General features: G+C 72.0%; 203 protein-coding genes and 1 riboswitch (1 of these 204 only partly in view). Of the genes, 119 read left to right on the top strand and 84 right to left on the bottom strand.

The genetic code is table 11. From position 1 onward, the window contains the following. Together glpK and AC1DIW_RS08475 are read left to right on the top strand one after the other, a co-directional pair. A protein-coding gene (gene glpK, locus AC1DIW_RS08480) for a glycerol kinase GlpK (protein ID WP_478107381.1) crosses the window boundary here: on the top strand, positions 1-1175 show its 3' portion. The gene continues 352 nt to the left of window position 1, outside the view; the window shows 1175 of its 1527 coding nt (coding positions 353-1527); its start codon lies off the left edge, out of view; the stop codon is at positions 1173-1175. 214 nt (positions 1176-1389) lie between these two features. Continuing rightward, positions 1390-3069: a DUF7402 domain-containing protein gene (locus tag AC1DIW_RS08475; RefSeq protein ID WP_478107750.1), complete on the top strand. Its 1680-nt coding sequence runs from the start codon at positions 1390-1392 to the stop codon at positions 3067-3069. Positions 3070-3085: 16 nt separating this feature from the next. On the opposite strand, the gene AC1DIW_RS08470 is transcribed toward AC1DIW_RS08475, so the two are convergent. After that, positions 3086-3592: a MarR family winged helix-turn-helix transcriptional regulator gene (locus tag AC1DIW_RS08470; protein WP_478107379.1), complete on the bottom strand. Its 507-nt coding sequence runs from the start codon at positions 3590-3592 to the stop codon at positions 3086-3088. 60 nt (positions 3593-3652) lie between these two features. On the opposite strand from AC1DIW_RS08470, the gene AC1DIW_RS08465 reads away from it, so the two are divergent. Next, a complete protein-coding gene (locus AC1DIW_RS08465; RefSeq protein ID WP_478107748.1) occupies positions 3653-4750 on the top strand; it encodes an MFS transporter in 1098 nt (365 codons plus the stop codon). Here the strand turns inward: AC1DIW_RS08465 and tpx are convergent. Further along, positions 4720-5214 (bottom strand): thiol peroxidase, encoded by a 495-nt coding sequence (gene tpx / locus AC1DIW_RS08460; RefSeq protein WP_478107377.1) that lies wholly within the window; start codon positions 5212-5214, stop codon positions 4720-4722. The genes AC1DIW_RS08465 and tpx overlap by 31 nt on opposite strands. Before the next feature lie 117 nt (positions 5215-5331). Between tpx and AC1DIW_RS08455 the strand changes: the two genes are divergently transcribed. The 3 genes from AC1DIW_RS08455 to AC1DIW_RS08445 all read left to right on the top strand — a co-directional run bounded on the left by AC1DIW_RS08455 (position 5332) and on the right by AC1DIW_RS08445 (position 9402). Then, positions 5332-5589, top strand: a complete 258-nt coding sequence (locus AC1DIW_RS08455; protein ID WP_478107376.1) for a hypothetical protein — start codon at positions 5332-5334, stop codon at positions 5587-5589. 64 nt (positions 5590-5653) lie between these two features. Then, positions 5654-8494, top strand: coding sequence for an alpha/beta fold hydrolase (locus AC1DIW_RS08450; RefSeq protein WP_478107374.1), 2841 nt, complete (start codon positions 5654-5656; stop codon positions 8492-8494). Beyond that, positions 8491-9402, top strand: a complete 912-nt coding sequence (locus AC1DIW_RS08445; RefSeq protein ID WP_478107372.1) for an ABC transporter permease subunit — start codon at positions 8491-8493, stop codon at positions 9400-9402. Before AC1DIW_RS08450 ends, AC1DIW_RS08445 begins: the two co-directional genes overlap by 4 nt. A gap of 109 nt (positions 9403-9511) precedes the next feature. On the opposite strand, the gene AC1DIW_RS08440 is transcribed toward AC1DIW_RS08445, so the two are convergent. From AC1DIW_RS08440 to AC1DIW_RS08430, 3 genes are all read right to left on the bottom strand, one after another. Continuing rightward, positions 9512-10384 (bottom strand): LLM class F420-dependent oxidoreductase, encoded by an 873-nt coding sequence (locus AC1DIW_RS08440; protein ID WP_478107370.1) that lies wholly within the window; start codon positions 10382-10384, stop codon positions 9512-9514. A 29-nt stretch (positions 10385-10413) separates the two neighbouring features. Beyond that, complete coding sequence (locus tag AC1DIW_RS08435; protein WP_478107368.1) at positions 10414-11481, bottom strand: alpha/beta fold hydrolase; 1068 nt, start codon at positions 11479-11481, stop codon at positions 10414-10416. Positions 11482-11568: 87 nt separating this feature from the next. Continuing rightward, a complete protein-coding gene (locus AC1DIW_RS08430) occupies positions 11569-12102 on the bottom strand; it encodes a phosphoribosyltransferase (protein ID WP_478107366.1) in 534 nt (177 codons plus the stop codon). Between the two features lie 144 nt (positions 12103-12246). Here AC1DIW_RS08430 and AC1DIW_RS08425 point away from each other — a divergent pair, with 144 nt between their 5' ends. Then, positions 12247-13392, top strand: a complete 1146-nt coding sequence (locus AC1DIW_RS08425; RefSeq protein ID WP_478107747.1) for a pyridoxal phosphate-dependent aminotransferase — start codon at positions 12247-12249, stop codon at positions 13390-13392. 81 nt (positions 13393-13473) lie between these two features. Here the strand turns inward: AC1DIW_RS08425 and AC1DIW_RS08420 are convergent, their stop codons facing one another. Further along, positions 13474-13770, bottom strand: a complete 297-nt coding sequence (locus AC1DIW_RS08420; protein WP_478107364.1) for a hypothetical protein — start codon at positions 13768-13770, stop codon at positions 13474-13476. A 174-nt stretch (positions 13771-13944) separates the two neighbouring features. Further along, positions 13945-15234 carry an MFS transporter gene (locus tag AC1DIW_RS08415; RefSeq protein ID WP_478107363.1) on the bottom strand — a complete coding sequence of 430 codons (1290 nt, stop codon included), beginning with the start codon at positions 15232-15234 and terminating at the stop codon, positions 13945-13947. 133 nt (positions 15235-15367) lie between these two features. On the opposite strand from AC1DIW_RS08415, the gene AC1DIW_RS08410 reads away from it, so the two are divergent. The 5 genes from AC1DIW_RS08410 to AC1DIW_RS08390 all read left to right on the top strand — a co-directional run bounded on the left by AC1DIW_RS08410 (position 15368) and on the right by AC1DIW_RS08390 (position 20784). Next, complete coding sequence (locus AC1DIW_RS08410; RefSeq protein ID WP_478107362.1) at positions 15368-15904, top strand: MarR family winged helix-turn-helix transcriptional regulator; 537 nt, start codon at positions 15368-15370, stop codon at positions 15902-15904. A 219-nt stretch (positions 15905-16123) separates the two neighbouring features. After that, on the top strand, positions 16124-16978 hold the full coding sequence (locus tag AC1DIW_RS08405) for an SDR family oxidoreductase (RefSeq protein WP_478107361.1): 855 nt from the start codon (positions 16124-16126) through the stop codon (positions 16976-16978). A 10-nt stretch (positions 16979-16988) separates the two neighbouring features. Next, positions 16989-18659 carry a 5,6-dimethylbenzimidazole synthase gene (gene bluB / locus AC1DIW_RS08400; protein ID WP_478107359.1) on the top strand — a complete coding sequence of 557 codons (1671 nt, stop codon included), beginning with the start codon at positions 16989-16991 and terminating at the stop codon, positions 18657-18659. Between the two features lie 78 nt (positions 18660-18737). Continuing rightward, positions 18738-20267, top strand: coding sequence for a peptide MFS transporter (locus AC1DIW_RS08395; RefSeq protein WP_478107357.1), 1530 nt, complete (start codon positions 18738-18740; stop codon positions 20265-20267). A gap of 1 nt (position 20268) precedes the next feature. Continuing rightward, a complete protein-coding gene (locus tag AC1DIW_RS08390; protein WP_478107355.1) occupies positions 20269-20784 on the top strand; it encodes a gamma carbonic anhydrase family protein in 516 nt (171 codons plus the stop codon). A 70-nt stretch (positions 20785-20854) separates the two neighbouring features. On the opposite strand, the gene AC1DIW_RS08385 is transcribed toward AC1DIW_RS08390, so the two are convergent. Next, a complete protein-coding gene (locus tag AC1DIW_RS08385; RefSeq protein ID WP_478107353.1) occupies positions 20855-21553 on the bottom strand; it encodes a FadR/GntR family transcriptional regulator in 699 nt (232 codons plus the stop codon). Positions 21554-21641: 88 nt separating this feature from the next. Here AC1DIW_RS08385 and AC1DIW_RS08380 point away from each other — a divergent pair, with 88 nt between their 5' ends. Both AC1DIW_RS08380 and AC1DIW_RS08375 read left to right on the top strand, forming a co-directional pair. Next, positions 21642-22829, top strand: a complete 1188-nt coding sequence (locus AC1DIW_RS08380) for a CaiB/BaiF CoA transferase family protein (RefSeq protein ID WP_478107351.1) — start codon at positions 21642-21644, stop codon at positions 22827-22829. Further along, positions 22829-24280 carry a carboxyl transferase domain-containing protein gene (locus AC1DIW_RS08375; RefSeq protein WP_478107349.1) on the top strand — a complete coding sequence of 484 codons (1452 nt, stop codon included), beginning with the start codon at positions 22829-22831 and terminating at the stop codon, positions 24278-24280. The genes AC1DIW_RS08380 and AC1DIW_RS08375 overlap by 1 nt, the downstream gene beginning before the upstream one ends. Before the next feature lie 18 nt (positions 24281-24298). On the opposite strand, the gene AC1DIW_RS08370 is transcribed toward AC1DIW_RS08375, so the two are convergent. Then, a complete protein-coding gene (locus AC1DIW_RS08370) occupies positions 24299-25141 on the bottom strand; it encodes a helix-turn-helix domain-containing protein (protein ID WP_478107347.1) in 843 nt (280 codons plus the stop codon). A 51-nt stretch (positions 25142-25192) separates the two neighbouring features. On the opposite strand from AC1DIW_RS08370, the gene AC1DIW_RS08365 reads away from it, so the two are divergent. Continuing rightward, positions 25193-25777, top strand: a complete 585-nt coding sequence (locus AC1DIW_RS08365) for a TIGR03086 family metal-binding protein (RefSeq protein WP_478107345.1) — start codon at positions 25193-25195, stop codon at positions 25775-25777. 4 nt (positions 25778-25781) lie between these two features. On the opposite strand, the gene AC1DIW_RS08360 is transcribed toward AC1DIW_RS08365, so the two are convergent. Both AC1DIW_RS08360 and AC1DIW_RS08355 read right to left on the bottom strand, forming a co-directional pair. Continuing rightward, complete coding sequence (locus AC1DIW_RS08360) at positions 25782-26480, bottom strand: response regulator (protein ID WP_442277463.1); 699 nt, start codon at positions 26478-26480, stop codon at positions 25782-25784. Continuing rightward, positions 26473-28113: a sensor histidine kinase gene (locus AC1DIW_RS08355; RefSeq protein WP_478107343.1), complete on the bottom strand. Its 1641-nt coding sequence runs from the start codon at positions 28111-28113 to the stop codon at positions 26473-26475. Before AC1DIW_RS08355 ends, AC1DIW_RS08360 begins: the two co-directional genes overlap by 8 nt. Positions 28114-28235: 122 nt before the next feature. Here AC1DIW_RS08355 and AC1DIW_RS08350 point away from each other — a divergent pair, with 122 nt between their 5' ends. Beyond that, the gene (locus tag AC1DIW_RS08350) at positions 28236-29657 is read left to right on the top strand and encodes a cation:dicarboxylate symporter family transporter (RefSeq protein WP_478107341.1); all 1422 of its coding nucleotides are present in this window, start codon (positions 28236-28238) and stop codon (positions 29655-29657) included. A gap of 267 nt (positions 29658-29924) precedes the next feature. Further along, positions 29925-31733 carry a BCCT family transporter gene (locus AC1DIW_RS08345; RefSeq protein ID WP_478107339.1) on the top strand — a complete coding sequence of 603 codons (1809 nt, stop codon included), beginning with the start codon at positions 29925-29927 and terminating at the stop codon, positions 31731-31733. Positions 31734-31881: 148 nt separating this feature from the next. Here AC1DIW_RS08345 and AC1DIW_RS08340 read toward each other — a convergent pair whose 3' ends face one another. Together AC1DIW_RS08340 and AC1DIW_RS08335 are read right to left on the bottom strand one after the other, a co-directional pair. Then, entirely contained in the window at positions 31882-33372 is a 1491-nt protein-coding gene (locus AC1DIW_RS08340; protein WP_478107337.1) for a PH domain-containing protein, read from the bottom strand. Beyond that, positions 33369-33887 (bottom strand): PH domain-containing protein, encoded by a 519-nt coding sequence (locus AC1DIW_RS08335; protein WP_478107335.1) that lies wholly within the window; start codon positions 33885-33887, stop codon positions 33369-33371. The genes AC1DIW_RS08340 and AC1DIW_RS08335 overlap by 4 nt, the downstream gene beginning before the upstream one ends. Positions 33888-33942: 55 nt before the next feature. Here AC1DIW_RS08335 and AC1DIW_RS08330 point away from each other — a divergent pair, with 55 nt between their 5' ends. From AC1DIW_RS08330 to AC1DIW_RS08315, 4 genes are read left to right on the top strand one after another with little or no spacing between them, the layout of a single operon-like run. After that, positions 33943-34845, top strand: a complete 903-nt coding sequence (locus AC1DIW_RS08330; protein ID WP_478107333.1) for a P-loop NTPase family protein — start codon at positions 33943-33945, stop codon at positions 34843-34845. A gap of 2 nt (positions 34846-34847) precedes the next feature. After that, positions 34848-35390, top strand: a complete 543-nt coding sequence (locus AC1DIW_RS08325; RefSeq protein ID WP_442277456.1) for a 2'-5' RNA ligase family protein — start codon at positions 34848-34850, stop codon at positions 35388-35390. Next, the gene (locus AC1DIW_RS08320) at positions 35387-36421 is read left to right on the top strand and encodes an LLM class flavin-dependent oxidoreductase (RefSeq protein ID WP_478107332.1); all 1035 of its coding nucleotides are present in this window, start codon (positions 35387-35389) and stop codon (positions 36419-36421) included. The genes AC1DIW_RS08325 and AC1DIW_RS08320 overlap by 4 nt, the downstream gene beginning before the upstream one ends. 1 nt (position 36422) lies before the next feature. After that, positions 36423-37712: a glycosyltransferase gene (locus AC1DIW_RS08315; protein ID WP_478107330.1), complete on the top strand. Its 1290-nt coding sequence runs from the start codon at positions 36423-36425 to the stop codon at positions 37710-37712. Here the strand turns inward: AC1DIW_RS08315 and AC1DIW_RS08310 are convergent. Continuing rightward, on the bottom strand, positions 37709-39730 hold the full coding sequence (locus AC1DIW_RS08310; protein WP_478107328.1) for an oxidoreductase: 2022 nt from the start codon (positions 39728-39730) through the stop codon (positions 37709-37711). The two genes, AC1DIW_RS08315 and AC1DIW_RS08310, sit on opposite strands and share 4 nt — an antisense overlap. A gap of 87 nt (positions 39731-39817) precedes the next feature. Between AC1DIW_RS08310 and AC1DIW_RS08305 the strand changes: the two genes are divergently transcribed. The 3 genes from AC1DIW_RS08305 (at position 39818) to AC1DIW_RS08295 (ending at position 43139) form a co-directional block, all read left to right on the top strand. After that, positions 39818-41263 carry a flavin-containing monooxygenase gene (locus tag AC1DIW_RS08305; protein WP_478107326.1) on the top strand — a complete coding sequence of 482 codons (1446 nt, stop codon included), beginning with the start codon at positions 39818-39820 and terminating at the stop codon, positions 41261-41263. Between the two features lie 124 nt (positions 41264-41387). Next, positions 41388-42707, top strand: a complete 1320-nt coding sequence (locus tag AC1DIW_RS08300) for an HNH endonuclease signature motif containing protein (RefSeq protein ID WP_478107324.1) — start codon at positions 41388-41390, stop codon at positions 42705-42707. Between the two features lie 96 nt (positions 42708-42803). Beyond that, complete coding sequence (locus AC1DIW_RS08295) at positions 42804-43139, top strand: DUF3072 domain-containing protein (RefSeq protein ID WP_478107322.1); 336 nt, start codon at positions 42804-42806, stop codon at positions 43137-43139. Positions 43140-43165: 26 nt separating this feature from the next. Here AC1DIW_RS08295 and AC1DIW_RS08290 read toward each other — a convergent pair whose 3' ends face one another. Beyond that, positions 43166-44431, bottom strand: coding sequence for a DUF4921 family protein (locus AC1DIW_RS08290; protein WP_478107320.1), 1266 nt, complete (start codon positions 44429-44431; stop codon positions 43166-43168). A 65-nt stretch (positions 44432-44496) separates the two neighbouring features. Between AC1DIW_RS08290 and AC1DIW_RS08285 the strand changes: the two genes are divergently transcribed. From AC1DIW_RS08285 to AC1DIW_RS08275, 3 genes are read left to right on the top strand one after another with little or no spacing between them, the layout of a single operon-like run. Then, positions 44497-46794 (top strand): exo-beta-d-1,3/1,6-glucosidase, encoded by a 2298-nt coding sequence (locus AC1DIW_RS08285; protein ID WP_478107318.1) that lies wholly within the window; start codon positions 44497-44499, stop codon positions 46792-46794. A 13-nt stretch (positions 46795-46807) separates the two neighbouring features. Further along, on the top strand, positions 46808-47779 hold the full coding sequence (locus AC1DIW_RS08280) for an NADPH:quinone oxidoreductase family protein (protein ID WP_478107316.1): 972 nt from the start codon (positions 46808-46810) through the stop codon (positions 47777-47779). Positions 47780-47789: 10 nt separating this feature from the next. Then, on the top strand, positions 47790-48626 hold the full coding sequence (locus tag AC1DIW_RS08275) for an SDR family NAD(P)-dependent oxidoreductase (protein ID WP_478107314.1): 837 nt from the start codon (positions 47790-47792) through the stop codon (positions 48624-48626). Here AC1DIW_RS08275 and AC1DIW_RS08270 read toward each other — a convergent pair. Next, positions 48623-49156: a GNAT family N-acetyltransferase gene (locus AC1DIW_RS08270; protein WP_478107312.1), complete on the bottom strand. Its 534-nt coding sequence runs from the start codon at positions 49154-49156 to the stop codon at positions 48623-48625. The two genes, AC1DIW_RS08275 and AC1DIW_RS08270, sit on opposite strands and share 4 nt — an antisense overlap. Before the next feature lie 174 nt (positions 49157-49330). Between AC1DIW_RS08270 and AC1DIW_RS08265 the strand changes: the two genes are divergently transcribed. Further along, complete coding sequence (locus AC1DIW_RS08265) at positions 49331-52786, top strand: ATP-binding cassette domain-containing protein (RefSeq protein WP_478107310.1); 3456 nt, start codon at positions 49331-49333, stop codon at positions 52784-52786. An 89-nt stretch (positions 52787-52875) separates the two neighbouring features. Further along, on the top strand, positions 52876-53934 hold the full coding sequence (locus AC1DIW_RS08260) for an ANTAR domain-containing protein (protein ID WP_478107308.1): 1059 nt from the start codon (positions 52876-52878) through the stop codon (positions 53932-53934). A gap of 2 nt (positions 53935-53936) precedes the next feature. Here the strand turns inward: AC1DIW_RS08260 and AC1DIW_RS08255 are convergent, their stop codons facing one another. Together AC1DIW_RS08255 and AC1DIW_RS08250 are read right to left on the bottom strand one after the other, a co-directional pair. Then, entirely contained in the window at positions 53937-54407 is a 471-nt protein-coding gene (locus AC1DIW_RS08255; RefSeq protein ID WP_478107306.1) for a TY-Chap domain-containing protein, read from the bottom strand. After that, positions 54404-54886 (bottom strand): acyl-CoA thioesterase, encoded by a 483-nt coding sequence (locus tag AC1DIW_RS08250; protein ID WP_478107304.1) that lies wholly within the window; start codon positions 54884-54886, stop codon positions 54404-54406. The genes AC1DIW_RS08255 and AC1DIW_RS08250 overlap by 4 nt, the downstream gene beginning before the upstream one ends. A gap of 89 nt (positions 54887-54975) precedes the next feature. Between AC1DIW_RS08250 and AC1DIW_RS08245 the strand changes: the two genes are divergently transcribed. The 3 genes from AC1DIW_RS08245 to AC1DIW_RS08235 all read left to right on the top strand — a co-directional run bounded on the left by AC1DIW_RS08245 (position 54976) and on the right by AC1DIW_RS08235 (position 59694). Next, complete coding sequence (locus AC1DIW_RS08245) at positions 54976-58383, top strand: DEAD/DEAH box helicase (RefSeq protein ID WP_478107302.1); 3408 nt, start codon at positions 54976-54978, stop codon at positions 58381-58383. Between the two features lie 60 nt (positions 58384-58443). Next, positions 58444-58920 (top strand): heme-degrading domain-containing protein, encoded by a 477-nt coding sequence (locus AC1DIW_RS08240; RefSeq protein WP_478107300.1) that lies wholly within the window; start codon positions 58444-58446, stop codon positions 58918-58920. 153 nt (positions 58921-59073) lie between these two features. Further along, positions 59074-59694 (top strand): superoxide dismutase, encoded by a 621-nt coding sequence (locus AC1DIW_RS08235; RefSeq protein ID WP_344941307.1) that lies wholly within the window; start codon positions 59074-59076, stop codon positions 59692-59694. On the opposite strand, the gene AC1DIW_RS08230 is transcribed toward AC1DIW_RS08235, so the two are convergent. The 7 genes from AC1DIW_RS08230 to AC1DIW_RS08200 all read right to left on the bottom strand — a co-directional run bounded on the left by AC1DIW_RS08230 (position 59678) and on the right by AC1DIW_RS08200 (position 68368). Further along, positions 59678-60232 carry a hypothetical protein gene (locus AC1DIW_RS08230; protein ID WP_478107298.1) on the bottom strand — a complete coding sequence of 185 codons (555 nt, stop codon included), beginning with the start codon at positions 60230-60232 and terminating at the stop codon, positions 59678-59680. The genes AC1DIW_RS08235 and AC1DIW_RS08230 overlap by 17 nt on opposite strands. A gap of 123 nt (positions 60233-60355) precedes the next feature. Further along, positions 60356-61789, bottom strand: a complete 1434-nt coding sequence (locus AC1DIW_RS08225) for a pyridoxal phosphate-dependent decarboxylase family protein (protein ID WP_478107296.1) — start codon at positions 61787-61789, stop codon at positions 60356-60358. After that, positions 61786-63183: an MFS transporter gene (locus AC1DIW_RS08220; protein ID WP_478107294.1), complete on the bottom strand. Its 1398-nt coding sequence runs from the start codon at positions 63181-63183 to the stop codon at positions 61786-61788. Before AC1DIW_RS08220 ends, AC1DIW_RS08225 begins: the two co-directional genes overlap by 4 nt. Positions 63184-63283: 100 nt before the next feature. Continuing rightward, on the bottom strand, positions 63284-64468 hold the full coding sequence (gene galK, locus AC1DIW_RS08215) for a galactokinase (RefSeq protein WP_478107292.1): 1185 nt from the start codon (positions 64466-64468) through the stop codon (positions 63284-63286). After that, entirely contained in the window at positions 64465-65592 is a 1128-nt protein-coding gene (galT, locus tag AC1DIW_RS08210) for a galactose-1-phosphate uridylyltransferase (RefSeq protein ID WP_478107745.1), read from the bottom strand. The genes galK and galT overlap by 4 nt, the downstream gene beginning before the upstream one ends. Next, complete coding sequence (locus AC1DIW_RS08205; RefSeq protein ID WP_442277434.1) at positions 65592-66368, bottom strand: DeoR/GlpR family DNA-binding transcription regulator; 777 nt, start codon at positions 66366-66368, stop codon at positions 65592-65594. Before AC1DIW_RS08205 ends, galT begins: the two co-directional genes overlap by 1 nt. Positions 66369-66370: 2 nt before the next feature. Next, entirely contained in the window at positions 66371-68368 is a 1998-nt protein-coding gene (locus tag AC1DIW_RS08200; protein ID WP_478107289.1) for a beta-galactosidase, read from the bottom strand. 383 nt (positions 68369-68751) lie between these two features. Here AC1DIW_RS08200 and AC1DIW_RS08195 point away from each other — a divergent pair, with 383 nt between their 5' ends. Genes AC1DIW_RS08195 through AC1DIW_RS08180 form a run of 4 tightly spaced genes read left to right on the top strand, consistent with a single transcriptional unit; the run spans position 68752 to position 74127 of the window. Further along, complete coding sequence (locus AC1DIW_RS08195) at positions 68752-70101, top strand: ABC transporter substrate-binding protein (protein WP_478107287.1); 1350 nt, start codon at positions 68752-68754, stop codon at positions 70099-70101. Positions 70102-70116: 15 nt separating this feature from the next. Continuing rightward, on the top strand, positions 70117-71010 hold the full coding sequence (locus AC1DIW_RS08190; RefSeq protein WP_478107285.1) for a carbohydrate ABC transporter permease: 894 nt from the start codon (positions 70117-70119) through the stop codon (positions 71008-71010). Positions 71011-71012: 2 nt separating this feature from the next. After that, entirely contained in the window at positions 71013-71930 is a 918-nt protein-coding gene (locus AC1DIW_RS08185) for a carbohydrate ABC transporter permease (RefSeq protein ID WP_442277430.1), read from the top strand. A gap of 1 nt (position 71931) precedes the next feature. Beyond that, positions 71932-74127, top strand: a complete 2196-nt coding sequence (locus AC1DIW_RS08180; RefSeq protein ID WP_478107283.1) for an alpha-galactosidase — start codon at positions 71932-71934, stop codon at positions 74125-74127. A gap of 140 nt (positions 74128-74267) precedes the next feature. On the opposite strand, the gene AC1DIW_RS08175 is transcribed toward AC1DIW_RS08180, so the two are convergent. Further along, positions 74268-74738, bottom strand: coding sequence for a Fur family transcriptional regulator (locus AC1DIW_RS08175; RefSeq protein WP_478107281.1), 471 nt, complete (start codon positions 74736-74738; stop codon positions 74268-74270). A gap of 32 nt (positions 74739-74770) precedes the next feature. Here AC1DIW_RS08175 and tdh point away from each other — a divergent pair, with 32 nt between their 5' ends. The 5 genes from tdh (at position 74771) to AC1DIW_RS08150 (ending at position 78836) form a co-directional block, all read left to right on the top strand. Further along, entirely contained in the window at positions 74771-75808 is a 1038-nt protein-coding gene (tdh, locus tag AC1DIW_RS08170; RefSeq protein WP_442277427.1) for an L-threonine 3-dehydrogenase, read from the top strand. Between the two features lie 11 nt (positions 75809-75819). Next, a complete protein-coding gene (locus tag AC1DIW_RS08165; RefSeq protein WP_478107279.1) occupies positions 75820-76491 on the top strand; it encodes an alpha/beta fold hydrolase in 672 nt (223 codons plus the stop codon). Then, positions 76488-76868, top strand: coding sequence for a YrdB family protein (locus AC1DIW_RS08160; RefSeq protein ID WP_478107277.1), 381 nt, complete (start codon positions 76488-76490; stop codon positions 76866-76868). The genes AC1DIW_RS08165 and AC1DIW_RS08160 overlap by 4 nt, the downstream gene beginning before the upstream one ends. A 55-nt stretch (positions 76869-76923) precedes the next feature. Continuing rightward, the gene (locus AC1DIW_RS08155; RefSeq protein WP_442277424.1) at positions 76924-78489 is read left to right on the top strand and encodes a Na+/H+ antiporter; all 1566 of its coding nucleotides are present in this window, start codon (positions 76924-76926) and stop codon (positions 78487-78489) included. Positions 78490-78710: 221 nt separating this feature from the next. Then, on the top strand, positions 78711-78836 hold the full coding sequence (locus AC1DIW_RS08150) for a hypothetical protein (RefSeq protein ID WP_478107275.1): 126 nt from the start codon (positions 78711-78713) through the stop codon (positions 78834-78836). On the opposite strand, the gene AC1DIW_RS08145 is transcribed toward AC1DIW_RS08150, so the two are convergent. Together AC1DIW_RS08145 and AC1DIW_RS08140 are read right to left on the bottom strand one after the other, a co-directional pair. Then, positions 78826-82008, bottom strand: a complete 3183-nt coding sequence (locus tag AC1DIW_RS08145; RefSeq protein WP_478107273.1) for a CHAT domain-containing protein — start codon at positions 82006-82008, stop codon at positions 78826-78828. The two genes, AC1DIW_RS08150 and AC1DIW_RS08145, sit on opposite strands and share 11 nt — an antisense overlap. 3 nt (positions 82009-82011) lie before the next feature. Further along, positions 82012-82839 carry a caspase family protein gene (locus tag AC1DIW_RS08140; protein ID WP_478107271.1) on the bottom strand — a complete coding sequence of 276 codons (828 nt, stop codon included), beginning with the start codon at positions 82837-82839 and terminating at the stop codon, positions 82012-82014. Positions 82840-82940: 101 nt separating this feature from the next. Between AC1DIW_RS08140 and AC1DIW_RS08135 the strand changes: the two genes are divergently transcribed. Beyond that, complete coding sequence (locus tag AC1DIW_RS08135; RefSeq protein WP_478107269.1) at positions 82941-83849, top strand: alpha/beta fold hydrolase; 909 nt, start codon at positions 82941-82943, stop codon at positions 83847-83849. 28 nt (positions 83850-83877) lie between these two features. Here AC1DIW_RS08135 and AC1DIW_RS08130 read toward each other — a convergent pair whose 3' ends face one another. Further along, a complete protein-coding gene (locus tag AC1DIW_RS08130) occupies positions 83878-84369 on the bottom strand; it encodes a pyridoxamine 5'-phosphate oxidase family protein (RefSeq protein WP_478107267.1) in 492 nt (163 codons plus the stop codon). Positions 84370-84547: 178 nt separating this feature from the next. Here AC1DIW_RS08130 and AC1DIW_RS08125 point away from each other — a divergent pair, with 178 nt between their 5' ends. Then, positions 84548-85741: a glycine C-acetyltransferase gene (locus AC1DIW_RS08125; RefSeq protein ID WP_442277419.1), complete on the top strand. Its 1194-nt coding sequence runs from the start codon at positions 84548-84550 to the stop codon at positions 85739-85741. Positions 85742-85942: 201 nt separating this feature from the next. Here AC1DIW_RS08125 and AC1DIW_RS08120 read toward each other — a convergent pair whose 3' ends face one another. Beyond that, positions 85943-86371 (bottom strand): pyridoxamine 5'-phosphate oxidase family protein, encoded by a 429-nt coding sequence (locus AC1DIW_RS08120; protein WP_442277418.1) that lies wholly within the window; start codon positions 86369-86371, stop codon positions 85943-85945. Positions 86372-86497: 126 nt separating this feature from the next. Here AC1DIW_RS08120 and AC1DIW_RS08115 point away from each other — a divergent pair, with 126 nt between their 5' ends. After that, entirely contained in the window at positions 86498-88540 is a 2043-nt protein-coding gene (locus AC1DIW_RS08115) for an NAD(+) synthase (protein WP_478107264.1), read from the top strand. Between the two features lie 10 nt (positions 88541-88550). Beyond that, positions 88551-89051, top strand: coding sequence for an N-acetyltransferase family protein (locus AC1DIW_RS08110; RefSeq protein ID WP_478107262.1), 501 nt, complete (start codon positions 88551-88553; stop codon positions 89049-89051). A 58-nt stretch (positions 89052-89109) separates the two neighbouring features. Here the strand turns inward: AC1DIW_RS08110 and AC1DIW_RS08105 are convergent, their stop codons facing one another. Further along, on the bottom strand, positions 89110-90150 hold the full coding sequence (locus tag AC1DIW_RS08105; RefSeq protein WP_478107743.1) for a zinc-dependent alcohol dehydrogenase family protein: 1041 nt from the start codon (positions 90148-90150) through the stop codon (positions 89110-89112). A 139-nt stretch (positions 90151-90289) separates the two neighbouring features. Continuing rightward, positions 90290-92467 carry a DEAD/DEAH box helicase gene (locus AC1DIW_RS08100; RefSeq protein WP_478107260.1) on the bottom strand — a complete coding sequence of 726 codons (2178 nt, stop codon included), beginning with the start codon at positions 92465-92467 and terminating at the stop codon, positions 90290-90292. A gap of 336 nt (positions 92468-92803) precedes the next feature. On the opposite strand from AC1DIW_RS08100, the gene AC1DIW_RS08095 reads away from it, so the two are divergent. Further along, complete coding sequence (locus AC1DIW_RS08095; protein ID WP_478107258.1) at positions 92804-94465, top strand: APC family permease; 1662 nt, start codon at positions 92804-92806, stop codon at positions 94463-94465. A gap of 96 nt (positions 94466-94561) precedes the next feature. Here the strand turns inward: AC1DIW_RS08095 and AC1DIW_RS08090 are convergent, their stop codons facing one another. Both AC1DIW_RS08090 and AC1DIW_RS08085 read right to left on the bottom strand, forming a co-directional pair. Further along, on the bottom strand, positions 94562-94954 hold the full coding sequence (locus tag AC1DIW_RS08090; RefSeq protein ID WP_442277413.1) for a YciI family protein: 393 nt from the start codon (positions 94952-94954) through the stop codon (positions 94562-94564). A 163-nt stretch (positions 94955-95117) separates the two neighbouring features. Next, positions 95118-95867 (bottom strand): VIT1/CCC1 transporter family protein, encoded by a 750-nt coding sequence (locus tag AC1DIW_RS08085; RefSeq protein WP_478107256.1) that lies wholly within the window; start codon positions 95865-95867, stop codon positions 95118-95120. A gap of 178 nt (positions 95868-96045) precedes the next feature. Between AC1DIW_RS08085 and AC1DIW_RS08080 the strand changes: the two genes are divergently transcribed. Then, on the top strand, positions 96046-99270 hold the full coding sequence (locus AC1DIW_RS08080; protein ID WP_478107254.1) for a response regulator: 3225 nt from the start codon (positions 96046-96048) through the stop codon (positions 99268-99270). Positions 99271-99282: 12 nt separating this feature from the next. Here the strand turns inward: AC1DIW_RS08080 and AC1DIW_RS08075 are convergent, their stop codons facing one another. Continuing rightward, positions 99283-100041: a hypothetical protein gene (locus tag AC1DIW_RS08075; RefSeq protein ID WP_478107252.1), complete on the bottom strand. Its 759-nt coding sequence runs from the start codon at positions 100039-100041 to the stop codon at positions 99283-99285. Between the two features lie 148 nt (positions 100042-100189). On the opposite strand from AC1DIW_RS08075, the gene AC1DIW_RS08070 reads away from it, so the two are divergent. The 4 genes from AC1DIW_RS08070 to AC1DIW_RS08055 all read left to right on the top strand — a co-directional run bounded on the left by AC1DIW_RS08070 (position 100190) and on the right by AC1DIW_RS08055 (position 105718). Beyond that, the gene (locus tag AC1DIW_RS08070) at positions 100190-100927 is read left to right on the top strand and encodes a response regulator transcription factor (protein WP_442277409.1); all 738 of its coding nucleotides are present in this window, start codon (positions 100190-100192) and stop codon (positions 100925-100927) included. Further along, positions 100905-102698: a sensor histidine kinase gene (locus AC1DIW_RS08065; protein ID WP_478107250.1), complete on the top strand. Its 1794-nt coding sequence runs from the start codon at positions 100905-100907 to the stop codon at positions 102696-102698. Before AC1DIW_RS08070 ends, AC1DIW_RS08065 begins: the two co-directional genes overlap by 23 nt. A gap of 435 nt (positions 102699-103133) precedes the next feature. Beyond that, positions 103134-105194 (top strand): glycosyltransferase family 39 protein, encoded by a 2061-nt coding sequence (locus AC1DIW_RS08060; RefSeq protein ID WP_478107248.1) that lies wholly within the window; start codon positions 103134-103136, stop codon positions 105192-105194. 5 nt (positions 105195-105199) lie between these two features. Next, a complete protein-coding gene (locus AC1DIW_RS08055) occupies positions 105200-105718 on the top strand; it encodes a GtrA family protein (protein WP_478107246.1) in 519 nt (172 codons plus the stop codon). Between the two features lie 39 nt (positions 105719-105757). Here the strand turns inward: AC1DIW_RS08055 and AC1DIW_RS08050 are convergent, their stop codons facing one another. Together AC1DIW_RS08050 and AC1DIW_RS08045 are read right to left on the bottom strand one after the other, a co-directional pair. Then, positions 105758-106855, bottom strand: coding sequence for an MBL fold metallo-hydrolase (locus AC1DIW_RS08050; RefSeq protein WP_478107244.1), 1098 nt, complete (start codon positions 106853-106855; stop codon positions 105758-105760). A 140-nt stretch (positions 106856-106995) separates the two neighbouring features. Then, on the bottom strand, positions 106996-108312 hold the full coding sequence (locus AC1DIW_RS08045) for an MBL fold metallo-hydrolase (RefSeq protein WP_478107243.1): 1317 nt from the start codon (positions 108310-108312) through the stop codon (positions 106996-106998). 94 nt (positions 108313-108406) lie between these two features. Here AC1DIW_RS08045 and AC1DIW_RS08040 point away from each other — a divergent pair, with 94 nt between their 5' ends. From AC1DIW_RS08040 to AC1DIW_RS08020, 5 genes are all read left to right on the top strand, one after another. After that, a complete protein-coding gene (locus AC1DIW_RS08040) occupies positions 108407-108979 on the top strand; it encodes a toxin-antitoxin system HicB family antitoxin (RefSeq protein WP_442277403.1) in 573 nt (190 codons plus the stop codon). A 47-nt stretch (positions 108980-109026) separates the two neighbouring features. Then, the gene (locus AC1DIW_RS08035; protein ID WP_478107241.1) at positions 109027-109896 is read left to right on the top strand and encodes a DUF4097 family beta strand repeat-containing protein; all 870 of its coding nucleotides are present in this window, start codon (positions 109027-109029) and stop codon (positions 109894-109896) included. Further along, positions 109893-110180, top strand: a complete 288-nt coding sequence (locus AC1DIW_RS08030; protein WP_478107239.1) for a hypothetical protein — start codon at positions 109893-109895, stop codon at positions 110178-110180. The genes AC1DIW_RS08035 and AC1DIW_RS08030 overlap by 4 nt, the downstream gene beginning before the upstream one ends. A 206-nt stretch (positions 110181-110386) precedes the next feature. Further along, on the top strand, positions 110387-111010 hold the full coding sequence (locus tag AC1DIW_RS08025; RefSeq protein WP_478107237.1) for an FMN-binding negative transcriptional regulator: 624 nt from the start codon (positions 110387-110389) through the stop codon (positions 111008-111010). Positions 111011-111098: 88 nt separating this feature from the next. Further along, positions 111099-111392 carry a hypothetical protein gene (locus tag AC1DIW_RS08020; RefSeq protein WP_478107235.1) on the top strand — a complete coding sequence of 98 codons (294 nt, stop codon included), beginning with the start codon at positions 111099-111101 and terminating at the stop codon, positions 111390-111392. A gap of 176 nt (positions 111393-111568) precedes the next feature. On the opposite strand, the gene AC1DIW_RS08015 is transcribed toward AC1DIW_RS08020, so the two are convergent. The 4 genes from AC1DIW_RS08015 to AC1DIW_RS08000 form a co-directional block, all read right to left on the bottom strand. Then, the gene (locus AC1DIW_RS08015) at positions 111569-113251 is read right to left on the bottom strand and encodes an NAD(P)/FAD-dependent oxidoreductase (RefSeq protein WP_478107233.1); all 1683 of its coding nucleotides are present in this window, start codon (positions 113249-113251) and stop codon (positions 111569-111571) included. A 10-nt stretch (positions 113252-113261) separates the two neighbouring features. After that, positions 113262-114128: a phosphatase PAP2 family protein gene (locus AC1DIW_RS08010; RefSeq protein ID WP_478107231.1), complete on the bottom strand. Its 867-nt coding sequence runs from the start codon at positions 114126-114128 to the stop codon at positions 113262-113264. 61 nt (positions 114129-114189) lie between these two features. After that, the gene (locus AC1DIW_RS08005) at positions 114190-115353 is read right to left on the bottom strand and encodes a fatty acid desaturase family protein (RefSeq protein WP_442277397.1); all 1164 of its coding nucleotides are present in this window, start codon (positions 115351-115353) and stop codon (positions 114190-114192) included. Positions 115354-115402: 49 nt separating this feature from the next. Next, entirely contained in the window at positions 115403-116551 is a 1149-nt protein-coding gene (locus AC1DIW_RS08000) for a ferredoxin reductase (RefSeq protein WP_442277396.1), read from the bottom strand. Between the two features lie 86 nt (positions 116552-116637). On the opposite strand from AC1DIW_RS08000, the gene AC1DIW_RS07995 reads away from it, so the two are divergent. Together AC1DIW_RS07995 and AC1DIW_RS07990 are read left to right on the top strand one after the other, a co-directional pair. Further along, positions 116638-117870: a PucR family transcriptional regulator gene (locus AC1DIW_RS07995; protein WP_478107229.1), complete on the top strand. Its 1233-nt coding sequence runs from the start codon at positions 116638-116640 to the stop codon at positions 117868-117870. A 136-nt stretch (positions 117871-118006) separates the two neighbouring features. Next, positions 118007-118594 carry a DNA-3-methyladenine glycosylase I gene (locus AC1DIW_RS07990; protein ID WP_478107227.1) on the top strand — a complete coding sequence of 196 codons (588 nt, stop codon included), beginning with the start codon at positions 118007-118009 and terminating at the stop codon, positions 118592-118594. Positions 118595-118596: 2 nt separating this feature from the next. Here AC1DIW_RS07990 and AC1DIW_RS07985 read toward each other — a convergent pair whose 3' ends face one another. Together AC1DIW_RS07985 and AC1DIW_RS07980 are read right to left on the bottom strand one after the other, a co-directional pair. Then, entirely contained in the window at positions 118597-120153 is a 1557-nt protein-coding gene (locus AC1DIW_RS07985) for a phytoene desaturase family protein (RefSeq protein ID WP_478107225.1), read from the bottom strand. Between the two features lie 64 nt (positions 120154-120217). Further along, positions 120218-121291, bottom strand: coding sequence for an SGNH/GDSL hydrolase family protein (locus AC1DIW_RS07980; RefSeq protein ID WP_478107223.1), 1074 nt, complete (start codon positions 121289-121291; stop codon positions 120218-120220). Between the two features lie 288 nt (positions 121292-121579). Between AC1DIW_RS07980 and AC1DIW_RS07975 the strand changes: the two genes are divergently transcribed. The 4 genes from AC1DIW_RS07975 to AC1DIW_RS07960 all read left to right on the top strand — a co-directional run bounded on the left by AC1DIW_RS07975 (position 121580) and on the right by AC1DIW_RS07960 (position 124982). Beyond that, positions 121580-122029 (top strand): DUF6325 family protein, encoded by a 450-nt coding sequence (locus AC1DIW_RS07975; protein ID WP_478107221.1) that lies wholly within the window; start codon positions 121580-121582, stop codon positions 122027-122029. A 32-nt stretch (positions 122030-122061) separates the two neighbouring features. Further along, positions 122062-122355 carry an SHOCT domain-containing protein gene (locus tag AC1DIW_RS07970; RefSeq protein ID WP_478107219.1) on the top strand — a complete coding sequence of 98 codons (294 nt, stop codon included), beginning with the start codon at positions 122062-122064 and terminating at the stop codon, positions 122353-122355. 112 nt (positions 122356-122467) lie between these two features. Beyond that, on the top strand, positions 122468-123169 hold the full coding sequence (locus AC1DIW_RS07965; protein WP_478107217.1) for a PH domain-containing protein: 702 nt from the start codon (positions 122468-122470) through the stop codon (positions 123167-123169). 49 nt (positions 123170-123218) lie between these two features. Continuing rightward, positions 123219-124982: an AMP-binding protein gene (locus tag AC1DIW_RS07960; protein WP_478107215.1), complete on the top strand. Its 1764-nt coding sequence runs from the start codon at positions 123219-123221 to the stop codon at positions 124980-124982. Here AC1DIW_RS07960 and AC1DIW_RS07955 read toward each other — a convergent pair. Further along, positions 124972-126630: a metallophosphoesterase family protein gene (locus AC1DIW_RS07955; RefSeq protein WP_478107213.1), complete on the bottom strand. Its 1659-nt coding sequence runs from the start codon at positions 126628-126630 to the stop codon at positions 124972-124974. The two genes, AC1DIW_RS07960 and AC1DIW_RS07955, sit on opposite strands and share 11 nt — an antisense overlap. A 103-nt stretch (positions 126631-126733) precedes the next feature. On the opposite strand from AC1DIW_RS07955, the gene AC1DIW_RS07950 reads away from it, so the two are divergent. Both AC1DIW_RS07950 and AC1DIW_RS07945 read left to right on the top strand, forming a co-directional pair. Beyond that, a complete protein-coding gene (locus AC1DIW_RS07950) occupies positions 126734-126952 on the top strand; it encodes a hypothetical protein (RefSeq protein ID WP_442277386.1) in 219 nt (72 codons plus the stop codon). A gap of 9 nt (positions 126953-126961) precedes the next feature. Continuing rightward, positions 126962-127645: a histidine phosphatase family protein gene (locus tag AC1DIW_RS07945; protein WP_478107211.1), complete on the top strand. Its 684-nt coding sequence runs from the start codon at positions 126962-126964 to the stop codon at positions 127643-127645. A gap of 37 nt (positions 127646-127682) precedes the next feature. Here the strand turns inward: AC1DIW_RS07945 and AC1DIW_RS07940 are convergent, their stop codons facing one another. The 5 genes from AC1DIW_RS07940 to AC1DIW_RS07920 all read right to left on the bottom strand — a co-directional run bounded on the left by AC1DIW_RS07940 (position 127683) and on the right by AC1DIW_RS07920 (position 131769). After that, positions 127683-128321 carry a proteasome activator gene (locus tag AC1DIW_RS07940; protein ID WP_478107209.1) on the bottom strand — a complete coding sequence of 213 codons (639 nt, stop codon included), beginning with the start codon at positions 128319-128321 and terminating at the stop codon, positions 127683-127685. Positions 128322-128403: 82 nt separating this feature from the next. Further along, positions 128404-129015: a hypothetical protein gene (locus AC1DIW_RS07935; protein WP_478107207.1), complete on the bottom strand. Its 612-nt coding sequence runs from the start codon at positions 129013-129015 to the stop codon at positions 128404-128406. Between the two features lie 197 nt (positions 129016-129212). After that, positions 129213-130190: an NAD(P)H-quinone oxidoreductase gene (locus AC1DIW_RS07930; protein WP_478107205.1), complete on the bottom strand. Its 978-nt coding sequence runs from the start codon at positions 130188-130190 to the stop codon at positions 129213-129215. Between the two features lie 10 nt (positions 130191-130200). Beyond that, positions 130201-130917, bottom strand: a complete 717-nt coding sequence (locus AC1DIW_RS07925) for a Type 1 glutamine amidotransferase-like domain-containing protein (protein WP_478107203.1) — start codon at positions 130915-130917, stop codon at positions 130201-130203. A 9-nt stretch (positions 130918-130926) separates the two neighbouring features. Next, complete coding sequence (locus tag AC1DIW_RS07920; RefSeq protein ID WP_442277380.1) at positions 130927-131769, bottom strand: IclR family transcriptional regulator; 843 nt, start codon at positions 131767-131769, stop codon at positions 130927-130929. Between the two features lie 61 nt (positions 131770-131830). Between AC1DIW_RS07920 and hutH the strand changes: the two genes are divergently transcribed. Together hutH and hutU are read left to right on the top strand one after the other, a co-directional pair. Next, positions 131831-133420: a histidine ammonia-lyase gene (hutH, locus tag AC1DIW_RS07915; RefSeq protein WP_478107201.1), complete on the top strand. Its 1590-nt coding sequence runs from the start codon at positions 131831-131833 to the stop codon at positions 133418-133420. 186 nt (positions 133421-133606) lie between these two features. Then, the gene (gene hutU, locus AC1DIW_RS07910) at positions 133607-135262 is read left to right on the top strand and encodes a urocanate hydratase (RefSeq protein WP_478107199.1); all 1656 of its coding nucleotides are present in this window, start codon (positions 133607-133609) and stop codon (positions 135260-135262) included. Between the two features lie 104 nt (positions 135263-135366). On the opposite strand, the gene AC1DIW_RS07905 is transcribed toward hutU, so the two are convergent. Both AC1DIW_RS07905 and AC1DIW_RS07900 read right to left on the bottom strand, forming a co-directional pair. Then, positions 135367-135744 (bottom strand): DUF3253 domain-containing protein, encoded by a 378-nt coding sequence (locus tag AC1DIW_RS07905; protein ID WP_478107198.1) that lies wholly within the window; start codon positions 135742-135744, stop codon positions 135367-135369. 139 nt (positions 135745-135883) lie between these two features. Then, positions 135884-136405 (bottom strand): aminoacyl-tRNA deacylase, encoded by a 522-nt coding sequence (locus tag AC1DIW_RS07900; protein ID WP_478107196.1) that lies wholly within the window; start codon positions 136403-136405, stop codon positions 135884-135886. A 53-nt stretch (positions 136406-136458) separates the two neighbouring features. Between AC1DIW_RS07900 and AC1DIW_RS07895 the strand changes: the two genes are divergently transcribed. Genes AC1DIW_RS07895 through hutI form a run of 3 tightly spaced genes read left to right on the top strand, consistent with a single transcriptional unit; the run spans position 136459 to position 140245 of the window. Next, on the top strand, positions 136459-137721 hold the full coding sequence (locus AC1DIW_RS07895; RefSeq protein ID WP_478107194.1) for an allantoate amidohydrolase: 1263 nt from the start codon (positions 136459-136461) through the stop codon (positions 137719-137721). Next, positions 137718-139052, top strand: coding sequence for a formimidoylglutamate deiminase (locus AC1DIW_RS07890; RefSeq protein ID WP_478107192.1), 1335 nt, complete (start codon positions 137718-137720; stop codon positions 139050-139052). The genes AC1DIW_RS07895 and AC1DIW_RS07890 overlap by 4 nt, the downstream gene beginning before the upstream one ends. Then, on the top strand, positions 139049-140245 hold the full coding sequence (hutI, locus tag AC1DIW_RS07885) for an imidazolonepropionase (RefSeq protein WP_478107190.1): 1197 nt from the start codon (positions 139049-139051) through the stop codon (positions 140243-140245). Before AC1DIW_RS07890 ends, hutI begins: the two co-directional genes overlap by 4 nt. Here the strand turns inward: hutI and AC1DIW_RS07880 are convergent. Both AC1DIW_RS07880 and AC1DIW_RS07875 read right to left on the bottom strand, forming a co-directional pair. Further along, positions 140242-140451 (bottom strand): DUF1918 domain-containing protein, encoded by a 210-nt coding sequence (locus AC1DIW_RS07880; protein WP_478107188.1) that lies wholly within the window; start codon positions 140449-140451, stop codon positions 140242-140244. The genes hutI and AC1DIW_RS07880 overlap by 4 nt on opposite strands. A gap of 336 nt (positions 140452-140787) precedes the next feature. After that, entirely contained in the window at positions 140788-141312 is a 525-nt protein-coding gene (locus AC1DIW_RS07875; RefSeq protein ID WP_442277371.1) for a DUF1918 domain-containing protein, read from the bottom strand. Positions 141313-141503: 191 nt separating this feature from the next. Between AC1DIW_RS07875 and AC1DIW_RS07870 the strand changes: the two genes are divergently transcribed. Continuing rightward, positions 141504-142523 (top strand): zinc-dependent alcohol dehydrogenase family protein, encoded by a 1020-nt coding sequence (locus AC1DIW_RS07870; RefSeq protein ID WP_478107186.1) that lies wholly within the window; start codon positions 141504-141506, stop codon positions 142521-142523. A 108-nt stretch (positions 142524-142631) separates the two neighbouring features. On the opposite strand, the gene ppdK is transcribed toward AC1DIW_RS07870, so the two are convergent. Continuing rightward, complete coding sequence (gene ppdK / locus AC1DIW_RS07865; RefSeq protein ID WP_478107184.1) at positions 142632-145349, bottom strand: pyruvate, phosphate dikinase; 2718 nt, start codon at positions 145347-145349, stop codon at positions 142632-142634. A 135-nt stretch (positions 145350-145484) separates the two neighbouring features. Continuing rightward, entirely contained in the window at positions 145485-145949 is a 465-nt protein-coding gene (locus tag AC1DIW_RS07860) for a DUF4235 domain-containing protein (protein WP_478107183.1), read from the bottom strand. A 72-nt stretch (positions 145950-146021) separates the two neighbouring features. Beyond that, positions 146022-146137: riboswitch (TPP riboswitch) on the top strand. A gap of 88 nt (positions 146138-146225) precedes the next feature. Between AC1DIW_RS07860 and AC1DIW_RS07855 the strand changes: the two genes are divergently transcribed. From AC1DIW_RS07855 to AC1DIW_RS07825, 7 genes are all read left to right on the top strand, one after another. Then, on the top strand, positions 146226-146852 hold the full coding sequence (locus AC1DIW_RS07855; RefSeq protein WP_442277367.1) for an ECF transporter S component: 627 nt from the start codon (positions 146226-146228) through the stop codon (positions 146850-146852). 22 nt (positions 146853-146874) lie between these two features. Beyond that, positions 146875-149205 (top strand): ATP-binding cassette domain-containing protein, encoded by a 2331-nt coding sequence (locus AC1DIW_RS07850; RefSeq protein ID WP_478107181.1) that lies wholly within the window; start codon positions 146875-146877, stop codon positions 149203-149205. A gap of 55 nt (positions 149206-149260) precedes the next feature. Beyond that, entirely contained in the window at positions 149261-149794 is a 534-nt protein-coding gene (locus AC1DIW_RS07845; protein ID WP_478107179.1) for a hypothetical protein, read from the top strand. Position 149795: 1 nt separating this feature from the next. Next, on the top strand, positions 149796-150392 hold the full coding sequence (locus AC1DIW_RS07840; RefSeq protein WP_442277364.1) for a histidine phosphatase family protein: 597 nt from the start codon (positions 149796-149798) through the stop codon (positions 150390-150392). Continuing rightward, complete coding sequence (gene mptB, locus AC1DIW_RS07835) at positions 150385-151953, top strand: polyprenol phosphomannose-dependent alpha 1,6 mannosyltransferase MptB (RefSeq protein ID WP_478107177.1); 1569 nt, start codon at positions 150385-150387, stop codon at positions 151951-151953. Before AC1DIW_RS07840 ends, mptB begins: the two co-directional genes overlap by 8 nt. Before the next feature lie 71 nt (positions 151954-152024). Then, positions 152025-152621 carry a hypothetical protein gene (locus AC1DIW_RS07830; RefSeq protein ID WP_478107175.1) on the top strand — a complete coding sequence of 199 codons (597 nt, stop codon included), beginning with the start codon at positions 152025-152027 and terminating at the stop codon, positions 152619-152621. A 134-nt stretch (positions 152622-152755) separates the two neighbouring features. Further along, a complete protein-coding gene (locus AC1DIW_RS07825) occupies positions 152756-153970 on the top strand; it encodes a pyridoxal phosphate-dependent aminotransferase (protein WP_478107741.1) in 1215 nt (404 codons plus the stop codon). A gap of 21 nt (positions 153971-153991) precedes the next feature. Here AC1DIW_RS07825 and AC1DIW_RS07820 read toward each other — a convergent pair whose 3' ends face one another. Next, on the bottom strand, positions 153992-154273 hold the full coding sequence (locus AC1DIW_RS07820) for a hypothetical protein (protein WP_478107173.1): 282 nt from the start codon (positions 154271-154273) through the stop codon (positions 153992-153994). A gap of 15 nt (positions 154274-154288) precedes the next feature. Between AC1DIW_RS07820 and AC1DIW_RS07815 the strand changes: the two genes are divergently transcribed. From AC1DIW_RS07815 to AC1DIW_RS07805, 3 genes are all read left to right on the top strand, one after another. Next, positions 154289-154717, top strand: coding sequence for a hypothetical protein (locus AC1DIW_RS07815; protein ID WP_478107171.1), 429 nt, complete (start codon positions 154289-154291; stop codon positions 154715-154717). A 175-nt stretch (positions 154718-154892) separates the two neighbouring features. Further along, complete coding sequence (locus AC1DIW_RS07810; RefSeq protein WP_478107739.1) at positions 154893-155882, top strand: LLM class flavin-dependent oxidoreductase; 990 nt, start codon at positions 154893-154895, stop codon at positions 155880-155882. Positions 155883-155931: 49 nt separating this feature from the next. Next, positions 155932-156360, top strand: a complete 429-nt coding sequence (locus AC1DIW_RS07805) for an OsmC family protein (protein WP_442277358.1) — start codon at positions 155932-155934, stop codon at positions 156358-156360. 170 nt (positions 156361-156530) lie between these two features. Here AC1DIW_RS07805 and AC1DIW_RS07800 read toward each other — a convergent pair whose 3' ends face one another. The 3 genes from AC1DIW_RS07800 to AC1DIW_RS07790 all read right to left on the bottom strand — a co-directional run bounded on the left by AC1DIW_RS07800 (position 156531) and on the right by AC1DIW_RS07790 (position 159226). Next, positions 156531-157355 (bottom strand): thioesterase family protein, encoded by an 825-nt coding sequence (locus AC1DIW_RS07800; RefSeq protein ID WP_442277357.1) that lies wholly within the window; start codon positions 157353-157355, stop codon positions 156531-156533. Between the two features lie 9 nt (positions 157356-157364). Continuing rightward, a complete protein-coding gene (locus AC1DIW_RS07795; protein WP_478107169.1) occupies positions 157365-158177 on the bottom strand; it encodes a TetR/AcrR family transcriptional regulator in 813 nt (270 codons plus the stop codon). Between the two features lie 68 nt (positions 158178-158245). Beyond that, positions 158246-159226 carry an L-lactate dehydrogenase gene (locus AC1DIW_RS07790; protein WP_478107167.1) on the bottom strand — a complete coding sequence of 327 codons (981 nt, stop codon included), beginning with the start codon at positions 159224-159226 and terminating at the stop codon, positions 158246-158248. A gap of 96 nt (positions 159227-159322) precedes the next feature. On the opposite strand from AC1DIW_RS07790, the gene AC1DIW_RS07785 reads away from it, so the two are divergent. Beyond that, positions 159323-160081, top strand: coding sequence for a YqjF family protein (locus tag AC1DIW_RS07785; protein ID WP_478107165.1), 759 nt, complete (start codon positions 159323-159325; stop codon positions 160079-160081). Positions 160082-160096: 15 nt separating this feature from the next. Here the strand turns inward: AC1DIW_RS07785 and AC1DIW_RS07780 are convergent, their stop codons facing one another. Next, on the bottom strand, positions 160097-161452 hold the full coding sequence (locus AC1DIW_RS07780) for an aspartate aminotransferase family protein (RefSeq protein WP_478107163.1): 1356 nt from the start codon (positions 161450-161452) through the stop codon (positions 160097-160099). Between the two features lie 152 nt (positions 161453-161604). Here AC1DIW_RS07780 and AC1DIW_RS07775 point away from each other — a divergent pair, with 152 nt between their 5' ends. Both AC1DIW_RS07775 and AC1DIW_RS07770 read left to right on the top strand, forming a co-directional pair. Next, positions 161605-162987 (top strand): NAD(P)/FAD-dependent oxidoreductase, encoded by a 1383-nt coding sequence (locus AC1DIW_RS07775; protein WP_478107161.1) that lies wholly within the window; start codon positions 161605-161607, stop codon positions 162985-162987. 231 nt (positions 162988-163218) lie between these two features. Beyond that, positions 163219-163914 carry a Type 1 glutamine amidotransferase-like domain-containing protein gene (locus AC1DIW_RS07770; protein WP_478107159.1) on the top strand — a complete coding sequence of 232 codons (696 nt, stop codon included), beginning with the start codon at positions 163219-163221 and terminating at the stop codon, positions 163912-163914. 48 nt (positions 163915-163962) lie between these two features. On the opposite strand, the gene AC1DIW_RS07765 is transcribed toward AC1DIW_RS07770, so the two are convergent. The 5 genes from AC1DIW_RS07765 to AC1DIW_RS07745 all read right to left on the bottom strand — a co-directional run bounded on the left by AC1DIW_RS07765 (position 163963) and on the right by AC1DIW_RS07745 (position 167176). Beyond that, positions 163963-164778, bottom strand: coding sequence for a 2-phosphosulfolactate phosphatase (locus AC1DIW_RS07765; RefSeq protein ID WP_478107157.1), 816 nt, complete (start codon positions 164776-164778; stop codon positions 163963-163965). A gap of 10 nt (positions 164779-164788) precedes the next feature. After that, entirely contained in the window at positions 164789-165031 is a 243-nt protein-coding gene (locus AC1DIW_RS07760) for a hypothetical protein (protein ID WP_478107155.1), read from the bottom strand. Positions 165032-165107: 76 nt separating this feature from the next. After that, positions 165108-165515: an MmcQ/YjbR family DNA-binding protein gene (locus AC1DIW_RS07755; RefSeq protein ID WP_478107153.1), complete on the bottom strand. Its 408-nt coding sequence runs from the start codon at positions 165513-165515 to the stop codon at positions 165108-165110. 20 nt (positions 165516-165535) lie between these two features. Continuing rightward, a complete protein-coding gene (locus AC1DIW_RS07750) occupies positions 165536-166252 on the bottom strand; it encodes a DsbA family oxidoreductase (protein ID WP_478107151.1) in 717 nt (238 codons plus the stop codon). 84 nt (positions 166253-166336) lie between these two features. Next, positions 166337-167176, bottom strand: a complete 840-nt coding sequence (locus AC1DIW_RS07745; protein WP_478107149.1) for an alpha/beta fold hydrolase — start codon at positions 167174-167176, stop codon at positions 166337-166339. 103 nt (positions 167177-167279) lie between these two features. Here AC1DIW_RS07745 and AC1DIW_RS07740 point away from each other — a divergent pair, with 103 nt between their 5' ends. Beyond that, positions 167280-168980: an alpha/beta hydrolase gene (locus AC1DIW_RS07740; protein WP_442277346.1), complete on the top strand. Its 1701-nt coding sequence runs from the start codon at positions 167280-167282 to the stop codon at positions 168978-168980. A 30-nt stretch (positions 168981-169010) separates the two neighbouring features. Next, the gene (locus tag AC1DIW_RS07735; protein WP_478107147.1) at positions 169011-169706 is read left to right on the top strand and encodes a hypothetical protein; all 696 of its coding nucleotides are present in this window, start codon (positions 169011-169013) and stop codon (positions 169704-169706) included. Here AC1DIW_RS07735 and AC1DIW_RS07730 read toward each other — a convergent pair. Next, positions 169626-170477 (bottom strand): DUF3626 domain-containing protein, encoded by an 852-nt coding sequence (locus AC1DIW_RS07730; RefSeq protein WP_478107145.1) that lies wholly within the window; start codon positions 170475-170477, stop codon positions 169626-169628. The two genes, AC1DIW_RS07735 and AC1DIW_RS07730, sit on opposite strands and share 81 nt — an antisense overlap. Positions 170478-170546: 69 nt before the next feature. Between AC1DIW_RS07730 and AC1DIW_RS07725 the strand changes: the two genes are divergently transcribed. Continuing rightward, entirely contained in the window at positions 170547-171287 is a 741-nt protein-coding gene (locus tag AC1DIW_RS07725) for a dienelactone hydrolase family protein (protein ID WP_442277343.1), read from the top strand. A gap of 11 nt (positions 171288-171298) precedes the next feature. Beyond that, positions 171299-173062: an alkaline phosphatase D family protein gene (locus tag AC1DIW_RS07720; protein ID WP_478107143.1), complete on the top strand. Its 1764-nt coding sequence runs from the start codon at positions 171299-171301 to the stop codon at positions 173060-173062. Here AC1DIW_RS07720 and AC1DIW_RS07715 read toward each other — a convergent pair. Further along, positions 173055-174338 carry a PQQ-dependent sugar dehydrogenase gene (locus AC1DIW_RS07715; protein ID WP_478107141.1) on the bottom strand — a complete coding sequence of 428 codons (1284 nt, stop codon included), beginning with the start codon at positions 174336-174338 and terminating at the stop codon, positions 173055-173057. The two genes, AC1DIW_RS07720 and AC1DIW_RS07715, sit on opposite strands and share 8 nt — an antisense overlap. A gap of 973 nt (positions 174339-175311) precedes the next feature. On the opposite strand from AC1DIW_RS07715, the gene AC1DIW_RS07710 reads away from it, so the two are divergent. The 7 genes from AC1DIW_RS07710 (at position 175312) to AC1DIW_RS07680 (ending at position 184725) form a co-directional block, all read left to right on the top strand. Beyond that, a complete protein-coding gene (locus AC1DIW_RS07710; RefSeq protein WP_478107139.1) occupies positions 175312-176352 on the top strand; it encodes a hypothetical protein in 1041 nt (346 codons plus the stop codon). A 69-nt stretch (positions 176353-176421) separates the two neighbouring features. Further along, positions 176422-178329, top strand: a complete 1908-nt coding sequence (dnaK, locus tag AC1DIW_RS07705; protein WP_478107137.1) for a molecular chaperone DnaK — start codon at positions 176422-176424, stop codon at positions 178327-178329. Continuing rightward, the gene (locus AC1DIW_RS07700) at positions 178326-179039 is read left to right on the top strand and encodes a nucleotide exchange factor GrpE (RefSeq protein ID WP_478107135.1); all 714 of its coding nucleotides are present in this window, start codon (positions 178326-178328) and stop codon (positions 179037-179039) included. The genes dnaK and AC1DIW_RS07700 overlap by 4 nt, the downstream gene beginning before the upstream one ends. Before the next feature lie 89 nt (positions 179040-179128). Continuing rightward, on the top strand, positions 179129-180145 hold the full coding sequence (locus AC1DIW_RS07695; RefSeq protein ID WP_478107133.1) for a DnaJ C-terminal domain-containing protein: 1017 nt from the start codon (positions 179129-179131) through the stop codon (positions 180143-180145). Positions 180146-180187: 42 nt separating this feature from the next. Then, positions 180188-180640, top strand: coding sequence for a heat shock protein transcriptional repressor HspR (locus tag AC1DIW_RS07690; RefSeq protein WP_478107131.1), 453 nt, complete (start codon positions 180188-180190; stop codon positions 180638-180640). A gap of 111 nt (positions 180641-180751) precedes the next feature. Further along, positions 180752-183931, top strand: a complete 3180-nt coding sequence (locus AC1DIW_RS07685; RefSeq protein ID WP_478107129.1) for an ATP-binding protein — start codon at positions 180752-180754, stop codon at positions 183929-183931. A 146-nt stretch (positions 183932-184077) separates the two neighbouring features. Then, positions 184078-184725, top strand: a complete 648-nt coding sequence (locus AC1DIW_RS07680) for an ANTAR domain-containing protein (protein WP_478107738.1) — start codon at positions 184078-184080, stop codon at positions 184723-184725. Between the two features lie 36 nt (positions 184726-184761). Here the strand turns inward: AC1DIW_RS07680 and AC1DIW_RS07675 are convergent, their stop codons facing one another. Further along, complete coding sequence (locus tag AC1DIW_RS07675; RefSeq protein ID WP_478107128.1) at positions 184762-185124, bottom strand: DivIVA domain-containing protein; 363 nt, start codon at positions 185122-185124, stop codon at positions 184762-184764. 151 nt (positions 185125-185275) lie between these two features. Between AC1DIW_RS07675 and clpB the strand changes: the two genes are divergently transcribed. Next, complete coding sequence (clpB, locus tag AC1DIW_RS07670; RefSeq protein WP_478107126.1) at positions 185276-187837, top strand: ATP-dependent chaperone ClpB; 2562 nt, start codon at positions 185276-185278, stop codon at positions 187835-187837. On the opposite strand, the gene AC1DIW_RS07665 is transcribed toward clpB, so the two are convergent. Both AC1DIW_RS07665 and AC1DIW_RS07660 read right to left on the bottom strand, forming a co-directional pair. Further along, positions 187824-188423, bottom strand: coding sequence for an HAD family hydrolase (locus AC1DIW_RS07665; protein ID WP_478107124.1), 600 nt, complete (start codon positions 188421-188423; stop codon positions 187824-187826). The two genes, clpB and AC1DIW_RS07665, sit on opposite strands and share 14 nt — an antisense overlap. Next, complete coding sequence (locus AC1DIW_RS07660; protein ID WP_478107122.1) at positions 188420-189022, bottom strand: hypothetical protein; 603 nt, start codon at positions 189020-189022, stop codon at positions 188420-188422. Before AC1DIW_RS07660 ends, AC1DIW_RS07665 begins: the two co-directional genes overlap by 4 nt. Positions 189023-189140: 118 nt before the next feature. Between AC1DIW_RS07660 and AC1DIW_RS07655 the strand changes: the two genes are divergently transcribed. The 3 genes from AC1DIW_RS07655 (at position 189141) to AC1DIW_RS07645 (ending at position 192271) form a co-directional block, all read left to right on the top strand. Further along, entirely contained in the window at positions 189141-189851 is a 711-nt protein-coding gene (locus AC1DIW_RS07655) for an LppX_LprAFG lipoprotein (protein ID WP_478107120.1), read from the top strand. 31 nt (positions 189852-189882) lie between these two features. Then, positions 189883-191619, top strand: a complete 1737-nt coding sequence (locus tag AC1DIW_RS07650) for an MFS transporter (protein WP_478107118.1) — start codon at positions 189883-189885, stop codon at positions 191617-191619. 172 nt (positions 191620-191791) lie between these two features. Then, positions 191792-192271, top strand: coding sequence for a hypothetical protein (locus AC1DIW_RS07645; RefSeq protein WP_442277320.1), 480 nt, complete (start codon positions 191792-191794; stop codon positions 192269-192271). A 10-nt stretch (positions 192272-192281) separates the two neighbouring features. Here the strand turns inward: AC1DIW_RS07645 and AC1DIW_RS07640 are convergent, their stop codons facing one another. Then, positions 192282-193073: an exodeoxyribonuclease III gene (locus AC1DIW_RS07640; protein ID WP_478107117.1), complete on the bottom strand. Its 792-nt coding sequence runs from the start codon at positions 193071-193073 to the stop codon at positions 192282-192284. 52 nt (positions 193074-193125) lie between these two features. Here AC1DIW_RS07640 and AC1DIW_RS07635 point away from each other — a divergent pair, with 52 nt between their 5' ends. The 16 genes from AC1DIW_RS07635 to AC1DIW_RS07560 all read left to right on the top strand — a co-directional run bounded on the left by AC1DIW_RS07635 (position 193126) and on the right by AC1DIW_RS07560 (position 210149). Beyond that, the gene (locus AC1DIW_RS07635) at positions 193126-193902 is read left to right on the top strand and encodes an SDR family NAD(P)-dependent oxidoreductase (RefSeq protein WP_478107116.1); all 777 of its coding nucleotides are present in this window, start codon (positions 193126-193128) and stop codon (positions 193900-193902) included. A gap of 483 nt (positions 193903-194385) precedes the next feature. Continuing rightward, the gene (locus AC1DIW_RS07630) at positions 194386-195060 is read left to right on the top strand and encodes a sensor histidine kinase (RefSeq protein WP_442277317.1); all 675 of its coding nucleotides are present in this window, start codon (positions 194386-194388) and stop codon (positions 195058-195060) included. Then, positions 195057-195707: a response regulator gene (locus tag AC1DIW_RS07625; protein ID WP_442277316.1), complete on the top strand. Its 651-nt coding sequence runs from the start codon at positions 195057-195059 to the stop codon at positions 195705-195707. Before AC1DIW_RS07630 ends, AC1DIW_RS07625 begins: the two co-directional genes overlap by 4 nt. A 126-nt stretch (positions 195708-195833) precedes the next feature. After that, complete coding sequence (locus AC1DIW_RS07620; protein ID WP_478107113.1) at positions 195834-196541, top strand: helix-turn-helix transcriptional regulator; 708 nt, start codon at positions 195834-195836, stop codon at positions 196539-196541. A gap of 91 nt (positions 196542-196632) precedes the next feature. Then, positions 196633-197820, top strand: coding sequence for a DegT/DnrJ/EryC1/StrS family aminotransferase (locus AC1DIW_RS07615; RefSeq protein ID WP_478107111.1), 1188 nt, complete (start codon positions 196633-196635; stop codon positions 197818-197820). Next, complete coding sequence (locus tag AC1DIW_RS07610) at positions 197817-199310, top strand: polysaccharide biosynthesis protein (protein WP_442277313.1); 1494 nt, start codon at positions 197817-197819, stop codon at positions 199308-199310. The genes AC1DIW_RS07615 and AC1DIW_RS07610 overlap by 4 nt, the downstream gene beginning before the upstream one ends. A 37-nt stretch (positions 199311-199347) precedes the next feature. Next, complete coding sequence (locus AC1DIW_RS07605; RefSeq protein WP_478107109.1) at positions 199348-200811, top strand: RtcB family protein; 1464 nt, start codon at positions 199348-199350, stop codon at positions 200809-200811. Between the two features lie 23 nt (positions 200812-200834). After that, on the top strand, positions 200835-202175 hold the full coding sequence (locus tag AC1DIW_RS07600) for a hypothetical protein (RefSeq protein ID WP_478107107.1): 1341 nt from the start codon (positions 200835-200837) through the stop codon (positions 202173-202175). Further along, positions 202172-203299, top strand: a complete 1128-nt coding sequence (locus tag AC1DIW_RS07595) for a hypothetical protein (RefSeq protein WP_478107105.1) — start codon at positions 202172-202174, stop codon at positions 203297-203299. Before AC1DIW_RS07600 ends, AC1DIW_RS07595 begins: the two co-directional genes overlap by 4 nt. Beyond that, a complete protein-coding gene (locus AC1DIW_RS07590) occupies positions 203296-204474 on the top strand; it encodes a glycosyltransferase (protein ID WP_478107103.1) in 1179 nt (392 codons plus the stop codon). Before AC1DIW_RS07595 ends, AC1DIW_RS07590 begins: the two co-directional genes overlap by 4 nt. Then, a complete protein-coding gene (locus tag AC1DIW_RS07585) occupies positions 204471-204893 on the top strand; it encodes a hypothetical protein (RefSeq protein ID WP_478107101.1) in 423 nt (140 codons plus the stop codon). The genes AC1DIW_RS07590 and AC1DIW_RS07585 overlap by 4 nt, the downstream gene beginning before the upstream one ends. After that, complete coding sequence (locus AC1DIW_RS07580; protein WP_478107099.1) at positions 204890-205891, top strand: phosphotransferase; 1002 nt, start codon at positions 204890-204892, stop codon at positions 205889-205891. Before AC1DIW_RS07585 ends, AC1DIW_RS07580 begins: the two co-directional genes overlap by 4 nt. Positions 205892-205962: 71 nt before the next feature. Beyond that, positions 205963-207213, top strand: a complete 1251-nt coding sequence (locus AC1DIW_RS07575) for an O-antigen ligase family protein (protein WP_478107097.1) — start codon at positions 205963-205965, stop codon at positions 207211-207213. Position 207214: 1 nt separating this feature from the next. Then, positions 207215-208498, top strand: coding sequence for a lipopolysaccharide biosynthesis protein (locus tag AC1DIW_RS07570; RefSeq protein ID WP_478107095.1), 1284 nt, complete (start codon positions 207215-207217; stop codon positions 208496-208498). Beyond that, positions 208495-209508, top strand: a complete 1014-nt coding sequence (locus AC1DIW_RS07565; protein WP_478107094.1) for a hypothetical protein — start codon at positions 208495-208497, stop codon at positions 209506-209508. The genes AC1DIW_RS07570 and AC1DIW_RS07565 overlap by 4 nt, the downstream gene beginning before the upstream one ends. Further along, on the top strand, positions 209505-210149 hold the full coding sequence (locus tag AC1DIW_RS07560; protein WP_478107093.1) for a sugar transferase: 645 nt from the start codon (positions 209505-209507) through the stop codon (positions 210147-210149). The genes AC1DIW_RS07565 and AC1DIW_RS07560 overlap by 4 nt, the downstream gene beginning before the upstream one ends. Positions 210150-210213: 64 nt before the next feature. On the opposite strand, the gene AC1DIW_RS07555 is transcribed toward AC1DIW_RS07560, so the two are convergent. The 5 genes from AC1DIW_RS07555 to AC1DIW_RS07535 all read right to left on the bottom strand — a co-directional run bounded on the left by AC1DIW_RS07555 (position 210214) and on the right by AC1DIW_RS07535 (position 215758). Next, positions 210214-211797, bottom strand: coding sequence for a Rieske 2Fe-2S domain-containing protein (locus AC1DIW_RS07555; RefSeq protein ID WP_478107092.1), 1584 nt, complete (start codon positions 211795-211797; stop codon positions 210214-210216). 77 nt (positions 211798-211874) lie between these two features. After that, positions 211875-212315 (bottom strand): hypothetical protein, encoded by a 441-nt coding sequence (locus tag AC1DIW_RS07550; protein ID WP_478107091.1) that lies wholly within the window; start codon positions 212313-212315, stop codon positions 211875-211877. A gap of 15 nt (positions 212316-212330) precedes the next feature. After that, positions 212331-213770 carry a right-handed parallel beta-helix repeat-containing protein gene (locus AC1DIW_RS07545; protein ID WP_478107090.1) on the bottom strand — a complete coding sequence of 480 codons (1440 nt, stop codon included), beginning with the start codon at positions 213768-213770 and terminating at the stop codon, positions 212331-212333. Between the two features lie 90 nt (positions 213771-213860). After that, positions 213861-214304 carry a hypothetical protein gene (locus AC1DIW_RS07540; RefSeq protein WP_478107089.1) on the bottom strand — a complete coding sequence of 148 codons (444 nt, stop codon included), beginning with the start codon at positions 214302-214304 and terminating at the stop codon, positions 213861-213863. A 14-nt stretch (positions 214305-214318) separates the two neighbouring features. Then, positions 214319-215758: a right-handed parallel beta-helix repeat-containing protein gene (locus tag AC1DIW_RS07535; protein ID WP_478107088.1), complete on the bottom strand. Its 1440-nt coding sequence runs from the start codon at positions 215756-215758 to the stop codon at positions 214319-214321. 132 nt (positions 215759-215890) lie between these two features. On the opposite strand from AC1DIW_RS07535, the gene pyrE reads away from it, so the two are divergent. Continuing rightward, positions 215891-216448 (top strand): orotate phosphoribosyltransferase, encoded by a 558-nt coding sequence (pyrE, locus tag AC1DIW_RS07530; protein WP_478107736.1) that lies wholly within the window; start codon positions 215891-215893, stop codon positions 216446-216448. On the opposite strand, the gene AC1DIW_RS07525 is transcribed toward pyrE, so the two are convergent. Further along, a complete protein-coding gene (locus AC1DIW_RS07525; RefSeq protein WP_478107087.1) occupies positions 216412-217092 on the bottom strand; it encodes a hypothetical protein in 681 nt (226 codons plus the stop codon). The genes pyrE and AC1DIW_RS07525 overlap by 37 nt on opposite strands. Before the next feature lie 194 nt (positions 217093-217286). On the opposite strand from AC1DIW_RS07525, the gene AC1DIW_RS07520 reads away from it, so the two are divergent. Further along, positions 217287-218039 (top strand): LemA family protein, encoded by a 753-nt coding sequence (locus AC1DIW_RS07520; protein WP_478107086.1) that lies wholly within the window; start codon positions 217287-217289, stop codon positions 218037-218039. A gap of 80 nt (positions 218040-218119) precedes the next feature. Here AC1DIW_RS07520 and AC1DIW_RS07515 read toward each other — a convergent pair whose 3' ends face one another. Both AC1DIW_RS07515 and AC1DIW_RS07510 read right to left on the bottom strand, forming a co-directional pair. Then, complete coding sequence (locus AC1DIW_RS07515; protein WP_478107085.1) at positions 218120-219070, bottom strand: TIGR03086 family metal-binding protein; 951 nt, start codon at positions 219068-219070, stop codon at positions 218120-218122. Between the two features lie 73 nt (positions 219071-219143). Beyond that, positions 219144-219896 carry a DedA family protein gene (locus AC1DIW_RS07510; RefSeq protein WP_478107084.1) on the bottom strand — a complete coding sequence of 251 codons (753 nt, stop codon included), beginning with the start codon at positions 219894-219896 and terminating at the stop codon, positions 219144-219146. Positions 219897-220038: 142 nt separating this feature from the next. Here AC1DIW_RS07510 and AC1DIW_RS07505 point away from each other — a divergent pair, with 142 nt between their 5' ends. Continuing rightward, positions 220039-220653: a TrmH family RNA methyltransferase gene (locus tag AC1DIW_RS07505; RefSeq protein ID WP_478107083.1), complete on the top strand. Its 615-nt coding sequence runs from the start codon at positions 220039-220041 to the stop codon at positions 220651-220653. 1 nt (position 220654) lies between these two features. Here AC1DIW_RS07505 and AC1DIW_RS07500 read toward each other — a convergent pair whose 3' ends face one another. Next, positions 220655-221836 carry a citrate/2-methylcitrate synthase gene (locus AC1DIW_RS07500; protein WP_442277292.1) on the bottom strand — a complete coding sequence of 394 codons (1182 nt, stop codon included), beginning with the start codon at positions 221834-221836 and terminating at the stop codon, positions 220655-220657. A gap of 100 nt (positions 221837-221936) precedes the next feature. Between AC1DIW_RS07500 and AC1DIW_RS07495 the strand changes: the two genes are divergently transcribed. Beyond that, a complete protein-coding gene (locus AC1DIW_RS07495; RefSeq protein ID WP_478107082.1) occupies positions 221937-223109 on the top strand; it encodes a citrate/2-methylcitrate synthase in 1173 nt (390 codons plus the stop codon). 237 nt (positions 223110-223346) lie between these two features. Next, a complete protein-coding gene (locus AC1DIW_RS07490; RefSeq protein ID WP_478107081.1) occupies positions 223347-224615 on the top strand; it encodes an MFS transporter in 1269 nt (422 codons plus the stop codon). Here the strand turns inward: AC1DIW_RS07490 and AC1DIW_RS07485 are convergent. The 4 genes from AC1DIW_RS07485 to AC1DIW_RS07470 are packed head-to-tail and all read right to left on the bottom strand — an operon-like array spanning position 224599 to position 228855. After that, the gene (locus AC1DIW_RS07485) at positions 224599-225831 is read right to left on the bottom strand and encodes an ABC transporter permease (RefSeq protein ID WP_478107080.1); all 1233 of its coding nucleotides are present in this window, start codon (positions 225829-225831) and stop codon (positions 224599-224601) included. The genes AC1DIW_RS07490 and AC1DIW_RS07485 overlap by 17 nt on opposite strands. Then, the gene (locus AC1DIW_RS07480) at positions 225828-226754 is read right to left on the bottom strand and encodes an ABC transporter ATP-binding protein (protein WP_442277288.1); all 927 of its coding nucleotides are present in this window, start codon (positions 226752-226754) and stop codon (positions 225828-225830) included. The genes AC1DIW_RS07485 and AC1DIW_RS07480 overlap by 4 nt, the downstream gene beginning before the upstream one ends. A gap of 35 nt (positions 226755-226789) precedes the next feature. Further along, positions 226790-227494, bottom strand: coding sequence for a response regulator (locus tag AC1DIW_RS07475; RefSeq protein WP_478107079.1), 705 nt, complete (start codon positions 227492-227494; stop codon positions 226790-226792). Next, the gene (locus AC1DIW_RS07470) at positions 227491-228855 is read right to left on the bottom strand and encodes a sensor histidine kinase (RefSeq protein ID WP_478107078.1); all 1365 of its coding nucleotides are present in this window, start codon (positions 228853-228855) and stop codon (positions 227491-227493) included. Before AC1DIW_RS07470 ends, AC1DIW_RS07475 begins: the two co-directional genes overlap by 4 nt. Between the last annotated feature and the right edge of the window lie 384 nt (positions 228856-229239).

Here is a 229239-nt window from a genome sequence, read left to right as displayed (position 1 = left end):
TCGCTCGCGACGGCGGTGTCGAACGCTTCAAGGACGTGACCGGGCTGCCGCTCGCGACATACTTCGCCGGACCCAAGGCGCGCTGGATCCTCGACCACGTCGAGGGCGCCCGCGAGCGCGCCGAGGCCGGAGAGCTGCTCTTCGGCACCATCGACTCGTGGCTGCTGTGGAACCTCACCGGAGGCGCGGGCGACGGCGGCATCCACGTCACCGACGTCACGAACGCCTCGCGCACGCTGCTGATGGACCTGCGCACCCTCGACTGGGACGCCGCGGCCGCAGAGGCGATCGGTGTCCCGCTCGCGATGCTGCCCGAGATCCGCTCGTCGTCCGAGGTCTACGGCACGTGCAAGCCCGGCATCCTCATCGACGTCCCGGTGGCCGGCATCCTCGGCGACCAGCAGGCGGCGACCTTCGGGCAGGCGTGCCTCGATGTCGGCACGGCCAAGAACACCTACGGCACGGGCAACTTCATGCTGCTCAACACCGGCGAGGAGATCGTCGCCTCGACGCACGGTCTGCTCACGACGGTCTGCTACCAGCTCGGGGATGCACGACCCGTGTATGCGCTCGAGGGTTCGATTGCCGTCACCGGCTCGCTCGTGCAGTGGCTGCGCGACAACCTCGGGCTCATCAAGGACGCGAAGGAGGTGGAGACGCTGGCGGCCTCGGTCGAGGACAACGGCGGCGCCTACTTCGTGCCGGCCTTCTCCGGGCTCTTCGCGCCGCACTGGCGCCCCGACGCGCGTGGGGCGCTCGTCGGTCTCACGCGCTACGTCAACAAGGGGCACATCGCGCGAGCAGCCTTGGAGGCCACGGCTTTCCAGACCCGTGAGGTGCTCGAGGCGATGAACGCCGACTCGGGTGTACCGCTCACCGAGCTGAGGGTCGATGGTGGCATGGTCGTCAACGAGACCCTCATGCAGTTCCAGGCCGACCTGCTCGGGGTCGACGTCGTGCGTCCGGTCGTGGCCGAGACCACCGCGCTCGGCGCCGCATATGCCGCCGGGCTGGCTGTCGGCTACTGGGAGAGCACCGACGAGATCCGGGCGAACTGGGGCGAGGCCCGTCGCTGGTCGCCGCAGCTCGACGTCCACGAGCGCGAGCGACTCTTCCGCTCGTGGAAGAAGGCGGTGCAGCGCACCTTGGACTGGGTCGACGACGACACTCTCTGACTGACGCCCGATCCCCGCCGTCCCCCGCGCCGCGCGGGGCGACCCCCTGACGCCTGCGCCGATTTGCGCATTCTGGTCCACCCCTTCTTTACCAATGCTTTACTCAATTTGGGGAAAGCATTTATGGGTCTAAGGGGGGCTCTTGACCATTTTATGGGGGCATGTCGGGCGTCGGAGGCAGATGCGGTGGGCCTGGGGGCGGGTCTCGGTCGTGATGACGGGAATGCTCATCGGCGCGTCGATCTACCAGGCGCCGGTCGCCCGGGCAGATGTGACGTGCGGCAACAACGTCGTCATGAACGTTGCGGCTCACGAGGACGACGACCAGCTGTTCCTGGGTCCCGACGTCCAGAACGACGTCGCGGCCGGGCGCTGCACCGTCACGGTGTTCGTCACGGCAGGGGACGACGGGCTGGGCGCCGCGTACTGGCAGGGGCGTGAGGAGGGGGCGCGCGCGGCCGTGGCCCACATGGCCGACGCTGCCGACGCCTGGACCCCCGAGAGCATCCAGGTCAACGGCCAGGCGGTGGTCCAGGACACCCTGGCGGGCCGACCGTCGGTCGCACTGGTGTTCCTCCGCCTCCCGGACGGAGATGATGGCTCTGGCTTCGCGGTGAACCAGGGGCAGAGCCTCCAGCGGCTCTGGCAGTCCTCGATCCCCACCATCACTGCGTTGGACGGGAGTGCCACCTACTCGCGTGATGGACTGGTCTCCAGCCTTCTGACGCTCATGAAGATGTTCCGGCCGGTCCTGATCCGCACCCACGACTACGTGGGCCAGTACGGCGACGGCGACCACAGCGACCACCACTCCACGGCCTACTTCGTGCGCGCGGCGCAGTACCAGTACGGCTACCGGCACCAGCTGACGGGCTATCGGGGCTACGGCGTCAGCAGCCTGCCGGCCAACCTGACGCAGGCGCAGGCCGATGAGAAGCTCGCGACCTTCCTCGCCTACGCACCGCACGACGAGAACGTCTGCCAGACGGCATCGGACTGTCTGGCAAGTGGCAGCGCGCCGTGGTTCAGCCGGCAGTATGCCGTCGGTAGCGAGTTCGGCGGCGTGCAGAACGCGGCTCGGGTCGGCTCGATCACGGCGTCGTCGCAGAATGCGGCCACGGGCCAGACCGCGGCCAAGGCGGTGGACGGCGTCGTCGCCGGCTACCCCGTCGCGCACCCCAACGAGTGGGCGACCGTGGGTGGCCGCGCCGGCAGCTGGCTGCAGGTCACCTGGCCCGGCCCCCACACTCTGGAAAAGGTCGTGCTCTACGACAGGCCCAACCTGAGCGACCGGGTGACAGCGGGGACGTTGTTGTTCAGCGACGGCAGCAGCGTCCCTGTGGGCGCGCTGCCCGACGACGGCAGTGCGTTCGTCGTCAGCTTCACGCCGCGCCGGGTGACGAGCCTGCGCTTCCGCGTCGACTCCGTGAGTCCGACCACGTCGAACGTGGGACTCGCCGAGCTCCAGGCCTTCACCACCAACGTCGCGCCGCTCGCAAGCGTGACGGCCTCCTCCCAGAACACCCCCACGGGCCAGGCGGCCCAGAACGTCGTCGACGGTTATGCACTCGGCTATCCCACTGCCAGCAGCCGGGAATGGGCCACGCTCGGGGGTCGGAGCGGCAGCTGGGTGAACCTCGAGTGGGCCGTGCCGGTGACCGTGAGCCAGGTCGTGCTCTATGACCGCCCGAACGCCGACGACCAGGTCACGTCAGGGGTCCTGCGGTTCAGCGACGGCAGCAGCGTCACCGTCGGTGCGCTTCCGAACAACGGGGCGCAGTGGATCGTGAGCTTCCCGGCGCGGACGGTGACGAGCGTCCGGTTCGACATCACCGGGGTCAGTCCCACGACCCACAACGTCGGGCTGACCGAGGTTCAGGTGCAGACCGGCTGAAGCCCGAGCCGGGCGATCACGCCTCGCCCTCGAGGTGCAGCACGATCTTGCGCAGCAGGGCGTTGAGCGCAACCAGCTCCTTGGCCGTCAGGCCGGCGAAGGCAGCCTTCTCGCGGGCCATGCCGGCCTCGATTCCCTTCTCCCACAGGCTTCGTCCGGACGGCGTCGGGCGAACGAGGATGCGGCGTCGGTCGATCGGGTCGACCTCGCGAGTCGCGTGTCCGCGCTGGACGAGTCGGTCGAGGCGGGAGGTCATCGCGGCTCGCGTGACGCCGCACGAGTCGGCGAGCTGTGCCGGGGTCGCCTCCTCGGGGAACGGCTGGCTCATCAGTGCGTGGAGGGTGTGATAGTCCTCGATGGTGTCGTCGGTGTCCGCATAGCTGGCGTGGTCGTCGGCCCGCAGCCGCTTGGTGATCGCCTGCATGCGCGTGACCGCGCCCTCGACCTCGGCGTCCATGTTCTCGAGGAGACCGCTCCAACGCGCCACGTGCCGGTCGACCGAGTCCTGCCGTGCTCTCGCCATGGCGCCAGTGTCGCAGAGGGTCGCGGCCAATGGTGCAGCGCTTTGACTATTCGTTGACAGATAGTCAGATGTCTAACTAGTGTCGGCGGTGTCTGGGCCGACCGTGTTACGCCGCACCGCATCATGGTCATCGCAGACCTCACGAGGGCGGCCTCCGTCGGCGGCCTGGCGGTCGCCTTCGCCGCGTTCGGCAGCCCGCCCGTCGCGCTCCTCGCCGCGCTCGCCGCCGTGATGTCGGGGGCGGGCGCGTTCTTCTACCCGGCGTTCGTCTCCCTTCGGCCGCTCATCGTTCCGGTCGAGGGGCTGCAGACCGCCAACGGTGCGATCAGCTTCCTCCAGTCGAGCGCCCAGGTCGCCGGACCCGTCATCGCCGGTCTCGTCGTCGCCCAGCTCGGGCCCGTTCCGGGGTTCGCCGTGAACGCGCTGACCTTCGCGTGGTCGGCAGTCTGCGTCGCCGGGCTCCGGGCCCGCGCCGAGCGCCTCGCCCCACGAGCCGGGATGCTCACGGAGGTCCGCGAGGGCTTGGCCGAGATCCGGGCCCGCGACTGGCTGTGGACCAGTCTCGTGTCTGCGGCGATGTTCCACGTCGCCACCGGCATCTTCATCGTCCTCGTCGAGGTGACTGCAGTCCGCGACCTCGGCGGCGCGCACGCCCTCGGTCTCATCACAGCGGCCCTCGGCGTCGGCGGCCTCCTGGGAGGGGTCGTCGCCCTACGGCTGCAACCGCGCCGCATGCTGCTCTGGGCGTTCGCGGCCCTGGGCCTGTTCGCCCTCTACCCGCTCGCGTTCGCGTGGCCCGGTGGCCTCGTGGCTGTCATGGGCTCGGCCGTGGTCGCCCAGGCCGGACTGCTCTATTTCGACGTCGGCTGGCAGACGGCCATCCAGCAGGGCGTGCCGCACGACCGGCTCGCGCGCGTCGTGTCGTGGGACGTGCTCATCTCGTTCGTCGCGCTGCCGGTCGGCAACGTCCTGTCGGGCCCGTTGAGTGCGCGCTTCGCGACGACCGATCTCATGACCGGCATCGCCGCGTGGATGCTGCTGGCCGGATGCTGGCCGCTCCTCGTCCGGGGTGTCCGCGGCTTCACCCGTGGCGGCGGCGCTCCCGCCACCACGGGTGGGGATGGCGGTCAGCCCAGCGCGGCGATCGCGGCGTCGTAGTCGGGCTCCTGGCCGATGGCCGGGACGAGCTCGGTGTGCACCACGGTGCCGTCGGCGTCGATGACGACGACGGCGCGGGCGAGCAGCCCGGCGAAGCCGCCGTTCTCCATCCGCACCCCGTAGTCGACACCGAAGCCCGACCGGAACGATGACGCGGCGACGACGTTGTCGATGCCCTCTGCCCCGCAGAACCGGTTCAGGGCGAAGGGCAGGTCGGCCGAGACGCAGACGACCGCGGCGTTCTCGAGGCCGGCGGCGATCTCGTTGAAGCGGCGGACGCTCGCAGCGCAGACGCCGGTGTCGACGCTCGGGAATATGTTGAGGACCACGCGCTTGCCCTGCGGCGGTGTGACGTCGTCTCGCAGGTTCGTGCCGGTCAGCGTGTACGTCGGGGCGGGGGAGCCCACGGCCGGCAGCTCGCCGATGGTGTGGACGGGGGTGTCTCCGAGAGAAGTGGTGGCCATGGTCGTATCTAACACGGGTCTGGCGGAGCTCCCGTCGTCCGACCCGTAGGTTGGGGGCCTGAGCGAGACGGCCCCGCCGACCGGTCAGCAGCACCTCATCGACGGACAGGAGTGACCGTGTCGCAGCCCCAGCAGCCGGACGACACCGGAGTCCGCACGCGCTTCGTCATCAACGTCGTCGGCGGCATCGGCCTCCTCTTCGGTGTGCTGCCGATCGTGCGCTACCTGCTCGACCTCTCGCTCTTCGAGTTCACCGTCGCACCGTACGAGTGGCTCAAGCTCGAGGGGGCCGCCCGATTCCTCCCTCCGGGCATCGTCCTCGTGGTCTGCATCGTCGTGGCATACGTCCTCGAGCAGAGGCTCTCGCGCGACTGAGCCGCGGTGCCAACGTTGGACGCTCGATGACCGTTCAACGAGTGGCGCGTGATGTGATGTGCCCATGTCGGTCCGGGCCTCCCTCGTCGCCGCGCTCGCCATCGGGGCGGGTCTGGCCATCGCGCCCAGTCCGGCAGCGATCGCGGCTCCGGCACCACTTCCGGCCTCGGCGCCGGCTGCCGACCCTGTGTCGCCGGAGGTCACGACCGTCCCGGTGCGCGCCGAGCCCGACGGCACGCCGGTGCGGCTCGACGTGTCGGTGTGGCCCCAGTCGAGCGGCCGGCACCCGGTCGTCCTGCTCGCGCACGGCTTCGGCGGCACCAAGGACTCCGTGACGAGCGAGGCCGACGACCTACGCGCCCGTGGCTACGTCGTCATCACGTGGAGCGCGCGCGGCCACGGCCAGTCCGGTGGCCGCATCCACCTCAACGACCCGGCCTACGAGATCGCTGACGCGAGAACGCTGCTCGACCTGGCGGCCAAGCGTTCCGACGTCGAGCTCGACGCCCCGGGAGACCCCCGCGCCGGTGTCATGGGCGCGTCGTACGGCGGGGCGCTCGGGCTCATGCTGGCGGGCGCGGACCGCCGCGTCGACGGGGTCGTCTCGGCCATCACGTGGAACGACCTCGCTGACTCCTTCTTCCCCCAGGCCGCCGTCACGACCCCCGCCACCACGGCGGCCGGTCGTGCCCCGGTCGACGTCGCAGGACCGTTCAAGCAGGTCTGGGCGACGAACTTCTTCCTCTCGGCTCTCCGTGGCAGCAGCGGCCAGAGCGCCGTCGCCGGCGCCCGTTGCGGCCGCTTCGACCCGACCATCTGTCGCCTCTTCGTCCAGGCCTCCGAGACGGGCGCCGCCTCGACGCAGCTGACGGCCCTGCTGCGGGCGCACAGCCCGAAGCCGACGATGAACGCCGTCACCGCACCCACGTTCCTGGTCCAGGGCGTCGGAGACTCGCTCTTCGGTCTCGACCAGGCCGACGCCACCGCTTCGGCCCTCGCTGCCGCCGGCACGCCGTATGCCGTGCGCTGGAGCGACGGGGGGCACGACGCCGCCAGCACGCACGAGAGCGAGGAGCTCGAGGCGTCATACACCTGGCTCGACCACTACGTCCGCGACAAGGCGTCTGCCAGCCGGAGCGAATCCGCCCTTCCCACAGCGGCCTTCACCTACGGCATCCCGGCCAGTCGCGCCGGTCAGCCGACGACGCTCCACACCCTCACGGCATACCCCGGCCTGTCAGGCGCGCCGCTCCGGACCCGCGAGCTGCCGCTCGCGACGGCGTCCGGCTCGCTGCTGCACCCGCCCGGCGGACAGCCGGCCTCGCTCATCGCCGTGCCCGGTCTCGCGGCGCTCGGGGTGAGCCTCTCGACCTACCAGATCGCGGCGCTGCCGGGTCAGTCGACGGCTCTCGACACCGAGCCGATCGCCGAGGCCACCACGGTCGTCGGGTCGCCCACGATGCGTCTCACCGTCACCTCGGACGCGCCCGACGTCACACTCTTCGCCTCGGTGTGGCGCGTCACCGGAGGCTCGGTGACGCTGACGAACCCCCTCGTGGCCCCGGTGCGGCTCGCCGTCACGCCGGGCCGCCCGACGCCCGTGACGATCTCGCTCCCGGGGGCGACCTACGACCTGCCTGCCGGCACCCGCTGGCGCGTGCTGCTGACCAGCACCGAGTCGACCTACTCCAACTCGCGCACCCCGAGCTCCATCCGGATCTCCGGCGCCTCGGCGCTGACGCTTCCCGTCGCAGCCGGTGCCGCGGTCGGCGGGGGCGTTGCCGGCGGCGTCGACACCGAGACGCTCCTCGCGCTGTCAGCGCTCGTCCTGCTGCTCCTCGCCGCGGTCCTCGGGTGGTTCGTCCGCCGTCGTCGCCGCCTGCACCTGCCGGCTCGCCCCGACCTCGCCGACATCCCGCTCGTCGTCGAGGGGCTGGTCAAGACGTATGCCGACGGGCACCGCGCCGTCGACGACGTGACGTGGCGCGCGGAGAAGGGGCAGGTCGTCGGGCTCCTCGGGCCCAACGGCGCCGGCAAGACGACGACGATGCGGATGGTCATGGGCCTCATCTCCGCCGACGCCGGGAGCGTCCACGTGCTCGGCGAGCCGGTCTCGGCCGGTTCGCGCGTGCTGGGCCGGGTCGGTGCCCTCATCGAAGGTCCCGGCTTCCTGCCGCACCTCACGGGGCGCCAGAACCTCGAGGCCTACTGGTCCGCCACGGGGCGGGCGCCCGAGGACGCCCACTTCGACGAGGCCCTCGACGTCGCAGCCCTCGGCGGGGCCGTCGACCGACCGGTAAAGTCCTACAGCCAGGGCATGCGGCAGCGCCTCGGGATCGCGCAGGCCATGCTGGGGCTGCCCGAGCTGCTCATCCTCGACGAGCCGACCAACGGCCTCGACCCGCCACAGATCGCCGCCATGCGCCCGATCCTGCGCCGCTACGCCGAGACCGGGCGCACCGTCGTCGTGTCGAGCCACCTGCTCGCGGAGGTCGAGATGACCTGCACCCACGTCGTCGTCATGCACGCCGGCCGGGTCGTCACGCAGGGCCCGGTCGCCGAGCTCGTCGACAGCGAGGACACCACCATCGTCGACCTGCCCGAGCACGTCGACCACGACGTCATCAGGGCCGGAGTGCACGCCCTGGAGGCCACCGACGGCATCACCGAGGTGCGCGTCGACACCCCGACGCGGGTCGTCGTCGTGGCCGACCGGGGCCGGGCCGAGGTCGTCGCGGCGGCGGTCACGGCGGGGCTGCCCGTGGTCGGCGTCAGCAGCCGCCGTCACCTCGAGGAGGTCTTCCTCGGGGTCATCTCCTCGGCCTCCGCCCCCGGCGCGCCGGCCGAGCCCGGAGACGAGGGCTCGTCCCTCGTCGAGCGACTGAGACAGGTGAGGGCGCGATGAGCGACACCCGTGACGCCCCCGGTGAGGCGCTGCTCGAGGTCATCGAGCCGACGTCTGCCGACGCGAGCAGCGAGATCCGCCAGGTGCGTGACCCCCTCTCGTGGCGGGCCGAGCTGGGCCGGCAGTGGGGGAGGCGACGCACGCTCTGGGCCTTCGGGCTGCTCCTCGCCCTGCCCCTCGTCCTCGTCGGGTCGTTCGCCTTCGGGCAGCGCTCGAGCAACAGCCGCGGCGGCTCGTCGACCCGGATCTTCGACCTCGCGCAGAGCGGGGCGGCGAACTTCAGTCTCGTGCTCGTCTTCCTCGCCTCCGAGCTGCTCCTCGTGCTCCTTGCCGCGCTCTTCTGCGGCGACGCGGTGCCGTCCGAGGCGTCGTGGTCATCGCTGCGCTACCTCCTCGTCGCGCCCGTCCAGCGGGCCCGGCTGCTCACGAGCAAGCTCGCCATCGGCATCGCCTCGACCCTGCTGGCGACGGTCCTCCTGCCCGCCTGGGGCCTGCTCGTCGGCGGCATCGCCTACGGCTGGGACCCGCTGACCAACCCGCTCGGGGAGAACCTCTCGTGGGGCCAGTTCCTGCCGCGCCTCGCCCTCGCGATGGGCTACATCTTCGTGACGCTGCTGCCCATCGCGGCCATCGCCTTCTGGATCGGGACGCGTTCGGACGCCCCCCTCGCGGCGGTCGGGGGCGCCGTGCTCGTCAGCATCCTGTTCAACATCCTCGACCAGCTCGACGCGCTCGACCCCTACCGCAACGCCTTCCCGGGGCACTACTCCCGGGCCTGGCAGGACGCCCTCGCCGTCTCGCCGGACTGGACCGACATGGTGCACGGCGCGCTGTGGTCGCTCGTCTGGGCGGTCGCCTTCACGATGCTCGCCTACCGCCGCTTCCGCCGGAGCGACATCCTCAGCTGAGGCTCCCCGCCGACGGACGACCATTGGTCGCGCTCGACGGACGACACGCGGGGCGACACGCCGGGTGTGCAGACCGTCGTCGACCAATGGTCGTCGGGCGGTGGCTCGCTCAGAGCTTGGCGGCCTCGGGGATGATCCGCTCACCGATGAGCTCGAGCACGTCGGTCCTCGAGCCGTCACCCACGCCCATCTGCAGGTGCGTCACGCCGAGCGCGGCGAGATCCCGCAGGTGCTCGAGGGTGGCGTCGACGTTCTCGCCGTTCGGACCGGGGTCGATGGGACCCATGACGGTCTTCTCGATGTCGTCGTAGTCGCGGCCGAGGGTCTCGCAGTGGCCACGCAGCACCTCGAGCTTGTGCGCGAGGTCGGGGCTGTCGAAGAGGTTGCAGGCCTGGGCGTACTGCGCCACGAGGCGCAGCGTCTTCTTCTCGCCACCGCCGCCGATGAGGATCGGCGGGTGCGGTCGTTGGACCGACTGCGGCGAGTTGAGGGTGCGGGCGAGCCGGTAGTGCTTGCCGGCATACGGCCCGTCGTCGTCGCTCCACATCTGGAGGCAGATCTGCAGGGTCTCCTCGAGACGCTCGAAGCGCTCCGCCGTGCCCGGGAACGGCAGACCGAGCCCGACGGACTCCTCCTCGTTCCAGGCGGCGCCGATGCCGAGCATCGCCCGGCCCCTCGAGAGCACGTCGAGGGTGGTGACCTCCTTGGCGAGCAGCCCCGGCTCGCGGTAGACGGCGGCCGTGACCCAGGCGAGCAGCTGGACGCGCTCGGTCACAGCGGCGAGGTAGCCGAGCGCGGTGTAGGCCTCGAGCATCTCGTGCTCGGGCGGGCCGATCATCCCGATCTGCCACACGTGGTCCATGACCGAGATCTTGGTGAAGCCGACGTCCTCAGCGGTCTTCGCGCTGCGCCGGAGGTCGTCGACGAAGGTGGCGGAGCCGCCGCTCCACGTGAAGTTGGCGATGTGCAGTCCGAGGTCCATGCCCCGCACCCTACGACCGTCCGCTGGGATCAGTCGGTGATCAGCGACTCGATCTCGCGGGCGAGCACGGCCGGCACCTCCAGGGGTATGCCGTGTCCGATCCCCTCCAGGGCCACCTCCCGGGTGGCGCCGCCGGCCGCGGCGTAGCGCTTGAGGACGGCCCGCATCTGGGCCACCATCGGCTGGGACGGGAGCACGTCCATCCCGGGCCAGCCCGGGACCGCGCCCAGGGCGCCGAGGGTCGCGAGGTCGAAGAGCGAGGTGTCGCTGACGACCTGGTCGGCGGAGCCGTGGACCCAGGTGACCGGCGGCTTGCGCTCCAGGTCCACGATCGCCGTGGCGTCGAAGTGGGTGGGCGTCATCGTGTTGAGCACGCCCCGTGTGCCGGGGGCGAGGCCGGGCCAGTTCTCCGAAGGCGTCGAATCCCCGGGGTAGAAGTCGGCGCCGGTCCGGGTCAGGAGCAGCTCGTCGACGAGGAAGTCCTCGTCCACGTTCTCGGCGTTGGCGCCCGGACCGTAGTAGGTGCGCATGACGACGCGGGGGCTGCTCTGCGGGTCCTGCTCGCCGGCGTCCTTCTCGGCGAGGCGCCGCACGAAGTCCGCGTTCGCGGCGCCACCACCGGTGCTCGCGCCGTCGTCGAACGCGGGCGTGCCTGCGGCGTCGACGGTTCCGCCGAAACCGTGTGGCGACAAGGGCGCCACGAGGACGACGCCCGCGAGGTCGTCGGGGTGCTCGACCATGAGCTGCTCGAGGACTCCCGCCCCCATCGACCAGCCGGCGGCGATGACGCGGCACTCGTCGGCGAGTCCCAGTGTCTCCAGGAGGGCGTGCACGTCCTCGACCATGTCGCCCAGTCCCCGGGTCGCGTCGATGGGGAGCGCCTCGGTGCGGCCGAAGCCGCGCAGGTCGGGGGCGATGACCCGGACGTCGTCGGCCAGCTCACCGAGGGCGTCCGCGACGTAGCGCCAGTAGCCGCCGGTCGAGAGGTTGCCGTGCACGAGCAGGATCGGCACGCCGTCGTCCGGGCCGCTCGACCACACGTTGGTGGTGAGGCGGGAGGTCTCGATGAGGCTGCAGGTGAACGACGACGCTGTCATGGCTGGCCCTTTCGCAGTGATGGACCACTGTCTAGCACCGCCGCCCGCACCGGTCAGTGTGGTCGGGCCACTCTTTCGTCGGGCGTCTCAGTCGGCGCGGGGGGCCGCGGTGACCTGCGAACCCGAGACGGGCGGCTCGGCCGACCACGGGAAGACGATCCACCGGTCGGTCTGGCGCCAGACGTAGTCGGGAGTCACGATCGAGCGCGGCTTGCCGTAGAGCACCGCACTGCGGGCCTCGGCGCCGTGCTCCTGGATCAGGTCGAGCACGAGGGCGAGCGTCCGGCCCGAGTCGGCGACGTCGTCGACGACGAGGACCTGGCGGCCCTTGAGGCTCTCGGTGTCCAGATGTGGCGCGAGCAGGACGGGGTCGGGCAGCGTCTCCTCGACGTCGGTGTAGAACTCGACGTTGATCGCGTCGGTCAGCTTGATGCCGAGCGCGTACGAGAGGCCGCCACCGGGGATCAGGCCGCCACGCGCCACCGCGACGAGGACGTCCGGGCGGAAGCTCGAGTCGGCCACGAGCGTCGCGAGCTCACGGATCGCGACGCCGAAGCCCTCCCACGTCAGCACCTCCTTGTCGGTGAGTGTCGAGGCGTCGGCGTGGTGGGCGATCGTCATGCGCACGAGGCTATCGACGGGGGGTGAACGGCGCGTTTCCGGTGTCGAGGGTTCGGGCAGACTGAAGGGGTGACCCCTGAGACCGTCCGTCCGGCCCGACCGCTCCATCCCTCGCGGCGCTCGCAGGTGGCGCCATTCCAGGTCATGGACGTGCTCGACCGGGTGGCCGTGCTGCGCTCCGAGGGTCGCGACGTCGTGTCGCTCTGCGCCGGTGAGCCGTCGGGCGGGGCGCCCCGTCTCGTCTCGGAGGCCGCGGCGCGGATCCACGCGTCCGGCCGGGCCCTGACCTACACGTCGGCGCTCGGCATCCGTGAGCTGCGGGCGGAGATCGCCGCCCACTACACCCGCTGGTACGGCCTCGACGTCGACCCTTCTCGCGTCGCCGTCACGACGGGCTCCTCGGGTGGATTCGTCCTCGCCTTCCTCGCAGCCTTCGAGGCCGGCGACCGCGTGGCCCTCGCCCGGCCGGGCTACCCCGCCTACCGCAACATCCTCACCTCGCTCGGCTGTGAGGTCGTCGAGATCGACTGCGGTCCCGAGACCCGCTACCAGCCGACGCCCGCCCTGCTCGACGCCGCTCAGGCCGGTGGGCCGCTCGCCGGGCTCATCGTCGCCTCGCCGGCGAACCCGACAGGCACGATGGTCGACCGCGCCGAGCTCGCCGCGATCACCGGCTGGTGCGCGGCCAACGGGGTGCGCCTCGTCAGCGACGAGATCTACCACGGCGTCACCTATCCCGACCCCGGCGCAGCGGACCCGCGGGGCGTCTGCGCGTCGGAGAGCGACGAGTCCTCGCTCGTCATCTCCTCGTTCAGCAAGTACTGGGGCATGACGGGGTGGCGCCTCGGCTGGATGCTGCTGCCCGAGGACCTCGTGCGGCCCGTCGACGCGCTCGCGGGCAACGTCTCGCTGTGCCCGCCCGCGCCGGCGCAGTATGCCGCCGTGTCGGCCTTCGCCGAGGAGTCCTACCGTGAGTGTGACCAAGCCGTTGCCGAGTTCGCGCGGACGCGGAGACTGCTGCTCGACAACGCAGCCCGGCTCGGGTGGGGTGAGTCGGCGCCCCCGGACGGCGCGTTCTACTACTGGGCCGACCTCGGTCCCCAGCTCGCCCGCTGGGGCGGCTCGGCGGCATACGCGAAGGCGCTGCTCGAGGACGTCGGCGTCGCCATCACGCCGGGTGGCGACTTCGACGACCGCGCGGGGGCCCGCTCGGTGCGGCTGAGCTTCGCGGCCGGCACCACGGCAGTGGCCGAGGCGATCGAGCGGATCGAGACGTTCAACGCGCGGTGACCGGGGCGGCCACGACCCCGGACGGCATCGAAGCCCCCGGCTGACGGGGGCTTCGATCCGGCATCACCTCTTCTCAGGTGCTCAGATGACGAGCACTACTGCTGCGGCGACCGCTCCGGCCAGGCTCAGCAGCCCGAGCACGAAGCTCACCACTGCGTCCGCGGTCCAGCGACCAGACCGGTCGCGGATGCTGGCGCCGAGCATGCCGAAGCCTGCGGTGAGCAGAACGCCGCCTGCGATCCAGCTGCCGAGGTACCAGGCCTCGCTCAGGTCCGCCAGGATCCAGCTGGCCGGCACCAGGTAGGTGTACGCGCCGAAGGCTGCGACCACGGCACCGAGGACCAGGAGCGTGTAGTCGACCGTGCGGTTGCGGAACAACCTCGGAAGGTGCTCAGTCCCGACACGTTCTCTCTCAAGGAGCTGTGACATCGTCCTCACCTCCTTTCCTCTTCTACCTTCACCGTGCCTCGCCACCAGAGCGGGCGCCAGAGGCTTTGGTCCTGACTTCCCCGGCTATCTGGTGGATCGAGGGGTTTCAGGCGTTCTGAGGACTCAGGCGACGAGGACCGGGTCGCCGTGGTCCGCTGGGGCAGCCGCGACGGGGACGTCGACGGCGGCCCGGCGGTGCTCCTCGGCGCGGCGGTCCCGCAGCGCGGCCCGGAGGCGCCACGCGCCGTAGACGGCGGCGAGGCTGATCACCAGGTGCAGGGCGAGGAAGCCGTTCGCGAGGCCCATGCCGAGAAGGGCGCCGGCCACGAGCGGCCCGAGGGCCGAGAAGGTCGTCTGGATCGCGGTGAAGGTGCCGAGCGTCGTGCCGACGAGACCCTGGGGGGCGAGGCTCGCGGTGAGCGGGTTGAGGACCGGGGCATACATCGTCTCTCCGACGGCGAAGATGCCGAACGTCGTGACGAAGAGCGCCGAGGCGATCTCGGGCGCCAGCTGGGCTGCCGACAGCACGACCCACGAGAGGGTCCAGACGGCGCCCACGACCATGAGCAGGCTGGCGGCGTTGCGACGCGCCGTGACGCGGACGACGACGACCTGGAGCGCCACGATGACGAGGCAGTTCACGGCGGCGGCGAGGCCGATCGCCGACGCGTGGACGTCGAGGACGGTCAGGGCGTAGGCCGGCAGACCCGACTCGAACTGGGCGTAGAAGCCGAGCGCGAGGGCCACCGTGACGAGGGCCGTCCAGCGCAGCGCGCGCACGGCGAAGATGCGGCGCAGGGCCTCCATCGTGCCGATCCGGGCCTCGGCCTCATCGGCAGCCAGGTCGGGAGCGACCTCGCTCGGTGCACCGATGCCGGCGACGTGGATGAGCACGGCCGAGATCGCGAACCCCACGCCGGCGGCGACGAAGGCGAAGGTCATCCCGTCGACGCGCGAGAGGTCGACGATCTGGCCCGCGACGAACGCGCCGACCGCCATGCCGATGGCCTCGGCCGTGAACTTGTAGGCGAAGACCTTGCGGCGGTCGTCGCTCCCGGCCCAGCGCAGCACGAGAACCGACGCGGCAGGGCCGGCGGCGGTCAGGCCGAAGCCGAAGACGAACATGCCGACGAGGAAGGCCGGGGCCGACTGCGCCCAGACCAGGCCGCCGACGCCGACGGCCGCGAGCAGCTTGGCCACGACGGCGACGGTGACCGGGTTGAAGCGGTCGCTGAGCCGACCCGCGAAGGGTGCCGCGACGAGCGCGCCGACGGAGAAGAGCGTGCTGGCCAGAGCGGCCGTGAGAGCGCCCCAGCCGCGGGTGTTGGCCGCATACGCGTACTGGTACGGCAGCACGGTGCCCCAACCGAGCATGCCGATGGACGACGCGAGGATGAGCAGCTTGGTGCGCATGGGTTTCACACCCTTTCGGGGACGGGGGAGGCGGACCAGGTGGTCAACGCAGCTTCGGCATCGAATATTTCGTCATCGAAGTTCGAGATCGAAAGAGTAGCACCAGCCACGGTCAATGCGACAATGCGGTCCTATGGCAGCGAAGCGACGACCCACCGCCCAGCAGGAGCATGCCGCCGACGTCGCGACCTACGTCGCCGCCGGTGGTGAGGAGTCGGTGCAGCGCGTCATCACCGCCGTGTATGCCGTGACGAAGAAGCTCGACCAGTGGTACGTCCGGCAGTTCGCCGACCTCGACCTGACCCAGGGGGAGTGGGCCGTGCTCGCAGCCCTCGCGCGGGCCGGCGAGACGTGTCTGACCCCCAGCCAGCTCGCCGACCTCTCGAACGTCGCACCGTCGTCGATGACGCACCGGCTCGACAAGATGGCCGGACGGGGGCTGCTCCAGCGCCGGCCCGACGAGTCCAACCGCACCCGGACGCTCGTCTCGCTGACCAAGGACGGGTGGTCGCTCTTCAGCGCCGCCGTCCGGGAGTCCAACGTCGTCGAGGGCGACACGCTTCGTGGCCTGTCCGACAGGGAGCGGCACGAGCTGGCCCGGCTCCTCGAGATCGTCATCGCCGGCCTCGACGACATCGACGCCGAACCAGCCCCGCAGCCCTCGGCCTAGGGTTTGTGGGGGCCGTCCCGGCCGGCAGGCCGATCAGGTTCGCGGTCGCCAGACGTGAGGGACCTCGGGCGGTTCCTTCTCCGGGGCCCCCGCCCACTGCTCGTCGTCACCGATTCGGCACGTCCAGGGATGGATCAGGGACCGGAGGCTATCGAGTCCGGCCTCGACGACCCTCGACGACATCGACGGCCCGAACCGTCCGGGCGTAGCCTCACCGACATGAACGCCAACGGTCAGCCGGTCGCCCTCGTCACCGGAACCTCCTCGGGCATGGGCCTGCACACCGCGGTCGAGCTCGCGCGTCGCGGGCTCACCGTCGTCGCGACGATGCGCGACACGACGCGCGCCACCGCCCTGACCGAGGCGGCGGCACAGGCCGGCGTCGAGGTCGACGTCCGCGCACTCGACGTCACCGACCACGATGCCGCGCGCGCCTGTGTCGACGGCGTGCTCGCCGACCACGGCCGCATCGACGTCCTCGTCAACAACGCCGGCAGGGGCGCCGTCGCGACGGCGGAGCAGCTGAGCCTCGACGAGGTCCGGGACCAGCTGGAGGTGAACTACCTCGGCCCCGTCGCCCTGACCAAGCTCGTCCTGCCCCACATGCGCGAGGCGGGCTCGGGCACGGTGCTCACCGTCACCAGCGTCGGCGGCGCCGTCGGGCAGCCCTTCGCGGACGCCTACTGCGGCGCGAAGTTCGCCGTCGAGGGCTTCATGCAGTCGCTCGCCGTCGTCATGCTCGCCCACGGGGTGCACGTCTCCGTCATCGAGCCCGCCGCCGTCGCCAGCGACTTCGTGGGCAACGTCGCGCGACCCGACGACGCCCGGGCCTCGGACCCGTATGCCGCCCAGCTCGAGGCCTACCTCGCCCGGTCTGCGGGGGCCTTCGCCAACGCCCAGTCGTCGCAGGACGCCGCCGCAGCCATCGCCGAGGCGGCGACCTCCACCGACTACCGCTTCCGCTGGCAGACGTCCGAGGGCGCCACCGCCTTCGTCGGGATGTCCCTCGCGGACACCGACGGCAGCCGCGTGCTGGGCGCGACCCGTGGGTGGATCGAGACGGCCCCGAACTAGGGTCGGGCGTGTGACCTACCGCAGGCCTGTACCCACGATCGGCGATCCGTCGTCGGCTGCCGAGCGGGCCGAGGCGCCCGACGCGTGGGCCCTGCGCGACGACCTCGCCTCGCTCGAGCGGGTCGTCGGCGCGCGCCGCGACATCCGTCGGTTCCGACCTGACCCCGTGCCGTCGGACGTGCTCACCGCGGTGCTCACGGCCGGCCACCGCGGGCCGTCGGTCGGGCACAGCCAGCCGTGGCGCTTCCTCGTCGTCACCGAGGCAGCCACCCGGGACGCCGCGGCGCTGATGGCCGACCGCTGCCGACTGCGCCAGGCCGCCGGGATGGCCGAGGAGTCCGCGCGCGGCCTGCTCGACCTGCGCCTCGAGGGCATCCGCGAGGCGCCCGTCGGCATCGTCGTCGCGTGCGACCGCCGCACCCCGGCGGCCGGCGTGCTCGGACGCGCGACCTTCCCGGACGCCGATCTCTGGTCGTGCGCCGCCGCCATCGAGAACATCTGGCTGACGGCCCGGGCCCACGGTCTCGGACTCGGCTGGGTCACCCTCTTCGAGCCGGCCGAGCTCGCCGACCTGCTCGGCCTGCCCGACGGCGTCGAGACGCTGGGCTGGCTCTGCCTCGGCTGGCCCGACGAGCGCCCACCCGAGCCCGGCCTCGAACGCGCCGGCTGGTCGAAGCGGCTGCCGCTCGACCAGGTCGTCATGCACGAGCGCTGGACCGAGCGCGACGCCCCGCCCTCCCACCTCCGCGCTCCGGAGCCCGCCGACGTCGTCGCCGCCCGCGACCGCTCCGACGACCTGCTCACCGTGCCCGGCTCGCTCGGCGTCCTCGACGCCGTCCTCGACCGCATCACTGCGCTGACTGCGGTGGACGGACGGGGCACCCTCGTCGTGGCGGCCGCGGACCACGCCGTGACGGCATACGACATCACGGCGTTCGACCCGTCGGTCACGGCGGACGTGGCACGCGCCACCCGCGAGGGCACGTCGATGGGTGCGGTCGCAGCGCACGCCGCCGGCCTCGACGTCGAGCTCATCGACGCCGGGATTCACTGCAGCAGAGGCGATCTCGTGACCACCGACGCTCTCGACGAGATTGCGTATGCCGGCCTGCTGGCTCTCGGGCGCACGCGTGGCGTCGCTCTGGCGGGCGCCGGCCCGGTGGCCCTCGGCGAGGTCGGCGTCGGCAACACGACCGTGGCGGCGGCCGTCGCGGCCGCCCTGCTCGGGGTGCCGGCCGACGACGTCGTCGGTCGAGGCTCCTCCGCCGACGCCGCGATGCTCGACCGCAAGCGCGACGTCGTGACGCGGGCCCTGGCCCGGGTCGGGCGGGTCGGGCCCGCCGAGACCGTGCGGCGACTCGGCGGGGGAGAGCTCGCCGTCCTCACCGGCATCGTCCTCGGAGTGGCCGAGTCGGGCGGCGTGGTGGTGCTCGACGGACTCGCCACGTCCGTGTGTGCACTCGCCGCGGTGGGCCTCGAGCCGGCCGTCGCGGCGCACCTCGTCGCGGGCCAGCGCTCACGTGAGAAAGCCCATGCGCTGGTGCTCCGCGAGCTCGGCCTCGAGCCCCTTCTCGACCTGCGTATCCGTGCGGGTGAAGGCGTCGGTGCGGCGCTCGCCACGGGCGTTCTGAAGGACGCCCTTGCGCTGCGCAGGGGGGTTGCGCGCACCTCGCGAGTTTGAGTCCGACCGTGCAACCCCCTTAGTTTGGGGAGGTTGTCCCACTGTCGAGACTGCCCTCACGAGGGCTGGGAGAAACGCATGTCAACACAGACCCAGAGCCGACCGCCCACACCGCCGGTCGGCTCGAGCGCGGACGACCGCGCCTTCCTCGGACACCCGAAGGGGCTGTCGACGCTCTTCTTCGTCGAGCTCTGGGAGCGCTTCTCCTACTACGGGATGCGCGCCATCCTGCTGTACTTCCTCGTCGACACCGCGGCCAACGGCGGCCTCGGCATCGACAAGACGACCGGCACGGCCGTCGTCGCGATCTACGGCGCGTCCGTCTACCTGCTCTCGATCATCGGCGGCTTCACCGCGGACCGGCTCTTCGGTGCCCGGCGCTCGACGCTCTACGGCGCCGTCGTCATCATGGCCGGCCACGTCTGCCTCGCGGTCCCGGCGCAGGCCACCGCATGGCTCGGCATCGCGCTCGTCGCGCTCGGCACGGGCCTGCTCAAGCCCAACGTGTCCTCCATGGTCGGCACGCTCTACAAGCCCGAGGACGCCCGTCGTGACGGCGGCTTCTCGATCTTCTACATGTCGATCAACATCGGCTCGTTCTTCTCGCCGCTCGTCGTGGGCTGGTTGCGCGAGCACTACGGCTACCACGCGGGGTTCTCCGCCGCGGCGGTCGGGATGGCCATCGCCATCACGTGGTTCGTCGTGGGCCGCAAGGCTCTTGGCCCCGCCGTCGACGACGTCCCCAACCCGCTCTCGCCCGAGGAGCGCGGCCGGGTCACCACCCTCGCCCTGGGCGCCGTCGTCGCCTTCGCGCTGGTCGTCGTGCTCGCCGGCCTGTGGCGCGACACGGTGCTCGACCAGGTCATCGACGCGATCTCGATCGTCGCCGTGCTGACGCCGATCGCCTACTTCACGATGATGTTCCGCAGCCCCAAGGTCGAGCGCGAGGAGAAGTCGCACCTCGCGGCCTACCTGCCGCTGTGGATCGGCGCGATGCTCTTCTGGATGATCTTCGAGCAGGCCGCCGGCAAGATGGCGCTCTTCGCTTCCGACAACACTGTCAAGCAGACGGCCGGCGTCACGATCAACCCCGAGTGGTTCCAGTCGATCAACCCGCTCGCCATCGTGCTGCTCGCCCCGATCTTCGGCTGGATCTGGACCAAGCGCGCCGGCCGTTTCCCCTCCACGCCGATGAAGTTCGTCCTCGGTGTCGCCATCATCGGCCTGTCCGCGCTCGCCATGTCGTGGGCCTTCGCCACCTTCCAGGGCAACACGGCGCCGGTCTACATCCTCGGTGGGGTCTTCGTCATGCAGACGGTCGCCGAGCTGTGCCTCTCACCGGTCGGCCTCTCCGCCACGACGCGCCTCGCGCCCCGTGCCTTCGCGAGCCAGGCGATGGCGCTGTGGTTCCTCGGCAGCGCCGCCGGCCAGGCCATCGCCGCACAGCTCATCCAGGCCATGGGCGGCCTCAGCGATGCGGCGTACTACCTCGTCAACGGCGTCATCACCCTCGTCGTGGCCGGCGTGCTCCTCGCGCTCGTGCCGTGGATCCGTCGCAAGATGTCCACCGCCGAGGTGCACACGCGCGACGCGGTCCTGGTGAGCTGACGTGATCGTCACCCTCGCCGGTGTCACCCCGGTGGTCCACGAGACCGCCTGGGTGGCGCCGAGCGCCGACCTCGTCGGAGCCGTCGACCTCCGGGCGACCTCGAGCGTCTGGTACACCGCGGTGCTCCGCGCCGACTTCGACCCCATCGTCCTCGGTGAGCGGAGCAACCTGCAGGACGGTGTCGTCGTGCACACCGACGCCGGTCACCCGACGACGATCGGGTCCGGCGTCTCGGTCGGACACCGCGCCGTGCTCCACGGCTGCACCATCGAGGACGACTGCCTCATCGGGATGGGCTCTGTCGTGCTCAACGGCGCCCACATCGGCGCCGGCAGCCTCATCGCCGCCGGAGCCGTCGTGCCCGAGGGCGCGGTCATCCCGCCCCGGTCGCTCGTCGCCGGCGTGCCCGGAACGGTCCGGCGCGAGATCGACGACCCGGGTCTGGCCCGCATCCGCGCCAATGCCGAGGTCTACCTCGAGCTCGCCCGCCGCCACCGCGAGGCCACCAGCGCCTGAGGGCACCAGCGCCTGAGGGTGCCAGCGCCTGAGGGCCGGCCACACGGCATACGTCCTCAGGTGGGCGAGGTCACGACCCGTCTCGCAGCACCGCCACGTCGCTGACCATGACGACGTGGGCGTGCATGGCTGCGGCGGCTGCGTCGGGGTCGCCGGAGCGAATGGCGTCAGCGATGGCCCGGTGACCGCTGAGCGAGTCGGCGGGGCGACCTGGCTGGGAGAGCGACTCGATGCGCGTCTCCCGGATCAGGTCACGGATCTCGTCCATGAGCCGGGCGAGCAGGAGCGAGTGGGCGGCTGCCGTCACGGCGCCGTGGAAGCGCTCGTCGCCCTCGACGCCGCGGCCACCGGCCTCGACGTCCCGGGCCATCTCGGCGATGGCCTCGTCGATGCGGGCGAGGTCGTCGGCGGTCCGACGCGTGGCGGCGAGGGCCGCGATCTTCGTCTCGAGGGCGTCGCGCGTCTCGATGATCTCGGGCAGCCGATGGGCGTGGGCGCGGATCGCCTCGACGATGCGCCTCGGTCCCGGGGCCTCGGCCAGGATGGTGCCGTCGCCGTGCCGGACCTGGACCACGCCGATGACCTCCAGCGCGACGAGGGCCTGGCTCAGGGTCGCGCGGCTGACGCCGAGACGCTGCGCGAGCTCGCGTTCGGGGGGCAGCCGGTCGCCCGGCGCGAGGCCGTTGGACTGGATCCACGCGCTGATCTGCTCGGCGACCTGCTCGTAGAGCCGGGTTCTCGTGAGGCGGGGCAGCCCCGATGCTGACATGGGAACATACTATTGACAGTCGGACCATTGACCTATTGGCTAGGCCACTGAGCCAGCCGTGGCCCACCCCTCCCTGGATGGTGACCGAATGACCTCAGCCCCCCAGTCCGCCGGACCCCTGTCGGACGTCCTCGTCGTCGACCTCTCCCGCGCCCTCGCGGGGCCGCACGCGACGATGATGCTCGCCGACCTGGGCGCCCGCGTCATCAAGGTCGAAGCGCCGGGACGCGGGGACGACACCCGCGGCTGGGGACCACCCTTCGTCGGCGAGGAGGGACGGCGGGAGTCGACCTACTTCCTGTCGGCCAACCGGAACAAGGAGTCGATCACCCTCGACCTCAAGGACGCGGCCGACAAGGACGTGCTGCTCGCGCTCGTCGACCGGGCCGACGTCCTCGTGGAGAACTTCCGCACCGGCGTGCTCGAGCGTCTCGGTCTCGGCATCGAGTCGCTCATGGAGCGCAACCCGCGCCTCGTCGTGCTGTCGATCACCGGGTTCGGCCACGACGGTCCCGAGGGCGGGCGTGCCGGCTACGACCAGATCGCCCAGGGCGAGGCCGGGCTCATGTCGCTGACCGGCTCCGGCCCGGACGACCCCCAGCGGGTCGGTGTCCCGATCGCCGACCTGCTCTCGGGGATGTACGGCGCGTACGGCGTGCTCGCGGCCCTCAACGAACGCCACGGCACCGGCCGGGGCACGGTCGTGCGCACGTCGCTGTTGGCAGCCGTCGTCGGCGTGCACGCCTTCCAGGGCACGCGCTGGACCGTCGCGGGCGAGGTCGGCCGGTCGGCCGGCAACCACCATCCGTCGATCAGCCCCTACGGCCTCTTCCACTGCCGCGACGGGTCGGTGCAGATCGCCGTCGGCAGCGAGGGGCTGTGGCAGCGGCTGTGCGTGGCCTTCGGGCTCGACCCCGCCGCAGAGGGTCTCGCGACCAACGCCGAGCGCGTCGCCGCCCGTGACCGGGTCATCAAGGTCGTCGAGTCGGCCTTCGCCGACTGGGACGCCGAGCCGCTGCTCGCCCGTCTCGCCGAGGTCGGTGTGCCCGCCGGCAAGGTGCGCACGCTCGACGAGGTGTATGCGTGGGACCAGACCGCGAGCCAGGGGCTCATCGTCGAGGTCGAGCACCCCACGCTCGGCCCGCTCACGCTGCCCGGCCCGCCGCTGCGCTTCTTCGACGGCGCCGGCGCCGAGGTGACGCGTCGCGACCACGATGCGCCCCCCACCCTCGACGAGGACGGCCCGGCCATCCGCGCCTGGCTGAAGGGCGAGTGATGGCGCGTCGACCGTGGACCGCCCACGAGCTGCTCGACCTCGTGCTCGACGCCGCCTCCTTCGAGTCGTGGGACGAGCCCATCGACATCAGCGGGCAGCCGGAGGACTATCGCCTCCAGCTCGAGGCCGCTGCAGCGAGGGCCGGCACCGACGAGTCGGTGCTCACCGGGCGCGGGCGTGTGCGCGGCCGTCCGGTCGCCGTCGTCGTCAACGAGTTCCGCTTCCTCGCCGGGTCGATCGGCCGGGCCGCGGCGGAGCGCATCACGGCCGCCGTCCGCCGCGCCACCGCGGAAGGCCTGCCCGTCCTCGCCTCGACGGCGTCGGGTGGCACCCGCATGCAGGAGGGGACACCGGCGTTCGTCCACATGGTCGAGATCTCGCGGGCACTCATGGCGCACCGGACCGCGCGGCTGCCCTACCTCGTGCACCTGCGCCACCCGACCACCGGCGGGGTGTATGCGTCGTGGGGATCGCTCGGGCACGTGACGGTGGCCGAGCCGGGCGCGCTCGTCGGCTTCCTCGGCCCCAAGGTCTACGAGGCGCTCAACGGCGAGCCGTTCCCGGCGGGCGTGCAGACGGCCGAGAACCTCGCTGCCAAGGGGGTGCTCGACGCCGTGGTCGCAGCCGAGGACCTGCCGATGCTCGTCGACCGGGCGCTCGGCGTCCTCGTCGACCCCCCGACCGTGCCTCGCCTGGATCGGCGCGAGGGTGAGCCGAGCCGGCACCTGTCCGCCTGGGAGTCGATCGAGGTCACCCGCCGACCCGACCGGGCGGGGGTGCGCGAGCTGCTGCGCCACGGGGCCACCGGCACGCTGCGGCTCAACGGCACCGACGAGGGCGAGCGCGACTCGACCATGCTCGTGGCCCTGACCCGGCTCGACGGGCAGCCGTGCGTCCTCGTCGGGCAGGACCGTGCGCGACAGTCACCGACATCCCCGATGGGGCCGGGCGCGCTCCGCGAGGCCCGTCGCGCGATGCGCCTCGCCGAGGAGCTGGGTATGCCGCTCGTCACCGTCATCGACACCCCCGGCGCCGAGCTGTCGGCGCACGCCGAGGAGCGTGCGATCGCCGGTGAGATCGCGCGGTGCATCGCGACGCTGACCACGATGACGGTGCCGACGGTGTCCGTCGTGCTCGGGCAGGGTTGTGGCGGTGGGGCGCTCGCGCTCCTGCCGGCACGTGAGGTCATCGCGGCGGAGCACGCCTGGCTGTCGCCGCTGCCGCCCGAGGGTGCGAGCGCGATCGTCCACGGGGACGTGTCGCACGCCGCCGAGATGGCCCAGCTCCAGCAGGTCGGGGTGCTCGACCTCGCGGCGCAGGGCATCGTGAGCCGCATCGTGCCCGAGCCCGCCGACGACACCGCGGCGGCGCTCGCGGTCGCCGTCGTCGCCGAGTGCGCTGCGGCGCTCCGCCGTCAGACCCATGGCGAGGCCCACGTCCTCGCGAGCTAGTTCCGGACCGGCGGCCGGTCAGCGGAAGCGGGCGGCGAACTCGCCCGGAGTCAGTCCCGTCGCCTTGCGGAAGTCGCGCGTGAAGTGGGCCTGGTCGGCATAGCCGAGGTCGACGGCGATGCCGGCCAGCTCGGCGTCGGAGTCCCGCAGCCGGTCGGCGGCCTCCTGGAGGCGGCGCCGCCGGATGAGCCACTTCGGTCCCAGCCCGATCCGCTTGTGCAGCAGGCGTTGCAGAGTGCGCTCGCCGATGTCGAAGCGCGCGCAGAGCTCGTCGACGCGGAGCAGCTCAGGTGAGGTCTCGACGTCCTCGACGATCGCGTTGACGAGCAGCCCCTCGTCGTCGACGGGTAGCAGTGCTCGCAGCGCGTCCTCGAGGACCCCGCGGGCCTGTGCCTGTGCATCGGGGGAGGTGGGCTCGAGGTTCATGAGTGACCGGACCTCCCGGGTCAGTGCGGCACCGTTCATCGTGGGGATCGTCGTGAGGTCCACGAACCGGTCGGTCATCCGGCGCACCGGCGCGCGCGTCAACAGGTGGCCGGCAGCGGGCTGCAGCATGAGGCCCACCGCCCAGCCGCGACCCGTCAGCATCGTGCGCGACAGGCCGGAGACGACGCCGTAGAAGCGCGCGTAGCTGTCCGAGAGCACGACCAGGCAGACGGGGTACTGCAGCACCCGCTGCACCGAGTCGCGTCCCTCGGGCACGTCCCAGACGGGAATCCAGAAGCGTCGGGCGAGGTCGCCGAGGTCCGGCGAGACCGAGGCCCGGGCGATCGACCACGTGTGGTCGGCGGGGTCGACCAGGTGGGCCCGCTCGATGTCGTCGCGGGCCGCCGTCCGTCCCGACCCGGCTGACGTCGTCACGTGTCGGAAAGTATCAAGACCCACCGACGAGCGGGCCCCTACGGTGACGGCATGACCTCTTCGACCGCCGACATTCTCGGCTCCTACCTCCGTCTCGCCGAACCCTTCGGCGCCGTCGTCGACCGCGTCCCTGCCACCGACTGGGACGCCCCGAGCCCGTGCGAGGGCTGGAGTGCCCGGGACGTGCTGGCCCACGTCATCCACAGCCAGCGCACGTTCCTCGCCGAGCGCGGGGTCGACGCCGCAACGTCAGTCGACCTCGACTCAGACCCCTCGATCGATCCCGGCGATGCCTGGCGCGTCCACCTGGAGCGGATGCGCGAGCTGCTCACCGACCCGGCCGTCGCCGGGATGGAGTACGACGGCGTCTTCGGCCGCACCACGGTGGGGAAGTCCATCGTCGCCTTCCACGGCTTCGACCTCGTCGTCCACCGCTGGGACATCGCCGCCGCTGCGGGTCTCGACGAGCGCCTCACGGACTCCGAGCTCGACATGCTCGAACGCTCGGCTGACGGCTTCGGCGAGCACCTCTACGACGACGGCGTCTGCAAGCCAGCCCTGCCCGTTCCCGACGACGCCGACCGTCAGGAGCGCGTGCTCGCGCGCCTCGGCCGCCGGACGCCGGCGACGGTCTGAGCGGTCAGCGACCCCAGAGGTACTCGACCTCCGGACGGCCCGCCCCGGCATACCTCGACCGGCGCACGGCGACCCGGGTCTCGCAGAGATACTCGGCGTAGCGGCGGGCCGTGACGCGGCTGACGCCGAGCGCCTCGCCGAGCTCGCTCGCCGAGCGTCCGGTCTCTGACTCGCGCAGCAGCCGGGTGACCTTGGCGAGCAGCTCCTCGCCCATCCCCTTGGGCAGCCGGACCTCGCCCGCCACGCGCGCGCCGGCGAAGACCTCGTCGACCTCGGCCTGCGTGCCGATCTCCGCGCCGCTCGTCACCTGGTCGCGGTAGGCCCGGTAGGCGAGGAGCCGCTCCCGCAGAGTCGCGAAGACGAAGGGCTTGAGCAGGTACTGCACCACCCCGAGCGACACGGCCGCGCGCACGACCTCGAGGTCACGCGCCGACGTCACGGCGATGACGTCGGCCCGGTGTCCGGCCGCGCGCATGGCTCGGACGACGTCGAGCCCGTGTCGGTCCGGCAGGTTCATGTCGAGCAGGACGACGTCGATCTCCTTGTCCTGCAACGTCTTCAGCGCCGCCTGCGAGGTTCCCACGGTCGCGACCACCTCGAAGCCGTCGACACGGCCGACGTATGCCGTGTGGGCCTCCGCCGCGATCGGCTCGTCCTCGACGACGAGGACGCGCAGCGCACGGGGCCCGGACGCCTCAGTCATCGCCACCCCTCACCGGCAGCCGGACGGTGAACGTCGCTCCCGGCGGTCCGGACACCTCGAGCGTCCCGCCGAGCCGCTCGACGGTCTGGGCGACAAGGGCGAGACCGATGCCGCGCCGGCCCGCGCTGCCCTGCTCCTTCGTCGACCAGCCGCGCCGGAAGGCGTTCTCGACCGCCCCGGGAGGCAGACCCGGCCCGTCGTCGGAGACCTGGAGGACGGCATACGCCCCCTCGACCCTGGCGTCGAAGCGGACGTGCCGCTCGGGCCGGGACGCACCGGTGCGCCCGGGCTCGCCGGTCACGGCGTCGAGGGCGTTGTCGATGAGGTTGCCGACGATCGTCACGACGTCGCGCGTGGGTGCGACCCCTTGCGGCCAGCGCGACCCCGGCTCGATCTCGAAGGCGATGCCGCGCTCGTGGGCCTCGGCCGCCTTGCCGAGGAGGACCGCGGTGAGGGCCGGCTCGTCGACCGAGCCGACGACGCGGTCGGTGAGCACCTGGGAGACCTGGAGCTCGTCGGTCGCGAAGTCGAGGGCCCGGTCGGTGTGCCCGAGCTCGATGAGGCTGACGATCGTGTGGAGCCGGTTCGCCGACTCGTGCGCCTGCGAGCGCAGCGCCTCGGTGAGTCCCCGGGCCGAGTCGAGCTCACCGGTCAGCGCCTCGAGGTCGGTGCGGTCGCGCAGCGTCGCGACGTGGCCGAGCAGCCGGCCCTGCCAGCGGGCCGGACCGCGGTTGAGCACGAGCACGCGGGCGGACGTCACGTGCAGCTCGTCCTCGTGGGACGCGTCGTCGGTGAGGGCGGCCGTCAGCGCCGGACCCAGGCCGAGGTCGGCGACGGGCCGGCCGACGGCGTCGGCGGGCAGCGCCAGCAGGCGCGTCGCCTCGTCGTTGGCGAGCCGGAGCCGCCCGTCGAGGTCGGTGATGACCAGTCCCTCGGTGACGGCATGCAGCACGGCGTCGTAGTACTCGTACATCTCGCGCAGCTGCTGCTCGCCGAGGCCGTGCGTCTGCCGGCGGATGCGTCGCGACACGAGGGCCGTCCCGAGTCCCGACAGGAGGGCGGCCACGAGACCGGCGAGGAGCAGCACGGGCAGCTGGGCGCGCACCCGCTCGCCGACGGCCGACTTGCGGATGCCGACGGAGACGAGCGCGACGACCTTGCCCCGGTCGCTGACGGGCACGACGACGCGCGAGGACGGGCCGAGCGTGCCGGTGTAGTCCTCCTCGACGACGCCGCCGGCGAGCGCGTCCTCGGTGTGCCCGATGAACTTCTTGCCGATCTGGCTCGGGTCCGGGTGCGTGTAGCGGATGGCGTCGCGGCTCATGACGACCACGAAGTCCGTACCGGACTCCACGCGCACGCGCTCGGCGTACGGCTGGAGCGCCGCCGAGGGGTTCGGGCCCTGGACGGCAGCGATGACACTCGGCGTCGCCGCCATCGTCTCCGCGACCGCCAGGGCGCGGGCCATCGCCTGCTGGTCACCGGCGCGCTGCGCCTGGCCGTACGCGCCGACGAGCCCCGCCCCGACGACGAGCACGGCGATGAGGACCTGCAGCGCGAACGTCTGCGCCGCGACGCTCCAGCGACCCGGCGCGCCGAGCACGCGGGTCACGGAGGCCGGGACCGAGCTCAACGGCATACGTCCGGCCGCGAGAACTCAATGAACACAAAGGTGACCCTAGTCACTGCGGGCGGCAGCCTCGTCACATCACCGGTCCCGTGCCCAGCGCGTGGACCCAGCCAACGGAGGTCACCGTGAGTTCCACCGCCGACAGCGCCGTCGACGCCCGCCCGGGCTCGGCTCCCAAGCGCGACCGCACCCATTTCCTCTACATCGCCGTCATCGTGGCGATGGTCGCCGGCATCCTCGTCGGCTGGGCCTTCCCCGAGGTCGGCAAGAGCCTCAAGCCCCTCGGGACCGGCTTCGTCAACCTCATCAAGATGATGATCACGCCGATCATCTTCTGCACCATCGTCCTCGGCATCGGCTCGGTGCGACGCGCCGCGCAGGTCGGCAAGGTCGGCGGTCTCGCCCTCGCCTACTTCATCACCATGTCGACCGTCGCCCTGGGGATCGGGCTCGTCGTCGGCAACATCGTCAAGCCCGGTGCGGGCCTCGACCTCACGGCCGCCGTCGCCAAGTCGGGCCAGGCGCAGATCGCGGCGAAGTCCGAGGGAGCCGTCGACTTCGTCCTCGGCCTCATCCCCGACACGCTCGTCTCCGCGCTGACGTCGGGCTCGGTGCTCCAGGCACTGCTCATCGCGCTGCTCGTCGGCTTCGCGCTGCAGAGCATGGGCCGCGCCGGTGAGCCGATCCTCCTCGGGATCAAGCACCTCGAGCGCCTCGTCTTCCGGCTCATGGCGATGGTGATGTGGGTCGCCCCGATCGGCGCCTTCGGTGCCATGGCCGCCCTCGTCGGCGCGACCGGCATCGGCTCGCTCAAGAGCCTGGGCCTGCTCATGGTCGCCTTCTACGCGACGTGCGCGATCTTCGTCTTCCTCTTCCTCGGCACCATCCTCAAGGTCGTCACCGGTTTCGGGGTCTGGTCGTTGCTCAAGTACCTCGGCCGCGAGTTCCTCCTCATCCTGTCGACGTCGTCGTCGGAGTCGGCCCTGCCCCGCCTCATCGCCAAGATGGAGCACCTCGGCGTCTCCCGCCCGGTCGTCGGCATCACCGTGCCGACCGGCTACTCCTTCAACCTCGACGGCACCGCGATCTACCTGACGATGGCGAGCCTCTTCATCGCCGAGGCGATGGACAAGCCGTTCAGCATCGGCCAGCAGATCGGCCTGCTCGTCTTCATGATCATCGCGAGCAAGGGCGCTGCGGGCGTCAGCGGCGCCGGCCTCGCCACCCTCGCCGGTGGCCTGCAGTCCCACCGCCCCGACCTCGTGCCGGGCGTCGGCTTCATCGTCGGCATCGACCGCCTCATGAGCGAGGCGCGCGCCCTGACGAACTTCGCCGGCAACGCGATCGCGACCGTCCTCATCGGCACCTGGGTCGGCGAGATCGACAAGGAGAAGGCAGCTCGCGTCCTGGCCGGACAGGACCGCTTCGACGAGTCGAGCATGCTCGACCACGACGACGACATCGTCTCCGACGGCCGCGCCCCGGGCGTGGCAGGTGCCCCGGGCGCCCCTGGTCACGAGCCCGAGCTGGTCGGCTCCGCCCGCTGACCGCGCCGTCGAAAGGCCGCGAACCGAACCGGTTCGTGGCCTTTCGGCATTTGTCGTGGGCCATCTCACTCAACCGTGTAAGCGGCTCGGAAGCCACTGGCATACAACGAGATCCACGGGGGCGTATGCCGTGGGCACCGACGCGACGCACCGCTCGTTTTGCGCAGGTCCACCCACCTTCGACACAGTGGACGTTTCCCCGAGACATCTGTGACACGTAACTGTGAGGAGACAGACGGCGCCTTCGTCGGGTGCCGTCCATGACGTATGAGTGAACTGACCAAGAGTCCCGACGACGTGCTGCACCCGGCGCTCGAGCCACCACCCGTGAACCACGAGGATGCCCCGCGTTCCCGAGTCGACAAGGTCGTCTTCGGTGTTGCTGCCGTGGTGGCCATCGCCTTCGTCCTCTGGGGCGCCCTCAGCACCGAGAGCCTGAGCACGAGCGCCTCTGCGGGCCTCGAGTTCGTCGTCCACAACACCGGCTGGCTCTTCTCGCTCGTCGCGTCCGGCTTCGTCGTCTTCGTCATCTGGCTGGCGGCGAGCAAGTACGGCAACATCCCGCTCGGCGGTGACGGCGAGGCTCCCGAGTTCCGCACGTCGTCGTGGGTGGCGATGATGTTCTCCGCCGGCATGGGCATCGGCCTGATGTTCTACGGCGTCACCGAGCCGCTCACGCACTTCGTGAAGCCGCCGCCCGGGACCGGCGCGGCGGGCAACCCCGCCGCCGTCCAGACCGCCATGGCGACGACGATGTTCCACTGGTCGCTGCACCCGTGGGCGATCTACGCCGTCGTCGGCCTCGCCATCGCCTACGGCGTCTTCCGCAAGGGCCGCTCGCTGCTCATCAGCTCGGCCTTCGCGCCGCTCTTCGGTGAGAAGCGCGCCAACGGCCCGGCCGGCAAGGTCATCGACATCTTCGCGATCTTCGCGACGCTCTTCGGCTCCGCCACCTCGCTCGGCCTCGGTGCCCTGCAGATCGGCTCCGGCCTGCAGATCGTCGCCGGCATCGGCAAGGTCGGCAACGCGGTGCTCATCGCCATCATCGTCGTGCTCACCGTCTGCTTCATCCTCTCGGCCGTGTCCGGCATCGAGAAGGGCATCCAGTGGCTGTCCAACATCAACATGGTGCTCGCGCTCGCGCTGGCCCTGTTCGTCTTCGTCGTCGGCCCGACGGTCTTCATCCTCAACCTCGTCCCGACCACGATCGGCTCCTACTTCAAGGACCTCGCGATGATGTCGGCGCGCACCGACGCCGCGGGCGGCAACGGCATGAAGCAGTGGCTGGCCGGCTGGACGATCTTCTACTGGGCGTGGTGGGTCAGCTGGACGCCCTTCGTCGGCATGTTCATCGCCCGGATCTCACGCGGCCGCACGATCCGCCAGTTCGTCTCGGGCGTGCTGCTCGTGCCGTCGGTCGTCTCGCTCATCTGGTTCGCCATCTTCGGTGGCGCCGGCATCGCGCAGCAGCAGGGTGGCAAGGACATCGCCGCCCAGTCCTCGCCGGAGGGCTCGCTCTTCGCGATGCTCGGCAACCTGCCCTGGCCGACGGTGACGGCCATCGTGGTCATGCTCCTCGTTGCGATCTTCTTCGTGTCGGGTGCCGACGCAGCGTCGATCGTCATGGGCACGCTCTCGGAGAAGGGCACGCTCGAGCCGTCGAAGAAGACCGTGATCTTCTGGGGCGGTGCCACCGGTGCCGTCGCTGCGGTCATGCTGCTCATCGGCGGTGAGGACGCCCTGTCCGGCCTGCAGAACGTCACGATCGTCGCGGCGCTGCCCTTCCTCGTCATCATGGTCGGGCTGGCCGTCGCCCTCGTGAGGGACCTCAGGCGTGACCCGCAGGTCGTTCGGCGGCAGTATGCCGTCGCGGCCGTCGAGCACGCCGTCGTCGCGGGCGTCAGTGAGCACGGCGACGACTTCTCGCTCACGGTCCAGGAGACCGCGCCGGGCGAGGGAGTCGGCGAGATGGTCCAGACCGAACCGGTCGCGGCGAGCGACGTCGCGGCCGAGGACGGCCTCGGCGGTGCGGTCGACGAGCAGACCCAGAAGGTCGGCGCGTCCATGCGCCTCTGACGGTTGGTTCGTATGCCGTCTGCCTGACCTGACGGACCGCCACGAGACCCGACGCGGCTGGGTGCTGAGCACGACGACAGCGCAGCCGGACGGCTCGTGGCGGTCCGTCGGCGCACCGGGCCACTCGACCGCGGTGGAGGCCGGCGGCTCAGGCGAAGTCGGCGAGCAGGTCCGGACTGACGTGCGCCAGGACGGCATACGCCTGCTCGAGCGGCACGTCGACGACGTCGTAGTGCTGTGCGCCCGCCGCCGTGGTGGCGACGAGCGTCGCGACGCCGACGCGCCGCTGGAAGAACGACTGCTCGACCTTCCAGCCGATGATGCCGTCGCGGTCGAGCACGATGCGCTGCCGGTCGAGCGAGCCGTGGCGCGACACGAGGTGGCCCGGAGTCACGGTGTGCCCCAGGGCGCGGTAGCGGTCCTGACCCAGGGCGACCGCGCCGACGAGGAGCAGCGGCACGAGGACGAGCAGCGAGCCGTGCCAGTCCCAGAGGAGTCGGGCGGCGACGAGGGCCACGGCGACGAGTGTGGCGGGCGCGACCGCGCGGGTCAGACGGCGTCGCCGGGCGGCTGGGCCGTGCGGCGTCAGCGGCCCCGACACGGCGGCCTCGTCGGGTCGGATGCGCAGGGCGAGTGGCGTGACGACGTCGGCGGGCGCGGGCGGGCACAGCCAGTCGGAGCCGCCCTGCTCGCGCAGCAGCCCTGAGGTGACGACCTTGAGCCGGCGGGCTCCGGCGAGGCGCAGGCCGAGCGGCTCGTCGAGCCGGATGCCGCGCACGCGGGCGGCGTCGATGCTCGTCTCGCGGCTGGTCAGCAGGCCGCGGCGCGTGTGCAGGGTGCCCAGCCGGTTGCGGGTCAGGCGGAAGCCCCAGAAGGTCAGGACGTACGCACCGACCGCCAGCAGCGACACGATGCCGAGCAGGAGCAGCACGTCGGCCCACCACGACAACCGCGACACGAGCGAGGCGCCGTCGCGGAAGACCGACCGCTCCTGCGAGAAGCGCGAGAAGCCCTGCGTGGCGAAGCCGACGATCGCGGCGGCGCTCGCGAGTCCGGTGACCGTGAGCGGGGCGTAGCGGATCCACATGGGGTCGAGGCGCAGGAGCAGCTCGTCGTCGACGGGAGGCGGTGCCTCGCGTGGCACGTCGTCGACCGCCATGGGTGCGCCGGTCGGCGCGGGGAGTCCGGTCACGGCGGGGTCGAGGCGGTGCAGCAGCTCGGCCCGGAGCCGGCGCCCGGCGTCGACGCCCAGCGCGTCGAGGACGAGCCGGTCGTGGTGGCCGCCGGCCGTCGAGACCTCGACCTTGGCCAGTCCGAGCAGCCGGTGGTAGACCCGGGCCGTGAGGTCGATGGTGCGCACCTTGTCGAGCCGCGCGGTCGTGGTCTGCTTCGTGAACAGGCCCCGCCGGAGTTCGATCTGGCCGTCGGCGATGCGGTAGCGGGTGGTCAGCCAGCGCAGGACGCCGAAGGCGACGATGAGCGGGATGGCATACAGCTCCCAGCGGTCGTTGGTGTCGGAGCCGGACCGGAAGATCACGACCGCCAGCAGAGCGGGGAGGAAGCGGATCAGCGTCTCGAGCGGGTGGACGAGCAGCATCCGCGCGTCGAGCCGGCGCCACCCGTCGGTGTCGTCGTTCACGTCGCATCGCCGGTCTCGGCCACGGCTGCCGCCGTGAGGGCGTCGACGAGCTCGTGGGCGACGGGCAGGTCCAGCCCGTGGATGGTGACGGGGCCGGCGGCCGAGGCGGTCGTGATGGTCACCGACGCCAGACCGAGCAGCTGGGCGACGGGGCCGCGCTCGAGGTCGACCGTCTGCACCCGGCTCAGCGGGGCGATGCGGCGTTCCTGCCGGAGCCAGCCGCTCTGGGTGTAGATCGCTCGCGACGTCGCCTCCCAACGGTGCACGCGGTAGCGCCACTGGGGCATCGCGACGGCATACGCCGCCCCGGCCACGAGCCAGACCGCACCCACGATCCAGTGCAGCGATCGTGAGGGGTTGTCGTCGACGAGCCACCACACGACCTGTCCGGCGAGCAGCACGGCGAGCACTGCGAGGGCCTGGATCGTCCACATGAGGACGGCACGGCGCGAGACCCGGTGGGCCGGCTCGCGGAGCACAGGCCCCCGGTCAACGGGCACGTCGGCTGGTTCCACGGCCCCACGGTGTCACACGATCCCGACGGACGCACCGAGGCATACGGTGGGTGCCGTGAGCGCGCTCGTCATGGTCGAAGGACTCCCCGGATCGGGCAAGAGCACCACCTCCCACGCCATCGCGGCGTGGCTCGCCGACCAGCAGGTCGCGGCGGAGCACTGGGCCGAGGGTCGGACCGACCATCCCGTCGACTTCGAGCAGGTGGCCGTCCTCAGCCGTGGCGACCTGCTCGCGATCGCGGCCGAGTCGCCCCAGGCTTCGCAGGCGCTCCTCCGGGCGGCTGAGCCGCTCGGTGACGCGTGGGTGGTGCGCGAGCAGCAGCACGAGGGTCTCCCGCCCGAGCTGGTCGAGCGACTCCGTCTGCACGACGCCTACGACGGGGACGTCTCCGCCGAGCTCCACTCGCAGGTGCTCACCGAGAGCTGGCGTCGGTTCGGCGCCACGACTCTCGATGTCGTCCACGTCTGGGAGTGCGTCCTGCTCCAGAACCCGGTCTGCGCCCTCGTCGCCCGCGCCGACCAGCCGGTCGACGTGCTGACGCGCCACGTCGCCGGGCTCGTCGATGCCGTCCGGTCGCACGCTCCCGCCCTCGTCTACCTCGACGCCGGCGACCCGCTGCCCGCCCTCGAGCGCGCGGCGTCGGAACGCCCCGCCGAGTGGCTCGACTTCGTCGTGACCTACCACACGCGCCAAGGGCTCGGACTCCGTTGCGGACTCAGCGGATTCGAGGGCTACGTCGAGTTCATGCGACGACGCCGGGAGATGGAGCTGGAGGTCCTCGACACCCTCGACCTGCCGATGGTCGTCGTGCCGGTGGGAGACGGGCGGTGGCACGAGCACGAGGCCGTCATCCGCGCGTTCGTCGCCGAGCACCTCGGCCTCGGCCTCAACGTCGACCGAGGAGCGCGGCGAGCGGCCCAGCGACCGGCGGCGCCCGAAGCGCAGCCGGTCGCCTGAGCATGCCGCTCCACTCGGTCGAGGGGGTGCTCGACGCCGACACGGACACGCAGGTGCGTCGTGAGTGGACGGCGCTCGCCGACGCGGGTCTGCCCAGCCAGGCCCGGCACCAGGGGACGACGAACGCCCCGCACCTGACGCTGTCGGCCGCCGGCAGCGTCCCCGAGGCCGTCGAGGCGCGGATCGTCCACGCGTTGGCGGGGATGCGACCCGTGCCGGTGCGGCTCGGTCCGCTCCTCGTCATGGGTTCGCGGCGCTTCGTGCTCGCGCGGCTGGTCGTGCCCACGGCCCAGCTGCTGGCGCTCCACCGGGCGGTCGCCGGCGCGATGGAGGCGGCGCCCGACATCCCGGAGCGGGTGCGCGTGGACTGCTGGACGCCGCACGTGACCATCGCGCGGGGACTGGCCGTGGAGCAGGTCGGCGCGGCCCTCGCCGTCCTCGGCACGGTGCCGCCGCTCGACGGAACCATCGAGTCGGTGCGGCGCTGGGACCCGGACGCCGGGCGCACGTGGGTGGTCGGCGGCATACCTACGATGGGCCCATGAGCCTCGAACTCGGCCTCGACACCTTCGGAGACATCGCCAACGGTCCGGACGGCACGCCGCTGCACCCGGCCACGGTGATCCGGGAGGTGCTGGCAGAGGGCGAGCTCGCCGACCGCCTCGGCCTCGACTTCTTCGGCATCGGCGAGCACCACCGCGACGACTACGCCGTCAGCGCGCCGGACGTGCTGCTCGCCGGCCTCGCAGGTCGCACCGAGCGGATCCGGCTCGGCACGTCGGTCACGGTGCTCTCGAGCGACGACCCGATCCGCGTCTTCCAGCGCTTCTCGACCGTCGACGCGATCAGCGGCGGACGCGCCGAGATCACGGTCGGGCGTGGGTCGTTCATCGAGTCGTTCCCGCTCTTCGGCCTCGACCTCGGGGACTACGAGACGCTCTTCGAGGAGAAGCTCGACCTGCTCGCGGCCGTCGTCGCCGAGCAGCCGGTCCGCTGGGAAGGCTCGATCCGGCCGCCGGTGCGGGTCGAGAAGGTCATGCCCGCAACGGAGTCCGGCCATCTGCCCGTCTGGGTGGGCGTTGGCGGCACGCCACAGTCCGTGGTCCGTGCCGCGCACTACGGTTTTCCGGTCGTCATCGCGATCATCGGTGGGTCGGCCCGCCAGTTCGCCCCACTCGCCGACCTCTACCGACGTGCCCTGTCCGAGATGGGCAAGCCCGAGCTGCCGATCGGTGTGCACTCGCCCGGTTACGTCGCAGCGACCGACGAGCAGGCGAGCGAGGAGTTCATGCCGCACTTCCTGCCCTACATGAACAAGCTCGGCCGCGAACGTCGCTGGGCGCCCATGGGCAGGGAGCAGGCGCTGCAGCAGCTCGGCCCGGACGGGGCGGTCTACTGCGGGTCGCCCGAGACGGTCGCGGCCAAGATCGTCGACACCGTGCAGGTGCTGGGACTCTCACGCTTCCAGCTGAAGTACTCCTTCGGCACCCTCCCGCACGACCAGCGGATGGAGTGCATCCGGCTCTACGCCGAGGAGGTCGTGCCGCGCGTCCGCGCGCAGCTCGGCGAGGGCTGACGTGCGGATCCTGCTGCTGGGCATGGGGTCCCGCGGTGACGTGCAACCGCTCGTCGCGCTCGGCCAGCGCCTGCGACGGATGGGGTATGCCGTGTCGCTCGCCGCGCCCGCCGACCTCGGTCATGTCGCGGCCGGCAGCGGCGTCGACTTCGAGCCCCTGTCGTTCGACCTCGAGGCGCCGCTGCGGGAGGGGCTCGGGCGGGACTCGCTCCGAGGGTCCGCCCGCACCCAGGTGCGGGAGGCCCGGCTCATGCGGCAGGTCATGGCGGCGACTGCCGGCGCCCTCGCGAGCGACGTCTCCTGCCTCGTTGAGGAGGCGGACGCTGTCGTGTCCGGCGCCCTGACCTTCGACCTCGTCGACGCGCTGCTGACGCCCGGCGGCCGACGGGGGCCCGTCAAGCCGCACCTCTACGCCGTGTTCGCCCCCGTCTGGCCGAGCGCGCACGGCGCCTCGGTCGCGCTGGCGCTCCGACCGCGCGCCTCGTCCCCGATGAACCTCGCGTGGAGCAGCCTCGCCGGGCGCGTGGCCTTCGACCTCTTCCGTCCCTCGGGCGACGTCGTGCGGGCGCGAAGAGGACTGCCACGACAGCACTTCCGGGCGTACGCCGCTGCGGCCGAGACGACCCCGACGCTGCTGGCGGCGAGCCCGTGCGTCGTCCCGCCCGCAGCCGACTGGCCGCCGGCGCTGCGTCAGACCGGCTACTGGGTGCGTGACGACACCTCCGACGAGCCGCTGCACCCGGACCTCGAGGCGTTCCTCGCCGGGGGCGCCCCGCCCGTCTACGTCGGCTTCGGGTCGATGCCGACGCCGGACCCCGGCGCCGTGGTGCGCGACGTCGCGGCCGTGCTCGGTCGACTGGGAGTGCGCGGCGTCGTCAGCGAGGGTCTTGCCGGGCTGTCGGTGCGCGTGGGGGCCCCTGCTGCGGCGGCCGACATCCTGGGGATCCGCCACGCACGGCACGACGTGCTCTTCCCGAGGTGCTCCGTCGTCGTCCACCACGGCGGGTCCGGGACCACGGCTGCGGCCGTGCGTGCGGGCGTGCCGCAGGTCGTGGTCGCGCATGCTGCCGACCAGCCCTACTGGGGCAGGAGGATGGCCGACCTCGGCGTCGCCGCCGCGCCCATCGCCCGCAAGGACCTGACGGCCGCCCGGCTGCGGCAGGCGCTCGAGGTCGCGCTGTCGCCGGGGGTGCGCGCAGCGGCATACGCCCTCGGTGAGCGGGTCCGTGCCGAGGACGGTGCCGGCGACGCGGCCCGCCTCGTCGACGCCTACCTCGGGGGAGTCGTCTAGAGCGTCGCGGCGAGCTCGGTGCCCTGTCGGATCGCGCGCTTGGCGTCGAGCTCCGCCGCGACGTCGGCGCCGCCGATGACGTGCACCGTGACTCCCGCGGCCGCGAGCTCCGGGCCGAGCGTGTTGACCGGCTCCTGGCCGGTGCACACGACGATGGTGTCGACGTCGAGCACCTGCGGGTCCGTGCGGTCCTCGCCGTGGGTGATGTGCAGGCCCGCGTCGTCGATGCGCTCGTAGTTGACGCCGACGTGGTGGTGGACTCCCTTGGCCTTCAACGCTGCCCGGTGCACCCAGCCGGTGGTCCTGCCCAGACCCTTGCCGATCGGCGTGGTCTTGCGCTGGAGCAGGTGCACCTCGCGCGGTGACGGAGACGGGTGCGGCTCGACGAGCCCGCCGCGAGACGCGTCCGGCTCCCCGACCCCCCACTCGGCCATCCATTGATCGACGCTCATCGGGGACTCGACGTGCGTGAGCAGCTCGCTGACGTCGACGCCGATTCCGCCGGCGCCCATGACGGCCACGCGCTCACCCAGCGGCGCCTCGCCGCGGATGGCGGCGGCATACGTCACGACCTTCGGGTGGTCGATGCCGGGCACGTCGGGCAGGCGCGGCTCGACACCGGTGGCGACGACGACCTCGTCGAACTCGGTGAGGTCGTCGACCTCTGCACGGCGGCCGAGATGGACCTTGACGCCGCCGAGCTCGAGCCGCCTGCGGTAGTAGCGGATCGTCTCGGCGAACTCCTCCTTGCCGGGGATCCGCAGGGCGAGGGCGAACTGTCCGCCGAGGTCATCGGCGGCCTCGAAGAGCTCGACGCGGTGGCCACGCTCGTCAAGGGCGACCGCGGTGGCGAGGCCAGCGGGCCCGGCGCCGACGACGGCCACGTGCTTGGAGCGGCGGGTCGGAGCGAGCACGAGCGTCGTCTCGCGGACGGCGCGCGGGTTCACGAGGCACGTCGCCGTCTGCTTGGCGAAGGTGTGGTCGAGGCAGGCCTGGTTGCAGGCGATGCACGTGTTGATCTCGTCGGCGCGGTCGGTCGCGGTCTTGGCGACCCAGCCGGGGTCGGCGAGGAAGGGGCGCGCCATCGAGACGAGGTCGGCGCTGCCGTCGGCGATGACCTGCTCGGCGAGGTCGGGCATCGAGATGCGGTTGCTCGTGACGACCGGGATGCCCACCTCGGGGCGCAGCTTCGCGGTGACGCGCGTGAACGCGCCGCGCGGCACCGAGGTGACGATCGTCGGGACGCGGGCCTCGTGCCAGCCGATTCCGGTGTTGATGATCGTCGCGCCCGCTGCCTCGACCTCGTGGGCCAGGGCGACGACCTCCTCCCAGGACTGTCCGTCGGGCACGAGGTCGAGCATCGACAGGCGGTAGACGACGACGAAATCGGGACCCGCGGCAGCGCGCACGGCGCGGACGACCTCGACGGCCAGACGGCGACGGTTCTCGGGCGAGCCGCCCCACTCGTCGGTGCGCTGGTTGGTGCGCGGCGCGAGGAACTGGTTGATGAGGTAGCCCTCGGAGCCCATGATCTCGACGCCGTCGTAGCCGGCCTCGCGCGCCAGGCGCGCACAGCGGGCGTATGCCGTGACCGTGCTCCGGACGCCGCGCGCGCTGAGTGCCCGCGGGGTGAAGCGCGAGATCGGGGACTTCACGGCCGACGCCGAGACGGCGAGCGGGTGGTAGGCGTAGCGGCCCGCGTGCAGGATCTGGAGGGCGATCTTGCCGCCCTCGCGGTGCACGGCGTTCGTGATGACCCGGTGGCGGCGCGTCTGGCGCTCGGACACGAGGACCGAGCCGCCGGGGTAGAGGGCGCCGGCCAGGTTGGGGGCGAAGCCGCCCGTGACGATGAGCCCGACGCCGCCCCTCGCGCGCTCGGCGTAGTAGGCCGCGAGCCGGTCGAAGTCCTTCGCGCGGTCCTCGAGGCCCGTGTGCATCGAGCCCATGACGACGCGGTTGCGCAGCGTCGTGAAGCCGAGGTCGAGCGGTTCGAGCAGGTGGGGGTATGCCGTCGTCACCCGCCCGAGGGTAGCCGCTGGTTACCGTCCGGTAGCCGGTCAGGCGGCCAGCGTCACAGTCCGGGACGCGTGGGTGAGAATGGCGAGGTGAGCGATCTCGAGCACCTGGACGTCCTCGTCGTCGGAGCCGGCCTCTCCGGCATCGGCGCGGGCTACCGTCTGTCGACCATGAGCCCCTCGCGCACCTGGGCGATCCTCGAGGCGCGGGACTCCCTGGGCGGCACCTGGGACCTCTTCCGCTACCCCGGCGTCCGATCCGACTCCGACATGATGACGCTCGGCTTCCCGTTCGAGCCGTGGACCGACCCCGACGCGATCGCCGACGGGCCGAAGATCCTCGACTACCTGCGCCGGACCGCGGAGAAGCACGGCATCGCCGATCGGATCCGTCTGGGCCACCAGGTCGTCGCAGCGTCCTGGTCGAGCGAGGAGGCGCGCTGGACGGTCACGGTCGAGCGCGACGGCGCGCGTCAGCAGCTGACGTGCGGGTTCCTCTACCTCTGCAGCGGCTACTACGACTACGAGCGGCCGCACGACCCGCAGCTGCCCGGCCTCGAGTCCTTCCAGGGACAGGTCGTGCACCCGCAGTTCTGGCCCGACGACCTCGACGTCACGGGTCGCAAGGTCGTCGTCATCGGATCGGGAGCCACGGCCGTGACCCTCGTGCCCTCGCTCGCCGAGGCCGGTGCCGACGTGACGATGCTCCAGCGCACGCCGACGTGGATCGCGTCGCTGCCGCGCCAGGACCGGGTCCGCGACGTCATGCAGAAGGTCCTGCCCGCGCGAGCTGCCGGCACCGCGGCGCGCTACAAGAACGTCCTCGGCACGATGGGCGTCTACGAGCTGAGCCGCCGTCGCCCCGCGGTCATGAAGTCCTTGCTGTCCAAGGGTGCCGCGAAGTCGCTGGGCTCGACGGACCTCGTCGCCGACCACTTCACCCCCACCTACGACCCCTGGGACCAGCGCCTCTGCGTCGTCCCCGACGGTGACCTCTTCGAGGCCGTGCGCAGTGGACGGGCCCACGTCGTCACCGGCACGATCGAGACGTTCGAGCCATACGGCATACGCCTCCACTCGGGGCGCGAGCTCGATGCCGACATCGTCGTGACGGCAACCGGGCTCCGGATCAGGCTCGCCGGCGGCATCGCCATCACGGTCGACGGGCAGGCCCGGGCGACCGGTGACCTCACGGTGTATCGCGGGCTCATGTTCGCCGGAGTGCCGAACCTCGCGGTGTGCGTCGGCTACGTCAACGCCTCGTGGACGCTGCGCGCCGACCTCGCGAGCCGCTACGTGTGCCGGCTGCTGGGCCACATGGAGCAGAACGCGTGGCGGGTGGCCACGCCGCACGCTCCGGAGGGAATGGCGGGCCAGCCACTGCTGCCGCTCGCGTCGGGCTATGTCCGGCGCGCCGAGGACGATCTGCCCCAGCAGGGGGACGCCGCACCCTGGCTGATGCGCCAGAACTACTTGCTCGACCGGCGCGACATGCTCCGCAGCGACGTCACGGAGTCCATGGCCTTCGCGCGCTGAGGCGCCTTGTCCCGCAAGCGAACCCGGCTGTCCATAGACGTGGATGAGCCCTATCCTTCCACTCGTTCATATGTTCTAATTGAAGGACTGGGGTGGTGTTCGTCCGAGGGGTGAGGGGGCCGGTGTGACGCCGTTTGTCAGCTCACCGCGCGTCGCGGCCCCACCGCTGGACGACGGCTACACCAAGGCCCATCTCCAGATTGACCTCACGATCGAGGGCGACCACCTCCTGCGTGAGATCGAGGCGCTCGAGGTCGAGAAGGCGAAGGTCGAGGCGGACCTCATCGACGCGTACGCCGCCCTCCACTCCGTCGAGACCCAACAGGTCGCGGCCGCGTCGGTCCACGTCTCGACCGACCGCATCGTGGCGGACGAGATCGCCCTTGCGACCGGGGTCGGCGCTGGCGAGGTGGCAAGGCGTCTCGACCTCGCCACGGCGCCGCGCCGGCATCGAGTCATCCGTCAGGCGATGCGTGACGGAGAGCTGTCGTTGCATCGCGCCCTCCAGGTGGTCTCGGAGACGGCGCAGCTTCCCGACGCCGATGTCGCGACGGTCGAGGCCGCGGTCCTGGCACCCAGCCGTGACGGTCAGCCGGTGCCCCAACGCACGTTCGTCACGCGCCTGCGCCGGGCGATCGCGTCCGTCGACCAGCGGGGCTCGGATGAGCGGCGTGACCATGCGCGGAGCCGACGCGGGGTCTTCGGACGCCAGACCGGGGACGGGATGGGTTCGTTGACCCTGGTGGGTTCCGGTGATGTCATCGCGGCCGTCCTCGACCGTCTTGACGCCGCGGCTCGTGAGCGGCGCAGCGCCGGTGACCCCCGCTCCCTGGACCAGCTCCGATCCGACCTCGCAGCCCATGCGCTGCTCCACGGACCCCTCGACGCCGCCACGGCTGCGGCCGGCGCCGGCGCACCCGCCATGGCGTGGCTGGTCGTCCCGTTCGAGGTGGCCGTCGGCACGAGCGACGCGGCCTGTGAGCTGCCCGGACACGGCTGGGTGACCGCACGGCACGCCCGCGAGATCATGACGCGTGCCGGCTCCGTGTGGCGCACGCTGCCGGTCGACATCCGGACCGGCCGCGCCCTGAGCGCTCCGAGTGCCTCCTATCGACCCACACGCGAGATGGTCGAGCACGTGCGCGCCGTCGACGGGGTGTGCCGGGGTCCCGGCTGTGAAGTGCTCGCCCGTCGCTGCGACCTCGACCATGAGACTCCTTGGCCGTCGGGGCCGACGGCCATTGGCAACCTGCACGCCAAGGAGCGCTTCCACCACAACCTCAAGACCGCCGGCATCTGGCGGTCCGAGCCTGTCGACGACGACGGACTCGAGTGGACCACGACGGCCGGTCGCCGCTATGTCACCAGACCGAAGGACTGGCGTGCCGGCCTGCGCGAGCCCCGCCCCGTCGGTGCCGACGATCCGGACCCACCGCCCTTCTGACCGACGACCGGCGACCGACCCAGTCCGGGCCTCGGGCGTTTCGTCCAGCGGTGGCTCGCCCGTGCTCATCGGGCGTGAAGTGGGTACGAGCGGGACATGAGCGAATCGAACACACCTTCGAGCGACGACGTCATCGGTGCCACCAACCCCGCGAGTGCGGGACCCGGCGGAGACTCCGCGGTCAAGGACCCCGAGGACTGGGTGACCGGCGACGAGGCGATGACCGGCGCGCAGCGCAGCTACCTCGAGACCCTGGCCCGCGAGGCCGGGGAAACCCTGCCGGGCGACCTCACCAAGGCCCAGGCCTCAGAGCACATCGACCGCCTCCAGCAGGTGACGGGTCGAGGCTCCGACAGTGCCGACAGCGGCACCGGCCCCATCGGCGCGGACGGCAACGTCGGCCGGATCGAGGGTCACGGCAGCCAGATCTGAGTTCCCGTGGGGCGTGACCGGGCCGATCAGACGATCTCGACGCGGTCCGAGATGAGTCCGTCCGCCGCGAGCTCACGCAGCTGCGCGACGGCCCGGTCGTGGACCGCCCACGGGTCGATCGTGTTGACGTAGATCTGCGTCCCACCCTCGAAGCCGGCCAGGGTCGAGATGCGCCACTTGAGCACGGCCCGCAACGGCATCGGGACATCGACGGACGGCGGCCGGTGGTGCCACTCCTCGTTCGAGGGGATGTGCACCCCGGTCGCTGCGTGGCAGGCGTGGACGAGGTCGGAGAAGCCGCGCACCTGGTCCTCGGTCAGCTCCCACGGGCACCCCTCACCGTCAGTGACGTGCACGACGAGCGCCGGGTAGCGGTGCCCGACGCCGGCGAATGCCACCGCGTGCTCGGTGCGGGCGACGACGAGGCCCTGCGTGGCGGCATACTCCGCGCCCCAGCGGGCGAACAGGTCGGGCTCGGCGCGGAGGCGCTCGACCTCCCGCTCCTTCTGGGCCCCGAGCTCGTCGATCGCGACGACCTGCTTGTGCAGGTGGTTGAACGACGCACCGGCCGGCTCCAGCCAGTTCTGGAAGACCGACACGTACCGTGCGCACTCGTTGTCGCGGTAGAGGTCGTGCATGGCCCGGATCGTGAACTCCATGTATTTGCAGTGCTCCTCGGGTGTCAGCGTGCCCGAACCGGCGAGCTGCGAGTCGTCCGTGGCGTCGTCGACGTAGTGCCGCCGGGCGATGACCACCTGGTGGTTGCCCGCGAAGAGGCCGACCGCCTCGCGCTCGAGGTCGTCCTCGGCGAGCGGTTCGGCGTCCGCCCCCGCGGTGCCGCGCGCCCGCATCCGGATGCGCGCAAGGGCGGTGACGTGCTCGCGTCCAGCCGGGGTCGAGAGGTATGCCGTGCGCCGGGCTCGGGACTCGGCCGTGGGCTCCCAGCCGTGGGCCAGGTGCCAGTAGTCGTAGCTGAGGATCTCGAAGAGGTTGGGGATGAGGCGGAACTGGGCGTCGGTCCTGCCGAGGTCCTCGGCGAGCACGCCGCGCAGGTCGTCCCAACGACCGTCCCCATGGACGAGGCGGGCGATCTCTGGGGTCGTCTCGAGCATGCGACCCCAGCAGAAGGCGCAGTGGCGGTCGTGGTCGTCGGGGTCGATCGGCAGGGGGTGGTGGCCGGGCAGCCCCGTGGGCCTCGCCCCCCGCCCGGGCAGGGTCCACACCTTCGTGCCCGTGATCGGGTTCACCTGCTTGATGGTCCCGTCGGGCAGGCGGGTCAGCGGCTCGATCACCTCTTCAGACTAGGTGGCGCGGATGGTCGGCGCAGGCAGGTGACGGCTTGGGCTAGCGTCGATCCGTGGCCGCCGACGACGCACGACACCAGACCAGCAGCGCGCCCTACCGGGACCCGTCACGGCCCGTGGCGGAGCGCCTCGACGACCTGCTCGGCCGGATGACCCTCGCCGAGAAGGTCGGCCAGATGCTCCAGCTCGACGCGCGGGGCGACCTCGACCACATCGTCGGCACCAAGCTCGCCGGTTCGATCCTCCACGCCTCGCCCGAACGGATGATCGAGGCCATCGCGCTGGCCGGGCAGACCCGCCTCGGCATCCCCCTGCTCACTGCCGACGACTGCATCCACGGCCACTCGTTCTGGCCGGGAGCGACGATCTTCCCGACCCAGCTCGCCATGGCCTGCTCGTGGGACCCCGGTCTCGTGGAGCGTGCCGCGCGTGCCACCGCGGTCGAGGTCTCGGCGACCGGCATCCACTGGACCTTCTCGCCGGTGCTCTGCATCACCCGCGACCTGCGCTGGGGACGGGTCGGCGAGACCTTCGGCGAGGACCCGCACCTCATCGGCGAGCTCGGCGCCGCGATGATCCGCGGCTACCAGGGTGACGGACTCGACGACCCCACAGCGGTGCTCGCGTGTGCCAAGCACTTCGCCGGCTACTCCGAGACCCAGGGAGGACGCGACGCCAGCGAGGCCGACCTCAGCCGGCGCAAGCTCACGTCGTGGTTCCTGCCGCCGTTCGAGCGCGCGGTCCGGGAGGGCTGCCGCACGTTCATGCTCGGCTATCAGGCCATCGACGGCGTCCCCGTCACGGCGAACGGCTGGCTGCTCGACGAGGTGCTCAAGGGGGAGTGGGGCTTCACCGGCACGCTCGTCACCGACTGGGACAACGTCGGCCGGATGGTCTGGGAGCAGCAGGTGTGCGCCGACGACGTCGAGGCCGCGACCGTGGCGGTCCGCGCCGGCAACGACCTCGTCATGACGACGCCCGCCTTCTTCGAGGCCGCGCAGGAGGCCGTCACCCGCGGCCTGCTCGACGAACGCCACGTCGACGAGGCCGCGCGTCGCGTCCTGCGGCTCAAGCTCGAGCTCGGCCTCTTCGAGCACCCCCGCCCGCCGGACGCCGAGCGCCAGCACCTCGTCATCGGCTGCGCCGAGCACGCGGCGCTCAATCTCGAGGTCGCCCGGCGCTCGCTCGTGCTCCTCACCAACGACGGCACGCTGCCGTATGCCGTGAGCGACCTCCCGCGCACGGTGGCCGTCCTCGGACCCAACGCCGACGACCCCCAGGCCAATCTCGGGGACTGGGCCGGTGCGTCCGGCCAGGTCGACTGGATGCCAGACGGCCACCCCCGCGAGACCGTCGAGACCGTCCTGGACGGCTTCCGGTCGGTCGTGCCCGCAACCTGGTCCGTCACCCACGCCCGCGGCGCCGAGATCGAGATCCTCGTTCCCGACCCCGAGGGCCCGCTCTTCCCCGACGGACAGCCCCGCCCTCCCGTCTCCGTGGCGGCCCCCACCGACCCTGACCAGCTGGACGAGGCAGTCGCAGCAGCCCGCGCCGCGGACCTTGCCGTCGTCGTCCTCGGCGACACGATCGCCCTGACGGGAGAAGGCTGCTCGACGGCGACCCTCGACCTGCAGGGCGGCCAGGTGGCCCTGCTCGACGCGTTGGTCGACGCGCTCGACGGCACCGGCACCCCGGTCGTCGTCGTGCTGCTGCACTCCAAGCCCAACGTCCTGCCGCCCAGCGCGCTGCGCGCAGCGGCGGTCATCGAGGCCTTCAGCCCCGGCATGCGCGGCGGCCGCGCCATCGCCGAGTTCGTCCTCGGCCACATCGAGCCGATGGGACGCCTGCCCCTCTCGGTCCCGCGGCACGTCGGCCAGCAACCGACCTACTACAACCAGGTCCGCGGCCAGCACGGCCACCGCTATGCCGACCTGACGCAGGAGCCGCAGTTCGTCTTCGGCGAGGGGATGACCTACACGACCGTCGAGTGGTCCGACCTGAGCCTCGAGGCGAGCGACCTCTCGCCCGACGACGTCGTGGCCGCCCAGGTCACCCTGACCAACACCGGCGAGCGGACGGCATACGAAGTCGTGCAGGCCTACGTCACCGATGTCGTCTCGAGCGTCACGTGGGCGGCCAAGGAGCTCAAGGCGTTCCGCCGCGTGACGGTGCCAGCGGGGGAGTCGGTCACGACGCGCGTCGAGGTCCCGGCCGCGGCCTGCTCCATCGTCGACGCCGCGGGCCGCCGGGTCGTCGAGCCGGGGGAGTTCGAGCTCGCCGTCGGCCCGAGCTCGCGCGACGCCGACCTGATGCGTGTGACCTTCACCATCACCCCGGAGGCCGCCTCCTGACTAGGGTCGTGGCATGAGAGCAGCGCGCATCACGAGCCTCGAAGGACCCGCCGCCGTCACCGTCGAGGACGCGCCCGAGCCCACCCTCGAAGCCGGCGACGTCCTCGTCGACGTGCACGAGGCCGGGGTGAGCTTCCCGGACGTGCTCATGAGCCGCGGGCTCTACCAGATGCGCCCGAACCTGCCGTTCGTGCCGGGCGCGGAGTGCGCCGGCGTCGTGCGGGAGGCCGGCGAGGGCACCGGGTTCGGCCCGGGCGACCGCGTCGCAGCCTTTCCCGTCCTCGGCGCCTTCGCCGAGACGGTCGCCGTGCCCGCGGCCATGGTCTTCCCGCTGCCCGACGACGTGTCGTTCGAGGTCGGCGCCGCCCTGCCGATGAACTACCTCACCGTCCACTTCGCCCTGACCCGCCGCGGCCAGCTCGAGCGCGGCGAGGACGTCCTCGTCCACGGCGCCGCCGGCGGCATCGGCACGGCGGCCATCCAGCTGGCCCGCGCCATGGACGCCCGTGTCATCGCCGTCGTCTCGTCCGAGGACAAGATCGAGACGGCCCGGGCCGCCGGGGCCCACCACATCCTGCTCGCCGACGGCTTCCTCGAGGGCGTCAAGGAGCTCACGCAGGGCCGCGGCGTCGACGTCGTCGTCGACCCGGTCGGCGGCGACCGCTTCACGGACAGCCTGCGAAGCCTCGCCCCTGAGGGCCGTCTGCTCGTCATCGGTTTCACCGCCGGGCAGATCCCCGAGGTCAAGGTCAACCGGCTGCTCCTCAACAACCTCAGCGTCATCGGCGTCGGCTGGGGCGCCTTCTGGACGCCGGACCCCAGCTACCTCCGCACCCAGTGGGAGGCGATCCTGCCGCTCCTGGAGTCCGGCCAGCTCGCGCCGCCCATCGGCACGCGTCACCCGCTCGACGACGTCGCTGGTGCCCTCGCCGAGATCGACGAGCGCCGCGCGCACGGCAAGGTGACCCTGACCATCCGCCAGTAGGTTGGGGCGTATGCCGTCCCGCCCGCTCCGTGCCCGCAGGTCCACCCGCTCCGCTGCCCCCACGGCCCCTCGCCGCGTCCTCGTCACCGGCGGTGCCTCCGGTCTGGGTCTCGCCCTGGTGCGCGCCCTGGTCGCACGCGGTGACCACGTGCTCGCGACCGACCTGCAGACCGACCGGCCCGACGCGCTGCCCGAGGGGGCGGCATACCTCCCGCTCGACGTGCGCAGCGACGACGCATGGGACGCGGCGCTGAACCATGTGCGCGAGACGTGGGGCGGCCTCGACCTGCTCGTCAACAACGCCGGCGTCGCCGCAGGCGGACGCATCGACGTCGCGACGATGGACGAGTGGCGATGGATCGTCGACATCAACCTGCTCGGCGTCGTCCGCGGCTGCCGCACGTTCACGCCGCTGTTCAAGGAGCAGCGCCGCGGCCACGTCGTCAACACCGCCTCGCTCGCCGGGCTCGTGCACGCGCCCGGCATGGCCGCCTACAACACCGTCAAGGCGGGCGTCGTCGCCCTGAGCGAGACGCTCTCGCACGAGCTGGCACCGCACGGCATCGACGTGTCGGTCGTCTGTCCGTCGTTCTTCCGGACCAACCTCGGGGCGTCGTTCCAGGGCGCCGACACCGAGATGGAGGCCGCCGGCAAGAAGATGGTGAGCGGCTCGAAGCGTTCGGCCGAGCAGGTCGCCGCCATCGTCGTGCGCGGCATCGACGCCCGACGCGACGTCATCCTCACTGACCGCGACGGCCAGATCGCTTGGCGCGCCAAGCGTTTCGCGCGACCGGCCTACACCGCCGTCATGAAGGGGGCTGCCAAGCGAGTCGCCGCCGGCCGTTAGGGGAGGTGGGCCAGGGTGCAGTCGTCGAGCCAACGGCCGTCCCGGCCCAGGACGGCGGCGCGCTCGGTGGCTTCGAGCCGGAACCCGTTCCGCGCCAGCACCCGGACCGACGCGACGTTGTCCGCGAAGGTCTTGGCGACGATCCTGCGCACGCCGGCCCCGTGGAGTGCCGGCACCAGCAGGGAGACGGCGGCGGACGCGACTCCCCGGTTCCACGAGTCCGGGTCGACGGTGTAGCCGAGGTAGAAGTCCCAGTCGCTCGGCTTCGGTCCCAGCGACTCGGGCCAGTAGCGGCGGCCACCGATGTCCCCGACCACCCGGTCGTCGAGGAGCACCGCGCACAGCAGTGAGTCCGGCTCGGCGGTGCGGTCGGAGATGAGAGTGCGGGCCTGCTCGATGGTGTTGACGGTGCGGCTGACGTAGGCCTGGCACTCGGGCCGGCGCTTGTAGCCCAAGAAGGCAGGCGCGTCGGCGGGGGCGGCCGGGCGCACGGTGATGCGCCCGTCGGTCAGCGGCCAGGGCAGCTCCATACCGACTGGACCCTAGCGGCTGCGTCCCCCGTCCGGTCGGGGACGCTTGCGGCCGAAAACGGGAGGCGCGCTGTCCGTGGTCATCTGTAGCGTTCAGGGATTGTGACGGTGACCAGGGTGGGGTACGACGACGCAAGGGGAACGACGCCGGAGGGGTCTCCTCGGGCTGGGGGTGTGCCGCAGGGCCGGGTCCCCGTCGACTGGCGTCGGGTCCGTCGCCCGCTCACGGTCGTGTGCTTCACGATGTCGCTCTTCGGCGCCGTCGCGGCGTCGCTCGGGTCGATGGTCGCCGGCCGGCTCGCCGAGCACGCGACCTCGACCCTGGTCGTGCTGCTGGCCGTGTGCGTCGTCGGCGGTGCCGTCATCGACACGGTCGCCAAGACCATCTGGGCGACGGTGTGCGACCGCGCCGAGGGCACGCTGCGCGCGGACCTGCTCGACGCCGCGATGGCCCAGCCACTCTCCGAGCTGTCCGAGCAGGCCGTCGGCGAGGTGCTCGACCGCATCGACGACGACACCTGGGAGGTCGGGCAGCTGATGCGCTGGGGCGTGTGGCAGGCCGTGCGCACCCTGCTCGCCTCGGGGCCGCTCTGGGTGGTCGCGACGCTCGCCTGGTGGCCTGCCGCCGTCCTCTTCCCGCTGACGGGTTTCGCGACGTACTGGGTCGTGCGCCGGCTGCTGCCACAGGTCGCCGAGCGCAAGGTCATCGAGGAAGCGGCGTGGACCGACCATGCGGCATCCACCGAGGAGGGGGTCGCCGCCCGCGACGACCTGCGCACCGCGCTGGGACAGGCGCACGTGCTGCGCCGCAACGCCCGGATGGCCGCCCGGGTCCATGCGGCACTCGACCGGGTCCTCCGGGTCGAAGCAAAGATCACGCGCCGCAGCGGCGGCCTGCTGCACGGCGCCCTGGCAGCCGTGGCCGTCGTCGGCACCGCTCTCGTGCTCGCCGACGACATGTCCACCGCCCGGCTCGTCACCCTCTTCCTCGTCACGACGATGTTCGTCGGCGGCGTGGACATGCTGGCGCGCCACCTGCCCGACCTGCAGGAGGGCTTCGGCGCCGTCCTGCGGCTACGCGCCATGCTGGGCGCCCCGGCGGAGCCGATAGGCGGTCTGCCACTGCCCGACGGGCCACTCGACGTGGAGTTCCGCAACCTCGAGTTCGGCTACGGCACCGGCACCTTCGCCCTCCGCGACGTCAACCTCGTCGTCCCGGCGGGACACACCTGCGCACTCGTCGGCCGCACCGGGTCCGGCAAGTCCACGCTCGCCTCGCTGCTGTCCCGGGCCGTCGAGCCGGGCCCCGGCACGGTGTTGTTGGGAGGCACCGACGTGCGCGACCTCGACCTGCAGCAGCTGCGGGCCGCGGTCGGGGTGGTCACCCAGCGCACCGAGGTGATCGCCGGCACCCTCGCCGAGAACATGACGCTCTTCGGTGACGTGCCCCGAGCCCGGGTGGAGGCCGCAGTCGCCGAGCTCGGTCTCACCGAGTGGGTGGCCGGGCTGCCAGACGGTCTGGACACGATGCTCGGCCCGGGCGGCACGACGCTCTCGGCGGGCGAGGAGCAGCTCGTGGCGTTCGCCCGGCTGCTCGTGCGCGACGTGCGAGTCGTGGTGCTCGACGAGGCCACGGCCCGCATGGACCCGGTCACCGAGGCTCGGGTGGTCCGGGCTGCGGACCGGCTCATCTCGGGGCGCACGGGCATCCTCGTCGCACATCGCCTGTCGACGACCGAACGGGCCGAGCAGGTGGCCGTCCTCGAGTCGGGTCGCGTCGTCCAGCAGGGTCCACGCGGTCGGCTGGCGGTGGCGGACGGGCCGTTTCGCCGGCTGCTCGAGGCTGCCGCTCACGAGGTCGCCGTGGAGGAGCACCACCACGACGACGCCGCCATCGGCTCGGTGCGTCGCAGCACCACCCCGCCGCCGCCGCCCACCCTGGCGCCGAGCCCGGGCCTCGCTCGGCAGGTCCTCCACACCGTCCGCATCCAGCCCCAGTGGGGCCTGGTCGGGGCCTCCCTCTTCCTCGTCGCCTCGCTGACCGGCGCCTTTGGCGCCCTCACCGGCTGGATCTGGGGCCTCGTGGTCACTGACCTGCAGGCCGGGCAGAACCCGGGCTGGCTGACCGCGGCCCTGGTGGCCTCGCTCGTCATCGGCCCGCTCCTGCTGTCGCAGGCGTTCCGGTCCTATCCGCACTGGTGGGTCGAGGTGCGGCTCAGGGTGCGCGCGGCGGTGCTCGCCGGCCAGACCGCGCAGCGCCGACTCGTGCGCACCCCGCCCGGCGAGGTGCTGGCTCGCACCATGGATGCCGACCGCCTGGCCCGCTACACCGACCGGTGGGTCGACTTCACCAACGGCCTCGTCGTCGCCTCGGTGACGGCACTGATCGCCGGGACGTGGCTGGCGGGCGCGGTGCTCCTCGTGGTGATGGTCACCTCGGCGTTGGCGTCGACCCTCGGCCGGCCGGTGGCGGGGCGTTCAGCAGCCGCAGCCTCGACGGCACGGGCCGACTTCGGGCGGTCGTTGGTCTCGGCACTCGAGTCGATCCGCACGGTCAAGCTGGCAGCGGCCACCCCGCAGGTGCACGAGCACCTGCGTCAGGTCGACGGAGGCCGCGTCGATGCGGCGGTTCGTGAGCACCGGGTCCAGGCCCTGCTCGACGGCGTGCCGGTGGTCATGGTCCAGTGCGGTGTCGTCGCCGCCTGGGCGGGCTTCCTCCATGGCACGTGGCCCCTCGCCATCACCCTGCTCGTCGCCAATGCCGTCAGTGGCTTCGACTGGTTCGGCCGGGTCGCCGGCTCGGTCGTGACCGAGGCGCCCGGCGTGCGCGCCTGGATGAATGCCACGAGCGAGCTCGCCGGTGGTGGCGACCTGATGGACCTGCCGCCGGGCATGGACCTCGTGCACGGCACCGCAGACGAACCGCAGCCAGGGCTGCGTGAGCCCCTGCGAAGCCTCAGCCTGCGAGGCCTGTCCGCGGTCCACGACGACGGCACCATCGGCGTGCAGGACGTCGACCTCACCGTCCGGGCAGGCGAGCTGGTGCTCCTGCTGGGCCAGGTCGGCTCCGGCAAGTCCAGTCTGCTCTCGTCGCTGGCCGGGCTGACCTCCCACACCGGGGAGGTGCTCTGGAACGGACGGGTCCTGGCCGAGCCGGAGGTCGAGCTGCGTCCTGGCCGGGTCTCCCACATCGCCCAGGTGCCGCGAGTGTTGTCCGGGACCTTCACCGGCAACATCGCCCTCGACCACGCCGACCGGCGGGTCGAGCCAGCCCTAGTGACGGCTCGCATGGAGCGGGACGTCGCCGAGGCCGGCGGTCCCGAAGCGCTCGTCGGCCACCGCGGGGTCCGGCTGTCCGGCGGACAGGTCCAGCGCCTGGCCCTCGCCCGAGCTCTGGCCTGCGAGGCCGACCTGCTGCTGGCCGACGACGTGTCCTCGGCGCTCGATGCCGCGACCGAGATCGAGCTCTGGGCGGCACTGCGGTCGGGTGGGGCGACCGTCATCGGCGCGACGAGCAAGGCGGCCGCGCTGGCGCAGGCCGACCGCGTCGTCATCCTCGAGCGGGGCCGGGTCGTCGAGACCGCACCGTGGCGCGAGCTGTCCCAGAGGTGGGCCCACCTCGCCGGGTGACGAGCCCGGGAGGTGGGCGCCCACCCCTTCCACGGCCTAGGCTGGAGCATGGATCCGTCCTGGCTCGGGGGTTGAGGAGGAGCGATCTGATGGCTGCGCAGTCATCCGATGACGAGCGCCAGTGGGCCGCTGAGAAACGCGATTTCGTCGGTGACCGTCGTGATGCGCTGGCCGACGAGCGGGACCGGGTTGCCGACCTGCGAGACATGCTGGCCGACGCGCGAGAACACACCCTGGCCGGACGGGAACGAGAGCTGGGAGCCCGGGAAGCGCAGCTCGGCGTACCCCGCGGCGGCAAGGGAGCCGCGCAGCATGCCGACTCGCTGGTTGCTCGGGACCAGGCGCGACAGCAGCGTGAGCAGTCAGCGGCCGACCGCGTCGACGCCACCAGGGCTCGCGAGGAGGCGACCCGGCGACGGGTGGAGGCCGCGCCGAGCACGCACCTGGCCTTGGCGTTCGCCGCCATCGCGGAGAACCTGTTCGCTGCGGACTCCTACGACGCTGTCCTCCAGCGCATCGCGGAGGCTGCGGTGAGCACCGTCGCACAATGTGAGATGGCAAGCGTCACCCTCAGGGAGCACGGGGTGTATCGCACGGCCTCGACCACGGACGTGGCGGCGTCAGCTGTCGACGAGGCCCAGTACGAGGCTCGAGAAGGCCCGTGCCTCGACGCCGTCGACGCCGCAGTCGTCTATGCCAAGTCGTTCCCCGACAACCGCTGGCCCACGCTCGCGTCCCGTCCGGTCGAACTCGGCGCCCGGTCCATCGCCTCCTACCGCCTGGCCGGCGTGGGCCCTGCCAGCGTCGGCCCTGAAGGCTCGCTGAACACGTATGGTCTCAAGCCCGATGCGTTCAGCGACGAGGCGCAGCAGATCGGACTCATCCTGGCCGCACACGCCTCGTTGGCGGCTGGAGCGGTCCGCGAACGCGACGCCCTGCAGGACGTGGCGGACAACCTGTCCAAGGCACTGTTGACCCGAGATGTCATCGGGCAGGCCAAGGGGATCCTCATGGAACGGCTCAAGCTCACCCCGGAGGCCGCCTTCAACGTCTTGCGTCTCGCCTCGAGTGCGCTGGAGGAGAAGCTCCACACCGTGGCCATCGAGTTGGCCGAGACCGGCGACCTCAAAGCCCGCAGACACTCCTGAACTCACGGTCGGGGGGCGCGGCGGAGGTCGACGTCGGCGGGTGTCGACGCCCCCAGGACCTCGGTGAGGCTCGTGTGCACCAGTCTCGCCGCGGCCGCTCCGTCGGTGAACGTGCGGCTGAACTCCGGTTGCCGTCCCTGGCGCTCCCAGCCGAGCGCCGCCAGAGCAGCCTGCTCGTCGCGGCTCAGGTCGGTCACGCCCTCGAACTCCGTGTCGCCGATGCACTCGAGCGCCAGCACGCCCGCCAGCCGGCGCACCTGCACGAAGACGTCGGGCACATGAGTCCGCCCGGTCGACCGGGCGCCCGACCGGCGCCATCCGCGCGGAGCCCGCGTGGCGGCATACGCGCTCGATGCGTGCGACGGCACGTGGACGGTGAAGGTCAGCCAGTCGTCCTCCTCGAGAGCCGCGAGATCGGCCGCGATGCGCGCGGTCCACGCCTCCCACGTCTCGTCCAGCGGCCCGTCGGTCATGCCGAGGCCTCCGGGACCTCCACCACCGCCGTCTCCATGAGAGCGCGCAGGTGGTCCGGAATCGGCGTCGGCCGGCGCGTCGCGGCGTCGATCTCGACGTGCACCCAGTGCCCGAGGGCCTTGATCGCGGGGTCGGGCGCGGCCCCGCGATCCGGGTCGAGGAAGAGACCGAGCTGGTAGGTGACGCTGCTCGTGCCGAGCCGCGCCACCCGGATCCCGACCACGAGGGGCGCCGGGAAGGCGACCTCGGCGTAGAAGGCGCACGACGACTCCGCGACGACGCCCTGCGTCGCGTCGGTCATCGGGTCGATGGTCACGTGCTCGGCCTGCCACCCGTTGATCGCCGAGTCGAACAGCTCGTAGTAGACGGCGTTGTTGAGGTGCCCGTACATGTCGTTGTCGGACCACCGGGTCGTGACCGTGCGGTGGACCGGGAAGTCGGCGAGCGTCAGCTCACGAGGATCAGGCGTGCTCGGCATGCGCCCATCCTGCCCGACGGCGTATGCCGTGTCGGGGGACGCTGTGGACGAACCCCGACGCTGTCGGCAGGCGAACGTAGAGTTCTCGGGTGGCATGGAGCGTGGGTCGGGCGACGTGGGTGGCTGACGTCACCGACCCCGACATCGCCCAGCAGGTGGGCTCGCGCACCTTCGACCGCGGGCAGGCGTATGCCGTCGAGCGCCGGGTGCGCTCGCTCGCCACCCGCCCCGACGGGATGATGCTGCTCGGCACGATCGAGGGCAGCCGCAGCGAGACCTACCAGACGATCATCGAGGCGCGTCCCCACCCGAAGGGGCGCTCGCACCTGTGGAGCGGCCGGTGCAGCTGCCCGGTCGCCGCCGACTGCAAGCACGTCGTGGCTCTCATGCTGACCGCGCGGGACGTCGCCCAGGGCCGGGTCGTCGAGCCCGCGGCCGGCGGTGGCCAGGACGTCGAGACGCCTGCCCTCGAGTCAGCCCCGTTGGTCGTGCCACCGCACTGGTCCGACGTCCTGGGACACGTCCGGCCTCGGGAGGTGGCGCCGGAGCCCGTCGCCGCGCGCCCTGAGCCACGCGGCGACCTCATGCCGGCCGGGCTGTTCGTCGACACCGTCTACCGCGACCACCGCGGCCGCCGCGGCGTGCCCGAGCTCAGCTACGGCCTGCGGCCGACCCGGTGGACCCGTGCCGGCACGTGGCACCGCACCCTCTCGTGGCACGACGCCCTGCCCCAGTGGCGCCCGGGCATCCGGTTCCTGCCCGAGCACGAGCGGATCATGGGGCGCCTCCACGACGTCGCCCGGCACGGCTCGGGCGGCACGACGTACTTCTCCGCGACGCCGCCGCTGTCGCTCGACGCGAGCCCTGACGTCTGGCCCCTGCTGCGCGAAGCCCGGGCCGCCGGCATCGAGGTGATGCCCGGTGAGGGCATCACCGGGCCCGTCCACGTCGTCGACGACGCGGCCTCGCTCGTGCTCCTCGTCAAGCGGGCCGCCGACGGCAGCGGCGACCTCGACCTCGACGTCGAGATCGACGGCCTGCCCCCGGACGCCAGCGGTGAGCAGCTCTACCTCGGCGACCCCGTGCACGCCGTGGCGATCGAGGGCGACGACGGGTCGCTGACGTTCGTGCCCCTCGAGCAGGAGCTCGACCTAGGTCCCGATGGGCTCGCGTCCGCGCTCGCCGGGCTGCGGGTCCCCGCCGACGAGCGCGGCCGCTTCCTCCGGTCCGTCGTGCCCGGCCTGCGGCAACGGCTCCGCGTCCGGTCCGAGGTGCCGCTGCCGGCGCCCGAGCCGGCCGAGGACGTCCGGCCGGAGGTCGTCACGGTCCACGTCCGGGTCGTCAGCGACGTCCCCGGAGAGCTGCGCCTCGACCTCGGCCACGCCTATGACGGCGTCCCCCGTCCGTTCACGACCGCACGCTTCGGCACCGTCGGCGGCCGCGACCGCGACGCCGAGTCCGCCGCGGTACAGGCGGCGACGTCGCTGCGCTCGGTGCCCGGCGCGCTGCGGTCCGACCTCGGCGGCCACGCCTACCTCGTGCCCCGCGTCGTGCTCACCGGTCTTCCCGCCGCCCGGTTCATCGCCGACACGCTGGGCCTGCTCGAGGCCGACGAGCACGTCACGGTCGAGGTCGACGGCGACGTCCCGGCCTACGAGGAGGTCACGTCCGCCCCGGTCGTCCGCCTCGGCACCGGCGAGCGGCGCGAGCAGGCCGATCCCGGCGACTGGTTCGACCTGCGGGTCTCCGTCGAGGTCGACGGCGAGGAGGTGCCCTTCGAGCCGCTCTTCGGCGCGCTCGCCCGGGGCGACGACATCATGCTGCTCGAGTCCGGAGCGTTCTTCCGGCTCGACCGGCCCGAGCTGCACCGGCTGCGCGACCTCATCGCGGAGGCCCGCGACATCGCCGACCCCGAGACCGGTGGCCTCCGCCTCAGCGCCCACCACGCCGACCTCTGGGACGAGCTCGTCGCCCTCGGCGTCGTCGACGAGCAGAGCGCGCGGTGGGCCGCCAACGTCGAGGCGCTCGGCTCGCTCGAGTCCGGGCCGCTCGCCGAGGTCCCGCCCGACCTCCGGGCCACGCTGCGGCCCTACCAGCTCGACGGCTACCGGTGGCTCGCGCGCCTCTGGGATGCCCGCATCGGGGGCATCCTCGCCGACGACATGGGTCTGGGCAAGACGCTCCAGGTCATCGCCACCCTCGTCCGCGCGCACGACCGGGGCGAGCTCGGCGACGGCGGGCCCGAGGCCCGCGGCCCGGTGCTCGTCGTGGCGCCGACGAGCGTCGTCGGCACGTGGATGGGCGAGCTCGAGACCTTCGCGCCGCACCTGCGCGCCGTCGCGGTCACCGCCACAGAGCGCAAGCGTGGGGTGTCGCTCGCCGACACCGTCGCCGGAGCCGAGGTCGTCATCACCTCGTATGCCGTCCTGCGCCTCGACGACGCCGCCTTCCACTCCGTGCGGTGGGGTGGGGTCGTGCTCGACGAGGCCCAGTTCGTCAAGAACCGGCAGGCCAAGACCCACGTCGCGGTGCGCCGACTCGGGGCGCCCTTCACCGTCGCCGTCACCGGCACGCCGCTCGAGAACTCCCTCATGGACCTGTGGTCGCTGCTCTCGCTCACCGCGCCTGGTCTCTACCCGCGGCCCGACGTCTTCACGAAGAACTACCGCAAGCCCATCGAGTCGGGGGAGAGGCCCGAGCTGCTCGACTTGCTGCGCCGGCGCATCCGGCCCCTCATGCTGCGCCGCACCAAGGAGCAGGTGGCGATCGACCTGCCCCCCAAGCAGATCCAGGTCATGGCCCTCGACCCGCACCCGGTCCACCGCCACATCTACGACCAGCACCTGCAGCGCGAGCGCCAGCGCGTCCTCGGCCTGCTCGACGACCCCGAGTCCAACCGTGTCGCGATCCTCGCCGCCCTGACCCGGCTGCGTCAGCTCGCCCTCGACCCCGTCCTCGTCGACGAGGTCCACGCCGGCAAGGCGACCGCCGCCAAGATCGAGTTCCTCGTCGACCAGCTGCGCGAGCTGGCGGCCGAGGGCCACCGGGCGCTCGTGTTCAGCCAGTTCACGGGCTTCCTGCGCATCGTCGAGGCCGCGCTGACGCGGGCGGGGGTGACGACGGCATACCTCGACGGGTCGACGACCGACCGCCAGGCCGTGGTGCGCGGCTTCCGCGAGGGCGACGCTGTCGCCTTCCTCATCAGCCTCAAGGCGGGCGGGTTCGGGCTGACGCTCACGGAGGCCGACTACGTCTACGTCCTCGACCCGTGGTGGAACCCAGCCGCCGAGGCGCAGGCCATCGACCGGGCCCACCGCATCGGGCAGAACCGCCCGGTCACCGTCTACCGCCTCGTCTCTGGCGGCACCATCGAGGAGAAGGTCGTCGCGCTGCAGGAGCGCAAGCGGGACCTCTTCCAGCGCGTCGTCGACGAGGGCGGCTCGCTGTCGGGCGCGATCACCGCCGACGACGTGCGCGACCTGCTCGGCCTCGCGTGAGGCGCATGGCGCGCATGGCGCGCCTCGCGCGCACGAGGTGGTGAGGTGGACAATCGGGCGGTGACCCAGAACCCCACGCTCGACGATCTCGCCGCCCAGGAGTCCGCCCTCGTCTTCGACCGGTTCGACGATGACACCGCATGGGCCGTCGGCGTCGCCCTGCGCGCCGCCGCCCGCGCCGCAAGCCTGCCCGTGGCGATCTCGATCCGACGCAACGGCCAGCGGCTCTTCCACGCGGCGCTTCCCGGAGCGACGGCCGACAACGACGGCTGGCTCGAGCGCAAGAGCGCCGTCGTCGACCGTTACGGCCACTCGTCCCTCTACGTCGGCGAGGAGTTCCGTGCCGCGGGGAAGACGTTCGAGGACAGCTCGCGCCTCGACCCGAGCCGATACGCCGCGCACGGCGGCGCCTTCCCGGTCATCGTCCGCGGGGTCGGCTGCGTCGGCACGATCGCCGTCTCGGGACTGCCGCAGCGCGAGGACCACCGGCTGGTCGTCGAGACCCTCGAGGCGTTCCTCCGGCGCGACAACGCCTGAGCCGCCGCCGATTTGACCTCAACCCGGCTTGACGTCGGAGGGTGGGCGAAGTGGGTACGTGACCCACAGCCCTGCTTCCGGACACCTTGTCTGCGCCGCTCCGGTGCGGCATAGAGTGGTCGGAGCCGGATGGTCTCCAGAAAGGAACGACAAGTGGCTTACACGCTTCCCGAGCTCGACTACGACTACGCCGCCCTCGAGCCCCACATCAGTGCTCGCATCATGGAGCTGCACCACAGCAAGCACCACAAGGCCTACGTCGACGGCGCCAACGCCGCCGTCACCAAGCTGGAGGAGCTGCGCGAGTCGGGCGACTACGCCGCCCTCAACGGTGTGGAGAAGAACCTCGCCTTCCACCTCGGTGGACACACGAACCACTCCGTCTTCTGGAAGAACATGAGCCCCGACGGCGGCGGCCAGCCCGAGGGTGAGGTTGCCGCGGCGATCACCGAGTACTTCGGCGGCTTCGAGAAGTTCCAGGCGCACTTCAACGCCAACGCCAACGCGATCCAGGGCTCCGGCTGGTCGATCCTCGCGTGGGACACCATCGCCGAGCGACCGCACATCATGCAGCTGTTCGACCAGCAGGGCAACATCCCCGTGGGCCAGATCCCGCTGCTCCAGCTCGACATGTGGGAGCACGCCTTCTACCTGCAGTACGAGAACGTCAAGGCCGACTACGTCAAGGCCTGGTGGAACGTCGTCAACTGGCAGGACGTCGCCGCTCGCCTCGAGCGTGCCAAGGCCACCAAGGGACTCATCCTCCCGGCCTGACCGTCTCGGACACGACAAGGGCGGGCGCCTCGCGGTGCCCGCCCTTCGTCATGCTCGGCGCTGCGCGTCGAGGCAGGCGATGGCCCGTTGCCGCGGCCCGCTGCCCGGCCGCGAGGGTGTCACCGGTCCACGAGACCCGCTCCCACGAGATCGGGGTCCGGGTCGAGACGTCGACGCTCAGCGGGATCATCGCCACGGTCCCGTCCGCCGCCCCGGCCGGGTTGGTCAAGGCCAACGAGCGCGAGTGGTCCCCGTTCGGCCCCAGCGCCAGGGTCCCGTCGTCGTGCACGTAGGCGCGGTCCGGGCCGAGGACGTACCAGTCGCCCGTGGCGGTCGTCGCAGCGAAGACGTAGGTCGTCGCGGTGATCGCTCCCGGATGGGCGGCGATCGACATGCCGGCCCGGTCGACGAGAGGCTTCGGCGCGGTGCCGCAGGCGAGCGGGGTCGCTGGTGGGGCCGGTGTGGTCGTGGTGCTGCCGGTGGCGTTCGCGGTCGTCGTGGTCGTCGTGGCCGTCGTCGTGACGGGCGTCGTCGGCACCGGCTGGTCGATGCTCGCCCACGCGGTGCAACCCGCCAACACGCCGACGGTCAGAAGGAGTCCGACCGCGCGCCCACTGTTCCCCTATGTGTGCGTCACGCGGTGGATGCTAGGCGACGGCGCTCACGGGGTGGGCCGAGCGAGCCGGTCGATGACGCCGAGGAGCAGTGCCTCGCGCAGCTCGGGTGGCAGCGCGTCGAGCAGAGCGTTGACCGCCGCCATCCGCTCGGGCAGCACGAGCGTGCCGCCGCCGCCGGCGAGGCCTGCCGCGGCGAGCAGGCCGGTGAAGGTCGCCTCGTCGAGGGTGGCCGGGTCGATCGCCGAGGCCATCGCGACGAGCTCGACCGGGGGTCTGGCGGGCCCGGTCGTCCGGGCCGCAGCGGTCGCGTCGGCGAGGTCAGCGGCGATGAGGTCCGACGATGCGGCCGTCGCCGCGCTGAAGGTCAGGTGCAGCGTGGCCGGCAGGTCGCGGAAGCGCATCTGCGGCTGGACGAACCATCCCCGGTCGAGCATCTCGTCGCTGATCGTAAAGACGTCGCACGAGTCGTCGGCGACGAGCGCGAGCAGGGTCGAGTCGGGCGGAGCTGCGACCGTCAGCCCGGGTATGCCGTCCACTGCGCTCGCGAGGTCGAGCGTCGCCGTGCGCGCGTCCCCGGCGAGCGACGCATAGCGGTCGGCGCCGATGTGGTGCACGACCGCCCACGCCGCGGCGACCGGACCTCCCGACTTCGTCGACTGCGCGGTCGTGTTGAGCATCGTGTAGCCCGGCCACCGGGCGGAGGCGAAGAGGTGCGTGCGTCGCAGCTCGGCCGAGGCGTGGAGCAGCACCGACACGCCCTTGGGGGTGTAGGCGTACTTGTGCAGGTCGAGGGACACGCTCGTCACCCCGTCGACGGCGAACGTCCACGGCAGCTGCCCGGGATCGGCCGCGCGCAGGTGCGGGAGCACCCAACCGCCGATGCAGGCATCGACGTGGCAGCGCACCCCGGCCGCGGCAGCAGCTGCGGCGATCGGCTGTACGGGGTCGATGACGCCGTGCGCGTAGGACGGCGCGGAGGCGACGACGAGGACCGTGCGGTCGTCGATGGCCCCGGCCATGGCGACGGGCTCGGCGCGCTTCGTCACGGGGTCGACGTCGACGAGCACCGGGTCGACCCCGAGCCAGTGCGCGGCCTTGTGGAAGGCGGCGTGCGCTGTCGTCGGAAGGACCATCCGCGGGGCCGTGATGTCGGGTCGGGCGTTGCGGGCTGCCAGGACGGCGAGCAGGATCGACTCGGTGCCGCCGGACGTCACCACGCCGGCGAATCCGTCCGGGGCATCGACGAGCCGTCCCGCGATGCCGACGAGGTCGTTCTCCATCCGGAGCAGTGACGGGAAGGCCGTCGGGTCGAGGCCGTTCGTCGAGGCGAACGCCGCGAGGGCCTCCCGGCCGATGGCGTCGGCAGAGGCCAGGCCCGAGTCGTACACGTAGGCGAGGGTGCGGCCACCGTGCGTCGGCAGGTCGCGGGCACGCAGGGCCGTCAAGGCCGCCCGGATCTCGTCGTGGTCCATCGTCATCGCGGTCCCTCTCTGTCATCGGTTCGATGTATCTGCGCGCCGTCTGTGACGCGCGGATACATCGAATGGGGGGAGGAGGGGGTGGGGGAGGGGAACGCGCGGAGGGCGAGCAGGGAGACGGTGACGAGGGTGGCGGGGACGAGGGAGAACCCGAGCGCGATCGCAGTGAGAGCTGAGTCTGACTGTGGCACAGTCGATCCCGGTGACGACACGTAGCCTCCGAGAGCCAGCACGGCGGCGTACGCGGCCGGACCGAGCGCCAGGCCGAGGGTCTCCCCGGCGGTCCAGACGCCCGTGTAGAGACCGACCCGCGTGCGTGCCTCGCTCGTCCGACTCGCGACGTCGGCGAGCATCGCGAGCGGGAACATCTGCGCTCCCGCGTAGCCGATGCCCACGACGGCCACGCAGGCGTAGACGACGCCGTCCGGCAGGGAGCGCAGCAGCACGAGCGCCAGGGCGCCCCCACCGAGCAGGAACGACGCGACGATGTAGCCGGGCTTCTTGCCCCGCGCGGTGCCGACGCGCTGCCACAGCGGAGTCACGACCAACGCAGGTGCGACGAAGCAGACGAAGAGCAGGGTCGCCGACAGTGGGGTGCCGATGACCCACCGTGCGACGTAGTCGACGCCCGCGAGCATCGCGCCGGTCGCCAGGGCCTGGAGCACGAAGGTCGTCAGCAGCAGGCGAAAAGGCCGGTCGGACCGGATGATCCGCAGCTGGTCGCTGAAGGTGGCGCTCGTCGCCACAGCGCTCCGGACCGGGGCTGACCGGGTGCTGCGCCACGCGCCCCAGGCGCCGAGTGCGATGAGGGCCGCGACGAAGAAGCCGACCGCGCGGTAGCCCCAGTCGGGACCGAACGCGTCCCGGATGGCCGGCGAGGCGCCACCGCTGACGAGGATCGCGAGCGCGAGGATCGCGACCCGCCACGTCATGAGCCGCGTGCGTTCGTCGTAGTCGTCGGTGATCTCGGCCGGCATCGCGACGTAGGGCACCTGGAAGAAGCTGTAGGCCGTCGCACAGGCGAGGTAGGCCACGGCCACCCATCCGGCCGCCAGCCACTGCGGTGCCGTCGGGCCGAGGAAGAGCAGCGCGAAGGCGGCGGCGAGCAGCAGTCCGGCACGGATGAGGAACGGGCGGCGCCGCCCGTCGGGGTGCGTCGACCGGTCGCTGACGCGTCCGGCGACCGGGTTGAGCACGACGTCCCACGCCTTGGGCGCGAAGACGATGACCCCCGCCGCTGCGGCCGGGACCCCGATCCGATCGGTGAGGTAGGGCAGCAGGAGCAGGCCCGGCACGGTGCCGAACGACCCCGTCGCCACCGACCCGAGACCGTAGCCGCGGCGCACCGAAGCAGGCAGGGGCGGGCTGGGGACGGGCGGCGTCGCCGAGGTCATGCACGCACCCTAGCCAGCGGCGACCGGAAGGGCCGGGTCGATGTATCTCGGCGTCATCTGGGACGCGGAAATACATCGACCCGGGGGGGGGGTGGTGGGGTCAGAAGTCGCGCTGGGCCGGGCCCGAGGCGGTGACCGTGAAGGAGACCGGGGCCGTGAAGCCCTCGTCCTCGAAGGCCGTCGCGATGGCGGCGGTCACCGCGTCGGCGTCGGACGCCCTGACGATGGCGATGCACGAGCCGCCGAAGCCGCCGCCGGTCATGCGCGCGCCCAGGGCTCCGTGGGACCGCGCCGTCGCCGTCGCGACGTCGAGCTCCTCGCACGACACCTCGTAGTCATCGCGCAGCGAGGCGTGCGAGGCGTCGAAGAGCCGGCCCACCTCGTCGAGGTCGCCGGCCTCGAGGGACGCGACGGCGCGCGTCACGCGCTCGATCTCGGTCACGACGTGGCGGACCCGGCGCCGTACCTCGTCGGACCCGAGCCGCTCCAGAGCCGCATCGAGTCCGGACGGGTCGATCTCGCGCAGCGTCTCGATCCCGAGGTCCCGCGCCGCCTGCTCGCACGCGTCGCGGCGTGCGGCGTACTGGCCGTCGACGAGCGCGTGCTCGGCCTTGGTGTCGGTCACGAGCAGCACGTAGCCCGCGGCGTCGAGGTCGAAGGGCACGTGCCGCGTCTCGCCCGACCGGCAGTCGAGCAGGAGCGCGGCCGCCTCCTCGCAGAGCAGCGACCCCGACTGGTCCATGCCCCCGGTGGGAGCGCCGGCGATGACGTTCTCCGCCTCGACACAGCGCGCGGCGAGCCGCGCCCGACCCTCGGCGGACCCCAGCAGGTCGAGGTCGAACAGGTCGCTCGCAGCGGCGGCGACCGCGCACTCGAGGGCTGCCGAGCTCGACAGGCCCGCCCCGAACGGCACGGTGGAGTCGACGAGCACATCGAGACCCCCGACGGTCAGGCCGTCACGCCGCAGTGCCCACAGCACGCCGGCGACGTAGGAGCCCCAGTCGCCGGGCCGCTCGGGCGAGATGTCGTCGAGGGCGACCTCGACGACGCCGTCCTGCTGGGCGGAGGCCATCCGGACGGCACCGTCGTCGCGGGGGGACACGGCGGCATACGTCCGTTGCGGCAGGGCGATCGGCAGGCACAGCCCGCCGTTGTAGTCGGTGTGCTCGCCGATGAGGTTGACGCGACCGGGGGCCGACCACACGCCAGCCGGGGCGCTGCCGAAGGTCCGTTCGAAGGCCGCTGCCACCGCCTCGACGACCTCGGCGGGAGTGCGCTCGCTCACGGGGCGACCTCCCGCAGTCGAGCCGCGGCCCGCTCCGGGGCGACGTCGTTGACCCAGCCGCCGACGCCGGACTCGGACCCGGCGAGGAACTTGAGGCGTCCTGGCCCGCGCAGCACCGACATGAGCTGGAGGTGCAGCCGCGAGACGTCCCGTCCGGTCTTCGCGGGGGCCTGCTGCCACGCGGCGATGTAGGGCAGCTTGACCGGAGAGCCGTCCTCGTTGACGTAGTAGCGGTCGAGACGGCCGAGCAGGTCGCGGTAGATGACGGCCAGCTCGTCGCGCTCCTCGTCGCCGAGCGCCACGAGGTCGGGCACGTCGCGGTGCGGGGCCAGGTGGAGCTCGAGCGGCCAGCGCGCCGCAAAGGGGACGTATGCCGTCCAGTGCGTGCCCGAGACGACCACCCGCGAGCCGTCGGCCTGCTCGGCGGCGAGGATGTCGGCGCCGAGGAGCCGGCCGGTGCGCTCGTTGTGGCGGCGAGCCGTCTCGAGCAGGGCCTTGGTGCGGTCGGGCAGGTAGGGGTAGGCGTAGATCTGGCCGTGCGGGTGGGGCAGCGTCACCCCGATCTCCTTGCCGCGGTTCTCGAAGGCGAAGACCTGCTCGACCTCCGGGATGGCCCCCAGGGCCTCGGTGCGCTGGGCCCACGTGTCGATGACGGTGCGCACCCGCTCGACCGGAAGGTCCTTGAACGAGGACTCGTGGTCACTCGTGAAGCACACGACCTCGCACCGGCCCACGGCTGGGCGCGTGCCGAAGATGCCGCTCGGGTCGGGGGCTTCCGCCCCGACCGAGGTGACGGCATACGACGGGAACCGGTTCTCGAAGACGACCACCTGGTAGTCGCGCTCGGGGATCTCCGACGGCACGGACCCGTGGCCGGCGGGGCAGAGCGGGCACTCGTCCTTGGGCGGCATGAAGGTGCGGTGCTGGCGGTGCGCGGCGACGGCCACCCAGTCGTCGACGAGGGCGTCGTGGCGCAGCTCGCCCGACTGCACGCGCGGCTCCGCCGGGCGCGGGTCCTCGGCGGTGCGCTCGGGCGTGCCCGGCTCGTCGACGTAGATGATCTCGCGGCCGTCCGCGAGGCTCCTCGACGTGAAGCGGATGGTGGTCCGGCTGGGGGTCGACATCATGCCTCCACGATCTCGAGGGAGCCGACGACCTCGCGCGCGGCCGCGCGGGCGCGCTCCGGGAGGGCGGAGTCGGTGACGAACAGGTCGACGTCGGCGAGGTCGGCGAAGGTGCTGAGCCCGACGGTGCCCCATTTCGAGGAGTCGGCGAGCAGGCACACGTGCCGCGCGGACGCGATGAGGGCCTGGTTGGTCTCCGCCTCGACGAGGTTGGGCGTCGTGAGGCCGGTCCGGTCGTCCACCCCGTGCGCGCCGAGGAAGAGCAGGTCGACGTGGAGGGCGCGCAGGGCCGAGACCGCGACCGGGCCGACGAGGGCATCGGAGGGGGTGCGCACCCCACCGGTCAGCACGACGGTCTGGCCCGGTGCGCCCGACTCGTGGAGCAGCTGCGCGACGGGGACGGAGTTCGTCACCACGGTCAGCTGCGGGATGTCCTTGACGGCACGGGCCAGCTCGTAGGTCGTCGTGCCGGCCGAGATGGCGATGGCGCTGCCGACCTCGACCCGCTGTGCCGCGGTCTTGGCGATGGCCTGCTTCTGGGCCCGCTGGAGCAGCGACTTCGCCGAGAAGCCGGGCTCCTCGCTGCTGCGGGTGTCGCCGAGGGCGAGGGCGCCCCCGTGCACGCGCTCGAGCAGACCGTCGGTCGACAGGCGCTCGATGTCGCGGCGGATCGTCATGTCGGACACGCCGAGGCGCTCGACGAGGTCGGACACCTTGACGGCGCCCGACTCCTCGACGAGCTCGAGGATGACGGACCGACGCTGGCTGGCGAGCATCGTCAGTCCTCCCTGAGCACGGCCACGCCACCCGGGGCGAGGCGGACGGTGCCGTCGACAGGAGCGTCCGCGACGAGGTCGTACCCACTTGCCGAGATCGTGTGCGCGGCGTCCGTGTGGTTGAGCAGGAAGAGCCACGAGCCGGACCCGTCGCGGCGGCGGGTCGTCTCGACACCGCGGGGAAGGCCGGCGACGGCGGGCTCGACGCCGGCGACGGTGAGCACCTCGTCGAGGAGGGCGCCGAGGGTCGCGTCGTCCGGGAGGGTGCTGAGGTACCAGGCAGATCCGGCGCTGCCGGTGCCCACCCGACGGGTGACCGCGGGTCGGCCGGTGAGGGGGCCCGCGGCATACGTCGTCAGGACATCGGTGCCCGGCAGGGCGGTCACGTCCTCGCTCCACCACGTCCCGGTGCCCTCGCCGAGGGCGACGGTCTCGTCCGGGCCGAGCGGGAAGAACTCCTCGACGCGGACGCCGAGCAGGTCGCGGAAGGCGCCGGGGTAGCCACCGAGCCGGACGTGGTCGTTCTCGTCGCTGATCCCGGAGAAGTACGTGACGAGCACCTGCGCACCCGCCTCGGCCGCGGCCGCGACGGCCGCCGCGTGCTCGTCGGTGACGAGGTAGAGCTGCGGCACGACGACGAGGGCGTATGCCGTGAGGCCGGCTGACGGGTGCACGACGTCCGCCGTGACCCCTCGGTCGTGCAGCGCACGGTGGATCGCCTGCGAAGCCGTCAGGGCGTCGAGCTCGGAGCTCGGCATGCACGGGCCCTCGGCTGCCCAGATGGACTGGTAGTCATGCAGGATCGCGACGCGCGACTCGACGCGGCTGCCGACGATCTCGCCCAGCCGGCCGGCGATGCGGCCGAGCTCCTCGACCTCGCGGAAGCGCGCGCTGTCGGCGCCGGCGTGCGGCACGACGGCGCTGTGGAACTTCTCCGACCCGGCTCGCGACTGGCGCCACTGGAACCAACCGATGGTGTCGGCGCCGCGGGCCACGTGGGCGAGCGCGTCGCGGATCGTCTGGCCGAAGCCCTTGGCGTGGTTGGTCGGCTGCCAGTTGACGGCGCTCGTCGAGTGCTCCATGAGCATCCACGGCGCGCCGCCCGCGAGCCCACGGGTCAGGTCGCCGCTGTAGGCGAGCTCGGCGCGGGGGTGCTCCAGCGCGTCGACGATGTAGTGGTCGGTGCTGACGACGTCGACGGTGGGCGTCCACTGCGAGTAGTCGAGGTGGCGGAAGTGGTCGAGCGTCATGAAGTTCGTCGTCACCGGCACGCCGGGGGAGAGCTCGTCGAGGACGGCGCGCTCGGCCCGCATGTGCTCGAGCAGCGCGTCGGAGCTGAAGCGCTTGTAGTCGAGCACGTGCGTCGGGTTGTTGAACGTCGTCGACCGCCGCGGGGGCAGGATCTGCTCCCAGTCGGTGTAGCGCTGGCTCCAGAAGGCGGTGCCCCACGCGTCGTTGAGCACGTCAAGCCCCGCGTAGCGGCGCTGCAGCCAGGTGCGGAAGTGGCGCGCGCACTCGTCGCAGTAGCAGGGCAGGTTGTGGCACGCGTACTCGTTGGAGACGTGCCACATCGCGAGGGCCGGGTGCTCGTGGTAGCGCGTGGCCAGCTGGCGGGTCAGGGCCACGGCGTACTCGCGGAAGACGGGTGAGGTGGGGCACCAGGTCTGGCGGCTGCCGGGCCAGAGCGTGTGGCCGTCGACGTCGACGGGGAGGATCTCCGGGTGCGCTGCCGAGAGCCACGGCGGCGGGGTGGCGGTCGCGGTCGCGAGGTCGACGGCGATGCCACCGGCGTGGAGCTTGTCGAGGATCGTGTCGAGCCACTCGAACTCGTACTCACCCTTGGCCGGCTCGAGCCAGCTCCACGAGAAGATGCCGAGGCTGACGAACGAGATGTTGGCGCGCTGCATCAGCTCGATGTCCTCGTCCCAGACAGGGCGAGGCCACTGCTCCGGGTTGTAGTCGCCACCGAGTGCCAGGGTCTTCGTCGGCCATGAGCGCATGGGACACAGGGTGTCGCCTCGCTCCGCACCATGTCAACATTTTCAAACACACTCATCTGGTTGGTCACGCCCCGGTCGGCCGCCCCCAGGCCCGGCCCCGGCGGGCGGCGTGGCCGACGGCGGTGCGGTGGGACGCAGCCGGCCAGCCCGCGCACGCCGTCGGTTTCGTGCACGAATTCCGTTTACAACGGTGTACATCCGCGAGCAACCCTCGCGCCTTGGTCTCGGTTCGGTCGCGGAGGTCTGTGGGTCTCGACGAATCCCTTGACAGGGCACGCGGGCGCCGACATCCTCTGTTTGTTGTTGGAGGTTTCTGGTGACGGATGTTCGAGTCTGTCCCTTCGCCTGACAACGAACCCGGCACAGCGTCAAAGGAGACCGCAATGACCCGCCCGTCGAACGAGGCCGAGTACCTGGCCCGCATGGTTCCCCCGTCCGTCCGCGGAGTCGACCGCCGGACCCTGCTGCGCGGCGCCCTCGGCGTCGGCGCCCTGCTCGGAGCCGGCGGCCTCGCCGCGTGCAGCTCCGGCTCCACCAGCACCGGCGTCCCGACCGGCGCCGTCACCGGCACCGTGACGGTCGGCTCCAACCAGTCGGACGCCGTGCCGAAGGCGGCTGTCCAGTCCTACATGGACGCCTTCGCCAAGGCGAACCCCGGCACGACGGTCAAGATCAACACCGTCGACCACAACTCCTTCCAGGAGAACATCAACAACTACCTGCAGGGCTCGCCCGACGACGTCTTCACGTGGTTCGCCGGCTACCGCATGCAGTTCTTCGCCGAGAAGGGGCTCGTCGGTGACCTCTCCGACGTGTGGAAGAACATCACCGGCATGAGCGACGCCCTGAAGAAGGCCTCCACCGGCGCCGACGGCAAGCAGTACTTCGTGCCGATCACGAACTACCCGTGGGCGGTCTTCTACCGCAAGAGCCTGTTCAAGGAGAAGGGCTACCAGGTCCCCAAGACCCTCGACGAGCTCAACGCGCTCGGTGCGCAGATGAAGAAGGACGGCCTCGCCCCGATCGCCTTCGGCGACAAGGACGGCTGGCCCGCCATGGGCACCTTCGACCAGATCAACCTGCGCGTCAACGGCTACGACTTCCACGTCAGCCTGATGGCCGGCAAGGAGGACTGGACCGACCCCAAGGTCAAGAAGGTCTTCGACACCTGGGCCGGCATCCTGCCGCTGCACCAAGCGGACTCGCTCGGTCGCACCTGGCAGGAGGCGGCGCAGTCGCTCCAGCAGAAGAAGTCGGGCATGTACCTCCTCGGCTCGTTCGTCGCGCAGCAGTTCGCCAAGGGCGCCGAGCAGGACGACCTGGACTTCTTCGGGTTCCCCGAGATCGACTCCACGGTCGGCACCGACGTCGTCGAGGCCCCGATCGACGGCTACATGATGAGCGCCAAGCCGAAGAACGAGGCTGCCGCCAAGAAGCTGCTCCACTACATCTCCCAGCCCGAGGCCCAGCTGCTCGCCCTCAAGGCCGACCCGAGCGTCATCGCGACGAACAGCACGGCCGACACGAGCGGCTACACCGCCCTGCAGAAGAAGTCGCTCGAGTTCGTCAAGTCCGCCAAGTCGATCACCCAGTTCATGGACCGCGACACCCGCCCCGACTTCGCCTCGACCGTGATGATCCCGGCGATCCAGAGCTTCATCAAGAACCCGAAGGACATCGACAGCCTGCTCACGAGCATCCAGGCCCAGAAGAAGAGCATCTTCGGTTCCTGACGGGAGGCGAGCCACATGGCGAGCAAGAGAAAGTACAAGGGAATCGACCAGCTCTCGACACGCGACAAGGTCGTCGTCAGCCTCATGGTCATCGTGCCGACACTCCTCGTCGTGTGGCTCGTCTGGCTCCCGGCGATCGGCACGGTCCTGCTCTCCTTCACCAACTGGGACGGGATCGGGCCGCTCTCGGGCATCAAGCCGGTGGGGCTGCAGAACTACCGGGACATCACGACGATCTACCCGCCGTTCTGGCCGGCGATCCAGCACAACCTGATCTGGCTCGCGGTGCTGTTCCTCATCGCGACCCCGCTCGGCATGCTCTTCGCGGTCCTCGTCGACCGTGGGTTGGCGGGCACCCGGTTCTACCAGACGAGCATCTACCTGCCGGTGGTGCTCTCGCTGGCCCTCATCGGCTTCATCTGGCAGCTGATCTACTCGCGTGACCAAGGCCTGCTCAACGCGATCACCGGAGGCACGACCGACTGGTACGGCGACCCGAACGTGAACCTCTGGGCCGTCCTGGTCGCGGCCAGCTGGCGGCACGCCGGCTACATCATGCTGCTCTACCTGGCCGGGCTCAAGGGTGTCGATCCGTCGCTGCGCGAGGCGGCCAAGATCGACGGCGCCAGCGAGACGACGACGTTCTTCCGGGTCGTCTTCCCGGTCATGCGGCCGATCAACATCATCGTCGTCGTCGTCACCTTCATCGAGTCGTTGCGGGCCTTCGACATCGTCTGGGTGATCAACAAGGGCCGCAACGGGCTCGAGCTCATCGGGGCCCTCGTCACCCAGAACGTCGTCGGGGAGGCGAGCCGCATCGGGTTCGGGTCGGCGCTCGCGACGATCATGCTGCTCATCTCCAGCGTGCTCGTCGTCATCTACCTGCGCATCGCCATGAAGGAGGACTGACCATGTCCGTCACCTCGAACCCCGTTGAGGAGCGCCAGCAGGCGATGCTCAAGCCACATGAGGGCGGCGCCCGGTCGGGCCGTCGCTGGTTCCTGCCACTCATCCTGACACTCATCTCGCTGATCTGGCTTTTCCCGCTGCTGCTCGCCCTGGTCAACTCGTTCCGCGACTACGCCTACACAGCCAAGAACGGCTACGTCTCGTGGGGCGGGTTCACGCTCGACAACTACACAAATGCCTGGGCGGCGGGCGACTTCGGGCTGCACTTCATGAACTCGCTGATCATCACGGTTCCGGCGGTGATCCTCACGCTGTTCCTGTCGTGCTGCGTCGCCTTCGTCGTCGCGCGCTTCTCGTACAAGTTCAACCTCGCGCTGCTCGGCTTCTTCCTGGCCGCCAACCTCCTGCCACCGCAGGCGCTGCTCATCCCGGTCTACCGGATGTTCCGCGCCATCCCGGTGCCGCTGTGGGTCAGCGACTCGGGCACGCTGCTCAACAGCCTCCTCGGTCTGATCCTCGTCAACATGGCGTTCCAGATCGGCTTCTGCGCCTTCGTGCTGAGCAACTACATGAAGGCCCTGCCCCGCGAGCTCTACGAGTCGGCTGTCATCGACGGCGCGAGCGTCACACGGCAGTTCTTCCAGATCACGCTGCCGCTGTGCCGTCCGGCCATCGCTGCACTCGCCGTGCTGCAGACGACGTGGATCTACAACGAGTTCTTCTGGGCCACCGTGCTCCTCCAGACGGGCGACAAGTACCCGGTCACGAGCTCGATCAACAACCTGCGGGGCCAGTTCTTCACCGACAACAATCTCGTGGCCGCGGGATCCGTGATCATCGCGGTCCCGACCCTCGTGATCTTCTTCGTGCTCCAACGACACTTCGTGGCCGGCCTGACGCTCGGCGCGACCAAGGGATGACGTGACCGACCTGACAACCGAACCGTCCATCGTCCACATCGAGTCCGCCGGGACCGCGCTCGTGCTCGAGCCGCCCCCCGGCGGCTCGGGGCTGCCCGAGGTGGTCCACTGGGGCCCGGCGCTCGAGGGAGGCGCCGGGACGTATGCAGCCCTCGCCGCGGCCACGACGGCGCCCGTTCCCCCGAGCGCGCTCGACGCGCCCTGGCCCCTCACGGTCCTGCCCGGCGAGGTCGACGGCTGGGAGGGCACGCCCGGCTGGTCGGGGCACCGCGCCGGGGGTGCCGGTGCCGTGCGCTGGCACGACGTCACGTGTGCGGCCGAGGGCGCCACAGTGGTGACGCGCGCGAGCTCGCCGGACGGCATACGCCTCGAGCTGCGGCACAGCCTCGACGAGCACGGCGTGCTCCGCGTCGACGCGTCCGTGACCAACACGGGCGACGACAGCGCGCCGCTCGACGTGTCGGCCCTGCGTGCGATCCTGCCGCTGCCGCTGCGTGCCGACGAGGTGCTCGACCTCACGGGCCGCTGGTGCCGCGAGCGCTCGCCGCAGCGCAGCCGGCTCGACCACGGCACCCACCTCCGCGCGAGCCGTCGCGGCCGCACCGGCCACGACGCGACGCTCCTGCTCATGGCCGGCACCCACGGGTTCGACTGGCGCACAGGCGAAGTCTGGGCGGTGCACACCGCCTGGAGCGGCAACCACGAGCACCTCGTCGAGGCGCTGCCGGAGGGCGCGGGACGCCACCACGCCGTGATCGGCGGAGGCGAGCTGCTCGCGCCCGGCGAGGTGCGCCTCGCCCCCGGGGAGACGTATGCCGCCCCGACGGTCGTCTTCGTCCACTCGACCGAAGGGCTCGACGGCCTCTCGCGCCGCCTCCACCGCAGCCTCCGCGCCCGCCCCGGACACCCTTCTCGTCCGAGGCCGGTCGTGCTCAACACGTGGGAGGCCGTCTACTTCGAGACCGACCTCGACCACCTGAAGTCCCTGGCCGACACGGCCGCCCGCATCGGCGTCGAGCGCTTCGTCCTCGACGACGGCTGGTTCGGCGGGCGACGGCACGACCGCGCCGGCCTGGGCGACTGGGTCGTGTCGACCGACGTCTGGCCCGAGGGCATGGGCCCGCTCGTCGACCACGTCAAGGGCCTCGGGCTCGAGTTCGGCCTGTGGTTCGAACCCGAGATGGTCAACGAGGACAGCGACCTCGTGCGGCAGCACCCCGACTGGGTGCTGCGCCCGGCCACGGGCTCGCCACGCGAGTGGCGCTGGCAGCAGCTGGTCGACCTGACGAACCCGGAGGCGTTCGAGCAGCTGCTCGAACGGATCAGCGGGCTCGTCTCCGACATCGGCATCGACTACATCAAGTGGGACCACAACCGGGACCTCCTCGAGGCCGTCCACACCGTCGACGGGCCGAGTGGTCGACGCGTCGACGCCCCGGCGGTGCACGCCCACACCCTCGCCTACTACCGGCTGCTCGACGACCTCCGGGCGCGGCACCCGCAGCTCGAGATCGAGTCGTGCAGCAGCGGTGGTGCGCGCGTGGACCTCGAGGTGCTCGACCACACCGACCGCATCTGGACGAGCGACTGCAACGACGCGCTCGAGCGGGCCAGCATCCAGCGCTGGACCAGCCTGCTCGTGCCGGCCGAGCTGATGGGCACCCACATCGGTCCGGGCACCGCACACACGACGCACCGCGTGGTCGACCTCGGCTTCCGCATGCTCATGGCGCTCCAGGGCCACCCCGGTCTGGAGTGGGACATCACGACGTGCTCCGACGACGAGCTCGCGGCACTGACCCGCTGGACCGCGCTGGCGCGTGAGCTGCGGCCGCTCCTGCACACCGGCGACCTCGTGCGTTCCGAGAGCCCTGACGGCACCGTGCTCGTGACGGGCACGGTCGATGCCGACCGGGGCCACGCGGCATACACGATCGCCCGGCTCGTGACGGGCCGCGACGCGGTGACCGGCTCTCTCCCGCTCCCCGGCCTCGACCCCGCCCGGTCGTATGCCGTCCGCGTCCGCGCCGAGGCGGGGCTGCCCGCCGTCGTGCAGCACGTCGCGCCGGCCTGGTGGCAGCAGGCCCTAGCCGATGACGGCCTCGTCGTGCCCGGCGCCGTGCTGACCGGGGTGGGCTTGCCCGTCCCTGTGGTCGGCCCCGCACAGGGCTACCTCCTCGACGTCCGGGCGGTGTGACTCACCTCCCTCGCCCTCACCGTCGAAAGGCCACTTCTGGCCGCCTCCAGACCATCGAGAGGCCACGTCTGGCCGCTGAGCCGTGGCCTTTCGAGGTGACCGAGGCGGCCACGCGTGGCCTCTCGACGGTCAGGGGGTGCTCAGGCGTCGGAGGTGCACTCCCGGCAGGTGCCGAGCAGGGCCGCGTGGCCGGTGTCGATGACGAAGCCGACCTCGTCGAGCAGCCGCCGGGCCACCCCGTCGAAGACGTCCGGGGCCACGTCGAACACCCGTCCGCACACGTGGCACTGGACGTGGGCGTGGTCGTGCTCGTCGGCGGGTGCCCGCTCGGTGAGGTGGTAGACCGTGGCGGAACCGCCGAGGTGGACGTGGGAGAGGACGCCGGTCTCGACGAGCGAGGTGAGGGTCCGATAGACGGTGGCCCGGTGGACGGACGGCTCGGCGTCGGCGACGCGCGCGCCGATCTGCTCGGCCGTGAGGTGCTCGTCGGCGAGGTCGGCCGCGTCGACGACGCGCAGGACGGCATACCTCGCCGGGGTGACGCGCTCACCCGCGGAGCGGAGACGGGAGACGGCGCCGGCCACGCGCGGGCTCTCGGCAGTGGGGGACACGCACCCATTATCGGCAGTGGCAGACTCTCCCCGTGCGCGCACTCACCAAGCTGACCGCAGGCCCCGGCCTCACCCTCGTCGACCGCCCGGAGCCCGAGTGTGGACCCGGGGACGTCAAGATCCGCGTCCTGCGGGCCGGCCTCTGCGGCACCGACCTGCACCTGGCCGGCTGGGACGACTGGGCGCAGGCGACCGTCACCCCGCCGCTCGTCATCGGCCACGAGTTCTACGGCGAGGTCGCTGAGGTCGGTGCGGACGTCATGGGCTTCGCCGTCGGCGACCGCGTGTCCGGCGAGGGCCACATCGTGTGCGGTCGCTGCCGCAACTGCCGGGCGGGCCGGCGCCACCTCTGCATCCGCACACAGGGCATCGGCGTCAACCGCGACGGCGCCTTCGCCGACTACGTCGTCATCCCGGCGAGCAACGCGTGGATCCAGCCAGCCGACCTCGACCCCGACCTCGGGGCCGTCTTCGACCCGCTCGGCAACGCCACGCACACCGCCCTGCAGTGGCCGATGGTCGGTGAGGACGTCGTCATCACCGGGGCCGGTCCGATCGGCGTCATGGCCGCCGCGATCGCCCGTCACGCGGGCGCCCGCTACGTCGTCGTCACCGACGCGAGCGACTACCGCCTGACGCTCGCGGAGCACGCCGGCGCCGACCTCACGATCAACGTGACGCGCGAGAGCCTCGCCGACGCCCAGGCCCACCTCGGCATGAAGGAGGGCTTCGACATCGGCCTCGAGATGTCGGGCGCCGCACCGGCCGTCACCGACATGATCGCCAACATGAACCACGGCGGCCGCATCGCGCTGCTCGGCCTGCCGCACCAGTCCTACGAGCTCGACTGGGGCAAGGTCATCACGCACATGATCACGCTCAAGGGCATCTACGGCCGCGAGATGTACGACACGTGGTACGCCATGTCGCAGATGATCGCGACGTCCGAGCGCTTTCGCGCCGCCGTCACCCAGGTCATCACGCACCGCTTCCCCGCCGAGCAGTGGGAGGAGGCCTTCGAGACCGCGCGGTCCGGCCAGTGCGGCAAGGTCGTCCTCGACTGGAGCTGAAGGGTTTTCGTATGCCGTCCGCTCCCGGCCCGCAGGACCGTCCCCGCCCGATCGTCCTCCTCCACGGCCTCGGCCAGTCGCCGATCGCGTGGCAGGACTTCGTGTCCGCCTACGGTGCCGGTCGCCCGATGACCGCCCCCTGGATGAAGGGCCTCAAGCCCAAGGACCCCATCGGCTTCGACCTCGGTGCCGCGGCCGCGGGCGTCGCCGACGAGCTCGAGCTGCAGGGCGTGCGGCAGGCCGACTTCGTCGGGGTGTCGGTCGGTGCGAGCGTCGCCCTGCGCCTCGCCGTGGAGCGACCCGAGCTCGTCGGACATCTCGTCCTCGGCGGCGCGCTCGTGCGACCGAGCAAGGGAGCGCTGCGCCTGCAACGGCTCGCGATGCGGCTCGTTCCCGAGGGCAAGCTCGTCGATGCCGGTGTCTCGCGCCCGCGGATGCTCGCCGTGCTCGACGCGCTCAAGGGCTTCGACGGGACCGAGTCGCTGCGGACGATCACGGTGCCCGTGCTGCTCGTCGCCGGATCGAAGGACAAGGCGGGCATTGCTGCCGCACAAGAGCTCTCGAAGCAGCTGTCGACCGCGCGCCTGCAGGTCATCGACGGCGCCGGGCCGCTCGTCAACACCGAGTCGGCGCGCGAGCTCGCCGACCTCACCCATTCCTTCCTCGACGAGCCCGACGCATGACCCAGCCTCCCAGACGGCCGACGGGCGGTGGCGTCAACGCCAACGACCTGCTGGCGTTCGGCGTCGAGATGCTGGCCGTGGTGCTGCTCGCGGTCTGGGGTGCCCATCTCGGCGGGACGACCGTCGCGCACGTCCTCGGCGGCATCCTCGTGCCGGGGGGTGCCGTCGTTCTCTGGGGCCTGTTCGCGGCGCCCCGGGCGCGGGTGCGGGTCCCAGCGCTGGTCGTCGCAACCAAGGTGTTGGTGCTGGGGACCGCCGTGCTCGTGGCCTGGTCGCTCCTGTCACCCGTATGGGCGGCCGTGGTCAGCGTGGTCGTCGTCGTCAACACGCTGCTGATGTGGGTCGGCCCCTTCGCGCACCCCCTGCGCAGGGCCTGACCTCCGGGGGGCACGCCTCCTGCGGCACCCCGTCCGGGAGACGTAGGTTCAGACGGTGAGCACCCTCCTGCTGGCCCTCGTCGTCATGCTCGGCGTCATCGTGCTCACGCCGGTCGCGGACCGGGTGCGGGTGCCGCAACCGGTGCTGCTGACCGTCTTCGGGCTGGCCCTGGCACTCGTCACGCCGGTCAACCCGCTCTCCTTCGACCCCACCCTGATCCTGCCGGTGGTGCTGCCGCCGCTGCTGTTCGCCGCGACGCAGCGCACGACCGTGACGGAGTTCCGCGAGCACGCCCGTCCAGTGTTCGTGCTGGCCGTCGGACTCACCCTGGCCACCATGGCGGTGGTCGCCGTCGTCGCGCACGCAGCCGGGCTGTCGTGGTCGGTGGCATGGGTGCTGGGCGCCATCGTCTCCCCGCCCGACCCGGTCGCGGCCACGGCCGTGGCCCGGCGGCTCCGCCTGCCTCATCGTCTGGTCACGATCCTCGAGGGCGAGGGCATGTTCAACGACGCGACGGCCCTCGTGGCCTACAAGGTGGCCATCCTCGCGGCCGTCACGGGCGGCATCACGGGCGGACAGGTCGCCGTCGAGCTGCTCGAGGCGGTCATCCTCGGCGTGCTGGGCGGCCTCGTCCTCGGCGTCGTCGCCCGGTTCGCGCTCGCAAGGATCCATGACGCGTACGCCGAGACGACGGTCACGGTGCTCGTGCCGTTCGTCGCCTACGTGGGCGCGGAGCACGTCAACGGCTCCGGGGTCCTGGCCGTGCTGACGCTGGGGCTCTACCTGCGCACCTACGCCCACGACGCGACGAGCTCCGGTGGCTGGTTGCTCGGTCGCGCGGTCTGGGACTACTCCGACTTCCTCATCACCAGCGTCGTCTTCACCCTCCTGGGCTTCGAGCTCGTGGCCGTCATCCGCTCCACGGGCACGGGAGCGGACACGGCGCGGTTGGCGCTCCTCGTCGTCGTGACGCTCGTGGTCTTCCGGGCGGTGTGGATCTATCCCGCAGCCTGGCTCAGCCGGCTGCGCGCCCGGCGGCGGGACGATCCCATGCCGAGCGGCTGGCGCGAGTCGACGGTCGTCGCGTGGGCGGGCATGCGCGGGGTCGTCACCGTCGCCACGGCGGTGGCCCTGCCCGAGGTGGTCGCGTCCGGCGAGCCGCTGCCGGACCGCGCGCAGGTGGTCACCGTCGCGCTGGCTGTCGTCCTCGTGACCCTCGTGGTCCAGGGACTGACGCTGACGCCGCTGACCCGGTCGCTGCGGGTGGGCAGCGACGTGGACGAGACCGCGGAGGTGGCGGAGCTGCGCCTACGGGCGAGCAGGGCGGCGCTGGAGCAGATCCGAGACGAGGCGTCCACGCTTGACGAGGACGTGCGCACCGCTGCGCTCGCGCAGTACGAGGGCTACCTGACCGCGCAGCAGAGCATCCACCGGGCGCGGTCGGGCGACGACGAGGCGAGCGACCGGCGCGCGCGTGAGCTCGAGGCGGTCCTGCGCCGGGCCAGCGACGTCGAGCGGCAGCTCGTCCTGGAGGCCCGCCGCCGCGGCGAGGTCGCCGCCGGGAGTGCCGACGAGGTGCTCCGTGACATCGAGAACCGGGCACTGCGCGACTTCGACTGACGCGAAAAGCGTGGGACCACAGCGCGCTGCCCGGGCCCTGAGCGCGACGTCGGCGCGTACCTCTGCGGGCAACGCCTCTACGAGACGATGGTCTACTGGGAGACCGCCCCGACCGACGCCCCGACTGACAGGTCGAGCGAGGACGTCGGGCACGACTACGCCCGGATCTCACGGCCGAGGCGCTGCGGGCCGGTATCGTCGACGAGCTGCGCCTGCTGACGGTGCCCGTCGTCGTCGGTGGCGGCACGCCACGCCTGCCGGACGGCATACGCCTCGACCTGGACCTGGTGGGTCACCGCCGCTTCGCGGGCGGCGCGACGTACGCGAGGTATGCCGTCAGGCGGTGACCGTGCCCTCGGCTGCCCCGGTGCCCTCGGTACCTCCGGTGTCCCCGCTGACGTCGGGGTTGCCGGGGGAGGCGTCGAGCGCGACGAGGCCGTCGCGCAGGGTGTTCAGGAACTCGACGCGGCGCAGCGCCTCGGTGCCGGCCATGACGAGGAGGAAGTCGACCTGGTCGCGGACCTGACGCAGCTGCTCCTCGCTGCCGAGCTGGCTGGCCCGGTGGTAGAGGTCGAGGACCTCATGCGCCTCGTCGGCCGTGGCACGCTGGCTCCAGAGGGCGTCGAGCGCGCGCAGGTCGCCGTAGACCGCGACCGTCCAGAAGGTCGGTGACAGGTAGGCCTCCTCACGCGCGGCGGTGAGCGCCTCGTCGATGAGGCTGCGCGCCTCCGCCCGGTCGAGCTCCGGACGGCCCTCCACCGGACGCCACCGCAGGGCCAGCTCTGCTGCGAGCCAGTTCGCGAGGGCGCCGTGCCGACGCCGGTCGGTGGGCCCGGACGCGGCTCGTGCGGCGGCGTACCACTCCGACATGTTGATCAGGGCTTCGTGCGTCTGGGTCCAGTCCGCGCCACGCGCCCCGCCGGGCCGATCTGGGCAGGTGACGAGGGCGAGCCGCTTGTAGGCGCTCGCCACCCGCCACAGCCGGTCGACGCCGACCGCGGCAGCCGGGGCCCGCGCGTCACCGGGAAGAACGCCCGCCCGCCCCGCCGCGTGGGCGCCCAGGACGACGGCCGCGGGGTTGTCGAGAAGGGTGCGCAGCTGGTCGATGGCCGACTCGATCGTGGCAACCGCGTCGTCGACGCTGTCGGTGCCCGTCGCCGCCGCGCGGACCACCTGGTCGATCCAGACCTCGAAGTCGCGCACGGTCAGAGCAGTGCCTCCGTGCGCCAGCGTCTGCTCGAAGTACTGCGTGGCACGGTCGAAGTCGCCGAACTTGTTGTAGGTGCGCGCGATGAGGACCTGGAGCGCGTCGTCCTCGCGGTCTTCGGGCGCGAGCGCCTCGTAGAGCTCGCGCAGGCGGTCGAGGCCGAAGCGCGTGTTGCGACTGACGTCGACCGACTGGCTGAGGTTCTCGATCTCGACCCGCGCCTGGTCGGCGCTCGCGGGTGCCCGCCGCACCGTGGCGGCCCGGTGCACGACGACATCGGACGCGAGCCGGTAGTCCGGGTCGCCGTAGCACTGGTACGCACCCCAGGTGTTGACCGCCGGGTGGTCGTTCCACGTCTGCCACCGGGCGGCAGCGAGGGACTCTCCGAAGGTCAGGCCCGACAGCATCCGGTCGTAGAAGGTGGTCGCGAAGGTCGCCGCCGCGCCGTCGTCGATGGCCCAGCCGCACGCCACGACGACGCGCACGCCGATGTCGATGAGCTCGGTGGCGAAGCTCGCCGCCAGGCGGTGGTAGTTCCCGGTCCGCTGCCCGGTTCCTGGTGAGACGCCCGGACTGCCCGACGCGCCTGGGCCGCTCGCGCCGGCCGGGCCGACGGGGCTCGCCGGACCGGTGGGGCCCATCGACCCGAGGTGGCAGCAGTTGACGACGACGAGCTCGGGGACCTGTCTCATCTGGCCCACCTCGCCCGCCGTGAGGTACATCCCGTTGCCGAGCACCATGCCGGTGACCGTGGCGTCCGTGCCGTCGCCGAGCGGCCACTCGTAGACCCCGTGACCCGCGAGGTGCACGACGCGGTAGGACGTCGAGAAGAGGGCCTGGACGACCTTGGTGCCGCTCTCGGCGATGAGCGGCTCCGCCTCGAAACCACTGTCACGCAAGGCCTTTGCGACGTTGCGCGCCTCGTTCTGGGCGGCTGGCAGGGCGCTGAGCCCGCTCGCGGTGTCCCCGACGACGAGCGCCCGGCTGCTCGTCGCCGAAAGGACGTGGCTGCGCATCGAGGATCCCTCGAGCTGCCGAACCAGGCCACGACGCACGCCGAGGGGCTCACGGTCCTCCTGCGTCTCCTGGTCGTCGAGCAGCTCCCACGGATAGTGCGCCGAGCCGCGGTCGACGAGGAGCACGAGGTTGTCCGTGTCGGGCGCCTGGGCCTTGAGGTCGTTGGGGAAGAGCAACTCGAAGAGCGTCCGGGCGGCCGACGGGTCGGGAGACGGCGAGTCGACGAGTGACTCCACGAGCCGGTCGACGAGGGCACGCTGGGTCGGGACCGTGCGCGTCGGCGTGCCCGCGCGTCGGGTGGAGGCCTCGAAGGTGAGGCCCCCGTCGGGCTCGCTGCACACCCGCACCTGCTGCCACCAGCCGGTGGGCTCCGAGAAGAGCAGCCGGCGCTGACGGCCCGGACGCTCCTCGAGACGAAGCTCGGCCGTGAAGGAGTCGGAGAGCTCGCCGTTCGTCAAGGACGATGCGAGGGACTCGACGGCCTGGAGGGCGCGGTCCTGCCACAGCTCGACGACCTCGATCTCGGCGATGTGCACCGGCAGCTGCGTGTCGGCGAGGCGGTCGTTGGCCCGCTGCACGCCCGTCAGCAGCGCCTGCACGCTGTCGCGCACCGGCAGGCCGCCCTGGCCGGTGCCGATGAGCAGGCTGGAGAGGCTCACCTGCCTGACCTCGGTGTCGGGGGCCGATGCCCCGCCCTTCAGGTGGCCGAGCGCGGCCGTCAGCGAGGCGTGGGCGATGGCGCGGGCCAGGGACGCCGCGCTCAGCCCCCCGATCGGGCCGAGACCGGCGACCACAGCGCCCGGCGGGCGGCTCCACTGCTCCGGGTCCGTGAAGACCTGGCAGGTCTCGATCGGCCCCGGGTAGATGCCGAGCATCGCGGCCCGTGACAGCCGCCCGTCGAGCAGCTCGTCGAGGGCACCCTCGCCGCCGACGAGGGTGCTCCCGGGGTAGTGGCCGACGAGGACGTGGTGCCGAGCGAAGCGCAGGTCGCCGTGGGAGATCCGGACGCGGGTCCGGGGCCGGGACGGGTCGACGTCGTCGTCCCCCTCACCCGGACTGGGCGCGGGCGATGACGCGGCCGCGGCCGCAGACGCGAGGGTAGACGCGGGGGCAGACGCGGGGGCAGACGCGGGGGCAGACGCGGGGGCAGACGCGGGGGCGGGCGGGGACACGGTTGCCGGCGCGGCCGCGGATACGGGCAGGGGCTGCTCGTCGAGGACGGGCGTCTCCTCGACCGCCGGGACGGCATCCGGCTCGGGCGGCGTCGGGGGCGTGCCCCCCACCAGGGTCGACACGGCTCAACCCGTCCCGGAGAGGAAGATCTGGTCGAGGCGTGCGGCTCGGCCCTCGAGCTGCGGCACCTGGTCGTAGTTCCCACGCAGGCCGGCGAGCGTCCGCGCGTGCAGCGCGCGGTAGGTCACCTGGGGGTCCTCGCGCATGGCCTGGACGAGGTAGTAGGTGAGGGCCCCGTTGTAGACGCCGCCGATGTCCGCGTCGGCCGAGGTCTGGTCGTCCCGGCAGCCGCTGACGAGCGTCTCGGTGATGTCGACGGCGTGGACGTCCGCGTCCGGGCGACGGCGCCGGACCCGGCTCGGCGTCCCCGTGAAGCTGCCCCCAGCGGCCTCGTCGTCGGGGTTGGGCAGGAAGCGCGAGATGACCTCTGGCTCGGGGCCGCCGATGCGCACCGGCTCGCGGGTGCTGCTGCCGGAGTGGCAGCAGTCCATGACCACGGTGAGCGACGCGCGGGGGTCGAGCCGGTCGAACGTCGTCCGCAGCCAGTCATCGATGAGGGGGTCGTTCCAGTCGAGGTCGTGCGGGCAGAGGATCTCGTCGCGGTGGTCGGTCGTCTCGTCGCCGCTGGTGTCGGGGACGTTGGAGCCGTGGCCCGAGTAGTGGAGGTAGAGGACGTCACCGGGCTTCGCCGTGTCGACGAGGTCGCTGATGCCCTGCGTCATCGCGGCCTTCGTCGCGGCGTCGTCGAGGAGCATGGTGATGTCGGACTCCGCGAAGCCGTAGAGCTCGGTGAGGGCGCCGGCGATGTTGTGCACGTCGTTGACGCAGCCGCGGAGGTTGGCCCCCGGGATCGCGTACTCGTTGACCCCGATGAGCAGCGCGCGCTTGGACATGGTCAGCTCCTTGGACCCGGGCCGCGCGGTGGGAGCAGCGGCCCCCTGAAACCCAGTGTTCTCCTCCGCGGTCGGTGATACACCCGGTTCAGCGTGGTTGCATGAGGGTCATGGCCAGCCACGACACGCAGCTCGTCCGCACCGCCGACGGTCGAGACCTCGAGGTCCTCGTCACCGGTCCGGCCGACGGCCTGCCCCTCGTCTTCCACCACGGCACGCCCCAGGCTGCGGTGCCCTTCGGCATCCTCGAGCGCCCAGCCGCCGAGCGCGGGTTGCGCACCATCTCCTACTCACGCCCCGGCTACGGCCGCTCCACGCGGCGCTCCGACGGCGCCACGACCGCCACCGTGGCGGACGACGCCGCCGACACAGCCGCGGTGCTCGACGCCCTGGGCCACGACACGTTCGTGACCCTCGGCTGGTCCGGCGGCGGGCCCCGGGCGCTCGCCTGTGCGGCGCTGCTCTCCGGGCGCTGCCTGGCCGCCACCTCCGGCGTCGGCATCGCCCCAGCCGACGCCGAGGGCTTCGACCACACGGCGGGGATGGGGCCCGAGAACGTGGCTGAGTTCGCGGCGATGGCTGAGGGCAGCGAGGCCCTGACGGCCTTCCTCGAGGAGCACGGCACGCCGCTGTTCTCCGCGACGGCGGACGACATCGCGCGCGAGATGGGCGGCCTGCTGCCCCCGGTGGACCAGGCCGCGATGACGGGCGAGCTCGCCGAGTACCTCTCGACGTCCTCGCGTCATGCCGGCGCCCAGGGGATCATCGGGTGGCACGACGACGACCTGATGCTGATCCGCCCGTGGGGCTTCGACGTCCGCGCGGTGCAGGTCCCGGTCGCCGTGTGGCAGGGAAGCGAGGACCTCATGGTGCCCTTCGCGCACGGGCAGTGGCTCGCCACGAACGTCGCGGGGGCGCAGGCCCACCTCATGGAGGGCCAGGGCCACGTCTCGCTCCTCATGCGGATGCCCGACATCCTCGACGACCTGCTCGAGATGGCCCGCCCCTGACCGGTGCCAATGACCCAGCGGGTGGGGCTCAACCGCTCGCGGCGCGCTCCATGGCCCGCTCGAGTGCACTCGGGAAGCGCGTCTCGAAGTCGAGCACCCCCACCCACTCCGGGGTGAGGAAGATGCGGCTCATCGACGATGTCATGGGGCGCAGGGTCGCCAGCCAGGCCTGGCCCTGCTCGTCTCCCAACATGCGCAGGGTCATCTTCTCGTACTCGGGTGCCACGCCGTCCACCGTGTCGGTGCGGATCCGCCCGCGCACCTGGAGCACCTTGTAGGGCATCAGCTCGGTGTCGATCGAGGCGGCTGCCCACACCCCGTCGCGTAGGACACTCATCTTCGGCGAGTCCGGCGGCGTGCCGAAGACGAGCTCCGTCCCGTTCCAGTGGAATCCGATGGGGATCACTCGTGGGGTGCCGTCGATCCACTGGTAGGCGAGCCGTGCCGGCACCCGTGCCTGGAGCAGCCGCTGCGCGACCTCGCTCCGGAGCAGAGCGACGTTTCCCTGTTTCGTCGTCATGACCTGATTCCCCTCTGCCGCCCACGGTGAGCGGTTGTCCTTCAAGACTCCTCGTCGACGGCGCCGGTCGGGGCTGATCGCGCCAGATCGTCGGTCCGGGCATCGCCGGGCACGTCCCCCGCGGCGGGCGGCATACGCTGGGTGGCGCCACACGCCCGCCGACCCGCGAAGGACACCGATGTACGGCTCAGTCAAGGACGAGATCGCCGCCACGCTGCAGGAGATCAAGGACGCCGGCCTCTACAAGAACGAGCGCGAGCTGACCTCACCGCAGTCGGCGCACGTCACGACCCGCAAGGCGGAGGCGCTCAACTTCTGCGCCAACAACTACCTCGGCCTGGCCAACGACCCCGCGGTCGTCGCCGCGTCGAAGAAGGCGCTCGACGAGTGGGGCTTCGGCATGGCGTCGGTGCGCTTCATCTGCGGCACCCAGACGCTGCACACCTCCCTCGAGCACGAGATCAGCGAGTTCCTCGGCACCGAGGCGACGATCCTCTACTCGTCGTGCTTCGACGCGAACGGTGGCGTCTTCGAGGTGCTCTTCGGCGCCGAGGACGCGATCATCAGCGACGAGCTCAACCACGCCTCGATCATCGACGGGGTGCGGCTGTCCAAGGCGATGCGCTACCGCTACAAGAACGCCGACATGACCGACCTGCGGGCACAGCTCGAGGCTGCAGCCGCGGCCGGCGCCAAGCGCAAGGTCGTCGTCACGGACGGCGTCTTCTCGATGGACGGCTCCTTCGCCCCCCTCGACGAGATCTGCGACCTGGCCGACGAGTTCGGCGCCCTCGTGTTCGTCGACGACTCGCACGCGGTCGGCTTCGTCGGCGACGGCGGCCGTGGCACGCCCGAGCTCTTCGGCGTGATGGACCGCGTCGACATCCTCACCGGCACGCTCGGCAAGGCGCTCGGCGGCGCCTCCGGCGGCTACGTCTCCTCGCACCAGGAGGTCGTCGACCTGCTCCGCCAGCGCTCGCGGCCCTACCTCTTCAGCAACTCGGTCGCCCCGTCCGTCGTCGCGGGGTCGATGGCCGCCCTGCAGCTCGTCGAGAGCTCGGCCGAGAAGCGCGAGGCGCTCAAGGCCAACACGGCGCTCTTCTCCTCGCTCATGACGGAGGCCGGCTTCGAGCTGCTGCCCGGCACCCACCCCATCCGTCCGGTCATGTTCCCCGGCGAGGACGGGGCCCGCCAGGCCGCGCAGATCGCCGACCACATGCTCGACAACGGCGTCTACGTCACCGCCTTCAGCTTCCCCGTCGTGCCACGCGGCAAGGCGCGGATCCGGGTGCAGCTGTCGGCCGCGCACTCCGAGGCCGACGTGCGCGCCTGTGTCGACGCCTTCGTCGCCGCCCGGGACGCCGTCGGCTGATCCGGGTCGAGACGCTCGCTCGCGTCGCCCCTCGTCCCCACCGTCCCAGCGTGAGTGCTGCGTCAGTGCTGCGTCGGGCGCAGCACTGACGCAGCACGCGCGCCCATGCCACGGCTCGGCGCCTGTCAGCGTTGACCGCCTACGCCAGGACGCCAACGGCATACGCCCTCGGGGTGCGCCGACGGCGACCGCCGTTGCCAGTCAGCCGGTGGGCAGGTCGCGCAGCCAAGGACGGGTCAGGTCGAAGCGGCGTCCGGAGATCTCGTCGACGTCGATGGCGACGACGATGGACTTGGGCGTGTCGACCCACGGGCGCACCGGGAGGCGCTCGACGATGTAGGCCGCCTGCCCCTCGAGCGTGCGGGCCCGGCCACGGACGATGACGCTCGTGGCGCGGTCACCGACGATCTCGTCGACCTCGAAGGCGACGTCCGTGTTCGCCGTGACGCCGAAGAGCTTGCTGCCCTCCGCGGTCTTGAAGATGAGACGCTCGCCGTCGACCGCGTAGTTGATCGGCGTGATGTGCACCTCGCCCACGAGATGGAAGGCCAGGCGGCCGAACTCGTGGGTGCGAAGGAAGCCCCACGACTCCTCGGGGTGAAGCACATGGACCGGGTTCTGGTCCGACATGATGACCTCCTGGGTATGCCGTAGCGCGACTGCCTTGCTACTACCAATGGTAGTAAGAACTGGGCCCGGCGCACCGGTCAGGCGAGGAGTCACCGGTCACACGTGGCCGTGCGATTGACTGTGCCCATGGACTTCTACAGCTCGTGGGCCCAGGGTTTCGCCCGTGTCGCCGCGTGCACGTTGCCGATCGTCGCGGTCGACCCCGAGCGCAACGCCGACGCAGTCATCGCCCAGCTGCGCGACCTCGACGACGACGGCGTGGGGCTCGCGATCTTCCCCGAGCTGTGCCTCTCGGGCTACGCCATCGACGACCTGTTCCTGCAGGACCCGCTGCTCGACGCGGTCGACGACGCCCTCGCCCGGATCGCCGAGGCCACCGCCGACCTGCGTCCGGTGGTCGTCGTGGGGGCACCGCTGGAGAAGGGCTCCCGGGTCTACAACTGCGGCGTCGTCATCCACGGCGGCCGCATTCTCGGTGTCGCGCCGAAGTCCTACCTCCCCACCTACCGGGAGTTCTACGAGCGGCGGCACTTCGCGCCCGGCGACGACCAGCGCGGCCAGACCATCGACGTCGCGGGCGACCGGGTCCCGTTCGGACCCGACCTGCTCTTCCGGGCGACGGACGTGCCCGGTTTCGTGCTCCACGTCGAGGTCTGCGAGGACATGTGGGTGCCCGTCCCCCCGAGCCACGAGGCAGCCCTCGCCGGCGCGACGATCCTGACGAACATCTCCGGCTCGCCGATCACCGTCTCGCGCGCCGAGGACCGGCACCTGCTCGCCCGCAGCGCCTCGGCGCGCTGTCTCGCCGCCTACCTCTATGCCGCCGCCGGCGAGGGGGAGAGCTCGACCGACCTGTCGTGGGACGGCATGACGATGGTCTACGAGAACGGCGCCCTCCTCGCGCAGAGCGAGCGTTTCCCCGAGGGGCCCCGCGCGTCGGTGGCCGACATCGACCTCGACCTGATCCGCCAGGAGAGGCAGCGGCAGGGCACGTTCGATGACAACCGGCGCACCCTCGCGGCCCGCACCGACGGCTTCCGCACCATCGAGCTCGAGCTCGACCCGCCGACCGGCGACCTCGGGCTGCTCCGCAAGGTGGACCGATTCCCCTTCGTGCCCGACGACGAGGACCGCCTCGCGCTCGACTGCTACGAGGCGTACAACATCCAGGTCTCCGGGCTCGAGCAGCGCCTGCGCGCCATCGGCCAGCCCAAGGTCGTCATCGGCATCTCGGGCGGTCTCGACTCGACCCACGCGCTCATCGTCGCGGCCAAGGCCATGGACCGGCTCGACCGGCCCCGCAGCGACATCCTCGCCTTCACGATGCCCGGCTTCGCCACGAGCGACCACACGAAGGCCAACGCGATCGCCCTGATGGAGTCGCTCGAGGTGACGTGGGAGGAGCTCGACATCCGACCCGCCGCGACCCAGATGCTCGAGGCGATGGGCCACCCCTTCGGTCGCGGCGAGCAGGTCTACGACGTCACCTTCGAGAACGTCCAGGCTGGGCTGCGCTACGACTACCTCTTCCGCATCGCCAACCAGCGCGGTGGCATCGTGCTCGGCACCGGAGACCTGTCCGAGCTGGCGCTCGGCTGGTGCACCTACGGCGTCGGTGACCAGATGAGCCACTACGGCATCAACGCCGGCGTGCCGAAGACGCTGATGCAGCACCTGATCCGCTGGGTGGTCTCGTCGCACCAGTTCGACGAGGAGGTGTCCGAGACGCTGACCTCGATCCTCGACACCGAGATCAGCCCCGAGCTGGTCCCCGCGAAGGAGGGCGAGAAGCCGCAGAGCACGCAGGCCAGGATCGGGCCGTACGCCCTGCAGGACTTCACGCTCTTCCACGTGCTCCGTCGCGGCTACCGTCCGTCCAAGATCGCCTACCTCGCGTGGAACGCCTGGCGCGACAGCGAGGCGGGGGAGTGGCCCGCGGGCTTCCCGGAGACCGAGCGGACGGCATACGACCTCGCGACGATCCGGCACTGGCTCGAGGTCTTCGTCCAGCGCTACTTCGCCAACCAGTTCAAGCGCTCCGCGCTGCCCAACGGTCCCAAGGTCGTCGCGGGCGGCTCGCTGTCACCGCGTGGCGACTGGCGTATGCCGTCTGACGCGACCCCCGTGACGTGGCTGAACGAGCTCGAGGCGAACGTCCCCCAGAAGTAAGGCGGTCAGAGTGGCATCGAAGATCATCGTCCGCGACTACGACGACACCGACTGGCCGCTCGTGTGGCCCGTCATCGAGGAGGTCGTCCGCGCCGGCGACACCTTCCCCTACCCGACCGACCTCACCGAGGACGAGGCGCGCAGCCTCTGGCTCGAGAACGGCCCGGGCGGCCGGGTGACCGTCGCTCTCGACGGCGACCGGCTCCTCGGCACGGCGAAGATGGGCCGCAACCGGCCCGGCCCCGGCGCGCACGTCGCGACCGCGAGCTACATGGTGGCCGCAGCGGCGCGCGGCCGCGGAGTCGGACGTGCGCTCGTCGTCGACTCGCTCGAGTGGGCGCGCGAGTCCGGTTATGCCGCCATGCAGTTCAACGCCGTCGTGGCGACCAACACCGGTGCCGTCAAGCTCTACGAGAGCCTCGGCTTCACGGTCGTGGGCACCGTCCCGCGGGCCCACGAGCTCCCGTCGGGGGAGCGCGTGGGCCTGCGGATCATGCACGTCGACCTCTGACCCCGATCGAGAGAGCAATCCGTCGCCTCGGCGAGGCGACGGATTGCTCTCTCGATGGTCAGGCCGTGAGCACCACCTTGAGGGCTCGCGTGCTCGCGGCGTCCGCGAACGTGTCGTAGGCCTGCAGGAAGTCACCCATCGGGAAACGGTGCGTGACGAACCGGGCCAGGTCGACCTGGTGCGCGGCCAGCAGCCGGAGCAGGGTCGGCGTCGAATACGTGTCGACGAGTCCCGTCGTGATCGTGACGTTCTTGATCCAGAGCTCCTCCAGGTGCAGGGTGGCCGGGCCGCCGTGGACTCCCACGTTGGCGACAGTGCCACCCGGGCGGACCAAGGCTGTGCACTGCTCGAACGTCGGTGCCACCCCGACCGCCTCGATGGCGACGTCGGCGCCGAGACCCTGCGCCAGGTCACGGACGATCGCGACGGCGTCCTCGCGGGAGGGGTTCACCGTGATGTCGGCCCCGAACTGCTTGGCCGCCTCGAGTCGGGCATCGGCCAGGTCGATGGCCACGACGTGCGCCGGACTGAAGAGCTTGGCACCCATGATGGCGGAGAGCCCGACCGGGCCGGCGCCCACCACCGCTACGACGTCACCGGGACGGACCCGGCCGTTCAGCACACCGACCTCGTAGCCCGTGGGCCCGATGTCGGCGAGCATGAGTACTTCCTCGTCAGTCACTCCTTCGGGGACGGCATACGTCGACGTGTCCGCGAAGGGGACCCGGACGTACTCCGCCTGTGTGCCGTCGATCTTGTGGCCGAGGATCCAGCCCCCACCGCCGATGCACTGGCCGTAGCTGCCCTCCCGGCAGTAGCGGCAGGCACCGCACGCGGTGATGCAGGAGACGAGCACCCGGTCACCGGGCTTGACGTTCTTGACTCCCGGTCCGACCTGCTCGACCGTGCCGACCGCCTCGTGGCCGAGGATGCGGCCGTCGGTGACGGCGGCGACGTCGCCCTTGAGGATGTGCAGGTCGGTGCCGCAGATGGTGACGGTGTCGACCTTGACGATCGCGTCCGTGTCGACCTGGATGGTCGGCTTCGGCACCTCCTCCCACGCCTTCTGGCCGGGGCCGTGGTAGACGATCGCGTGCATGGTGGTGCTCATGTCTCCTCCTCGTGACCGCGGGCCGCGGCACGCGTCCAGTCCATCGCCGGGACCGGTGAGGAGGTAGGGCCATACGTCCCGGCCGGGTGCTCCGGGACGGGACCAGGGGCCCGGGGTCACCCGGCGGTCAGACCTCGACCAGCGCCTGGCGCAGCAGCTCGACGAGGGCGTCGAGCTGGAGGGTGTCACCGGACGTGACGTCCTCGTCGCTGCCGTCGAGGGCCCGCGCGGCGAGACCCTGCTTGGCGTCGATGAGCTCGGCGATCTTGGAGTCGATGGTGCCGGAGGCGAGGATGCGCCACGCGGTGACCGGCTCGTCCTGACCGATGCGGTGCACCCGGTCGATGGCCTGCTGCTGCTCCGCCGCCGTCCACGACAGCTCCGCGAGCACGACGTTGGAGGCGGCGTGCAGGTTGAGGCCGACTCCTGCGGCGGTCAACGAGCAGACCGCGACAGCGACGCCGGGGTCCTTCTGGAAGGCGTCGATGGCCTCCTGGCGCTGCTTGGAGGTCTGCTCACCGCGGACCGACACGGTGCGCAGGCCCGCCGAGGCCAGCACGCGTTCGGCAGCGTCCATGACATCGATGTGCTTGGCGAAGAAGACGACCTTGCCGACCGAGTGCGACAGCTGCACGGCATAGTCCGCGGCGAGCGTCGCCTTGGCCTGTCCGATGCGGCGCACGAGCGAGAACACGTTGTCGGTGCCCTTCTCTGCCGATGCGGCCCGCAGCTCCGAGGCCGCGACCCGGCGCATCAGCGCGGTGTCCGGTTCACCGGCCTCCTCGCGCCCGTCGCCCTGGGCCAGGAGGGCCCGGTAGCGCTGGGCCAGGCGCCGTCCGAGGGCACGCTCGGCCTCGCGGACCGAGCGACCGAGGTCGTCGTCGAGCTCGACGGTGATGTCGGCGATCCGCTTGTCAGGCAGGTCCTTGGCGACATCGACCTTGCGGCGGCGCACGATCCCCATGTCGATGACGGCGCGGCGGGCCTCCGGGTAGAAGGCGCGGTCGGCGGGCGTGTGGCCGGTGTCGTCGAGGCGACGGAGGATCTCGGCCGTCGGCTTGCCGTCCTTGATCCAGCCGAGGAAGCGCCAGATCGCGTCGAAGTCCTTGACGTCGTTGATGAGGGGCGTGCCGGTGAGGGCGATGAGGAGCGGGTCGCCGCCCGGGGTGCTCGACCGCAGCCGGTCACCGAGGGCGAGCACCTGCTGCGAGCGCTGCGACCCGAGGTTCTTGATGAAGTGGGCCTCGTCGACGACCATCGAGCGGAAGCCGAAGCTCGAGAGCCAGCCGAAGTGGCGGTCGAGGATCTCGTAGTTGACGACGAACACGTCGGCGAAGGCGTCGACGTCGTTGCCGTCACCGTGGATGACCGTGACGCGCCGCTGCGGCGTCCAGCGCTCGACCTCACGGGCCCAGTTGATCTTCACGACGTTCGGCACGACGGCGAGCATCGGGTAGGCGCCCGCGATCGAGGCGGCCATGACCGACTGGGCCGTCTTGCCGAGGCCGGGCTCGTCGGCGAGCAGGAAGGTGCGGTGACCCTCCTGGACGCTCTGGAGGAACCGTGACTGGTGGACCATCAGCTGCGATCCGGGCGGAGAGAAGCGGTCGATCTGCGGCGTCGGGGGCAGGTCCATCGACGCGGCCTCGCCGCCGGCGCCCTGCTCGAAGGCGCGGTAGAGCGGGGTGAGCAGGTCCCAGCCGGCGAGGCGGTTGGGGTGGTAGTCGCTCTGGACGCGGCCGAGGTCGGGCGTGAGGAACGGGTTGGCGAGTGCGCGTGACGGCACCGACTGCGGCATGACCTGCCGGGCTGCGATCTGGGCCGGGACTACGGGGCGCGGCGGCTCGGGGGCCGTGATGACCAGGTCCTCCTCGGCGAGCTCGGCGCCCGACTCGAGCAGCCAGTCGCGGCGCATCTGCTGCGCCGCGGGGCCGGGCTTGGCGTTGGCGTCGAGCAGCGTCAGCAGGCTCGTGTCCCGGGCCGCGACCTGCGCGAGGATCGTCGCGATGCCGTCGAGTCGCTTGAGCAGGTCGGCGCGGGTCGCCGACGGGATCGAGGTGTCCTCACGGACCCGGGCGCGCTCCGAGCGCATGAGGAGGGCTACGACGAGGAACTTCGTTCGGTTCGTCGGGCTGGCCTTGCCCTTGCTGGAGACGCGGGCCTCGACCTCGCGGACCCGGCGCGCGAGCACGGGGATGAGCGGGGCCGGTTCGTCCCGGCGCTGGGTCGTCTTTCGCTGGCCGTTGTTCTGGACCTGCTTCGAGCCCTGGCCGTCGGTCGGTCGGCGGCGGACGCGCGTTGCCATGTTCCTCCTGATGACGCGGAGGACGTCGAGCGGGCTGGGCCCCCCGGACGACACCGTGAGCCGGTGTCGGCGGCGGACTCGGCTCGAGTCCCGGTGGACGCGCCATCGCGCGCCCGATGTCCCGAGCGCCGGACCGGCGGGCGCGCCGCGGACGGGCGCTGGGACACCTCGACTCTACAGCCCCGTCAGGGGCCCATGGTTCGAACCGCACCGGCAGCACCCGTCGTGGTCGTGCGCGGGGTACGCCTCTTTGGTTCGATTTGTCCGGATCGGGTACGTCCTCTGCCGCGTCTTGCCGCACCGATGCGGCGATGCGACCGCGACGAGAGGCAACCCATGGCAACAGTCGAGACCAGAACAAGAGACGAACAAGAGACACCGGTCCTCAAACGGCACGTCGGCGTCGTCGGCCTGCTCTTTGCGAGTGTCGGCTCGATCATCGGGTCCGGATGGCTCTTCGGAGCCCTCAACGCCTCGCAGCAGGCTGGCCCCGCTTCGATCCTGTCGTGGGTCTTCGGCGCGATCCTCATCATGCTCATCGCGCTCTGCTACGCCGAGCTGGGCACGATGTTCCCGTTGTCCGGCGGCGTGGTCCGCTTCCCGCACATGGCGTTCGGCAACTTCGCGAGCTTCACGAGCGGGTGGATCACCTACGTGGCAGTGGGCACCACGGCCCCGATCGAGGTCGAGGCGGCGCTGCAGTACGGCACCCAGTACGCCGACTTCACGACGAAGCACATGATCGCCGGCGAGCCGGTCTACACGCTGACCCCGCTCGGCTACACCGCCGCGGTCGTGCTCATGGCGATCTTCGTCGTCATCAACTACTACGGCGTCCGCTGGTTCGCGCGCATCAACAACGCGCTCGTGTCGTGGAAGCTCTTCATCATCCTGCTCGTCATCGCCGCGTTCTTCGTCGCGGCCTTCCACGGCGAGAACTTCACGAGCCACGGGTTCACGCCTTCGGGCTGGCACGGCGTCTTCACCGCCATCGCCACGAGCGGGATCGTCTTCTCCTACCTCGGTTTCCGGCAGGGGATCGAGCTCGCGGGCGAGACCGACAACCCGAAGCGCAACGTGCCGCTCGCGGTCATCGGGTCGGTGCTCATCACGGCCGTCATCTACGTCCTCCTGCAGGTCGCCTTCATCGGCGCGCTCGACCCGGCGACCCTGAGCTCGTCGGGCGGCTGGGCCAACCTGGCGTTCAAGAACGACTTCGGCCCGCTCGCCGCCCTCGCGACGATCCTCGGCATGGGGTGGCTCGCGATCCTGCTGTATGTCGACGCCATCGTCTCTCCGGGCGACACCGGCCTGATCTACACGACGGTCACCTCGCGCATCTCCTTCGCGATGGCTCGCAACGGCAACGCGCCGAAGGCCCTGGCCCGCACGAGCGAGCGTGGCGCGCCGGTCATCGGGCTCGTGCTCGCCTTCGTCATCGGGCTCATCGCGTTCCTGCCGTTCCCGAGCTGGCAGCAGCTCGTCGGGTTCATCACCTCGGCCACCGTGCTCTCGTTCGCGTCCGGGCCGCTCGTGCTGGCCGCGCTGCGCAAGCAGGTGCCGGACGCCGAGCGTCCCTTCCGCCTGCCGGGCGGGCACGTCGTGCCGTTCCTCGCGTTCTGGGGCTCGAACCTCATCGTGTACTGGTCGGGCTGGCAGACCGACTGGAAGCTCATGGTCGCCGTGCTCATCGGCTTCGTCCTGCTCGCCGTCTTCTCGGCCACCGGAGTCCTGCGCGGCCAGTCGCTCGACCTCAAGGCCGGACTGTGGGTGCTGCCGTGGCTGGGCTCGCTGACACTCGTGTCGTGGCTCGGCGACTACGACGGCGGACTCGGCGTCATCGGCTTCGGCACCGCGATCCCGGTGCTCTTCGTCGTCTCGCTCGCCATCTACGCCATGGCCTACCGGATGCGGCTTCCCGACGACCAGGCCCGTGCCTACATCGACGCGACGACGCGCGAGGCCGCCGTGGAGGAGCACCAGCTGCAGAGCAGCTGACGGTCCCGCCCGCCCCGCCGCCCCACCGTCCCGACAGGGACGGTGGGGCGGCCCGCATTTCACGGGCTTCCTGCCCGCAGCGAGCGACGTCCTCGGTCAGGCGTCCACCTGCGGTGGCCCCGCCAGCGGGCGCACCTCGATCGGCACGCCCATGGGCGCCCCGCCGGGGCCGGGCGAGGACGACGCCCGGGCAGCGATGGCATACGCCCGCTCCTCGCTGTCGCACTCGACGACCCAGAAGCCGATGAGGAACTCCTTGCCCTCGGGGAACGGCCCGTCCGTGACGGCCGGCGCCCCACCGTCGTAGCGGACGATCCGGGCCTGGTCGGGCCAGCTCAGCCCGGCGTTGAACACCATCTCGCCGTTCTCCTCCAGCTCACGGTCGAACGCGTGCTGGAACTCGATCATGTTCTTGACGTCCTGCGGGGCCCACTGCAGCACCTCCCTGCCGTCGTCGTGCCCCACGTGCATCATCAGCATGTACCTCATCGCTGCGCTCCTAGTGACGTCTCCTGGTGGCGTCTCGGTCGATGCCTTCCAGTGGACCCGAAGGGCCGGCCTCCCGCTGGTCGAACGGAGCAGTCCGTATGCCGTATGCCGTATGCCGTATGCCGTATGCCGTATGCCGTATGCCGTGTACCTGGCGGGCCGCTCAGCCGAGCTTGACCCCGACGAGCGCGCCGATGGCATACGTCACGCCCATGGCGAGCAGGCCACCCCCGACGTTGCGCAGGACCGCCCGGGTCGCGGGGCTGCGCCCCAGGCGGGCGCTCGCCCAGCCCGTGAAGGCCAGGGCCGCGGCGACGCTGAGCACGGTGACGTGGATGCGCCAGGACGCCGGGCTGAAGGTGATGGTCAGCATCGGCAGGATGGCCCCGACGACGAAGGCGAGCATCGAGGCGCCGGCCGCGTGCCACGGGTTCGTCAGGTCGGTCGGGTCGATGCCCAGCTCGGCCTCGGCGTGCGCGGCCAGCGCGTCGTGGGCGGTGAGCTCGCGGGCGACCTCGGCGGCGAGCTCACGACGCATCCCCTTGGCCTCGTAGATCTGGATCAGCTCCTCGAGCTCGCCCTCGGGGTCCTCGCGCAGCTCACGCGTCTCGAGCTCGATGAGGGCCCGCTCCGAGTCGCGCTGGGTGCTGACCGAGACGTACTCACCGGCGGCCATCGACATGGCGCCGGCGGACAGGGCTGCGAGGCCGGCGAGCACGATGGCGGCCTTGTCCGCGGTCGCGCCGGCGACACCGACGACGACGCCGGCCGTCGAGACGATGCCGTCGTTGGCCCCGAGGACGCCGGCTCGCAACCAGTTGAGCCGGCTTCCCACGTTCGCCTCGTGCGGCTCGTCGCGGTCATGGTTCGCCTCGATCGGCGTCGGCTCTCCGGACGGGCGGACGTCGGACATGCGTGGTGCTCCGATCAGTGGGGGGCCGCTCGGTGGTGCAGCGGTGGCACGGGGTTGCCACCGATCGTCGCACCCGGCCCCGGGGGTGTCACCGTAGGGGAGGCTCACCTGACGGGCTGCCGTGCCGAAACAGGGAGACATGCGGGCGGTGCGCCCGTCCATGCGCGAAGATCGTGACATGTCGGATGTTCCGGGCGAGACCAGTGCAGTCGAGGGTGACCTCTACCGCTGGATGGTCGGGGCGTCGCCGGACGGGCTCTGGGTGTTCGACGAGGCCGGGCGCACGATCTTCGCCAACGCGCGGATGGCCGAGATGCTCGGCCGCGCCCCCGACGACATGGTCGGCTTCTCGGTGTTCGAGGCGGTCGACGACGTCGGCAAGGAGCAGTTCCGCCACCACCTCGCGGAGCTCGCGACCCACGGCGTTCCCGGCGACAACCTCGAGTGCAGCCTCCTCGACGCGCAGGGCAACCGCTTCTGGGCGCTCGTGTCGCACACCCCGCTCGTCGACGACGCGGGAACGCGGCGGGGCTGGATGCACCGCGTCAGCGAGCACAGCGCCCAGCGCAAGCTGCTCGACCAGCTCGCCGAGGCCCAGTCGATCGCGAGGATCGGGAGCTGGGAGTGGGACGTCGAGACCGACCTCGTGTCGTGGTCCGACGAGCTCTACCGCATCTACGGCCTGGACCGGACCGGCCTGACCCCCACCTACGAAGGCTTCCTCGCGCGCATCCATCCGGACGACCGCGCCCGCGTGGCCGAGGTCGTCGGCGCCGCGCTCGAGGCCGACGACGCATTCGACTTCGAGGCCCGGGTGGTCCGCACGAACGGTGCCGTCGCCTGGATCCGCGGACAGGGCCTTGTCACGCGCGACCCCGAGGGCCGCGCGCGTCGAATGGGCGGCACGACCCAGGACATCACCGAGAAGAAGGAGTCCGAGGAGGCCCTCGGCCTCGTCACGGCGATGGCGACGGCAGCCAACGAGGCCGCCACCCTCGAGGACGCCCTGCCCGCGGTCCTGCTCGAGGTGACGCGTCACACGACGTGGCGCCCCGTCGTGGCCACCTTCATCGACGCCGACGGCGCCCTCGGCGCCCCGATCCGACCAGCGGCAGGCACCGAGTCGAGCGCGATACCGGTCGACGTCGGGATGGACGTCGCAGCCCGCGCCGCAGCGACCCGGTCGGTCGTCGTCGAGCACTCGCCGGACCGGCCGACCATGGTCGCCGTACCCGTCGTCAACGAAGGACGCGTCGCCTGCGTCCTCGTTCTCGACATGCGCAGCGCGACGCCTCTCGCGGGGTCCGAGACTGCCATGATCACGCAGATCGCCGCCCTCTTCGCCCGGGTGGCCGACCGCGAGTGGACCGCCGAGCGCCTGGCCCGGGCGCGAGACGCGGCGATGGACGCCTCGCGCGCCAAGTCGGCGTTCCTCGCGACGATGAGCCACGAGATCCGCACGCCTCTCAACGGCGTCATCGGCCTCGCCGAGCTGCTCGGGCGCACCGAGCTGACGCCGTACCAGCGGCGTCTGTCCGACGGCATCGACCAGGCCGGTCGCGTCCTGCTCGGACTCGTCAACGACATCCTCGACCTGTCGAAGATCGAGGCCGGCCGTCTCGAGCTCGAGTCGGTCGACTTCGACCCGGCTGCTGTGCTGGAGCGCAGCGTCGCGCTGCTCGGTGAGCGAGCTCGCGCCAAGTCGCTCGACCTGTCCGTCTCCCACGGGCCGGACGTGCCGTTCATGGTGTCCGGTGACCCGGTGCGCTTCGGCCAGGTCGTCGCCAACCTCACGACGAACGCCGTGAAGTTCACCGATGCCGGCAGCGTCACCGTCCGCCTGAACCTCGACCGGCTGACCCCGGCCGGTCCGGTGCTGCGGGTCGAGGTCACCGACACCGGTGCAGGGATCCATCCCGAGGTGCGCTCCCGGCTGTTCGAGTCGTTCTCACAGGGTGACTCCTCGACGACGCGCGAGTACGGCGGCACCGGGCTGGGGCTCGCGATCAGCCGGCAGATCGTCACGGCGTTCGGCGGCGAGATCGGAGTCGAGAGCGAGCCGGGGCACGGCAGCACGTTCTGGTTCACCGCCGCCTTCGAGGCGGCTTCGGCGCGTAGCGTCGGCCGATCGCAGTCGCAGGCGGCAGCCGTGTCCGGGCTTCGGGTCCTCGTCGTCGGCGCCGACAAGGCGCACCGGGGGCGCGTCGAGGAGCAGCTGACCACCTGGTCGATGTCGGTGACCTCCGCGACGTCCGGTGCCGACGGCCTCGTGCAGCTCGACCGTGCCGACCGCGGCGGCAGCCCGATCGACGTCGTCGTCCTCGACGATCCCTCCGCGGGGGCCGAGGGCCTGCAGGTCGCCCGGATGATCCGCTCCGACGAGCGCTTCGCCGCCGTACGCGTCGTGCTCGCGTGCGCGCACGTGCCACCTCCCGACGTGGCGACGTCGAAGGACGCCGGCGTCGACGCGGTCCTGACGGCGCCCGTCATGCCCTCCTCGCTCTTCGACGCGATGGCAGACGTCGTCGGAAGAGCGCTGGCGACCGAGTCGCTGCGGCCGGTGCTCCCACCTCCGGGAGCTGACGGACACCTGGGCACGGTCCTCGTCGTCGAGGACAACGAGGTCAACCAGCTCGTCGCCCAAGGTGTGCTCGAGAGCCTCGGATACGCCGTCCGGCTCGCCGGCAACGGGGTGGAGGGCGTCGAGGCGTACCGGATCGAGGGCAGCAAGCTCGTGGCCGTCCTGATGGACTGCCAGATGCCGCAGATGGACGGCTACGCCGCCACCCGCGCGATCCGAGCTCGTGAAGCACCCGGCCAACGTCTGCCCGTCATCGCGATGACGGCCTCGGCCATCGCCGGCGAACGGGAGCGCTGCCTGCAGGCGGGCATGGACGACTTCCTGACCAAACCCATCGACGTCTCGCTCCTCGCGTCCACCCTCCGACGCTGGACGGGCACGGACGCGGCACCGCGGTCAGCTGCGGCAGGGGGAGCGGGCAGCGCAGACGCCCGTCCGAGCGGTGGCCCCGCACGGGCCGTCGACGCCCGCGTGCTCGACCTGCGGCGCCTCGAGGAGCTGCTCGACCTCGACCCCGGTGACCCGTCGATGCTGCTCCGTTTCATCGGCCGATTCGGAGCCGGCTCCCGTCAGCGCGTCGCCGAGATGCGCGAGGCGGGCAGCGGCGGGAACGCGGAGAGCCAAGGCCGGATCGGTCACGCGCTCAAGGGAACTGCGGCCAACCTCGGTGCCGTGGTCCTGGCCGACGTGTGCCGGCAGGTGGAAGACCTCGGGGCGGCCGGCCGGCTGGCCGACGAAGCCCTCGTCGCCCGCGTCGAGGACGAGGTCGACCGGGCGACGAGGGCGCTCGAGGAGTTTGCCGCGCAGCTGCGCGACCACTGACGGGAGTGCGGCTCAGGTGGTCCTCGTGCCGCCGGACGTGCCCGAGCCGGAGTCGTCCTGTCCGTCGGAGAAGGGGTGCGTGCCCTGGCCGCCCTGGCCGCCCTGGCCGCCCTGGCCGCCCTGGCCGCTCTGGTCGTCCTGACCCAGCTGCCTGAGGAGGTCCTGCGGGTCGAGCTGGCTCAGCTGGTTCGGGTCGATGCCACTGAGCCCGCTGAGCCCGCTGAGGCCACCACCCGGCAGCCCGTTCTGCAGGTTCGGCAGCTGTTGGGGACTCGTGCCCTGCTGGTTCTGCTGGTTCTGCTGGTTCTGCAGGCCTCGCTGGCCACCCGGGAACGGGAAGTTGCGGCCACCGCCCGGGCCCCGGAAGCCAGCGTCGTCCCCGGTCGAACCGGCCGGCATCGCGGCCGCTGCGCCGATGGCGCCCGCGGAGGCGAGCACCAGCGCGAGCCCGGCGGTCACGGCCGTCTTCTTCGCGGTCCATCGTGGGCCGTCCGTGGCCGCAGCCCCTGCCACCGCCGGCCTGTCGCGCGGCGGGAGCCCGGTGGGTGAGAGCGGCACCCCGGGCCCGGCGATCGGGGACGCCTCGCTCGGCGACGCGGCATACGCGGCATACGCGTACGGCGTGGAAGGCGGAGTCACCTGCATGTCGGTCGTCGGGGCGGAGGGGAGCTGCTGCGTGTCGTCGACGGCTGCCGGGCGGCCGGGATCGAACTGCGGGAGCGCGGGCCGGGGCGGCTCGGCCGGAACCTGCGGGCTGGACTCGTTGCTCATGGACTTCACGGTCGGGCCGATCCCTGTGCGAGCGCTGTGGCGCAGCCATCGAGGCGCTGGGACTTGGAGACGCCGGGACAGAGGCTCCACAGGAATCGCACAGGGAGGTACTGGTCATCCCACAGTCCCGCGGGTTTCACTGGATGACATGAGCGAGAAGACCAAGTCCGCGGCCGCGCGGCTCCAGCGACTCGACGGCTCCCCGGTGCGGGTCCTCGTCGTCGACGACGAGGTGAACCTCACCGAGCTGCTCGGGATGGCCCTGCGCTACGAGGGGTGGGAGGTGCGGGCCGCCGGCACCGGCATGGAGGCTGTGCGCGCGGCCCGTGAGTTCGACCCCGACGCGGTCGTGCTCGACATGATGCTTCCCGACTTCGACGGGCTCGAGGTGCTCCGGCGCATGCGTGCGGACAACAGCAACGTGCCCGTCCTCTTCCTCACCGCGAAGGACGCCGTCGAGGACCGAGTCTCGGGTCTGACCGCCGGCGGCGACGACTACGTCACCAAGCCGTTCTCCCTCGAGGAGGTCGTCGCCCGCGTCCGAGCACTCATGCGCCGCACGACGGTCGCCGTGTCGTCCTCCGACTCCGTGCTCGTCGTCGGTGACCTCACCCTCGACGAGGACAGCCACGAGGTCCGCCGCGGCAGCGAGGAGATCCACCTGACCGCAACGGAGTTCGAGCTGCTGCGCTACCTCATGCGCAACCCGAAGCGCGTGCTCTCGAAGGCGCAGATCCTCGACCGCGTGTGGAACTACGACTTCGGCGGCCAGGCCAACGTCGTCGAGCTCTACATCTCCTACCTGCGCAAGAAGATCGACGCCGGACGGGAGCCGATGATCCACACCATGCGAGGGGCTGGGTATGTCCTCAAGCCGGCCGTCTGACACCGGCACCGAGCTGCCCGACCCCGCGGACCTCCCCGACGCCGACGGCGCGATCGCGCCCGACCTCTTCTCCGACATCGTCGGCTTCCGTGACGACGACACCGACGAGCGCGCCGACCACGCCGAGCCCGACGCTCCTGGAGACGATCGCACGCGGTCGTATGCCGCGACGCCCGACCACGACGCCGGCCACGACGCCGGTGACGATGCTGGCCGCGACGTTGGCCACGACCCGCGGCCGCCCGCGTCGTCGAGCTCATCCGTGCGCCAGCGTCTCGTGGACGCGTGGGACCGCACGAGGCCGTGGTCGGCCTGGACGTTGCGCGCCAAGCTCGTCGCCTCGATGCTCGCGCTCTTCACGGTGCTCAGCCTCGCGACCGGAGCCTTCACCGTCATCGCGCTCGACCGGCAGCTCACCGGTCAGGTCGACGACCAGCTGCGCACCTCGGTCTCCCAGCTCGTCAACGGGCGCCCCTTCGACACCGGGCTGGGGGACCGGGGCGACGGCGGCCCCCGGGGCCCGGGCGACGAGGGGCTCATCGCCTTCTTCCCCCTGTCCCCGACGGCTGACGTGCCGGTCGCTGCCGGCACCGCGTCGTCGAGCGGCCACGCCCGCATCCCGCTCTCGTCGAGCCAGCTGAACGGACTCAGCAGCGCTGGTCTCGGCCCGCAGCCGACGACCGTGTCGCTCGACGGTCTGGGCCCCTACCGCCTCGTGTCGACGGCCGGATCGCTGGTGAACCCGCAGACCCGGACCGACACGACCGGTACGTTCGTCGTGGGCCTGCCCGTCGCGCAGCAGCATCGCACCGTGCAGCAGATGGTCGTGCTCGCGATCAGCACCGTGGCTGCCGGCATCATCCTCGTGGCCGTGCTGGGCACCTGGCTCGTGCGCCGCAACCTCGAGCCGTTGCGCCGGCTCGCGAGGACGGCGACCAAGGTCTCGCAGACGCCGCTCGACTCGGGACAGGTCGCGCTCGCCGAGCGGGTCGACCCGGCAGACACCGACACCCGGACCGAGGTCGGCAAGGTCGGCGCGGCCTTCAACGAGATGCTCGACCACGTCGACGAGGCGCTCAACGCGCGCCACCAGAGCGAGCAGCGCGTCCGGCAGTTCGTCGCGGACGCCTCGCACGAGCTGCGCACGCCGCTGGCGTCGATCAAGGGGTATGCCGAGCTCTCCCGTCGCGAGGCCGACGCCGTGCCACCAACGGTGACCCACGCGATGGTCCGCATCGAGTCGGAGGCCAACCGGATGAGCTCGCTCGTCGAGGACCTGCTCCTCCTCGCGCGTCTCGACGCCGGCCGTCCCCTCGAGGAGGCTCCAGTCGACGTGTCGATGCTCGTCATCAACGCGGTGAGTGACGCGCATGCAGCATCTCCGGGTCACCGCTGGGACCTCGACCTGCCTCCCGAGCCGGTCGAGGTGACGGGAGACAGCGCCCGACTGCACCAGGTCGTCGCCAACCTGCTCGCCAACGCGCGGACCCACACCCCCGACGGCACCCGCGTCACGACGTCGGTGCGGCCGGAGGGCGAGTGGGTGCGGGTCGCGGTCCACGACGACGGTCCGGGGGTGCCGGAGTCGTTGCAGCCCAACGTCTTCGAACGTTTCGCCCGCGGTGACGACGCCCGCGTGCGGGCTGGTGGCAGCACCGGGCTGGGCTTGTCGATCGTCGCCGCGGTGAGCAAGGCCCACGGCGGTCGCGTCGAGCTCGAGAGTCGCCCCGGCGACACGACCTTCAGCCTGCTCCTGCCCGCAGCCCCCTGACCCAGCACGGTCCGTCCGAGCGCAAAGGCGACCCGAACCACCACCCCCACCGCGACCCGCCGCGACCGCCGCCACAACCCCGCCCGGGCGGAGTTGTGGTGGTGGTTCGGGGGTCTGGGGTCTCGGTTTGTCCGCCGGGGCGGAGTTGTGGTGGTGGTTCGGGGGTCTGGGGTCTCGGTTTGTCCGCCGGGGCGGAGTTGTGGKGGTGGTTCGGGGGTCTGGGGTCTCGGTTTGTCCGCCGGGGCGGAGTTGTGGGGGTGGTTCGGGGGTCTGGGGTCTCGGTTTGTCCGCCGGGGCGGAGTTGTGGTGGTGGTTCGGGGGTCTGGGGCCTCACTTTCTTCGCCGGGGCGGAGTTGTTGTGGTGGTTTGGTCACTCATCACGGGACCAAAGTCATGTCATAGGCAGGGCACAGTCCGGCCCGCGACGGTGGGGGCATGGACACGATGACCCTCACCACGGGTGGGACCGGCACCGCCCCGATGCCCGTCGGGGCGGCGGACTCCCGCCCCCAGACCACGCCGCCGCCCGCCCGCGCGGGTCGTCCCGGTCGGATCCGGCGCCTCTGGCGCGGGGCCGACGCCGACCCGGGCTGGGCCCGCCCCGCCCTCCTCGGGCTCCTGCTCGTGACGCTCGTGCTCTACACGTGGAACCTCACGGCGAGCGGCTACGCGAACTCGTTCTACTCCGCCGCGGTCCAGGCCGGCAGCGACAGCTGGAAGGCGTTCTTCTACGGCAGCTCGGACGCCGCCAACTCGATCACCGTCGACAAGCCGCCGGCCTCCCTGTGGGTGATGGCCCTGTCGGTGCGGTTGCTCGGCCTCAGCTCGTTCGCGATTCTGCTGCCGCAGGCGCTCATGGGCGTCGCGACGGTGGGCGTCGTCTACACCACGGTCAAGCGCCAGTTCGGTGCTGTCGCGGGCCTCATCGCGGGCGTGGTCCTCGCCCTGACCCCCGTCGCCGCTCTGATGTTCACCTTCAACAACCCCGACGCCCTCCTGACCCTGCTCATGGCGCTCGGCGCATGGGCCACGATCAAGGCGATCGAGCAGGCCTCGCCGAAGTGGATGATGATCGTCGGTGTCTTCATCGGCCTCGGCTTCCTCACCAAGACCCTCCAGGTCCTCCTCGTCGTGCCGTTCTTCGGGCTCGCCTACCTCATCGCGGCCCCGACGACCCTGCGCAAGCGGATCGTCCACTCGCTCCTCGCCGTCGGCGCCATGGTGCTGTCGGCCGGCTGGTGGGTCGCGATCGTCGAGCTCGTCCCGGCGTCGGCCCGTCCGTACATCGGTGGCAGCCAGACGAACTCGTTCCTCGAGCTGACCTTCGGCTACAACGGTCTCGGCCGCCTGAGCGGTGACGAGACCGGCTCGGTGGGCGGCGGCGGTGGCGGCGCCACTGGCGGTGGCATGTGGGGCTCGACCGGACTCTTCCGGATGTTCTCCTCCAGCGTCGGCGACCAGATCTCCTGGCTCATCCCGAGCGCGCTCATCCTGCTCGCAGCCGGCCTGTGGCTGCGTGGCCGTCGCCCGCGCACCGACCTGCGCCGCGCTGCCTACCTCGTCTGGGGCGGCTGGCTCGTCGTGACGATGCTCGTCTTCTCGTTCATGGCCGGCATCTTCCACGAGTACTACACCGTGGCCCTCGCCCCGGCGATCGGTGCCCTGGTCGGCATGGGCGCGGTCGAGGCCTGGCAGCGCCGATCGAGCGCCGTCGCCACCATCGCCCTCGCCGCCGCGACCGCGGCAGCCGCGACGTGGAGCTTCATCCTCCTCTCGCGCACGACGGCCTACGGTGACTGGCTCCGCATCTCGGTGCTCGCGATCGGCATGGCCGCCGCCCTGCTGATCCTCGCGACCCGGTGGATGCACGCCCGGTCCGTGCCCGTCGTCCTCGCCGCGGCGCTCATCGCCGGCCTCGCCGGCCCCGGGGCGTATGCCGTGTCCACCACCGCCCAGGGCCACAGCGGCTCCATCGTGACGGCCGGACCCGCCGGGTCGAGCCGTGGTCCCGGTGGCGGGGGCGGTTTCCGCGGGGGCACGCCGCCCCAGCTGCCCAGCCAGACCGGCACCAACGGCACGACCCAGCAAGGTGGCCCGCAGACCGGTGGAGCCGGAGGCGGCATGGGCGGCCTGCTCGACGCCTCGACGCCGAGCACGGCCGTGGTCTCGGCGCTCTCCGCGAACGCCGACCACTACACGTGGGTCGCCGCAGCCATCGGCTCGCAGACCGCGGCAGGACTTCAGCTCGGCACGCAGCTCCCGGTCATGGCCATCGGCGGCTTCAACGGCTCGGACCCGAGCCCGACGCTCGCGCAGTTCCAGCAGTACGTGACCAACGGCCAGATCCACTACTTCGCCAGCGGCGGAAGGGGATTCGGCAACCAGAACGGCGGCAGCAGCGCATCGTCGGAGATCAGCTCGTGGGTGCAGGACAACTTCACCCCGGTGACGATCGACGGATCGACCTTCTACGACCTGACCCAGCCCGTCCAGTGACGACGATGTCAGCCACCTCGTCGCTGCCACGAATCCGCCTGTCGCAGCAGATCGTCCGCTTCGCCGGCGTGGGCATCGTGTCCACCGCCCTGCACCTCGGCCTCTTCGCGGCCCTGGTGCGGGGCGGTGCGCCGTCACAGCTGGCCAACGGGGTCGCCCTCGTCATCGCGACCGTGTGCAACACCGCGCTGAACCGGGCGTGGACGTTCGGGGTGTCGGGTCGCCGCAGGCTGGTCTCCCAGCACGGCCAGGCGCTCGTCATTTTCGCGATCACGTATGCCGCCACGACCGTCGCGCTCGCCGTGCTCGGTGCGCTCGTCCCCGACGCAGGCACCGCCGTGCAGACCGCGGTCGTCGCCGCGGCCAACGTCCTGTCGACCGGCGCCCGGTTCGTGGCGATGCGCCGCTGGATCTTCCGCGTGCCTGCCGAGCCGGCCCGTCCGGCGCTCAGCGGGCCGACGGACCGCCAAGACCCGGCATACGTGGTCGACGGCGTGCTCGAGAGCCCCCACGACGACCGCTGACGGCGGTCTGTCGGTCCGCCGGACGGCCGCCCTGACCGCTCAGTCCCGGTCGTCGGGCGCGGCGCACGCCTCCCACCACGGGTCCTGATGAGCGGCGACGACCTCGTCGATGTCGTTGCCGCTCAGCTCGATCCGCGTGCCGACGCGTGGTGCGACCATCCGCACGCCCCGCTCGGCGGCCGCCCGCCGGGCCCAGCGGATCGGCTCGCTCCACCAGTGCGTGGCGAGGTTGAAGGTGGCCCAGTGGATGGGCAGCAGCACCGCGTCGGTCTCGCCCTTGTTGACCTCGAGGTGGGCCTCGATGGCCTCCTCGGGGTTGAGGTGGATGTCGGGCCAGTGCACGCTGTAGGCGCCGATGGGGAGGATCGTCAGGTCGAAAGGCCCGAGGTCGGCGCCGATGTCGGCGTAGCGGTGCGTCGGCCCCGAGTCGCCGCCGAACAAGACCGAGTGCCGGGGTCCGTGCAGCGACCAGGCCGCCCACAGCGTCTGGTTGCGCACGAAGCCACGCCCGGAGAAGTGCCGCGCCTCGGTGCAGGTGAGGCGGATGCCGGCGATCTCGGTCTCCTCGCGCCAGTCGAGGCTCGTGATGCGTCCGGTGGGCACGCCCCACGACCGCAAGTGGGCGTCGACACCGAGCGGCACGACGTAGTGCGGCTGGTGGGTGCGCTCGAGCTGCTGGATCGACGGCTCGTCGAGGTGGTCGTAGTGGTCGTGGCTGATGACCACCGCGTCGAGGTGCGGGATCTCGGCGATGCGGCCGGGGACGGGGTGCAGCCGCTTCGGCCCCGCGACGACCGAGGGCGAGGCGCGCTTGCCGAAGACGGGGTCGAGCAGGAAGCGCCGCCCGTCGAGCTCGACGACGCTCGTCGCGTGGCCGTACCACGTGACGGCCAGGTCGGCGGGCTCGTGCGGGTGCCGCGGGGTCACGAGCGGGACGGTGCCCCGGGGTCGGCCGTGGCCGAACTCGCGCGCCATCGTCGCGAGCATGCTGCCCGGGCCCTCGGCCTCGGACGTCGCGACGACGTGGGTCGGCTCGTGGGAGCGGAACTCCCCGTCGCGGTAGTTCGGCGATGCGGTGGCGCCCTGGCGCTGCGACGCGGTCGTCGCACCCATCCGGCGCAGGATCGGGAGCTGCACGGGCTTCTCCTGCCTGTCGTGCCTCACGGTTCAGCGGCCACGCGGGTGCGGGCTGCCGTCATTCTCGTCCAGCGACGGGGGGGCCGCCCGAGTTCCCGATGGCCGTATGCCGTATGCCGTGTGCCACCTGGGCGGCCCGGTCAGTCGCGGTCCTCGGGCGCCGCGCACTGCTCCCACCAGGGCTCGGAGTGGGCTGCCGCGACGGCTTGGGCGTCGCCCCCCGAGAGGTCGACGCGCTCGCCGACCCGGGGGAAGGTGACGGGGACGTGTGCCTGCGCCGCACCCCGGCGGATGCGGCGGACGGGCTCGGCCCACCAATGCATCGAGAGGTTGAAGGTGGCCCAGTGGACGGGGACGAGGAGGGACTCGCGGGCGGCGGTCGGCACCGTGCGGGTCGTCTCGGTGCGCTCGCCCTCCTCGTGGGCGCCCCCCGGGGTGTCGATGCGGTGGTCCTCGTCGATGAACTCGTCGGCCACCCCTGCCTCGTCCTCGGTCAGGGCGTGCATCTCGTCGCCGATGCGGTTGACGTCGCGGTGCGCCGCGAGGGCCTGCTCGGGGTCCATGTGGATGTCGGGCCAGAACGGGTCGTAGGCGCCGACGGGCATGAGCGTCAGGTCGAAGGGGCCGAGGTCCGCCCCGATGGCGGCGAAGCGCTTGGACGTGCCGGAGTCGCCCGGGAAGTAGGCGCTGTGGCGGGGACCCCGCAGGGCCCAGCCCGCCCACAGGGTCTGGCTGTCGACGAGCCCCCGGCCGGAGTTGTGCCGCGCCTCGGTGCAGGTGAGTCGGATGCCGGCCACCTCGGTCTCGTCGCGCCAGTCGAGCACCGTGATGCGCTGCTCGGGGACGCCCCAGGCGAGCAGGTGCGCGTTGACACCGAGGGGCACGACGTAGTGCGGCCGGTGGGTCTCCTCGAGCCGGACGATGGACGGCTGGTCGAGGTGGTCGTAGTGGTCGTGGCTGATGAGCACGGCGTCGATGCTGGGGATGTCGGCGATCGCCCCCGGGACCGGGTGCATGCGTCGGGGACCGACGTGCCGGATCGGGGAGACGCGCTCGCTGAAGACGGGGTCGATGAGGAAGCGGGCGCCGTCGATCTCGAGCACGCTGGTCGCGTGGCCGTACCACGTGACGGCGAGCTCGCCCGGCTGCCGCGGCGGCTCCGCCGGGACGACCGGGACCCTGCCGGCGGGCTTGCCGCGGTCACCGACTCGGATGGCGGCGACGAGCGCGTGCGTCTGGGCCCGGACCCGCGGGCGCAGCGACGGCTCCTCGCCCTCGAACCGGCGGTTCGCGAAGTTCGGGGAGTCCTGGACGTAGGGCAGGACCGCCGCGGGGGAGGCGCCCATCCGGTTCATGACCCGCACGAACTGGCGCGCCCGGGTGCGCGAGGAGACCTTCTCGATGACCGACGAGAGGGCACGGACCGTGGGGTGGTCGGAGGTTCCGAGGCTGCGCATCGGGCGCCTTTCAAGCAGGGGCGAAGGGTGTGCTGAACCTACCCTGCGCCAGTCCGGCGTCACCATGGTGTTGACGTGACACCATGATGGTGTCATGATGATGCGCATGGACATCACCGAGTACGTCGACGCACTGCGTCGGGATCTCGCCCAGGCGGCCAGGGCGATGGGTCCGGAGACCGAGCAGGCCGCAGAGCGGATCGGTTTCGCTCTCGACTCCTCGGCCCGCCTCGCCCTGATGGACGCGCTGTCCCACGCGGCGGCCGAGATCACCAACGAGCTCGAGGGCACCTCCGTCGAGGTTCGGCTCCAGGGTCGAGAGCCCGTCTTCGTCGTCGTGGGGGCCGGCCCGTCGGCCGTCGCCGACGACACCCCGGCCATCGCCACCGATGACACCACCGTGGTGTCACTCGACGACGAGGGGGCCGAAACCTCCCGGATCACGCTGCGCCTGCCCGAGGCCCTCAAGGTCCGGGCCGAGGAGCTCGCCACCGGCCGGGGCCAGTCGCTCAACACGTGGATCGTCAACGCGGTCCGCGCCGCCACCGCGTCGGGGCCGGCCCCCATGCCGGGCTTCCCGCCGATGCCGCCCGGCCCGCAGTTCGGGCCCGGAGCCCCGGGCCGCAACCGCTCCTCCAACAAGCGCGTGCAGGGCTGGGTCCGCTGAGCGGCCCGGACAGACATCAGACCACTTCCGAGAAAAGGGGACATCCCATGGGCACGACCCTCGAGACCCGCTTCGACACGACGGGTCCCATCAACCTCAAGGCCGAGCTGCTCGTCGGCGACCTGACGCTGACCGTCGGCACCGGCACGACGACGACCGTCCGCCTCCACCCGCACGGCAAGCACGGAGCCGAGATCGCCGAGAAGTTCACCGTCGAGGCCCACGGCAACGACGTCTCGGTTCTCGCGCCCAAGCTGCGCGACAGCTTCTTCTCCCTCGGCACCAAGGGCTCCGTCGACGTCGAGGTGGAGCTGCCCGCCGCGAGTGCGGTGGACGCCAAGAGCGGCGCCGGCGACGTCACGGGCCTCGGGCTGCTCGGCGAGGTCCGGGCCACGACCGGCGCCGGCGACCTGACCTTCCACGACGTGGGCTCGGCCCGGGTCAAGTCAGGATCCGGCGACATCACCCTCCAGTCGGCGAGCGGCGACCTCGAGGCCAAGACGGGCTCCGGCGACATCACCGTCGGCACAGGCGGCGGACGTCTCGACCTGGTCTCAGGCAGCGGCGACATCGCACTGCGTCGCTCCGATGCGGCCGTCAAGGCGAAGACCGGCTCCGGCGACCTCCAGATCGGGGCCTCGACCGGCGACCTCGAGCTGACGACCGGCACCGGCGACATCAACCTCGACGGCGTGCACGGTGGTGAGGTGCGGGCCCGGACGGGCACCGGCGACGTCACCATCGCGGTCGCCCACGGGGTCGCGGCCTACCTTGACCTCAACACCGTCACGGGTGACGTCGACATCGACCTCGAGGAGACCTCGGGCCCCGGTGACGCCGAGGCCCAGGCTCGGCTGGTCGTCCACTCCGGAAGCGGCGACATCCGCGTCAAGCGGGCGCAGGTGAGCCTCGCATGAGCGCCGGGACCGCGAACCTCACGCCCCAGGAGGCGATCGCCCGCGACCGCATCGTCGAGCGGGTCGCCGCAGCCCACCACGCGCACCACGTGCCCAAGCAGGCCGGCCGCATCCGCCGTCACGTCCGGGCCGCGCTCCTGCTGCGCAGCCTCGCCGAGCGGCTCGACCCCACGGCCGAGCGTCCCGCCCGCGCCGGCAGCAGCCAGCACCCGGTGCCCGTCCTGCACGCCGGCCCCCGCCCCTGGACGGCGGCGCCCCGCCGGACCCCGCACCGGCACAGCTGAACCCGCCCCTCCCCGGAGCCCGCCGACACCCGTCGGCGGGCTCCGTCGTTCGCGGCACGGGACCGATGACGCAGGTTCGCGGGACGCACACGCTCGGACCGGGCCGGCAGGACGGCGAAGGTGCTTCGTCCGTCCCCACCGCAGGGCGTATGCCGTCCGCCCGCCGTCGCGCGTCCCGTCCGGACGGCGCGTGCGACCATCGGAGCATGTACGTGCCCAAGGCCAACGACATGGACGACCCTGACCTCACGGCATTCCTCGCGGCGCACGCAGCGGCGCACCTCGTCACCGTCGGTCCCGACGGACGCCCGGACTCGACGCTGCTGCCCGTGATCGTCGACGGTGGCCGGGTCGTCGGACACCTGGCCCGCGCCAACGACCACTGGACGCGCATCGCGCCGGCGTCCCCGGGACTCATCGTGGTCAGCGGTGCCGACGCCTACGTGTCTCCGGGCTGGTACGCCACCAAGGCCGAGCACGGGCGCGTGGTCCCGACGTGGAACTACAGCGAGGTGCAGCTGCGGGGAGCGGTCACGGTCCACGACGACCCCGACTGGGTGCTCGACGTCGTCACGAGGCTCACGGAGCGGCACGAGGCGAACCGTGCACAGCCGTGGGCTGTCAGCGATGCGCCGCCGAAGTACGTCCGCGGTCGCCTTCGCGCCATCGTCGGCATCGAGGTCGTCGTCGACTCCGTCGAGGGCAAGGCCAAGCTGAGCCAGAACCGGTCCGACGCCGACCGCGAGGGCGCGATCGCCGGCCTGCGCGGCGAGGGTGATGCCGTGGCCCGGGTGGTTGCTGAAGAGATGGAGCGCGCCCTCCGCGGGTGAGCGGCATTCCGCTGCAGTGCCGCCCACCCATGTCGAACGCATCCGTGAGGCACAGACGCCGCACAGCCGCCGCCGCGACGGTGGACCCATGGACACGACACCCGGCCCCGCAGACGCCCCGTCGACCTTCCGCTCCGCGCTGCGTCGGGGTCTCGGCGCAGCGGGCGCGGCCGTCGCGGTTGCCTTCGTCGGCACCGCGGCCCTCGGGGCCGGGCAGGCCCACGCGGCAGGCATCTCCGGTGGTCTGACACCCGTGCGCGCGGCCGGGGAGCCGGCCCCGCACCCGCATCGGAACCACGCCGCACACCCCGCCAACCTCCCGGCGGCCACGACGACGGCGTACCGCTACTCGTTTCGCGACGGGCAGCTCATCCGCCTCTGACCCACCGGACCGTCGAGAGGCCACGTCTGGCCGCCTCGAACCCGTCGAGAGGCCAGCTTCGGCCGCTTCGCGTGAGTCGAAAGGCCACGCCCCGGCGACGTGAAATGGCCACTCGACCGACGCGACCCGACAACACGTGGCCTTTCGACGGTGGGGACAGAGGGGGGAGGGGTGGCTCAGCGGGTCGGGTCGAGCCAGGCGTGCACGAGCGGCACGACCGACGCGCCCTCGCCACTGGCGGCGGCCACGCGCTTCATCGAGCCGGCTCGGATGTCGCCCGCGGCGAAGACGCCGGGCACCGTCGTCTCGAGGCTCTCCGGCGGCAATCCCTCTCGCCACAGACGCTGCGGCACGTCGCGACCGGTCAGCACGAATCCGCGCTCGTCGCGGGCAACCGCGTCCGGCAGCCAGTCGCAGTAGGGCGCCGCGCCGATGAGGAGGAAGAGCCCGCGGCAGTCCCGGCGCTCCTCGGTGCCGCCGGCGGTGTCGCGCACCGTGACCCAGCCGAGCCGGCCGTCCTCACCGGCGCCGCCCTCGGTCACCTCGGAGCAGCCCTGGACCGTGATCCTCGGGTTGTAGCCGATCTCGCCGACGAGGTAGCTCGACATCGTCTCGGCGAGGGACTCACGCCGCACGAGGATCGTCACGGACCGGGCGAAGCGCGCGAGGTGGATCGCGGCCTGACCGGCCGAGTTGCCGCCACCGACGACGATGACGTCCGAGCCCTCCATCTCGCGGGCGGCGGTCATGGCGCTGCCGTAGTGGACGCCGAGCCCGACGAGCCGCTCGATGCCCGGCGCGTCGAGGCGGCGGTACTTCACGCCGGCCGACACGACGACGGCCTGCGCGCGGACGTCGCCGCCCTCGGTGTGCAGCACGTGCGGCTGCGGCTCGCCAGTCTCGTCGGGCGTGCCGGGCGTGAACGACGTGACGGGCCACCCGGTGAAGAACTCGGTGCCGAAGCGGACCGCCTGGTTGCGCGCTCGCTGGGCCAGGCGCATACCGGAGATCCCCCTCGGGAAGCCGAGGTAGTTGCGGATCATCGACGACGTGCCCGCTTGTCCGCCAACGGCTTCCGCCTCGAGGACCACCGTCGACAGGCCTTCGGACGAGGCGTAGACGGCGGCCGCGAGGCCCGCCGGTCCGGCGCCCACGATGGCGACGTCGACGACGCGGTCCACGTCGACGTCGGCCGGCCGGCCGTAGATGCGCGTGGCGACGTCGCGCACGCTCCGGGCCGTCGCGACGCGTTTGCCGAGGTCCATGACGAGCGGATACTCCGGCGCGACGTCACCCTCGACGTGCTCGAGCACGGCACGCCCCTCGTCGCTGTCCGGGGCGTAGACGCGGTTGGGCATGCCCATCCGGTCGAGGTAGTCGCGGATGCTGAGCGTCAGGGCGTCCTCGACGGGGGAGACGATGGCCACCGCCACCACCTCGGGTTCGGCCACGGTGGAGCCCCAGTCGGACAGCAGCTCGCAGATGGCCGTGTGGAACTCCTCGTCGCGGGCGCCGCGGGGCATGAGGAGGTAGGCGTCGTACTTGCCCTTGGCCATCCCGCCGCGCAGGCGCTCGGCGTCCTCGCGGAAGCTCGAGACGTGGGCGGCGATGACCCGCCGCGCCGTCGGAACCGTGGCGCGCCACCAGTGGAAGGCCTCGAGCACCTCGGCGTCGGGCAGTCGCGACTCGGTGACGAACATCGCGACCTGACCGCCCTCGGCGACGACCCGCTTCGCTGCGAGCTTCGCTTCGTGGGCCGAGCCCGCGGTGGGCAGCTCGTAGTCGCGGGAGTAGCGCCCGAACTCGTCGAGCAGCTCCTCGGAGCGGGTCTCGGACACCAGGATGATCGCCGGGTTCACCCGATCGATCCTAGGAGGCGGAGCGCTCCGGGAGTATGCCGTCGCGCGAGTCCGCCGTCGCGGGCCGTTCGCGCAGGGTGAGCCAGAGGCGGTGTGCGGTGATGACGGCCAGCGCCCAGGCGAGCCCGATGAGCCAGCCGGCGAGCACGTCGGTGAGCCAGTGGTGGCCGAGGAAGACCCGCGACAGCCCCATGGCCCCGACGAAGAGGGTGCCGAGCGTGATCGCCAGGCCGCGCTGCCAGGCTGCGGTGGTCTCGATGAGGACGAGATAGACGACGACCGTGGTGAGCACCGTCGCGTTGAGCGTGTGGCCGCTGGGGAACGACGCGGACGCCTCGAGCGGCGGCACGGCCAGGGCAGCGGGGGGCCGGGCCCGGTCGACGAGGTCCTTGCCGACGATCGTCATGGCGAGCGACCCGGCGGCGGCGATGAGCGTCAGCACGAGAGGGGTCCACCGCCGACGACGCCATGTGATGACGGCGACGGCCACGAGCGCGAGGATCGGCATGCCGACCGGACCGCCGACATTCGTGAACGCCGTGACTGCGGAGTCGAGCCCGGGTGAGCGGAGCGAGACGGCCCACTCCAGGACGGGCTGGTCGACTGCGGTGAGCCCGTCGCGACCGACGACCCCTTCGTAGACCGTCTCGACCCCCTCGACGAGGGCCGCCATGACGACGAGGGCGACGACGGCGAAGACGACGAACGCCACGTGCGCCGACGACCACGAGGCGACACGACGGACGGCCGGGCGGGAGGCGCGCGCCATCGCCGCGAAGACGCCGACGAGCCCCTGCCCGAAGCGGGTGTGCCAGGCCGTCAGGTCCCGGGCGCCGATCGTGTCGTCCGGTGTCTGCGGACGCATGGAGTCGGGCATGCCCCATCCTTACCCGTCCTGGCCCCGTCGTGCCCTGGACGCCGCGCGCCCTGCCACCCGCTCAGGCCGCGAGGTGCTCCCGGGCCGGCTTCGAGGCGGCCAGGTCCGTGACGGAGGCCTTGGCGCGTCGCCCGAGGAAGCCGTTCGGCACCGACAGCCGGATGACCTTCTTCCACGCCGACCCCACCTGGCGCGGGAGCGAGCCCGTCGTGTAGGTCAGGCCGTACCGGCGGAAGAGGTCCTGCACCTGCGGGGCGATCTCCTGGTAGCGGTTGCTCGGCAGGTCCGGGAAGAGGTGGTGCTCGATCTGGAAGCTGAGGTTGCCGGTCATGAAGTGCATGGCCTTGCTGCCGCTGATGTTGGCCGAACCCAGCATCTGGCGCAGGTACCACTCGCCGCGGGTCTCACCGACGATGGACCTGCGCTCGAAGGTCTCGACGCCTTCGGGGAAGTGGCCGCACATGATGACCGAGTGGGTCCACAGGTTGCGGATGAGGTTGGCCGTGGCGTTGGCGGCGAGCGTGTTGACGAACGACGGGCCCGACAGCAGCGGGTGGATGACGTAGTCCTTCGTCATCTGGTTGCGGATCTTCTTCAGCGTCACCTTGGCCCGCGCCCGGAAGTCGGGGTCCTGGCGGCGCTCCTTGGTGGCGAGGTTCTTGCCGAGCTCGAGGTCGTAGGCCGCGATGCCGTACTCGAAGAAGCAGGCGTTGACGAAGTTCCACAGCGGCTGCGCGGCATAGAGCGGCACCCAGCGCTGGTCCTCGTCGACGCGCATGATGCCGTAGCCGAGGTCGTTGTCCTTGCCGATGACGTTCGTGTAGGTGTGGTGCAGCTCGTTGTGCGAGTGCTTCCACTGGTCCGACGGGCTGGCGTTGTCCCACTCCCACGTCGTCGAGTGGATCTTCGGGTCGCGCATCCAGTCCCACTGGCCGTGCATGACGTTGTGCCCGATCTCCATGTTCTCGATGATCTTGGCGACCGCGAGGCCGGCCGTGCCGACGACCCAGGCGGGCGGGAACATCGACACGAGCAGGAGGGCGCGGCTGCCGAGCTCCAGCTTGCGCTGGGTGGCGATGACCTTGCGGATGTAGGCCGCGTCGTCGGCTCCGCGGGTGTCGATGACGGACTGCCGGATGGCGTCGAGCTCGACGCCGATCTGCTCGATGTCCTCGGGGGTGAGGTGGGCGATCGGGTTGTGGGTCTTCTTCTGCAGGACGGTCATGGTGACTCCTCTGGTTCGGAGGTCGGTGGGTCTGTGGTGTCGGTGGGTGTCAGTGGTCGATGACGCAGGCGCCGGCGGCCGCGGAGATGCAGGTCTGGATCGGCACGCCCTCGCCCTCGGTCTCGCCGGGAGTCGCGGTCGTGACGGCACCGTTGCGCAGGTCGCGCACGGCGCCCTCGCGCAGCGGCAGCACGCAGCCGAAGCAGATGCCCATCCGGCAGCCGGACGGCATGAGCACGCCGGCCGCCTCGGCGGCGTCGAGGATGGGGGTGGCGCCGTCGGCCTCGACCGTCGCGCCGGAGCCGGTGAAGTCGATGGTGCCGCCCTCGCCGACGACGAGCGTCGAGGCCCGGAACTGCTCGGTGAGCAGGGGCAGACCGCGCTCGTCGTGGTGCGCCTGGAGCGCGTCGAGCAGGCCGCCGGGGCCGCACGCGAGGGTCTGCCGGTCGTGCAGGTCCGGGATGAGCGTCTCGAGGTCGGCGACGTCGAGCACCCCGTGCTCGTCGTCGTAGCGGGCCACGAGGCGGATCAGGCCCGCGGCGTCGAGCGACCGGAGGTTGTCGATGAAGATCGAGTCGGGCTCGCTCGGTGCCACGTGCACGACGACGATGTCGTATGCCGCCGAGCGGGGCAGGCGTACGACGCCCGAGTCAGCGACCGGGAAGAGGTTGCGGAGCATCCCGATGACGGGCGTGACGCCGGAGCCGGCGGTGACGAAGAGGAACTTGCCGCCGTCGGTCGGCAGCACGAACTCGCCCTGGGCCTGCTCGAGGTGGACGAGCGTGCCAGGTCGCGACTCGCGCACGAGGTGGGTGCTGACGAGCCCGTCCGGCACGGCCTTGACGGTGATGGAGATGTGGCCGTCGGGGCGCGGGCCGTGGGTGAGGGAGTAGGCGCGCCACTGGCGCACGCCGTCGACGTCGACCCCGATGCGGACGTACTGGCCCGGCACGTGGCCGGCCCAGTCGGCGCCGGGGCGGATGACGATGGTGGCGGCGTCCGCGGTCTCGGGGTGGACCGCGACGATGCGTCCGCGCAGGTCGGCGCCCGGACGCAGGGGGTCGAACAGGTCGAGGTAGTCCGCCGGCAGCAGGGGGGAGGTCGCGCGCTCGGCCAGCTGGAGGAGCCGTCCGCGCAGGGTCGGGCGGGTGGCTCGGGGTGAGGGGCTCGAGATCTTCGAGAGTCCGGTCAGGCTCATGCCTCCAGCATGACTGAGGGTCAAGGGTAAGATCCTGACCATTCGGCGTGAAGTATCCGGGAACTCTTGTTCGGAGGGAACAGTCGATGGCCAAGGCTGCGGGCAGCGCCACGGTTCGGGGCGCTGCCGACCTCCAGCTGGACCACGCGGTGCTGCGCGTGCTGCGCGAGCGGCTGCCCGCCATCGCGACGACGACGGTGGCAGCGGTCGTCGACGAGGTCCCCGACTACCGCGGCGCTCTCGGAGGGGTGGCCGGGGACACGATCGGCCGTGCCGTTCAGATGGCCATCGCGGGCTTCCTCAAGCTCGCGGGCGGACGCGACGTCGACGCGAGCACGCCTCTGGGCCCGACCCGCGAGGGCGCCTACGCGCTCGGACGTGGGGAGGCGCGAGGGGGTCGCTCGATGGACAGCCTGCTCGCGGCATACCGCGTCGGCGCCCGGGTGTCCTGGCGCGAGCTGGCCCGCGCGGCAGCCGAGGCGGGGCTGCCGGCGACGACGATGGCGAAGTTCGCAGAGCTGCTCTTCGCCTACATCGACGAGCTGTCGGCGGCCAGCGTGGCCGGCCACACGGACGAGCTGACCACGAGCGGCCGGGTCCGGGACCGCTACCGCGAACGGCTGGGCCAGCACCTGATGGCGGGCGCGGGCGTCGACGTGCTGACCGCGGCCGCAGCCCGGGCCGAGTGGGCGGTCCCGGTCTCGCTCACGGCCGTGCTTCTGCCCGCGGCGGAGGCACGCCGGGCGCTCGCCTCGCTCGGCACCGACGCACTGCAGCTCGGCGAGGACCTGCAGGGCCTCGAGCACGTCGACCCCGACCAGCCGCTCACGCTCCTGCTGGTGCCCGACGCCGACGGGCCCGGCCGGCTCCACCTGCTGCGGGTGCTCGCCGGCCGCCATGCCGTCGTGGGTCCACCGCGCCCGTGGGCGGAGGCCCGCTCGTCCTACGACCGTGCCGCGCGCACCGTGGGCCTGGCCCGCTCGACGCGCACGGGGGCCCCGGTCGACACCGAGGAGCACCTGGCCGACCTCGTCCTCACCGCCGACCCGGAGGCCTTGGCCGACCTGCGCGCCCATGTGCTGGCGCCCCTGGCCGAGCTCGCACCGGGCACCCGGGACCGGCTCGCCGAGACGCTCCTGTCGTGGCTGCTGCACCAGGGACGCCGCGACGAGGTCGCCGCCGAGCTGCACATCCACGCCCAGACGGTGCGCTACCGGATGGGTCAGGTGCGTGAGCTCTACGGTGACCGCCTCGGCGACCCGGCCGTGGTGCGTGAGCTCGTCATCGCACTGTCCGCCTCATCATCGACCCAGGCGTGACCACTCAGCCTGCCGTGACCGGTGCTCGGGCTGGGCGCGCAGGTCGAGCGTCTCGAGGTCGAGTCCGGCATACGGGCCGGCGTCACGTCCTCATCCTGCCGCGGACGGTGTCGCTCGGGTGTCCTAGGGTCGCGACATGACGGTCGTCGGCACTGATGGGCTCGCCCGCCCCACGTGGGCGTCGGTGGACCCCCTCCTCATGGACTACTACGACACCGAGTGGGGCATGCCGATCCGCGACGAGCGCGGGCTCTACGAGCGGATCTGCCTCGAGGGCTTCCAGGCCGGGCTGTCCTGGGCGACGATCCTGCGCAAGCGCCCCGCCTTCCGGGCCGCCTTTGCCGACTTCGACCCGGACGTCGTCGCGACCTACACCGACGACGACGTCGAGCGGCTCCTCGGCGACGCCGGCATCGTCCGCCACCGCGGCAAGATCCGCGCCACCATCACGAACGCCCGCGCCACGATCACGTTGCGCGAGGAGGGTGGCCTTGTCGACTTCGTGTGGGGCTTCCAGCCCGCCGACACCCCGCGACCGGCCGATCACTCCGAGGTGCCCACGGTGTCCGACGAGAGCAAGGCGCTGTCAAAGGCGTTGCGCAGACGAGGTTTTGCCTTTGTGGGTCCCACGACGATGTATGCCTTGATGGAGGCCGTCGGCATCATCGACACGCACCTCGTCGGGAGCCACCGCCGCGGCAGCTCGGGCGTCTGGCCGGTCTAGCCTCAGCCCAGCACCGCCTTGGCAGCGTTGTGGCCGGGGATCGCGCTGACGCCACCACCGCGGCGTGCGCCGGCTCCGCCGAGCAGGACGTTGTCGTATGCCGTCTCGACGCCCCACGTGCCCACCTCGGAGTCCTGCTCGGCCCAGGGCCACTGCAGCGAGCGGTGGAAGATGTTGCCGCCGGGCAGGCCGACCGACTGCTCGAGGTCGACGGGGCTCTTGACCTCGATGCACGGGTTGCCGTCGGCGTCGCGCGCGAGCACCGCCTCGATGGGCTCGCCCAGCACGGAGTCGAGCGACCGCAGGGTCGCCGCGAGGGCCTCCTCGGTCGCTGCCGCGTTGTCCTCACGGAAGAGCCGGGCGGGCAGGTGCAGGCCGAAGAGCGTCAGTGTCTGCGCATCCGTGGCCGCGAGGTCCGGCCCGAGGATCGAGCGGTCCGACAGGGTGTGGCAGTAGATCTCGCACGGCGGCAGCTCGGGGATGCGCCCGTCGCGCGCCGCGGCATACGTCTGTTCCAGCTGGCCGTAGCCCTCGTTGATGTGGAAGGTCCCGGCGAAGGCGGCCGCCGGGTCGACGGAGGCGTCACGCAGGCGGGGGAGGCGGGTCAGCAGCATGTTGACCTTGAGCTGGGCCCCCTCGACGTCGGACTCCGTGTCGACGGGCGTGGCGCCGGAGGCGGCGAGCAGGCGGTTGAGCACGGTGGGCGCGCAGCCCGCGACGAGGTTGCCGCCCACGGCGCTGCCGCTCCCTGCGTCACCGCCGGACCACGCGACCTCGCCGGTGGACGGGTCCACCGACGTGACCTCGGCTCCGGTGAGGATGGTCGCTCCGGCCGAGACCGCTGCTGCCGCAAGCGAGTCCGTAAGTGCACCCATGCCGCCGACGGGCACGTCCCAGTCGCCGGTGCCGCCCCCGATGAGGTGGTAGAGGAAGCAGACGTTCTGGCGCAGATCGGTCTCCCCGAGTGAGGCGAAGGTGCCGATGAGGGCGTCGGTGGCGATGATGCCGCGGAGCGTGTCGTCCGCAGTGACCGACTCGATGAGCTCGCCGATGGGGCGCGTCGTCAGCGCGTCGAAGAGGTCGGCGTCACCCGAGAGGGCGCGCACGTCGTCCCGCGAACGCAGCGGTTCGAGGACGGTCGGGAAGACCCGCTCGGCCACACCGGCCATGCGCGCGTAGAAGTCGGTCCACCCGGCATACGCGTCGTCACCGCCGGTCAGCGCTCGGAAGGCGGCACGGGTCGCGGCGGCGTCGCCGTGGTCGACGAGCAGCCCGCGGTCGGGGTCCGACGGCACCGGCGTGTAGGAGGAGAACCGCCGCCGGATGAGCCGCAGGTCGAGGTCGAGGTCGGTGAGGACCTGGCGCGGCAGCAGCGACACGAGGTAGGAGTAGCGCGAGAGGCGGGCATCGACGCCGTCGAAGGCGCGGGCCGAGACGGCCGCGCCCCCCGCGTGGTCCGCGCGCTCGAGCACGAGCACGCGGCGCCCGCCCCTGGCGAGGTAGGCGGCGGCCGTCAGACCGTTGTGACCGGCCCCGATGATGATGTCGTCGTAGCGCACGAGGTCACCCTAGGTGACCGTGCGGACGTGGGCACTCGAGTGTCGAGTGCCCACGTCCTGTCGCTCAGCGGTGGGCGGCGTCCTGACGTGCGGTGTAGACCCGGTCGGCGGCGTCGATGCTCGCGCGGCTGCCCAGGTCGACGCCCGCTCGGGCCGCGGCGGCGCGCGCGGCAGGAGTCGTGAGATCGGGCGCGACGAACCGCTCCGGCCGGATCGTGCGGTCGACGGCGGCATACCGCCTCGCGTCCCGGGCCAGGGAGTCGGCGGAGGTGACGGCCTTCGCCTCGGCCGGCGCTGCGGCGAGCTGAACAGCCAGCCCGAACGCCGGCTTCGTCACGACGGCGTAGCCGTCCCGGTGGCCGGCGACGTCCGGGTGGTAGCTCTCGATGACCGGGTTCGACAGGCCGTTGAGCCAGTCGACGTCGTCGCAGACGGCGTGCCCGACGAACCTCGAGGTCGGGTTGACGAAGGTGAAGCCCGCGTTGGACGCCGCCGTCGCCGTCTTCGAGTTGAGCAGGTCCGCCGTCGCGTTGAGGCGGGACTCCTCCGTGGGCGAGAACCACGTGAGGGCGTTGCAGTCCTCGCCGTTGAAGATGCGGGGGTAGCCGACGACGATGACGCGGGCGTTCGGGGCCTTCGCCCGGATCGAGGAGTAGAGGGACGCGAGCCGGCTCGGGATCTTGGTGTTGATGATCGTCTGCGCCGAGTCGACCGCGCCGTTGCAGTTGCTGAGCCAGCTCGGCTGCGCGCAGGTCGACAGCACGTTCGCAAAGCCGGCGTCGTTGCCGCCCACCGAGATCGTGACGTATGCCGTCCCGCTCGACAGCGCCGACAGCTGGGTGTTCGTCACGTCGGCGACCGTGGCGCCGGAGCAGGCGCGGAAGCTCAGTGTGAGGCCGAGCGCCGCGGCGTCGAGCGAGGGATACGCGTAGACCGACCGTTGGCACGACGTCCCGTCACTGATGTAGGAGCGGGTCCCGGTGCCGGACGAGTACGAGTCGCCGAGGGCGACATAGGTCGTGCCGGCAGCGACGGCCGGGGGGCCGAGAGTGAGTGCCGCCCCGACCCCGACGAGGGCGGAGAGGCCGGCCCCGAGGGCGCGGCGGCGACGGGAGGACATGACGGACCTGCGCTTCACGACGCACTCCTTGATGGTGGGAGGCCTGCTGACCCTGCGCACTGCAAACCGCGTGGGGCCGGTGCCGACCACGTGGTTCCCGCGTCACGCGTCCCGGTATCGGACATTAGGGGCAGTTCCGCCCCGCCGCGACCCGAGCCGAGGGCGGGCGGATCTGAGCCAGTGCGGCGACGCACTGCCTTGGCCGGGTGTCACCCTCCCGGGGTGATGTCCGGCGTGGATGTTCGCCGCAGCATGAAGGCGAGCGACGCCGTGCGGCGTCGCCATGAACGGGAGTGAGGGCGTCCCATGTCGACTGCGACGACAGCGCCGATCGGCCCAGTGGATCTGGCGGTCATCGGCTTCCGCGGGGAACTACGCCAGGCCGGCATCCGTGATGCCGTCGCGCGGGCCGTCGATCGGGGCGCCGTGCGCGTGCTCGACGTTCTCCTCGTCCGCAAGGACGACGACGGCAGCGTGCTGATGTACGACGCGGAGTCGCCCGAAGGTGCGGAGGAGCTCCTCGGCTTCCCGACGGTCATGCCCGACCTCGTCGGCGAGGACGACGCGCTCGCGATCGCCGCCGAGATGGACCCGGGCACGACCGTCCTCGTCATCGCCTGGGAGAACAGCTGGGCCGCTGACATCGCCGCCGAGATTCGGCAGCTCGACGGCCAGCTGCTCGTCATGGAGCGCCTGCCGCGCGAGGACATCGAGACGGCGCTCAACGCCATCTCGTCGAACGAGGAGGGGTCATGAGGGGACGGAGGGGCCGACCTGGGTTGATGGGTATGGCGGCCCGAACGGCGGTGGTCGCTGGGACGGCCACCGCCGTGAGCGGCAAGGTGCGACGGGGACAGGAGGCCAAGGCCCAGCAGGCTGCAGACGCCCAGGCCGCCCAGGCGCCGCCGCCCCCGCCCGAGGCCGCCCCGGCGCCGGCCGCTGCGCCCGAACCGCCTGCCGAGACCGAAGCAGCCGGGACCGACGACATGCTGGGGGCGCTCGAACGGTTGGGCGCCCTGCACGAGCAGGGGGTCCTCACCGACGAGGAGTTCGCGCAGCAGAAGGCGCGCATCCTGGCGTGAGACCCGTCGACACGTCCGCCTGGCCGTCATCCTCGCGTGCACGCACCGTGCTTCCGCCTAGGCTGATCGGGTACTCGTAGTCCATCGAGGCCGTGACGACAGGAGGGGCACCGTGGGCTTCCCGGAGAACGTGCTGGCCAAGGGTGAGAAGGTCGAGCGCGACCTGCACCCGCACTGGCTGACCGTGGTGGCGCCGACGATCTTCGGCCTGCTGCTCGCCGCCGCCTGCATCGCCATCGCCGTCGTCACTCCGGACGACGAGACCGGCAACCGGATCCAGTGGGTCGCCGTCGCGGTGCTCGTGCTCGTCGCCATCCCGGCCTTCGTCGTGCCCTATCTGCGCTGGCGCACCACCCACTACGTCATCACCTCGCACCGCGTCATGGTGCGCCGCGGCATCCTGACGAAGAACGGCAAGGACATCACGCTCTCGAAGATCACCGACGTGAGCTTCCAGCAGACCGTGCTCGACCGCATCATCCGCTCCGGCTCCCTGCACATCGAGTCCGCGGGTGACAGCCCCGACGAGAACCTCGCGAACATCCCGCGCAGCAACGAGGTCCAGCAGCTCATCAACCGCCTCATCGACGAGGACGACCTGCGCCGCCGCGCGCACGGCCGGGTCGCGCTGGACGCGCCGGGGTCCGACCCGGCCTACGCGGCTGCCGATGACGGCTACACCGAGGACACGAGGGCGATCCCGCGCCAGCGGAGCGATCGCGGCGACCGGAGCGACCGCCCCGACCGGCCCGAGCTCGCGGAGGAGCGGCGCCGCCCGCGCGACCTCGGCGACGGCAGCGACCAGCCGCTCTGAGCTCGGCGGTCCCGCTCCCGGCCGCAAGCCGTTGTGGCATGGTCGGGGCATGACCTCCGCTGTCGACGAAGCCGGTGTGACCGCGGCCTACCGGGCCGCCCGTGACGAGCTCCTCGCCCTGCGGGGTGACCACGCCCGCGCGGTGAGGGAGTTCAGGTTCCCCGACGTCGGGGACCGGTGGAACTGGGGGGTCGACTGGTTCGACGCCGTCGCGCGCGGCAACGACCGCCCCTGCCTGACGATCGTCGAACAGGACGAGTCGTCGCGCTCGTACTCCTACGACGAGATGGCCCGGCGCTCCGACCAGGTGGCCGCCCGCCTTGCCGCGCTGGGGATCGGTCGCGGCGACTCGGTGGTCCTCATGCTCGGCAACCAGGTCGAGCTCTGGGAGTCGATGCTCGCCGTCATCAAGCTCGGCGCGGTCGTCGTGCCGACGACGACGGCGGTCGGGCCCGGCGACCTCGTCGACCGGATGGAGCGCGGCGCGGCGCGAGCCGTCATCACGAACGCGTCCGAGGTGCACAAGTTCGACGACGTGCCCGGCGACTACGTCCGCATCGCGGTCGGTGGAGCCGACCCGGCGGGAACCGTGACGGACGGCTGGGAGAGCCACGAGGCCGCATACGCGATGGAGGTCGGACCCACCGAGCACCCGAGCACGGTCCCCGACGACCGGATGCTGCTCTACTTCACCTCGGGCACGACGAGCCGGCCCAAGCTCGTCGAGCACACCCAGCGCTCCTACCCCGTCGGGCACCTCTCGACGATGTACTGGATCGGCCTGCAGCCCGGTGACGTGCACCTCAACATCAGCAGCCCCGGCTGGGCCAAGCACGCGTGGTCGTCGTTCTTCGCCCCGTGGGCCGCGGAGGCGACGGCGTTCGTCTACAACTACAGCCGGTTCGACCCGGCCGCACTGCTCCGCGTGCTGCACACGCACGAGGTCACCTCGATCTGCGCGCCGCCGACCGTGTGGCGGATGCTCATCAACAGCGACCTCTCCGCGGGTCCGGGCTCGCTGCGCGAGGTCATCGGCGCCGGCGAACCGCTCAACCCCGAGGTCATCGCCCAGGTGGAGAAGGCATGGGGACTGACCATCCGCGATGGCTACGGCCAGACCGAGATGACGGCCGCCGTCGGCAACACCCCGGGCTCCACCGTCAAGCCCGGTTCGATGGGCCGACCCCTGCCGGGCTGCCCGGTCGTCGTCGTCGACCCGATCACGAACACCCTTGTCACGCAGGCTGACCCGGACGGCAACCGCGAAGGCGAGATCTGCCTCGACCTCTCGCAGCACCCGGTGCCGCTCATGACCGGCTACCAGGGCGACGAGCAGCGCAACGCCGACGCGATGGCCGGCGGTTTCTACCACACCGGCGACGTGGCCTCGGTCGACGCCGACGGCTACATCTCCTTCGTCGGCCGCACCGACGACGTCTTCAAGGCGAGCGACTACAAGATCAGCCCGTTCGAGGTCGAGTCGGTCCTCATCGAGCACCCCGCCGTCGCCGAGGCGGCGGTCGTGCCGGCGCCCGACGCGGTGCGCCTGGCGGTGCCCAAGGCGTACATCGCCCTCGCCCCGGGCCACGAGCCCGGTGAGGAGGTGGCGCGCTCGATCCTCGCCCACGCCCGCGAGAAGCTCGCTCCGTGGCAGCGGGTGCGCCGCATCGAGTTCTACGAGCTGCCCAAGACGATCTCGGGCAAGATCCGCCGGGTCGAGCTGCGTGGCCGCGAGAACGACCTCGACGCGACGGGGGCGGCCCAGCCGGAGAACGAGTGGCGCGACGACCAGTTCCCCGAGCTCAAGGGCTGACGGACGAGGTCGTCGAGGTGGTCGGGGACGCAGGGTCGCCCGGCGTGAGCGGCAGCGCGCGCATGGTCGTGTCGTCGATGCGGCTGCAGATTCGCCTAGCCGGGTCGGGGTGGTCCTGGCCCGGCTGCTGCGCGGTCGACGCCGGGGGACGGTAGGGGTCGATGCGGGCGCCGCTGATGACCTGGACGTTGTCGTAGGCGGGCCGACCCTCGAGGAGGTTGCGGAACGAGTAGCGGGTCAGCGAGGTCAGCTCGCAGGCCGTGCCGAACTGCGCGATGTCGAAGGAGTACGGCTGCCCGTCGAGCTCCTGCCCCGGACCCTCGGAGTAGTGCGAGACGACGCCGCCACCGGTGAAGGTGCCGACCTGGATCCGGTTCCCCTCGAGCGCCGGGGTGTGCATGTGCCCGTTGACGAGGAGGCGTCCGCGCTCGACCTGCTCGGCGGCATACGGCTCGTGGGTCACGACGATGTCGGGCTCCGGCTGGCCGGCCACGGCGGCGTTGTAGCGGTCGGCGGCGGGCTTCTCCTTGGCCGTCGGGTCGGTGTTGTCGTCGCCGAACCAGCGCGGGTCGTTGAAGCCGGTGATGCGCAGTCCGTGGAAGGTCACCTCGCGCAGCGACCCGGCGGGGTTCTCGAGGAGCACGACGTTGGGGATGCGCGCGAGCCGAGCCAGGACCGCGCGGTCGCTTGCCGAGGACTGGTCGTGGTTGCCGCTCGTGAAGATGTAGGGCACCCCGAGAGACTGGATCGAGCGGTAGAGCCCGGCGGCGTCGCCCTCCTGGACCCGGCCGAAGTTGACGAGGTCGCCGCTGTCGATGACCGCGTCGACGTCCTCCTCCTTGATGATCGTTCGCATCAGGGCGTACTGGTTCGCCCCGTGGATGTCCGAGACGAGCAGGAAGCGGGCCGAGGCGGGCTCGTTGACGTTGCCGGCGACGTACTTCTGCTGGAGTGCCTGCGTCACGGCGAGGAGGTTGCGGAAGTAGGGGGTCACCTGCGTGGCCCGAGCCTCGACGTCGGCCAGCAGGCCGGCGTTGCGCTGGACGACACCGAGGACGCCGCTCGTGCGGTACTCCGCGAAGCGGTCCGGCTGGTAGGTCAGGGCGATCCCACCGAAGGTGACGCCGGTCGCGACGACCATGGCCGACGCGACGAAGAGCACGTGGTGACGGCGCGTGGAGCGCTGTCGCACGTAGTGGGAGGCCAGGGCGAGCAGCACCGCGATGGTCGCCGCGCCGAGGAGGAAGCGGATGCCGACGCCGGTCGCGGCCTGGGCGATCGCCGACGAGATCTCGTCGGGTGACGGCTGCAGCGCCCTGATGTCGACGTTGGGCCGGGTGAAGAGGTTGGTGATCTCCTCGCGCACCGCGACCTGCACGTCGAGGCCGGGCGCCACGAGGGGAGAGGCGAACTGGACATCGACGTCCCCGACGATCGTCGGCGCGTGGAGCACGGGGAAGTGGCGCGGCACCGGGTCGAGCCGCAGGACCGCGCGGTACTGCGACGTCTCCGCGACGGTCGGTGCGAGGTTCGTCGCGGCGACGCCGCCGAGGTAGCAGGCCACGAGGATCGCGAGCCAGGTGAGGACGTGCGAGCCCCGGCGCAGCCAGGGGCTGTCGCCGGCCAGCAGGTTCCCCACCTGTCGCATCGCCTCACCCTAACCGGACCGGGACCCGTCACCGGCAGGGCACTGTCCGTTCACGTCGGCGTGCTGCGATGGACCGATCAGCGCACCGGAGCGAGGAGGAGTCATGGCGTCGGCTCGACGCAGGGTCATCGTCGTCGCGGTGGGGGTGGCGTATGCCGTCCTGCTCGTCTTCGGCGAGCGTCTCCTCGGCGGGTCGGCCGGGGTCGTCATCCTCGTCGCGAGCTTCGTCGTCGGCTTTGCATGGCTCGTGCTGCTCGTCGCCCCGTGGGCCGCGCGGGGCCGACCGGGGCGGCGCGCGCCGGTGCGGCGCGAGCGACCGTAGTGTGGCCGGGTGAGCCTCGAGCACCGACCGAACCGGATCATCCTCGTGCGGCACGGGGAGTCCGAGGGCAACCTCGACGACACCGTCTACGAGCGGGTCCCGGACCACCGGATCAGTCTGACGCCCAAGGGTTTCGAGCAGGCGCGCCAGACGGGCGTCGCCATCCGGGAGGTGCTCGACGGCGAGACCGCCGAGGTCTACGTCTCGCCCTACCTCCGCACCCGGCAGACCCTCGAGGCGCTCGCACTGCCGGTCGCCGAGCGGGACGTGCGGGTCGAGCCGCGCCTGCGGGAGCAGGACTGGGCCAACTTCCAGGACCCCGTCGACATCGCCGAGCAGAAGGCGGAGCGCGACCGCTACGGCCACTTCTACTACCGGTTCAGCCACGGTGAGTCCGGCTCCGACGTCTACGACCGGGTGTCGACGTTCCTCGAGTCGATGCACCGCAACTTCGAGAGCCCGACCGCGCCCCGCAACGTCGTCATCGTGACTCACGGCCTGACGATGCGGCTCTTCTGCATGCGGTGGTTCCAGTGGAGCATCGAGTACTTCGAGTCGCTCGACAACCCGGGGAACGCCCAGCCCGTGGTCCTGCTGCGGCAGAAGGACTTCCACTACCGGCTCGAGGTGCCCTTCACGCAGTGGGACACGAGCGTCGTGCCGACCGAGCGCGAGCGCTCCAGCTGGCTCTGACCGTCACCACACGGCATACGCGCCGGGCAGGGTCGACCTAGAGGTACTGGCCCGTGGGTCCCGACTCGCCCGGGTGGTGCTCGCCCGGCTGCAGGCCGGGAGGCATGCCGTAGGAGGCGCCGGGGCCGGGCGGCAGGGCGCGCATCTGCTGGAGCTGCTGCTGCGCCGCCATCTGCTGCGCGACGAGCGCGGTCTGGATGCCGTGGAAGAGCCCCTCGAGCCAGCCGACGAGCTGGGCCTGGGCGATGCGCAGCTCGGCATCGGTCGGGGAGTCGTCGCGGAAGGGCAGGGCGATCCGGTCGAGCTCGGCGACGAGCTCGGGTGCGAGGCCGTCCTTGAGCTCCTCGATGGAGCGGTGGTGCACGTCGGCGAGGCGGCGGCGCCCGGCCTCGTCGAGCGGGGCGTTGCGGACCTCCTCGAGCAGCTGCTTGATCATCGAGCCGATGCGCATCACCTTGGCCGGCTCCTCGACGAGGTCGGCCGGGTTGGTGCGCTCGCGCTCGCGGCGCTCCTCGGCGCGCGACCCGGTGTGGCCGTCCTCGTGCTCGGGCCGTCGCTCGTCGCCCGACGGGTCGGCAACGCCCATGCCGTCTTGCGTCACGACGACGATGCGCGGTTCGTCGCCGGTGGGGTCGGTGTCGGGGCGCTGTCCCTGTCGGCTCGCGTCGTCGCTCATGCGCCCCATCCTGCCGCAACGGGCCGGAGCCCGGGCGTCCCCCGTCGGGTCGCCCGGGCTCCAGGTCCGTCGGCTTGTCGCGTCAGTGCGCCCCGGCCGTGGCGAACCACGGGTGGTGCAGGTCGTGGTAGCTGACGTCGCTCATCATCGAGTTCATCTCGTCCATCATTCGCTGGGCGTCCGGCGGTGGGCTCTTGTGCTCGCCCTCGCGTGCCTCGGCCTCGGTCCGGAACGCCATCGTCTGGGTGAAGAAGCCGTCGGCGTCGATGGCGACGGTGCCGCCGATGATGTCCGGACGCGCCTCGTGGAGCATGTCCATCGGCTCCTCCATCGCGTGCCGGAAGCGATCGGCGTCGCTGAGCCGGCCCTGGATGACCTGGACGAAGCCGGCCTGGTCGCTGCCGCCGTCGAGCATCATCGTGACATCGTCGCAGTCGTGGAAGCTGGCCTCCCCGTCGAAGAGACGCGCCGTCTCCTCCCACCACGCGCCCTGCTCTGGGCGGGCCGAGTTGGCCTCGGCCGATGCCCGGGAGTCGAACCGGACCACTCCGACGAACTCGCCGTCGTCGGTGAGTCCGTACGTCCCGCCCAGCCAGCCCGTCGCGCCGGGCTCGAGCTCCTGGGTCCACCGGTCCATCTGCCGGTGGAGTGCGTCGGCGTCGGTGCACCGACCCTGGATGACCTGGATGAACACCGTGAACCTCCCGTGGGATCGGGGGCCGCTCCGGACCGAAGCGGCCCATCGACCGACGGTACGCCCGGTCGCGCCGGTGCGTCACCGGACGAGTCCGACACGGACGGATCGTTCCGCCGGACTCGGCCGCTCGGCCGCTCGGCCGCTCGGCCGCTCGGCCGCTCGACCGCTCGGGCGGACGGGGAGGACGAGGAGCGTCAGGTGGTGAGGAGGATCTTGCCGATGTGGCCGGAAGCCTCCATCTCGCGGTGCGCCTCGGCAGCGTGCTCGAGGGGGTGGCGCGATTGGACGACGGGCTTGACGGCGCCGGACTCGATGAGCGGCCACACGTGCTCACGGACGGCAGCGACGATGGCGGCCTTCTCGGTCGCGGGACGAGCCCGCAGCGACGTCGCGATGACGGCCGCGCGCTTGGCCAGGAGCATGCCCATGTCGAGCTCACCCTTGCGGCCGCCCATGAGCCCGATCGTCACGAGCCGCCCGCTGATGGCGAGGGCCTCGACGTTGCGGGCGAGGTACTTCGCGCCCATGTTGTCGAGGATGACGTCGGCGCCGTGACCCTTCGTCAGCTCACGGATGCGCTCGACGAAGTCCTCCTCGCGGTAGTTGACGAGGAACTCGGCGCCGAGGTCACGGCACACGTGGAGCTTGGCCTGGCTGCCGGCCGTGACGGCCACGTGGGCGCCGACCGCCTTGCCGAGCTGGATCGCCATGGTGCCGATCCCGGAGCTGCCGCCGTGGACGAGGAGCACCTGTCCCGGCTGGATGTTGGCGACGAGGAAGACGTTGGACCAGACGGTGCACGCCACCTCGGGCAGCCCTGCGGCGTCGACGAGCGACACGCCGCGGGGCACCGGCAGCACCTGCTCGGCCGGCGCCACGACGCGCTCGGCGTAGCCCCCGCCGTCGATGAGGGCGCACACCTCGTCGCCCACCTGCCAGCCCTCGACGCCCTCACCGAGCGCCGCGATGCGTCCGCTCACCTCGAGGCCGGGGTAGTCCGACGCGCCGGGTGGCGGCGGGTAGTGGCCCATCCGCTGCATGACGTCGGCGCGGTTGACGCCTGCGGCGACGACGTCGATGAGCACCTGGCCGGCCCGCACCTCGGGGTCGGGCACCTCGTCGAGGACGAGGCTGTCGGCGTCTCCGGGCTCCGGGATCGTGATGGCGCGCATGGGTCTGAGCCTATTGACCTGCCGCCTCGGCGCGCACGGAGGCCGCCGTCGGGGACGACGCGTCCGGAGTGACGTGCCACACGTTCCCGGCGCCGACGACCCGACCGCCCGGCCCGAGTCGCGTGCCTTCGTCGATCGCCACCGCGCTCGGCGCCAGCCCGGCCGCGACGACGGCGACCGCACGTGAGAGGTTGCCCCACTGGGCGGCGTGCACGTCGACGGCGCCCTCGACGAACCCGAGCCCCTCCACCACCGTCACTGGATCGAGGTCCTCGTTGCTGTCCTCCGGGCAGACCGGCACCCCGTCGATGCGCCACCCGCCGATCACGGCGTGCGAGCCCGCGATGGCAGCGCCCGCGGAGAACCCGGCATACGGCATACCCTCGGCGACGCGGGAGCGGATGCGGGCATAGGAGCCCGTGAGCGATGCGTGGTACTCCGGCGTCGGGCCGCCGCCGACGAAGAGCCCGTAGACTCCGTCGAGCGCGGACGGGTCGAGCGCCGACCCCTCGGGCACCCGCTGCACCACGAGCTCGTGCCCGCCGACGAGCCCGAGGGTGTGGACGTACTTCGCGTGGTAGTCGAGCGACTCGGCGTCGGTGCCCATCACGACGAGCAGGATGCGCGGTGCGGCGCCGGCGTGGCGGGCCGCCGCGGCGACGAAGTCTCCGTAGAGCGCGGTGGCGAGGGCGTCGTCCCAGCCGCCGCCGATGAGGTGGACGTCCATGACGCCAACCTAGGAGATGCCCGGTCCCGGCGGTGGGCGTCGACGGGTGGCGTTCGCGTTGGGGCTGAGGCGGCGCGCGATGTCGTCCGCGGCGAGGCGCGCCCGGCCCACCAGCTCGGTCACGTGCTCGGGTCCGGCGTCGGCGGTGCGCAGCGTCAGGGCGATCGCGGCGAGCGGCCGACCGGCGCGGTCGAGCACGGGGACCGCCACCGAGGACAGGTCGGTGGTGACGGTGCCCTCCTCGCGCGCGTAGCCGTCGGCCCGCGTCCGCGCGAGGACGCCACGCAGCTCCGCGAGCGACCTCGGGCCACCGCCGCTGCGCTGCACGAAGGCTGCGCGGTCGGGGTAGAGCGCCCGCACCTGCGTCGCGGGGAGCGCGGACAGCATGGCGAGCCCGCTGGCGGTGAGGTGGGCGGGCAGGCGGACGCCGACGTCGGTGACGAGCATCGGCTGTCCCGGGGCGCGCTCCTCGAGGAGGTAGATGACGTCCCGGCCGTCCAGCGTGGCGAAGTGGGCGTTGCGTCCGCACTGGTCGACGAGCCGCCGCATCGCCGCACGGGCCACCCGCGCCAGGGGAGCCTGCCGCTGGTAGGCCGACCCGAGCTCGTAGGCCGCCTGGCCGAGCCCGAACCGGCGCTCCTCCACGTAGTGGGTGACGTAGCCACGACTGTGCAGCACCTTGAGCAGGTGGTAGACCGAGCTGCGGGGCAGGCCGAGGTCGCGCGCGATGGACGCGGCGGGCAGCGGCTCGGCGTGGCGGGAGAGGTGCTCGAGGACGTCGAGGGCGTGGGCGGCGGCCGGGGCGTTGGACACGTGGGCCACCTCCTGTCCGCGATCGACGACGTCTCGCATCCGAGACAATTGTCCTCCTCCGATTGCTGTCGCGCCAGTCGTTCGGAGGTTCGATGGATCCATGAACGCAGCATCCGCCTCCGTCGCCGGCCCGGTCACCGACAAGGCCTCCGACACCGTCACGGTCGGCACCGGCCCGCTTGCCCTCGAGGACGTCGTCGCGGTCGCCCGCCACGGCGCCCGGGTCGAGCTCTCCGCCGAGGCCGAGGCCGAGATCTCCCACAGCCGTACGGTCATCGAGGCCCTTGCCGAGGACACCGTGCCGCACTACGGCGTCTCCACCGGCTTCGGCGCCCTCGCCACGCGCCACATCCCGACGGCGCTGCGTGCCCAGCTGCAGCGCTCGCTCGTGCGCTCGCACGCCGCCGGCGCCGGCCCCGAGGTCGAGCGCGAGGTCGTGCGCGCGCTCATGCTCCTGCGCCTCTCGACGCTGGCCACCGGCCGCACGGGCGTGCGCCTCGAGACGGCCCGGGCGTATGCCGCGCTGCTCAGTGCCGGCATCACTCCCGTCGTGCACGAGTACGGCTCGCTCGGCTGCTCCGGCGACCTCGCGCCCCTGTCGCACTGCGCGCTCGCCGTCATGGGCGAGGGGCCGGTGCGCCTCGCCGACGGCACCCTCACCGACGCGGCAACCGCTTTGCGTGACAACGGGATCGAGCCCGTCGTGCTGGCGGAGAAGGAGGGCCTGGCTCTCATCAACGGCACCGACGGCATGCTCGGCATGCTCGTCCTGGCCATCCACGACCTGCGCCACCTGCTCAAGGTCGCCGACGTCTCGGCCGCGATGAGCGTCGAGGGCCTGCTCGGCACCGACGACGTCTTCGCCGCCGACCTGCACGCACTGCGGCCCCAGGTGGGCCAAGGCGCCTCGGCTGCGAACATCCTCGCGGTCATGGCCGGCTCGCCGATCCGCGAGTCGCACCGCACCGAGGAGTGCACGAGGGTGCAGGACGCCTACTCCCTGCGCTGTGCTCCCCAGGTGCACGGCGGGGCCCGCGACACGGTCGAGCACGCCGCCCGCGTGGCCGCCGCCGAGCTGGCATCGGCCGTCGACAACCCGGTCGTGACACCTGACGGACGCGTCGAGTCCAACGGCAACTTCCACGGCGCTCCCGTCGCCTACGTCCTCGACTTCCTCGCCATCGTCGCGGCCGACGTCGCGTCGATGGCCGAGCGTCGCACCGACCGCTTCCTCGACCAGGCCAGGAACCACGGCCTCCCGCCCTTCCTGGCCGCTGACCCCGGCGTCGACTCGGGCCTGATGATCGCGCAGTACACGCAGGCCGCGATGGTCTCGGAGATGAAGCGCCTGGCCGTACCTGCGTCGGTCGACTCGATCCCGAGCTCGGCCATGCAGGAGGACCACGTCTCGATGGGGTGGTCGGGCGCCCGCAAGCTGCGCCGCTCGGTCGACGCGCTCGCCCGCGTCCTCGCCATCGAGGTGCTGACGGCAGCGCGCGGCATCCAGCTGCGGGCCCCGCTCGAGCCGGCCGCGGCCACGGCGGCGGTCATCGCCGCCCTTGGGGCGCGCGCGAACGTCGCGCCCGGCCCCGACCGGTTCCTCGCCCCGGACATCGAGGGGGCCTGCGCGGCCGTTGCCGACGGTGACGTCCTCGCCGCGGCCGAGTCCGTCACCGGCCCCCTCCGCTGACCCCCCACCGTCGAAAGGCCACGTGTGGCCGCCTGCGGCGGGTCGAGTGGCCACAAGAGGCCGCACGGGCTGGCCTTTCGATCGGCGAGAGGCGGCAAGAAGTGGCCTTTCGACGGGTGAAGCGGACGGCACACGAACGCTGAAGCACACGGCATACCAACGGTTTTCCACTCGAAGGAGAGTGACATGGAAGGTGCACGACCCGTCCGCGCGGCGCGAGGGACGACCCTGACGGCTCAGTCGTGGGCCACCGAGGCCCCGCTGCGGATGCTCATGAACAACCTCGACCCCGAGGTGGCCGAGCGGCCGGACGACCTCGTCGTCTACGGCGGCACCGGGCGGGCAGCGCGCGACTGGAAGTCCTTCGACGCGATGGTCCGCACGCTGACCACCCTCAAGCAGGACGAGACGATGCTCGTGCAGTCGGGCCGCCCCGTCGGGGTCATGCAGACGCACGAGTGGGCTCCGCGCGTGCTCATCGCCAACAGCAACCTCGTCGGCGACTGGGCCACGTGGCCGGAGTTTCGCCGGCTCGAGCACCTCGGGCTGACGATGTACGGCCAGATGACGGCCGGGTCGTGGATCTACATCGGCACCCAGGGCATCGTCCAGGGCACCTACGAGACCTTCGCCGCGGTCGCCGAGAAGCGCTTCGGCGGCACGCTCGCCGGCACGCTGACCCTGACGGGTGGCTGCGGTGGGATGGGCGGCGCCCAGCCGCTCGCCGTCACGATGAACGAGGGCGCGTGCCTCATCGTCGACGTCGACCCCGCCCGCCTGCACCGCCGCGTCGAGCACCGCTACCTCGACGAGGTGGCCGACAACCTCGACGACGCGATCGACAAGGCGCTCGCCGCCAAGCGCGAGCGTCGCGGCTGGTCGGTGGGCGTCGTCGGCAACGCGGCCAAGGTCTTCCCCGAGCTGCTCCGCCGCGGCGTCGAGATCGACATCGTCACCGACCAGACGTCGGCCCACGACCCGCTGTCCTACCTGCCCGAGGGGGTCGCGCTCGAGGACTGGGCCGACTACGCCGAGAAGAAGCCCGAGGACTTCACCGACCGGGCCCGCGCCTCGATGGCCAAGCACGTCAAGGCGATGGTCGAGTTCCAGGACGCCGGCGCCGAGGTCTTCGACTACGGCAACTCGATCCGCGACGAGGCCCGCCTCGGTGGCTACGACCGCGCGTTCGAGTTCCCCGGCTTCGTGCCGGCCTACATCCGTCCGCTCTTCTGCGAGGGCAAGGGCCCGTTCCGCTGGGCCGCGCTCTCGGGCGACCCGCGCGACATCGCGGCCACGGACAAGGCGGTGCTCGACCTCTTCCCCGACAACGACCGCCTGCACAAGTGGATCCGCGGCGCGCAGGAGCGAATCGCCTTCCAGGGCCTGCCTGCTCGCATCTGCTGGCTGGGCTACGGCGAGCGCGACAAGGCGGGTCTCGCCTTCAACGAGCTCGTCCGCACCGGGGAGGTGAGCGCCCCCATCGTCATCGGTCGGGACCACCTGGACTCCGGTTCGGTCGCCAGCCCCTACCGCGAGACCGAGGCGATGGCCGACGGCTCCGACGCCATCGCGGACTGGCCGCTGCTCAACGCCCTCGTCAACACGAGCTCGGGCGCCAGCTGGGTCTCGATCCACCACGGCGGCGGCGTCGGCATCGGCCGCAGCCTGCACGCCGGGCAGGTCTCCCTCGCCGACGGCACCGACCTCGCGGCGCAGAAGCTCGCTCGCGTGCTGACGAACGACCCCGGGATGGGCGTCATCCGCCACGTCGACGCGGGCTACGACATCGCCGACCGGGTCGCGCACGAGCGCGGCGTCCGCATCCCCATGCAGGAGGGCTGAGGGCGTATGCCGTCAACCCCGGGTTCGAGGTATTCCGCGGTCACCCGCGACCGCGGAATACCTCGAACCGCGGAGGTTCAGCCAGGTCGATCGGGTCAGGCGCGTCAGCGGGGGCGGCGGACCCGGATCGGGCCCTTCGCGTGGTCCGGGTCGATGACCTGGCCACCTTGCGTGATCTCGGCGCGGCCGGCGCCGACGAGTCGCCGGGCAGCCGAGCGGGCCGGCTCCATGAGCTCGCGCCAGTCGTCGCCGCCGACGGCACGTGCGGCCTCGCTCGGGCAGACCGAGGCGTCGCGCGCCCGGGCGTCGAGCAGCGACTCGAGCGAGTCCTCGAGCTCGATGTCGACCGGGGTCAGGCCGTGCTTGCGGCAGCTGTCGGAGCACCAGCGCACGGAGTCCCAGTCGCGGGCCCACGCCTTGCGCCAGGTGATGGTGCGGCCGCAGCGGGCGCACGGCTTGGTGGGCAGCGGGGCTCGGGACATGGGGACCAGTCTGGAGCATCGTGGCCTCTCGACCGTCGGGAGGCGGCCGAACGTGGCCTTTCGACGGTGGGGAGGCGGCCACACGTGGCCTTTCGACGGGCGAGGGGCGGCCACACGTGGCCTCTCGACGGTGCAGAGGTCAGGGGGTCTTGCGGGTCTCCTCGTCGGAGATGTCGGCCACCGTGGCGTCGAAGAGGCGGATGACGTCGTCGCCCTGCACCGTCAGGCCGACACCGTGAGCGCCGCCACCGATCGAGATGCGGCGCCCCACGAGGTGGCTGTCGGCGATGACCGGCAGCCGGGTGGCCGAGCCGAACGGGGTGATGGTGCCGCGCTCGTAGCCCGTGACCGCCTTGGCGGCCTCCGCGTCGGGCATCGAGATGCGGTTCGTGCCGAGCAGGGCCCGGACCTTGGCCCACGAGAACGTGCGATCACCCGGCACGAGGACGAAGACGTGGTCGTCCTCGGCGCGACGCACGACGAGGGTCTTGATGAGGTCACGCGGCTCGATGCCTCGGGCGGCGGCGGCCTCCTCGAGGCTCGAGACGCGGCCGTGCCTGGTCACGGTGTGCTCGATGCCCGCCGCGAGGACGGCCTCGATCGCCGGCGTGCGGATCTCGCCCGAGTCACTACGCTCGGCTTCATCGCGGTCGGAGTCCATGCCACGCAGCCTAGTTACCGGTCCGGGTCCGCAGCCCGGCCGCGTGAGGGGAAGTGATCGACGTGACGACGAGCTTCGACCGGATGTGGGCCGACCTCGAGCCGGTGGGCCGCCAGGCGGCGACGAACGGCTACCGCCGCTACGCCTGGACCCGCACCGACCACGACCTGCGTGAGTGGTTCGCCGCCGAGTGCACGGCCCGTGGTCTGGACCTCGTCGAGGATCGCGCCGGCAACCAGTGGGGCTGGTGGGGTGACCCGGACACGACGCCCGGCGTCGTCATCGGCTCGCACCTCGACTCCGTGCCGGACGGTGGCGCCTTCGACGGCCCCCTCGGGGTCGTCAGTGCCCTCGCCACCGTCGACGCGCTGCGCGAGGCGGGCGTCGAGCCCGACATGCCCCTCGGTGTCGTCAACTTCGTCGACGAGGAGGGCGCCCGCTTCGGCATCGCCTGCGCGGGATCCCGCATCATCACCGGTGCCCTCGACGCCGACCGGGCCCGGTCACTGGCGGACGCCGACGGCGTCTCGATGGCCGACGCGTGGCGCAGCGCCGGGCGTGACCCCGAGACCCTGGGCCGCGACGACGACGCCGTGCGGCGCATCGGACGCTTCGTCGAGCTGCACGTCGAGCAGGGCAAGGCCCTCGCGCTCGCGCCCGACGGCGGCGACGACCTCACCGACCCGTCCCGCGCGGTCGCCCTCGGCACCGACATCTGGCCGCACGGTCGGTGGCGCATCGACATCCCCGGCGAGGCCAACCACGCCGGCACCACCCGCATCGAGGACCGTCGCGACGCCATGGTCGGCCTCGCCGACGTCATCCAGGCGGCGCGGTCGTATGCCGTGGGGCTCGGTTGCGTGGCCACCGTCGGCAAGGTGGCCGTGGTCCCGGGCGGCGTCAACGCGATCGCGAGCCACGTCACGGCCTGGCTGGACGCCCGCGGTCAGAGCGAGGAGGCCGTCCATGCGGTCGTGGACGGCGTGTCGTCCGAGGCCGCTCGCCTCGGCGCGACGACGAGCGAGGAGTCGTGGACCCCGACGACGACCTTCGACACGCGACTCGTGGAGCGGCTGCACGGCATACTCCCCGACGCGCCGCTGCTCGGCACGGGCGCGGGGCACGACGCGGGCGTTCTCGCGACGCACGGGGTGCCGAGCGCGATGCTCTTCGTCCGCAACCCCACAGGTGTTTCACACTCTCCGGACGAGTTCGCGAGCACCGAGGACTGCCACCATGGGGTCACGGCCCTCACCGCCGTCGTGACCGAGCTGTGCACAGGGAAGGACCCCGAGTCGATGAGCGAGGCACGATGACGACCTTCTGGTGCGAGAGTGCTTGGCTGACAGGGGGACTCGCGCGCCGCGTCCGCCTCGTGACGCAGGACGGCCTGTTCAAGGAAGTCCTCGTCGACGCGGACCCGCAGCCTGACGACATCCGCCTCGCCGGCGTGACGCTGCCCGGCATGGCCAACGCCCACAGCCACGCCTTCCACCGCGCCCTGCGCGGCCGCGTCAACGGCAGCGGCGGCAACTTCTGGAGCTGGCGCGAGCAGATGTATGCCGCCGCTGAGCAGCTCAACCCCGACACGTACTTCGCGCTGGCGCGGGCCGTCTTCGCCGAGATGGTGCAGGCCGGCATCACGGTCGTGGGGGAGTTCCACTACGTCCACCACCGTCCCGGCGGCCACCCGTACCGCGACCCGAACGCCATGGGTCTCGCGGTGCGCCAGGCGGCCGACGAGGCCGGCATCCGCCTCACGCTGCTCGACACGTGCTACCTGGAGGGCGGCCTCAACGGCGGCGGCCACGTCGAGCTCCACCCCGGCCAGCGCCGGTTCAGCGACGGCTCGGTCGAGGCGTGGGCGGAGCGCATGTCCGCGCGCCGTCACGAGACGGACCGGGTGCGGCTCGGTGCGGCGATCCACTCGGTCCGCGCGGTCAAGCGGGCGGACCTGCCGAAGGTCGTCGAGGCCGCGGGCGGCCTGCCGCTCCACGTGCACCTGTCGGAGCAGCACGGCGAGAACCTCGCGTGCCAGATGTTCTACGGCGCGAGCCCCACCCAGCTGCTCGACGAGGCAGGCGCTCTCGGCGCCCACTCGACGGCGGTGCACGCCACGCACCTCGAGGACCGCGACATCGAGCTCCTCGGTGGCACGGGCACCGGCGCGTGCTTCTGCCCGACGACCGAGCGCGACCTCGCCGACGGCATCGGACCGGCCCGCGCCCTGCACGACGCCGGCAGCCCGCTCTCGCTGGGCTCGGACCAGCACGTCGTCATCGACCCGTTCGAGGAGCTGCGCGGGCTCGAGATGCACGAGCGGCTCGTCACCAACGAACGCGACCGCTTCTCGGCCGACGACCTGCTCCTCGCGGCCTCGTTCAACGGCTACCGGTCCCTCGGCTGGTCCGACGGGGGCCACCTGAGCAAGGGGGCGCTCGCCGACTTCGTCACGGTGCGCACCGACACCGTCAACACGGCGGGTGCCGCGCACGACCAGATCATCTACGCCTGCGTGGCCTCCGACGTCTCGACCGTCGTCGTCGGTGGGGACGTCGTCGTCAGCGACGGCCGCCACCGGATGGGGGATGTCGGCCGCCTGCTCGTCGGCGCCATCGACCGGGTCGCCGGAGGGGTCCCGGCGTGAGCCTGCTCCTCACGGGCATCGCGGAGCTGACGACGAACGACCCGGCTCGGGGCGACGGCCACGCCGACCCCGGCGACGCCCTCCTCGGCATCGTCCGCGACGCCGCGCTCGTCATCTCCGGCGACGGTCTCGTCGAGTGGGTCGGACCCGCCGCCGAGGCGCCCGACGCCGACGAGCGTCGTGACCTCGGGGGTCGCGCCGTCATCCCCGGTTTCGTCGACTCGCACACCCACCTCGTCTTCGCCGGTGACCGCTCGGCCGAGTTCGCCGCGCGGATGACCGGCACGCCCTACGACGGGGGCGGCATCGCCGTCTCGGTCGCGGCGACGCGCGCCGCGAGCGACGACGACCTCCGTGCCCTCGTCACCGCCCGCGTCGGCGAGATGCGCGCCCAGGGCACGACGACGGTCGAGATCAAGAGCGGCTACGGACTGACCCTCGACGACGAGCTGCGCAGCCTCCGCATCGCCCGCGAGCTCACCCCGCACACGACCTTCCTCGGCGCGCACGTCGTGCCACGCGAGTACGCGACGCAGCGGGCCGCATACGTCGACCTCGTGACGGGGCCGATGCTCGACGCGGTCGTCGCCGACGGACCGACCGCGCTGGCCGAGAGCATCGACGTCTTCTGCGAGCCGCACTCGGCGCACGCCTTCGACGGCGACGAGGCGCGCACGATCCTCGAGGCCGGCCGCGCCGCGGGTCTCGCCCTGCGCGTCCACGGCAACCAGCTCGGCCACGGCCCCGGCGTCCGGCTCGCCTGCGAGCTCGGGGCCCGCAGCGTCGACCACTGCACCTACCTCGACGACTCCGACGTCGAGGCGCTCGTCGCTGCGCGCGGGACCACGGTCGCGACGCTGCTGCCCGGGGTCGAGTTCTCGACCCGCTCGCCCTACCCCGACGGGCGGGCGCTCATCGACGCGGGCGTCGACGTGGCGCTCGCGAGCGACTGCAACCCCGGCACCTGCTACTCGTCGTCGATCCCGTTCGCCATCGCGCTCGCCGTGCGGGAGATGGGCCTGACGCCGGCCGAGGCGCTGCATGCCGCCACCGCCGTCTCGGCGCGCTCGCTCGGCCTCGACCGACGCGTCGCGCCGGGACAGCCGGCCGAGCTGGCCGTTCTCGACGCGCCGAGCCACCTGCACCTCGCCTACCGGGCCGGGGTGCCGATCGTCCGCGCGCTCGAGCTCTAGCTGGTCGCCGGCTCGTCGTCGGGGTGCTGGCAGCGCAGCACCGAGCCCGGACCCGGGTGGATCAATCCGGTGTGGCCGTCGGCCCACTCGACGACGTAGGGGGGAGCGCCGCCCTCGCCCTTCACCTCCCGGATGACGCCCTCGCGCGTGCTCTGACCGACGTGTTCCGCGGCCATCGTGATGCGGTCACCGACCCGTGCCTGCATGGCACACCTCCTCGCGTGGGCTCTGCTCCCTCCAAGGACACCACCTCGAGCCTCGGCCCGGAAGGCCTTCGTGCGACAAGACGCCGCCGAGTTGCGGGTCTCGAGTCATCAGTCGAAGTGCTCGCGTATGCCGTCCGGGCCGTCCGGGCCGTCCGGGCCGCCGACGGACGACCATTGGTCGACCGGACGCCGCGACACGCCGCGACGACGCGCCTAGTCCGCCGTTTTGGCCCACCAACGGTCGTCGGTCGGCGGCGCGTGGACCTGCCCGGTGAGGCCGCTCCGGACGAGCGCGGCTGGTGGCCGCAGTGGTCGCAGGAATGTGTCGGGGATCGGTCACATCGGCCTGACGTGCGCCTCCTCGCCCGTGCGTTCCTCGATGTCCCGCTCCGCCTCCCCGACGAGCTGGTCCGCCAGGTGACGCAACGCGCGGGCGACGGCGATCTCGTCCCCGATCCGACGCGACGCCGCGTCGTCAGAGGAGCGGTGGCTCGTCCCCTTGGCACTGAGGCGGTCCGGGGGGTCGGCGACGAGCACGACGGTGGCGCTCGTGTCGTCCCCGGACTCGAGCAACGAGACACGGACCTGCCACTCGCGCAGGTGGAGGGTCTGCGAGCGTTCCTCGGGACCCGTCGGCGCCGGGGCCGGCTCGGGTGTCGCGGCCTTCTCGTCACCGGGCACGCCGAGGTGGAGCACCGATCCCGGCCCCGGGTAGATCAGGCCGGTGTGGCCGTCCGCCCACCGCACCACGAAGGGCGGACCCCCGTCGGCTCCGCGGACCTCGAGCACCTCCCCGTCACGGGTGGGCTCGTCGATGTGCTCCGCCGCAAGGACGATGCGGTCTCCGACATGTGCTCTCACGTTGGCCTCCTCGACCGGTCTCAGATCAGGACAGCACCGGTCGGGGGCGCGCACTCAGGGCCGAAGGGCTCCGAGTCGCAGACCGGTCGGACCCTGTCACGGGACCTTGGGCCCTTGTGCCCGTGACCGATGTGGGTCTGGGATCGGGACAGGTCGTGCGCCCGCCCGGCCGACGACCCGAGGGAGGCGCCATGAGCACCATGCAGGCGTGGGTCGTCGATGAGCCGGGACCGCTGCGCAGGCACCCGCTCGTCCGGACCGAGCTGCCCATCCCGCAGCCCGGCCCGGGCGAGGTCCTGGTCCACGTCCGGGCCTGTGGGGTGTGCCGCACCGACCTGCACGTCGTCACGGGAGACCTGGCGCGGCACCGGCACCACCTCGTGCCCGGCCACGAGGTGGTGGGCGAGGTCGCCCTCCTCGGCGACGGAGCCCATCGTTTCGTGCCGGGGGACCGGGTGGGTGTCGCGTGGTTGCGGGCCACGTGCGGCTCGTGTCGGTGGTGCCGTTCGGGACGCGAGAACCTCTGCGCCGCCTCGCGCTACACCGGATGGGATGCCGACGGCGGCTACGCGGAGTATGCCGTGGCGCCTGAGGCGTACACCTACCGGGTCCCGGCCTCGTTCGAGGACGTCGAGGCGGCGCCGCTGCTCTGCGCCGGCATCATCGGCTACCGGTCGCTGCGACGGGCTGAGCTGCCACCCGGTGGTCGGCTCGGCATCTACGGCTTCGGCGCGAGCGCCCACCTGACGGCGCAGGTCGCCGTAGCCCAGGGCGCCGAGGTGCACGTGCTGACGCGTGGCGCCGAGGCTCGCGCCCTGGCTGCGGAGCTCGGAGCGGCCTCGGTCGGCGGTCCGCACGACTCGCCCCCGGTGCCTCTCGACGCGGCCATCCTCTTCGCGCCGGTCGGCGAGCTGGTTCCGGTCGCTCTCGAGGCCTTGGGTCCCGGGGGGACCCTCGCCGTGGCCGGCATCCACCTCAGCGACGTCCCGGTGCTCGACTACCAGCGCCACCTCTTCCGGGAGCGGTCGCTGCGCAGTGTCACGAGCAACACCAGGCACGACGGCGAGGAGTTCCTGCTGCTGGCCGAGCGGCTGGGCCTTCGGGTCGCCACGACGGCGGTGCCGATGGACGAGGCGGACCGCGCGCTGGTCGACCTCGAGGCGGGGCGCGTCCGCGGCGCCGCGGTGCTCGTGCCGACGCCCGGCGGTTGAACCGCACCGGTCGACGGCCTCCCAGCCCGCCGCTGGGGCACCATCCGGTGGGAGCACGCCGGATGGTGCCGGCTCAGCGGCCGCTCAGCGGACTCTCGGCGTTACCCCTCATCGCGTGTCCGACGTCGATGGCGAGGCCCCGGCGAGGAGCACGGCCTGACGGCCGGCCTCGAGCCGCACGACCGGGATGCGCGGGGGCGAGCAGGACAGGTAGTCCAGGCCCGTGCGGGCGAAGAACCCGATCGACGCCGGGTCCCCGGCGTGCTCCCCGCACGCCCCGAGCCCCAGCCCGGGTCGGGCGCGGCGACCGTCACGCGCGGCCAGCTCGACGAGGGCGCCCACACCGGCCTCGTCGAGGGTCTTGAAGGGGTCGGTCGCGAGGATCCCCGCCTCGCGGTAGGCCGCGAGGAAGTTGGCCTCGGCGTCGTCGCGCGACATGCCCCAGCTCGTCTGGGTCAGGTCGTTCGTGCCGAACGAGAAGAAGTCGGCGTGCTCGGCGAGGGCTGCCGCCGTCAGCGCCGCGCGCGGCAGCTCCACCATGACGCCGATCGGCAGGTGCAGCGAGGTGTCGTGGGCGCTGGCGACGTCGGCCACGATCCCCTCCATCCGTTCGCGCGCCGCCGTCAGCTCGGCGACGTCGGCGACGAGGGGGACCATGAGCTCGGGCCGCACGTCGTGGCCGCCGGCCCGCAACGTGATGGTGGCCTCAACCAGGGCTCGCACCTGCGCGTCGATGATCTGCGGCAGCACGGTGAGCAGCCGCACGCCACGCAGGCCGAGCATCGGGTTCGACTCGTGCCACCGGCGGGTCGTCGACAGCCGTCGCTCGAGGGCCGCGTCGAGGGTGCCCCGCTCGTCGGCGAGGGCCGCAGCGACCGACAGCTCGACGAGGTCGGGGAGGAACTCGTGCATGGGCGGGTCGAGCAGCCGCACCACCACCGGCAGGCCCTCCATCGCCTCGAGGAGCGCGGTGAACTCGGTCAGCGCGAGCGCCTCGATCTCGGCGAGGGCGCCTTCTCGGTCGTCGTCGGTGACGAGACGCTCGACGAGCACCCGTCGGGCACCGAGGAGCATGTGCTCGGTGCGGCACAGCCCGATGCCCTCGGCGCCGAAACACCTTGCTGCTCGGGCCTCCTCGGGGGTCTCGGCGTTCGCCATGACGCCGAGCTGGCGCCTCAGGTCGGCGTGGCTGAGGAGGGTCAGCACGGCCCGGACCGTCCGGTCGGGGCTGTGCGAGACGCCTTGGCTGATGGCTGTCGACACCGGGCTGGGCTCGATGTCGCGCTGGCCGGCATACACCTCGCCGGTGGTGCCGTCGACGGACACCACGGTGCCCTCGGGCAGGCTGACCCCGCCCGGGAGGGTGGCCATCCGGGCGACGGGGTCGACGAGCAGACCCTCGACCCCGGTGACGCACGTGCGCCCGAGGCCGCGGGCCACGACGGCCGCGTGCGAGGTGAGCCCGCCACGGGAGGTGATCACGGCACGCGCGGCGAGGAGGCCACCGAAGTCGTCGGGGCTCGTCTCGGGACGGGCCAGCACGACCTGGCGGCCGAGCGCCGTCCACGCCATCGCCGTGGCCGAGTCGAACACGAGCTGGCCGTATGCCGCGCCGGGGCTCGCCGCGAGGCCGTGCGCGAGCGGCGTCAGTCCCTCCTCGGTCGTGAAGGTCGGGTGCAGCAGGGTCTGCAGCTGGGTCCCGTCGACGCGGGTCAGGGCCTCGTCGAGGTCGATGACCCCCTCGTCGACGAGCTCGACGGCGATGCGGAAGGCCGCTGCCGGGCTCCGTTTGCCGAGGCGGGTCTGCAGGATCCACAGTCGCCCCCGCTCGACGGTGAACTCGACGTCGCAGAGGTCGCGGTAGTGCTGCTCGAGGGTGCGCAGGTGCACGCTCAGCTCCTCGTGCAGGGCTGGCTCGCGGCGCCCGAGCTCGGACAGGTCCATGGGGCTCCGGCTCCCACTCACGACGTCCTCGCCCTGGGCGTCGGGAAGGTAGTCACCGAAGACGCCGGGCGCGCCGCTGACCGGGTCCCGGGTGAAGCACACGCCGCTCCCCGAGCGGTCGCCACGGTTGCCGAAGACCATCTGCACGACGTTGACCGCCGTGCCCAGGTCGTCCGGGATGCCCTCGTGGGCCCGGTAGAGGCGCGCCCGCTCGCCGTTCCACGACGCGAAGACGGCAACGACCGCGCGGCGCAGCTGCTGGCGTGGGTCCTGCGGGAGGTCCTCGCCGGTGCGCTCCTGGACGATCCGCCGGAAGACGCCGGTCAGCCGTTCGAGTGCGGTGGCGTCGAGCTCGGCATCGGTGGCGGCCCCGGTCTCCTGGCGCAACCGCGTCAGCTGCTCGTCGAAGAGGGTGCCGTCGACACCGAGGACGGTGCGCCCGTACATCTGCACCAGCCGGCGGTAGCTGTCCCAGGCGAACCGGTCCTCACCGCGGGAGACGAGAGCAGCCGCCACCGAGTCGGTCATCCCGACGTCGAGGACCGTCTCCATCATCCCCGGCATCGAGAACCGGGCTCCCGACCGCACCGACACGAGCAGCGGCGCGGCCGGGTCTCCGAAGCGCAGGCCGGAGCGGTGCTCGAGGTCGACCATCGCCGCCTCGATCTGCTCCCACAGGCCGTCGGGCTCGCCGCCCCCCGCCAGCCACGCGCGGCACGCCTCGGTCGTGATGATGAACCCCTGGGGCACGGGCAGGCCGAGCCGCGACATCTCCGCCAGTCCGGCGCCCTTGCCGCCCAACAGTCCTGCCATCGTCCGGTCGCCCTCGTGCAGCTCCAGCACGAGGGGTCGCCGTGCGGTGCGCTCCGGTGTCGTGGTCATCGCTCCTCCAGGGCTCGCGGCGGGCCGTGAGCGCGGGCGCGCCGCAGCCTGTCCCTCGAGCGTGCGGCGGAAGGCGACGCGCGCGACAGGGGCTTTGGTCCCGTGCGCGGGGTCTGCTGGGGCGGCGCGGTGGAGCTAGCGGCGACCGGTAGCCTTGTCGATGGCCTTCTGGGTCGCCTTCTCCGCCTTGGTCTTCGCCCGGTCGAGCTTCTTCGCGGCCTTCTTGTCGGTCGGGTCCACCTGGTCGTCCTCGAGCGCCTTGGGCAGGTGGCCGGTGGAGCGTCGGTAGTACGTCGCCGCACCGCGCTCGGCGGCGACCCGGGCGGCGGCGACGGCCATCGAGGAGAGGGCCGTGAAGAGGATGACGTCCCGGGTGCGCTCACGCTCGAAGTCGCCCTTGACGGGCACGTTGCGGCCGGTCGCGAGCTTCCAGCCCTTCTGCGTGGCGTCGGTCGCGAGCTTGGTCGCGATGATCGTCGTCCCCACGCTGAGGAGCTTCCAGACCGGACCGCCGACCGGGGTGTGCTGCGTCTTGTCGACCTTCGCGGATGCCTTGTCCGAGGCCTTCGCGAGAGCCTTCTTCGTGTCCTTGGAAGCCATGGCTTGACTGTACCCACGCTGCCGCTGGCACTCACGAGTAGAGTCACCTCCACAACTGAAGAGCACCACCACCCATCACGACAGGGGAGCGCAACACGCGCTGAGAGTGCGGCAGCCCGAAGGCAGAGCCGCAGACCCTCGAACCTGCTCCGGTTAGCACCGGCGAAGGAAGTCGGTATTTCTCAGGCCACCGCACGGCATACGTCATCGACGTGTCCGTCCGGCTGGCTTCCCCCAGGTATCCACTTGTCATCACTGGAACCCGGGAGACACACCATGTCCAGAACCACCAGCGCCACCATCACCGCGAGCGGGCCGCTGACCCGCTGGCGCACCATCGACCTGCTCACCTGCGCCTTCCTCGGCGTCGCCTTCGGCGTCGCGTACTGGGCGTGGGGCCTCGTCTACGCCGTCCCGTCGAACGCGGTCTCGGCGGCCTTCCCGCCGCTCGGCGCCCTCTTCAACTGGCCGTGGCTCGTGGCCGGCATCGTCGGCATGCTCATCATCCGCCGTCCCGGCGCGGCCGTCTTCACCGAACTGCTCGCCGCCATCGTCTCGGCGCTCATCGGCACCCAGTGGGGTCTGGCCACGCTCGTGTCCGGCCTCGTCCAGGGCCTCGGCGTGGAGCTCGGCTTCGCCGCCTTCGGGTATGCCGTGTACCGCTGGGCGCCGCTGCTGCTCGGCGGGTTCCTCGGCGGTGCCTTCGAGGCCGTCTACGAGTGGTACTCCTACTGGACCGACTGGGGCTGGGGCTACAAGATCGCCTACCTCCTCCTGCTCGGTGCGTCGGTGGCGGTCCTCGGCTCGCTCCTCGCCGTCGGCCTGACGCGGCTGCTCGCCGCGGCGGGTGCGCTGAACCCGTTCCCGCCGGGCCAAGAGGTCCGTGAGCAGCGCGCCGTCTGACCGCTGCGCGGTGGACACCCCGGTGACGACGCGGGCAGAGGAACGTGGCCGAGGCCAGGCCCGGGCGACCGGCGGCGTCGAGGTGCGCGTCCGGGACCTGACGTGGCGACCCTTCGGTCGCTCGCGTCCGGTCCTCGACGGCCTCGACCTCACCATCGCGCCCGGCGAGCGCGTGCTGCTCGCCGGGCCGAGCGGGTCCGGCAAGTCGACCCTCCTGCGGGCCGTCGCCGGCCTGCTGCTCACGGCCGACGCCGGCCAACTGTCGGGCACCGTGGCGGTGGGCGGTCAGGCGCCACAGGACGTTCCGGGCTCGGTCGGCCTCGTCCTGCAGGATCCCGGCGCCGGTGTCGTGGCCTCGAGCATCGGTCGGGACGTCGCCTTCGGCCTGGAGAACGTCTCCCTGCCCCGCGATGAGATGCCGCGGCGCGTCGAGTCCGCGCTGCGCGAGGTGGGCCTGACCATGTCCCCCGACAGCTCGCCGGCGACGCTGAGCGGCGGCGAGTCCCAACGGCTCGCGCTGGCCGGTGCCCTCGTCCTGGAGCCGTCGGTGCTGCTGCTCGACGAGCCGACGGCGATGCTCGACGCCGCCACCGCTGCCGACGTGCGGGCTGTCGTGGCCGACGTCGTCGCGGGGCGCGCCCTCACGCTCGTCGTCGTCGAGCACCGCCTCGACGGGTGGCTCGACCACATCGACCGACTCGTCGTTCTCGATGCGTCGGGCTCGGTCGTCGCGGACGGCGAACCTCGCCGTGTCCTGGCCGAGCACGGGGAATCGCTTGCGGCTCAGGGCATCTGGGTCCCCGGCGTCCCTGATCCCGAGCCCTTCGAGCTGGTTCTCGACCCCGCGCCGGATGCTGCGGCCGGGCGGGTGCCGCAGGGCCGCCTCGTCGCGGCGGCTTCCGGCGTCCGGGTCGAGCACCACAGCCGGCGGCTCGGCCAGCGCTCGCGCACGACGCTGGCCGTCGACGGCTCCGACCTCGAGGCGCGGGCCGGCCGCTCGGTCGCCCTCGTCGGACCGAGCGGCGCCGGCAAGTCCTCGCTCATGTCGGCGCTCGGCGGACTGACGACCCCGGCACGGGGGGCCGTGGACGTCGCGCTGCCGCTCACGCCGGCCGAGGCGGGGGGCCGAGCCGACGCGCGCGACCGGCTCACGCCCCCGCACGAGTGGTCCTCGCCCGACCTCGCGCGCGTCGTGGCCTGGGTGCCGCAGCGTGCTGCCACCGCTCTCGTCGGTCGCACCGTGCGTGACGACGTCCTGACGACGCCGCTCGCCCTCGGCCAGGACCCCGCCGTCGCCGGTCGCCGGGCCGACGCCCTCCTCGCCGCGCTGGGGCTCGCCCACCTCTCCGACGCCGACCCGCGCCAGCTCTCCGGTGGCGAGCAGCGGCGCCTGGCGATGGCCTCCGCCGTCGCGCACGGCCCGGCGCTCGTGCTCGCCGACGAGCCCACGGTCGGGCAGGACCGACTGACGTGGGCGGCCGTCTCGGGCGTCCTGGTCGCGGCCCGTGACGAGGGTGCGGCGGTCGTCGTCACGACCCATGACCCGGGCGTCGTCGACGACGCCGACCGCGTCGTCCACCTCCTGGCACCCGCCCAGCCGGCACCCGACCCGGAGCCGGAGCGCCGGCCGCTGCTGGCCCGGGTCGGCCCGCTCGCGCTGCTCGCGTCGGCGCTCTGCGTCCTGCCCCTGCCCGCGCTGCTCGATACGTGGCGCCAGGGCCTGGCCGTCCTCGCCGTCGAGCTGGTGCTCGGCATCGTGGGCCACCTCGCCCCCGGCCCCGGTCGCCCTCCCGAGGGGCGCATCCGCGGGGTCCTGGCCCGACTCGCGCCGGCCACGCTCGCCGTCGTCGGCGTCGCATGGTCCGCGTGGCTCCTCGGCGGTCGTGACCTCGAGGTCGCCTCGGGTGCCGCGCTGCGCGTGCTCTGTCTGCTCGTGCCCTCCGCCTTCGTCGTCGGCTTCCTCGACCCCGAGGCTCTCGGCGACCACCTCGCGCAGCGACTCCGGCTCCCGGCGCGGCCCGTCGTGGCGGCGACGGCCGCCCTGCAGCGGCTCCAGTCGTTCGACACCCTGTGGGGCGAGCTCATGACGACGCGCCGGGTGCGCGGCATCCGGGCCGACCGGGGCCCGCTGGCCCGGGGCCGGGAAGCGGTCGTCGTCACGGGCAGCCTGCTCGTCGGTGCGCTCGCCCAGGCGTCGACGCTGGCACTGGCGATGGATGCGCGCGGTTTCGCCGAGGCGCGGCGGCGCACGTGGGCGGGCGCGGCACCGTGGCGCCTGCCCGACACCCTGGCCCTCGGAGCCGGTCTTCTCGTCATCGCGGCGGCGGTCGCGGCCCGGCTGCTGCTGCCCTGAGTGCCTCGCGGGGCACAATGGGCGGCGCACACCTCCCGACAGGAAGGGGCCGCACGTGCCCATGCCCCGCCGACCCCGCCCAGCCACCCGCGGACGCCGCGGCGCACGGGCGTATGCCGTGCCGACCGTCGCGCTGGGCCTCTCCACCGCCCTCGTCCTCGCCGTGGCCGGATGCGGGCAGCCGACGCCGCCGCCCGACGACGCCGTGGCTCCGACGGTGAGCGTGCCCCTGCAGCCGACGATCCTGCCCGTCACCCCGAGCGACGACGCGCCCGACCCGGCCGCCACGACCGGGCCGAGCGACGGCAGCCTCTTCGACGCGGCGTCGAGCCTCACCGACACGAGCTGTCGGGCCACCGGCGAGTCGTGGAGCTTCACCGGGACGCTCACGAACTCCGACTCCCAGGAGCACACGTTCACCGTGGCGGTCTTCCTCGTGAAGACGTCCGACGGGTCCGACGTGGCCAGCAAGGAGGTCGACGTCAAGCTCGCGGCCGGTGCCGCGACACCGGTGTCCGTCAAGAACTTCCACACCGGTCCGAGCACGGGCGTCGAGTGCCTGAGCGGCGTCACGGTGAAGGGTCTCTGAGGTGCGGCTCTTCCTCGTGCGGCACGGGCAGACCCACGCCAACGTCGCCCGCCAGCTCGACACCGCCGTGCCGGGCCTCGACCTCACCGACGAGGGTCGGGCGCAGGCCCGGGCGCTCGCGGACCGGCTCGGGACCGAGGACCTCGGGGCGATCTACACCTCCGACCTCGTGCGCACCCAGCAGACCGCGGCCCCGCTCGCCGAGATGCTGGGCCTCGAGATGGTCGTGCTGCCGGGCCTGCGCGAGATCCAGGCCGGTAACTACGAGATGTCGACCGACTGGCAGCCCTACATCGACGCCGTGGTGCGCTGGCGCGACGACCCGGAGCACACGATCCCGGGCGGCGACAGCGGCGCCCGCTTCCTCGCGCGCTACGACGAGGCGATCGCACGGATCGCCTCCGACGGGCACGAGTCGGCCGTCGCCGTGAGCCACGGTGCGGCGATGCGGGTCTGGTGCTCGGTGTCGCTCGGGCTGGACGCCGACTTCTTCGACGGTCGGCGCCTCGACAACGCCCACGTCGTCACGATGGAGGGCGGGCCCGCGACCGGGTGGCGCCTGCTCGCGTGGGGTGACGAACCGGTCATCCATGGCTGAGCGCCGGTCCGTCGGCGCGTCGACCCGTGTGTCGCAGGCACGCTGGGCCGGCTGCCTGGCCGGGGTCGTCCTCGCCGCCGCCTCGTGGGGCTCGGGGGCGCTGCCGCGTCCCAACCGCCACGTGCTGTGGCCGGGGGTGGCGTCGTGGTCGGGGAGCGGCGGTTCCCCGCTGCTCGCCACCGTGTCGGTGCTCGCGATGGCGGTGCTCGTCCTCGCGTGGTGGCGCCTGCGCGACGCCGAGGTCTCGGTGCGGTGGTGGTGGGTGACGATCGCGCTGTGGTTCGCCCCGCTCGTCGCCGCCATGCCCCTCTACAGCCGCGACCTCTACTCGTATGCCGCCCAGGGCCTGCTCTGGGACCAGGGGCTCAGCCCCTACGACCACGTGGTCCGTGAGCTCGACTCGCCGTGGCGGGGGTCGACGGCTCCGACGTGGCTCGACAGCTCGACGCCCTACGGCCCCGTGTGGCTGCTGCTGGCCCGGACGGTCGCCTCGGTCTCCGGCGAGCTGTGGGTCGCCCTCCTGCTCCTTCGGCTGCTCGCCGTCGTCGGCGTGGTCGTCCTAGCGTGGGCCGTGCCCGACGTGGCCCGCCGGCTCGGCTGGTCGCCCGAGCGGGCCATCTGGCTGGGGGTCGCGGTGCCGCTCGTCGGCGCCCACTTCGTCGGGGGAGCGCACAACGACGCGCTCATGGTCGGCGCGGTCCTCGGCGGTCTCGCGCTGGCCCTGCGCGGGCGGTTCGCCGTCGCGTGCGTCATCGTCGCGCTCGGAGCCATGGTCAAGGTCACCGCCGTCATCGCCCTGCCGTTCGTCGCGATCCTCTGGGCACGCCACGCCATGTCGGCACGGGCGTCGGGGACGGAGGGCACGGCATACGTCCGTTGGGGTGAGGTGGTGCGGGCCGGGGCGCTGACGGCTGTCTGCGCGGGCGTGCCGATGGTGCTCGGCGGGGTGGTGACGGGGCTCGGCTTCTCCTGGCTCAACCCGACGGCGACCCCGGGCAAGAACGAGCAGTGGACGTCGCTGCCCACCGCGATCGGTATCGCCGTCGGGGCGGTCGGGCACCTCCTCGGCCACGACGAGTGGCGCGAGAGCGGCATCGCGACCGCCCGGGCCGTCGCCCTGGTCGTCCTCGCGCTGTTGCTGGTGCTCATCTGGCTCGCGGCGCTCAAGCCAGCTGACACCGGCGGCCTCGTGGACGGGGCTGCGGCGGCCGAGGCGCGCCAGCGGCCGGTGCGTGGCATCGCGTGGGCCATGCTCGCCGTCGTCGTGCTCGCCCCCGTCTTCCTCGGGTGGTACTACCTGTGGGCGCTCCCGCTCTTCGCCGTCTCGCTCGGGGCTCTCTGGCAGAAGCGCCTCGAGCTGCCCCTCGCCCTCGTCGCCACCGTCGCGTGCTTCGCGACCCTGCCGGAGGGCTACAGCCTCGGCCTGACGACGACGGTCGTCGGGGTTCCGATCGCCCTCGTCGTCCTCGTCCTGCTGCTGCGACGCGGGCTGCGCACCGCCCGTCGCACCGACTGGCGGCACCTGCTCGACCTCGACCGGCCCCTCGTGCCGCCGCGGTGACCCGGTCACGGAACGGCGACAGTTGACCGTGCCGTCCTGCCGCGCCCGGTTCGGTGTCCCACACTGTCCCGGTGAGTGACTCCGGCTTCGTCGACGAGGCCCCGTCCGGGGACGGCCGACCGCCGCGTCCGCGTCGCTCGGAGCGTCGTCCGGAGCGTCGCCCCGACCGCCCCACGGGCGCAGCCGACGACGGATCCGAACCGACCCGGGCCGTCACCACGACGCGGCGGCGTCGTAGCCTCGTGGTCGTCGGCTTCGTCGTGCTCGTCGTCGGGCTGATCGCCTTCGGCACCTGGGCCTGGTCGGGCCGTGTGCACGTCGACGACGTCGCCGCCTACGAGACCCTCGTCCAGCAGGTCGAGGAGCTCGACCACACGATGACGCCGCTCGGGCACAGCGAGATCCCGCCCTGTCGCGACGCCATCGACGGGACCGTGACCCGGGGCTACCCGCAGTCGACGGGTCCCCAAGCCGCCGAGCTCGTCGGCTACCTCGAGCAGACCGGGTGGGTGCGGCAGGGCTCCACCCTCCCCGTCTACGCGCACCTGACGCGGACGGACCAGGGCCACCTGCTCACGATCGACGTGCTGGCCCCGAGCGAGACCTCGCTCGTGGGGTCCCTGACGGCCCACAGTGCCGCCAGCCGCTTCGGCTGCCTCCTCCGCTGAGCCCGAACGGCCGCCCCGTCCCGCCCCCCGTCCCGCCTCACGGAGGCGGACGCGACGGACGCGTGACCGACGGCACGGGCCACATCGTGGGAATGGCGCGGCCCACGGCATACGCCAATGGGACGCTGGTGCACATGCGCGCGGTCACCCAGAGCAAGAAGCTGCAGAACGTCTGTTACGAGATCCGTGGCCCCGTCCTCGCCGAGGCCAAGCGGCTCGAGGACGAGGGGCACCGCATCCTCAAGCTCAACATCGGCAACCCGGCGCCGTTCGGCTTCGAGGCGCCCGAGGACATCCTCGTCGACGTCATCCAGGAGCTGCCGACGGCGCAGGGCTACAGCGACAGCAAGGGCATCCTCTCGGCCCGGCGGGCGGTCAAGCAGCACTACGAGCTGCGCGACTTCCCGGCCGTCGGCGTCGAGGACATCTACCTCGGCAACGGCGTCAGCGAGCTCATCGTCATGGCGATGCAGGGCCTGCTCGACAACGGCGACGAGGTGCTCATCCCGGCACCCGACTACCCGCTGTGGACCGCGGCTGCGAGCCTCGCCGGCGGCAACGCCGTCCACTACGTGTGCGACGAACAAGCCGGCTGGGCGCCCGACATCGACGACATCCGGAGCAAGGTCACCGACCGCACCCGCGCCATCGTCGTCATCAACCCCAACAACCCGACCGGCGCCGTCTACCCGCGCGAGGTGCTCGAGGCCATCGCGCAGGTCGCGCGTGAGCACGAGCTCATCGTCATGGCCGACGAGATCTACGACAAGATCCTCTACGAGGACGCGGCGCACACCTCGATCGCCTCGCTCGCCCCCGACCTGCTGTGCCTGACCTTCAACGGCCTGTCCAAGGCCTACCGGGTCGCCGGCTTCCGCTCCGGCTGGCTCGCGATCACCGGCCCCAAGGAGCATGCGCGCAACTACCTCGAGGGCCTCGACATCCTGGCCAACATGCGGCTGTGCGCCAACGTGCCCGCGCAGCACGCGATCCAGGTGGCGCTCGGCGGCTACCAGTCGATCAACGAGCTGATCCTGCCCGGCGGCCGGCTGCTCGAGCAGCGCAACGTCGCGTGGGAGATGCTCAACGCGATCCCCGGCGTCTCGGTGACCAAGCCGGAGGGAGCGCTCTACCTCTTCCCGCGGCTCGACCCGAAGGTCTACGACATCCGCGACGACCAGCGGTTCGCCCTCGACCTGCTGCGCGAGCAGAAGCTGCTCGTCGTGCACGGCACCGGTTTCAACTGGGCCACCCACGACCACTTCCGGATCGTCTTCCTCCCGCGGGTCGAGGACCTCGAGGACGCGATGGGTCGCCTCGAGAAGTTCCTCTCTACGTACTCCCAGTAGTCGCCGACGTCGCCGGGGCGCTCAGCGGGAGGCGGCCCACCACTTGAGGAGCAGGCCGATCACGACGCCCCAGACGACGGTGAGCAGCAGGCTGACCCCGACGGCGAGGAGCGCGAGCCTGCGGCCACCCGGCTCGCGGCGGGCCAGGCTGAGCCCTGCGAGCGCCAGACCGAGCAGCTGCGGGACGAAGGTGAACCCGAGGACGACGGCGGACAGCGACGCGACGACCGCGCCCCGGGCGAGCGGCGCCTCGGACGCCAGCCGCGCTGCCGTGGTGTCGCGGGGACGATCCGGCTCGCTCACGCGTTCAGGGTAACGATGAACGAGAGCACGTATGCCGTCCGGCCGGCCCCGCGAACCGCGCTCGCCGCCGGCGCGACCCTCCTCGTCACGCTGGCCCTCGCCGGGTGCGGTGGCTCCGACCCGACGCTGGCGGACCTGCCGGCCGGCGTCGCGAGCGCGAGGCCGAGCATCACCGCCGACGAGGCGAACTTCGTCCTGGCCGCGCAGAAGCTCGGCGCGGCGGTGACCGGGGCGACCGTCAACGACGACATCGAGACCGCGACGACGACCTGCTGGGCCCTGAAGAACAGCGGTGTCCAGCTGGGCCAGATCGCCGTGGACGACGACAACAAGCCGCTGACCAACACCGGCGAGGCGTTGCGGACGAAGCAGCTCATGGCTGCGGGCATCCAGACGTTCTGCCCCGACTACGACGGCCAGGTCTCCCAGCTCAAGCTGCCGTGACGCCGCCGCACACCGACGACCGTTGGTCGACGGCCCCGCACCCGACCGGTGTGTCGTGCGGCGTGTCGGGCCTCGCCGTCGAGCAATGGTCGTCCGCCGGCAGCCGGGCCGGCGCGGAATACCTCGACCGGCGTGGCCCGTTGGCACTCTCGTGAGTCCTGCCGCCAGAGCCCAGCTGAACATCCTCGACCTCGTGCCCGTTCTCGACGGCGGCACCGCCGGTGAGGCCATCGCCTCGACGGTCGACATCGCGCGCCACGCGGAGAAGTGGGGCTACCAGCGCTACTGGATGGCCGAGCACCACAACATGCGTGGCGTCGCGTCGAGCTCGACGGCGGTGCTCATCGGGCACGTCGCCGACCAGACCGAGACGATCCGTGTGGGCGCCGGAGGCATCATGCTGCCGAACCATGCGCCCTACGTCGTCGCCGAGCAGTTCGGCACGCTCGCGACGATCCACCCCGGCCGCATCGACCTCGGACTCGGGCGCGCCCCCGGCACCGACCCGTTCACGACGCGCGCGCTGCGCCGCAACGAGGCCGCCGCGATGAACTTCGCCGGCGAGGTCGAGGAGCTCATCGGCTACCTCGGCGACCCGGACCCCGACGCGAAGGTTCGGGCCATTCCGGGTGAGGGCACCCACGTGCCGATCTGGATCCTCGGCTCGAGCCACGGCGGCGCCCAGGTGGCCGCAGCCCTCGGCCTGCCCTACTCCTTCGCCTCGCACTTCGCGCCCGCAGCGCTCATGAGCGCGCTCGAGGTCTACCGGTCGCGGTTCACCCCGTCGACCGAGCCCGGCGGCCTCGACGCCCCGCGCACGATGGCCGGCGTCAACGTCATGGTCGCCGACACGACCGCCGAGGCGGAGCGCCTCTTCACGAGCGTGCTCCAGCGCTTCCACGGCATCGTCACCGGGCGCCGAGCCGGCCTGCCCGAGCCGCAGGGCGACATCGCGAGCCTCATGGGCACGTGGTCGCCGGCCGAGCGCCAAGCCGTGAGCGAGATGACCCGCGTCTCGCTCGTCGGCACGCCCGACGAGGTCCGCGACGGGCTCGCCGGCTTCGTCGAGGCGACCGGCGTCGACGAGGTCATCCTCACCTGCGGCGCCCACGACCACGAGGACCGGCTGCGCTCCTACGAGCTGCTCGCCGACGCGTGGAGCTGAGCCACGGACCCGGCGCCGTCGAGACCCGACCTCTGAGAGGCTGCACCCCATGACCGAGAGAGACCCGAAGGACCTGCGCCGCGTCACGCTGACCCGCGACAGCGTCGGCCGCTACACCGCGCGCAACGACCGAGGCGGCTCGATCACGCTCAGCTCCGGCACCGACGAGCTCTCGCCGGTCGAGCTGCTCCTCGCCGGCATCGCCGGCTGCACCGCCGTCGATGTCGACACCGTGACGACGCGCCGTGCCGAGCCCGAGCAGTTCGAGATCGAGGTGACGGCCGACAAGGTCAAGGACGAGCACGGCAACCACCTGCAGGACATCGAGGTGCGCTTCCGCGTCCGTTTCCCCGAGGGCGACGGTGGCGACGCTGCACGCGAGATGCTGCCCAAGCTCGTCAAGCGTTCGCACGACGAGTGGTGCACGGTGAGCCGCACCGTCGAGATGGGGACGCCGGTCACGACGACCGTCGAGTGAGCCGAGCGACCACGCCGTCGGCGACGCGACAACCCGCCACCGGGCGGGTTGTCGTGTCTCCCGGGTGATCCGCGACGCGACAGACCGCCATGTGGTCGGTTGTCGCGATGACGATGACGTATGCCGTTTGCCGGGGCCGCGCCGGATCGCATACGTCCGCGGTGGACGGGTCAGCTCGGGGGCAACCGGCGCACGGTGAGGATCTGCTCGGCGCGGCCCACGGGTCCGCGCTCGTCGTGCAGCGTCGTCGAGGTGAGTCCGAGCCCGGTCGGTCCCATGGTCACGCGGGTGTCGAAGCCGATCCAGCCGCGGACCGGCTCGCGGAAGAGGTGCACGCTGAGGTCGACGTTGGGGAACATCCACTCACGGGGCGAGACGCGCACGGCGATGCCGTTCGCCGTGTCGGCGAGTCGCACGAGATCTGCTGTGGGAGAGCAGGTCTCGCCGTCGAGGAGCGGGTTGAGTGCCCGGATCCAGGCGCGCGTCCGACCGGGTCGGCGCTCCGGGTCGACGCGGAACTCGAGGCCCTCGATGTAGCCGCCCTCCCACGTGTCTGCTCCGGTCCACGGCTGCATGACGTCGGGAGCGGGGATCGCCTCGAGCTCCACGCCGGCCACCGGCTCGGAGTCGTGTGCGGCGAGCCGCCACGCGTGAGCTCGCACGACCGGGCGGTCGTCGACGACGAGCGTCGCCTCGACGAGCTCGATGGTGCGCCCCGGCCGGGTCGTGCGCACCTCGACCCGGCTCGGCCGCGCCGGGATCATGCCGAGGATGTCGAAGGAGATCCGGGCGAGCTGCATGCCCTCGCGGGGCTCGTGCAGGTCGATCTCGTGAGCGAGGATGCCGCTGACCGGCGCCATGTGCTGCTCGTCGTCGCGCCACGCGCCCTGCACGTGGACGGTGGGTGCATAGAGTCCTGGGCCGAGCCGGCGGTAGAAGGCAGGAGTGTCGCCGTCGAGCGCGAAGGCGGTGCTGTCACGGGTGTCGCTGGTCACGCGACCACCCTAGGCAGACGGTGCAGCGTCCCGTGAAGCGCCACCGCCGGGCCCGTCGGAGAGCCCCAGCCCGAGGTCGACCATGCGGACCAGGCGCGGGGCGAGCTCGTCGACGGCGCCCGGCGGGAGGTCGCGCAGCGGCCCCTCGAGCGCGAGCATGGCCATGCCGTGCACGGCGGACCAGGCGAGCAGCTCGGCTCCCGGGCGTTCGCGCTCGGACATGACTCCCGCGTCGACCATGGCGTCGAGGGAGTCGGACAGCAGCTGGAAGGGAGTGCGGCCACCCTCGCCGGCAGCCTCGGCCGATGCGGCCCGGCTGAGGTCGACGGGAACCGCGAAGGCCGCGCGGAACAGGCCCGGCTCATCCATGGCGAAGCGCAGGTAGCCGACGCCGACCGCACGGAAGCGGGCTCGCGCCCGCGGGCCGGCGTCGAGGTCGTCGGGAACTCCGTTCATCGTGGCGCTGATGACATCGGCGGCGCGGGCCTGGGCCCGGGAGACGACCTCGCCGAGGAGCGCGTCGCGGTCCGCGAAGTGGCGGTAGGCCGCATTGGCCGAGACGCCGACGCGGCGGGTCGCCTCACGCAGGATGACCTTGTCGGGACCGCCCTCGCGGGCGAGATCCGTGCCGGCCTCGAGCAGGGCGCGGCGCAGGTCGCCGTGGTGGTAGGTCGCCCGGGCAGCAGGGGTGTCACGGGCGTCGGACGCATCGCGCGCCGCGCTCGTCGTCGGCTCGGCGTCGGAGGCGGCGTCGGAGGCGGCGTCGGAGGCGGCGTCGGAGGCGGCGTCGGAGGCGGCGTCGGAGGCGGCGGACCGGGTCACAGGCCCATCATGCTCCGGGGTGCCGCGACGGACGCCACCCGACCCCGGGCCGGACATCGGTGTCGCGCTCAGAAGCCGAAGCGTCGGGCCGTACTGCGCACGGCCTCGGCGGAGGCCCGCAGGCCCGACAGCTCCTCGTCGGTCATCGGCACCTCGATGCGGTCGCCGACCCCGCCGGCATGGACGATCGCCGGGACCGAGAGGCAGACGTCGCTGATGCCGTAGTAGTCGTCGAGCAGGGACGAGACGGGCAGGATGCGGCGCTCATCGTAGAGCACCGCCTCGATGACCCGCGTCGCCGCGAGGCCGATCGCGTAGTTCGTGGCGCCCTTGCCCTCGATGACCCGGTAGGCCGATTGCACGACGTCGGTCGCGATGCGGCTGCGGGCCTCCTCGTCGAGCGCGATGCGCCCGTCCGGGGTGCGCCACTGGAGCAGCGGCACCGAGCCGATCGAGGCGGACGACCACAGCGGCAGCTCGGAGTCGCCGTGCTCGCCGATGACGTAGGCGTGCACGCTCTGGGCCGCGACGCCGGTGTGCTCGGCGAGCAGGAAGCGCAGCCGGGACGAGTCGAGGACCGTGCCCGAGCCGAAGAGCCGCTCCGGGGGGAGCCCGGACACCTGGAGCGCGGCATACGTCACGACGTCGACCGGGTTGGTGACGATGAGGTGGACGGCGTCGGGGGCGACTTCGACGAGTCGGGGCAGGATCGCCCGCATGATGCCGATGGTCGACTCGGCGAGATCGAGGCGGGACTGGCCGGGCTTCTGCTTGGCACCGGCCGTGAAGACGATGACGTCGGAGTCGGCGAGGACCTCGATGTCGTCCGAGCCGCTGACGTGTGCCATCGGGACGAACTGGATGCCGTGGCTGAGGTCGAGCGCCTCGGCGTGGACCTTGGCGGCGTTGACGTCGAAGAGCGCGACGTTCTTGGCGACGCCACGCATCAAGGCGGCATACGCCAGGGTCGCGCCGACGGCGCCCGCCCCGACGATCCCCAGCTTGGTGGTGCGGCGGCGTGTCCCGTCTCCCGGTGCCTGGGCGGTCATGGTCCGGTCCTCCGTCGCTCGTCGTCCGAACTGGCTGTCGGGCTGGTGCTGCCCACGCTAGCGGCGGTCCGGCGCGCCGCGTGTGACGATGGGGTCGTGGACCTGCCCGGCGATGCCCTCCCGCTGCCGGCCGGCTACCCGGTGCAGCCCCCGCCGCTCCGGCCACCCGTGGTCTTCGACCAGGTGTGGCGCGACCTGACCTTCGTGCACTGGCCGGTCGACCCCGGCTCCGTGCGCCACCTCTTCCCGGCGGGGACGCGGCCGGACGTCTTCGTCGACGGCCTCACCTACGTCGCCCTCGTCCCGTTCGTCATGGACGGCATACGCCTCGGGCGGGCGCCGTCGCCGCGCCTGCCGTGGCTGGGCAGCTTCCTCGAGACGAACATCCGGCTCTACTCCGTCGACGACGCCGGCCGCCACGGCGTGCTCTTCCGGTCCCTCGAGACCGAACGCGTGGCCGTGGTGGCGGCGGCGCGCGCCGGCCTCGGGATCCCGTACACGTGGGCGCGGATGCGGCTGCGCCGCGACGGCGACCTCGTCACGTACGAGAGCCGTCGGCGCGCCCCGTCCCGCGGCCTGCGCAGCCTGCTCACCGTCCGCGTCGGCGAACGGGTCGAGCCCACGCCGCTCGAGACGTGGCTCACCGCGCGCTGGGGCGCCCACACCCGGGTCGTCGGGCGCACGCTGTGGGTCCCCAACGAGCACGAGGCGTGGCCGTTGTATGCCGCGGGCGTCGTCGATCTCGCCGACGACCTCCTCGGGGCGAGCGGTGTCACCCCCTCCGGGCCCCGGCTGCGGGCGCTGTGGTCGCCCGGGGTGGCCACGCGCTTCGGGCGTCCGTCCCGCGTGGCCTGACCGGAGGGCCGGCCCCTAGGCGAAGAGCTCGCGCAGGCAGGCCTCGAACATCGTCGTGTGCGCGTCGACGTCGGCGGCCGTCGTGGCCGGGCTCATGAGCGCCATGTTGTGGAACGGCGTCAGGAGGATGCCGCGGTTCAGGGCGTACAGGTGGAGGTACTGCTGCAGCTCGAAGTCGTCGGCATCGTGCGCCTCCTGCCCGTCGTGCGACGGGCGGCCGGAGAAGTTGTACTCGGCCCGGGCGCCGAGCCGGGTCACGTGCCAGGCGGCACCGACGGCGTCGATCCCCGCCTGCACGCCGTCGGCCCACGCGTCGGCGAGCGGGACCATGTGCTCGAAGGCGGCCGGCGTCATGACCTGCTCGAGGGTGGCCTTCATCGCCGCCATCGACAGGCCGTTGCCGGCGAGCGTGCCGCCGATGCCGCCCACGTCGATGTCCTCCAGCTCGACCGACCGGGCGATCCGGTCGGCGAGGTCCTGACTGAAACCGAAGGTGCCGCAGGGGATTCCGCCGCCGATGGACTTGCCGATGACGAGCATGTCGGGAGCAAGTCCGTGCGTTCCGGTGTAGCCGCCCGGGCCGGCGCAGATGGTGTGCGTCTCGTCGTTGATGAGCAGCGCGCCGTAGCGCGTCGCGAGCTCGCGGACCCCCTCGTTGTAGCCGGCGTCGGGCAGGACGATGCCGATGTTCGTCAGTGCGGGCTCGACGAGGATCGCGGCGACGTCGCCGTGCGCGAGGGCCCGCTCGAGCGCCTCGAGGTCGTTGAACTCGACGACCCGCGTGGTCTCCGACGTGGCGACCGGGGCGCCGATGTTGCCGGGCCGGTCCACGGTCGACCCCTCCGGACCCAATGTCGCGAACGCCTCGTCGACCGAGCCGTGGTAGCACCAGTTGTGCACGACGACCTTGCTGCGGCCGGTCAGGTGCCGGGCGTAGCGGATGGCGTGCCGGTTGGCGTCGGTGGCGGTCAGCGTGAACTGCCAGTAGGGCAGGCCGAAGCGCTCGGCCAGACCCGTCGACACCTCGATCGCGTCCTCGGTGGGCAGCATCGTCGTGATCCCGCGTGAGAGCTGTCGGGTCACGGCTTCGACGGTGGGTGCGGGGGAGTGGCCCATCATCGCGCCGGTGTCGCCGAGGCAGAGGTCGACGTGGTCGATGCCGTCGACACAGGTGAAGTGCGCGTCGGCCGCGCTCTCGACGAAGACGGGGAAGTCGCCGGGCCACTTGACCATCCAGCTCATCGGGACACCGCCCGGCATGTGCTCCGCGGCCTGCTCGGCGAGGGCTCGGGACCTCGGCCGGGCGGCGGTGAAGGCGGCGCGTTCGCGGGCGTGCAGCTCGGCCAGGCGGGCGCGGTCGACGGTCCTCATGACCGCATCATGCCGTGCCCGGGCGCACGGCGGAAGTCACGGTCCGAACCTCGTCGCACCACGGATTCCGTAGGTCCTTGATGCCGATTCAAGTGAAACGGCATGGACGGCCGGGTCGTCTCGAGGGCCGCGCAGGTGGCATGATCCCGGCCATGACCCCGAGCGGTTACCGCGGACTCAGCCTCTGGCACGACACGATCGACGACATCGAGCCACGTCCCGCGCTGGCCACCGACCTCGAGGTGGACGTCGCCGTCGTCGGCGCGGGCTACACGGGCCTCTGGACGGCATACCACCTCGTCACGTCGGACCCGACGATCCGGGTGGCCGTCATCGAGAAGGAGGTCGCCGGCTTCGGCGCGTCCGGTCGCAACGGTGGTTGGTGCTCGGCGCTGTTTCCCGCCTCGCTCACGCGGATGGCGGCCGAGGGCGGCCGCGACGCGGCGGTGCGGATGCAGCACCTGCTGCACGACACGGTGGCCGACGTCGGACGGATCGCCTCCGCGGAGGGCATCGACTGCCACTTCGACCAGGGCGGCTACCTCGCCGTCGCGCGCAACCCGGCGCAGCTCGAACGGGTCCGGGGGGAGGTTGCCGACCATCGTCGGTGGGGCTTCGGCGAGGAGGACCACCGGCTCCTCGACGCCCACGAGGTCACGGCGATCGCCGGCGTCCGCGATGCCCTCGGCGGCTCGTTCACGCCCCACTGTGCGGCGATCCACCCCGCTCGGCTGGTCCGCGGCCTGGCCGACGCCGTCGAGCGGCGGGGCGTCGTCATCCACGAGCGCACCGCCGCGGTCGACGTGGGCAGCCGACGAGTCGTCACGGCACACGGCACCGTCCGAGCGGAGCACGTCGTCCTCGCGACCGAGGGCTACACGCCGACCGTCGCGGGCCGGCGCCGGGCCATCGCGCCGATCTATTCGCTCATGACGGCGACGGAGCCGCTGCCGCACGCCACCTGGGCTCAGATCGGACTGGAGAACCGCACGACGTTCGCCGACAACCGGCACCTGACGATCTACGGGCAACGCACCCGTGACGGACGGATCGCCTTCGGCGGCAGGGGTGCTCCCTACCACTACGCCTCGAAGGTGTCGCCGCGCTTCGACCGAGACGAGCGCGTGCACGCAGCCCTGCAGCGGATCCTGCTCGAGCTCTTTCCCGTCCTCGAGGGCGTCACGTTCAGCCACGCCTGGGGCGGCAACCTCGGTGTGCCTCGCGACTGGTTCCCCTCCGTGCGACACGACCGGCACACCGGGCTGGCGTTCGCCGGTGGCTACGTCGGCGACGGTGTGGCGACCTCGGCGCTGGCGGGCCGCACGCTGGCCGCGATGATCCGCGGCGACGACCCCGACGACCTCGCCTCACTTCCCTGGGCCGGGCGCACGTCACGCAACTGGGAGCCGGAGCCGCTGCGGTGGCTCGGGGTCAACGCCGTCACCGCCCTCATGACGTCAGCCGACTGGTCCGAGCGCCGCACCGGCCGCCCGTCGCGCGCGGCCTCGGCTTTCTGGGCCGCCTTGGGCCAGTAGGGGATCCGTCCACCGGTCGCGTATGCCGTGTCGGCGGACTCGTCGGGCGCTGCGTGCGCATGTCGAATGAGGTGCAGAGCCATGCGGTCAACCTAGAGCGGGTCCGTGCCACCAATGGCCCCCATCACGCGACTCGATGTCCCACCCTTGGTCGGGGACCCTGTCGTATTCGCCCCTTGCCGTTCGTGGTTCCAGTGACCGCACACCACCATGACCCGGAGGGCCAGACACATGAAGCTCCTGCTGACTGACAGTGGAGTCACGAACCCGAGCATCCACGCGGCACTCGTCGGGATGCTGGACAGGCCGATCGCCGAGTCGCGGGCCCTGTGCATCCCCACTGCGATGTACGGACACCCCATGGCAGGCCCCGGCACCAGGGCCTGGCAGTTCATCAGCGGGACGTCCGAGAACCCCATGGTCGACCTGGGCTGGAAGTCCGTCGGGGTGCTGGAGCTGACCGCGCTGCCCAGCCTCGACGCAGACCGCTGGGTGCCCCTCGTCGAGGAGGCGGACGTCCTGCTCGTCGCCGGCGGGGACGTCCTCTACCTGGCCTACTGGATGCGGCAGTCGGGGCTGACCGACCTGCTGCCGTCGCTGGAGAAGACGGTGTGGGTGGGGCTGAGCGCCGGGAGCATGGTGATGACCCCCGAGGTCGGCGAGGACTTCATCCAGTGGCGGCCACCGACCGGTGACGTCAGCACCCTGGGCCTCGTCGACTTCTCGATCTTCCCGCACGTCGCTCCCGAGGGCATGCCGGGCAACACCATGGCCGAGGCTGAGAGCTGGATCCAGGGCATCTCCGGTCCGGCGTACATCACCGACGGGCAGACGGCCATCGCGGTCGTGGACGGCGTGGTCGAGGTGATCTCCGAAGGGACGTGGCAGCTCATGACGCGTGACGCTGCCGCCAGCGCTGGCCACTGAGCGGTGGCAGATCAGCCAGGCCGCCCCACGGCACACGGCACGCCTCCGTCACCGCGCCGTGTGCCGGGTGTACGCGCCGTCCGTCAGCACCGGCACGACGTCCGATGCGTCGAGCTCTGCAGCGACCGCCACGTCGTCCGGCCACCCCTGCTCGACTAGCTCCCGCCCGCTCGCGCAGGCGTGCAGCGCCTCGCCGATCCTGTCCTCGACGGCGAGCCACGCCGCTCCCGCGGCCTCGGCCTCGGGGCTGAGGAGCAGCGGGCCGCCGCGGTGCTCGAGCCGCTCGGCCAGCGCCGCGACGACGGAGCCGGCGCCCCAGAGATCCTCCACGGCCGGGCGCAGCGAGTCGTCGGGCCAGCGCTCGCCGGCCGGGACCACGACCACGGCCGGCTGGGCGCGGGCGCCGCTCGATGACTCGAGCCAGTCCACGAGCCAGGCCGCGACCGCAGCACGGTTGCGCAGCGAGGCCGCCACGACCTCGGCGCCAGCCTCGGCGAGGACGGCGCTGATCGTCGAGCCGTTCGGGGAGGGCAGCACGAGGTCACTGATGCCGCGGGCCGCGCGGATCGAGGCCGGTGACAGGCTGACCCCGCCATCGACCCGCGTCGCGGAGCGCGGCCGGGCGAGCGTGGCGCCCCGCTCGTCGGCGAACACCGGCGCCGACTCGTCCTTCCAGCGGAAGGGATGCACGCGGATGCCAGCATCGACGGCGACCGAGACGCACGTCGTGAAGCTGAGGACGTCGACGACGACCGCGCAGACGGGCGATCCTGCCGCGACGGCATACGCCGTCAATGCCTCGGCCGCGCCCGGACCCCAGTCGAGGCGGACCACGTGGCGGTCCTGCGAGTGCCAAGGCTTCATGGTCCCCAACCTACGGCTGGGCGCGCGAGGTCCCGGAGACGACGGACGTCGGTGCCGTCGTGGACGTCGTGGACGTCGTGGACGTCGAGGACGTCGGCGACGTCGGCGACGGGCCCGGGGGCGGCTGGAGGCGCAGATCACCCGCCTCGTGCAGCGTCACGAAGCCGCCGATGACCAGCAGTGCGGACGCCGTCAGGGTCACCACCGCGGCGCGCCGCGATCCGCTGACCGCGGTATCGGTGCGCTGTCCCATGTGCCCCTTTCGTCGGCCCGGCGACCCGTACCTTACGCCCCGTTGGCAATAGCGGACGTCGGAAGAGGCGGTGGCATCAGCGGGCGTCGAGCTCGCGCACGAGGTTCTTCGGGGCCGTGAGGCGATACGACGCGTCGACGATCTCGGACACCTCCAGCCAGTCGACGTCCTCCGGGCTGCCGCAGGCGCGCAGGTCCAGCCCCACCCAGCCTGAGGGGCCCAGGTAGGCAGGATCGTAGAACCGCTCGTCCCCGAGCAGCGCCGGTCGCTCGGCGGAATCGGGCAGCACGATGACCGACTGTCGGTGCGGCTCCGGGTCGTGGTCGCCCTTCACCGTGCCGCCGTACGTCACGAAGACCTTCGAGGTGAAGAAGGTCGGGCGTCCGTGCGACACCTTCTCGTCGGCGCCGGGAAGGGCGAGGCAGATCTCGCGGACCCGCTGGAGGTAGGGGTCGGTGCCGTCGAACATCTGCGGATGGTCCATGAGGCCACCGTAGGCGCGAGTCAGGCGCTGCAGGCGCCTCCGCAGCCACCGGCGCCGCAGCCACCACCGCAGCCGCCGGCCACGACGGGCTCGGGCACCTCGTGACGGGTGGCCCAGGCCGTGTCGAGCGCTTGCGTGAAGACCTCGACAGGCTGGGCGCCCGAGACGCCGTACTTGCGGTCGAGGACGAAGAACGGCACCGACTCGATGCCGAGCATCTTGGCCGTCGCCTCGTCGCTGCGGACGTGGTTGCCGTAGTCGTCCGACTCGAGCATCGCGCGCACGACGCCCTCGTCGAGGCCGATCTCGGCGGCGAGACGCACGAGCACGTCGCGGTCGCCGACCGCGAGGCCGTCGGTGAAGTAGGCCCTCATGAGCCGCTCGTGGGCGGCGTCGGCGAGGCCGTGCTCCGCCGCGAGATGGACGACGCGGTGCGCGTCGAAGGTGTTGCCGTAGCGGGCCTGCTCCCAGTTGAAGTCCAGGCCCAGCTCCGCCGCGGCCTGAGCCATGGACCGGTGCTGCGCGACCGCCTGGTCCCGGGTCGTGCCGTACTTGGCGGCGACGAGGTCGACGAGGGGGAGGTCGGACACGGGCGCTGCGCCGCGGTCGAGCTCGAAGCTGTGCCACGTCACCTCGACGTCGTCGGCGTGCTCGAACTGCGCCAGCGCAGCCTCGAGACGACGCTTGCCGAGGTAGCAGAACGGGCACACGATGTCGGACCAGATGTCGATCTTCACGGTCGTGCAACCTACCCGGGCGCGTCCGTGTTCCCCGCATCGCGCGAGGTGCTCGTCACCCCCGGATGCGAGGGCGTATGCCGTTCAGCTCGCTCGTGCGACCCGGTGCAGGATCGCCGTGGCGGACTCCGCGTCGCGGGTCTCGGGCAGCCAGTGTCCTGCGTCGAGCTCGACGAACTCGTAGTCGGCACCGACGTGCTCGCGGGTCAGCTCGGCGGCGGTGCGGCCGAGGAACGGGTCGCGGGAGCCCCAGACGTAGGTCGTCGGCACCTCGACGCGGTGTGCCCCGACACCCGAGTGCCGGGCCGCCCGGTACCAGTTGACCGGCCCGGTGAGGGCGTCGGCGTGGGCCAGCCGGACGGCATACCTCCTCCGGTCCTCCGCCGGCAGCCCGCTGCGGTTCAGGAGGGAGTGGAAGGTGGCTGCCACCGCGTGCTCGGGGACCCACGGCACCTGGAAGGCGGCCATGTACCAGGACCTCCGCTTCTGGTCGATGCCGGTTTTCCAAGCCCGCGACATGGCGGCCGGGTGAGGGGTCGACAGGACGGTCAGGGACGCGGTGCGGGTCGGCTGGTTGCCCGCGACCAGCCAGGCGATGGCGCCACCCCAGTCGTGGCCGACGAGGTGGACCCGCTCGCGGCCGGTCGCGTCGATGAGCGCGAGGACGTCGGCGACGAGCTCGTCGAGGCGGTAGGCGTCACGGTCGGACGGCCGCGCCCCGGGGGAGTAGCCGCGCTGGTCGGGGGCGAGGGTGCGCAGCCCGGCCTCGTGCAGCCGCGTGGCGACCCGGTCCCAGCTCGTCCGGTCGGTGGGGAAGCCGTGGAGCAGCACGACGACGTCGCCGCCCAGTGGGCCCTCGTCGGACACGTCGAAGCGCAGCCCGTCCCGGCTGAAGGTCGTGATCCGTTCGTCGAGCGATGCCATGCCCCCATCCTGCCCGGCGTGCCGGGGCCACGTCCGGTCAGGGACGTCCCCTAAGTGGCAATCCCGAGGCGGCGCCACATGGGCGCGACCTACTGTTGGAGTCATGCCCGAGGTTTCCGACCAGCGCATCCAGCCCGGCGCCGGCCGGGTCTGGTGGCACCTGTCGCGGACCGGGCTGCTCTTCGGCGCCGCCTACTTCCTCACCTCGACCGCCCCGAGCCTGCTCCCACGGACGTGGTACTACCAGGGCCTCATCAGCGGGCTGTGCGCGGCGGCCGGCTACGGGCTCGGCGTACTCGTCGCCTGGGTCGTCCGGCGGGTGGCCCGGCTCATCGACCTGCGCGTCACCGTCGGCGTCGAGGCCAGGCACTGGCTGCTCGTCGCCGCGCCGGTCTTCGGTGCGGTTGCCGTCCTCGGGCTGACCGTGGCCAACGTGCGGTCCCAGGCGCGCACGGCGGCTGTCGTCCGGCTGGCCCCGCTCGACCCCCTCGACTGGGCGATGGCGCTCGCGCTCGCCGCCGTCGTCGCGGTGCTCTTCCTCGCCGTCGCCCGGGGGCTGCGGGGGGCGACGCACCAGCTGGCGCAGGCGGCGGGCCACGTGCTCCCCAAGACGATCGCGACGGTCATCGCGGTCCTCGTCGTCGCGCTGGCCACGGCGTGGGTCACCGACAGCGTCCTCTTCCACCGCGGCATGCAGGCCTTCGCGGGGATCGCGGCGCAGGTCAACACCGCCCCGACCGGCCGGACGGCACCGACCTCGCCACTGCGTTCCGGGGGCCCGGGCTCGCTCGAGCCCTGGGACAGCCTCGGCTACCAGGGCCAGATGTTCGTCACGAACGCACCGACGGCGGCGCAGATCACCGCGGCCACGGACCGCGGCGCCATCGAGCCGATCCGGGTCTATGCCGGACGCACCGGGGACCGGACGGTCGCCGGTGTCGCCGACGCCGTCGTCGCGGAGCTCCAGCGCACCAAGGCCTTCAACCGTCGGGTGCTCGCCGTCTTCACGACGACGGGCACGGGCTGGGTCGACGACTGGTCGGCGCAGTCGATCGAGTACCTCAGCAACGGCGACAGCGCCATCGCGGCCATGCAGTACTCCTACCTGCCGAGCGCCATGTCGATGATGACCGACCGTGACACCCCGCGCGAGGCGGGCCAGGCGCTTTTCGACAAGGTGTATGCCGTGTGGCGCACGCTGCCCGCCGACCACCGCCCGCAGCTCGTCGTCGGCGGCGAGTCGCTCGGGGCCTACGGCGGGCAGGCGGCGTTCGCGAACGCCGACGACATGCTGGCTCGCGCGCAGGGCGGCGTGTGGGTGGGCACCCCGAGCTTCACCGACATCGCCGCGTCGCTGACGGCGCGGCGCAACGAGGGCTCGCCCGAGATCGTGCCGGTCGTCGACGCCGGCCTGCACATCCGCTTCGCGGCGAGCGGTGACCAGCTGACCCACGACTCCTACGGCCGCGACTACGGCGCGTGGGACTTCCCGCGCTTCGTCTACGCCCAGCACGCCTCCGACCCCGTCGTGTGGTGGAACCCGGCCCTGCTCGGCGCCGAGCCCGACTGGCTCCGGGAGCCGCGCGGCCCCGACGTCAACCCCGACATCACGTGGATCCCGTTCGTCACGTTCTGGCAGCTGACCACCGACATGGCTGTCGGTCACGACCCGCCGGACGGGTACGGCCATCGCTACGGACCCGAGCTCGTGCCGGCCTGGGGCTCGGTGCTCGGCGGCTCGCCGACCGACGACTACTCACGGCTCGTCGCGGGCATCGAGAGGACCGTCAACCGCGTCGAGTGACGCGGCGTGACCAACGCCTACGCTCGAGCCGTGCCAGCGCAGCGTTTCCACGGGCAGATCGCCGGTGTCGGGTCGTCCTCCGGCGTCCGGGTGGTCGTCGGGTCGTGGACCCGGACTCCGCTAGGCCCGTTCGGCGACGCCATGGTCGAGACGGCCGACGGCCACCGGGTGCTCGTCGCACCGAGCCGCGAGGTGGCGGCGTTCATCGAGGCGACCTACGCCTTCGACGAGGTGCGTCTCGAGCCGATCACCGTGACCTCCGGCCGGACGAGCTGGCACGTCGAGTCCCCGTCGCTGCTGCTCGACCTCACGGTCGGTGGGCGTCTGCCGCTCGGCCGGCTGCTGCGGGCCGTGCCCGTGCGCGTTGCGTCGAGCCCGGTCTGGGCGACCGTCGTGGACCCGGTCGCGGATCGTGCTGCGGGGCGTACGGACCCGCGGCACAGCGCTCGCGGGGCGTCGGGAGTACTACGGCGCCACCGACCTGCACGCCGTGACGGCCCTCGCCGGCAGCTTCGACAGCCAGCCCCTGGGCGCGCTCGCCGCCGTCGACCCGCCGTGCCGGTTCGGCTTCTCGTCGACGCCGCCCCGTCCCTCCGTCACGAGCGTGGTGACGACGGTGGTCACGGACGCGGCCGCCCGCGGGACTCAGACCGGGGCGGACCCGAACCGGGCCACGTAGTGCCAGACCCGCTTGAGGGACTGCTCGTCGTGCCGGCCCTCGCGTGACGCCGCGCCGATGAGCTGTGGTGTGACGACCCCGTCCTCGGCGAGCGACTCGCCGAGGGCGACGAACTCGGGGCCGCGGTAGTCCGGGTGGGCGCGCAGGGTCGCGACGTCGAGGCGGTAGCCCGGGTGCCACTCGACGGGGACGCCGAGTCGGAGTGCCTCGGACTCGACCTCGGTGCCGCGGTAGCCGGGGTCGAGCACGATCGCCTCGACGTTGGTGGCGAGGTGGAGCACGCCGTGGACGTGGGCCTCGACGTAGTCGTCGAGGAGGTCGTGCCCGGCCTCCCGGGCCATCTCACCGAGTGCGAAAGCCGTTGCCGTGCCGAAGTGCTCGGGCTCGAAGACGCTGTCGGGGAAGCAGAAGGTCGTGCGCTCGAGGGTGTGCGCGGCGAGGCGCACGTGGGCTGACCCGAAGCGTGGTGCGGCGCCGTACGGACGGCGGTCCAGGTCGAGACCGCCGTACTTGGGGCGGAGCGCCGGCTCGACGTCGTCGTAGGCGCCCCCGAAGATCCGGCTCTCCCAGCGCCACCGGTCGCCGCCGGGGTGGGCCGTCAGCCCGCCATTGCTCGTGCCGGTCTCGAACTGGGAACGGTAGATGCCGTCCCGTGCCATCAGCGCGAGGATCGGCTCACCGCGCACGAGCCGGTCCGGGTGGAAGTTCAGCGTGACGCGCAGCGTCGGGTCGAGGGGCGGCCCCGACGAGAGCCCGCGCACGTGCGCCAGGGCGCGGCGGACGGCATACGCACGCTCGGTGGTCGGGTCGGCGGTCACGCGGTGATTCTCACAGCCGCGGGGCGGCTTCGCGTCCGCGATGGCCGTCCGAGCGGGTAGGACTGGGGAATGGGCACCATGATCGACTTCCCCGAGCACGACCTCACCGCATACCGCGCCGACCCGAGCGGAGAGCCGCGCGGCGCGGTCGTCGTCATCCAGGAGATCTGGGGCCTGGCCGACCACATCAAGGACGTCACCGACCGCGTCGCCGCGCAGGGCTACGTCGCCGTGGCGCCCGACCTGCTCGGCCACGTCGGGCTGACGCCCGAGGTCGGGGCCCGCATCTTCGACCTCATGTTCAGCTCGTCGGAGGAGGACCGTCTCGCTGCGCAGCCGCAGATGCGCGCGGCGACGACGCCGGCGCGGCAGCCCGAGTTCGCGGCCTGGGCGGTGCCGGCCCTGCGGGCGGTCGTGGACCTGCTCGTCGACGAGCCGGGTGTGGCGGGTCGGGTGGGCGTCGTCGGCTTCTGCTTCGGGGGGACGTATGCGTTCGCCCTGGCGGCCGCCGACCCGCGGCTTCGTGCGGCCGTGCCCTTCTACGGCAACTTCCCGGAGAACGCCGACCCTGCCACCATCAGCTGCCCCGTCCTGGCCTTCTACGGCGAGGAGGACCACGGCATCACCGACGGCGTCCCGGAGCTGGAGTCCCGCATGGAGCAGGCCGGTGTCGATTTCACGGCGAGGGTCTACCACGGCGTCGGGCACGCCTTCTTCAACGACACCTCGCCGTCGAAGTACAACGCCGAGGTCGCAGCCGACGCGTGGGAGCGAACGCTCGCCTTCTTCGACGAGCACGTGACGCCGTGAACGCCGGCGCCGTGGGATCAGACGACCCGGGCCCACTCGTCCTGGGCCCGATGCTGCGCTACATCGGCGAGACCGACGCGACGGTGTGGGTCGAGACGTCCAGGCCCGGGGTCGTGACCGTCCACGCCGACGGCCGCGAATGGGCGGCTCCGACCTTTGCCGTCAAGGGGCACCACTACGCCCTCGTCGTCGTCGACGCCCTCGAGCCGGGCGGGGCCTGGGACTACGCGGTGCACATCGACGGAGCGCTCGTCTGGCCGGAGCCGGACAGCGCGTTCCCGCCTCCGCGCATCGCCACCATCGACCGCGACCGACCGACCCGGCTGCTCTTCGGCTCGTGCCGCACGACGGTGCCGCACGACCGGGAGGGCCACCGCACCAACGGGGTCGACGCCCTGCGCACCCTGGCGCTCGCCCTCGCCCGCGGCGAGGAGGAGTGGCCCGACCTCGTGGCGTTCCTCGGCGACCAGGTCTACGCCGACGACACGTCGCAGGCGATGCGCGAGTTCATCGCCGCGCGCCGAGACATCGACAAGCCTCCCGGCGAGGAGATCAAGGACTACGAGGAGTACGCCCACCTCTACCAGCTGGCGTGGGGCGACGAGGCCAACCGCTGGCTGCTGTCCACCGTGCCCAGCTGCATGATCTTCGACGACCACGACATCCGCGACGACTGGAACACGTCATGGACGTGGCACGAGGAGATCAACCGCACCTCGTGGTGGCACGAGCGCCTCATGGGTGGGCTGTCCTCGTACTGGGTCTACCAGCACATCGGCAACCTCTCGCCGTCGCAGCTCGCCGACGACGAGATCTACGCCCGGGTGCTCGAGGCGGCCTCCGGTGCGTCCGGCGACGCCCGGGCCGAGGGGAGTGAGCTCGACCTGACCGAGGCCGTCTTCGACCTGGCGCGTCGGACCGACCGGCACCCCGAGGTCTACCGCTGGAGCTATCGCCGCGACCTCGGCGACAGCCGTCTCGTGGTCGTCGACTCCCGAGCGGCCCGGGTCCTCGAGCCACAGCACCGCTCGATGCTCGACCCCGACGAGATGCGCTGGCTCGACGAGCAGCTGAGCGGCGACGTCGAGCACCTGCTCATCGGCACGTCGCTGCCGTTCCTGCTCCCGCCCGGACTGCACGACCTCGAGGCCATCGACGAGGCGCTCGCCATGGGCAAGCACGGACGCATCGTCGCCCAAGGTGCCGAGAAGGCCCGCCAGTCGATCGACCTCGAGCACTGGGCGGCCTTCAACGACGGTTTCGTCGAGGTCTTCGAGATGGTCATGCAGGTCGCGCGCGGAGAGCGCGGCCCAGCACCGTCGAGCGTCGTCTTCCTCTCCGGCGACGTCCACAACTCCTACGTCGCCGAGGTCGTCGACGCGAGGGCGCGTCACGGGGCGAGCTCGCGCATCGTCCAGGCGGTCTGCTCACCGATCCGCAACCCGATGCCGCGGATGGTCCGGGTCATGATGTCGTCGTTCGCGCGCGGGCTCGTGCGGCCCATGAGGTTCGTGGCCGAGCACTCGAAGCACGTCCCCGAGCCCGCCTACCCCTGGGCGGTCACCGACGGGCCGTGGTTCGACAACTGCCTCGCCGAGCTGACCGTCCAGGGCCGGGACCTCTCGATCGTCTGGCGCGGCGGAGAGATCCGTGACGGCGACGACGCGCACCCGGTGCTGACCACGGTGGCCAGCGTGCGCCTTCCCGGACCGAGCGGGCAGCCGCCGGGGGCGCTCGGGTGGGCCAGGGGCAACTCCGCGGGGTCGGTCAGCTGACTCGGACGAGCAGGATGCGGTCGTCACCGGGACCCGGGCTCTGGCGGCCGTCGCGGTTGCTCGTGGTCACGAGCAGGGTGTCCGGCCCCACCGCGAGCACGCTGCGCAGCCGGCCGTAACGGCCGACGAGGAAGTCCTGCGGCGCCGCAGCCGTGGCGGTCCCGTCGAGCGGGATGCGCCAGAGGCGTTGCCCGCGCAGAGCGGCCATCCACACCGATCCCTGCGCGATCGCGATGCCGCTCGGGGAGTCCTCGGGTGGTCCCCACTGCGCGACCGGCCCGGTGATGCCGGGAACGTTCGTGCGGCCCTCGGTCTGCGGCCACCCGTAGTTGCGTCCGGGCCGGACGAGGTTGAGCTCGTCCTCGCTGTGGTCCCCGAACTCGGAGGCCCACAGGCGCCCGGCCGCGTCCCACGCGATGCCCTGGACGTTGCGGTGCCCGTAGGACCAGACGAGGGTGCCGAAGGGGTTGCCCGGGGCGGGGCGCCCCGCCGTCGTCATGCGCAGGATCTTGCCGCCGAGCGAGCTCTTGTCCTGCGCGAGCGCCGGCTGCTGCGCCTCCCCCGTCGTCGCGTAGAGGTAGCCGTCGGGACCGAAGGCGATGCGGCCGCCGTTGTGGTGAACGTTGTGCGGGATGCCCGAGACGAGCACCCGGGGCGTGCCGAGCTGCTGGCCCGCCGGTTTGGTCGCGTCCCACGGGATCGCGGCGATCCGGTTGTCGCCCGCGGTCGAGAAGTACGCGTAGACGAGTCGTTGGCGCGCGAAGCTGGGCGACACGGCGATGCCGAGCAGGCCGGCCTCGCCCTGCTGGGAGACGTTGGAGACGACCCCGGGCACCGTGCCGACCTGGGTGAGGAGGGCTCTCGCCACGTCGAGGCGGTAGATGCGGTAGCTGTCGCGCGCCGAGACGAGCACCGTGCCGTCGGGCAGGTGGGCCAGACCCCACGGGACGTCGATGCCCGTGGCCACGGTGCGCACGACGGTCGCGGTCCCGCTGGCCCTGCCGGGGGTCGAGCTGGGTGACCGGCTCGGGGCGGGCGCGGGCGCGGGCGTGGTCGGGGTCGGGGCGGCGATGCGCTGCGTCGCGACTGGGGCCGAGCTGCCGGCCGCCGACGCCGACGGCGAGGCCGCCGACGGCGGAGCCGTCGGAGCGGTCCGGCTCGAACCGGTGGCGGAGCTCGCGTCGACGCCCCCGCTCGTCGAGGCCGAGCACCCGGCGACCGTGACCAGCCCGAGCGACAGCAGCGCTGCTGCAGCCGTGCCCGCGCCTCGTCCCATCGCGCACCTCCAGTGTGCCGCCGTGGGCCGACGCTACGCGGCCTCCCTGTGGAGCGGGTCCAGAAGGCTTCTCGTCGGGCCCGCGCCGGGTGCATGCTGGTCTGGATGCCGCTCGCCGTGCCATGGTGCCGGACCTCACGAAGGCTCCGCGGCGGATCACGGCGATGACGCGGTGCTGCCGCCGTATCACGACCTTCACGAATCACACTGAAGAATCAGCAGCCAACAGGACTCCCGCGGGAGGTGACCATGGCACGCCGACTCATCGGCAGCACGCGCGCTGGGCGGGTGCTCGCGATTGCTGCTTGCAGCCTGGTCCTCGCCACCGGGTGCACCCAGGCGGTGACGCCGCCGCCCGTTCGGGCAACCGGGGGATCAGATTCCGTCCAGGGCACCGAGTCCGTCACGCAACCACCTACCAGCGCCGACGGAGCCGGTGGTGGTGGTGGGGGTGTGGGGACCGGCGCCAGCGGCGGGGGAGCCGGGAACGGCGGAAGCGGCGGGAGCGGCGGAAGCGGCGCTAGCGGCGCTAGCGGCGGGGGAGCCGCGGACGGCGGGGGCGGCGGGAACCAGGCCGCAGGTTCGCCGATCGACGTCCCGACGATCCCGGAGAAGCACCAGTCCATGGAGGGGCTTCGTGGCACGATCGAGAGCCTTTTCATCGACAAGTGCGGCGGTCAGGACCTCTGCGTGACGCTCGCGTACGGCACCGGCGCGTGCTTCGTCGGCTACGCGCCGGCCGCCCGGGCACCGCGAGGGTCGACGGTCCGGGTGCTCACCGAGTCGCAGGAGGACTGCGACCGAGCCAACGGCCTGGACGGATCCGGATCGGCTACGGACGGAACGACCCAGGGTTCCACCCCCTCCACGGACGTCCCGAGCCCTGGATCGTCGGCTCCCCAGACGGACGTCCCGAGCCCCGGGACAACTGGCTCGGGGGCGAACGGCGGCTCGCAGGGCAACGGACAGCCCGATGGCTCATCAGGGTGAGTCGGAGGACCAGGCGGACATCGAACCCACGCCGGCGGGAACGGCATCCAACCCCCTGCAGGAGCTGCCCACCATCCTGAAGGTCTTCGGCAAGGTGGTCGCTCCGGCGACGCTCATCACCGCCCTGCTCATCTTCTTCGGCTGGTCGCGCACGACGGCCCTCTTCGGCTGGTTCGGGATCGACCCGACGTCGCTCGGCTTCTCGAGCACCGACTACCTCCTGACGAGCCAGGACGGGCTCTTCGTGCCGGGTGTGGTCATCGCGCTCCTCGTCCTCGTGATGACGTGGGTGCTGGGCCTGGTGCGCCGCTCGGGTCGCAGCTCGTTCGTCCGAGCCCCCTGGGTGGCACCCGCCGCCGCCGTGCTCGGAGCCGTGCTCGCCACGAACGGCGTGCTCGGGATCTTCGGTCGCGGACTGCTCGCCGGCAGCCTCGCGGTCGCCCCGCTGTGCCTCGTGGTGGGCGTCACGCTCCTCAGCGTGGCCGGGCACACCGTCCACGCGGAACGCCTCAGCTACTCGGGCGGCGCCGGGATCGCCGAGCTCACGACCCTCACGATCGTCATGGCCATGGCTCTCTTCTGGGCGGCCGGCGACTACTCGGCGGCCGTCGGCCGCGAGCGCGCGGCGGAGCTGGCCGGCTCGCTCGACGAACGTGCGCAGGTCGTCCTCTACAGCGACAAGGCCCTGGGCATCACCGCGGCAGGTGTTCAGACCCTGCGCTGCGGCGGGGAGTCCACGGCATACCGGTATCGCTACTCGGGGCTGGTGCTCCTGCTCAACTCGAACGGGCAGTACGTCTTCCTGCCGACGGGGTGGAACCGGCGGACGGGGAGCGCGATCGCGGTGCCGAAGAGCGACCAGATCCGCCTCGACTACCGCAGCGCCGGATCCCGCCCAGACAGCCTGCCGACGTCGTGCCGACGGCTCCGCGGGAACAATGTCCCCACGCCCGGAGTTGAGTCGAGTGAACGCAAGATTTGCGAGTCCTGTTTTGACAATCACGCCAGGACCGGAGCAAATTGAGCGAGGACCTGGTTTCACCAGACCACCAGCAACAGACGATCTCCACCTAGATCTCCCAAGGAGTCACCCATGGCACGTGCGGTCGGAATTGACCTCGGAACCACCAACTCGGCCGTCTCCGTCCTCGAGGGCGGCGAGCCGAGCATCATCGCGAACGCCGAGGGCGGGCGCACGACGCCCTCCGTCGTCGCCTTCTCCAAGAACGGGGAGGTGCTCGTCGGTGAGGTCGCCAAGCGCCAGGCCGTCACCAACGTCGACCGGACCATCCGCTCGGTCAAGCGCCACATGGGCACGGGCTGGAAGTCGGCCGAGATCGACGGCAAGACCTACAACGCCCAGGAGATCAGCGCCCGCATCCTGCAGAAGCTCAAGCGCGACGCCGAGTCCTACCTCGGTGAGACGGTGACCGACGCCGTCATCACCGTGCCCGCCTACTTCGACGACGCCGAGCGCCAGGCCACGAAGGAGGCCGGCGAGATCGCGGGCCTCAACGTCCTGCGCATCGTCAACGAGCCCACCGCGGCCGCGCTGGCCTACGGCCTCGACAAGGGCAAGGAGGACGAGCTCATCCTCGTCTTCGACCTCGGTGGCGGCACGTTCGACGTGTCCCTCCTGGAGGTCGGCAAGGATGCCGAGGACGGCTTCGCCACGATCCAGGTGCGTGCCACCAACGGCGACAACCACCTCGGCGGCGACGACTGGGACGACGTCATCGTCCAGCACCTCATCACCCAGGTGAAGAACAAGACGGGCCAGGACCTGTCCAAGGACAAGATCGCGATGCAGCGCCTGCGCGACGAGGCCGAGCGCGCCAAGAAGGAGCTCTCCACCGCGACGAGCACCAACATCTCGGCGCAGTACATCTCGATGACGCCCGAAGGCCCGATCCACCTCGACGAGAACCTCAGCCGCGCGCAGTTCGAGCAGATGACCAAGTCGCTCCTCGACCGCACCAAGGCGCCGTTCCACAAGGTCATCGAGGACGCCGGCATCAAGGTCGCCGACATCGACCACGTCGTGCTCGTCGGCGGCTCCACCCGCATGCCGGCCGTCAGCAGCCTCGTCAAGGAGATGACCGGCGGCAAGGAGCCCAACAAGGGCGTCAACCCCGACGAGGTCGTCGCCATGGGCGCGAGCCTGCAGGCCGGTGTCCTCAAGGGTGAGCGCAAGGACGTCCTGCTCATCGACGTCACGCCGCTCTCGCTCGGCATCGAGACCAAGGGTGGCCTGTTCACCAAGCTCATCGAGCGCAACACCGCGATCCCGACGAAGCGCTCGGAGATCTTCAGCACCGCCGACGACAACCAGCCGTCGGTCCTCATCCAGGTCTTCCAGGGTGAGCGCGAGATCGCCCAGCACAACAAGTCGCTCGGCACCTTCGAGCTGACCGGCATCGCCCCCGCCCCGCGTGGCGTGCCCAAGATCGAGGTCACCTTCGACATCGACGCCAACGGCATCGTCAACGTCTCCGCCAAGGACCAGGGCACCGGCAAGGAGCAGAAGATGACGATCACCGGCGGCTCGGCCCTGTCCAAGGAAGAGATCGACCGCATGGTCAAGGACGCCGAGGCCCACGCCGAGGAGGACCACAAGCGTCGCGAGGAGGCCGAGGTCAAGAACCAGGCCGAGCAGCTCGTCTTCTCGACCGAGACCTTCCTCAAGGAGTCGGGCGACAAGGTCCCGGCCGACGTCAAGACGCCGGTCGAGGAGTCGCTCGCCGACCTCAAGGCGGCCATCGCCGAGGGGTCCGAGGCCAGCGCCGACGACATCAAGGCCAAGGTCGAGGACCTCAACACGAAGTCCCAGGCGATGGGCCAGGCGGTGTACGCCTCCGAGCAGGCTTCCGCCAACGCCGCGGGTTCCGCTGGGGCGCAGGACGGTTCGCCCGCCAGCGAGTCCGCCGGCGCGTCCCACGGTGACGAGGACGTCGTCGACGCCGAGGTCGTCGACGACGACGAGGCCAAGGACGCCAAGTGACCGACTCCGAGGTCCACGGCACGTCCGGCGAGCAGCCCGACGTGACCGCCACGGGCGCGGAGGGTGCCGGCGACCACGCCGCCGGCACCCCGCCCCGGGGCGGCAACGCCCCGGACGAGCGCCACCACACCTACTACGAGGGCGGCCCGGGCGCCTCGTCCGAGCCGGGTGGTGAGGACGAGTTCGACCACGCCGCAGGCGAGTCCGGCCACGCCACCGAGTCATCCGAGGCCACCGAGCCCAGCGACTCCGGTGAGTCGGAGGGGCTCGCCCTCGCCGAGGAGGACACCATGGCAGCGACGCTGCTCGCCGACCTGCAGCGACTGCAGGCCGAGTACGTCAACTACAAGAAGCGCGTCGACCGCGACCGTGAGGTCATCCGCCACACTGCGGTCGGCAGCGTCGTCGAGTCGCTGCTGCCGGTGCTGGACGACATCCACATGGCCCGCCAGGCCGGTGACCTCGCCTCCGGCCCGTTCGCGTCCATCGCCGAGAAGCTCGAGGCCACCCTCGGCCGCTACGGCGTCGAGCGCCTGGGCGAGGCGGGGCAGGAGTTCGACCCCAACGTGCACGAGGCCCTCATGCACGTCGAGGCGGAGCTCCCCGAGGGCGCGACGGGAACGACCGTCGTGCAGGTGCTCCAGCCGGGCTACCGCATCGGCGACCGGCTCGTCCGGGCCGCGCGGGTGTCGGTGGCCGACCCTGCCTGAGACGTCCGCCGCCGGGCTGCCTGCGCAGCCCGGCGGCATACCCGATGATGGGAGCAGCGTGAGAGTCACCGTGAAGGAGGAGGTGCGCCATGGCTAGTCAGGACTGGTTCGAGAAGGACTTCTACGCGATCCTCGGCGTGCCCCAGGACGCCGACGCCGCGACGATCAAGAAGACCTACCGCAAGGTCGCCCGCACCATGCACCCCGACCACAACGTCGGGGACCCCAAGGCCGAGGAGCGCTTCAAGGAGGTCGGGGAGGCGTATGCCGTCCTCAGCGACCCCGAGAAGCGCCGCGAGTACGACGCGATCCGTGCCATGTCGCACGGCGGGGCGCGCTTCACGGCGGGCGGTCCGGGCGGTCCTGGCGCAGGTTTCGAGGACATCTTCTCCGCGTTCGGCGGTCCCGGCGGTCCGGGAGGGCCCGGCGGAGAACGGGTCCGGTTCAACACCGGTGGCGGTGCGCAGCCCAACCTCGAGGACATCCTCGGCCAGATGTTCGGGGGCGGCGCTCCCGGTGCGGGCTACGGCGGCTACGGCGCGCCCGCAGGCCCCCGGCCCGGGGCCGACGTCCAGGCGAGCACGCGCATCGGCTTCCGCGACGCGGTCGAGGGCTCCACGGTCGCGCTCAGCTCACCCGACCTCGGGCGCATCAACGCCCGCATCCCTCCCGGGGTCAAGGACGGTCAGCGGATCCGTCTGCGCGGCAAGGGCCGTCAGGGCGATCCTGGTGCTGCGCCCGGCGACCTCATCCTCACCGTGGCGGTCGACAAGCACCCCGTCTTCGGCCGGGAGGGTGACAACCTCACCCTGGACCTCCCGGTCACGTTCGCGGAGGCCGCCCTCGGGGCGACCGTTGCCGTCCCCACGCTCGACGGCAGCACGGTCAAGGTCAAGGTCGCGCCGGGCACGCCGAGCGGCAGGGTCCTGCGGCTCAAGGGACGTGGCGTCAAGCGGGGTGACCACGTCGGTGACCTCCTCGCCAAGGTGCAGGTCGTGGTGCCCCAACGCCTGACCGACGAGGCCCGCGACGCCGTGGAGAAGATGGCCGAGGCCGAGGTCGGCCACGACCCGAGGGCCGACCTGTTCGAGCGCGCCCGGGCCTGATGTGGGGCTGACGAGGAGCTGACGAGAGAGAAGGTGGCGACGATGGCCCGCAGAAGCGCCCGCCCCGGTGGGCACGACGACGACGCACCCGTCTTCGTCATCTCGGTGGCGGCCGAGCTGGCCGGCATGCACGCGCAGACGCTGCGGCAGTACGACCGGCTCGGCCTCGTCTCCCCGTCGCGCACCCGTGGGGGCGGGCGGCGCTACAGCACGCGCGACGTCCAGCTGCTCCGTGAGGTGCAGCGGCTGTCCCAAGAGGGAGTGTCGCTCGCCGGGATCCAGCGCATCATGGCCCTCGAGAACCACGTCGCGGCCCTCCAGTCCCGCGTCGATGAGCTCGCGTCCGAGCTGTCGGCCGCGCAGGCCGCGCTGTCATCGAATGCACGCGTCTTCGCGGTCGGTCCACGCGGCGAGGTGGTCACCGTGCGCCCGGGCCAGCGACCACCACGCGCCCCGTCGTCGCAGGCCCTCGTCGTGTGGCGCCCCGAGCGCTAGATTCACGCCGCTCAGGACCTGGCCCGTGTGTCAGACTGTGCACGCCTCGAGCAGACGGGGCGCGCGACGACGGAAAGCCGCCGGAGGCATGATCCCACTCCCGGAGGTCGTGTGACCCCGCAGCACCCGGAGGGCGACCTTTCCGGCGCCCCCACGACGGCCGCCCAAGACGTCGGCCGGCCCACCGCCCGTCAGGGTGAGATGCTCGACCTGTTCCACCGGACCGACTGGTCGTCGACGCCGTTCGGCCCGGTCGAGAGCTGGTCATCCGACCTGACGTTCCTCCTCGACGTCTGCCTGTCCTCGCGCTTCCCCATGCTCATCTGCTGGGGGCCGGACCTGCTCATGCTCTACAACGACGGCTACCGTGCCCTGCTCGGTTCGAGCAAGCACCCTCAGGCGTGGGGCTGTCCCGTACGCGAGGTCTGGCCCGAGGTCTGGGACGTCATCGGACCCATGCTCGCGGGCGTCGCGAATGGTGGGCCGGCGACGTGGGTCGAGGACGAGCTGCTCGTCGTCGACCGCAACGGCTACCTCGAGGAGGCCTACTTCACGTGGTCCTACGGCGCCGTCCACGACGGCACCGGCGCGGTCACCGGCATCCTCAATGTCGCCACCGAGACGTCGGCCAAGGTGCTGGCCGAGCGCCGGGCCGACGTGTCCGCCCGACTCCTCGCCACCTTGGCCGACGCCGAGGATGCGGAGGACGTGCGTGGCCGCTGCCTCGACGTGCTGCGCTCCGACAACCACGACCACCTCGAGAGCGACCTCCGGTGGGCCGCGCCGGGCCAACCGGCGCCTGCCGCCGTCGACGACGAGGGTCGCACGGTCCACGTCGTGCCCGTCGTGGAGCCGGGCGCCGTCGAACCCATCGCGCACCTGCTGCTGACCGAGAACCCCCGCCAGCCGTGGGACCCGACGCTCCAGGGCTACGCCGAGGTGTGCGCCTCCCACGTGGCCATGGCCTTGAGCGGCATCCGGCACCTCGAGGAGGAGCGCCGCCGGACGGAGGTCCTGACCGAGCTCGACATCGCCAAGTCGGACTTCTTCGCGAACGTCAGCCATGAGCTGCGTACGCCGCTCACGCTCATTGCCGGCCCGGTGCAGGACGCCCTCGCCGACAGCGCGCTGGACCCCGAGCAGCGCCGGCGCTTCGAGCTGATCCGCCGCAACACGGACCGTCTCGCCGGTCTCGTGGACCGCATCCTCGACCTCACGAGGGCCGAGGCCGGGGCGGTCGAGCCGCACTGGGTCGAGGCCGACATCGAGGAGCTGGTGGCCGGGATCGCCGCGAACTTCCGACCGGCCATCGAGCACTCGGGTCTGGAGTTCGAGGTCGTCTGCGACGAGCTCGACCACGACGCCTACGTCGACGTCGACATGTTCGAGCGCATCGTGCTCAACCTGCTCGCGAACGCCCTGAAGTTCACGGCGCAGGGCGGCATCTCGCTCCGGCTGACCGGGGGCGACGGCGGCTACTCGGTGGCGGTCACCGACACCGGTATCGGCATCGCCGAGCAGGACCTCGACCTGGTCTTCGACCGGTTCCGACAGCTCGACCGCGGCGAGGAACGTCGGTCGCGCGAGGGTGCCGGCATCGGGCTCTCACTCGTGCGCCAGCTCGTCGACCTGATGGGGGGCGCCGTCTCCGTGCAGTCGACCCAGGGGGAGGGCAGCACGTTCACGGTGTCCTTCCCCTGGGGCAAGGCGGCTTCCGGAGCGGCCTTGCGCCCCTCGATCCGGCCACGGTCGGCCGAGTCCTTCATCGACGAGGCGAGCAGCTGGGTGGTCCGCGACGACGTCGCGGCCCAGATGGAGGGACTGACCACCGAGACCGGCGCGCCGACGTCCCCGACGTCCCCGACGTCCCCGACGTCCACGACGTCCCCGGTGGCGACGGTCGCAGAGCCCCGGCCGACGCTGCTCGTCGTCGAGGACAACCACGACATGCGCGACTACATCACGCGCCACTGCGTCGTCGACTACGACATCGTGGCGGTGCGCGACGGGGTCGAGGCGCTCGAGCACCTCCGCGCGCGGCGCCCCTCCATCGTGCTCGCCGATGTGATGATGCCGCGCCTGGACGGGCTGGGGCTCGTCCGCGAGATCCGCTCGGACCCGTCCCTGCGCGACCTCCCGGTCGTGCTGCTGTCGGCGCGGGCCGGTGTCGAGGCCAGCACGACCGGCCTGCTCGAGGGTGCCGACGACTACGTCGTCAAGCCGTTCGATCCGGTGGAGCTGCGGGCGCGCCTGGCCGCCAACCTGGTCAGGTCCCGCTCGCGCTCGCGCGACGCTGCGTGGCTCCGTGCCATCCTCGCGGCCATCCAGGAGCCCTTCGTGGTCGTCGACCGCGCGGGACGCGTGGTCCAGGTCAACGACGTCTTCACACGCACCTTCGGCTGGTCCCTGGCCGACGGGCCCCTCGTGCCTCCCTACCCGTGGTGGATCCCGGAGTCGGAGTCACCCGACGAGCACGCCCAGCACCAGCGACGCATGGGGCTGCTGCAGTCCGGGCAGCCGGTCGAGGACGACCGTTACCGCATCCTGCGGCGCGGCGGCGGCGAGGCGTGGGTCCACGTGCGGTCCGCGAGCGTGCCCGGCACGGCGGAGTACGACGGCTTCATCATCGTCGTCCTCCGCGACGAGACGCGTGAGCACGAGTCCCGGATGCGGCGCGAGCTCGCGGCCCGGATCGCGGTCGACCTCGCGACGGCTGGCGACCTCGACCAGGTCCTCGCCACCGCGGTCACGGGCTTCACCGTGCTCTTCGACGGCGCGGTGACCCTGCGCGTCTCGCCGACGAAGCACGAGGCGGTCCTGCTGTCGCCCCGCGGGCGCGTGTCGCCCGATGATCTCGACCCGGCCGTACGCCGTGGGCTCGAGTCCTCGCCCCGCGGCCACGACGTGATCGTCGGCGAGAAGCGGGAGGGCCTCCTGCTCCTGCCGACGGCCCACGAGTCCGACTGCCGGGCCTGGGTGCAGTTCGACGAGCCTCGCCTCGTCTCCAGCGACGAGCTCATCGTCGGGGACCTCCTGGCGCAGTCGCTCGGTCAGGCCGTGGACCGTGTCATCGCGCAGCGGGCCCGCACGGAGAAAGAGCGCCAGCTCGAGCAGGCCATCGAGAGCCACCGGCTCATCGGCCACGCGGTGGGCGTCCTCATCGAACGTCACCGCATCACGCCCCAGCAGGGCTTCGAGATGCTGCGGCAGGCCTCGCTCAGCCGCAACGTCAAGCTGCGCGAGCTGGCGGCGCGGGTGGTCGAGAGCGGTCAGGACCCCGACAAGGCGTGAGCCCACGGGCCACGGAGCCCGCGCGACTGACCGTCAGCCCGGTCGCATCGTGCCGGGTTTGTCGGGCGATGGGCGGGGTGCAACACTGTGCTGCCTCCAAGTTCGCGGGCCTTCCCCAGCCATGCCCTGGAGGCCCCGTGAGCGTCATGCCGCCGTCGAGCGCTGCGGACGGACACGTCGCGGATCCCGGCGTGGCCGCCCAGGTGGCGAGCGCGGCACGGCAGCTGGTGCGTGCTGCCGACCTCGAGGAGGCGCTCGCCGTGGCGGCCTCCGCGATCGGGGACGCGACCGGCGGTGAGGCGGCGCTCAGGGTCACGGCCACGCCGCACGACCTCCATGCCGGTGCCTCCGGGGTGGTGCCTCCGTCGGCGCTGTCGCCGGCGGTTCGTTCCGTCCTGACCGCGGGGTCCGATCGTGACGCGGTGCGGGGCCTGTTCCTCGAGTCGTCGGGGCACGAGGCGACCTGCCGGGCGTGGATCGGACTGGATCGGCCGCTGGCCCACCTCGCAGTCGAGCGAACGCTTGCCGAGCTGCTGCTGCACGCGCTGGCGCTGGCGGTCGACCGGATCGTCATCGTCGACCGCTTCCGCGAGAGCGAGGCGAACTTCGAACGGGCCGTCGAGAGCCACCGACTCGTCGGTCAGGCCATGGGCATCCTCATCGAGCGCCACAAGATCGTGCCGGGGGAGGCGTTCGACGTGCTCCGGCGCGCCTCCCAGGACCACAACGTCAAGCTGCGCGAGATCGCGCGGCGGGTCATCGACACCGGCGCCGAGCCGGACGAGGTCGTCTGAGCAGCTCCGAGTGCCGGAGCTCTGTCCCGGCGGGTGTCAGCGGCCGCGGAGCCGCGCCAGGAACCCGCTTGGGGGCTCGATGACGGCTGAGGGCAGTTCTGGGCCCGAGGCGGTGGAGCCACCGGTGCCCGCCGGCATCGGTGCACCGCCGCACGCGCGCCACACGCGGGTGAGGAGCGCATCGACGTCAGCTCTCTCGTAGCCGCGCCGGACCGTCGTCGTCGGGAACCGGCTCGTCTGGACGGTCGCCAGGATCTCGTGGTCGGCCACATCCATGCCGAGCTGGCCGACGAGCATGTCGATGAGGTCGTCCACGGCGCCCTCGTCGTAGCCGGTCCGGAACTGGGTCGTGCGAAAGCGGGCGGCGCGCAGCTCGTCGGCTAGCGTGGATCGATCCATGCGGTGAGCCTAGGCGGAGCCCGGCGCGCGAGCGTGGCGGCGCGCACCCTGCGGCATGCGCCACCTTCACGAGACGCATGAAGTTGAGCGGAATACACTCAAGTCAGCGCCGGTTGACGCCAATGCACCCATCCCCCCACCAGGAGCACGCATGGACCTACAGCTGACCAACAAGGCTCAGGAGGCCTTCGCCCAGGCCGCGACGACCGCGACGGGCAAGCACCACCCGAACATCGAGCCGGCTCACCTGCTGCTCGCGTTGGCAGCCCAGAGCGGCACGACCACACCGGCCCTGCTCACCGCGGGCGGCTCGAGCGTCGCCGCCGCGACGGCCGCCGCCGAGCGCGCCATGGCCACCATGCCGCGGGTCACCGGCGGCACCCAGCAGCCGCAGCTCTCGCCCGCGGCGGCCCGCGTCATCCAGCAGGCGCAGCAGTACATGACGGCCATGGGCGACTCGTACGTCTCCACCGACCACCTGCTGCTCGCCCTCGCGCGCACGGGGCAGTTCGGCCTCGACGCCGATGCCGTGGAGAAGGCCATCCCCGAGCTGCGCGGTGGGCGCCCGGTCACGTCCGACAACCCCGAAGGCACCTTCGAGGCGCTGTCGAAGTACGGCACCGACCTCACGGCCCGCGCCCGCGAGGGCAAGCTCGACCCCGTCATCGGTCGGGACGCCGAGATCCGCCGCGTCGTGCAGGTGCTGTCCCGCCGCACGAAGAACAACCCGGTCCTCATCGGCGAGCCCGGCGTCGGCAAGACGGCCGTCGTCGAGGGGCTGGCCCAGCGCATCGTCGAGGGCGACGTGCCCGAGAGCCTGCGCGACAAGACGCTCTACTCCCTCGACCTCGCGGCCATGCTCGCCGGCGCCAAGTACCGCGGCGAGTTCGAGGAGCGGCTCAAGGCGGTCCTCGAGGAGATCAAGGGCAGCGACGGGCAGATCGTCACCTTCATCGACGAGATCCACACGGTCGTCGGCGCGGGCGCCGGCGGCGAGGGCGCCATGGATGCCGGCAACATGCTCAAGCCCATGCTCGCCCGTGGCGAGCTGCGCCTCGTCGGCGCGACGACGCTCGACGAGTACCGCAAGCACATCGAGAAGGACGCCGCGCTCGAACGCCGCTTCCAGCAGGTCTTCGTCGGCGAGCCGTCGGTCGAGGACACCATCGCCATCCTGCGCGGCCTCAAGGAGCGCTACGAGGCGCACCACAAGGTGACGATCGCCGACTCGGCGCTCGTCGCGTCCGCGTCCCTGTCCGACCGCTACATCTCGGGACGGCAGCTGCCGGACAAGGCCATCGACCTCATCGACGAGGCGGCCTCGCGGCTGCGGATGGAGATCGACTCGAGCCCCGTCGAGATCGACGAGCTCCGTCGTGCCGTCGACCGGTTGAAGATGGAGGAGTTCGCCCTCGAACAGGAGACCGACGCCGCGTCGCGCGACCGCCTCGAGCGGCTGCGCAAGGACCTCGCCGACCGGTCCGAGGAGCTCGCGGCCCTCAATGCCCGGTGGGAGGCCGAGAAGGCGGGCCTCAACGCCGTCGGTGACCTCAAGGCGCGCATCGACGACCTGCGCATGCAGGCCGACCGGCTCCAGCGCGAGGGCGACCTCGCCGGCGCCTCGAAGATCGCCTACGGCGACATCCCCGCGCTCGAGAAGCAGCTGGAATCCGCGCAGGAGCGCGAGGCGGCGGCCACCTCCGTCGGGGACGAGCCCATGGTCAAGGAGGAGGTCGGTGCCGACGACATCGCCGACGTCATCTCCGCCTGGACCGGCATCCCTGCCGGCCGTCTCCTGGAGGGGGAGTCCGAGAAGCTGCTGCACATGGAGGAGCACATCGGCGCCCGCCTCATCGGCCAGACCGACGCCGTGCGCGCCGTGTCCGACGCCGTCCGTCGCACCCGTGCCGGTGTCTCGGACCCGGACCGGCCCACCGGCTCGTTCCTCTTCCTCGGCCCGACGGGTGTCGGCAAGACGGAGCTGGCCAAGAGCCTGGCGGACTTCCTCTTCGACGACGAGCGGGCCATGGTCCGCATCGACATGTCGGAGTACTCCGAGCGCCACTCCGTGGCCCGCCTCATCGGCGCACCCCCTGGCTACGTCGGCTACGAGGAGGGCGGCCAGCTCACCGAGGCCGTCCGACGTCGGCCGTACTCCGTGATCCTGCTCGACGAGATCGAGAAGGCGCACCCCGAGACGTTCGACATCCTGCTCCAGGTGCTCGACGACGGTCGGCTCACCGACGGGCAGGGTCGCACCGTCGACTTCCGCAACGTCATCCTCGTGCTGACCTCCAACCTCGGGTCGCAGTTCCTCACCGACCCGCTGCTCGGCCCGGAGGCGCGACGCGAGTCGGTCATGGGTGTGGTGCGGTCGTCGTTCAAGCCGGAGTTCCTCAACCGGCTCGACGAGATCGTGGTCTTCGACGCCCTGAGCCGCGACGACCTGGCCCAGATCGTGGACCTGCAGGTGAAGGCGTTCGCCCAGCGGCTCTCGGACCGCCGCATCACCCTCGAGGTCACCGACGACGCACGCCAGTGGCTCGCGACCCGGGGCTTCGACCCGGCCTACGGGGCTCGCCCGCTCCGTCGGCTCGTGCAGCGCGAGATCGGCGACCGGCTGGCCCGGGGGCTGCTCTCCGGCGAGGTCCGCGACGGGTCCACCGTGAAGGTCGGTGTCGACGCGGCGCAGGAGACGCTCACGCTCGTCTGAACAGCTCGGCATCCCAGCCGAACTCACGGGCGGCCGCGACGTTCTCGTCGCGGTCGTCCGTGAACCACACCTCGTCATGGGCCACCACGCGCCCGAGGTCGGCCTCGATGGCGCGATGGGCGGCGGCATACGCCAGCGGGTCGGGCTTGACCACGCCGAAGTCCGCGCTGTTGAGCAGGCCGTCGAAGAGCCGGGTGATCCCGAGCAGCTCCAGCTCCTGCGGCACGTAGTCGGTGCCGTTGGTGAAGACGTAGGTGCGGTGGCCGTCGGAGCGCAGCGTCTCGAGCCGGTCGACGGTCTCGTCGATGACCGAACCGCGGTGCTCGCGCCAGCGCGTCATGTGCTCGCGCACCCGCGCCGGCTCGGGGACGACGTCCTCGAGCGCGGCGCAGATGGCGGCATACCACTGGTCGAAGCTGCGCCGACCGGTGATGGTCGGCAGGAGCAGATCAGTGCGGAACGCCGTCGCCGCGACGTGCCCGGCCGGTAGCCCGAGCGCCGCCTCGATGGCGGGGTCGGCGTCACCGGGCGCGAAGTCCCGTACGACGCCGTCGAGGTCGAAGACGTATGCCGTGTGGCCCCTCACACCGCCCCGTCGCGCTGCTCGCGCGTGGCGTCGCGCTGCTCGTGGGCGAAGTCGCCCTGCTCGGGTGTGGCGTCGCCGGCCGAGCCGGGCGCGTCGCTCCACGACGCGGTGCCCTCGTGGACGTTGCCCTCGGCGCGGCCGGTCACGACGTCCGCCACCGACGGGCCCTCGCGCTCGCGCCACTCGGCCTCGCGGCGCTCGAGCTCGGCCTCACGGGTGTCCAGGCCCTCGTGACGCGCGGAGAGCTCGCTCTCACGGCGACGCAGGTCCTCGTCGCGCAGACCCGCCTCCTGGAACTTGCGCTCGTGGTCGCGGCGTGCGGCCTCGGCGTTCTCCTCGGCCTCGGTGAGACGGGCAGCCTCCTTGTTCTCGCGGCGCACCCGGACGCGACGGCGGGCCGCTGCGGAGGCCATCGCCCAGCCGAGCGCGAAGAGGAGCACCGCCACCGCGCCGTAGAGGGCGAGCTCGAGCGCTGTCGCGTTGCGCGTGAAGCCGAAGGCCGAGACGGCAATCGTCCCGGCTGCGGTGTGGGTCGCGAGGTAGGTGACGACGCCGGCTCCGGCGCCGACCAGCATCAGGATGACTCCGAGCAGGGCCATGGGTTAGAGCTCCTTCGTCAGTGACGGGTCGTCCCGCCGTGATCGTCCCCGACCCTAGCCATACCCACATCGACGCGCCCGGCCGAAGGGGGTGGCCCCCTCGGTTAGCCTGACCCCCATGCGCATCACGGGAAAGCTCGCCGCCGCCGTCCTCTCGGGGCTCTGCGTCGTCACGGTGACGTCCTGCTCGAGCGATCCGCAGGGTGCCTCGTCCGGCCAGTCGCAGCAGTCGCCGGCGCAGCAGCTGGCCGCCGCCAAGACCAAGGTCGACGCCGCGCCGTCGGTCCACCTCAAGCTCGCCAGCGCGAACGTGCCGCAGGGCGCCAGTGGCGTGGTGTCGGCCGACGGCTGGGGCAAGCACCCGCCGGCGTTCAAGGGCACGTTCAAGGTGACGCTCAAGGGAGTGCAGGCCGACGCGGAGATCACCTCGATCGGCGGTGAGGTCTATGCGAAGCTGCCGCTCATCCCGGGCACCAACAAGATCGACCCCAAGACCTTCGGCCTGCCCGACCCGGCCGTTCTCTTCTCTCCCGACCAGGGGCTCACGACGCTGCTCACCGCGACGACGTCCCCCGTCGCGGGCGACAAGGTGCGCCAGGGCTCCGAGGTGCTCTCCACGATCAAGGGCAGCCTGCCGGGCAAGGCCGTCACCGACCTGTTCCTCATCGGCGACAGCAGCGGCACCTTCTCCGTCACGTACGGCCTCACCGACTCGCAGGAGCTGCGCCAGGTCGTCATCACCGGGCCGTTCTTCGGCGCGGGCACGACGTCGACGTACACCTTGACCCTCGATCAGTACGGTCAGCCCGTCACGATCTCCAAGCCCTGACCCGCCGGTGACGTCACCCGACGACGCGGCCGTGGGCTCCGCGACGACCGCCGGCACGCGCCGCCTGGCGCTGCTCTCGGCCGCGTCGGCGGCCGTCGCGCTCGCGGCGGCCGACACCTACGTCGTCGTGCTCGCGCTGACGGACATGATGGCCGGTGTCGGCATCGGCATCGACGCGCTCCAGCGGGCCACGCCGATCATCTCCGGCTTCCTTCTCGGCTACATCGCGGTGCTGCCCCTCATCGGCCGCCTGTCCGACCTGCTCGACCGGCGCCGGATCCTGCTCGGCTGCCTGCTCGTCTTCGCTGTCGGGTCCGCCGTCACGGCGCTCGCCGTCGAGATGCCGGTGCTCATCACGGGACGCGTGCTCCAGGGCATCGGCGGCGGTGGTCTCGTGCCGGCGACCCTCGCGCTCGTCGCAGACCTGTGGCCGCCGCACCGGCGCGGCACCCCGCTCGGCGTCGTGGGTGCCGTGCAGGAGCTGGGGTCAGTCCTCGGACCGGTGCTGGGCGCGGTCGTCCTCGCGTGGTCGGGATGGCGAGCGATCTTCTGGCTCAACGTCGCTGCCGCTCTCGTGTTGTATGCCGTCATCCACCTCCTCGGGTCCCGCTCGGTCTCGTCGGGGTCGGAGCGGGGTGGTTCGGCGCGCCGGCGCCGGAACCGGGCCCTGCCGGTTGTGGCGGCAGTGCTCACGGTGCTCGGGCTCGGTGTCACGGGCCTCGCGTTGGCGGCGCCCGAGTCCCTCGTCACCGACGTCGCGCTCGGCGCGCCGTTCGTCCCCTTCGCCGGCACGTCTCGGCTGCTGACGCCGATCGGGGTCGTCGGGCTCGGGCTGTTGCTCGTCGTCGCGGCCCTGACGGCACCGCGCTGGTGGGCCGTGCTGCGGCGCGCCGACCTCGTCGGGGCGCTGCTCGTCGCCGTCGCCCTCGGCAGCCTCGTGCTGACCTTCGCGTCGTCCGACCCGGAGAAGGAGGTGGTGGGCCCGCTCGGCTACAGCCTCCTGCCCGTCGGCGCCCTCGCCCTCGTCGTCCTCGCCTGGTGGCACCGCCGCGCCGCGGACCCGCTGATCCCGCGCGGCGTCGTGGGCGCCCGCGGCCTGCGCGCCCTCGCCGTCAGCCTGCTCGTCGGCGCGGCCCTCGTCGCCGTCGTCGTTGACGTCCCCCTGCTGGCCCGGCTCACCGACACCTACGACGAGACGGGGGCGGCACTCGTGCTCGTGCGCTTCCTGCTCGCCGTGCCGGTCGGCGCGCTCCTCGGCGGATGGTCGCTGCGCCGGCTCGGGGACGGGGCGGTGGCCGGGGCCGGTCTCCTCGTCGCCGGTGGCGGCCTGCTCGTCATGTCCCGCTGGACCCTGGACTCCGTCAGCGCCACCGTCCCGGCCACGGTCGTCCTCGTCGTCGTCGGCCTCGGCATGGGACTCGCCCTCGCCCCCGTCAACAACGCGGCCCTGGCCGACTCGCCGGCGGACGCGCACGGAGTCGCGAGCTCCCTCGTGGTCGTCGCCCGGATGGTGGGGATGGTCGTGGGTCTCGCGCTGCTCACCTCGATCGGGCTCAGTCGCTACTTCGAGGCCGTCCGCCGTCTGCCCAACCAGCTCGACACCGGCGCCCTCATCGGAGCCGGTGTCGTCCAGGTGCAGACGGTCTTCCTCGGCGGGGCCGTCGCCGCCCTGCTCGGCGCGGTGGCGGCGTTCACCCTGGGGGTCAGCGGCCGCGTGACCGCGACGGAAGCGACGGACGCCGACGCGCCACGCTTCGTCGCGCTCTGACCGACGGGGACCCGCCCAGCACCGAGGTGGCGGTGGATCCGAAGCGCAGCATGCGCATACCACGCATGTCGGTTGAATGCAAGCCGGACGCTTGACGCGTGCTGTCGTGGACCCCGAGTCTGGAGACTCAGGGTGGGCCTCCGGGCCCGCCGTCAGCGAGGAGGAGGGCGCAATGGACGAGCACGTGCTGAACCGTCGGCGAGTTCTGCTGGGAACGGGCGCGGTGGCGATCGGAGGCGTGGCCGTCGCGGCGTCCGCCTCGTCCGCGTCGGCGAACGGCGACTCCGGTCCCAGCGGGAGCTGGGTGATCTCCCGCAAGGACGACCCGCCCGGAGACACGATGACGGTCACGACGGTCGTCAGCTTCGCAGCGGGCGGGGTCCTGATCAGCCAGGACATCTCTCCCGCGGCCTCCCCCTTCACCGGCACGTGGGCACGTCGGGGTGACGGCGGGTTCCAGGGAACGATGTGGGTGGGCCAGCCCGGCCCGGCGGGCCCGGACAAGCCCGGCCTCACGGTCAGAGTCCGAATCCGTGGCAGCGTCCGCAAGGACAAGCTCTCGGGTACCTACCAGTTCTCCGTCTTCGACCCCTCCGGCGCCGTCGTCGCCCACGGCACCGGCTCGTTCACCGGCCACCCGATCGAGGCTTGAGCGAGCTGGGTCACTCCCCGACCTGGAAGACGACGGGGGCGTGGTCCGACGCGCCCTTGCCCTTGCGCTCCTCGCGGTCGATGGCCGCCCCGACGACGCGCGCGGCGAGGGCGGGGGAGCACAGGGCGAAGTCGATGCGCATGCCCTGGCGCTTCGGGAAGCGCAGCTGCGTGTAGTCCCAGTAGGTGAAGGTGCCGGGCTCGCTCGTGTGGGGGCGCACGACGTCGCTGAAGCCTGCGTCGACGACCCCCTGGAAGGCGGCGCGCTCGCCGGGGGAGGTGTGCGTGCGTCCTTCGTAGTACTCGACACTCCACACGTCGGCGTCGGTGGGCGCGATGTTCCAGTCACCGAGGAGGGCGATCTGCGCGTCGGGGTCGTCGGCGAGCCACTGCCGACCGGCCCCGGCCAGCGCGTCGAGCCAGCTCAGCTTGTAGCCCAGGTGCGGGTCGTCGAGGGCGCGGCCGTTGGGCACGTAGAGCGACCACACGCGTACGCCGTCGCAGAGGGCCCCGATGGCGCGGGCCTCCGGTGCCGCCGGCTCGCCCCATCCGGGCATGCCGTCGAATCCGACCCGGACGTCGTCGAGGCCCACGCGCGAGGCGATGGCGACGCCGTTCCACTGGCTGAGGCCGTGATGGGCCACCTCGTAGCCGAGGGCCTCGAACCGCTCGAGCGGGAACTGGTCCTCCCGGGCCTTGGTCTCCTGGATCGCGAGGACGTCGACGTCACTGCGCTCGAGCCAGGCGGCGACGCGGTCGATGCGGGAGCGGATGGAGTTGACGTTCCAGGTGGCGATGCGCACAGTCGGTCACCCTAGACCGCCGCGCCGACGGAGGGTCCCTAGGGTGAGGCGCATGACTGCTGAGCGCACGACGCGACCCACGGCCCTCGTCACGGGAGCCAGCGCCGGTATCGGGCACGAGTTCGCCCGTCAGCTCGCGGCGCGCCAGCACGACCTCGTGCTCGTCGCCCGCGACCGTTCCCGTCTCGAGGCGGTGGCCGCCGAGCTGACGAGCAGGTATGCCGTGTCGGCGGAGGTGCTCGTCGCGGACCTCTCGGACCGGTCGGCGCTGCAGACGGTCGCCGACCGGGTGGCCGACCCGGAGCGTCCGGTCGACGTCCTCGTCAACAACGCGGGCTACGGGCAGCGCCGCAGCTTCCTGCGCAACGACGTCACGGTCGAGGAGGCCGCCTTCGACGTGCTGACCCGGGCCGTGCTCGTCCTGTCCCACGCGGCAGGGGTGGCGATGCGCGAGCGCGGCCGCGGCCGCATCGTCAACGTCTCGTCGGTGGCGGGTTTCATCGCCTCGGGGTCCTACTCGGCGGCCAAGGCCTGGGTCACGACGTTCAGCGAGGGGCTCGCGAGCGAGCTCGCCGGTTCCGGCGTCACGGTGACGGCGCTGTGCCCCGGCTTCACGAACACCGAGTTCCAGCAACGAGCCGGCATCAGCAAGCCGGGGCCCGCCTTCATGTGGCTCGACCCGACGCGTCTGGTGTCCGAATGCCTCGACGACGTCGACAAGGGCCGTGTCCTCTCGGTGCCTGGTCTGCAGTACAAGGCCATCGTCGGACTGTTGCGGGTCGTGCCCCGCTCGGTGGTCCGCCGTCGCGCGCGTCTCGTCCGCCGCTGAACCAGGGGTTCGCGGTGGACGGCACGCGCCGCTCGTCCGCCGGCCGCATCGCGAGACTCTCCCGACTTCGCATGACTGGAGTTGTCTCGTATGTCCTTTTGATACAAGGGAACTCGGGCCTCATATTGCGATTCGACTGATGCGGGAAAACCCGGTGTTACCGTGAAACGGGAGGAGCTCGCCGACTCCTATCACGTCAGTCACGACCGGTCCGGGGGGTCCGCGAGTGGCGGGGGCTCCTACGGTTTGGACAGGCAGATGACGGTGAGAAGGCAGCCATCCGGCTGCTGGCTGGGGGAGAACTGGGTGGCCGGTGCGCACCGCGGTGACAAGCGGTTCGTGACGTCGACCCGGCTCGGCCGGTCGTCATGGTCTTCCTGACTGATGTGAGGTGGGCGGGAGCCACCGCGCCTTCAGGGTGCGGGCGGGATGGGGCAGGCGTTCCGAGTACGTAGACCGTCCTCTGGGGGGATCAGAATGTCAGTGAGGAAGTTGAATTTCAGTCGTCGGCGTGCGCTGGCCGCCGTCGGTGGGCCGTGGGACGGACTGCAGATGGGGGCGCCCCGCTCCGGGGGCGACGCCGCGATGCGTGCCTTGTGCCACGACCTCATCCAGCCGCTCGCCGCGATCCGCATGCTCGCTGACCCGCACGTTCCGTCGAACGACGAACGCCTGGCGGGCATCCTGCACGAGGTCGCCTGGCTCACCGACCTCGTCGGTTCGGTGCTCGGCGGGGAGCGGGAGGACGACCAGGAGCCCCTCGACCTCATGGAGGTCACGAGGTACGCCGTGTCGTGCTGTGCGCCCCTCGTCAGGTCGGTGGTCAGGCTGGAGGACGCCGGGCCCGTGCTGGTGCTCGCTCCGCGCATTGCCCTCGTCAGGGCGCTGATCTGCCTGTTGGACAATGCCGCTCGCGCCGCAGGACCACAAGGACATGTGACAGTCGTCGTCAGTGCCAGTGGACCGCTCGCGGTCGTGGCCGTCGCTGACGACGGACCCGGACTGGGCAGGATCGCACCTCAACACTCCATCGGCCTCGTCACGGTCGCCGGCGTCCTCCGGGACTGCGGCGGACGGCTCCAGCTCGAGAACGGGGTTGACGGGGGTGCTGTCGCGACCGTCGAGCTCCCGATCCTGGCGCAGGTCCAGACCCGATGAGGATCGTGGTCTGCGACGACCACCGTCTGCTGCTCGAAGCCCTCGGTGCCTCTCTCGCGGCGCGCGGCCACGACGTCGTGGCGTTGGCCGTGACGCCCGACGAGGCCGTCTCCGCCGTGACCGACCATGCGCCGGACGTGTGCCTGCTCGACCTGCACTTCCCGGGAGGCACGAGCCTCGATGCCCTCCAGGCCATGAGGGCAGGGCAGCCGGGCACCAAGGTCGTCGTCTTCTCGGCGACGGCGGATCCTCAGGCCGTCGTCGGGACACTCTCACTCGGTGCCTCCGGTTTCCTCCGGAAGTCGATGTCGATGGACGAGATCTGCGTGATGCTCGACCGCGCCGCCGAGGGCCAGGTCGCAGTGGAGGCGAGTCTGCTGCAACAGGCCTTCCTGCCCCCCTCCGCTGCTGACCCGTTGTGGGCACTGCGGTTCCTGACCGATCGCGAGTGGGACGTGCTGCGGTGCATCACGCAGGGCCTGACCACCGAGCAGATCGCCCGGCAGCTCGGCGTGCGCAACAGCACCGCGCGCACGCACGTCCAGAACCTTCTCAGCAAGCTCGGGGTCCACTCCCGGCTCGAGGCGGCGGCTCTCCTCGCCGACCACGGGAGCCCGGCGATCTGGCCGGCACGACTGCGAACGTGACTGACGCCCCTTCGTGGACGCGCGGGACCCCCTCCCGGATCGGACATCTGGATCGGGCATGTGACGTAGTCGCGGGTCGTCCAGACGTCGGGTGTGCGGTCGGTCCTCGCCCTCGATGCTTGGTTCATGACGACCCAACCTGTCCGGGTTGTGGTCTTCGCCCGGCAGCAGCTCGTGCTGGAGGCGTTGGCTGAGACCCTGGAGGCGCTGCCAGGCCTGCGGGTCGTCGGGCGCGCCTCGACCGTGCCCGGTGTGCTCCAGCTGCTGGGGCCCGTGCCGGTGGACGTCTTGATCCTGCATGCGCTGGTCCGTCAGGACGCGTCCCTCGAGCTGGCGCGCTCCGCGCTCGAGCAGGTTCACGACCTGGGGATCGTGCTCGTGACGGAGCCGGGCGCCGCGGACCTGACCCGCCACGCGCTCCAGATCGGCGTCCGTGGCTGGGTGCGCAGCGACGAGCCACTCGAACGCCTCGTCTCGGCCGTCCGCGAGGTCGGGGCCCACGAGGTCTTCATCCCGGTCTCACTGATGACGTCGGTGCTGACCCCACCCCAGCCTGGCGCCACTCCCGAGTCCACTCGTCCGCCGCTCATGCGGCTCACCCCGCGTCAGTACGACGTCCTGCGGTGCCTCATGGACGGTCACTCGCGCGAGGAGACGGGCGTGCTGCTCCACATGTCGCCCAACACGGTCCGCACCCACATCGGCGCGATCCTCCGGCGGCTGCAGGTCCACACCACCCTCGCGGCCGTCGCCGAGGCGCGTCGCAGCGGGCTCCTCGGCCGGAGTGCCGAGGAAGCGTCTACCGCGAATGGCGTAGGCGGCCTCGGGCGGTGAGCGGGTGTGCTGCTGCTCCGGGTTTCCTAACGTCGAGGGAGCGGGACCGTCCGCGCCCATGCCGACAGGCCCTTGAGGCCCAGGGGGAAACATGACCGTTCAGACCTCGCCACGACGTGTAGCCGCGTCCCGCTCGATCCCCTTTGCGCGCACGGTGATCGGGCCCGAGGCGCGCTCTGCCGTGGCCCGGGTGCTCGAGTCGGGGTGGGTGACGACCGGGCAGGAGGTCGTCGAGTTCGAGCGCGAGTTCGCCGACTACGTCGGGGCCGGCCGCGGTGTCGCCGTCAGCTCCTGCACGGCCGGCCTCGAGCTGGCCCTGAGAGGTCTCGGCCTCGCGCCCGGGTCGCGCGTCCTGATGTCGACGAACACGTTCTGCGGCGCGGCCGGTGCCATCACGCACGCCGGCCTGGTGCCCGTGCTGGCGGATGTCGACCCATGGAGCGCCGTCCCGACCGAGGACCTCATCCGCGCGGCCGTCCGTGAGGTCGGTGGCGTGTCCGCGATGGTCGTCGTCCACCTCGGCGGGCGACCGGTCGATGTCGAGGCGGCCGCGGCGGCGGCCGGGATCGGTCTCGACCGGGTCATCGAGGATGCTGCGCACGCGCTCGGCACGGAGGTCGGCTCTCAGCGGGTCGGCTCGATCTCCCGAGCCACCTGCTTCAGCTTCTACGCCACGAAGAACCTCGCCATCGGCGAGGGAGGCATGGTCACGACGAGCGACGACGACTTCGCCGAGACCCTGGTCCGCACCCGCCTGCACGGCATGTCGAGGGACGCGTGGCGCCGCTACACCCCCGGGGCGAGCTGGCGGTATGACGTGGCGGACGACGGCCTCAAGGCGAACCTCACGGACGTCCAGGCAGCCATCGGCCGAGCGCAGCTGCGCCGCTTCGATGCCGACCAGGCCCGGCGCGTCGAGCTGGCTGCCCGTTACGACGCGCAGCTCGCGGGCCTGCCGTCGATCAGCCTTCCCCCGCGGCCGGTCGAGGGCCGACACGCCTGGCACCTGTATGCCGTGCGGATCCAGCCAGGGTTTCCCGTGTCGCGCGACGAGCTCATCGACCGGTTGAGTGCCCTCGGCATCGGCTCCTCCGTGCACTTCATCCCCCTGCACCGACTGACCTGGCACGTCAACCACTGCGTCGTGCCCGCGGGGGGCCTGCCCGGCGCCGACAGAGTCTTCGAAGGGACTCTCTCCCTCCCCTTCGACCAGAACATGACCGATGACGACGTCGACGAGGTGTGTGCAGCCTTGCGGCAGATAGGAAGTGCGCGATGACTTCGGAGGTTGGGACCCGACCGGGGATCGGCAGCTCGGTCCCGGACGTGGGGCTACGGACCCTGATCGTCGGAGCGGGCGCGGCCGGCAAGGCGTTGGCTCGAGACCTGCAGCGCGTCGAGGACTTCGGACTGTGTCCGGTGGGATTCCTCGACGACGACGTGACCAAGCGAAGGGTTCGGCACCTGCCCGTGCTCGGCAGGCTCTCGGACGTCCTCAAGGTCGCGACGGCCGCGCGCATCGACGTCGTGGTCCTCGCCATCCCCGGGCTGCCCGAGGCCGAGGTGACCCGGCTGGCCACCGCCGCTGCACGCGTCGGGGCCAGCGTCCGCCGGCTGCCGTCCTTCATCGCGATGCTGCAGCGCGACGTCGTCGGGACGGACCTGCGCTCGCTCGACGTGGCCAACCTGATCGGGCGAAGTGAGATGCACGTCGCCTCGCCGGAGGTCGCCGAGATCATCACCGGCAGAACCGTGCTCGTCACCGGAGCCGGAGGCTCGATCGGCAGTGAGCTGTGCCGTCAGGTCAACGGCTTCGCCCCGAGCCGCCTCGTCATGCTCGACCACGACGAGTCCAACCTGCACCGCCTCCAGCTCGAGCTCCGGGGGGAGGCCTTCCTCGAGGCCCACGATGCCGTGGTCGCGGACATCCGCGATGCGGAGCGGATGCGGCAGGTCATGGGCTACTACCAGCCCGATGTCGTCTTCCACGCGGCCGCGCTCAAGCACCTGCCGATGCTCGAGCAGCACCCGTGCGAGGGCGTGAAGTCCAACGTCCAGGGCACCGAGAACGTGCTCGTCGCCGCGGTCGAGGCCGGAGTGGAGCGTTTCGTGGCCATCTCGACCGACAAGGCCGCCGACCCGACCTCCGTCCTGGGGGCGACCAAGGCCCTGGCCGAGCAGGTGGTCAAGAAGCACGCCGGGGGTCGCACCGTCGTCTCCGCCGTTCGCTTCGGCAACGTGCTCGGCAGCCGCGGCTCGCTCCTGCCGGTTCTCGTCTCCCAGATGGCGGCGGGACGGGACGTGACGGTGACCCACCCGGACGTCACGCGCTACTTCATGACGATCGAGGAGGCCGTGGGACTCGTCCTCGAGGCGGCCCATCTGACGACCGGGTCCGAGACCTTCGTCCTCGACATGGGCTCGCCCGTGAAGATCGTGGACCTCGTTGCCAACTTCGCACGCCAGCTCGACGTCCGCGACGTCCGTATCCGCTTCACCGGTCTGCGTCCGGGCGAGAAGCTTCACGAGTCGCTCTTCAGCGACGACGAGGACTGTGTCCCCACCAGCCACCCGCGCATCTTCAGCGCCGACGCCGTCCCCGTGCACGAGGACTTCGACCTGCTCATGCTCTCGCTCTACGACGCGGCTGGACGCAACGCGGCGGACGAGGTGCGTCGCACCCTGCGTGCGGCGCTGCCGATCTACCGGCCCGAGCCCGTCGCAGCGGTGGCGATGCAGACCTCTGCGCCCTACCCGGACGACTACTGATGCACCCCGGCACCCACTCTGAAGACAGGTTGGCCATATGAAGATCAACGTCATCGCGGGTCGCGCCGACGAGCCACAGGGCGGTTCGACAACCGGTCACCATGGCGCGCGCGTGTTCGACAGCGACCACGTTCCTGCTGACCGTGACCTGGTCGCGTCGCTCAACTCCGCGACGCTCGGCATGGATCTTGCGGCACCCCCGGTTGTCCTGCCGGACTTCCACCACAAGTCAGCCATGGAGATGCCGTCCAGCATCGCCGTGGCGACCGCAGGCACGATCCGCCCGACGTTGACGAGCTCGTCGGTCAACTGCGGGATGGCGCTCATCGCGCTCAACTGCGACCGGCCGACCGCCGCCGCGGTCAGCGACTTCTACCGGCGGGTGCGCGAGCGCTACCCGTACCCGACGACGAACCGGCGCGACCTGTCCTACCGCGAGGTCGTCAGTGCGGCCACCGAGGGTGCCGCCTTCGCCGTCGAGCGGAACGGGGTCGACCCGGCCGAGCTCGAGCGCGTCGAGGAGGGCGGCAGGATCGACCTCTCGCGGTGGGGCGGCAGCGAGCGTCTCGTCGCCGAGATGCCGGCGCTCACGTGGCAGCTGGCCCGGCTCCGCTTCGGCACCGTGGGCCCGACCAACCACTTCGTGGAGCTGCAGGAGGTCGAGGAGATCCTCGATCCCGAGGCGGCTCGGCTCCTCGGGATCCGAGAGGGGCAGGTGACCCTGCAGTACCACGCCGGCGGTGGCGTGCTCACCGGCGAGATCGGGCACCTGTTCGCCCGGCGGCGTGACACCGCCCGGGTCATGAGGGCCGCGATGGCCGTCCAGAAGCCGCTATTCCACCTCGCCACCGCACGATCGGCGCAACAGGTCCGCGAGCGGATGCGCCTCTTCTTCACCGCTGCGTGCCCACCGGTCGAGCTCGACTCCGACGAGGGCAAGCGGCTCATGCTGGCCAACGCTGCGGCGATGAACTACGGCTATGCCTTCCGGATGGCCACGTACCAGGCGTTGCGACAGCTGGCGGCGGACGCTTTCGGTGGGGCGCCGGGCAGCCTCGTCGTCGACTCCCCACACAACTCGATCTACGAGGAGGACGTCGCGGGGGAGCGCGCGGTCGTGCACCGCCACAACTCGTGCCGCGCCTACCCGGCCCACCTGATGACACCCGGCACCACCTTCGCGCAGACGGGACAGGCGGTCCTCCTCCCCGGCACGCACCGGACGTCCTCGTACCTCGCGGTCGCCGGGAGCTCGAGCAGCCAGAGCCTGCACTCCGCCTGCCACGGAGCGGGCACCGTCATCGACCAGTTCGCCAAGAACGGAACCTCCCAGTCCGACCCCGCGGGGCGATCGACCCTGCGGTTCCGCTACGACGACACCGCACCGACCGAGGCGCCGCACCTCGACGACGCCGGCGTCAACGCGGCGATGTCGGTGCTGTCCACCCATCGGATCGTCCGACCCGTTGCGCGGATGCGACCGTTCGCCGTCCTGCACTAGTCCCGCCCGGAAAGAGAAGTCACATGCGCATCGATGAGGCCTTCCGTCGAGTCATCGGCGGTTACTGGTGGCTGATCGGCCTACTCGTCATCGTTCCCGCGGTGGCGGCCGGGCTCTACGGAGCCCATCAGCAGTCCCAGTACCAGGCGGTCGCCCGCGTCCAGATGTCCGGCGGGCTCGCCAGCACCAACGTCCAGGCGGACGCGGCGACGCAGTGGCTCCAGGGCGTCATCACGACCCCCAACATGGTCCGTCAGGCCATGGCGGCCGCGGGGATCCCGGGCGACCCGACGCTCTTCGCCACGCACTCGATCGACGTGACCCGGGTGGGCGTGTCCACGGTGAACGACGTGGTGGTCACCACGGACAACAGGAACCGGTCGATCATCGCCGCGAACTCCCTGGTGCAGCAGGCATTGAGGTACGCCAACACCTCGCGGCAGAGCGACGCGGCCCAGATGAGCTCGCTCAACCAGCAGATCGACTCCCTCACCAAGGAGCGGGACGGTCTGATCCGGCAGCTGGCCGTCGCCCCACCGGGAACGGTGCTCGAGCTCCAGGCCCGGATCGCCGCGATGGCCCCCACCCTCACGGACCTGTTGCGCCAGCGCTCCGACCTGCTCCTCGCATCGACGCAGCGTTCGAGCATCGGGCTGCTCGATCCCGCCACCGCGCTGCCCGACGCGGTCGGCCCCAAGGTGCCGCAGCTCGTGGCGCTGGCCGCCCTCGCCGCCCTCATCCTCGCTCTGGGCTGCGTCGCGATCCTCGAGGCGATCCACCCGCAGGTCCGGGGCCGGCGGTGGGTCGCGGCCGAGCTCGACGCACCCCTGCTCGGGCACCTGCCCACCTTGGCCCTCTCCGGTCCGAAGGGGGCCCGCAGCCTGCGCGACTTCGGTAACGCTGCGAGGGTGGTCGGTTCGCGGTTCGCCGGACGGCCCATCCTGCTGCTCCCGGTCGAGAAGAGGTATGACCAGTGGGCGGCACGCATCTGCCTGGAGCTCGAGACGCTCACGGGAGTGCGCGTCGAGCATGCGCCGGACGCGGCCGTCACGCTGCAGGGCAGAGGGCCCGCGCTCGGCCACCCGAGCGACCCCGTCGTGATCGCCCTCAGCCCTGCGGTCGAGTCACAGCGCAAGCTCGAGGACGTGGCGCGCCACGCAGCGGTGATGGGCTGGCCCATCGTCGGCGTGCTCACCTTCCGGCGCCGGCGTCTCCTCGACCGGGCGGCGCTCGCGCAGGGCGGCCGTCACGCCCGGCCACCCATCACCCCGGTCGCTCCCACGGCGCCTCCGAGCAGCGCGCCCGACCCGCTGGAGCAGGACCTCGGCGCCCTCAGCAGCCAGAAGATGCGGGGGATGTCGTGAGCCGCCGAGCCGAGTCGTGCGGCCTGACGGTGGAGGTCGAGTCGGGGTCCCGTGCCTGGCTCAACCTCGTGGACCGCGCCCTGGGCGACCCGCCACGACCGGCACAGCACCCGCAGCGGTCGGATGCCCCCGAAGCAGCGCGCACCCCCGACGTCGTGGTGCGCGTGGAGTCCTCGCACGCCCCCTTCCAGCTCTCTGGTCTCACCCCCCTGACCCGTGGGGCGTGGGGGGACGGGCGTCGCGTGGTGCTCGCCGACGCGTGCGGGAGCGGCCTCGACCTGCTCGTCGAGCCGTCGCCGGAGGCGCTCACCGTCACGGCACGCTCCCGCCCGGGGCCGACCCACCGGGCGCTGCGTCTCGCGGCGCCGGGCCGGACCGAGCTGCTCTGGCGCGCAGCGCTCCTGCAGTACCCGACCCTGTGGTGGGCCGCTGTGCGCGGCGCCGTGCCGCTGCACGTCTCGGCCGCCCGGGTGGGGGACCACGGTGTGGTGCTCGCCGGGCCGGGCGGCGTGGGCAAGTCGACCCTGCTGGGGAGCCTCGCCCACGACGACGGGGCACCGGTCAGCGACAACCTCTGCACCTACGACGGCGAGCGACTCCATGGGCTGCCCGAACCCCGTCGGGTCGACGCGGGAACGGCGAGGGCCCTGCGCCGGACGATGCCGCACGGCCGCGTGGAGCAGCCCTGGGAAGGTCGCCAGCACGCGATCCGGCCCTCGCTGCTGCTCGTCCTCCGGCGGGGGACCGCCGAGCGGCCCACCGTTCGCCCGGTCCCGCCAGCGGTGGCCGCGCGCGCCCTCGTGGCCGGCACCTACGCGGCAGGCGAGCTGCGCCGCTACTGGGCCTTCTCGGCGACGCTGGCCCTGGGCACCGGGCTCGGGCCGGCTCATCCGGCGATCGTCGTTGCGGCGGAGCGGCTCGCCCGGTCCGTTCCCTGCCTCGAGGTCATGCTCCCCGCGCGTCCGGGGACGGCCCTCGCCGAGATCGTCGACCTGTGCGACAGCGCCGTCGCTGCGCCGAGCGCCACCACGGAATTTGTCGCGGAGGCCGCCACGAAGGCCGCCACCGAGGCCGACCGCCACCGCCCTGCTGTGAGCACGCGGATGACAGGAGTTCAGGGATGAGTCAGCGTGTGGCCCACATCATCACCCGCTGCGTGGCGGGCGCCGGCGGCGTCGCCGTGCGCGGAGCGGTGAGCCTGCCAGGGGATCTCTACAGCAGCACCCTCGTCGTGGGCTCGGGCGACGTCCTGCTCGACGTAGCGCGCGCCCACGGTGTGGACGTCGTCGTCGTGCCGGAGCTCGTCTCCCCGATCAGCCCGACCCTGGACGCCCGTGCCCTCAGGTCGCTCGACAGGTTCCTCAGGTCCGAGAGCTTCGACGTCGTGCACACCCACAGCGCCAAGGCCGGCGTGCTGGGTCGCGTCGCGGCCTCGAGGGCCGGGGTCCCTCGCATCGTTCACACCCTGCACGGATTCCCTTGGCACGACTTCCAGCCCGCCGCCGTACGGCAGGCCTACATCCGCACCGAGCGTGCCCTGGCCCGCATCACCGACGCCTACCTCGCCGTCGGCACCGGTGTCGCGGTGGAGGCCCTCCGGCGGCGGGTGGTGCGTCCCGAACAGCTCGTCACGATCGGGCCTGCCGTCGAACCGGCCCCGGTCACCGTGTCGCCGGCCTCCCGGGCGCGGGCCCGCACGCTGCTCGGGCTGCCGGAGGACGCGACGGTCGTCGGCACCGTGGGGCGGATGGACTTCCAGAAGGCTCCTGAGGTCATGCTCGAGGCGCTGGGCCGCATGACGACTCCGGCGGTGCTGGTGTGGGTCGGTGGCGGTCCCCTCCTCGAGGAGACGGCCCGTCGTGCGCGGAGCGCGGGCCTCGAGCACCGGGTGCTGCTGCTGGGCAACCGCGATGACGTGCCCCAGCTGCTGCCGGCCTTCGACGTGTTCGCGATGTCGAGTCGTTACGAGGGCCTCCCGTGCGCCATCGTCGAGGCCCAGGAGTGCGGCATACCCGTGGTGGCGACATCGGTGAACGCCGTCTCGGACGTCGTGGTGCCCGGGGTGACCGGGCTGCTCGTCGCACCCCAGGATGCCGGCCAGCTCGCTGCAGCCCTCGACCACGCGCTGACCCATCCGCGGCAGGCGGCGGCCTGGGCGGAGCACGCCCGCGCGCAGCTGGGCACCCGCTACGACGCGACCACGCTGGGCGCGACCCTGTGCGAGGTCTACACCCCGGAGCCGGCGGGCCAGCGGCCGCCGGTCCTGACCCCCCTGCCCGACTGGGGCCGGGCGTCGTGAGTGCGCTCGAGGCCGCGTTGGCCCTCCTCGTGCCGAAGGGGACCCCGGTGGTCCACGTCCACGGCACGCGACCTGCCTCAGGCACGGCGATCCCGCACCTGTCGCCCGGCGAGCAGCTGGTCTTCCTCGACGGCCGGCGCCTCAGTGCCCGCCGTCTGCGGCGGCTGGCGCGGGATGCGGGCCTCGTCGTCGACCGTGAGCTCGTCGTGCTGCCGGACCTGGGCACGCCGGCCTTCGTCGTCGAGGACGCCGTCGAGAGCATGGGGTGGTTCTGGAACGCCTTCGCCACCGTGCCACCCGGGCGCTCCAGAGGCGCTCTCCTCATCACCGCGACGACAATGCTCGGCCGTCACCGCCCTCTCGTGGGGTGGGTCGGCCGGCTCGTGCCCGGGCGCATGGTCATCGCCCACCGGCCATGACGACCTCGACCCGCCTGCCGGGCTCACCCGACCTCGTGGCCGTCGAGGCGGTCCTGCGACAGCACCTGGGCGCTCGGTCGCTCCGGCTGGCCGTCGTGGCCATGTCGCGGGACGACAACCCGAAGGCGGTCGTCATGGCGACGCAGCCCGGGGCGAGGACGCCCGTCCTGGCGGTGAAGGTCGCCCTGACGGCCGGCGCCGCGAGGTCGGTGCGTGCCGAGGCGGCGGCCCTCGAGTGCCTCGCCGAGCTCGACCCCGGGCTCGTCGGCGGCACGGTCCCGCGTGCGGTTGCGCTGCACGACACCCCGACGGGAACGATGCTCGTCACGACGGTCTCGCACGGGCGCCCGCTCTCGGTCGACTACCACCGCTGGCACCACACCGGTCGTCGTCGCGCCGTCGAGGCCGACTTCGACGCGGCGGCGGCGTGGCTCGCCGAGCTGCACGGTGTCGCGGTCCCGCCGGGGTCCGAGCCCGACTGCGGTGCCCTGCTGTCGAGCCGCTGGCCCGACGGCCTGGGGGATGCCGCAGCGCAGGTATGCCGTGACTCGCGAGAGCGCGTGGGCGAGCTGGACACGGGCCACGTCACGCACGGTGACTTCTGGTGCGGCAACATCCTCCGCTCGGGCCGGCGGGTCACCGGCGTCGTCGACTGGGAGCACACGCGCTTCGGGTCCGCTCCGCTGTGGGACCGGGTGCGTTTCGCCCTGGCCTACACCCTCTACCTCGACCGCCACACCCGCGCGGGCGCCCCGGTTCACGGCCATGCCGGCCTCCGGGCGGGTGCCTGGGGTGAACCCGTCCGGCACCTGCTGCGGGGGGAGGGCTGGTACGCCGACCGTGTCGCTGCCTTCGTCACGTCGGGCCCGGGGTGCGAGCTCCCCGCGCGGACATGGCGCGACGCCCTGCTGGTCGGGCTGGGCCAGGCGGCGGCGACGAGCGACGAACCGGACTTCGCCCGCGCGCATGCGCTTCTCCTCGCGGAGGTGGGGTCATGACGACGGTGGTCCGCAGTGCGGACACCGCAGGGCCCCGAACGGCGCCCAGGCTCTGGGCGAGGAACCACCCTGTGACGCCGGCGTCGCCGTCCCTGCGCCGCGTCATAGCGGCGGCCGTCGCGTGCATGCCGCTGCTGGCGCCGTCCGGGTTCGGCAACACGTCACCCGCCGACCTGCCCATCGTCCTCGCCATCCTCGGCGTCTTCCTCTGGCTGTCGCGCAACCGCGTGCGACTGCACGTGCCGTATGCCGCGGGGATGTGGTTGATGATCCTGGCTGGTGCCGTCGCCGCACTGGCCACCCTGCAGATCCGCTCGACCGCCGTGCTCGCCCAGGACCTCTTCCTCCTGCTCTGGGTCACCGTCATCGCCAACGCGGTGCGCGCCGACCGCTCGCTCGTGCGCCTGGTGTGCAGCAGCTGGTGCTGGAGCGGGATCGTCTGCGCGGCACTGCTGGTCGTCGGCCGCCTGGCCGGCATCTCGTGGTTGGCCGGCCAGACCGACCGCGACGGCTCGCGGGCGGCCCTGACGTTCGGCGACCCCAACCTCGCAGGCAACTACTTCGTCTCCTGCCTCTTCCTCGTCCTCGCCTCCCGGTGCCCGCGACGTGGCTGGCTGCGCGCCGGGGCGGTGATCCTGTTGGTGCTCGCGGTGGTCTTCACCGGCTCCCAGGGCGCCATGCTCGGGATGGTGGTGGGCGTGGGGGTGGCAGCCATCGTCGGTTCGTGGAGGTCGCGTGGCCCCATCACGGCCACCGGTCTTGCGTGCGCCGTGGCCCTGGTCGGCGGCCTCCTCGTCACGTCGGTCGACTGGACCTCGTTGCAGGAGCAGGCTGCCTCCAGTGGGCCGGTCCTGCACGACTCGTTCGGTCGCGGTGACTCCTCGAGCCAGGACCGGCAGGTTCTCTTCGCCGAGGGCCAGCGCCTCTTCTGGAACGGCACCCTCGTCGGCGTCGGACCGGGACGCACGGAGCCGACCCTCGCTGCGATCCCGGCGCCGTACGTCAAGGAGGCACACAACGACTACATGGCGACGCTCGTCGAGCTCGGGGTCCTCGGCGGCGTCGGTCTCGTCGTGCTGATCGCCTCGATCTCGGCACGGCTGGCCCGGGTCGCGGGACGACCCGGACGCGCTGGTGAGACGACTGCCGTCCGGGATCTCCTTCCGGCGCCGCAGTTCCTCGTCGCGATGGCCGTGTCGTTCATGGTCGCAGGCCTGTTCTACGAGGTGCTGCACTTCCGCCATCTGTGGGCCTTCCTGGGCCTGCTCGCCGGGTTGGACCTGATCCGTGCCGACTCCTCCCGTCCGTCCGAGAGGCGATGACATGGGCATCCACGTGGGCCCCGTCCGCGGGCCGCGCCGGTTCAGAATCCCCGGACGGGCCGTGCTCGACAACATCACGGCCCGGCTGGTCGCCGTGGTCGCGCTGGGGCTCGGCACGATCCTCGTCGCGCGGGTCGGGGGCGCCGAGGACGTCGGTCTGCTGGCCCTGCTCCGCGTCGTGCCCGGCCTGGTCGGCGTCCTGGCCGCCTGTGGTCTGCCCGGCGCGATGGGCTACTTCCTCGCCGGGCCGCATTCGACCGAAGCGCGCCTGTGGCCCACGATCCTGGCGGTGCTCACCGCGGGCGTCGGGTTCGGCATGGCGGCGTGGTTCCTGCTCATGCCGGCGATCCACGCTCTCCTGTTCCCGACGACGAGCACGCTCGTCATGGTCCTCGCCGGCGTCAGCGTCGGCACCCAGCTGCCACTCGCGGTCGCCAAGTCGAGCCTGCAGGGGCTCGACGACCGGCGGGGCTCCAACGTGGTCACCGCTGCCGAGGAGGCGGCCTTCATTCCCGCCTTCGCGGCCGCCTACCTGCTCGGGCTTCGAGGGCCCCTGCTGCTCGTGGTCGTGCTCATCGTCGCGGACGTCGTCGTCGCCGGCGCCGGCTGGGCCAGACTGGTGCGACAGGTGCACCGCCGGGGGATGCGGATGACCGGGCGCCCGGACCGGGGCCTCGCCCGCAGCATCGTGTCGTTCGGCTTCCTCGGTCAGGTCGGTGGCCTGGTCAACCTGCTCAACCTGCGCCTCGACTTCCTCATCCTGGGACACCTGGCCGGCCCGGTACCCCTCGGCATCTACGCCGTGGCGTCGAAGTTCGCGGAGCTCGTCAAGCTGCCGGCGCTCGCCGTCACCTGGGTGAGCTACCCGCAGATGGCTCGCCTGGGACCGGACGGCTCCGCGAAGCTGGTGCGGCGACAGCTGCCGTGGCTCATCGGTCTCGGCATCGCCGGCGCCGTCGTGCTGGCGCTCGCCGCGGGCCCCCTCCTCCCGGCCCTCTACGGCCAGGAGTTCGTCAAGTCCGTCGTGCCGGCCGCCATCATCGCCGTGGGCCTCGTCGCGTCGCCGGCTGGAGGCCTGGCCAGCGGCTACCTGCTCGGGACCCGGCGCCCCGGCACCAACTCGGTGCTGCAGGCTGTCGGCCTGCTCGCCACCCTCGGCCTGGACGTGCTGCTCATCCCCGACTTCGGGGTGATCGGAGCAGCGGTGGCCAGCGCCATCGCCTACCTGGTCACCGACCTCAGCACCCTGCTCGTCGTGCGACACCTCACGGCAGGGGTGCCATGACGTTGGGACGGATCCTGGCAGGGATCGCCCTCGCGTCGGCCCTCCTGGCCGGCGGATGCAGCCACGCCGTGCCCGACGAGGCGTCACCCGGCCCGATCCCGGTCGGGACGCAGACGGCGCCCGACCGCAGGTACGTGGGGCTGGTCGACGACCTCCGGGCGAGGGGGACCGGCGTCTGGATCGAGTCCGACGTCGTCAAGGCCTACCAGGCCGGCCCGGCCCGCTACCACCAGGTGCTCGGCATCGATCTCGCCCTCGCGCGTCGCCCGGGAGTTGCCGGCATCAAGATCGCCGACGAGCTGGGCTACCACGACGGCACGACGCAGGAGCAGGCGGCGGCCATGGTGCGCCAGACCGTCGCCGACATCCACGCCGCGTCTCCGGGGACGAAGGTGCTCATCGACGTCGTCGTCCCCGAGCTGGGGTGCCTGTCGTGGATCCCGACGTCGACGCCGGCCATGCGGATGTGCGGGGCGAACGCCGCCGCTGCGAACCCCGGGGCGAGCCTCGAGGCCGTGGACGGCTACGCCGCGTCCGGGGTCGACGTCATCGACCTCAGCACGGGACTCCAGGGCGACAGCTGGTACGTCGCGCAGGGGACCTCGAGGGACGAGGCGATGCGGCAGTGCTGGCGTGAGGCCATGCGCCGGTGGGGATCACGGGTGACCCTGCAGGCGCGCAAGGCTCTGGCCCACCCGGGGTCGTACACCGGTGACGCCGCCCAGGCCGAGGCCGACGTGCACACCTACGTCGACATCCCGATCGCCGCGGGAGCGAAGGCCGTTGACGTCTGGACCTGGGCCCAGAAGTACCAGGGCGAGCTCGTCACGCTCACCGACCCCGAGGGCGCACCGAACGCACTGACCCGTGCGCTGCAGCAGAGGCGGAAGGAAGGAGTGCGGCTGTGGACACACATGACACCCTCGACGTACCAGGTCGATCGGGCACACGACGTGGCCGCGGTGGCGAGCCAGTTCGACGTCGTCCTCGTCGCCGCCGGGACGGGGTGAGCCCGTCGGACGCCGCTCGCGTCAGCGCCGCTCGTCGAGCCCTCGACGTGGTCGTCGCCGCGATCGCCTTCGTGCTCACGGCGCCGCTCGTCGCGGTGGCAGCGGTCGTCATCCGCACGACGAGTCCCGGGCCGGCGCTGTTCCGTCAGGAGCGCGTCGGTGCCGGTGGTCGACCCTTCACCATCCTCAAGCTGCGCACCATGACGAGCGGTGGCCGTGGGCTCGACATCACCATGGGTCACGACGCCCGGGTCACGAGGGTGGGGGCCCTGCTGCGTCGCACGTCGCTCGATGAGCTGCCGCAGCTGCTCAACGTGCTCCGGGGCGAGATGACGCTCGTCGGGCCGCGACCGGAGACCGTCGCGCTGGCGCGGCGCTACCCGCCTGAGTGCCGGTGGGTGCTCGAGCACACCCCGGGCTTGACCGGGCCCGCCCAGATCAGGATGCGTGACTCGCGCGTGCTCGAACCGAGCGCCGCCGCGCTCCTCGAGGGTGCCGTCCACGACCCCGAGGCGTGGTATCTCCAGACCATCGTGCCGCGTCGCGTCGAGCTGGATGCCGACTACCTCCGGGCGCCGTCGCTGGCCCGTACCCTGCTCGTCCTGCTCGAGACCGCGGTCTACCTGCTGCGGCCGCAGTGACGGGCGCCGAGCCCCCGACAGCACGCGCCTCGACGAGGCCGGGCTGTCGGAGGCTCGGCGCGGGTCACTGGAGGGTCGGGGCCGTCGCCCGGGTCACCTGCAGCGGGTCGCACCTGGCATTGAGGCACGCTCCGCTCGCGAGGTCGAACTCGAAGTTGTGACCGAGGCAGCGAAGCACCCCGTCGTGGATGATGCCGCCGTACTGGAGGTCCTCGCCGGCGTGCGGGCAGTAGCGGCTCACGACGTACTCCCGATCGCCCTCGCTGAGCACCACCGTCTCGGCCGGGTCACGGTTCGTCTCGTAGTCCTCGACCGCCTCGAGGGCGTCCTGGTCCGCGTGCTTGAGCAGGCCCACGAGGTAGTCGTTGTAGACGTCGGGCTCGCGGCTGGCACGGATCCGCAGCGAGAGGAAGAGGTCCTCCCAGCGGGCCCGCCCGGTGAGGACAGCGTTCAGCCAGCGAGCCTCGACGGTGAGGTGGTAGCCCGGCACCCGGTCGCTCGGGCTGAGGTCGACCTCCGTGGTCTCCGGCCCCAGGCGCACATCCCACGTGCCCCCCGCGCGTCCGAGCACCTCGAAGCGCACCGTCATGCCGATCCGCTGCAGGAAGTAGTCGGACAGCGCGCCGAGGTCGAGGAAGTGCTCGCGGAAGCGCTCGGCGAGCCGGCTGTCGGGCTCGGGGTCGGGCAGCTCGGCGTGGACCGCGGCGATCTCGTCGGCTCGGCGCTGCGCATACGCCCGCAGGTAGTCGGAGGTGTCGTCGAAGGTGAAGTCGGCCCACATCGGGTCACGCTCGACCTCGCCCGAGCCGGCGTGCAGCCGGTCGCCCGGGAGGAGGACGAGCGCGGTCTGGCCGGGCAGCCGCTCCCGGAGGAACTCGAGGGCCTGTCCCTGGTGGGGGAAGATCCCCGGGTGCTGCGCTGTGGGGTTGTGCTGCGCGACGGCGGGGTCGAGGAAGGCCGGCGGTCCGGCATACGGCATGACGATCTTCGGCGGCGCCGAGCGGAGCAGCCGCGTCACGGCCCGGAACTTGCCAGACCGCTTCTCGGCGCTGATCCGCTCGATCACCTCGGGTGGGTAGTCGTAGCAGATCGGGTGCCAGGAGGCTCCCGACATCTGCACCCCCATGACGTCGATGGGCCGGCCGACCTCCTCCGCCGCCCGGCGCAGCTGGCTGACGCTGAGGCGCGCGTCGTTGGTGTGCAGCACGGCGTGGCCGTCGACATAGATGAGGATGGCGGCGTCGTGGCACATCGGGCTGAGCTCGGGGATGACCGTCACCCAGTCGCCCCGGTCGTTGAGGGCGAAGCGCTCCCAGGCGTCGAGCTCGATGACGACGTTGCGGATGCCGGCGCCGGCGATGCGGTTGCGCATCTCCCTCGAGGGATACCGCGGGATGACGAGGCGCACGGACGGCGAAAGGCCCTGCAGGAGAGGCAGGTCGAGATGGTCGAGGTGCTCGTGCGAGATGGCGACCCAGTCGGCGTCGAGCACCTGCGGGGTGCGCACGTGGGCGTTGTCGGGAAACGGGAACCAGGAGGCGAGGAAGGCGCCGCCCGGCGACATCCAGGGGTCGCACAGCATCCGCAGAGCCGGTGCGTCGATGCGTAGGCCGGCGTGGCCGAGTGAGGTGACGAGGGGTCCGTTCATTCCTCGACGATCCGCCGTCGTGCCCGTGACCGAAACCGGCGTGGGGTTGACCGCGCTCTACGTCGTTTGACGGAGCCTCAGAGTCCGCAGTAGTGGCGCAGGGCGGTCAGGTCGCTGCGGAGGGCAGCGCCGATGTCCGTGTGCCGTTGGGCCGAGGTCTCCGACGGGGTGGTGAGGGTGGTGCGGTAGGCGGTGAGGTCGTCGGCGAGGTTCTGGGCGAGCTCGCGGGCGTCGTCGGATGCCGTGGCCCTGGCTGAGGAGGCGGCTCGGCTCAGGGCCGAGGTGACCACGTTCGGCGGGGCGCCGGGCGCGGTGGCGGTGACGGCGGCGGCGACGAGCAGGCCGATGGCCGGGCAGTCGCTGGGAGGGCCCGGCACTCTGGTCGCGGCTCGCGGCGCCGCGGTCACGGCCTGGGACGCACCGCTCGCGAGGAGGGCTGCGCCGAGGGCGAGCACCGCCGTGAGCGCGATGCCGAAGAGGATCTGCCAGCGGCGGGAGGTGGTGGTCGAGTGGCTCATGGTGTCGTCCCGCTTCTAGGGCTGGTACTCGTAGGCGCCGCGGTCGTCATAGGTTCGCCCGCCCACGCCGGTGTCGACGGTTGCCGGGTCGTCGACCCGGGCCTGTCCGGCGGCGTCCAGGCCCGGCTGGCCGGGGGCTCCGGAGTCGGCGGAGTCGATGGCGGGCGAGCCGGCCCGGAGGGTGAAGTCGCCCTGCGACGGGCTGGTCCATCGGGGGTCGACCTGCAGTGCGTGCGACTCCTGCCCGCTCGCCGCCTGGAACGCGGCCAACGAGGTGTAGGAATTCGAACCCCAGACCATCATCGTGCCGCCGCTCACGCTGAGGTTGACGAGGTCGTAGTCGAGCGTCGTGCCGAGCTGCGAGGTGGCGTCGACGCGGATGTTCCCGCGGGTCCGGGGGCACTTGACGGTGCCGCCGACGCCGTCGGGACACGACGCGGCGTTGTCGACCGAGACGTTGTTGGCGAACGTGAAGCCGCTCGAGGTACCGGCAGGCACGCCCTCGAGGTTGATGCCGGCCGCGACGTTGTCGTAGACGGTGTTGCCGACGATGGAGCTGCCGGTCACGGCGTAGTCGTCGATGCCGTGGTCGCCGGTGATGCAGCCGGCCGTGTTGCCAGTCGGTGGTGGGCTGCAGTTCGTCAGGGCCGCGGTCGTGAACCCCTTGTTGTGGTAGCTGATGTTGTCGGCGATCGTGTTGCGGTCACCGCCCGGGTAGGACTGGATGCCGGAGTCCTCGTTGTCGTGCACCCGGTTGCCGCTCACGACGTTGCCCGGTGCACGCAGGTCGATGCCCACCGCGTTGCGGACGTAGCCGTACGCGTTCAGCGAGCTCTCGTTGCCGGTGACCTGGTTGCCGGTGGAGCCGTTCGTCAGGTAGATGCCGGACGCCGAGTTGTCGGTCACGAGGTTGCCGGTCACGACGGAGTTCGTCATCGAGTTGAGGTACATCCCGTATGCCGTGGTGCCGTCGACGCGGTGTCCGGAGGTCCGCACCGTGTTGCCCGAGAGCCGGACGCCGGTGGCGTTGTAGACGTAGATCCCGTTGCTCGTGCTGTTCTGGACCGTGAAGCCCGACACCGTGATCCAGCTCTGGTTCGAGATCGTGAAGCCGTGCTTGGCGCCGGAGATCGTCACGGTGGCCCCGGCGGCCGGCTGGAAGACGATGGGCGACCCGGACGTCCCCGAGTGCCAGGGGAACACCTCGTCGACGTAGGTCCCCGACGACACGAGGACCGTCTGTCCCGCGACCGCCACCTTGGCGGCTTTGGCGATCGTGCAGAAGGGGACCGTCGCGGTGCCTGTCCCGGTGTCGGAGCAGCCGCCGCCTCCCACGTAGAGGTAGGTGGCAGCGCCCGAGGCGGCACCGACGGGGATCGCTGCCAGGGCCAGGGCCGCGGCGAGTGTGCCGGTGACGATCGCCGCGCTGCGTCTCGGAGTGTGTGGGAGGACCATGTCCTTTGTCCCTTCTCGCGTGCCGCCGTCCTGACCTTCCAGGGTGGCGATGGGTTGGGCGTCCGCCGAGGGACGTCTGGGGTCTACGGTTCAGAGCCCGCAGTAGTGGCGCAGGGCGGTCAGGTCGCTGCGGAGGGCAGCGCCGATGTCCGTGTGCCGTTGGGCCGAGGTCTCCGACGGGGTGGTGAGGGTGGTGCGGTAGGCGGTGAGGTCGTCGGCGAGGTTTTGGGCGAGCTCGCGGGCGTCGTCGGATGCCGTGGCCCTGGCCGAGGAGGCGGCTCGGCTGAGGGCCGAGGTGACCACGTTCGGCGGGGCGCCGGGCGCGGTGGCGGTGACGGCGGCGGCGACGAGCAGGCCGATGGCCGGGCAGTCGCTGGGAGGGCCCGGCACTCTGGTCGCGGCTCGCGGCGTCGCGGTCACGGCCTGGGACGCGCCGCTGGCGAGGAGGGCCGCGCCGAGGGCGAGCACCGCCGTGAGCGCGATGCCGAGCAGGATCTGCCAGCGGTGGTAGGTCATCGTGGTCGAGTGGCTCATGGTGTCGTCCGCTTCTAGGGCTGGTACTCGTAGGCGCCGCGGTCGTCGTACTTGCGGGTGCCCGCGCCGGTGTTGGGCGTCGCCGGGTCGTCGACCCGGGCTCGTCCGGCGGCGTCCTTGGCGGGCTCGCCCGGTGCGCCGGAGTTGGCAGAGTCGATCGCGGGCGAGCCGGCCTTCAGCGTGAAGTCGCCCTGCGACGGGCTGGTCCATCGGGGGTCGGCCTGCAGTGCGTGCGACTCCTGCCGGCTCGCCGTCTGGAACGCGGTCAACGAGGTGTAGGACGTCGAACCCCAGACCATCATCGTGCCGCCGCTCACGCTGAGGTTGACGAGGTCGTAGTCGAGGCTCGTGCCGAGCTGCGAGGTGGCGTCGACGCGGATGTTCCCGCGGGTCCGGGGGCACTTGACGGTGCCGCCGGCGCCGTTCGGGCACGACGCGGCATTGTCGACGGCGACGTTGTTCGCGAAGGTGAAGCCGCTCGACGTGCCGGACGGCACGCCCTCGAGGTTGATGCCGGCCGCGACGTTGTCGTAGACGGTGTTGCCGACGATGGTGCTGCCGGTGACGGCGTAGTCGTCGATGCCGTGGTCGCCGGTGATGCAGCCGGCCGTGTTGCCGGTGCTCGGTGCGTTGCAGTTCGACAGCTTGACGGTCGTGAACCCCTTGTTGTGGTAGCTGACGTTGTCGGCGATCGTGTTGCGGTCACCGCCCGGGTAGGACTGGATGCCGGAGTCCTCGTTGTCGTGCACCCGGTTGCCGCTGACGAGATTGCCCGGTGCACGCAGGTCGATCCCGACGGCGTTGCGGACGTAGCCGTACGCGTTCAGCGAGCTCTCGTTGCCGGTGACCTGGTTGCCGGTGGAGCCGTTCGTCAGGTAGATGCCCGATGCGGAATTGTCCGTCACGAGGTTGCCCGTGACGACGGAGTTCGTCATCGAGTTGAGGTACATCCCGTATGCCGTGGAGCCCGACACCCGCTGCCCTGACGCCCGTACCGTGTTGCCCGACAGAAGGATTCCGGTGGCGTTGTAGACGTAGATCCCGTCCTTCGTGCTGTTCCTGACCGTGAAGCCCGAGACGGTGATCCAGCTCTGGTTCGAGATCGTGAAGCCGTGCTTGGCGCCGGAGATCGTCACCGTCGCTCCCGCGGCCGGCTGGAAGGTGATGGGGGAGCCGGACGTCCCGGAGTGCCAGGGGAACACCTCGTCGGTGTACGTGCCGGACGACACGAGCACGGTCTGGCCCGCGACCGCGACCTTCGCCGCCTTGGCGATCGTGCAGAAGGGGACCGACGCGGTGCCGGCGCCGGTGTCCGAGCAGCCGCCGCCTCCCACGTAGAGGTAGGCGGCGGCGCCCGAGGCCGCGCCCATGGAGCTGACGGCGAGGCCCAGACCCGCGACAACCGAGCTGACGGCGAGGGCGGCTCGTCGAGCGGGGGGGTGCAGGGGAGCCATGACTCGTCCTTCCAGCCTGCCGGGGCCTGATCAATCAGTCTGCCGACAGAGGGGCTCCCTGCCACCCTCCGATCGACGGAGCACGGCATACGCTCCTTGGGGGAGGGCGCCCTACGATGGAGCCTCGTGACCATCACTGACACCGCCGCCGCCCGTTCCCGTCTGCTCGAGATCATCAAGGAGAAGGCGATCGTGCACGGTCGCGTGACCCTCAGCTCCGGCAAGGAGGCCGACTACTACGTCGACCTGCGCCGCATCTCCCTCGACGGTGAGGCCGCGCCTCTCGTCGGCATCGTCATGCGCGAGCTGACCAAGGACCTCACGTATGCCGCGGCCGGTGGCCTCACGCTCGGTGCCGACCCCGTCGCGACGTCGATGCTGCACGCCGCCGCCGCTGCCGGTGAGCGCCTCGACGCCTTCGTCGTGCGCAAGGCCGGCAAGGCGCACGGGCTCCAGCAGCGCATCGAGGGGCCGTCGATCAAGGGCCGTCAGGTGCTCGTCGTCGAGGACACCACCACGACCGGTGCGTCCCCGCTCGCAGCCGTCGAGGCGGCTCGCGAGGACGGTGCCGAGGTCGTCGCCGTCGCGACGATCGCCGACCGGGCGACGGGCGCCGGCGAGAAGATCACCGCCGAGGCCGGTGTGGAGTACCGCTACGCGTTCTCCCTCGAGGAGCTCGGGCTCGCCTGAGTGCCGTCCGGGCGGGGCCCGACGTGCACGGGGTAGCCGGCACGCAGGGCCTCGACCGACGACGGTGGCGTGATCACCGCGGCCCGCCCGGCGCGGGGCCGCTCGACCGGCCACACGGCATACGTGTTGTCGGCCTGCCAACGCAGCAGCCCCTCGCCGGCCACGACGGCAGGACCGGACCCGAGCAGCACGAACGCGCCGTCGGGAACCTCGTCCCAGGCGTAGGCGTGCAGCCGCCGGGTGCGTCGACGGGGGTCCCACCGCTCGTCGTGGAGCAGCCGGTCGAGGTCGGCGGCGGCCAGTGGGCTCGTGCCGTGCGCGGCCGACACGAGGTCGCGGAAGCGGACGAAGTCCGTGCGGCGGCACTCGGCGCACGGACGATGGCCTGCCGACAGGGCGAGCGCCTCGTCGAGGAAGAAGAGGGGCGTGTAGTGCTGCGGGTCCCACTGCCGGACGCGTCGGTCCCTGAACTCGAGCGCGCACGTGATCCAGGCGCGACCGACGTGATGACGTCGGACGTCCCGGGTGCCGGCACCGTCGTGCAGGCGGCCCCGGTTGCCCGTCCAGGTCCCTCGGCCCGGGGCGGCGACGACGTCGCCGAAGGGGTCGACCCGGTTGCGCGCCGGCACGGGCGGGGCGCTCACGGCACGACCCGGGCAGGCTCGTCGCACTCGTCCGTGCTGGTGGTCATGGCGCCACGCTACGTCGGGCGGGTGACAGTCGAGGGCCGCCCGGAACCGTGGGGCGGGGGCTGCCGTCGCACCAGCGGCCCGGTCCGCGCCCGCGTGCGCAGCACTAGGATCGGCACACTGACCGCCCCTGATCCCCGGGAGAAGCCATGATCATCGTCTGGATCCTGCTCGGCCTCGTCGTGCTCCTCGCCGTCGTGGGCGTCGTCATGTACAACGGCCTGATCGGCCTGCGCAACAAGGTCGAGGAGGGCTGGCGCCAGATCGACGTGGAGCTGAAGCGCCGCCACGACCTCATCCCCAACCTCGTCGAGACGGTCAAGGGCTACGCCTCCCATGAGCGAGGCACCCTCGAGGACGTCATGGCCGCCCGGTCCGCGGCCATGTCCGGCGCTCCGACCCCCGCCGCCGCGGCCCAGGCCGAGGGCCAGCTGAGCCAGGCGCTCGGTCGCCTCATGGCCGTCGCCGAGGCCTACCCCGACCTCAAGGCCAACCAGAACTTCCTCGCCCTCCAGCAGGAGCTGACGAGCACCGAGGACCGCATCGCGAGCTCTCGCCGCTACTACAACGCCCTGGTCCGCGACCTCAACACCAAGGTCGAGTCGGTGCCCTCCAACGTCGTGGCCAACATGGCCGGCGTGAAGCGGGCCGAGTACTTCGAGGCCCCGGCCACCGAGGCCGTCGTCCCCAACGTCTCCTTCGGTGCCGGCGGGGGTGGCGACGTGGCGGGTGGCCCAGCAACGCCGGCCGTCGCCCCCTCGACCCAGCCCGGCGCCGTCGGCGGCCCCTCGACCCAGCCCGGGGGTGCCCCGGGTGCCCTGCCGCAGGCGCAGGCGCCCGGAGCGGCCCAGCCCGACCCGACGACGGACTCGGTGCCCCGGCCGGACGGGTCCAACCCCTGACCGGTCCCGCACACCACACCGCACGCCCCGAGCCGAACGGCTCGGGGCGTGCGGCGTTCGTCTCCGTGGGACGCGTGGTGTCAGCCCTTGACGTAGGAGAGCTTCTCGCAGACCTTGCCGTCGCGCAGGCGCACGACGTCGACGCCGCGCACGTGGCCGGGCGAGCCGTCGGGGGCCACCCAGTCGAACCGCCAGCGCAGCACCCCACGGTCGCCCGCCACGAACGACTCCTCGGCCATGAAGGCCGGGCTGCCCGTCTCGGTGAAGAGCGACTCCCACACCGAACGGACGTCCGCCGCGCCCTCGTGCCGGATGCCGTCCGGCGCGGGTCCTGTGGCCTCGAACACGCAGTCGTCGGTCATCAGCGCCATGATCGCGTCGACGTCCCCGCGCCCGAACGCCGCGGTGAAGGCCGCGAACCCCGCGTGCGCCGGGCCCCAGGCGGCATCACGTCCGAAACGCGCGAGGAGGTCGGCCTGCGGGTTGCCGCCGGACGGCATACGCGGTCCGACGGCGCCGCCGGAGCGGTAGGCGTCCTCCGTACCGTCGAACCACGCCGCCACGTCGGCGACGAGCTCGGGGTCGAGCGTGCGGTCACGCCCGGTCGCGGCGGCGAGGTCCCAGCCGTGGATGAGGTGGTCGGCGACGAGCTGGCGGACGTACTCGTCGATCGACTCCTCGCCGTAGGACAGGTGCACGGTGCCGTGAGCGGGAAGGGTCTCCTCGACGACACCGATCGCCTCGATGGCCGCCGACGCCGCGGCGCTGCGTGGGTCTTCACCGAGGAGGTCGCCGTCGAGGCGGGAGCCGACGTCGGCGATGGTGTGGCCACGCATCAGGGGAGCGGTCCAGAGGTCCTCGCCGACGACGTGGTTGACGAGGTCACGCACCGTCCAGTCGCTGCACGGGGTCGGTAGGTCCCACTGGTCCTCCGCGACCCCGGCCGACTGCTGCGCCCACCACCGCACGCTGCGCCGATAGGTGTGACCGAGGTCGGGACCGGTGTGCTGGGTCTCGGTGGCTGTCTCCACGACGTTCTCCCATCACCCCTGCACCCCCAGTGTGCGCCCGCGACAGGCGTACGTCACGGCTTCCCCGAGGACCTCAGGAGGTGCGGTCGGGCCTGCTGAGGGGGTCGGCGACGTCGTCCGAGGTGTCGTCCGAGGTGTCGGCCGAGGCGTCGGCCGTCTCGGCCGCGACCGCCCTGGCCTCGCGGCGGTGCTTGACGAACTCGTAGACCATCGGCAGCAGGGAGACGAGCACGACGAGGAGGATGGCGTACTCGATGTTCTTCGTCAGCCCCGGGAACACCTGGCCGAGGAAGTAGCCGAGGAGGGTCACGCTGGTGACCCAGGCCACGGCACCGACGGCGCTCCAGCCGAAGAAGCGCTGGCGGTGCATCCGGCCGATGCCGGCGACGACGGTGATGAACGTGCGCACGATGGGCACGAAGCGTCCGAGCACGAGGGCGCGGTTGCCGTACGTGTCGAAGAACGCGTTCGTCTTGTCGAAGTTGGCGGTGTTGATGAACCGCCCCTGCCGTTTGTAGAGCGGCCGTCCGACGCCCCGGCCGATCTCGTAGCCGACGACGTTCCCGAGGAACGCCGCGACGCAGAGCGCGACGATCGCGACGCCGAGGTTGAGGTGCACCTGGCCGGTCGCGATGAACAGGCCCACCGCGAAGAGCAGCGAGTCGCCGGGGAGGATCGGGAAGAGCAACCCGCACTCGACGAAGATGATGACCAGGGCGATGACGAAGAAGGCGCTGCCGTACTGGTCGAGCAGGTAGGTCGGGTCCATCCACTTGGGGCCGAGGGCCGGGACGACGGCCGGTAGGGCGGCAGCGAGTGCGTGCATGGGTGACAGGGTATGCCGTGCGCCCGGGACCGCCTGAATCGTGGCTGTCAGGAAGCTGTGCCGTCCTCCTTCCGTGGACCCCTCCGTAGACCCCTCCGTGGACCCCTCTTGGACCCTTCGCAGCCCCTCGTAGACTCGGCGCGTGGAACCAGAGGTGGGCGTGGGCCCGTGGGAGGGCCCGTGGCCCGTCGGGGACCACTGGGACCCCGAGCTGCTCGAGCACGGGGACCGGCGCAACGTCGTCGACGGCTACCGCTACTGGCGGCACGACGCGATCGTCGCCGACCTCGACAGCAGGCGTCACGACTTCCACGTCGCCGTGGAGAACTGGGGCCACGACTTCAACATCGGCTCGGTCATCCGAACGGCGAACGCCATGGGCGCCGAGGCCTTTCACATCGTCGGCAGGCGCCGGTGGAACCGCCGTGGAGCCATGGTCACCGACCGATACCAGCACGAGCACCACCACACGGACGCTGCATCGCTGGCGGAGTGGGCGCGGGCCGAGGGCCTCGTCGTCCTCGGCGTCGACAACCTGCCCGGGTCGGTCCCGCTCGAGACGTTCGACCTGCCGCGACGGTGCGTCCTCGTCTTCGGTCAGGAGGGTCCCGGCCTGTCGGAGCCGATGCGGGCCGAGTGTGCGGCCGTGCTGCACATCGAGCAGTTCGGGTCCACCCGCTCGATCAACGCCGGCGCGGCCGCTGCGGTCGCCATGCACGCGTGGGTGCGCCGGCACGTCTTCGACCAGCGCGTCTAGCTCAGCCCTGCGGGTCCCGGCCTCGCCAGCGCAACGGCTCCTCGGCGTACTCCTCGACGACGTGCGCGGCGACGCCCACCGAGCGGGCGACCTGGAAGACGACCTCGCCGGACTCGGCGGGCAGGCCCAGCGCGTGCAGCACCGCGGCGCTGGCGAGGTCGATGTTGGGCAGCGCGCCCGTGCGTTCGGCGACGAGGGCGGTGAGGGCCCCGACCCGCCGCCGCAACGGTTCCGTGCCCCGTCGCCGCCACAGGGCCTCGAGGACGACGTCGGCCCGCGGGTCGCCGTCGGGGTAGAGGAAGTGGCCGAAACCAGCGATCCCACCGCGTTCCCCGCGCTCCCGGAGCGACCGGCCCACGAGGACGGTCGGGTCGACGCCGTCGACGAGCAGGGCGTGGGCGGCCACGGGAGCCGCGCCGTGGAGCGGCCCGGCCATCGCGGCATACGCGGCCGAGAGGCAGTCATGCAGGCCCGCCCGTGTCGAGGCCGCGACCCGGGCCGCGACCGTCGAGGCCGTGAGGCCGTGGTCGAGCAGGGCGACGAGCAGGACCCGCAGCAGCTCGACGTCGGCCCGGGCGTCTGGTGACCCGCCCAGGGCCGCCAGCGTGAGCGCCGTGAGGTCGGTCGTCACGGGGTCTGGCACGGCCGCCGCGCCGGACACGAGCCTCAGGGCACTCCCCAGCGTCGGCATCGCCCCGGTCCTGACCTGCTCGGGGTCAGTGTCGGAGGCGAAGGGGTCGGCGGCAGCGACCAGCTGGATCGCCACCGGCATCCGGCGTTCGAGCGGGAGAGCGGAGAGGTCGACGCCGGCGACCTGCGACGGCCTCGAGATCTGCTGGGGCACAGACGTTCCCAGCACCACGGCGGCAGCGTCATCGAGGGAGCCGAGTGCCACGACGTCCTGCAGGGGTCGGCCGCGGTAGAGCAGGTCGCCGTCGACCTGGCTGCTCACGGAGGTCGCGATGCTCCGGAACCGGAGGACCGGCTGAGGGCTGCCCGGAGGGCGGGTCGCCGAGGCCATGGCGTCGATCTGCGTCCGGTCGAAGAGGCTCTCCTGCTGGCCGGGACGGCGCTCGCTTCGGAGCAGGCCCCGGCTGACGTAGGCGTAGAGGGTCGCGCGCTTGACGCCGAGTCGCTGGGCGGCCTCGGTCGTCGTGATCCACGTGCCTGACGGGCTCGCCATGATGCCTCCGGGTTGATCGGGTCAACAGTGGATGCGATCAACATTGACGGTGTTGATCAACATCGCTGAGAGTGACGAGTGAACCCGAGAGGAGCACCACATGTCCACCAACCCCAGCGGTTTCATCACGGTCCCCAAGGGCCTGGCCAAGGTCGTCGTCACCGACACCGAGCTCGGCGACGTCCGCGGCGACGAGGGCTTCTTCCACTACCGCCAGTACTCCGCCGTCGAGCTGGCCGAGCAGGTCGGCTTCGAGGAGGCGTGGCACCTGCTCTTCCACGGCCACCTCCCCGACGCCGGCGAGCTCGCGGCGTTCACCACGGCGGTCGGGCGCCTCCGCGTCATGCCGGCCGGCCTGGCGGACCTGCTCCCCGCCATCTGCGCGACGACGACCGACTCGCTCCAGGTGGTGCGCACCGCCCTGTCCGCCTGGGGTGGCATCGCCGGCCTGCGGCCCCTCTACGACTGCGACGAGGACGAGAAGGTCGCCGCAGCCTTGGCCGCGGTCGCGATCACGCCGACGATCCTGGCCGCAGCCCATCGGCTGCACCAGGGCCTCGAGCCCATCCCGGCGGACCCGAGCCTCGGTCACGCGGAGGACTACCTGCGCATGGTGACGGGGCAGCTACCCGCCGCGCGAGACGCCCGGGCCGTCGAGGAGTACCTCGTGGCGACGATGGACCACGGCTTCAACGCCTCGACCTTCACGGCACGGGTCATCGCGAGCACCGGTGCCGACCTCGCGGCCTGCCTCGTCGGGGCCATCGGCTCGTTCTCCGGGCCGCTGCACGGCGGCGCCCCGAGCCGGGCGCTCGAGGCGCTCGACGAGATCGGCACGCTGGACCGGGCCGACGGCTGGGTGCGCGAGCGCATCTCCTCGGGCGCTCGGATCATGGGGTTCGGTCACGCCGTCTACCGCACCCGCGACCCACGCTCGGAGATGCTCAAGGCGATCGCGCGCGGCTGGGACGACCCGCTCGTCGACCTCGCGGTCGGGGTCGAGGACGCCATCGAGACGGTCCTCGCCGAGCTCAAGCCGGGCCGCGAGCTGCATGCGAACGTCGAGTTCTACGCGGGCGTCGTCATGAAGCTCGCGGGCCTCGACCCGTCGATGTTCACGCCGACCTTCTGCGTCGCCCGGGTGGTCGGCTGGACCGCGAACATCCTCGAGCAGAGCCGCGATCCCAAGATCATCCGACCCGCCGCGCGCTACGTCGGTCCGCCGCCACCCCAGCGCGTGCCGACGGGTTCGCGCGCCCCCCTTCCGGCCTGAGCGGCCGCGCCGCGGGCGCCGCACCTCCGGGAGCACCGAGCAGGCCCCGACGCATCCGTTCGTCGGGGCCTGCTCGGCGCGACCGGGGGAGCATCCGGTCGCTCGTCGTCGCCCGGAGCCCTCCGGAACGCCACGTTCACCGTAGGCCAGAACGGCGTGGTCGGCTCGACGAACAGGTCAGAACTGGACAAGGTGGTGTCAAGGAATCGTCGGCTTCACGTCAGGAGGGGGTGGCGCGTGGCAGGGGTGACGGTCGAAAGATCCCGTTCGGGGGCTTTCGTCCGTTTCTGGATCGCCGACGCCGTCTCGAACCTCGGGACCTTCGTCTCGACCCTGGCCCTGCAGCTGCTCCTCATCGAGACGCTGCACGCCGACCAGACGGCGCTCGGGGCGGTGCGGGCCGCGCAGTGGCTGCCCTACCTGCTCTTCGGCATGCTCGCCGGCGTCGTCGTGGACCGGGTCCGTCGACGTCCCCTCCTCGTTGCGGCAGACGTGCTCTGTGCCGTGCTGCTGGGCGCGGTCGGCGTGCTCGCGCTCACCGGGCACCTGACGGTGCCGGTCCTGGCCGTCCTCGTCTTCTGCGCCGGCTCGGCGTCGATGTTCTTCAGCGCGGCCCACCTGTCACTTCTCCCGACGATCGTCCCGGGCCCGGGACTCGCCTCCGCGAACGCCCGCCTCTCCCAGACCTACGCGACGACGCAGTCCCTCGGCCCACTGGTCGGCGGCGCCCTCGTGAGGCTCCTCTCGGCGCCGGTGGCAGTCCTCGTCGACGCGATGTCGTATGCCGTGTCGGCCCTCGTGCTGACGACCGTCCGTGTCGAGGAGCGGCGTCCCGAGCCGGCCGTCGAGCGGCACCTCTGGACCGAGCTGCGGGAGGGGGCGGCCTGGGTCTACCGGCATGCGACGCTCGGACCGTACGCCGTGGCCCTGCACCTGTGGTTCTTCGCCAACGCCATGGTGACGACGGTGCTCGTCTACTTCGCGACGACCGAGCTGCACCTCGACCCGATCGCGGTGGGCGTCGTCCTCGCCGCGACGGGGGTGACGGGCGTCCTCGGGGCCGGTCTGTCCCCGCGCCTCGGGGTGCGCTTCGGCACCGGACGGGTGATCACGACGACCGAGTGGCTGAGCCCCGCGGCATACGCCCTCCTGCTGCTCGCCCGGCCGGGGCCGTATGCCGTCGTGTGGCCGCTGGTGGCCAACGCGCTCTTCGGGTTGGCGATGGGGCTCAGGGGCCCGCTCGACACGAGCTATCGCAACCTCGTGACGCCCGACAGGCTGCGGGGGCGGATGAACGCGACGATCCGCTCGTTCAACTGGGGCTCGATCGCGGTGGCGGCGCCGCTCGGTGGCTGGCTGGCGGCGACGTGGGGCAACCGGGTGGCCATTGCGGCGGGAGTCGTCGGACTGGCAGCGTCCGCCCTGGTCCTGTGGTGCTCGCCCTACCGCCACGTCACGGCCCCGGGCGAGCACCCCGCGGTGCGCAGGTTCACTCCGGAGCGCTGAGCGCCTGCTTCCACGAGACCCGCCCTCGCGTCTGCAGGAGCGAGCGGCGGTAGATCCGCTCGCTGACGACGATGGTCCCGGCCGAGAAGGCGGCCATGACGAGGATCGCGAGCACCGGCTCCCACCACGCCGCATCGCCCGTGAGGAGGCGACCCGGCATCGACACGACCGACGCGATCGGCACGAACGAGGCCACCTCGAGCGCCTTGCCGGTCAGCCCGAAGCTCGCGACGTAGACGACCATGAGGACCATCGTCATCGGCGCCGTCGTCGACTGGAGGTCCTCGGTGCGTGAGGCCAGCGCGCCGGCGACGGCGTAGAGGCACGCGAGGGCGAAGAAGCCGACGGCGAAGAAGAGCACGAACCACACGACCGCCGTCGACAGGGTCGGGAGCAGCGTCGACGCGTCGGTGAACGACACGGCGACGAGGCCCACGGCTGCGAAGAGCACCACCTGTCCCAGGGCGATGACCGAGTTGCCGAGGATCTTGCCGGCGAGCAGCTGCCGCAACGGGATTGCCGAGGCGAGGATCTCGACGAGGCGCGACTGCTTCTCCTCGACGACGCTGGCCGCGATCTGCTGTCCGAACATCATCGCGGCCATGAAGAAGAGCAGGGCGAAGGCGAAGGTGGCGCCCTTGACGAAGCCGCTGCTGCCGGCCCGACCGTCGAAGCGGGCCGTCGTCAGCGTGGTCCCCTGTTCGAGGGCCTGCACCGTGGTGCCGGCCGCCGCGGCGTTGCGCTCGAGGACGGTGTCCCTCAGTGCGGCCTCGACGGCGGTGCGCAGGGCGAGGTCGGCGTCGTCGGCCGACGTGAGCGTCCAGCCCGACCCGGTCTGGTGCAGCCAGGAGTCGGCCGTCCCGTCGTCGACGAGCGCCCGGGCCGCGGGCTCGCCCGACACCGGCGTCGACTCGATGGAGACCTTGTCGTCGGCCTGTCGTGCCGAGGCCGCGGCACGTTCGACGAGCTGCCGCCCGTCGGCTCCGGTCACGGCCACGGTGTAGGTCGTCGTCCGGTTGCTGTCCCACACGGAGAAGGCACCGAAGCCGGCGATGAAGAGCAGCGTGATGAGGGTCGAGACGAGGAAGGCCCGGTTCGTCAGGCGGACGACGATCTCTCGCTGGGCGACGATCGCCCAGGGGTGGCCGCCAGCCTCGTCGACGGCGGGCGGGCCGGGGACGGTCTCGCTGGCGGGACGCCGGGACACGGTGGTCATGCGGTCACCTCACGGTAGATCTGGGCCAGGGTCGGCCGCTGCGGGGAGAACTCGTGCACCTCGCCGCGCCGGAGCGCCTCCTCCAACAGACGTCGCTCGGCGCCGTGCTCGACGACCTCGAGCAGGGCGGTCCGTCCCTCGACGTCGACGGCGTGGATGCCGGCAACACCGCGCACCCAGCCGGCGTCGCCGGACAGGACGAGCCGGTGTCGCGCGACCGAGAGGGCGCGCAGGTCGTCCGGGGTGCCGGACGCGACCACACGTCCGCGGGCCAGCACGACGAGGCGCTCGCAGAGGCGTTCGACGAGGTCGAGCTGGTGGGAGGAGAAGAGGACCGGGACGCCGCGCGCGGTGTGCTCGCGCAGCAGGTCGGCCATGTTGTCGACGGCTGCCGGGTCGAGGCCGCTGAACGGCTCGTCGAGCACGAGGGCGCGCGGTTGGCCCATGAGGGCGGCGACGATCTGCACCCGTTGCTGGTTTCCGAGCGAGAGCTTCTCGACGTGGTCCTTGGCCCGGTCGGCGAGGCCGAGCCTCTCGAGATGGTTGGTCACCTCGGCTCTCGCCGCAGCGGCACCGAGTCCGCGGAGGCGGCCGAGGTAGACGAGCTGGTCCAGCACCGGCTGCTTGGGGTAGAGGCCGCGCTCCTCGGGCATGTAGCCGAAGTGCCGCCGGTCGAGCTGGGTGATCGGTCGGTCGTCCCAGAGCACCTCGCCGCCCGTGGGGGACAGGACCCCCATGAGCATGCGCATCGTCGTCGTCTTGCCCGCACCGTTCCCGCCGACGAAACCGGTGAGCCTCCCGGCCGGCACGGTGAAGCTGACGTCGTCGACGGCCCGGATCTCGCCGAAGGTGCGAGACAGCCGTCGCACCTCGATGTCGGCCGTCGCCCGTGGTCTGGTGAGTCGGTCCCCGTTGTCGCTCATGCCGCCACCGTAGGGGTGCACTCGTGGCCGCAGGATCAGTCCCGGGAGGGATCCTCGGCATCCCCCGGCAGGATGAGCCCCGCCTCGTAGGCGAGGACGACGGCCTGGACCCGGTCGCGCAGGTGGAGCTTGGCGAAGACGTTGGACAGGTGGGTCTTGACGGTGGCCTCCCCGACGAAGAGGCGTGCGGCGACCTCGGCGTTCGACAGGCCCCGTCCGACGAGCCCGAGCACTTCGAGCTCGCGCGGGGTCAGCTCGTCGAGGCGTGGGTCCTGCACGCCGGACGCCGCTGCTGCCGCTCCGTTCGTCCCAGGCGGCCCCGTCATCTGCGCGATGACCCGGCGGGTGACCTCGGGCGCCAGGAGGGCGTGGCCGCCGGCGACGGCGCGCACCGCCTCGACGAGGTGCTCGGCGTCGGCATTCTTGAGTAGGAAGCCGCTGGCACCGGCGCCGAGACCTGCGAAGACGTAGTCGTCCTGGTCGAAGGTGGTGAGGATGACGACCCTCGCCAGGTCGTCGGCGACGATCCGGCGGGTCGCCTCGATGCCGTCCATGACCGGCATCTGCACGTCCATGAGCACGACATCGGGTCGCAGCTCGCGGGTCAGCCGGACGGCCTCGGCCCCGTCGTTCGCCTCACCGACCACCTCGAGGTCCTTCTCGACCGAGAGGATGAGCGAGAAGCCGGAGCGCACGAGCCGGTGGTCGTCGACGATGAGCACACGGGTGGGTGCGGTCACGACGCGTCCTCGGGCAGCGGCATACGGACCCGGACGCGATAACCGCCGGTCACGCGTGGGCCGATCTCGCTGACACCACCATGGGCCGCAAGGCGCTCGCGGACACCGAGCAGGCCCAGACCGGTGCCGGACGAGCCCGAGCGGGGACGGCCGTCGTCGAGCACCTCCACCTCGGCGTAGCCGTGGGCGAAGCCGGGCTCGGGACGACGGTCCACGCGGACGAAAACCGTTGCGGCTGAGGCGGTCGAGTGCCGACGGATGTTCGACAGCGCCTCCTGCACGGTGCGGTAGAGCGAGAGACCCACCGGCCCCGGCACGGCGGCGACGGCGCCGGGGGAGTCCTCGACGACACGGCACTCCAGCTGCACGCCGGCGGTCGCGACCTCGTCGACCAGGGCCGGCACGTCGGCGAGCCTCGGCTCGGGGGACCGGGCGCCGGCGGGCTGCTCGTCCTCGCCCGAGCGCAGCGTCCCGAGGAGCTCGCGCATCTGGGTGACGGCCTCGCGCGACGACGTCTCGACCGACCTCAGCGCCGTCTCCGCGGCCTCGGCGTCGTGCCGCAGCACCCGGCGCGCCGCGGCCGCCTGGATGCCGATGACCGACACGTGGTGGGCGACGACGTCGTGCAGCTCGCGCGCGATGCGCAGCCGCTCCTCGACGACGGCCTGTCGCTGCAGGCTCGTGGCCTGCGCGTCGATGGTGTGGGCCTGCTGTGCGAGACGGTCCCGCTGCAGGGCCGCTCGCCAGGCGGCCTGCCCCCCGATGATGGCGCCGCCGAAGTAGACGACGTTGACGAGCAGCGAGTAGACGACGTACGCGGCGGGTGGGCTGAACAGGCCCTGCCGGGTGAGGCGCTGGCCGCCGTGGCTCATCGCCTCCTCGACGCCACTGCCGACCGCGAACTGCCAGGTGAGCCAGCCGAACATGAGCAGCACGACCCCGACGACGACACCGAGCATCGCCCGCCGGTCGCGCGCCCAGGCCACCCCGGTGAAGAGCGCGAAGAAGTAGACGACCTGCATGGGCATCGAGACGGCGATGGACGGCATGAGGATGCCGAAGGCGAAGAGGTGCAGCGACAGCCAGGCGGCCACGGCCAGCGGCCAGCGTCGACGCCACACCAGGGGCACGGTGCCGAGCGCGACCGCGACGTGCGGCCACAGCCACGAGCGCTCCTGCGCGCCAAGCGCATCGATGCTGCGCAGCAGCTCCACCCCCAGCGATGCGGTCACCAGGAACGCCAGCGCCACCCACGTGTCGACGCGTCTCGCGTGAGCCGCGTCGTGCGGGAACCGTTCCCAGTCGGTGTCGACGCCTGCCCACGCCGCGACACGCGCGCTCACCCTGTGCCCCCCGGTCATGGCGCCCAGCCTAGGCAGTGCGGCGGAGCTCCGACTCCCCCGGCAGGAGGAGGGGCCGCGGCGAAGGGAGCTGAGCACTCGAGTGTCGAGTGCTCACTTCCCGACGGGGGGCGGCGCTTGGCTTCAGATCGTCTGCGCAACACGGATTGCGTGGAGGCAGGCGATGGGTGGAATCCCGGGGACGTACTCCTTTGCTCAGCGGCAGCAGGCGTTGGGGCTGCTGGAGCAGGGACTGCCGGCGTTGGAGGTAGCGCGGCGGATCGCGGTCGACCGCCGCGCGGTGGGACGATGGGCCAAGGTGGCCGGCATGACCTTTCGGTGGGGCCCGTCGGTGGCCTCGCGCGCCCTGCCGCACCGGTGAGCGAGGGCGACTGGACCGACGCG

The organism is Terrabacter sp. 01T434 (assembly GCF_056398545.1).
Note: the sequence above shows the minus strand (reverse complement) of the source record. Positions and strands in the feature narration are given on the sequence as shown.

Coding starts and splice junctions, on each gene's coding strand:
- AC1DIW_RS07580 (WP_478107099.1), top strand. CDS start 204,890: ATGACGACCTCGACCCGCCTGCCGGGCTCACCCGACCTCGTGGCCGTC.
- AC1DIW_RS08140 (WP_478107271.1), bottom strand. CDS start 82,839: ATGTCCAAGCGCGCGCTGCTCATCGGGGTCAACGAGTACGCGATCCCG.
- AC1DIW_RS07495 (WP_478107082.1), top strand. CDS start 221,937: ATGTCCACCAACCCCAGCGGTTTCATCACGGTCCCCAAGGGCCTGGCC.
- AC1DIW_RS07480 (WP_442277288.1), bottom strand. CDS start 226,754: ATGAGCGACAACGGGGACCGACTCACCAGACCACGGGCGACGGCCGAC.
- AC1DIW_RS08430 (WP_478107366.1), bottom strand. CDS start 12,102: ATGACGATCGCCCACCACGCCGACGCCTCGACACTCACCGACAAGGAG.
- AC1DIW_RS07615 (WP_478107111.1), top strand. CDS start 196,633: ATGACCGTTCAGACCTCGCCACGACGTGTAGCCGCGTCCCGCTCGATC.
- AC1DIW_RS08045 (WP_478107243.1), bottom strand. CDS start 108,312: ATGCGCAGCCTCGGAACCTCCGACCACCCCACGGTCCGTGCCCTCTCG.
- AC1DIW_RS07600 (WP_478107107.1), top strand. CDS start 200,835: ATGCGCATCGATGAGGCCTTCCGTCGAGTCATCGGCGGTTACTGGTGG.
- AC1DIW_RS07540 (WP_478107089.1), bottom strand. CDS start 214,304: ATGAGCCACTCGACCACGATGACCTACCACCGCTGGCAGATCCTGCTC.
- AC1DIW_RS08220 (WP_478107294.1), bottom strand. CDS start 63,183: ATGACCTCGGCGACGCCGCCCGTCCCCAGCCCGCCCCTGCCTGCTTCG.
- AC1DIW_RS08250 (WP_478107304.1), bottom strand. CDS start 54,886: ATGCCGAGCACGCCTGATCCTCGTGAGCTGACGCTCGCCGACTTCCCG.
- AC1DIW_RS07695 (WP_478107133.1), top strand. CDS start 179,129: ATGGCTAGTCAGGACTGGTTCGAGAAGGACTTCTACGCGATCCTCGGC.
- AC1DIW_RS08195 (WP_478107287.1), top strand. CDS start 68,752: ATGACCCGCCCGTCGAACGAGGCCGAGTACCTGGCCCGCATGGTTCCC.
- AC1DIW_RS07510 (WP_478107084.1), bottom strand. CDS start 219,896: ATGCACGCACTCGCTGCCGCCCTACCGGCCGTCGTCCCGGCCCTCGGC.
- AC1DIW_RS08255 (WP_478107306.1), bottom strand. CDS start 54,407: ATGACCGACGGGCCGCTGGACGAGACGTGGGAGGCGTGGACCGCGCGC.
- AC1DIW_RS07725 (WP_442277343.1), top strand. CDS start 170,547: ATGGGCACCATGATCGACTTCCCCGAGCACGACCTCACCGCATACCGC.
- AC1DIW_RS07500 (WP_442277292.1), bottom strand. CDS start 221,836: ATGGCGAGCCCGTCAGGCACGTGGATCACGACGACCGAGGCCGCCCAG.
- AC1DIW_RS07905 (WP_478107198.1), bottom strand. CDS start 135,744: ATGTCCCGAGCCCCGCTGCCCACCAAGCCGTGCGCCCGCTGCGGCCGC.
- AC1DIW_RS08440 (WP_478107370.1), bottom strand. CDS start 10,384: ATGGACCTCGGACTGCACATCGCCAACTTCACGTGGAGCGGCGGCTCC.
- AC1DIW_RS07755 (WP_478107153.1), bottom strand. CDS start 165,515: ATGGACCATCCGCAGATGTTCGACGGCACCGACCCCTACCTCCAGCGG.
- AC1DIW_RS07780 (WP_478107163.1), bottom strand. CDS start 161,452: ATGAGGACCGTCGACCGCGCCCGCCTGGCCGAGCTGCACGCCCGCGAA.
- AC1DIW_RS08035 (WP_478107241.1), top strand. CDS start 109,027: ATGGGCACGACCCTCGAGACCCGCTTCGACACGACGGGTCCCATCAAC.
- AC1DIW_RS07605 (WP_478107109.1), top strand. CDS start 199,348: ATGAAGATCAACGTCATCGCGGGTCGCGCCGACGAGCCACAGGGCGGT.
- AC1DIW_RS08205 (WP_442277434.1), bottom strand. CDS start 66,368: ATGCTCGCCAGCCAGCGTCGGTCCGTCATCCTCGAGCTCGTCGAGGAG.
- galT (WP_478107745.1), bottom strand. CDS start 65,592: ATGTCGACCCCCAGCCGGACCACCATCCGCTTCACGTCGAGGAGCCTC.
- ppdK (WP_478107184.1), bottom strand. CDS start 145,349: ATGACCACGACACCGGAGCGCACCGCACGGCGACCCCTCGTGCTGGAG.
- AC1DIW_RS08115 (WP_478107264.1), top strand. CDS start 86,498: ATGGACTTCTACAGCTCGTGGGCCCAGGGTTTCGCCCGTGTCGCCGCG.
- AC1DIW_RS08085 (WP_478107256.1), bottom strand. CDS start 95,867: ATGTCCGACGTCCGCCCGTCCGGAGAGCCGACGCCGATCGAGGCGAAC.
- AC1DIW_RS08270 (WP_478107312.1), bottom strand. CDS start 49,156: ATGGAGCTGCCCTGGCCGCTGACCGACGGGCGCATCACCGTGCGCCCG.
- AC1DIW_RS07710 (WP_478107139.1), top strand. CDS start 175,312: ATGGCTCATCAGGGTGAGTCGGAGGACCAGGCGGACATCGAACCCACG.
- AC1DIW_RS07920 (WP_442277380.1), bottom strand. CDS start 131,769: ATGCGAGACGTCGTCGATCGCGGACAGGAGGTGGCCCACGTGTCCAAC.
- AC1DIW_RS07485 (WP_478107080.1), bottom strand. CDS start 225,831: ATGACCACCGTGTCCCGGCGTCCCGCCAGCGAGACCGTCCCCGGCCCG.
- AC1DIW_RS08160 (WP_478107277.1), top strand. CDS start 76,488: ATGACCCAGCCTCCCAGACGGCCGACGGGCGGTGGCGTCAACGCCAAC.
- mptB (WP_478107177.1), top strand. CDS start 150,385: ATGGCTGAGCGCCGGTCCGTCGGCGCGTCGACCCGTGTGTCGCAGGCA.
- AC1DIW_RS08295 (WP_478107322.1), top strand. CDS start 42,804: ATGAGCGAATCGAACACACCTTCGAGCGACGACGTCATCGGTGCCACC.
- AC1DIW_RS07955 (WP_478107213.1), bottom strand. CDS start 126,630: ATGCGACAGGTGGGGAACCTGCTGGCCGGCGACAGCCCCTGGCTGCGC.
- AC1DIW_RS07535 (WP_478107088.1), bottom strand. CDS start 215,758: ATGGCTCCCCTGCACCCCCCCGCTCGACGAGCCGCCCTCGCCGTCAGC.
- AC1DIW_RS07960 (WP_478107215.1), top strand. CDS start 123,219: ATGACCTCCGCTGTCGACGAAGCCGGTGTGACCGCGGCCTACCGGGCC.
- AC1DIW_RS07645 (WP_442277320.1), top strand. CDS start 191,792: ATGGACGAGCACGTGCTGAACCGTCGGCGAGTTCTGCTGGGAACGGGC.
- AC1DIW_RS08405 (WP_478107361.1), top strand. CDS start 16,124: ATGAACGCCAACGGTCAGCCGGTCGCCCTCGTCACCGGAACCTCCTCG.
- AC1DIW_RS08060 (WP_478107248.1), top strand. CDS start 103,134: ATGGACACGATGACCCTCACCACGGGTGGGACCGGCACCGCCCCGATG.
- AC1DIW_RS07880 (WP_478107188.1), bottom strand. CDS start 140,451: ATGCAGGCACGGGTCGGTGACCGCATCACGATGGCCGCGGAACACGTC.
- tpx (WP_478107377.1), bottom strand. CDS start 5,214: ATGGCCACCACTTCTCTCGGAGACACCCCCGTCCACACCATCGGCGAG.
- AC1DIW_RS08410 (WP_478107362.1), top strand. CDS start 15,368: ATGGCAGCGAAGCGACGACCCACCGCCCAGCAGGAGCATGCCGCCGAC.
- AC1DIW_RS08030 (WP_478107239.1), top strand. CDS start 109,893: ATGAGCGCCGGGACCGCGAACCTCACGCCCCAGGAGGCGATCGCCCGC.
- AC1DIW_RS08130 (WP_478107267.1), bottom strand. CDS start 84,369: ATGACGACGAAACAGGGAAACGTCGCTCTGCTCCGGAGCGAGGTCGCG.
- AC1DIW_RS07975 (WP_478107221.1), top strand. CDS start 121,580: ATGTCGACTGCGACGACAGCGCCGATCGGCCCAGTGGATCTGGCGGTC.
- AC1DIW_RS07745 (WP_478107149.1), bottom strand. CDS start 167,176: ATGGCATCGCTCGACGAACGGATCACGACCTTCAGCCGGGACGGGCTG.
- AC1DIW_RS08450 (WP_478107374.1), top strand. CDS start 5,654: ATGTCGGTCCGGGCCTCCCTCGTCGCCGCGCTCGCCATCGGGGCGGGT.
- AC1DIW_RS08105 (WP_478107743.1), bottom strand. CDS start 90,150: ATGCACGCGATCGTCTACCACGGCCCCGGCCAGAAGGCGTGGGAGGAG.
- AC1DIW_RS08165 (WP_478107279.1), top strand. CDS start 75,820: ATGCCGTCCGCTCCCGGCCCGCAGGACCGTCCCCGCCCGATCGTCCTC.
- AC1DIW_RS07470 (WP_478107078.1), bottom strand. CDS start 228,855: ATGACCGGGGGGCACAGGGTGAGCGCGCGTGTCGCGGCGTGGGCAGGC.
- AC1DIW_RS08345 (WP_478107339.1), top strand. CDS start 29,925: ATGAGTGAACTGACCAAGAGTCCCGACGACGTGCTGCACCCGGCGCTC.
- AC1DIW_RS07925 (WP_478107203.1), bottom strand. CDS start 130,917: ATGGACGTCCACCTCATCGGCGGCGGCTGGGACGACGCCCTCGCCACC.
- AC1DIW_RS07770 (WP_478107159.1), top strand. CDS start 163,219: ATGAAGCTCCTGCTGACTGACAGTGGAGTCACGAACCCGAGCATCCAC.
- AC1DIW_RS08360 (WP_442277463.1), bottom strand. CDS start 26,480: ATGACTGAGGCGTCCGGGCCCCGTGCGCTGCGCGTCCTCGTCGTCGAG.
- AC1DIW_RS07855 (WP_442277367.1), top strand. CDS start 146,226: ATGTCCAGAACCACCAGCGCCACCATCACCGCGAGCGGGCCGCTGACC.
- AC1DIW_RS07970 (WP_478107219.1), top strand. CDS start 122,062: ATGGCGGCCCGAACGGCGGTGGTCGCTGGGACGGCCACCGCCGTGAGC.
- AC1DIW_RS07775 (WP_478107161.1), top strand. CDS start 161,605: ATGACCCCGAGCGGTTACCGCGGACTCAGCCTCTGGCACGACACGATC.
- AC1DIW_RS07765 (WP_478107157.1), bottom strand. CDS start 164,778: ATGAAGCCTTGGCACTCGCAGGACCGCCACGTGGTCCGCCTCGACTGG.
- AC1DIW_RS08260 (WP_478107308.1), top strand. CDS start 52,876: ATGGCTGCGCAGTCATCCGATGACGAGCGCCAGTGGGCCGCTGAGAAA.
- AC1DIW_RS08020 (WP_478107235.1), top strand. CDS start 111,099: ATGGACACGACACCCGGCCCCGCAGACGCCCCGTCGACCTTCCGCTCC.
- AC1DIW_RS08425 (WP_478107747.1), top strand. CDS start 12,247: ATGGACGTGCTCGACCGGGTGGCCGTGCTGCGCTCCGAGGGTCGCGAC.
- AC1DIW_RS07565 (WP_478107094.1), top strand. CDS start 208,495: ATGACGTTGGGACGGATCCTGGCAGGGATCGCCCTCGCGTCGGCCCTC.
- AC1DIW_RS07690 (WP_478107131.1), top strand. CDS start 180,188: ATGGCCCGCAGAAGCGCCCGCCCCGGTGGGCACGACGACGACGCACCC.
- AC1DIW_RS07550 (WP_478107091.1), bottom strand. CDS start 212,315: ATGAGCCACTCGACCACCACCTCCCGCCGCTGGCAGATCCTCTTCGGC.
- AC1DIW_RS08320 (WP_478107332.1), top strand. CDS start 35,387: ATGAGCCTCGAACTCGGCCTCGACACCTTCGGAGACATCGCCAACGGT.
- AC1DIW_RS07790 (WP_478107167.1), bottom strand. CDS start 159,226: ATGACCGCCCAGGCACCGGGAGACGGGACACGCCGCCGCACCACCAAG.
- AC1DIW_RS08280 (WP_478107316.1), top strand. CDS start 46,808: ATGAGAGCAGCGCGCATCACGAGCCTCGAAGGACCCGCCGCCGTCACC.
- AC1DIW_RS07890 (WP_478107192.1), top strand. CDS start 137,718: ATGACGACCTTCTGGTGCGAGAGTGCTTGGCTGACAGGGGGACTCGCG.
- AC1DIW_RS07995 (WP_478107229.1), top strand. CDS start 116,638: ATGGCCAAGGCTGCGGGCAGCGCCACGGTTCGGGGCGCTGCCGACCTC.
- AC1DIW_RS08090 (WP_442277413.1), bottom strand. CDS start 94,954: ATGAGGTACATGCTGATGATGCACGTGGGGCACGACGACGGCAGGGAG.
- AC1DIW_RS07940 (WP_478107209.1), bottom strand. CDS start 128,321: ATGAGCGACGACGCGAGCCGACAGGGACAGCGCCCCGACACCGACCCC.
- AC1DIW_RS07760 (WP_478107155.1), bottom strand. CDS start 165,031: ATGGGACAGCGCACCGATACCGCGGTCAGCGGATCGCGGCGCGCCGCG.
- AC1DIW_RS08095 (WP_478107258.1), top strand. CDS start 92,804: ATGGCAACAGTCGAGACCAGAACAAGAGACGAACAAGAGACACCGGTC.
- AC1DIW_RS08395 (WP_478107357.1), top strand. CDS start 18,738: ATGTCAACACAGACCCAGAGCCGACCGCCCACACCGCCGGTCGGCTCG.
- AC1DIW_RS07570 (WP_478107095.1), top strand. CDS start 207,215: ATGGGCATCCACGTGGGCCCCGTCCGCGGGCCGCGCCGGTTCAGAATC.
- AC1DIW_RS07825 (WP_478107741.1), top strand. CDS start 152,756: ATGCGCGCGGTCACCCAGAGCAAGAAGCTGCAGAACGTCTGTTACGAG.
- AC1DIW_RS07545 (WP_478107090.1), bottom strand. CDS start 213,770: ATGGTCCTCCCACACACTCCGAGACGCAGCGCGGCGATCGTCACCGGC.
- AC1DIW_RS07740 (WP_442277346.1), top strand. CDS start 167,280: ATGCCCGAGGTTTCCGACCAGCGCATCCAGCCCGGCGCCGGCCGGGTC.
- hutH (WP_478107201.1), top strand. CDS start 131,831: ATGAACGCAGCATCCGCCTCCGTCGCCGGCCCGGTCACCGACAAGGCC.
- AC1DIW_RS08100 (WP_478107260.1), bottom strand. CDS start 92,467: ATGGCAACGCGCGTCCGCCGCCGACCGACCGACGGCCAGGGCTCGAAG.
- AC1DIW_RS08005 (WP_442277397.1), bottom strand. CDS start 115,353: ATGACCGTCCTGCAGAAGAAGACCCACAACCCGATCGCCCACCTCACC.
- AC1DIW_RS07660 (WP_478107122.1), bottom strand. CDS start 189,022: ATGGCCCTGCTCGGAGTCATCCTGATGCTGGTCGGCGCCGGAGCCGGC.
- AC1DIW_RS08120 (WP_442277418.1), bottom strand. CDS start 86,371: ATGTCGGACCAGAACCCGGTCCATGTGCTTCACCCCGAGGAGTCGTGG.
- AC1DIW_RS08375 (WP_478107349.1), top strand. CDS start 22,829: ATGGCGCGTCGACCGTGGACCGCCCACGAGCTGCTCGACCTCGTGCTC.
- AC1DIW_RS08025 (WP_478107237.1), top strand. CDS start 110,387: ATGTACGTGCCCAAGGCCAACGACATGGACGACCCTGACCTCACGGCA.
- AC1DIW_RS08040 (WP_442277403.1), top strand. CDS start 108,407: ATGATGATGCGCATGGACATCACCGAGTACGTCGACGCACTGCGTCGG.
- AC1DIW_RS08225 (WP_478107296.1), bottom strand. CDS start 61,789: ATGACGATGGACCACGACGAGATCCGGGCGGCCTTGACGGCCCTGCGT.
- AC1DIW_RS08435 (WP_478107368.1), bottom strand. CDS start 11,481: ATGACAGCGTCGTCGTTCACCTGCAGCCTCATCGAGACCTCCCGCCTC.
- AC1DIW_RS08475 (WP_478107750.1), top strand. CDS start 1,390: ATGACGGGAATGCTCATCGGCGCGTCGATCTACCAGGCGCCGGTCGCC.
- AC1DIW_RS08185 (WP_442277430.1), top strand. CDS start 71,013: ATGTCCGTCACCTCGAACCCCGTTGAGGAGCGCCAGCAGGCGATGCTC.
- AC1DIW_RS07680 (WP_478107738.1), top strand. CDS start 184,078: ATGCCGCCGTCGAGCGCTGCGGACGGACACGTCGCGGATCCCGGCGTG.
- AC1DIW_RS07555 (WP_478107092.1), bottom strand. CDS start 211,797: ATGAACGGACCCCTCGTCACCTCACTCGGCCACGCCGGCCTACGCATC.
- AC1DIW_RS08385 (WP_478107353.1), bottom strand. CDS start 21,553: ATGTCAGCATCGGGGCTGCCCCGCCTCACGAGAACCCGGCTCTACGAG.
- AC1DIW_RS08275 (WP_478107314.1), top strand. CDS start 47,790: ATGCCGTCCCGCCCGCTCCGTGCCCGCAGGTCCACCCGCTCCGCTGCC.
- AC1DIW_RS08010 (WP_478107231.1), bottom strand. CDS start 114,128: ATGCCCGACTCCATGCGTCCGCAGACACCGGACGACACGATCGGCGCC.
- AC1DIW_RS08055 (WP_478107246.1), top strand. CDS start 105,200: ATGTCAGCCACCTCGTCGCTGCCACGAATCCGCCTGTCGCAGCAGATC.
- AC1DIW_RS07950 (WP_442277386.1), top strand. CDS start 126,734: ATGGCGTCGGCTCGACGCAGGGTCATCGTCGTCGCGGTGGGGGTGGCG.
- AC1DIW_RS07870 (WP_478107186.1), top strand. CDS start 141,504: ATGAGCACCATGCAGGCGTGGGTCGTCGATGAGCCGGGACCGCTGCGC.
- AC1DIW_RS07625 (WP_442277316.1), top strand. CDS start 195,057: ATGAGGATCGTGGTCTGCGACGACCACCGTCTGCTGCTCGAAGCCCTC.
- AC1DIW_RS08445 (WP_478107372.1), top strand. CDS start 8,491: ATGAGCGACACCCGTGACGCCCCCGGTGAGGCGCTGCTCGAGGTCATC.
- AC1DIW_RS08190 (WP_478107285.1), top strand. CDS start 70,117: ATGGCGAGCAAGAGAAAGTACAAGGGAATCGACCAGCTCTCGACACGC.
- AC1DIW_RS08325 (WP_442277456.1), top strand. CDS start 34,848: ATGCCGCTCCACTCGGTCGAGGGGGTGCTCGACGCCGACACGGACACG.
- AC1DIW_RS07590 (WP_478107103.1), top strand. CDS start 203,296: ATGAGTCAGCGTGTGGCCCACATCATCACCCGCTGCGTGGCGGGCGCC.
- AC1DIW_RS07715 (WP_478107141.1), bottom strand. CDS start 174,338: ATGGGACGAGGCGCGGGCACGGCTGCAGCAGCGCTGCTGTCGCTCGGG.
- AC1DIW_RS08080 (WP_478107254.1), top strand. CDS start 96,046: ATGTCGGATGTTCCGGGCGAGACCAGTGCAGTCGAGGGTGACCTCTAC.
- AC1DIW_RS07990 (WP_478107227.1), top strand. CDS start 118,007: ATGACGGTCGTCGGCACTGATGGGCTCGCCCGCCCCACGTGGGCGTCG.
- AC1DIW_RS08125 (WP_442277419.1), top strand. CDS start 84,548: ATGTACGGCTCAGTCAAGGACGAGATCGCCGCCACGCTGCAGGAGATC.
- AC1DIW_RS07635 (WP_478107116.1), top strand. CDS start 193,126: ATGACTGCTGAGCGCACGACGCGACCCACGGCCCTCGTCACGGGAGCC.
- AC1DIW_RS08135 (WP_478107269.1), top strand. CDS start 82,941: ATGAGGGTCATGGCCAGCCACGACACGCAGCTCGTCCGCACCGCCGAC.
- AC1DIW_RS07815 (WP_478107171.1), top strand. CDS start 154,289: ATGAACGAGAGCACGTATGCCGTCCGGCCGGCCCCGCGAACCGCGCTC.
- dnaK (WP_478107137.1), top strand. CDS start 176,422: ATGGCACGTGCGGTCGGAATTGACCTCGGAACCACCAACTCGGCCGTC.
- AC1DIW_RS07900 (WP_478107196.1), bottom strand. CDS start 136,405: ATGGACTCCGACCGCGATGAAGCCGAGCGTAGTGACTCGGGCGAGATC.
- AC1DIW_RS08070 (WP_442277409.1), top strand. CDS start 100,190: ATGAGCGAGAAGACCAAGTCCGCGGCCGCGCGGCTCCAGCGACTCGAC.
- AC1DIW_RS08075 (WP_478107252.1), bottom strand. CDS start 100,041: ATGAGCAACGAGTCCAGCCCGCAGGTTCCGGCCGAGCCGCCCCGGCCC.
- AC1DIW_RS08470 (WP_478107379.1), bottom strand. CDS start 3,592: ATGGCGAGAGCACGGCAGGACTCGGTCGACCGGCACGTGGCGCGTTGG.
- clpB (WP_478107126.1), top strand. CDS start 185,276: ATGGACCTACAGCTGACCAACAAGGCTCAGGAGGCCTTCGCCCAGGCC.
- AC1DIW_RS07675 (WP_478107128.1), bottom strand. CDS start 185,124: ATGGATCGATCCACGCTAGCCGACGAGCTGCGCGCCGCCCGCTTTCGC.
- AC1DIW_RS07610 (WP_442277313.1), top strand. CDS start 197,817: ATGACTTCGGAGGTTGGGACCCGACCGGGGATCGGCAGCTCGGTCCCG.
- AC1DIW_RS07520 (WP_478107086.1), top strand. CDS start 217,287: ATGATCATCGTCTGGATCCTGCTCGGCCTCGTCGTGCTCCTCGCCGTC.
- AC1DIW_RS08415 (WP_478107363.1), bottom strand. CDS start 15,234: ATGCGCACCAAGCTGCTCATCCTCGCGTCGTCCATCGGCATGCTCGGT.
- AC1DIW_RS07930 (WP_478107205.1), bottom strand. CDS start 130,190: ATGCGCGCCATCACGATCCCGGAGCCCGGAGACGCCGACAGCCTCGTC.
- AC1DIW_RS08365 (WP_478107345.1), top strand. CDS start 25,193: ATGACCTCTTCGACCGCCGACATTCTCGGCTCCTACCTCCGTCTCGCC.
- AC1DIW_RS07655 (WP_478107120.1), top strand. CDS start 189,141: ATGCGCATCACGGGAAAGCTCGCCGCCGCCGTCCTCTCGGGGCTCTGC.
- AC1DIW_RS08200 (WP_478107289.1), bottom strand. CDS start 68,368: ATGCGCTCATGGCCGACGAAGACCCTGGCACTCGGTGGCGACTACAAC.
- AC1DIW_RS08065 (WP_478107250.1), top strand. CDS start 100,905: ATGTCCTCAAGCCGGCCGTCTGACACCGGCACCGAGCTGCCCGACCCC.
- AC1DIW_RS08380 (WP_478107351.1), top strand. CDS start 21,642: ATGACCTCAGCCCCCCAGTCCGCCGGACCCCTGTCGGACGTCCTCGTC.
- hutU (WP_478107199.1), top strand. CDS start 133,607: ATGGAAGGTGCACGACCCGTCCGCGCGGCGCGAGGGACGACCCTGACG.
- AC1DIW_RS07860 (WP_478107183.1), bottom strand. CDS start 145,949: ATGGCTTCCAAGGACACGAAGAAGGCTCTCGCGAAGGCCTCGGACAAG.
- AC1DIW_RS07805 (WP_442277358.1), top strand. CDS start 155,932: ATGACCGAGAGAGACCCGAAGGACCTGCGCCGCGTCACGCTGACCCGC.
- AC1DIW_RS07620 (WP_478107113.1), top strand. CDS start 195,834: ATGACGACCCAACCTGTCCGGGTTGTGGTCTTCGCCCGGCAGCAGCTC.
- AC1DIW_RS08000 (WP_442277396.1), bottom strand. CDS start 116,551: ATGAGCCTGACCGGACTCTCGAAGATCTCGAGCCCCTCACCCCGAGCC.